The 230686-nt window shown below is 35.7% G+C and carries 210 protein-coding genes, 2 tRNA genes and 3 pseudogenes (2 of these 215 running past the window's edge); 81 read left to right on the forward strand and 134 right to left on the reverse strand.

Annotation, left to right across the window (positions count from 1 at the left end; genetic code table 11):
• From PFY09_RS05845 to PFY09_RS05910, 14 genes are all read right to left on the reverse strand, one after another.
• Positions 1-1727 carry the 5' portion of a hypothetical protein gene (locus tag PFY09_RS05845; RefSeq protein ID WP_271161775.1) on the reverse strand. The gene continues 1123 nt to the left of window position 1, outside the view, so only the first 1727 of its 2850 coding nucleotides appear in the window; the start codon lies at positions 1725-1727; its stop codon lies beyond the left edge, outside the window.
• Between the two features lie 24 nt (positions 1728-1751).
• A complete protein-coding gene (locus PFY09_RS05850) occupies positions 1752-4826 on the reverse strand; it encodes a baseplate J/gp47 family protein (protein WP_271161776.1) in 3075 nt (1024 codons plus the stop codon).
• An 89-nt stretch (positions 4827-4915) separates the two neighbouring features.
• Positions 4916-5326, reverse strand: a complete 411-nt coding sequence (locus tag PFY09_RS05855) for a GPW/gp25 family protein (RefSeq protein ID WP_087711249.1) — start codon at positions 5324-5326, stop codon at positions 4916-4918.
• Between the two features lie 113 nt (positions 5327-5439).
• The gene (locus PFY09_RS05860; RefSeq protein ID WP_076394823.1) at positions 5440-5730 is read right to left on the reverse strand and encodes a PAAR domain-containing protein; all 291 of its coding nucleotides are present in this window, start codon (positions 5728-5730) and stop codon (positions 5440-5442) included.
• Between the two features lie 2 nt (positions 5731-5732).
• The gene (vgrG, locus tag PFY09_RS05865; protein ID WP_271161777.1) at positions 5733-7478 is read right to left on the reverse strand and encodes a type VI secretion system tip protein VgrG; all 1746 of its coding nucleotides are present in this window, start codon (positions 7476-7478) and stop codon (positions 5733-5735) included.
• A 1-nt stretch (position 7479) separates the two neighbouring features.
• A complete protein-coding gene (locus tag PFY09_RS05870; protein ID WP_116099933.1) occupies positions 7480-8220 on the reverse strand; it encodes a CIS tube protein in 741 nt (246 codons plus the stop codon).
• Complete coding sequence (locus PFY09_RS05875) at positions 8220-8381, reverse strand: DUF5908 family protein (RefSeq protein WP_271161778.1); 162 nt, start codon at positions 8379-8381, stop codon at positions 8220-8222. The genes PFY09_RS05870 and PFY09_RS05875 overlap by 1 nt, the downstream gene beginning before the upstream one ends.
• 200 nt (positions 8382-8581) lie before the next feature.
• Positions 8582-9049, reverse strand: coding sequence for a phage tail protein (locus PFY09_RS05880; RefSeq protein ID WP_235130117.1), 468 nt, complete (start codon positions 9047-9049; stop codon positions 8582-8584).
• Positions 9050-9051: 2 nt separating this feature from the next.
• Positions 9052-9483, reverse strand: a complete 432-nt coding sequence (locus tag PFY09_RS05885) for a phage tail protein (RefSeq protein ID WP_076394813.1) — start codon at positions 9481-9483, stop codon at positions 9052-9054.
• A 40-nt stretch (positions 9484-9523) separates the two neighbouring features.
• Entirely contained in the window at positions 9524-10888 is a 1365-nt protein-coding gene (locus PFY09_RS05890; RefSeq protein WP_271161779.1) for a phage tail sheath family protein, read from the reverse strand.
• A 25-nt stretch (positions 10889-10913) separates the two neighbouring features.
• Positions 10914-11345 (reverse strand): phage tail protein, encoded by a 432-nt coding sequence (locus tag PFY09_RS05895; RefSeq protein ID WP_076394813.1) that lies wholly within the window; start codon positions 11343-11345, stop codon positions 10914-10916.
• A gap of 40 nt (positions 11346-11385) precedes the next feature.
• Positions 11386-13119, reverse strand: coding sequence for a phage tail sheath family protein (locus tag PFY09_RS05900; RefSeq protein WP_271161780.1), 1734 nt, complete (start codon positions 13117-13119; stop codon positions 11386-11388).
• Between the two features lie 79 nt (positions 13120-13198).
• On the reverse strand, positions 13199-14590 hold the full coding sequence (locus PFY09_RS05905; RefSeq protein ID WP_271161781.1) for a phage tail sheath family protein: 1392 nt from the start codon (positions 14588-14590) through the stop codon (positions 13199-13201).
• A 35-nt stretch (positions 14591-14625) separates the two neighbouring features.
• Entirely contained in the window at positions 14626-15171 is a 546-nt protein-coding gene (locus tag PFY09_RS05910) for a DUF4255 domain-containing protein (RefSeq protein WP_076394807.1), read from the reverse strand.
• 512 nt (positions 15172-15683) lie between these two features.
• Between PFY09_RS05910 and PFY09_RS05915 the strand changes: the two genes are divergently transcribed.
• Both PFY09_RS05915 and PFY09_RS05920 read left to right on the forward strand, forming a co-directional pair.
• Positions 15684-16004 (forward strand): hypothetical protein, encoded by a 321-nt coding sequence (locus tag PFY09_RS05915; protein WP_087711267.1) that lies wholly within the window; start codon positions 15684-15686, stop codon positions 16002-16004.
• 46 nt (positions 16005-16050) lie between these two features.
• Entirely contained in the window at positions 16051-17538 is a 1488-nt protein-coding gene (locus PFY09_RS05920) for a contractile injection system tape measure protein (RefSeq protein WP_271161782.1), read from the forward strand.
• Positions 17539-17868: 330 nt separating this feature from the next.
• Here the strand turns inward: PFY09_RS05920 and PFY09_RS05925 are convergent, their stop codons facing one another.
• The 9 genes and pseudogenes from PFY09_RS05925 to PFY09_RS05965 form a co-directional block, all read right to left on the reverse strand.
• Positions 17869-18465 (reverse strand): Crp/Fnr family transcriptional regulator, encoded by a 597-nt coding sequence (locus PFY09_RS05925; protein ID WP_271161783.1) that lies wholly within the window; start codon positions 18463-18465, stop codon positions 17869-17871.
• A gap of 197 nt (positions 18466-18662) precedes the next feature.
• Positions 18663-19844, reverse strand: coding sequence for an acyltransferase family protein (locus tag PFY09_RS05930; RefSeq protein WP_271161784.1), 1182 nt, complete (start codon positions 19842-19844; stop codon positions 18663-18665).
• 482 nt (positions 19845-20326) lie between these two features.
• Complete coding sequence (locus tag PFY09_RS05935; protein WP_271161785.1) at positions 20327-21595, reverse strand: acetyl-CoA C-acetyltransferase; 1269 nt, start codon at positions 21593-21595, stop codon at positions 20327-20329.
• 25 nt (positions 21596-21620) lie between these two features.
• Positions 21621-23023: pseudogene (gene lpdA, locus PFY09_RS05940) on the reverse strand (dihydrolipoyl dehydrogenase).
• 19 nt (positions 23024-23042) lie between these two features.
• Positions 23043-23822 carry an SDR family NAD(P)-dependent oxidoreductase gene (locus PFY09_RS05945; protein WP_271161786.1) on the reverse strand — a complete coding sequence of 260 codons (780 nt, stop codon included), beginning with the start codon at positions 23820-23822 and terminating at the stop codon, positions 23043-23045.
• 11 nt (positions 23823-23833) lie between these two features.
• Positions 23834-26914, reverse strand: a complete 3081-nt coding sequence (locus tag PFY09_RS05950; RefSeq protein ID WP_271161787.1) for an efflux RND transporter permease subunit — start codon at positions 26912-26914, stop codon at positions 23834-23836.
• A gap of 6 nt (positions 26915-26920) precedes the next feature.
• Positions 26921-27964: an efflux RND transporter periplasmic adaptor subunit gene (locus tag PFY09_RS05955; protein WP_271161788.1), complete on the reverse strand. Its 1044-nt coding sequence runs from the start codon at positions 27962-27964 to the stop codon at positions 26921-26923.
• 9 nt (positions 27965-27973) lie between these two features.
• Positions 27974-29314, reverse strand: coding sequence for a TolC family protein (locus tag PFY09_RS05960; protein ID WP_271161789.1), 1341 nt, complete (start codon positions 29312-29314; stop codon positions 27974-27976).
• A 53-nt stretch (positions 29315-29367) separates the two neighbouring features.
• Positions 29368-29985, reverse strand: coding sequence for a TetR/AcrR family transcriptional regulator (locus PFY09_RS05965; protein WP_271161790.1), 618 nt, complete (start codon positions 29983-29985; stop codon positions 29368-29370).
• A 131-nt stretch (positions 29986-30116) separates the two neighbouring features.
• Here PFY09_RS05965 and PFY09_RS05970 point away from each other — a divergent pair, with 131 nt between their 5' ends.
• A complete protein-coding gene (locus tag PFY09_RS05970; protein WP_271161791.1) occupies positions 30117-31292 on the forward strand; it encodes an acetyl-CoA C-acyltransferase in 1176 nt (391 codons plus the stop codon).
• Positions 31293-31681: 389 nt separating this feature from the next.
• Here the strand turns inward: PFY09_RS05970 and PFY09_RS05975 are convergent, their stop codons facing one another.
• Complete coding sequence (locus tag PFY09_RS05975) at positions 31682-32518, reverse strand: alpha/beta fold hydrolase (protein WP_271161792.1); 837 nt, start codon at positions 32516-32518, stop codon at positions 31682-31684.
• A 224-nt stretch (positions 32519-32742) separates the two neighbouring features.
• Here PFY09_RS05975 and PFY09_RS05980 point away from each other — a divergent pair, with 224 nt between their 5' ends.
• Complete coding sequence (locus PFY09_RS05980) at positions 32743-33150, forward strand: winged helix-turn-helix transcriptional regulator (protein WP_271161793.1); 408 nt, start codon at positions 32743-32745, stop codon at positions 33148-33150.
• Positions 33151-33212: 62 nt separating this feature from the next.
• Here the strand turns inward: PFY09_RS05980 and PFY09_RS05985 are convergent, their stop codons facing one another.
• The 13 genes from PFY09_RS05985 to PFY09_RS06045 form a co-directional block, all read right to left on the reverse strand.
• Positions 33213-33980 (reverse strand): SDR family NAD(P)-dependent oxidoreductase, encoded by a 768-nt coding sequence (locus PFY09_RS05985; RefSeq protein WP_271161794.1) that lies wholly within the window; start codon positions 33978-33980, stop codon positions 33213-33215.
• 93 nt (positions 33981-34073) lie between these two features.
• A complete protein-coding gene (locus PFY09_RS05990; RefSeq protein ID WP_408640182.1) occupies positions 34074-35024 on the reverse strand; it encodes a helix-turn-helix domain-containing protein in 951 nt (316 codons plus the stop codon).
• A 117-nt stretch (positions 35025-35141) separates the two neighbouring features.
• Positions 35142-36197 (reverse strand): NAD(P)-dependent alcohol dehydrogenase, encoded by a 1056-nt coding sequence (locus PFY09_RS05995; protein WP_271161795.1) that lies wholly within the window; start codon positions 36195-36197, stop codon positions 35142-35144.
• 19 nt (positions 36198-36216) lie between these two features.
• Positions 36217-37062, reverse strand: coding sequence for an aldo/keto reductase (locus PFY09_RS06000; RefSeq protein WP_271161796.1), 846 nt, complete (start codon positions 37060-37062; stop codon positions 36217-36219).
• 11 nt (positions 37063-37073) lie between these two features.
• Complete coding sequence (locus PFY09_RS06005; protein WP_271161797.1) at positions 37074-38282, reverse strand: (R)-mandelonitrile lyase; 1209 nt, start codon at positions 38280-38282, stop codon at positions 37074-37076.
• Positions 38283-38318: 36 nt separating this feature from the next.
• The gene (locus tag PFY09_RS06010) at positions 38319-38888 is read right to left on the reverse strand and encodes a TMEM175 family protein (protein ID WP_271161798.1); all 570 of its coding nucleotides are present in this window, start codon (positions 38886-38888) and stop codon (positions 38319-38321) included.
• A gap of 7 nt (positions 38889-38895) precedes the next feature.
• Positions 38896-39462: an NAD(P)H-binding protein gene (locus PFY09_RS06015; protein WP_271161799.1), complete on the reverse strand. Its 567-nt coding sequence runs from the start codon at positions 39460-39462 to the stop codon at positions 38896-38898.
• A gap of 44 nt (positions 39463-39506) precedes the next feature.
• Positions 39507-39695, reverse strand: a complete 189-nt coding sequence (locus PFY09_RS06020) for a nuclear transport factor 2 family protein (RefSeq protein ID WP_271161800.1) — start codon at positions 39693-39695, stop codon at positions 39507-39509.
• Between the two features lie 413 nt (positions 39696-40108).
• The gene (locus tag PFY09_RS06025; RefSeq protein ID WP_271161801.1) at positions 40109-40954 is read right to left on the reverse strand and encodes an SDR family oxidoreductase; all 846 of its coding nucleotides are present in this window, start codon (positions 40952-40954) and stop codon (positions 40109-40111) included.
• A 436-nt stretch (positions 40955-41390) separates the two neighbouring features.
• Positions 41391-42218, reverse strand: coding sequence for an SDR family oxidoreductase (locus PFY09_RS06030; protein ID WP_271161802.1), 828 nt, complete (start codon positions 42216-42218; stop codon positions 41391-41393).
• Between the two features lie 31 nt (positions 42219-42249).
• Complete coding sequence (locus tag PFY09_RS06035) at positions 42250-42705, reverse strand: nuclear transport factor 2 family protein (RefSeq protein ID WP_271161803.1); 456 nt, start codon at positions 42703-42705, stop codon at positions 42250-42252.
• Positions 42706-42708: 3 nt separating this feature from the next.
• Positions 42709-43914: an aldo/keto reductase gene (locus PFY09_RS06040; RefSeq protein WP_271161804.1), complete on the reverse strand. Its 1206-nt coding sequence runs from the start codon at positions 43912-43914 to the stop codon at positions 42709-42711.
• Between the two features lie 18 nt (positions 43915-43932).
• A complete protein-coding gene (locus PFY09_RS06045; protein WP_271161805.1) occupies positions 43933-44916 on the reverse strand; it encodes an aldo/keto reductase in 984 nt (327 codons plus the stop codon).
• Positions 44917-45483: 567 nt separating this feature from the next.
• Here PFY09_RS06045 and PFY09_RS06050 point away from each other — a divergent pair.
• Positions 45484-46395, forward strand: a complete 912-nt coding sequence (locus PFY09_RS06050; protein ID WP_271161806.1) for a helix-turn-helix domain-containing protein — start codon at positions 45484-45486, stop codon at positions 46393-46395.
• A 285-nt stretch (positions 46396-46680) separates the two neighbouring features.
• On the opposite strand, the gene PFY09_RS06055 is transcribed toward PFY09_RS06050, so the two are convergent.
• From PFY09_RS06055 to PFY09_RS06115, 14 genes and pseudogenes are all read right to left on the reverse strand, one after another.
• Positions 46681-47295: a hypothetical protein gene (locus tag PFY09_RS06055; RefSeq protein WP_271161807.1), complete on the reverse strand. Its 615-nt coding sequence runs from the start codon at positions 47293-47295 to the stop codon at positions 46681-46683.
• Positions 47296-47597: 302 nt separating this feature from the next.
• Positions 47598-47990: a hypothetical protein gene (locus PFY09_RS20835; RefSeq protein WP_408640183.1), complete on the reverse strand. Its 393-nt coding sequence runs from the start codon at positions 47988-47990 to the stop codon at positions 47598-47600.
• A gap of 81 nt (positions 47991-48071) precedes the next feature.
• Positions 48072-48266, reverse strand: a pseudogene (locus PFY09_RS20840) (relaxase/mobilization nuclease domain-containing protein); the annotation flags it as partial.
• A gap of 179 nt (positions 48267-48445) precedes the next feature.
• Positions 48446-48904: a plasmid mobilization protein gene (locus PFY09_RS06065; protein WP_271161808.1), complete on the reverse strand. Its 459-nt coding sequence runs from the start codon at positions 48902-48904 to the stop codon at positions 48446-48448.
• Positions 48905-49061: 157 nt separating this feature from the next.
• A complete protein-coding gene (locus PFY09_RS06070) occupies positions 49062-49280 on the reverse strand; it encodes a toprim domain-containing protein (RefSeq protein WP_271161809.1) in 219 nt (72 codons plus the stop codon).
• On the reverse strand, positions 49270-49746 hold the full coding sequence (locus PFY09_RS06075) for a hypothetical protein (RefSeq protein WP_271161810.1): 477 nt from the start codon (positions 49744-49746) through the stop codon (positions 49270-49272). Before PFY09_RS06075 ends, PFY09_RS06070 begins: the two co-directional genes overlap by 11 nt.
• Positions 49747-50187: 441 nt before the next feature.
• The gene (locus tag PFY09_RS06080; RefSeq protein ID WP_271161811.1) at positions 50188-51348 is read right to left on the reverse strand and encodes a VapE domain-containing protein; all 1161 of its coding nucleotides are present in this window, start codon (positions 51346-51348) and stop codon (positions 50188-50190) included.
• 101 nt (positions 51349-51449) lie between these two features.
• Entirely contained in the window at positions 51450-51734 is a 285-nt protein-coding gene (locus tag PFY09_RS06085) for a helix-turn-helix transcriptional regulator (RefSeq protein WP_185205198.1), read from the reverse strand.
• A 114-nt stretch (positions 51735-51848) separates the two neighbouring features.
• The gene (locus tag PFY09_RS06090; RefSeq protein WP_271161812.1) at positions 51849-52988 is read right to left on the reverse strand and encodes a site-specific integrase; all 1140 of its coding nucleotides are present in this window, start codon (positions 52986-52988) and stop codon (positions 51849-51851) included.
• Positions 52989-53157: 169 nt separating this feature from the next.
• Positions 53158-54543 carry a tRNA uridine-5-carboxymethylaminomethyl(34) synthesis GTPase MnmE gene (gene mnmE / locus PFY09_RS06095; protein WP_271161813.1) on the reverse strand — a complete coding sequence of 462 codons (1386 nt, stop codon included), beginning with the start codon at positions 54541-54543 and terminating at the stop codon, positions 53158-53160.
• A 144-nt stretch (positions 54544-54687) separates the two neighbouring features.
• A complete protein-coding gene (locus tag PFY09_RS06100) occupies positions 54688-55266 on the reverse strand; it encodes an NAD(P)H-dependent oxidoreductase (RefSeq protein ID WP_271161814.1) in 579 nt (192 codons plus the stop codon).
• A complete protein-coding gene (locus PFY09_RS06105) occupies positions 55266-56288 on the reverse strand; it encodes a saccharopine dehydrogenase (protein WP_271161815.1) in 1023 nt (340 codons plus the stop codon). Before PFY09_RS06105 ends, PFY09_RS06100 begins: the two co-directional genes overlap by 1 nt.
• A gap of 53 nt (positions 56289-56341) precedes the next feature.
• Positions 56342-56908, reverse strand: coding sequence for a Crp/Fnr family transcriptional regulator (locus tag PFY09_RS06110; RefSeq protein ID WP_108408974.1), 567 nt, complete (start codon positions 56906-56908; stop codon positions 56342-56344).
• Between the two features lie 264 nt (positions 56909-57172).
• Positions 57173-58942 carry an aminopeptidase P family protein gene (locus PFY09_RS06115; protein ID WP_271161816.1) on the reverse strand — a complete coding sequence of 590 codons (1770 nt, stop codon included), beginning with the start codon at positions 58940-58942 and terminating at the stop codon, positions 57173-57175.
• 649 nt (positions 58943-59591) lie between these two features.
• On the opposite strand from PFY09_RS06115, the gene PFY09_RS06120 reads away from it, so the two are divergent.
• The 6 genes from PFY09_RS06120 (at position 59592) to PFY09_RS06145 (ending at position 64938) form a co-directional block, all read left to right on the forward strand.
• Positions 59592-60533 (forward strand): transposase, encoded by a 942-nt coding sequence (locus tag PFY09_RS06120; RefSeq protein WP_271161706.1) that lies wholly within the window; start codon positions 59592-59594, stop codon positions 60531-60533.
• A 36-nt stretch (positions 60534-60569) separates the two neighbouring features.
• Positions 60570-61007, forward strand: a complete 438-nt coding sequence (locus PFY09_RS06125; protein WP_271161817.1) for a DUF6526 family protein — start codon at positions 60570-60572, stop codon at positions 61005-61007.
• 208 nt (positions 61008-61215) lie between these two features.
• Positions 61216-62319, forward strand: coding sequence for a DNA topoisomerase IB (locus tag PFY09_RS06130; RefSeq protein ID WP_076394781.1), 1104 nt, complete (start codon positions 61216-61218; stop codon positions 62317-62319).
• Between the two features lie 170 nt (positions 62320-62489).
• Positions 62490-64115: an L-glutamate gamma-semialdehyde dehydrogenase gene (gene pruA / locus PFY09_RS06135; RefSeq protein ID WP_108411183.1), complete on the forward strand. Its 1626-nt coding sequence runs from the start codon at positions 62490-62492 to the stop codon at positions 64113-64115.
• A gap of 209 nt (positions 64116-64324) precedes the next feature.
• Positions 64325-64537, forward strand: a complete 213-nt coding sequence (locus PFY09_RS06140) for a cytochrome C551 (protein ID WP_076394778.1) — start codon at positions 64325-64327, stop codon at positions 64535-64537.
• A gap of 191 nt (positions 64538-64728) precedes the next feature.
• Positions 64729-64938: a hypothetical protein gene (locus tag PFY09_RS06145; RefSeq protein ID WP_271161818.1), complete on the forward strand. Its 210-nt coding sequence runs from the start codon at positions 64729-64731 to the stop codon at positions 64936-64938.
• A gap of 92 nt (positions 64939-65030) precedes the next feature.
• Here the strand turns inward: PFY09_RS06145 and PFY09_RS06150 are convergent, their stop codons facing one another.
• Positions 65031-65921 carry a hypothetical protein gene (locus PFY09_RS06150; RefSeq protein WP_271161819.1) on the reverse strand — a complete coding sequence of 297 codons (891 nt, stop codon included), beginning with the start codon at positions 65919-65921 and terminating at the stop codon, positions 65031-65033.
• Between the two features lie 251 nt (positions 65922-66172).
• Positions 66173-66907, reverse strand: a complete 735-nt coding sequence (locus PFY09_RS06155; protein WP_271161820.1) for a helix-turn-helix domain-containing protein — start codon at positions 66905-66907, stop codon at positions 66173-66175.
• A gap of 278 nt (positions 66908-67185) precedes the next feature.
• On the opposite strand from PFY09_RS06155, the gene PFY09_RS06160 reads away from it, so the two are divergent.
• Positions 67186-68355, forward strand: coding sequence for a thioredoxin family protein (locus PFY09_RS06160; RefSeq protein WP_271161821.1), 1170 nt, complete (start codon positions 67186-67188; stop codon positions 68353-68355).
• Positions 68356-68420: 65 nt separating this feature from the next.
• On the opposite strand, the gene PFY09_RS06165 is transcribed toward PFY09_RS06160, so the two are convergent.
• Together PFY09_RS06165 and PFY09_RS06170 are read right to left on the reverse strand one after the other, a co-directional pair.
• Positions 68421-69203 carry a GLPGLI family protein gene (locus PFY09_RS06165; protein WP_271161822.1) on the reverse strand — a complete coding sequence of 261 codons (783 nt, stop codon included), beginning with the start codon at positions 69201-69203 and terminating at the stop codon, positions 68421-68423.
• Between the two features lie 14 nt (positions 69204-69217).
• Positions 69218-69469: a hypothetical protein gene (locus tag PFY09_RS06170; protein WP_271161823.1), complete on the reverse strand. Its 252-nt coding sequence runs from the start codon at positions 69467-69469 to the stop codon at positions 69218-69220.
• A 178-nt stretch (positions 69470-69647) separates the two neighbouring features.
• Between PFY09_RS06170 and PFY09_RS06175 the strand changes: the two genes are divergently transcribed.
• The gene (locus PFY09_RS06175) at positions 69648-70034 is read left to right on the forward strand and encodes a helix-turn-helix domain-containing protein (protein WP_116096415.1); all 387 of its coding nucleotides are present in this window, start codon (positions 69648-69650) and stop codon (positions 70032-70034) included.
• 256 nt (positions 70035-70290) lie between these two features.
• Here the strand turns inward: PFY09_RS06175 and PFY09_RS06180 are convergent, their stop codons facing one another.
• Positions 70291-71313 (reverse strand): 3-oxoacyl-ACP synthase III family protein, encoded by a 1023-nt coding sequence (locus tag PFY09_RS06180; RefSeq protein ID WP_185205187.1) that lies wholly within the window; start codon positions 71311-71313, stop codon positions 70291-70293.
• A 72-nt stretch (positions 71314-71385) separates the two neighbouring features.
• On the opposite strand from PFY09_RS06180, the gene PFY09_RS06185 reads away from it, so the two are divergent.
• From PFY09_RS06185 to PFY09_RS06215, 7 genes are all read left to right on the forward strand, one after another.
• Positions 71386-72285, forward strand: coding sequence for a magnesium transporter CorA family protein (locus PFY09_RS06185; protein WP_271161824.1), 900 nt, complete (start codon positions 71386-71388; stop codon positions 72283-72285).
• Positions 72286-72482: 197 nt separating this feature from the next.
• Positions 72483-74069 carry a patatin-like phospholipase family protein gene (locus PFY09_RS06190; protein WP_271161825.1) on the forward strand — a complete coding sequence of 529 codons (1587 nt, stop codon included), beginning with the start codon at positions 72483-72485 and terminating at the stop codon, positions 74067-74069.
• Positions 74070-74524: 455 nt separating this feature from the next.
• Positions 74525-74866, forward strand: a complete 342-nt coding sequence (locus PFY09_RS06195; RefSeq protein WP_271161826.1) for a hypothetical protein — start codon at positions 74525-74527, stop codon at positions 74864-74866.
• Positions 74867-74907: 41 nt separating this feature from the next.
• Positions 74908-75069, forward strand: a complete 162-nt coding sequence (locus PFY09_RS06200) for a hypothetical protein (protein WP_271161827.1) — start codon at positions 74908-74910, stop codon at positions 75067-75069.
• 35 nt (positions 75070-75104) lie between these two features.
• Positions 75105-75611, forward strand: a complete 507-nt coding sequence (locus PFY09_RS06205; RefSeq protein WP_271161828.1) for a DUF2199 domain-containing protein — start codon at positions 75105-75107, stop codon at positions 75609-75611.
• A 17-nt stretch (positions 75612-75628) separates the two neighbouring features.
• Entirely contained in the window at positions 75629-76003 is a 375-nt protein-coding gene (locus PFY09_RS06210) for a glyoxalase (protein ID WP_271161829.1), read from the forward strand.
• A gap of 117 nt (positions 76004-76120) precedes the next feature.
• Entirely contained in the window at positions 76121-76630 is a 510-nt protein-coding gene (locus PFY09_RS06215; RefSeq protein WP_076394754.1) for a hypothetical protein, read from the forward strand.
• A 200-nt stretch (positions 76631-76830) separates the two neighbouring features.
• Here PFY09_RS06215 and PFY09_RS06220 read toward each other — a convergent pair whose 3' ends face one another.
• The 7 genes from PFY09_RS06220 to PFY09_RS06250 all read right to left on the reverse strand — a co-directional run bounded on the left by PFY09_RS06220 (position 76831) and on the right by PFY09_RS06250 (position 83679).
• Positions 76831-77382: a DNA-3-methyladenine glycosylase I gene (locus PFY09_RS06220; protein WP_271161830.1), complete on the reverse strand. Its 552-nt coding sequence runs from the start codon at positions 77380-77382 to the stop codon at positions 76831-76833.
• A gap of 649 nt (positions 77383-78031) precedes the next feature.
• Positions 78032-78229: a bacteriocin-like protein gene (locus PFY09_RS06225; protein WP_271161831.1), complete on the reverse strand. Its 198-nt coding sequence runs from the start codon at positions 78227-78229 to the stop codon at positions 78032-78034.
• A 189-nt stretch (positions 78230-78418) separates the two neighbouring features.
• On the reverse strand, positions 78419-79993 hold the full coding sequence (locus PFY09_RS06230) for a DHA2 family efflux MFS transporter permease subunit (RefSeq protein ID WP_087711370.1): 1575 nt from the start codon (positions 79991-79993) through the stop codon (positions 78419-78421).
• A 164-nt stretch (positions 79994-80157) separates the two neighbouring features.
• A complete protein-coding gene (locus PFY09_RS06235) occupies positions 80158-80301 on the reverse strand; it encodes a hypothetical protein (protein ID WP_268054664.1) in 144 nt (47 codons plus the stop codon).
• A 329-nt stretch (positions 80302-80630) separates the two neighbouring features.
• Complete coding sequence (locus tag PFY09_RS06240; RefSeq protein WP_076394746.1) at positions 80631-81734, reverse strand: HlyD family secretion protein; 1104 nt, start codon at positions 81732-81734, stop codon at positions 80631-80633.
• A 21-nt stretch (positions 81735-81755) separates the two neighbouring features.
• Positions 81756-83069, reverse strand: coding sequence for a TolC family protein (locus tag PFY09_RS06245; RefSeq protein ID WP_108410545.1), 1314 nt, complete (start codon positions 83067-83069; stop codon positions 81756-81758).
• On the reverse strand, positions 83053-83679 hold the full coding sequence (locus PFY09_RS06250; RefSeq protein WP_076394742.1) for a TetR/AcrR family transcriptional regulator: 627 nt from the start codon (positions 83677-83679) through the stop codon (positions 83053-83055). The genes PFY09_RS06245 and PFY09_RS06250 overlap by 17 nt, the downstream gene beginning before the upstream one ends.
• 159 nt (positions 83680-83838) lie before the next feature.
• Here PFY09_RS06250 and PFY09_RS06255 point away from each other — a divergent pair, with 159 nt between their 5' ends.
• Complete coding sequence (locus tag PFY09_RS06255; protein WP_271161832.1) at positions 83839-84063, forward strand: hypothetical protein; 225 nt, start codon at positions 83839-83841, stop codon at positions 84061-84063.
• A 37-nt stretch (positions 84064-84100) separates the two neighbouring features.
• Here the strand turns inward: PFY09_RS06255 and PFY09_RS06260 are convergent, their stop codons facing one another.
• Positions 84101-85216 carry a DNA polymerase III subunit gene (locus PFY09_RS06260; RefSeq protein ID WP_271161833.1) on the reverse strand — a complete coding sequence of 372 codons (1116 nt, stop codon included), beginning with the start codon at positions 85214-85216 and terminating at the stop codon, positions 84101-84103.
• Positions 85217-85471: 255 nt separating this feature from the next.
• Between PFY09_RS06260 and PFY09_RS06265 the strand changes: the two genes are divergently transcribed.
• From PFY09_RS06265 to PFY09_RS06275, 3 genes are read left to right on the forward strand one after another with little or no spacing between them, the layout of a single operon-like run.
• On the forward strand, positions 85472-86755 hold the full coding sequence (locus PFY09_RS06265; RefSeq protein WP_076394736.1) for a hypothetical protein: 1284 nt from the start codon (positions 85472-85474) through the stop codon (positions 86753-86755).
• Between the two features lies 1 nt (position 86756).
• A complete protein-coding gene (lptC, locus tag PFY09_RS06270) occupies positions 86757-87350 on the forward strand; it encodes an LPS export ABC transporter periplasmic protein LptC (RefSeq protein ID WP_076394734.1) in 594 nt (197 codons plus the stop codon).
• Positions 87351-87354: 4 nt separating this feature from the next.
• Positions 87355-88398, forward strand: a complete 1044-nt coding sequence (locus tag PFY09_RS06275; RefSeq protein ID WP_271161834.1) for an anhydro-N-acetylmuramic acid kinase — start codon at positions 87355-87357, stop codon at positions 88396-88398.
• A gap of 35 nt (positions 88399-88433) precedes the next feature.
• Here PFY09_RS06275 and PFY09_RS06280 read toward each other — a convergent pair whose 3' ends face one another.
• Complete coding sequence (locus PFY09_RS06280) at positions 88434-88823, reverse strand: SRPBCC family protein (protein ID WP_271161835.1); 390 nt, start codon at positions 88821-88823, stop codon at positions 88434-88436.
• A 40-nt stretch (positions 88824-88863) separates the two neighbouring features.
• Here PFY09_RS06280 and PFY09_RS06285 point away from each other — a divergent pair, with 40 nt between their 5' ends.
• Positions 88864-89472, forward strand: coding sequence for an NUDIX hydrolase (locus tag PFY09_RS06285; RefSeq protein ID WP_076394728.1), 609 nt, complete (start codon positions 88864-88866; stop codon positions 89470-89472).
• Positions 89473-90201: 729 nt separating this feature from the next.
• A complete protein-coding gene (locus PFY09_RS06290; RefSeq protein WP_271161836.1) occupies positions 90202-91413 on the forward strand; it encodes a hypothetical protein in 1212 nt (403 codons plus the stop codon).
• Positions 91414-91665: 252 nt separating this feature from the next.
• On the opposite strand, the gene PFY09_RS06295 is transcribed toward PFY09_RS06290, so the two are convergent.
• Both PFY09_RS06295 and gldJ read right to left on the reverse strand, forming a co-directional pair.
• Complete coding sequence (locus tag PFY09_RS06295) at positions 91666-92937, reverse strand: UDP-N-acetylmuramoyl-tripeptide--D-alanyl-D-alanine ligase (RefSeq protein ID WP_271161837.1); 1272 nt, start codon at positions 92935-92937, stop codon at positions 91666-91668.
• A 64-nt stretch (positions 92938-93001) separates the two neighbouring features.
• Complete coding sequence (gene gldJ, locus PFY09_RS06300; protein WP_087711389.1) at positions 93002-94597, reverse strand: gliding motility lipoprotein GldJ; 1596 nt, start codon at positions 94595-94597, stop codon at positions 93002-93004.
• A 164-nt stretch (positions 94598-94761) separates the two neighbouring features.
• Between gldJ and porU the strand changes: the two genes are divergently transcribed.
• The 3 genes from porU (at position 94762) to PFY09_RS06315 (ending at position 102614) form a co-directional block, all read left to right on the forward strand.
• Entirely contained in the window at positions 94762-98658 is a 3897-nt protein-coding gene (gene porU / locus PFY09_RS06305) for a type IX secretion system sortase PorU (RefSeq protein WP_271161838.1), read from the forward strand.
• A 60-nt stretch (positions 98659-98718) separates the two neighbouring features.
• Positions 98719-99882 (forward strand): type IX secretion system outer membrane channel protein PorV, encoded by a 1164-nt coding sequence (porV, locus tag PFY09_RS06310; RefSeq protein WP_076394718.1) that lies wholly within the window; start codon positions 98719-98721, stop codon positions 99880-99882.
• A 449-nt stretch (positions 99883-100331) separates the two neighbouring features.
• Positions 100332-102614 carry an FUSC family protein gene (locus tag PFY09_RS06315; RefSeq protein WP_271161839.1) on the forward strand — a complete coding sequence of 761 codons (2283 nt, stop codon included), beginning with the start codon at positions 100332-100334 and terminating at the stop codon, positions 102612-102614.
• Here the strand turns inward: PFY09_RS06315 and PFY09_RS06320 are convergent.
• The gene (locus tag PFY09_RS06320) at positions 102595-103209 is read right to left on the reverse strand and encodes a 4'-phosphopantetheinyl transferase family protein (RefSeq protein WP_256041229.1); all 615 of its coding nucleotides are present in this window, start codon (positions 103207-103209) and stop codon (positions 102595-102597) included. The two genes, PFY09_RS06315 and PFY09_RS06320, sit on opposite strands and share 20 nt — an antisense overlap.
• Before the next feature lie 243 nt (positions 103210-103452).
• Here PFY09_RS06320 and ahcY point away from each other — a divergent pair, with 243 nt between their 5' ends.
• A complete protein-coding gene (gene ahcY / locus PFY09_RS06325; protein ID WP_087711398.1) occupies positions 103453-104766 on the forward strand; it encodes an adenosylhomocysteinase in 1314 nt (437 codons plus the stop codon).
• Positions 104767-104825: 59 nt separating this feature from the next.
• Here the strand turns inward: ahcY and PFY09_RS06330 are convergent, their stop codons facing one another.
• Positions 104826-105911 (reverse strand): endonuclease/exonuclease/phosphatase family protein, encoded by a 1086-nt coding sequence (locus tag PFY09_RS06330; RefSeq protein WP_271161840.1) that lies wholly within the window; start codon positions 105909-105911, stop codon positions 104826-104828.
• Positions 105912-106046: 135 nt separating this feature from the next.
• Between PFY09_RS06330 and PFY09_RS06335 the strand changes: the two genes are divergently transcribed.
• The 3 genes and pseudogenes from PFY09_RS06335 to bla all read left to right on the forward strand — a co-directional run bounded on the left by PFY09_RS06335 (position 106047) and on the right by bla (position 107747).
• Positions 106047-106490, forward strand: a complete 444-nt coding sequence (locus PFY09_RS06335; RefSeq protein WP_271161841.1) for a nuclear transport factor 2 family protein — start codon at positions 106047-106049, stop codon at positions 106488-106490.
• Positions 106490-106867, forward strand: a complete 378-nt coding sequence (gloA2, locus tag PFY09_RS06340) for an SMU1112c/YaeR family gloxylase I-like metalloprotein (protein ID WP_271161842.1) — start codon at positions 106490-106492, stop codon at positions 106865-106867. Before PFY09_RS06335 ends, gloA2 begins: the two co-directional genes overlap by 1 nt.
• Before the next feature lie 15 nt (positions 106868-106882).
• Positions 106883-107747 (forward strand): annotated as a pseudogene (gene bla / locus PFY09_RS06345) (subclass B3 metallo-beta-lactamase).
• Positions 107748-107749: 2 nt separating this feature from the next.
• Here bla and PFY09_RS06350 read toward each other — a convergent pair.
• Together PFY09_RS06350 and PFY09_RS06355 are read right to left on the reverse strand one after the other, a co-directional pair.
• Positions 107750-108133 carry a DUF1634 domain-containing protein gene (locus PFY09_RS06350; RefSeq protein ID WP_076396752.1) on the reverse strand — a complete coding sequence of 128 codons (384 nt, stop codon included), beginning with the start codon at positions 108131-108133 and terminating at the stop codon, positions 107750-107752.
• Entirely contained in the window at positions 108133-108963 is an 831-nt protein-coding gene (locus tag PFY09_RS06355; protein ID WP_076396750.1) for a sulfite exporter TauE/SafE family protein, read from the reverse strand. The genes PFY09_RS06350 and PFY09_RS06355 overlap by 1 nt, the downstream gene beginning before the upstream one ends.
• 85 nt (positions 108964-109048) lie before the next feature.
• Here PFY09_RS06355 and PFY09_RS06360 point away from each other — a divergent pair, with 85 nt between their 5' ends.
• The gene (locus PFY09_RS06360; RefSeq protein WP_271161844.1) at positions 109049-109594 is read left to right on the forward strand and encodes a DUF1543 domain-containing protein; all 546 of its coding nucleotides are present in this window, start codon (positions 109049-109051) and stop codon (positions 109592-109594) included.
• Between the two features lie 131 nt (positions 109595-109725).
• Positions 109726-110838, forward strand: coding sequence for a 5-(carboxyamino)imidazole ribonucleotide synthase (locus tag PFY09_RS06365; RefSeq protein WP_271161845.1), 1113 nt, complete (start codon positions 109726-109728; stop codon positions 110836-110838).
• A gap of 56 nt (positions 110839-110894) precedes the next feature.
• On the opposite strand, the gene PFY09_RS06370 is transcribed toward PFY09_RS06365, so the two are convergent.
• From PFY09_RS06370 to PFY09_RS06390, 5 genes are all read right to left on the reverse strand, one after another.
• Entirely contained in the window at positions 110895-111407 is a 513-nt protein-coding gene (locus tag PFY09_RS06370) for a hypothetical protein (protein ID WP_268054678.1), read from the reverse strand.
• Positions 111408-111437: 30 nt separating this feature from the next.
• The gene (locus tag PFY09_RS06375) at positions 111438-111875 is read right to left on the reverse strand and encodes a hypothetical protein (RefSeq protein ID WP_116547830.1); all 438 of its coding nucleotides are present in this window, start codon (positions 111873-111875) and stop codon (positions 111438-111440) included.
• Positions 111876-111937: 62 nt separating this feature from the next.
• A complete protein-coding gene (locus PFY09_RS06380; protein WP_271161846.1) occupies positions 111938-114061 on the reverse strand; it encodes a cation:proton antiporter in 2124 nt (707 codons plus the stop codon).
• A 7-nt stretch (positions 114062-114068) separates the two neighbouring features.
• Positions 114069-114635 carry a hypothetical protein gene (locus tag PFY09_RS06385; protein WP_271161847.1) on the reverse strand — a complete coding sequence of 189 codons (567 nt, stop codon included), beginning with the start codon at positions 114633-114635 and terminating at the stop codon, positions 114069-114071.
• A 91-nt stretch (positions 114636-114726) separates the two neighbouring features.
• On the reverse strand, positions 114727-115632 hold the full coding sequence (locus PFY09_RS06390) for a DMT family transporter (protein ID WP_271161848.1): 906 nt from the start codon (positions 115630-115632) through the stop codon (positions 114727-114729).
• A gap of 146 nt (positions 115633-115778) precedes the next feature.
• Here PFY09_RS06390 and purE point away from each other — a divergent pair, with 146 nt between their 5' ends.
• Entirely contained in the window at positions 115779-116282 is a 504-nt protein-coding gene (gene purE, locus PFY09_RS06395) for a 5-(carboxyamino)imidazole ribonucleotide mutase (protein ID WP_108409700.1), read from the forward strand.
• A 153-nt stretch (positions 116283-116435) separates the two neighbouring features.
• Here the strand turns inward: purE and yiaA are convergent, their stop codons facing one another.
• The 8 genes from yiaA to PFY09_RS06435 all read right to left on the reverse strand — a co-directional run bounded on the left by yiaA (position 116436) and on the right by PFY09_RS06435 (position 123915).
• Positions 116436-116828: an inner membrane protein YiaA gene (yiaA, locus tag PFY09_RS06400; RefSeq protein ID WP_076396732.1), complete on the reverse strand. Its 393-nt coding sequence runs from the start codon at positions 116826-116828 to the stop codon at positions 116436-116438.
• A gap of 106 nt (positions 116829-116934) precedes the next feature.
• Entirely contained in the window at positions 116935-118353 is a 1419-nt protein-coding gene (locus PFY09_RS06405) for an L-serine ammonia-lyase (protein ID WP_271161849.1), read from the reverse strand.
• Between the two features lie 231 nt (positions 118354-118584).
• Positions 118585-119928: an ammonium transporter gene (locus PFY09_RS06410; protein WP_271161850.1), complete on the reverse strand. Its 1344-nt coding sequence runs from the start codon at positions 119926-119928 to the stop codon at positions 118585-118587.
• Between the two features lie 107 nt (positions 119929-120035).
• The gene (locus PFY09_RS06415; protein WP_076395482.1) at positions 120036-120677 is read right to left on the reverse strand and encodes an alpha/beta hydrolase; all 642 of its coding nucleotides are present in this window, start codon (positions 120675-120677) and stop codon (positions 120036-120038) included.
• 81 nt (positions 120678-120758) lie between these two features.
• Positions 120759-121391, reverse strand: coding sequence for a YceI family protein (locus PFY09_RS06420; protein WP_076395480.1), 633 nt, complete (start codon positions 121389-121391; stop codon positions 120759-120761).
• Between the two features lie 78 nt (positions 121392-121469).
• Complete coding sequence (locus PFY09_RS06425) at positions 121470-122036, reverse strand: YceI family protein (protein ID WP_076395478.1); 567 nt, start codon at positions 122034-122036, stop codon at positions 121470-121472.
• Between the two features lie 151 nt (positions 122037-122187).
• Positions 122188-123237, reverse strand: a complete 1050-nt coding sequence (locus PFY09_RS06430; protein ID WP_271161851.1) for a glucokinase — start codon at positions 123235-123237, stop codon at positions 122188-122190.
• A gap of 114 nt (positions 123238-123351) precedes the next feature.
• Positions 123352-123915: a hypothetical protein gene (locus tag PFY09_RS06435; protein WP_076395474.1), complete on the reverse strand. Its 564-nt coding sequence runs from the start codon at positions 123913-123915 to the stop codon at positions 123352-123354.
• Positions 123916-124200: 285 nt separating this feature from the next.
• Between PFY09_RS06435 and PFY09_RS06440 the strand changes: the two genes are divergently transcribed.
• Both PFY09_RS06440 and PFY09_RS06445 read left to right on the forward strand, forming a co-directional pair.
• Positions 124201-125586: a DUF1800 domain-containing protein gene (locus PFY09_RS06440; RefSeq protein WP_271161852.1), complete on the forward strand. Its 1386-nt coding sequence runs from the start codon at positions 124201-124203 to the stop codon at positions 125584-125586.
• A gap of 70 nt (positions 125587-125656) precedes the next feature.
• Entirely contained in the window at positions 125657-126841 is a 1185-nt protein-coding gene (locus PFY09_RS06445) for a DUF1501 domain-containing protein (RefSeq protein WP_271161853.1), read from the forward strand.
• A 383-nt stretch (positions 126842-127224) separates the two neighbouring features.
• Here PFY09_RS06445 and PFY09_RS06450 read toward each other — a convergent pair whose 3' ends face one another.
• The 3 genes from PFY09_RS06450 to PFY09_RS06460 all read right to left on the reverse strand — a co-directional run bounded on the left by PFY09_RS06450 (position 127225) and on the right by PFY09_RS06460 (position 129040).
• Complete coding sequence (locus PFY09_RS06450) at positions 127225-127368, reverse strand: hypothetical protein (RefSeq protein ID WP_165763009.1); 144 nt, start codon at positions 127366-127368, stop codon at positions 127225-127227.
• A 51-nt stretch (positions 127369-127419) separates the two neighbouring features.
• Positions 127420-128442: a helix-turn-helix transcriptional regulator gene (locus tag PFY09_RS06455; RefSeq protein ID WP_271161854.1), complete on the reverse strand. Its 1023-nt coding sequence runs from the start codon at positions 128440-128442 to the stop codon at positions 127420-127422.
• Positions 128443-128707: 265 nt separating this feature from the next.
• On the reverse strand, positions 128708-129040 hold the full coding sequence (locus tag PFY09_RS06460; RefSeq protein WP_271161855.1) for a HopJ type III effector protein: 333 nt from the start codon (positions 129038-129040) through the stop codon (positions 128708-128710).
• A gap of 358 nt (positions 129041-129398) precedes the next feature.
• Here PFY09_RS06460 and PFY09_RS06465 point away from each other — a divergent pair, with 358 nt between their 5' ends.
• The 8 genes from PFY09_RS06465 to PFY09_RS06500 all read left to right on the forward strand — a co-directional run bounded on the left by PFY09_RS06465 (position 129399) and on the right by PFY09_RS06500 (position 138809).
• Positions 129399-130781 (forward strand): RtcB family protein, encoded by a 1383-nt coding sequence (locus PFY09_RS06465; protein ID WP_271161856.1) that lies wholly within the window; start codon positions 129399-129401, stop codon positions 130779-130781.
• Between the two features lie 344 nt (positions 130782-131125).
• A tRNA-OTHER gene (locus PFY09_RS06470) sits at positions 131126-131234 on the forward strand.
• A 417-nt stretch (positions 131235-131651) separates the two neighbouring features.
• Positions 131652-133403: a hypothetical protein gene (locus PFY09_RS06475; RefSeq protein ID WP_271161857.1), complete on the forward strand. Its 1752-nt coding sequence runs from the start codon at positions 131652-131654 to the stop codon at positions 133401-133403.
• 400 nt (positions 133404-133803) lie between these two features.
• Positions 133804-134553, forward strand: coding sequence for a nucleotidyltransferase domain-containing protein (locus tag PFY09_RS06480; protein ID WP_271161858.1), 750 nt, complete (start codon positions 133804-133806; stop codon positions 134551-134553).
• A gap of 16 nt (positions 134554-134569) precedes the next feature.
• Entirely contained in the window at positions 134570-135301 is a 732-nt protein-coding gene (locus PFY09_RS06485) for an ATP-grasp domain-containing protein (protein WP_271161859.1), read from the forward strand.
• Between the two features lie 2 nt (positions 135302-135303).
• Positions 135304-135738, forward strand: a complete 435-nt coding sequence (locus PFY09_RS06490; protein ID WP_271161860.1) for an ATP-binding protein — start codon at positions 135304-135306, stop codon at positions 135736-135738.
• On the forward strand, positions 135728-136483 hold the full coding sequence (locus PFY09_RS06495; RefSeq protein ID WP_271161861.1) for a tRNA(His) guanylyltransferase Thg1 family protein: 756 nt from the start codon (positions 135728-135730) through the stop codon (positions 136481-136483). Before PFY09_RS06490 ends, PFY09_RS06495 begins: the two co-directional genes overlap by 11 nt.
• A 79-nt stretch (positions 136484-136562) precedes the next feature.
• Positions 136563-138809 (forward strand): AAA family ATPase, encoded by a 2247-nt coding sequence (locus PFY09_RS06500; RefSeq protein WP_271161862.1) that lies wholly within the window; start codon positions 136563-136565, stop codon positions 138807-138809.
• Between the two features lie 60 nt (positions 138810-138869).
• Here PFY09_RS06500 and PFY09_RS06505 read toward each other — a convergent pair whose 3' ends face one another.
• Positions 138870-139238: a MerR family transcriptional regulator gene (locus PFY09_RS06505; protein ID WP_271161863.1), complete on the reverse strand. Its 369-nt coding sequence runs from the start codon at positions 139236-139238 to the stop codon at positions 138870-138872.
• A 99-nt stretch (positions 139239-139337) separates the two neighbouring features.
• Here PFY09_RS06505 and PFY09_RS06510 point away from each other — a divergent pair, with 99 nt between their 5' ends.
• The 4 genes from PFY09_RS06510 to PFY09_RS06525 all read left to right on the forward strand — a co-directional run bounded on the left by PFY09_RS06510 (position 139338) and on the right by PFY09_RS06525 (position 142961).
• A complete protein-coding gene (locus tag PFY09_RS06510; RefSeq protein WP_271161864.1) occupies positions 139338-140147 on the forward strand; it encodes an SDR family oxidoreductase in 810 nt (269 codons plus the stop codon).
• Positions 140148-140252: 105 nt separating this feature from the next.
• Positions 140253-140963 (forward strand): hypothetical protein, encoded by a 711-nt coding sequence (locus PFY09_RS06515; protein WP_271161865.1) that lies wholly within the window; start codon positions 140253-140255, stop codon positions 140961-140963.
• 3 nt (positions 140964-140966) lie between these two features.
• A complete protein-coding gene (locus PFY09_RS06520) occupies positions 140967-141875 on the forward strand; it encodes a hypothetical protein (protein ID WP_271161866.1) in 909 nt (302 codons plus the stop codon).
• Positions 141876-142961, forward strand: a complete 1086-nt coding sequence (locus tag PFY09_RS06525) for a nucleotidyltransferase domain-containing protein (protein WP_271161867.1) — start codon at positions 141876-141878, stop codon at positions 142959-142961.
• 37 nt (positions 142962-142998) lie between these two features.
• Here the strand turns inward: PFY09_RS06525 and PFY09_RS06530 are convergent, their stop codons facing one another.
• Complete coding sequence (locus PFY09_RS06530; protein WP_108410423.1) at positions 142999-143433, reverse strand: cold shock domain-containing protein; 435 nt, start codon at positions 143431-143433, stop codon at positions 142999-143001.
• A gap of 426 nt (positions 143434-143859) precedes the next feature.
• Here PFY09_RS06530 and PFY09_RS06535 point away from each other — a divergent pair, with 426 nt between their 5' ends.
• From PFY09_RS06535 to PFY09_RS06560, 6 genes are all read left to right on the forward strand, one after another.
• The gene (locus PFY09_RS06535; RefSeq protein WP_271161868.1) at positions 143860-144879 is read left to right on the forward strand and encodes a pYEATS domain-containing protein; all 1020 of its coding nucleotides are present in this window, start codon (positions 143860-143862) and stop codon (positions 144877-144879) included.
• Positions 144880-145191: 312 nt separating this feature from the next.
• Positions 145192-145764 carry a hypothetical protein gene (locus PFY09_RS06540; RefSeq protein WP_271161869.1) on the forward strand — a complete coding sequence of 191 codons (573 nt, stop codon included), beginning with the start codon at positions 145192-145194 and terminating at the stop codon, positions 145762-145764.
• A 30-nt stretch (positions 145765-145794) separates the two neighbouring features.
• Positions 145795-146202: a hypothetical protein gene (locus PFY09_RS06545; RefSeq protein ID WP_271161870.1), complete on the forward strand. Its 408-nt coding sequence runs from the start codon at positions 145795-145797 to the stop codon at positions 146200-146202.
• 385 nt (positions 146203-146587) lie between these two features.
• Complete coding sequence (locus PFY09_RS06550; RefSeq protein ID WP_271161871.1) at positions 146588-150403, forward strand: YobI family P-loop NTPase; 3816 nt, start codon at positions 146588-146590, stop codon at positions 150401-150403.
• Positions 150404-150504: 101 nt separating this feature from the next.
• Positions 150505-150825 carry a hypothetical protein gene (locus PFY09_RS06555; protein ID WP_271161872.1) on the forward strand — a complete coding sequence of 107 codons (321 nt, stop codon included), beginning with the start codon at positions 150505-150507 and terminating at the stop codon, positions 150823-150825.
• A gap of 261 nt (positions 150826-151086) precedes the next feature.
• Positions 151087-151812: a hypothetical protein gene (locus PFY09_RS06560; RefSeq protein ID WP_271161873.1), complete on the forward strand. Its 726-nt coding sequence runs from the start codon at positions 151087-151089 to the stop codon at positions 151810-151812.
• 668 nt (positions 151813-152480) lie between these two features.
• On the opposite strand, the gene PFY09_RS06565 is transcribed toward PFY09_RS06560, so the two are convergent.
• Both PFY09_RS06565 and rpsO read right to left on the reverse strand, forming a co-directional pair.
• Positions 152481-154745, reverse strand: a complete 2265-nt coding sequence (locus PFY09_RS06565) for a polyribonucleotide nucleotidyltransferase (protein ID WP_108410430.1) — start codon at positions 154743-154745, stop codon at positions 152481-152483.
• Positions 154746-154975: 230 nt separating this feature from the next.
• On the reverse strand, positions 154976-155245 hold the full coding sequence (gene rpsO / locus PFY09_RS06570) for a 30S ribosomal protein S15 (protein ID WP_076395421.1): 270 nt from the start codon (positions 155243-155245) through the stop codon (positions 154976-154978).
• A 173-nt stretch (positions 155246-155418) separates the two neighbouring features.
• On the opposite strand from rpsO, the gene PFY09_RS06575 reads away from it, so the two are divergent.
• The 5 genes from PFY09_RS06575 (at position 155419) to PFY09_RS06595 (ending at position 158869) form a co-directional block, all read left to right on the forward strand.
• Positions 155419-155970 (forward strand): pyruvate decarboxylase, encoded by a 552-nt coding sequence (locus PFY09_RS06575; protein WP_271161874.1) that lies wholly within the window; start codon positions 155419-155421, stop codon positions 155968-155970.
• A 290-nt stretch (positions 155971-156260) separates the two neighbouring features.
• The gene (locus PFY09_RS06580; protein WP_157967233.1) at positions 156261-156410 is read left to right on the forward strand and encodes a hypothetical protein; all 150 of its coding nucleotides are present in this window, start codon (positions 156261-156263) and stop codon (positions 156408-156410) included.
• Positions 156411-156425: 15 nt separating this feature from the next.
• Positions 156426-156569, forward strand: a complete 144-nt coding sequence (locus PFY09_RS06585) for a bacteriocin-like protein (RefSeq protein WP_165796558.1) — start codon at positions 156426-156428, stop codon at positions 156567-156569.
• A gap of 213 nt (positions 156570-156782) precedes the next feature.
• Positions 156783-158105 carry a magnesium transporter gene (gene mgtE / locus PFY09_RS06590; RefSeq protein WP_076395417.1) on the forward strand — a complete coding sequence of 441 codons (1323 nt, stop codon included), beginning with the start codon at positions 156783-156785 and terminating at the stop codon, positions 158103-158105.
• A 26-nt stretch (positions 158106-158131) separates the two neighbouring features.
• Positions 158132-158869, forward strand: coding sequence for an ABC transporter substrate-binding protein (locus tag PFY09_RS06595; RefSeq protein ID WP_271161875.1), 738 nt, complete (start codon positions 158132-158134; stop codon positions 158867-158869).
• A gap of 205 nt (positions 158870-159074) precedes the next feature.
• Here the strand turns inward: PFY09_RS06595 and PFY09_RS06600 are convergent, their stop codons facing one another.
• Positions 159075-159524: a GAF domain-containing protein gene (locus PFY09_RS06600; RefSeq protein ID WP_087711498.1), complete on the reverse strand. Its 450-nt coding sequence runs from the start codon at positions 159522-159524 to the stop codon at positions 159075-159077.
• Positions 159525-159536: 12 nt separating this feature from the next.
• Positions 159537-160964 (reverse strand): nicotinate-nucleotide adenylyltransferase, encoded by a 1428-nt coding sequence (locus tag PFY09_RS06605; RefSeq protein ID WP_076395411.1) that lies wholly within the window; start codon positions 160962-160964, stop codon positions 159537-159539.
• Between the two features lie 54 nt (positions 160965-161018).
• On the opposite strand from PFY09_RS06605, the gene PFY09_RS06610 reads away from it, so the two are divergent.
• Both PFY09_RS06610 and PFY09_RS06615 read left to right on the forward strand, forming a co-directional pair.
• On the forward strand, positions 161019-161786 hold the full coding sequence (locus PFY09_RS06610; protein WP_271161876.1) for an MBL fold metallo-hydrolase: 768 nt from the start codon (positions 161019-161021) through the stop codon (positions 161784-161786).
• Between the two features lie 79 nt (positions 161787-161865).
• A tRNA-Leu gene (locus tag PFY09_RS06615) sits at positions 161866-161945 on the forward strand.
• Positions 161946-162081: 136 nt separating this feature from the next.
• Here PFY09_RS06615 and PFY09_RS06620 read toward each other — a convergent pair.
• Positions 162082-163413 (reverse strand): T9SS type A sorting domain-containing protein, encoded by a 1332-nt coding sequence (locus PFY09_RS06620; RefSeq protein ID WP_271161877.1) that lies wholly within the window; start codon positions 163411-163413, stop codon positions 162082-162084.
• A gap of 12 nt (positions 163414-163425) precedes the next feature.
• Positions 163426-166770, reverse strand: coding sequence for an immunoglobulin domain-containing protein (locus PFY09_RS06625; protein ID WP_271161878.1), 3345 nt, complete (start codon positions 166768-166770; stop codon positions 163426-163428).
• A gap of 741 nt (positions 166771-167511) precedes the next feature.
• Between PFY09_RS06625 and PFY09_RS06630 the strand changes: the two genes are divergently transcribed.
• Complete coding sequence (locus tag PFY09_RS06630; RefSeq protein ID WP_271161879.1) at positions 167512-168942, forward strand: AraC family transcriptional regulator; 1431 nt, start codon at positions 167512-167514, stop codon at positions 168940-168942.
• Between the two features lie 17 nt (positions 168943-168959).
• On the opposite strand, the gene PFY09_RS06635 is transcribed toward PFY09_RS06630, so the two are convergent.
• The 3 genes from PFY09_RS06635 to PFY09_RS06645 form a co-directional block, all read right to left on the reverse strand.
• Positions 168960-170066: a calcium:proton antiporter gene (locus tag PFY09_RS06635; protein ID WP_256040336.1), complete on the reverse strand. Its 1107-nt coding sequence runs from the start codon at positions 170064-170066 to the stop codon at positions 168960-168962.
• A gap of 39 nt (positions 170067-170105) precedes the next feature.
• Positions 170106-170375, reverse strand: a complete 270-nt coding sequence (locus PFY09_RS06640) for a heme oxygenase (protein ID WP_108408978.1) — start codon at positions 170373-170375, stop codon at positions 170106-170108.
• A 295-nt stretch (positions 170376-170670) separates the two neighbouring features.
• Complete coding sequence (locus PFY09_RS06645) at positions 170671-171231, reverse strand: helix-turn-helix domain-containing protein (RefSeq protein WP_228408194.1); 561 nt, start codon at positions 171229-171231, stop codon at positions 170671-170673.
• 289 nt (positions 171232-171520) lie between these two features.
• On the opposite strand from PFY09_RS06645, the gene PFY09_RS06650 reads away from it, so the two are divergent.
• From PFY09_RS06650 to PFY09_RS06660, 3 genes are all read left to right on the forward strand, one after another.
• Entirely contained in the window at positions 171521-172549 is a 1029-nt protein-coding gene (locus PFY09_RS06650; RefSeq protein ID WP_271161880.1) for a glycoside hydrolase family 130 protein, read from the forward strand.
• 41 nt (positions 172550-172590) lie between these two features.
• Entirely contained in the window at positions 172591-174858 is a 2268-nt protein-coding gene (locus PFY09_RS06655; protein ID WP_271161881.1) for a glycosyltransferase, read from the forward strand.
• A gap of 163 nt (positions 174859-175021) precedes the next feature.
• Entirely contained in the window at positions 175022-175825 is an 804-nt protein-coding gene (locus PFY09_RS06660) for a hypothetical protein (protein ID WP_271161882.1), read from the forward strand.
• Between the two features lie 175 nt (positions 175826-176000).
• On the opposite strand, the gene PFY09_RS06665 is transcribed toward PFY09_RS06660, so the two are convergent.
• On the reverse strand, positions 176001-176267 hold the full coding sequence (locus PFY09_RS06665; RefSeq protein WP_271161883.1) for a hypothetical protein: 267 nt from the start codon (positions 176265-176267) through the stop codon (positions 176001-176003).
• Positions 176268-176353: 86 nt separating this feature from the next.
• Entirely contained in the window at positions 176354-176584 is a 231-nt protein-coding gene (locus PFY09_RS06670; RefSeq protein WP_076395389.1) for a hypothetical protein, read from the reverse strand.
• A 159-nt stretch (positions 176585-176743) separates the two neighbouring features.
• Between PFY09_RS06670 and PFY09_RS06675 the strand changes: the two genes are divergently transcribed.
• Together PFY09_RS06675 and PFY09_RS06680 are read left to right on the forward strand one after the other, a co-directional pair.
• A complete protein-coding gene (locus PFY09_RS06675; protein ID WP_076395387.1) occupies positions 176744-177043 on the forward strand; it encodes a helix-turn-helix domain-containing protein in 300 nt (99 codons plus the stop codon).
• Positions 177044-177254: 211 nt separating this feature from the next.
• Positions 177255-177749 (forward strand): hypothetical protein, encoded by a 495-nt coding sequence (locus PFY09_RS06680; RefSeq protein ID WP_076395384.1) that lies wholly within the window; start codon positions 177255-177257, stop codon positions 177747-177749.
• 21 nt (positions 177750-177770) lie between these two features.
• On the opposite strand, the gene PFY09_RS06685 is transcribed toward PFY09_RS06680, so the two are convergent.
• The 4 genes from PFY09_RS06685 to queG all read right to left on the reverse strand — a co-directional run bounded on the left by PFY09_RS06685 (position 177771) and on the right by queG (position 182197).
• Positions 177771-179069: a cryptochrome/photolyase family protein gene (locus PFY09_RS06685; RefSeq protein ID WP_271161884.1), complete on the reverse strand. Its 1299-nt coding sequence runs from the start codon at positions 179067-179069 to the stop codon at positions 177771-177773.
• 492 nt (positions 179070-179561) lie between these two features.
• Positions 179562-180209, reverse strand: coding sequence for a murein L,D-transpeptidase catalytic domain-containing protein (locus PFY09_RS06690; protein WP_271161885.1), 648 nt, complete (start codon positions 180207-180209; stop codon positions 179562-179564).
• Positions 180210-180215: 6 nt separating this feature from the next.
• A complete protein-coding gene (locus tag PFY09_RS06695; protein WP_408640184.1) occupies positions 180216-180905 on the reverse strand; it encodes a TIGR02117 family protein in 690 nt (229 codons plus the stop codon).
• A gap of 347 nt (positions 180906-181252) precedes the next feature.
• Complete coding sequence (gene queG, locus PFY09_RS06700; RefSeq protein ID WP_271161887.1) at positions 181253-182197, reverse strand: tRNA epoxyqueuosine(34) reductase QueG; 945 nt, start codon at positions 182195-182197, stop codon at positions 181253-181255.
• A gap of 86 nt (positions 182198-182283) precedes the next feature.
• Here queG and PFY09_RS06705 point away from each other — a divergent pair, with 86 nt between their 5' ends.
• The 3 genes from PFY09_RS06705 (at position 182284) to PFY09_RS06715 (ending at position 184524) form a co-directional block, all read left to right on the forward strand.
• Complete coding sequence (locus PFY09_RS06705) at positions 182284-183498, forward strand: porin family protein (protein WP_268054748.1); 1215 nt, start codon at positions 182284-182286, stop codon at positions 183496-183498.
• Between the two features lie 76 nt (positions 183499-183574).
• Complete coding sequence (locus PFY09_RS06710; protein WP_076395375.1) at positions 183575-183874, forward strand: rhodanese-like domain-containing protein; 300 nt, start codon at positions 183575-183577, stop codon at positions 183872-183874.
• Positions 183875-183906: 32 nt separating this feature from the next.
• Positions 183907-184524 carry an HD domain-containing protein gene (locus PFY09_RS06715; protein ID WP_271161888.1) on the forward strand — a complete coding sequence of 206 codons (618 nt, stop codon included), beginning with the start codon at positions 183907-183909 and terminating at the stop codon, positions 184522-184524.
• A 105-nt stretch (positions 184525-184629) separates the two neighbouring features.
• On the opposite strand, the gene PFY09_RS06720 is transcribed toward PFY09_RS06715, so the two are convergent.
• The 13 genes from PFY09_RS06720 to PFY09_RS06780 form a co-directional block, all read right to left on the reverse strand.
• Positions 184630-185406: an alpha/beta fold hydrolase gene (locus tag PFY09_RS06720; protein ID WP_271161889.1), complete on the reverse strand. Its 777-nt coding sequence runs from the start codon at positions 185404-185406 to the stop codon at positions 184630-184632.
• A gap of 17 nt (positions 185407-185423) precedes the next feature.
• Complete coding sequence (locus tag PFY09_RS06725) at positions 185424-186368, reverse strand: NAD(P)H-dependent flavin oxidoreductase (RefSeq protein WP_271161890.1); 945 nt, start codon at positions 186366-186368, stop codon at positions 185424-185426.
• A 126-nt stretch (positions 186369-186494) separates the two neighbouring features.
• Positions 186495-187865: a peptidylprolyl isomerase gene (locus PFY09_RS06730; RefSeq protein WP_076395369.1), complete on the reverse strand. Its 1371-nt coding sequence runs from the start codon at positions 187863-187865 to the stop codon at positions 186495-186497.
• 87 nt (positions 187866-187952) lie between these two features.
• Entirely contained in the window at positions 187953-188876 is a 924-nt protein-coding gene (locus PFY09_RS06735) for a PfkB family carbohydrate kinase (RefSeq protein ID WP_076395490.1), read from the reverse strand.
• Positions 188877-188904: 28 nt separating this feature from the next.
• Entirely contained in the window at positions 188905-189462 is a 558-nt protein-coding gene (gene gldD / locus PFY09_RS06740; protein WP_087709026.1) for a gliding motility lipoprotein GldD, read from the reverse strand.
• Positions 189463-190240: 778 nt separating this feature from the next.
• Positions 190241-191302: an A/G-specific adenine glycosylase gene (gene mutY / locus PFY09_RS06745; RefSeq protein WP_271161891.1), complete on the reverse strand. Its 1062-nt coding sequence runs from the start codon at positions 191300-191302 to the stop codon at positions 190241-190243.
• Positions 191303-191422: 120 nt separating this feature from the next.
• Complete coding sequence (locus PFY09_RS06750) at positions 191423-191875, reverse strand: hypothetical protein (protein ID WP_271161892.1); 453 nt, start codon at positions 191873-191875, stop codon at positions 191423-191425.
• Positions 191876-191950: 75 nt separating this feature from the next.
• Positions 191951-193312 carry a DUF5458 family protein gene (locus PFY09_RS06755; RefSeq protein ID WP_271161893.1) on the reverse strand — a complete coding sequence of 454 codons (1362 nt, stop codon included), beginning with the start codon at positions 193310-193312 and terminating at the stop codon, positions 191951-191953.
• 21 nt (positions 193313-193333) lie between these two features.
• Positions 193334-193780, reverse strand: coding sequence for a type VI secretion system contractile sheath small subunit (locus tag PFY09_RS06760; protein WP_228409333.1), 447 nt, complete (start codon positions 193778-193780; stop codon positions 193334-193336).
• 258 nt (positions 193781-194038) lie between these two features.
• Entirely contained in the window at positions 194039-196138 is a 2100-nt protein-coding gene (locus tag PFY09_RS06765; protein ID WP_271161894.1) for a M13 family metallopeptidase, read from the reverse strand.
• Positions 196139-196661: 523 nt separating this feature from the next.
• Positions 196662-198689, reverse strand: coding sequence for a M13 family metallopeptidase (locus tag PFY09_RS06770; RefSeq protein WP_271161895.1), 2028 nt, complete (start codon positions 198687-198689; stop codon positions 196662-196664).
• Positions 198690-199014: 325 nt separating this feature from the next.
• Positions 199015-202413, reverse strand: coding sequence for a glycosyltransferase (locus PFY09_RS06775; protein ID WP_271161896.1), 3399 nt, complete (start codon positions 202411-202413; stop codon positions 199015-199017).
• A gap of 91 nt (positions 202414-202504) precedes the next feature.
• Positions 202505-203755: a CinA family nicotinamide mononucleotide deamidase-related protein gene (locus PFY09_RS06780; protein WP_271161897.1), complete on the reverse strand. Its 1251-nt coding sequence runs from the start codon at positions 203753-203755 to the stop codon at positions 202505-202507.
• Between the two features lie 114 nt (positions 203756-203869).
• Between PFY09_RS06780 and PFY09_RS06785 the strand changes: the two genes are divergently transcribed.
• Positions 203870-204346 (forward strand): DUF7832 domain-containing protein, encoded by a 477-nt coding sequence (locus PFY09_RS06785; RefSeq protein WP_271161898.1) that lies wholly within the window; start codon positions 203870-203872, stop codon positions 204344-204346.
• A 234-nt stretch (positions 204347-204580) separates the two neighbouring features.
• Here the strand turns inward: PFY09_RS06785 and PFY09_RS06790 are convergent, their stop codons facing one another.
• Positions 204581-205444 (reverse strand): AraC family transcriptional regulator, encoded by an 864-nt coding sequence (locus PFY09_RS06790; RefSeq protein ID WP_271161899.1) that lies wholly within the window; start codon positions 205442-205444, stop codon positions 204581-204583.
• 160 nt (positions 205445-205604) lie between these two features.
• On the opposite strand from PFY09_RS06790, the gene PFY09_RS06795 reads away from it, so the two are divergent.
• Positions 205605-206807 carry an MFS transporter gene (locus tag PFY09_RS06795; protein WP_271161900.1) on the forward strand — a complete coding sequence of 401 codons (1203 nt, stop codon included), beginning with the start codon at positions 205605-205607 and terminating at the stop codon, positions 206805-206807.
• Positions 206808-206858: 51 nt separating this feature from the next.
• Here the strand turns inward: PFY09_RS06795 and PFY09_RS06800 are convergent, their stop codons facing one another.
• Both PFY09_RS06800 and PFY09_RS06805 read right to left on the reverse strand, forming a co-directional pair.
• The gene (locus PFY09_RS06800) at positions 206859-207203 is read right to left on the reverse strand and encodes a mannan-binding lectin (RefSeq protein WP_076395345.1); all 345 of its coding nucleotides are present in this window, start codon (positions 207201-207203) and stop codon (positions 206859-206861) included.
• 176 nt (positions 207204-207379) lie between these two features.
• Complete coding sequence (locus tag PFY09_RS06805) at positions 207380-207760, reverse strand: SpoIIAA family protein (RefSeq protein ID WP_108408689.1); 381 nt, start codon at positions 207758-207760, stop codon at positions 207380-207382.
• Between the two features lie 111 nt (positions 207761-207871).
• Between PFY09_RS06805 and PFY09_RS06810 the strand changes: the two genes are divergently transcribed.
• A complete protein-coding gene (locus PFY09_RS06810; RefSeq protein WP_271161901.1) occupies positions 207872-209077 on the forward strand; it encodes an NAD(P)/FAD-dependent oxidoreductase in 1206 nt (401 codons plus the stop codon).
• Between the two features lie 213 nt (positions 209078-209290).
• Here PFY09_RS06810 and PFY09_RS06815 read toward each other — a convergent pair whose 3' ends face one another.
• The 4 genes from PFY09_RS06815 to PFY09_RS06830 all read right to left on the reverse strand — a co-directional run bounded on the left by PFY09_RS06815 (position 209291) and on the right by PFY09_RS06830 (position 213287).
• Positions 209291-210475, reverse strand: coding sequence for a VWA domain-containing protein (locus PFY09_RS06815; RefSeq protein ID WP_271161902.1), 1185 nt, complete (start codon positions 210473-210475; stop codon positions 209291-209293).
• An 11-nt stretch (positions 210476-210486) separates the two neighbouring features.
• Positions 210487-211161 (reverse strand): SIMPL domain-containing protein, encoded by a 675-nt coding sequence (locus tag PFY09_RS06820; protein ID WP_271161903.1) that lies wholly within the window; start codon positions 211159-211161, stop codon positions 210487-210489.
• A 263-nt stretch (positions 211162-211424) separates the two neighbouring features.
• Positions 211425-211778, reverse strand: a complete 354-nt coding sequence (locus tag PFY09_RS06825) for a hypothetical protein (protein WP_214590488.1) — start codon at positions 211776-211778, stop codon at positions 211425-211427.
• A gap of 123 nt (positions 211779-211901) precedes the next feature.
• Positions 211902-213287 carry a vWA domain-containing protein gene (locus tag PFY09_RS06830; protein ID WP_271161904.1) on the reverse strand — a complete coding sequence of 462 codons (1386 nt, stop codon included), beginning with the start codon at positions 213285-213287 and terminating at the stop codon, positions 211902-211904.
• 208 nt (positions 213288-213495) lie between these two features.
• Between PFY09_RS06830 and PFY09_RS06835 the strand changes: the two genes are divergently transcribed.
• The 4 genes from PFY09_RS06835 to PFY09_RS06850 all read left to right on the forward strand — a co-directional run bounded on the left by PFY09_RS06835 (position 213496) and on the right by PFY09_RS06850 (position 217560).
• Positions 213496-215199, forward strand: a complete 1704-nt coding sequence (locus PFY09_RS06835) for a tetratricopeptide repeat-containing sensor histidine kinase (RefSeq protein WP_271161905.1) — start codon at positions 213496-213498, stop codon at positions 215197-215199.
• 7 nt (positions 215200-215206) lie between these two features.
• Positions 215207-215923 (forward strand): PA3715 family protein, encoded by a 717-nt coding sequence (locus tag PFY09_RS06840; protein WP_271161906.1) that lies wholly within the window; start codon positions 215207-215209, stop codon positions 215921-215923.
• A gap of 43 nt (positions 215924-215966) precedes the next feature.
• Positions 215967-216701, forward strand: coding sequence for a LytR/AlgR family response regulator transcription factor (locus PFY09_RS06845; RefSeq protein WP_256040763.1), 735 nt, complete (start codon positions 215967-215969; stop codon positions 216699-216701).
• A gap of 319 nt (positions 216702-217020) precedes the next feature.
• Complete coding sequence (locus PFY09_RS06850; RefSeq protein WP_271161907.1) at positions 217021-217560, forward strand: lipocalin family protein; 540 nt, start codon at positions 217021-217023, stop codon at positions 217558-217560.
• Between the two features lie 58 nt (positions 217561-217618).
• Here PFY09_RS06850 and lipA read toward each other — a convergent pair whose 3' ends face one another.
• Positions 217619-218485 carry a lipoyl synthase gene (lipA, locus tag PFY09_RS06855; protein WP_087709078.1) on the reverse strand — a complete coding sequence of 289 codons (867 nt, stop codon included), beginning with the start codon at positions 218483-218485 and terminating at the stop codon, positions 217619-217621.
• Positions 218486-218592: 107 nt separating this feature from the next.
• Here lipA and PFY09_RS06860 point away from each other — a divergent pair, with 107 nt between their 5' ends.
• Positions 218593-219225: a hypothetical protein gene (locus PFY09_RS06860; RefSeq protein ID WP_271161908.1), complete on the forward strand. Its 633-nt coding sequence runs from the start codon at positions 218593-218595 to the stop codon at positions 219223-219225.
• A gap of 248 nt (positions 219226-219473) precedes the next feature.
• Here PFY09_RS06860 and PFY09_RS06865 read toward each other — a convergent pair whose 3' ends face one another.
• The 6 genes from PFY09_RS06865 to PFY09_RS06890 form a co-directional block, all read right to left on the reverse strand.
• Positions 219474-221987 carry a M1 family metallopeptidase gene (locus PFY09_RS06865; RefSeq protein WP_271161909.1) on the reverse strand — a complete coding sequence of 838 codons (2514 nt, stop codon included), beginning with the start codon at positions 221985-221987 and terminating at the stop codon, positions 219474-219476.
• Between the two features lie 15 nt (positions 221988-222002).
• Positions 222003-222221, reverse strand: a complete 219-nt coding sequence (locus tag PFY09_RS06870) for a hypothetical protein (protein ID WP_076395315.1) — start codon at positions 222219-222221, stop codon at positions 222003-222005.
• Between the two features lie 4 nt (positions 222222-222225).
• The gene (locus PFY09_RS06875) at positions 222226-223545 is read right to left on the reverse strand and encodes a serine hydrolase domain-containing protein (RefSeq protein ID WP_271161910.1); all 1320 of its coding nucleotides are present in this window, start codon (positions 223543-223545) and stop codon (positions 222226-222228) included.
• Between the two features lie 48 nt (positions 223546-223593).
• Positions 223594-224514 carry a hypothetical protein gene (locus PFY09_RS06880; protein WP_271161911.1) on the reverse strand — a complete coding sequence of 307 codons (921 nt, stop codon included), beginning with the start codon at positions 224512-224514 and terminating at the stop codon, positions 223594-223596.
• Positions 224514-225308, reverse strand: coding sequence for a thymidylate synthase (locus PFY09_RS06885; RefSeq protein WP_271161912.1), 795 nt, complete (start codon positions 225306-225308; stop codon positions 224514-224516). The genes PFY09_RS06880 and PFY09_RS06885 overlap by 1 nt, the downstream gene beginning before the upstream one ends.
• Before the next feature lie 114 nt (positions 225309-225422).
• Positions 225423-225863, reverse strand: a complete 441-nt coding sequence (locus tag PFY09_RS06890; protein ID WP_271161913.1) for a hypothetical protein — start codon at positions 225861-225863, stop codon at positions 225423-225425.
• 626 nt (positions 225864-226489) lie between these two features.
• Here PFY09_RS06890 and PFY09_RS06895 point away from each other — a divergent pair.
• Positions 226490-227956 (forward strand): hypothetical protein, encoded by a 1467-nt coding sequence (locus PFY09_RS06895; RefSeq protein WP_271161914.1) that lies wholly within the window; start codon positions 226490-226492, stop codon positions 227954-227956.
• 158 nt (positions 227957-228114) lie between these two features.
• Here the strand turns inward: PFY09_RS06895 and PFY09_RS06900 are convergent, their stop codons facing one another.
• From PFY09_RS06900 to PFY09_RS06910, 3 genes are all read right to left on the reverse strand, one after another.
• A complete protein-coding gene (locus tag PFY09_RS06900; RefSeq protein ID WP_271161915.1) occupies positions 228115-229464 on the reverse strand; it encodes an alpha-amylase family glycosyl hydrolase in 1350 nt (449 codons plus the stop codon).
• 315 nt (positions 229465-229779) lie between these two features.
• Positions 229780-230373 carry an IS1096 element passenger TnpR family protein gene (locus tag PFY09_RS06905; RefSeq protein WP_108411714.1) on the reverse strand — a complete coding sequence of 198 codons (594 nt, stop codon included), beginning with the start codon at positions 230371-230373 and terminating at the stop codon, positions 229780-229782.
• 131 nt (positions 230374-230504) lie between these two features.
• Positions 230505-230686, reverse strand: the final stretch of a protein-coding gene (locus PFY09_RS06910; protein ID WP_271161916.1) for a sensor histidine kinase. It continues 850 nt past the right edge of the window; 182 of the gene's 1032 nt are visible here — the last part of the coding sequence; its start codon lies beyond the right edge, outside the window; it ends in the stop codon at positions 230505-230507.

Consider the following 230686-nt stretch of genomic DNA (forward strand, 5'->3'; position numbering starts at 1 on the left):
ATATTATCTGTATTCCAGACATTCGCGGTATCATCTAATGTATAATTATAGCCCAATCCACGGTCTTTGCTCAACGATTTGTATTCGTTTAAGAAGGTTTCTTTATTGTTCAGTACAATTTCATCGGTAGATTTTCCGTACAGAGATTTCATCAGGAAAGTATAGTCGCTGAATGTTTCTGCAAAACGGGCAATTAAATGATCCAGAACTTCATTTCGGCGTTCCACACTGTTATCAAGCTCCTCGTATAAAGTATCTGTAAGTCTGTCGTCATTTTCATCATAACCTGAAACCAATTCTTCAAAACCTTTAATATTTTTAAGAGCCTGAGTAAAGAACGTTCTTTTTAAACCTCCGCTGATACTTAAAACTTCTTTTACTTTTTCAAGGTGTTTGAAATAACTGGCAAGAATCTGATCGAAAAACAAAAGATATCCTTTCATCTGTTTTGCCAAAGCTTCTCTTTCCGTAGTTGGATTTCCGATGATTCCGGAAATTCCTACACCGTACGTATCCGGAAATTCATTTAAAATAGTCGCGTAATTTCCGATATCGTATGAAGTTCCCTGTGGCAGAGTTAACTCTTTATTTTGTCTGGCATCTTCTCTCAGTACTTCCTCCTCTTTTCTTAACGTTTCGAGATATTCATCTACTTTTTTAGTGTTGATATTCAACGGAAGCGCACCTTTGGTGTAACTGAATGAACTCAGATCGCAAAGCTCCGGTTTTTTACCTTTTTCAATACAGATCATCCAGTCATCGGTCTGCTTCACTGCACTGTCGCAGTAAGCAATAGAAATTTCGTGAATTTCTTTCACTCCGTCGATTTTCATGATCTCGCTGATGATATCAGAAAGCCGGACTTCTCTTCTTAACTGACTTGCTTTCAATTCTTCAGTATCAATAAAACCATTATCGAGAATCGGCCCGTCAAAAATCTCATCTGTGGTAAGACCTTTTTCCAGCATCTGCTTTAATGAATAGAAATGAACTTCCGGAGCCAGATAATTGTTGATTGCTCTGATTACCTTTGCATGAACCAGTTCCTCATCTACTTTATTTACAAGTCCGATGCGGGCGCATACCGCCACTTTCTGGGTTTCGATTTCTTTGATATCTACAAGATCTTCGCAAAGACCTCTGTTCTGGTGATAACGCTCCAGTATTTTTACTCTTGCATTCGATTTGTCACAATCTTCATTCTCACTATCGTCGATATCATCGGCATAATCTACATAAAGGTCATACAATCCTTTTACGTTAAAATGTTGTGTCTTTTCTCCGATAGGTTCAAAATCCAACTGTCCTGTTTTGCAATCCACATACAGCGTTTCGGTTCTCGGAACCAGCCAACAGTTGCTGATTGGTCTCGGATGACCGAATTTAAAGCTGATATCGATGAAGAGTTTTCTGTAATCAAGCTCTGTTAAAGGTCTGGAAGGTACAACTTCCGTAGCTTTCAGGAATTGTGTATGAATATCTTTTTTTGCATCGTTTGAAGCAAGAATGTCTTCCATATTCATATTCATCCTCATTCCAAGATCTGTGATGGCGTAGCTTAAAACCTCCAGTGTGGTAATCCCCGGATCGTGAGAGTTATAATCTGTCCAAAGTTTTCCTCCTAATCCTTCTATATATTCAATACCTGTTCTGCGTAGAAAATGAAAATCGGTCTGATCCTGCGTTTCTATATTTTTGGGTATACTAATGTGCTTATTTTCTGACATAATTATGTTTCTGCTTGTTTGTTATTAAAGGCATCCCTGTTCTGCAATAGTAACTTTGTGCTGTTTGGCAGATACGAGTATGGATTTCGGATCTACTTCGATTAAAGACTGTGTCTGTAAAACATTATTTACCAATATACTGGTCTCCTCAACGTAGTCTACATAATGCAGTTGTTCCAGATAATTAATGAGCTGATTAACATTCAGTTTCACATTAAAATCAATATCTTTAGTGTCTGTAAAAGCCCAAGGCGATATGTACTTTTTGATGTCTTCGTCTAACTGTTTTGTGTAAAATGTTTCATCATACTGATCGAAGAATTTCACCTTTGTTTCTACCTTCGCTTCTTTATAATTCGGGTTGATTACCTGAGCGTTGATGTGCATGGTATTCAATTCATTTATATACTTCTGAATCCTGTTAAGCGTGGCTCTGCTTACTCTTGGCTGATAAATATCAAAAGCGTTCTTATTTTTAATATTAGGAACAACCATCAGCGTAACATATCCGGGAGCGAGGTAAGATTTTTCCGAAGTATGATTCAGGCATTTTACCTTGAAAACTTCCGGAAATTCCTGCAAAACGAGATGCTCGTAATCCCATTGTGTAACGGCTCTGTTTTTATGTCTCAGTCTTTCACTTACTCTTCTGTAGAATTCTGTATCTGTTTCTTTATATTTTCCGTCGAATGAGTTATACGGCTGGCTCACCGATTTTACCTGCGGAACTCTGGTAATAAGCCTGGAAATCGTATTGGCTTCCAAACCGTTGTTTAAGTGAGACAGATCGTTGTTCTGATTCTGGAATGTTGCCAGAACTGCCTGTGTATATATTCCCTGAACTTTACAAACCGCATCGTAACTTCTTCCTGATCTTGCTCTTACCCAGATTAACTGATCTGTAAATCTTGTGTGATTCAAATTAATATCTTTTGGAATTTTGAATTTTACAATTCCGGATTCCAGGAATTTTTTTGAATCATTCTGCAGCATAGAGTTTGAAAGATCAATCCATGTATTTCCGGAAAGGATGCTCCATTCGATATACTCTTTTTCTTCAAAAGTTTCGGCTAAAGGATTTTCGCTTCCTTCCAGCATCTGGATGAGAAGGGAAACCGTCATCTGTGGAACCGCTTCCAGACCGATGTATAATTCGCCTCCTTTCTGATGTACCGGAACAATGGTTTTCGTATCAATTTCCTTTTCATACTGCCCGAAAGCATCTTCATGATACATCTGTACTTCTTCACTTTTCAGAAGTTCTCCTTCAGAATCTTTTCTTAAAGAATGGTATGCGGTTTCTGTTGCGCTGTAGCTCAGTTCAATATCTTCCGCAAAAGGAATATAAGGTTCATTCGGAACTACTTTTGCTTTTTGAGGATCTGATAAAACAAGCGTATATAATTTAGGATACAAGTCTTGTAATAAAGATTTCTTCAGTTTTACCCGTATCGCTTCGCCTGTACCTGCTTCATCACTGGTGCTTTTTACAGAAAACTGTGTCTGGTAAACATTTCCATTCTTTTTAAATAAAGCAATATCACTTTCCTGATTGTGCCAGATTTCTTTGTCTAACACCGCTGTATCGATCTTAAAATAATCGTCTCCTGTTACAACTGACGAATTTTTCAAATTGTTAAAATCCTGCTGACTGATATTTGTATCCGGTTCCATGATATACCCGCTGTATAAATCCTTTATGGAAGCCGGCGTGTTTTTCCAATTGATTGTAATGTCTGCAGTGTTCCATTTTTTAGAGAACATTTCAGGACATTTTATGTAAAAATTGGAACCTTTAATCGGCTGCGCAGTAAATGGATAATAGGATTTTTCGGAATTCAGTTCTCCATTGTCATTTTCAATCTGAAGAGATTTTATTCCTTTTACATCTACAGAAACTTCAATATTGTTGACCAATGCTTCTGAAAAAGCTTCATAGACTTCATAATATTTCTTCCCTTCAATCATGAATCTGAGAACAGGAAAGCTGGTCTGGAATGTTTCCTTCAGAACCTCTTTATTGTATTTTACGATGGCAGGAAAATCTTTCGGTAATGTTAAAGAAAATGTTAAACGGTGTTTTTTATCACTTTTAGTTCCTGTTTCTCCATTTTCAGTACATTGTAATGCAATGTCGGATAACCATTCTTTTTCCCCGCTGCAAAGTACTTTGATGTTGTTCTGAAAGTCTTCTTTTTCAAGGTCTTTTAATTTTTGAACAGAATTTGCGTTGAAATCTATTTTCAGGGTAATTGTTCTGTCTCCTTCTTTTAAATCGAATAAAGATGATGCTACAGAAAATCCCAGTTTCGCTTTTGGAAGTTCTTTATAGATAGATTTGTCCGAAGCTGTTTCTTCAGCATTGTATCCGAACGGCCACCAATAGTTTCCGCCTTCCGGCAGTTTTTCGCCCAAACCATCGGCAGAATTGGTAACCGGAGCCATTTTAAGCTCTTGTTTTCCGCCGTCGTTAAGAAGACTTTTAATTTCAATTACTTTTGCCTGATTGGCAATCAGTTCATTATTGGTTTTGTAGACCCGTTTTTTTCCTTCCGCATCTTTATCTCCGTCCAGAAGTGTTCCTTCCGGAATTCTTTCCTGAATTGCTTTTTTTGCCAATTCAAAAATTACATAGACTTTGTCTTCTTTAGCATCATTCTTCTGAATCTGAAGGATCTCGTTATAGTAGAAATCCAGATGTCTCTTCGTTAAATTATTGAAAGCTTTTTTGGAAAAATCCAGCAATTTCAGAAAGCAGACAAAGAGGGTAAGATGAGGCGCCAGATTGCTGTCCTGTTCAAATTGGGAAATAAGATCTGTAACCTGTTTTTTCATACTTTTGTACTCTACGCTTTCTCTGCGCGGAATAGCATTGGTATCATCACCAAAGAAAAAGTTTCCCCACTTCTTATCTGGTATTGCTGTATCAGCATCTTTTTCAAAAAAATTTACATGACTGGCAAAATTGTTTGCAAATAGCAGCCAATCGAACAGATCGAAGTCGTGCAATTCGAGATTGCCGGGATCCAGATCCGCTAAAAAGCGCTGCATTTGTGATTTTCCTTCACGATAATGTGAAAATGTATCTGTTTTTTTCATTTGTTTATATTTATATTCTATGGTCAGATGCAATACTTAATGTAATGTTTCGGTAGTATTCAAAATGGTTACAGACATCCCGTAATTATTTATATTTCAGTAGCTTCACCTTTATAGAAAGGGAAAACCATATTGCTTCTGGTATTCGTATTCCTTACTTCGTAATCAATTTTTATCAACACTTCGCCTTCCAGTTCTTCCTGAGTATCGATGTCGATATTTAAAATGTTTATTCTGGGCTCGTGGTATAAAATGGCACGCTCGATGATTCCTTTCATCTGGGTAATCAGCGTTAAGTCCAAAGGTTTGAAAAGCATTTCCTGCAGGTCGCATCCGTAATCGGGGAACATAACACGTTCTCCCGGTCTTGTGGAGAGTAAAATGATCAGACTGTTGTTAATGTCTTCCACATCTGTAGTCATTACCAGCTTTCCTTCAGTCTCATTAAACTCAGGCGGGAAACTCCAGCCTATTCCTAAAAAATCTGTATTTATTTTCATACGTTCTTGTATTATATTTAATTGTAACATCTTGCATCTGTAACATAGAGTTTTAGTTTTCTAACCGTTTTGTTATTGATGTTTTTACATTTTTTAATCTTGCAGGCTGTGTATCATCCGCCTATTAAAACAGTTGCTTCACCCGCGCTTATTACGCCTCCGTGAGCGGTAGAATCTCCCATTCTTGCGGCTGGTTTTCCGCCGATCATTACGCTTGAAGATCCTGCTGCAATGGTATCGGGCGGACCTGTGCATATCGCTTTGTCTCCTACTCTTGCTGCGGGTTTACCTCCGATAAGTACAGTAGGTTCTCCTGCCGGAATGATGGGCCCGCCAACGTGCGGGGTAGTTCCCGTTACCATCGGACAGGTATGCATATCTGTAATTCTTGCTGCCGGTTTCATGATTAATTAATTTTAACTTGAGATCCTTTTACGACGGTTACTGCGCCTGATTTAAGCTCAGAACCGGAACTTCCTTCTGCTTTGAACTGTGCGGATGCTTTGATACCGATATTGGTTCCTTCCATCTTAATATCACCTTTTGCTTTGATCCTGATGTCTTTCCCACTTTCCATACTGATCCCGTCTTTATTGAGGGTAAGAGTATTCTTATGCTCGTCTTCTATTTTAATGACATCTGCATCTTCGTCTACAGTTATTTTTTTGCCTTTTGGTGTTTCAAGGGTGTATGAAATTTTATCGTCATTAAAAATCATCTTCATTTTGCTGCGGGTAACAAATCCTTTTTCGTTGTTGTCATCGGAAGCTACAATGGGAGCCGGTTTTGCGCTGCTGTTCAGCATTCCCAGAACCACTGCATCATTGGGATCATCATTAATAAAACCAATGATTACCTCATCTCCGATTTCCGGTCTGAAGAATGAACCTCTGTTTTCTCCTGCATCAAGTGTGGCTACACGCGCCCAGATTCCCTCCTCTTCGTTATTGATGATCGGAATCTGCACCAGAATCCTGTCTTCTCCATCGGGATCGGATTCCAGTTGGGATACTTTCCCGATGTGTAATCCGCTGATGGAAGGAATAATCCCTGAACCCGGCATTTCGCTCACATCATATGTTTCTGAGAACCATGTCGGAGAAAGCCCGAATTGTGCATCAACCAGCCAGTTTCCTTCAGCAATTTCGTGACGGACGCCTGTTACGTAAATTTTTCCGTTGAAACGGTTTCCTACGCCTTGCAGCATTAATGAAACTCCCGGTTTTACAGCCGGAATTCCCTGAAATTTTACCCTTCCTCTGGTCTTTGCCAATTGTTGAAAAGTTGCCTTTGCATCACTCCAGTCCTGAAGTTCACTCTGCGTAAGATTTCCGCCATGTTTAAGCTGCAGATCGTCTATTCCAAATACTTTCGCCAGATCATCCGGTGAAAGGTTTCCGTTAAGTTTTACTGCGGGATCCTGAGCTTCCACTTCTGTGAGTTCCTGATCGGTATAGCTCCATGTTTTGGCTGAAATTTTTTTGAACTGATCTCTTGCGTCTATTTCTCCGTCAAACTCATGCACCGAAGATCCGTAAACCACTGTTTCCACTTCTTTTTTACTGAAATCAGGTTTCGCTATTTTAACGGTTCCGTCTTCTACAAAACAAAGTTTTCCGTTTGCCTGTGCTCTGGTGAGCATAAAATCCCAGTCGGAAGCTCTGTACTGAATCAATTCTTTGTGTGAATTTGCGGTAGCCTGAACATCGGCAGTCAAACCGTTGTTACTGATGAGTTCTCCGATAATATCGCTGTCTTTACTGTCGTAGAAATATTTACTTTTTCTGCCTAAAGTCATCTTTACTGCTTTATCTCTGCATTCTATGATGAGGTAGGAAGAGCCGTTTCTCACTTTGATGTTGTGCTTTACAACCACTCCTTTAAAAATGCTTTCTTCATCCGAATGATAGCCTGCTGTGATTTCAATTTCTTTTCCGGGAATCAGAAGATCTTCATTGCTTAGTTTAAAATCCTGTTCCGGTACGCTTCCATCCAAAATAACAATGCGGGCATAAGGAATTCTGTTTACTTCTTTTTCTACAACAATACTTTTTACCCCATATTTTCCGGGTAACTCGGTACCTCCGGACATTACTTTAAAAGTGATCAGATCCGGATTTTTTGATGTTTTTATGTATCCGCTGTTGTTCATGTTATGCTATTTTTTCTATGGGTGGAAAGTAGAGTTCAGTTCCCGGTTTCAACTGTCTGAAATTGATGAGATTATTAACTTTAGCGACTTCCAGGTAATATTTGGAGTCTCCGTAAATTCTTTCAGTCATTAAGGGTAAAGTGTCTCCTGCCTGTACGGTTCTTTTGTGGGTAAGGTCTGGAGAAGATTTTTTAGCTTTTTCTGCAATAAGTTCCTGACTGATACCTTCTACAAAAGTTGCTTTACCTATAGCTCTTAACGGTGTTCCATCTTTGTTGAACATTTTATAATCTACTGTAAACTCCGTAAGAGCACCTTTAAATTCAAATTCTCCCCATATCACAATAACACTATATGGTTTATGAAATGATCCCTTAAATTCACCTGTTGCTTTATAAAAACGTTCTAACTGTAAATTAACAGTATCATGCTTGAATTTATTTTTCTTTATGACATTGACAAGTTTATTACCCGAATATGTTTCCGTTACTCCAGTGCCATCAAATAAAAATTCCATTTGTAATGCTTGAGGAGCAACTTTAACAAATTTTGGACTACTTCCTGCTGCACCTTGCTCTTGGGCAGTGTTATATTCTATTTTACTGGTGAAAGAAAAACCTGTCGGATTAATAAAGGCTTCAAATGCATCACTATCAATAACACTTTTAAAGTTAATATCCTTGTACGTTCCTATCTTTACTTTCAAAACTTCTCCTCCTGTTTTCTTTATTTCTCCTATCATTATCTTTCTTTTTTACGTTTTTCTATATTTACTGCCTGCTCTACGCTTTCGCTAATTGCACACATAATTTTTCCTTCATCCACCGATGCGGTAGTTGTCATTGCGGCTGCTTTTTCGTCCACATTTATTTTAATGTGAAGCTCTTTTATTTCTATTGGCATTTCGTTTATTTTTAATTAATTATTAATACGTAAAAAACTTAAAACCAATTATTTAACGTATTTATTTAAAAAAACCTAAGCACATAAAGCGTGTGTTCAGTCCTGTTATAAGACCAATCCTTTATTTTTTTATTTTAAAATTTTTGCTGAATGTTATCCGAAAACTAACACACGGTAAGTGCTTAGATTTGATTTAGAAATTACAAGCCTAAACTTGCTAACGATGAGGGTATTTTGAAATATCTGTATTTCAGCTCTATTGTTTCAATGGCAAGTCTGCTTTCTTCTGCGTTGAATTCTGAAACGTTCCATTTTACCGGATAGGCTCCAACTACATTCCAGACCATTAACGGTGCTGTAGACTGAAGTCCTCCTGAAAGCGTAATGACAAGATCTCTGGGTTCAAACTCGAAGTTTTCCATTGCATTTCTGCACCAGCTTATTAATCCTGAACTTACAATCAAGCCACGCTTAAGAACTAAATTATCATATTTCGGTCTCAGAGGAAGCTGATGAAGAAATCTGTTTTCGCCTCCTTCGGCATATTCTTCGGTCTGAATTTCTGTAGATAAACCAGATATAGACTGAAATCTGGAGTCAATACCCTCTGTTGTCGAAATCCCGTTAACAATAAAAGAGAAACTGGTTGGAGGATATAAAAGAGCCATGATTAGTTATGTTCAATAGTTAAACCTTCGTGCGCAATCTCCAAAGTTTCAATTGCCACTTCATTACCTTCAGCTTTCAGATCGGTTGACTGTAATTTCAATGGGAAGGCATTTTTCACTTTCCATGTTACGGCAGGTGCGCCGTTCTCGTCTAAAAGAGAAATCGTGATCGATCTTCTTTCTACCGTGTTCATCTGAACGGTCTGCAACCATTCGAAATAATCGTTATCACCTTTGAAAGTTCCTCTTTTTAAAGTGATGTTTCCGAATTTTGCCATTCCCGGCATTTTGATCTTGCTGAAATCCGGACTTGCTCCCTGTCTGTATTCAATGATATCGCGCTCGATGCTTAATCCCGAAACTTCCTGAAAACCGATGTTCGTTCCGCCCCAGTCTACTTCAAAGGAAAACTTTACTAATGGATATGTATTCATAATTGTCTTGATTTAATTTTGTTATTTGTTTGTTTAATTTTTAAGCTTCCTGCAGTTTGTGTGAGAAACGAAGAACAATAAATTCTGCCGGACGAACTGCCGCCATACCGATTTCTACGATCATTCTGCCTTCAAGGATATCCTGTGCAGACATGGTTTTGTTTAAGCCAACGCTTACATAATAAGCTTCTTCCGGCTTGCTTCCTGCCAATGCTCCGTCCTGCCACTGCTGGTTCAGGAAGTTTTCGATCATGGTCTGTACGCGAACCCATGTATTGGCTGTGTTCGGCTCAAATACGAAACGTTCCGTTGCTTTTTTCACGGATTCTTCTACCATGTTGAAGAATCTGCGTACTGAAATGTATCTCCATTCGTTGCTGTTGCCGTCAAGCGTTCTTGCACCCCAAACCAATGTTCCTTTTCCTGTAAAAGATCTGATAACGTTGATGGATTTTCCTGAAGTAGGATCTACATTAAGAGTCATCTGATCTTCGTGAGAAACTTTTACTGTAGGAGCCACTACATAGCTAAGTCCAACATTAGCAGGTGCTTTGAATACTCCGGAAGTGCTGTCTACTTTAGCATACACACCCGCAACTGCTGAAGACGGAGCCATCACTACTTTTTCAGACTCGATTGCTGCTTTAGCTTTATTATACAGCTCTGTTCTGTTGGATTTTAGCCATTTTAAATTGTTTACATAGCCATCTGGAAGAGACAAAACATTTCCTGAGATATCTTTTTCTTCAAAACTTGTAATTTTAACATCTTCATCTTCAAAGCTATGAGTTAAAACAGTTTCCAATTTCGGATAATAAGCAGCTCCGTATTTTAAACCTGTAGAAACTACTTTATTTCTGAAAGTAAGATCATCTCCAAGAACGTCCATAATAACAAACCTGTCTTTCATTTCCTCTGCATGATCCAAAGCCAATCCATACAAACCGTAAGCCTCTAATGTTGGTAAAGATTCTGCATCCGGGAAAACGATAAGCGTAGGCTCATCTTCTTTTTCAAGAGTCTTAAGTCCTGTTTCTAATTCGCTTTTTAATACTTCTGTAGGATATCCTGAAGCGACTCCAACAGAAACAATATAACATGGACCGCCACCGTTTGCAAAATACATTTGCATAGCATGGTACATTTTGAATTTACCTAATTTACTATCTTCAAAAGTGGTAGAGACAGTATTGTCTTTAATAGAAATTTTGATCTCTTTACCTTCGTTTTTTCCTTTACCGAAAAGATTTTCATATTCCAACAGCGAAGAGATTCTTGTCGGCTCATTTTTTGGTCCTTTTCCTGTATATCCGATGAAAGCAGGGATCGCTGTTTCTACTTGTGCTACAGAAGGCGGAAATTTTGCCAGTTCCTCCACGTAAACACCTGGTGTTTTGTAATTCATTTTGTTAAAAATTTAAAATTAATATTTAGTTATGTTCAATAGTTAAACCTTCGTGCGCAATTTCCAAAGTTTCGATTGCCACTTCATTACCTTCAGCTTTCAGATCGGTTGACTGTAATTTCAATGGGAAGGCATTTTTCACTTTCCATGTTACCGCAGGTGCGCCGTTCTCGTCTAAAAGAGAAATCGTAATCGATCTTCTTTCTACCGTGTTCATCTGAACGGTCTGCAACCATTCGAAATAATCGTTATCACCTTTGAAAGTTCCTCTTTTTAAAGTAATGTTTCCGAATTTTGCCATTCCCGGCATTTTGATCTTGCTGAAATCCGGACTTGCGCCCTGTCTGTATTCAATGATATCGCGCTCGATGCTTAATCCCGAAACTTCCTGAAAACCGATGTTCGTTCCGCCCCAGTCTACTTCAAAGGAAAACTTTACTAATGGATATGTATTCATAATTGTCTTGATTTAATTTTGTTATTTGTTTGTTTAATTTTTACGCTTCCTGCAGTTTGTGTGAGAAACGAAGAACAATAAATTCTGCCGGACGAACTGCCGCCATACCGATCTCCACGATCATTCTGCCTTCAAGGATATCCTGTGCAGACATGGTTTTATTTAAGCCAACGCTTACATAATAAGCTTCTTCCGGCTTGCTTCCTGCCAATGCTCCGTCCTGCCACTGCTGGTTCAGGAAGTTTTCGATCATCGTCTGTACGCGAACCCATGTATTGGCTGTGTTCGGTTCAAATACGAAACGTTCCGTTGCTTTTTTCACGGATTCTTCCACCATGTTGAAGAATCTGCGTACTGAAATGTATCTCCATTCGTTGCTGTTGCCGTCTAACGTTCTTGCACCCCAAACCAATGTTCCTTTTCCTGTAAAAGATCTGATAACGTTGATGGATTTTCCTGAAGCCGGATCTACGTTAAGTTCATCCTGACGTTTATTGGAAATTTTAATAACGGGAGAATCAACATAATTAAGTCCTGTATTTGCAGGAGCTTTGAATACTCCGGAAGTGCTGTCCACTTTAGCGTAAACACCCGCCATTGTTGAAGATGGAGCTAAAACTACTTTTTGGGATTCAATTGCCGCCTTAGCCTGATTGTACAGTTCAGAATTTTTTAATTTTAATTCTGCTAAGGTTGTTACACCGGAAGCACCCATCACAGAAACCTTATCTTCTTTAAAAGCGTACGTTAAAATTGTTTTAAGGTTCGGATAATAAGCTGCTCCGTATTTTAGTCCTGTAGATGTTACTTTATTTCTGAAAGTAGCATCATCTCCTAAAACATCCATAATAACAAACCTGTCTTTCATAGATTCTGCCTGATCTAAGGCGCTGTCATATAAAGAGTATATTAGTTCTTTATTAATACCGTCTTCGTCTTCTTTTCTAGACATAACCAAAGAGTGTGCTGTTGTTGCAACCAAAGCAATAGCAGTAGCATTAGCAAGATCTGTTTGAAAAACATTAACAGCACTTTGAGCAACAGACTTAACACTATTAACAGTGGCATTTGGAGCAACCGCGGCATTTTGAATAGCAACAATTACAGTTTGTGCAGCCTGAGCTTCGGCTACTTTAATTGGATCATTAGACTCAATAATTTTATAGCTATTAGCCTTAGCAACAGCATTGGCAATGGCGGTTCGTAGAACCTCACCATCTAAAGTATTGGCAACAGCTTCAGCAGCATTTTTTGCGGCAGTGGCAACAAGCTTATTATTTTCTGTTACTTCTGCAGCAATTTCAGCTAAGACAATATCTTCAGCCGCAGGAATTAAACTTTGAAGATCAGGAAAAACAATAAGTGTAGGCTCGTCTTCTTTTTTTAATAATTCAAGACCGTATAAAAGAGTTCCTTGCTGAGTTGCAATGGTTCCAACAGTAACATCATCCTTATAATCGCCTACCGAAACAATATAGCAAGGTCCGCCTCCATTGGCAAAATACATTTGCATCGCGTAATACATTTTGAAATCGCTTACCTTTGGCTGAACTGCTGTTGCAGCACCATCTTTGAAAGCTACAGCAAAAGTTTCGGCATATGCTTTTCCAAAAAGTTCTTCAAATTCCAGCATGGACGAGATTCTCGTAGGTTTGTTTTGTGTCCCTCCTTCTGTATATCCGATAAAAGCGGGAATAGCTGTTTCAACTTGCGCTACGGAAGGCGGAAATTTTGTCTCTTCCTCCACATAGACTCCAGGGGTTTTGTAATTCATTTGTTAAAATTTTTAAGTTAATATTAATTATCACTCGAAGCAGAACTTCAATATTTTGTTGTGATTTATTTTGGTTGTGTTATAGTTTGTGAGAAAAATTTAATACAATAAACTCTGCAGGACGTACTAATGCTACTTCAATTTTTACATCCATGATGTTTGTTCCTCCGGATTTTACCTCAACTTTGTAAGCTTCTTTGGGAGAGTTTCCCGCCAATGCTCCGTCTATCCATTGCTGATTAAGAAAATTCTCAATCATTGCTTTTGCTCTTAACCATGTATGAATGACATGAGGCTGATTGATAAATTTTTCGTTAAGCGCTATGCTTATTGACTGTTTAAGCATGTTATAATAACGGCGTACGTGGATGTATTTCCACTCGTTATCTTTTTCATCTTCTTTTTTATCTTTTCCATCCAGCGTTCTGGCTCCCCAAACCAAGGTTCCTTTTCCTGTGAAGCTTCTGATAGCGTTGATTGATTTTCCTTCATCATCAATGTTTAAACCGGATTGTTCTTCGTCGGAAATTTTTTCAGTCGGAGCTGTTACGTAATTTAAGCTTACATTGGCGGGCGCTTTCCAGACTCCTCTTGTATTGTCTATTCTTCCGTAAACTCCTGCTATTGCAGATGATGGAGGCAAAACTACTTTCAGAGATTTCAGTAATTCTTTTATCTGATTGTATAATGAAGAATTTGCTGTTTTCAGGGACTCTAATGTTACACCATTGGCAATTCCAACGGGCTGATTATGAGTATCGAGGTGAGAAACAGGAGTTATTTTTTCATCAAAATGATAATTTAGAACCGTTTTCAGATGAGGAAAATAAGCTGCCGCATAACTTGAGGAATTTACTGTATTTCTGAAACTCTCTACCGCAGTAAGATTTCCTATTTTTGTAGTGGAATTTCCGTAGTAGGTATCTAATAGGGCAAACATATTTTTGGATTCTCCTGCAGATTCGGCTTTAGCAATTGTGGTATTATATAATTCATGAAAGTCATTTGGAGAATTTAATGATACGGCATCCGGGAAAATAAGAAGAAGTGGCTCTTTTATATTATTGATTAAATTTAACCCTGATTCCAAAAGATATTTTTCCACCTGTGCTGCATTGTAATCTCCCACAGAAACGATGTAGCAAGCACCGCCTCCATTAGCAAAATACATTTGTAAGGAATGATACATTAAAAATTTTGCCTTTGGTTCTAAAACTGTTATTCCTGCATCAGTATCTTTTAATGTAATACTTTCCATTTTTGCGCTCCCGAATTTTTTCTCAAAATCCAGAAGAGAGCTGATCTTTGATGGCTTATAATCAGGTACGCTAGTATCATTGTCTTCGGAAGGCTTTCGTTCGGTATATCCTATGAATACAGGTACAGCAGTTTCTACCAATGCAATGGAGTTGGGAAGTTTTGGCAGTTCTTCAATAGAGACACCGGGTGTCGTCGGATTTGGTATGTTCATAAATTTTAAATTAAAGGGTTATTTGTTTTCTGATATTATTTAACCGTAATATCCTTGATATCAACATCATTAATAAGCTGAACATCAGAAGCATTTTTAGCTCCAATCTTAACCACACTTACTTTATACATTACGGAAGGAATGATCTTTCCGCCCAATAAACCCCAGATGTAACTTAGCTGCTCAAAGGGAACGGCGTACATTTCTGTTCTGAAAGTAAAATTGCTTTCTCCGATACCGGTTGCAACGTATTCCAATACATTTTTTGAACGAAGAACCTCAATAACTTTTGAAATGTTTATTAAAGCACTGTCATAATCCGTCATATTGGCTGTAACCATTACGAAAAGATTTACATACGCCGAAGGACTTTCCATTTTTGTAACATTGGATGTATTTTTTACATATCTTGAGATATTTTTCATGGTAGATTCCTCCTGAACGTTCAGTAAGGTAATCACCACTTTATTATCAAGTCCCGCAGCTCCGTCTTCATGCTTTGCGATGTCGTTAACAACAACATCTGCTAAACCGGCAGAATGCAACTCATTTTTTAAAACTGTTAATACTTCTTTTATCATAATTTTTGTTCTTTAGTATTATGGTGCAAACATACAATCAGCCCGACTTAAAAAACGAATATTTTGGGGGTTCCATCCTGTCTTTGCAGTAAATGCTTTTTTTGAATTTTTATTTAATTCAAAAAACAAATCAACATAAATTAATGACAATCAAACAATTAACACACACTACATTTAACAAAAATTTATCCTGATCTAAGGCTTGTGAAATAAACACTGTTAACTGAAGATGATTTTAAGGAATAAAAAATGATTTTTTTAAGTATAATGTTGTGAGATTCTCTTTTGATTTTTTTATCCGCTCAATATTTTTTCCAATTATCAATATCTGAAAAGATCTGATCCCGAAATCTGATCAGATTTCATCCTTTTCTGAATTAAAAAATTTATCGTTTTTATTATCAGAACAAAAGTTTATGATCTACTGCAAAGACAGAACAGCGAGGTCTTATTATTCGTCAGACGGTTTTTCTTCCTCTAATTTTGACCCCATAATTTAAACTTTAATCACAATGAATATTAAAACTCTTTTTGGCAAGCGCAATGAAATCATTGGCGGCCATTTTAATGAATTAAGATCAAAACTGGGTATGGCAAATCAGGACGAAGAAGTTGTTTTTTCTGTAAGAGAAGAAATCTGTAACGCCTGTCCTTTGAAAAACGGAAACAACTGCAATACCCAAAAATGGATTCATCCTCAGACTCTGGAAGTTTCAGATGCTCCGAAAGACGGCTTCATAAGAGGTTGCGGATGCAGACTGAGTGCAAAACAGAGATCCAAATACAGCCTTTGTCCTGCAGGTTTCTGGGGTGGAGAATTTGACAAGAAATAGGCATTTTACGGTAATTCCACCATTGTATAACCCAAATTTATTTAATGTGAAGCAAGATCATATCATTCAGAAAGTTTTTATTGAAATTACGGTAAATAATAAAGAAAAAGGACTGAGTATAAAAGATGATATCAACAGTTTTCTGTCGATGGATGTGTTTCCGAAAATAGAGAAATACCTCAGTACTTTTGAACACAGATTAGAAGACCACATTTTGCAGATCCCTAAACTGGAATTGAATCTGGATGTAAAAAGCAGCGCATTAAATTCTGATCTGAAAGATAAAATTGCCCAAGTTTTCGAAGAGAAATTATCTGAGGTTACAAACCCTGTTTTAAATTCAGATGAGTTTACAGCAAATAATTCTGAAGCGTATCTGGTGACCAATCAGGAAAAAATTCTTCAAAGCTTTATTTATTTTTTGGAAAGAGGAAGTATGCCATGGTGGAATTCTGATAAAAAAAGTCTTTCTCTGCTTGAGCCAAAGGTATTTAACGCCATTATTCAGGCTGAAAATTTTCAAAGCTGCATTCTTCCTGTTTTTTCTAAAAGAAATGTACAGGAAAGAATCATTCATCAGCTTTCTGACGGACAAATTGCCCAATTATGCAATGTTATTTTAAAAGATAAAGCAAAAATCAATTTAGAATCTGAGATTACACAGTTGATCTCAAAGCAGGATCAGATGAACAGAATCATTGTATGGAGACTGATTTTAAACATTTTGTCGGGACATCTGAAATCTCCGAACATTCATATTGAGGATTATTTTTTAGAAGAAATACTGAAATCTGAGGCTTTATCAAAAGATTTATTTTTTGTGAAAAATCATTTTCATAACCTAAAAACAGTATTAAAGATATTTCCGATCATCAAAGAGGCTGAATTGATTGAAAAAATTGAAGAGACATTCATCAAAAACGATCAAAATACAAAAAAGACAACGAAAAAAAATGAGCAAAATTTTACGGAAATCAATGATGTGGTAATACAGAATGACAAGAATTCTGAACAAAAAGCTGAAGAAATTATTTCTGATGAAGGACAATATGTTCAAAATGCCGGGCTGATTCTGATTCATCCGTTTATGAAAACTTTTTTCGAGCATTGTGATCTTCTGGACAAGAAATCTAATCAGCTTTCAGATCCGGAATTGGGTGCGCATCTGCTTCATTATATTGCTACCGGAAAAATAAATGCTCCTGAATACGACATGCTATTTGAGAAATTTTTGTGCAATATCCCTCTTCATCAATCGATCAACCGACATATTAAGCTTACGCGTAAACACAAAACTCAAGTTAAAAATCTGATAGAAAGTGTTCAGCATAACTGGAGCGCTATGAAAACATCATCTGCAGAATTACTCCGGAATGAATTTTTTCAACGTCCCGGAAAACTGGTTGTCTCCGACCACGACTGCACTCTTACCGTAGAACGAAAAACGCAGGATATTTTACTGGAAAGACTTTCGTGGGGAATCGGTCTTGTGAAGCTTCCGTGGAAGGATAAGTTTATGTTTGTGAACTGGTAAAGAGTTTTTAAATCAAAGTCTGTCAGAACATACAGACTTTGATTTTCCTATTTTTAGAATAAATATAACTTAGGATAAATTTTTGTATTTACTTCCCGATACAAAACTCAGAAATCTATTTATTTACAATACCTTACAAAGATTAAGGTGTACAACTGTTGTACAGTTTTAAAGAAGCTGCGAAATCTTTTATAAAAAATTCCTTCTGAACTTTGATTTTCGTAAAATAAAATCAGTGAACAGTTTAATTGTAATAGAAAAAGATGATTACACCTCCAATTTTGATGTAATAATCAAATTTTAATATTCTTCTGGGAAAATAAATTAATCTTAAAATAGTTTATTTGTTTTTTGTATACCATTTCTTATCCTACTGTAGGTTTCTTTTGTCAGTCCAAGATAGGAAGCAATAAGATGCTGTGGAAACTCCTGAAAAAATTCAGGTCGAGAGTTTTCAAGTTCTTTTATTTTCTGTTTTGCAACTGGAAGACTATTAATATAAATATGTTTTAGAAGTTGTATGGATTTTTTTTCTAAAAGAATTCTGCATATCTCAATAATAAATGGTTCATTGAGAAGGTATTTTTCAGCATCTTCTTGTGTTACTACTAATATCTCAGATCTTCGATACGCTTGAATATAATATGACGAAGGTATGTTTTTTAATATACTTTCATTGTTCCTTATCCAACAGTTCTCTATAAATAGATCAGTAATCTTTTCTTCTCCTTTTTCATCAAGATAGAATTGCTTGAAAGATCCTTTAACAATAAATCCGGTTAGTTTATTTACATCTCCTTCTTGTATAAAAAATTGATTTTTTAATACTGTTCTATGCTTGAATATCTCTTTAATAAGTCTTATTTCTTCTGAATCAATAGGTGAACTCAGCAAGCTATTAAAATATAAAATCAGTTTACTGTACATTTTTTTAATATTTATTTGAGACTTTCCAAATTGTTACTCATTAAACCAAATATGAAATATTTAATGGACTGGGATTTTAGGTGATTTTCGTTTAGTGTAAAATAAATAGAACGGAACTATTTTATGGCTTTAGTAACTCGTTGATTTATTTAAAAATCGTTAAATAAAAATTGTATAATTTGTAAAGTTAAAATTTGTTATTTACTATGATTTTTATTGAAATTAAGTTTATATCTCAAATTAGTTATCGGTAACTCATAAATTTTATAAATTATAATTGAAAATATAAATGTTAGCGACCAATAAAGAAAATAGAAAGTTGGGATAATAATATTGTAATTGGTTGTTAAAATCGTCCAAGGAATATTTTTTAAAATCATAACTTTAATTAATGTCATATGCGTAAGATACATAGAATAGGAAATTAGGCTTATAATAGTGATCGTGTTTCCGATTTTATACTTTGATTTTTTTATATTTGAAAGATAAGGAAGTAATAATAATGTCATCAAAGATGTCAAGCTATATTCTAAAACAATATTATAAAAATTTCCTATGGATGCCGTAATATTAGAATTATATATATAATATATGTTATAAAATTTTTGGAATAGAAAAATTAATATTCCACTTATAAATAACATATGAGAAAATTTGTCCCAATATTTTGAGTAATAATAGTTAATATAAGCTCCTAAAACACCATACATGATACTGTCTAAGCGAAAAATTACTTGATGATGAAAATCTGTATTATCATTATCGAAATACAAATCATACCTTAATAAGGTGACAAATAATAAAATAAACAATGCCGTAAAAAAAATTGAATTTTTAGGTTTTAATTTGAACAAATTAATAAGAATAAATATAATTAGAGGAACGGTGAAATAAAACCATTCTTCAACACTTAGACTCCAAGATTCTGCAAAATAAATACCTGTGGGATAAAATAAATTCTGACAGAAATAATAGTATTTGCTGATCTTTTCAAAAGTAAATGAAGGATCCTGAATGTAGTAACAAATTGTAAGTATTAGCAGAATTAAAAAATAGGTAGGAAGAGTTCTAAACCATCTTTTGATCCAAAAATCTATCAGCGAAGTAAAACTTGGAGTATTTTTTTCTAATTGTCTTATTAGAATACCGCCAATTAAAAAGCCGCTTAGTACAAAAAAGATTGTTACTCCGTCAATTTTTATGTAATCATGAAATTTTATTATTTTTTCTGGAAAAATAAATTTACCATGATCTATAATCACTGTAATAATTGCAAAAAATCTCAGTACATCAAGTCCAAAAATTCTATCGTTTTTTAATTCTTTTGAAAACAGTAAATATAAATTTATCAATTTAAAACTTCTAAAAAACAATTTCATCGTTTATATCTGTATATTATTTTAAAATTGAGTTATTTAAAGCTTTCTAATAGATTAAATATGAAAAAAGATGCAAATCGCAACATTATTTTTATTTAGTACATTAATCGAAGATAATAGGCGTATTCAAAAAACTACGATTACAATTTTTAACAAAGTTTTCAATCATTAGTATCTTTTTTAACAAAAATCGTAATAACTAAGGCATTTTCTAGTTGATATATATTAAAAAAAAATATTGATTAAAGTCAATTTTTAATTCATTTTCCAATAAGATTTTTAGCTTAAATAATGCTTTACAAATGCTTTCCACTAAATAAACAACTGTATAACAATTCATTAAAACAATAAATAACCTTATTGCATATTTTATGAAACATAATTTTGATAAATGCAAATTATAATTGATGGTAATATTAAAATTAAACGGCTTTTAAACTTTATTAACAAACATTATAATTCAATTTCTCTATTAACCTCTACTATCTCTCTAAAATCATCGACACACCCTGCCCTCTCGCAGCACAGATTGATATGAGTCCTCTACCACTTCCTTTCTCATTTAAAAGTTTTGCCAATGTAGCTATAATTCTAGTGCCTGTTGCTGAAAAGGGATGTGCCACAGCAAGGCTGCTTCCCTTAACATTAAGTTTTTCACGATCAATTCTTCCCAAAGCTCTTTCCAGTCCAAATTGTCTGGACAAATCATCATTTTCCCAGATTTTTAATGTTGCCAGAACTTGGGCGGCAAATGCTTCGTGAATCTCATAAAAATCAAAATCTTCTAATCTGATATCCGTCCGTTTTAACATTCTTGCTACCGCGTTGACAGGTGCAAGCAATAAATTATGTTGATTAATGACATATTCTATACCTGCAACTTCAGAAGTTGAAATATATGCCAATATCGGAAGTCCATTAGCTTCTGCCCACGCTTCACTAGCTAGCAAAACAGAAGATGCACCATCTGTGAATGGTGTGGAATTTCCTGCTGTAAGCGTTCCTTTTTCCTTGTCAAATACAGGACGAAGCTTTCCCAGCTTCTCCAAGCTTGTATCTCTGCGGAAATTGTTATCAATATTAAGATCAAGATAAGGTGTGACCATATCATCAAAGAAACCTTCATCATAAGCTTTCACCAGATTATAATGGCTTTTATAAGCAAGTGCATCCTGATCCTGACGGGATATTTTGTAATATTTAGCTGTTATTTCGGTATGTTCCCCCATTACCAAGCCGGTTTCGGGTTCTTTTCCTGCATACGGAATTGGTAGCAGGTCTTTCCAACTGATTTTTGAATAATGTTTGAGCTTTTTGAGCATAACTTTCTCCTGACTTGCTTTCAATAGTATTTTGCGAAGCTTTTCACTGGTTTTAAAAGGAACGTTACTCATCGCTTCAACACCGCAAGCAATCCCACTGTCTATTTGTCCCAGTGCAATTTTGTTGGCAATGTAAATAGCAGATTCTATTCCTGTAGCACACGCTTGTTGTAGATCACAAGCTGGTGTAGCAGGATTCAGCTTTGTCTTCATAACAGATTCTCGGACAAGATTACTTTCCGAAATATGTTTGACTACAGATCCGCTTACTACTTCACCAATTAACTTGCCTTCAAGATTATACCTCTCTACAAGACCATCAAGAGCAGAGACAAGCAAATCTTGATTTTTAGCATCCTTAAACGCAGTATTGTATTTCGCAAATGGAGTACGATTGTATCCCACAATCGCTACTTTTTTTATATTCATAGTATGTTTACATTATATTGTTTTCTTAAATATTCAATGCCCGATTCTCCTTTGCAATCATAAATGCCTCTTTTAAGGTCTCCGAGTATGTAGGATGCGCATATGATATTTTGAAAAGTTCAGAATCGGTTACTTCAAATTCCATAGCTACAACACATTGTGCTATTAGATCTGCCGCTCTTGGTCCTATGATGTGGACGCCAAGAATCTCTCCATATTTAGTTCCGGTAAGGACTTTGGTAAAACCTTCTTTTTCCATAGCCGCTCTTGCTTTGGCATTTGCTGAGAAAGGGAACTTACCTACTTTGTAAGTAATACCGTTCTTTTTTAATTCTTCTTCGGAAAATCCTAAAGAAGCTACTTCAGGCCAGGTATAAACGACACCGGGTATCCTGTCATAGTTAATATGAGGTTTCTGCCCGTTAATAATTTCAGCAACGAAAACACCTTCTTCCTCCGCTTTATGGGCAAGCATAGGTCCTGAAACAACATCTCCTATAGCATAAATGTTCTGAATTTTAGTCTGTAAATGATGATTGGTTTTAATACGACCATTCATATCTGTTTCAATATCAGTATTTTCAAGCCCAAGTCCATTGGTGTAAGGTTTTCTGCCGACAGCCATTAAAATATATTCTGCCTGGATATTATTTTCTTTCAGATTTTCATCGGTGTAAATGACGCTGCCTTTCTCACCTGAAATTTCTGTTCTAAGCAATTTTTTATTGATATGTACTTCAACGCCTTCCTTTTTGAGAATTTTTCTGAGTGTTTTACCGAGTTCTCTGTCCATAGAAGGGATAAGTTCGTCGGCATACTCAATAACGGATACTTTAGTGCCAATTCTGTTAAATATTGAAGCCATCTCAACACCTATTACTCCACCGCCTATAATTATTATATCTTTCGGTTTTTCCTTTAGTGACAATGCTTCCGTAGAAGTTATTATTCTTTTTTATCAATTAAAATATTGGGCAGAGAAGCAGGTTTTGATCCTGTAGCAATAATAAAATAGCTGCTTTTGATCTCTGCCACGGTTTGGCTATCCTTTGTTACTTTAACCACCTCATTATTTAAAAAGTAGGCGGTTCCGGTAAAAACTGTAATTTTATTTTTGGACATCAGAAAGTTTAGACCATTCGTATTCTGCCGCACGACTTGATTTTTCCTTTCAATAAACTGACTAAAATCTAACTTCACATTGTCAAGAGTGATGCCGTGACTCTGAAAATTATTAATTGCCTGAAAATAATGCTCCGAACTGTCCAGAAGTGCTTTGGTAGGAATACATCCTACATTAGTACAAGTCCCTCCCAGTGTATCATATTTTTCAATAATTGCAGTTTTATAACCGAGTTGTGAACTTCTTATAGCAGCAGCATACCCACCTGGTCCGGATCCTATTACAACGACATCAAATTGTTCCATTTCCTATATCTTTTATATGTTAATGATTTTTTTGCGAAAGTTTCTTTTTAATTTTCATCATCAGAAAATCAGGAGTTACGCGCGGAACATTTGACATAAACCAATTCATAAAACCAACAATTTTTTTGCCTTTGCCATATAATAAAAGCTTAACACCGGCTTCTGCAACTACTTCAGGATGTATAGGTTTGCTCGTTTCCAGCATTTTTGATCTGAGCATTTCTTGATTATAAAATCCTGTATCTACCGAACCAGGACAAAGAGCTGTTATCACTACCCCTGTCCCTTCCAGTTCGGAAGCCAAAGTTTCCGTAAAAGCCAGTACAAAACTTTTTGTAGCGGAATACACCGAATAGTAAGGAAAAGGTAAAAATGCCATCAATGAGGCAATATTCATAATTCTGCCGGATTTTCTTGCCACCATATCTTTGGCAAAGAGTTTAGTGAGAACGACAAGACTGGAAATATTCAGGTTAATCATTTTAAGCTCTTCTTCTAGCGGAGTTTCTATAAATTCTCCATAGGTCCCGATTCCTGCATTATTCACAAGACCTGTTACCAGAAGCTTTTCCTGAATCACTTCATTATAAAGTGCAACAGCATTTTCAGGATTTGATAAATCTTTAACTAAATGATGTACAGAAACATGATACGACTTTACAAGTTCTCCCTGTAATTTTTTTAGTTTTTCTTCATTTCTCGCTACAAGAATCAGATTCTTTCCTTTTTCAGCAAGTTGGATAGCCATTTGATAGCCGATTCCGGATGATGCACCGGTAATTAGAATGTATTCTTTCATTGTATTTAAATTTATGTTGGGAGCTCATTTATTTCCTGTCCGTCCTCTGTTTCCAGACTCGGCGGAATCAGTTTATACATAATAAGCGTTACAATTCTTGACAGAATCGTAGAACTGATAAGCCCTCCGATTAATACTATTGCTAAAGGAGCGATTAAGGGATTAGAATTTAGTGCTAATGGAATCAATCCGCATATTGCTGTAAATGAAGTAAGTACTACCGGCAAAAAACGGGTTTCGCCTGCAATGGCTATTGCCTCATCTATCGATTTACCTTCAAGTCTTAGCTGGTTTGTGAAATCAACCAGAAGTAGTGAATTTTTAACCTGAATTCCTGAAAGTCCGATAAATCCTATAATAGCAACCAGCGACATAGGATCGCCGTTAATCATAAGAAGAGTAACACCTCCCAAAACACCCAGCGGAATAATCGAAAGGACAATAATGATTCCTTTAAAAGTTTTGAACTGCAGCAGGAGTACCGCTATAAAAAGAAATGTACTCAGAATGATTACCGAAATAAAGCTTCCTCCCAAAGCATCACCTTCCGATTCTTTTTCACCGGACAATTTGTAGTAATATCCTTTAGGCATCTTCAGCTTATCCAGCTGCGGAACGATATCTACCAACAAATCATTCGCATAATAACCTTTGGCAGTCATTGCTGAGACTTTCGCAAATCTGGATTTATTAAAATGATTAATCGCTGTAGGTGATGTTTCAAAAGTGACTGTTGCAATTTCGTTAAGTGCAACAGGCGCACCCTGCACATTATTGACATATAGATTTCTAAGAACATCCAAATTGGAAAACTTTTCTCTCGGCAATGTAATCGTTACAGTTCTTGCATCACCTCGGTCATCAATATAATCTCCCACCGGAAGTCCAGCTATTGCAAGACGAATTACTTTATCTACTTCACTTGTCAATACACCCAATGTTCTTGCTTTTTCTTTGCTTATTTTTACTTTTATATCGGTTTTATAAGTATTCAGTTCATTGTTGATGTACACGGTTCCTTTCTGCTTACGCAGGATGTTTTCCACTTGCGAAGACAATTTTCTGAGAATAGCCGGATCTTCTCCGAAGAGACGGACTACGATATTCGCCTCAATAGGCGACCCCTGTTCAAAGTCTTTAACTTCCACTTTTGCATAAGGCATCGTTCTGAATTTCTGTCTTAATATTTCAATCAAAGCTGTTTTTGTTTCCGGTTTGGCTTCGTCTTCAAGCTGTACAAAGATCTGTGCAAAATCAGATTTACGGTCTTGTGGATGCACATTGTAATAGATCTGAGGATTTCCTTTTCCCACATTCGATGTAAAATAAATAATCTCTGAATGTTTTTTCAGTTCAGTTTCAACCATCCTCGCTACACGATTACTTTCGGAGATATTAGACTGTAAAGGCGTTTTAATATTAATAAGAAACATCGGCTTTTCAGAAGTCGGAAATAATTTAAATCCTGTAAAACCGAATAAAACAAATGCCAGTGCACTAAGCGCAATAGATATGGCGACGGTAATTTTAGGATACTTCAGAGCTTTCGGCATAATTCCCTTATAGCTGTTGGTAAGGAATTTCTGCAGATACTTGAGAAAAACATTTCCTTCTCCGTGCTCGTGGGTTTTCAGGAATTTGCTTCCCAAAAACGGAACAAGCGTAAGAGCCACCAGCATTGATGCCAAAACACTTGTAATAACCGCCATAGGGAGGCTTCTGATAAATTCTCCTGCTACATCCGGAAGAAATGCCAATGGTAAAAATGCAATAATTAATGTCGCTGTACAGCCTACAACTGCCAGTCCGATCTGTTTTGTACCTTTTAAAACTGCATCTTTTTTAGAATGTCCTTCGCGAAGCCATCTTTCAATATTTTCTACAACAACAATACTGTCGTCCACCAGTAGCCCTAATGCTACTACCAACCCGACAATGCTCAGTTGATTTAAGGAAAATCCTAAAGCGTTCATAGCAATTAATCCCAATGCCAGTGAAAGCGGGATCGAAATCATTACAATTACCGAAGCTCTTGAGCCTAATGGAAGCAAAGTAATTATCACTAAAACAATGGCTAAACCAAAATCAAAACCTAAATGACCAAGGCGTTGGGAAACCATATTAGCCTGATCGAAATTCTTAACGAGTTTTATATTTGGGGGAAGTTCTTCCGAAAATTGTTTAAGAATAGGTTCAAATTCCTTCTGAACATCGGTAATATTAACATTATCTTTCATTCCGGCACTTACCAAAACACATCTGTGACCGTTTATTCGCGTAATGTGATCAACGGTCTGAGATTTATAGCCTACTTTAGCAACATCCTTCATATAGATGATTTTTCCGTTTGCATTATAGATCACTGTATTGGCTACATCTTCATCGTTTTTAAACTTACCGCTTGTCTTCACATTGAAAACTTTGGTTCCCATATCAATACTGCCACCCGGAATATCAGCTGCTTCACTCTGGAGGCTTCCCATTACCACATTCAGAGGAATTCTTAGGTTTGCCAGCTTTTCCAATTGTAAATCTACTCTGATTTCCTGCTCCGGAACGCCTGAGTAGATTACGTTCTTAAGATTAGTAATTTTTTCCAGCCTGGTTTTAAGTTTGTCTGCCTCATCGTGCAGTTTTTTCTCAGAAGCATTTTCTGAAACTAATGCTACCTGAAGAATTTTAACATCTGAAGATGATATTTTTTCTGTCTTAATCTGATAAATGTCTTTGGGAAGTTCGCTGTTTTTTAAAGCATTGATCTCGGTAGAAATCTCCTGATATTTATTATCAACGTCTACTCCATATTTAAATTTAACTTCAAAAGCAGCAACACCATCTTCCACTGTAGTCAGGATCTTATCAATATTTTCCAGTCCGTAGATCTTATTTTCAATAGGTTTTACTACCTGCTCTTCCATATCTTTAGGGCTGGTTCCCGGATAAATTACCGTGATAAGATATTGAGGCGGATGTGTAGACGGATCTTCAGATCTCGGCATTGTAAATAAGGTTAACAACCCGACAACCGCAACGAGAAGAAATATAATCAGTGTAAACTGGTAGTTTTTGACGGCAAAATTTGTAATTTTCATCGTTTCTTAATTGATAATTTTAATGGTTGACTGCTCGTTAAGATAGGCACTATTGGAGATCACGATCTTATCCTCTTTATGAAGCCCGCCACTTACATAGACTTTATCTTTCTCAAATCTGGCAATCGTAATGGGTCTTTTTTTTACTTTGTTGTTTTGCACCACAAAAACAAAAGCGTTATTTCCGTCCGCTTCAATCAGAGAATTGTAAGGTACAGTGATAAAATTTTCGGATTGATCTGTCTTAATCTCAGCTTTTCCAAACATACCTAATGCAGGCTTACTATTATTCAGAATTAGTTTAAGCTCTACCTGAAAAGACCCGAGTGCCATATCGGCGGTCTGTGATTTCCTGAATACAAAAGCATCAAATGTTTTATCGGGATACCCATCCAAAGTAACCACCGCTTTTTGTCCTGTCTTTACAGAAGCCCATTCTGTGTCGGTAAGTCCAACTTTTAATACATAATTATTGTTATTACTTGTTTCATTAATAATTAAAACAGGCGATCCAGGACCAACGATTTCACCTTTATTGGCTGCTTTTTTGGAAACAAATCCATCCGCTGTTGCATAAATTTTTGAATATCTTACGTTGAAGGCAACAGCATCCTTCTGTCTGCGGGCAATATCAAGACCCGTTTTTGTATTCTGAACTTGTTCCAGAGTATAAACACTATCTTTATAGAGATTAGTGGCACGTTTATAGTCGCGTTCGTATTTCTGAACATTAAGGTCTGACTGGTTGAGTCCTGAACGGATTTCCGTTTCGTCAAGAGTCGCCAAAAGCTGACCTTTTCTAAAAAACTGTCCTTCTTCTACAAAGATTCCGCTGACCACTCCGCCAATTTTAAAGGAATATGTAGTTTCATTTTCTGTTGATACCAGACCCGATGCACTGATATTGGAAGCCAGAGCCATTGATCCAACATCCGCTGTTTTTATTGCAATAACATCGGAGGACGAAAATGGTTTCAAATCTTTTTTTTCTTCTTTGCAGGACGTGGCAAGCAATGCCAAAAGCAGAAGAGTTGTTATTTTTTTAGTCATATTGTTGTATTATTTTTCTAGGTTTAGATTAAAAGAAGCATTTGCACGCTCCAGTTCCGCATAAGCAATCCAGGAATTGTAGAGTGCAATATTGGCATTGAGCTGTGTATTGACTACCTGATTCTGAGCATCCAGTAATTCTATATAGATTGCGAGACCCTGTTTGTATAATTTTGTAACATCGTCGTTATACTTTTTAGCCGTTTCTTTCTGTTGATTGTCTGATTGATATTGCTCCAGAGCGGATCTCAGATTATTCTGGGCGACTTCAAACTGCAGGAGCAACTGCTGCTTTACATTATCAATCTGAGAATCTATTTTTTTACGGTCTTCATCTACCTGCTTGAGCTTGTATTTATTTTTGTTACCGGAGAAAATATTCCATTCCAGACTAAGTCCCGCAAAGTAGTAGCGAGAAGATTTGTCTACCCTGAAATCAAAATCCTGAAATCCAAGATCTGCAAATCCTCCCAATTTGGGAAACCAGTTGGATCTTGTAAGCTGATACACGTTTTCATTAATATTTTTTGCTTCTCCAAGCTGTTTTAGTTCCTCCCTGCCAGAAGTATTTTCTGCAATAAGCTCTGTCGGCAATACGATATTCTCATCAATATCAATTTCTGTATCCAGCTTTTGATTTAACAGAAAGTTAAGATAAGATTTAGCGCTTTTACTGGTGTTAATAGCTGTTTCTAGACCGGCTTGTATTCTTGTTACCTCATTATCGCTTCTAAGAACTGCTGTCCGGTTGATTTTATCATTTTTAAAAAGTGACCGGTTTATTCTTTGATTTTCTTTCACAATAGACAAAGCATTTTCGTAAATCCTTATACCTTGTACCGATTGCAGGTATTTGTAATAGGCAATTTTGATATCTTTTACCAGTTCGCGCTGGTAAATTTCTAACTCAATTTTCTGTAATGCTGCCTGCTGTGTTTTGATTTTTTTATTGTAAATGATCTCATAATTCAGCAGCGGCATTGTAGTATGAAGTTTTACATCATAAAAATTATTTGGATTAATTAATACTGACTGATTCTTCAACGACGGAAATGCATTTGAATTGGTGATCTGATTCAATGTGCTGTAAACAGGATTCAGCATATCGCCAATCGGAATATCAATTGTTCTTCCTCCATCCGCTATGGTATAGTTAGCAATTAATCCTACAGAAGGATAGAACATTGATTTAGCCTCCTGTAAAGCAAAAAGACTTTTACTGATGTCGAAGTTTTTCTGTTTTATGACTTCATTATTTTCCAGACCGATCTTAATATACCGATCCAGATTGCTTTGTGAAAATCCGAAAAATCCAAAGCCAGTTAATAGCAAAAATGATAATTTTTTCATTAATTTATACAATGTTTATTTTTTGAACAATGTTCATTTTTTAGCAAAAAAATTTATAGTTTTTCTAAAATGTTTAGAAATTCATTATAACCTTCAGACATAATGGTTTCGGGGCTGCTGAATTTAACGCCTTTTGTTCTCTGACGGATTTCCAGACAGCACATCCCGTGCACCAAGCTCCAGATCATAAAAGATAAAGCCTCAGAATTATTATCTTTAAAATGTCCTTCCAACATACATTCCTCAACTGTTTTTTTAACATAGCCGAATGTTGTATTACCTTCTGACCAAAGGTCATTTTTCTGCATTTCCAGATATTCCATCGGCGCTTTAAGATTAAACATCAAATCATACATCTCAGAATTCTCAATAGCAAACTTCAGATAAACAGATCCCATTTTCCGAAGTCTATCCATTGGATCTTTGATCTCGAAAAGATCTTTGAAGACTTTCCCCAGTTCCTGAAATCCAATAGAATGCAAATCGTGAAATATGGCATTTTTATCTTTAAAATATACATAAACAGTACCTACGCTGTAGTTAATTTCATCTGCTATGTTTCGGATAGTTGTCTGTTCGATACCTTTTTCCACGAAAAGTTTTTTAGCCCCATTAAGGATCAGCAATCTCAGTGCTTCTTTTTCTTTTTGTTTCCTTTCGCTTATACTCATTATAAGATTTTTAGACCACAAATATAAAATATTTTTTTGAACAAAGTTCATTTTCTAAACAATAATATACCGATCGGTATATTATTTCATTATATTTACATTCTTAATATTTATCTACAAAATCATCAGTTATGAAAGAGGTTTTTATAGTGGCAGCGAAAAGGACGCCTATCGGAAGTTTAATGGGAAGTTTATCCGGCTACAGCGCTACCCAACTTGGAGCGTTTGCAATTCAAGATGCATACGAAAGCATACTTGTTAATCCGGAAATTATAGATAGTGTTTATATGGGTAATGTTCTCAGTGCGGGAGTTGGGCAATCACCAGCCAGACAATCTGCGATATTTTCACATATCCCTGAAAGCAGTGATGCAACAACGATCAATAAAGTCTGTGCTTCAGGATTAAAAGCAACAACTATTGGCGCACAACAAATCCAGACCGGAATAGATAATATTGTTGTAACCGGCGGAATGGAAAGCATGAGCAATGTTCCTCATTATTCTTATCTGAGAAAAGGAACCAAATTAGGAAATGCACAGATGACGGACGGAATGACCAAAGACGGCCTTTGGGATGTTTATAATGATTATCATATGGGAAGCGCAGCGGAACTTGGTGTAAAAAAATACGGTCATACCAGACAGCAGCTGGATGAGTATGCTTTACAATCTTACAAAAAGGCGCAGGAGGCAACCTCCACTGGAAAATTTAAAAATGAAATGATAACGATTCCGTTTCAGGGAAAAAAGGAAATCTCTGAATTTTCGGTAGATGAAGATATCTACAAGCTGATTCCTGAAAAGATTTCACAGCTTAAGCCCGTTTTTGAGGAAGATGGTTTCTTAACAGCTGCTAATTCGAGCAATCTTAATGATGGTGCAGCTGCATTGATCTTGGCTTCAGAAGAAGCGGTGCTTAAGCACAATTTAAAGCCGTTGGCAAAAATAGTTTCTTTTGCAGATGCCGCACAGGCTCCGGAATGGTTTACCACATCACCAGCAATTGCAATTGAAAAAGCATTAAAGCAAGCATCTTTATCATTATCTCAGATAGACTATTTTGAAATTAATGAGGCTTATTCGTCCGTTGTTTTATCAAATCAGCTGATTTTAGGATTTGACTTAAACAAAGTAAATATTTACGGTGGTGCCGTTGCATTAGGTCATCCTATTGGAGCTTCAGGAGCCAGAATCATTGTGACTTTGCTTAATGTTCTTATTCAGGAACATGGGAAATACGGAATCGCAGCGATCTGTAATGGAGGCGGCGGCGCTTCGGCGGTTGTTCTGGAAAATCTGATGTAAGATGTAATGCTTTTCTGTTGTATTTTATCCCTTTTTAATTTTCTGTTACATTTAGAAACTGTGAATTCATTAAGGGATAATAAACTTGTAGATAGAAATGTTATTTTATAGTAAATATACTTACAGCAAGATTAGCTATTGTTGGTTCAAGAAAGTTCTTTTGAATTGATTTGCTTCATCAACTGTAAGTATATTTTCATAGGATTAACAGTAACCTGACAGGTAATCGATATATATTAAACTAGATTCACAATATTGAGACTGATCACTCCTGCAGTTCCATTTTTATCTACAACTGTTGTTTGTTTGAGTTATTATATAATTCTGTCACTACTACCCTATTGCATTTCATAGATTCCTTTTAAAGTTTCTTACTACCTCTCTGTTTACTACTGTACAAGAAAAGAATTAATGTACGCTGTTGCTAATTCAGGATATTGAAAATGAGGGGCATGACCTGCTTCCGGAAAGATGATATGCTGAACTGAAGGCGATTTTTTCAGAAGAGGAAACCAGTTTTCTGTAGCAAATGAAATATCATGATCTCCTGATATTACCAGTACCGGAGTTTTTAATGCGGCATAAGACGCTCTGAAATTTTCTTTATCCTCTGCTATGGCTTCATTGGAAGCGAAATAACGTTGGAATACTTCCTGAGTTGATGGCACTTTGCTCCAGTCTGTATGTTCCATGATTCTTCCCATTGAAGCCTGTGCAGCATTTCTGCTTTTCTCAGACTTCGGTTCAAAAAATAAAATAACTGCATCTTCAAAATCGTTAACCGGTTTTAAAGCTCTTTCTAAAAAAACAGGCTCAAAAGGAACTTCATTTTTCCCCATTGGATTAGTCCCGATAAGCACTGTTTTTAAAACTCTCTCTGGATTTAAAAAAGTGACATATTGTGCCACCCAGCCTCCATAAGACCATCCCATAACATTAAAGTTGTTAATTTTTAAAGCATCGGCTAATTTAACTACTCCTGAAGCAACATTTCTGATGTCTAAAGGCAGATCCCCTTCAGAATATCCTATGCCTTCATAATCAAAGGTGATCACCGTATTGTTCTTCGCTAATAGATCTAAAAATAAAGGATCCCAGGTATCTAAAGTCCCTCTAAAACGATTGGTTAAAATAACAGGAGTTCCGACTCCAAACTTTCTGTACGCAATTCTTTTACCGTCAATTAACGCATATTGCGTTTTTGTAGTTACTGCTGTTTCTGTCATGTGAAATTTTGATTTTTGTGAATAAATTCGATTGTTAAATGATAATGTTGTTAAGACTATTAAAGTCAAAAAGCTAATTTTATGCATAGTAAATGGATTTGATTTTAAAAATCTTATGCTCATTGTAGATTGTTTTAAATTATAATTGTATTTTTGCTTGCATATTGCAAGTGTAAATATAAACACAATCACTTTCAATATGCAAGTAATTTAAATATTTTTTTATGCCTCAAACAAAAAAAAGATCCAACTGTTTAATTAGCAATTCATTAGAAATTATCGGAGACAAATGGTCTCTTTTAATTGTGCGTGATTTAATGTTTAAAAAAGAGTGCACTTATGGTGATTTTTCAAAATCAGAGGAAAAAATCGCTACCAATATTTTAGCATCCAGATTGCTTAATTTAGAAGAAAATGGAATCATTACCAAGGAAATACATCCAGAAAACAGAACTAAATTTTTATATAAACTGACTGAAAAAGGAATAAATTTATTTCCATTAATTGTAGAAATAAATTTATGGGCTGAAAAATACTACCCTGTTCCTGAAGAAAGAAAAGAAATGTTAGAGGAGATTCACAAAGACAAAGAGGCTTTTACAAGAATCGGAATGGCCAAACTTAGAGAATAGAAAAATCCCAAATTATTTAAATTTGGGATTCAGTAAGGATGTATCTAATGAGGTTTCGACTTTTAAATATGAAATCCTCCAGTAACTTCAATACGTTGAGCATTAACCCATTTCGATTGCTCAGAGCATAGGAATACGATTACGCCACCGATGTCATCAGGTAATCCAACTCTACCCAAGGCAGTCTGACTGGCTAAATACTCACTAAAATCTTGATTATCTCTTAATGCACCACCTCCAAAATCAGTTGCAATACCTCCTGGCGCTATTGAATTAACTCTAATTTTCTTAGGGCCAAATTCTAATGCTTGATAACGAGTTAGAGCGTCGATTCCCGCTTTCATAATCGCATAAGCAGACCAGTTTGCCAAGGTAAAGCGAGCTAAACCAGTGGATGTATTCACAATACTCCCTCCTTCGTTAATGAACGGAAGTAACTTCTGTGTAAGGAAGAATGGTGCTTTTAGGTGAGTAGTTGCCATTTCATCGTAGGCTTCTTCTGTCGTTTCTTCAATAGAAGCGTAGTAGCCTGTGCCTGCATTATTCACTAAGGCATCAATTTTTGATACACCAAAGTCATTTGCTAAAATACCTGTCAACTCAGTAACAAACCCATCAAAGGAAGCTACTTTTCCTAAATCCAACTGAAGACTTGTTGATCTTCTTCCAAGTGCTTTAATTTCATTGACCACATTTTCTGCCGCTTCTTTATTTGACTGATAAGTGATAATAACATCGAAGCCGTTGTTAGCTAATTGAAGTGCTGAGTCTTTACCAAGTCCACGACTACCGCCTGTTAATAAGACGATTTTATTTGCATTGTTTGCCATTTTTTTATGTTTTAAAATTACAATACAAAGTTGAGCATAATCGGGTGATAAGTATTTGCAATAATCAAAGTGATATTTGTAAAAATCAAACAACTACTCTCTAAAGATCAAAGGCGACTTTTGGTTATGTTTTTTGAAAAAGTTAGAAAAATGAGCCACCTCATCAAAACCCAAGGTATAAGCAATTTCTGAAATATTCCAATGCGTTTGTTTCAATAATGCCTTTGCCTCCTGATTGATTCTGCTGGCAATGATTTCTCCGGTTGTTTTTCCTGTCGTTTCTTTCAGTACTCGATTAAGGTGATTGACGTGAATGCCTAAACTATCTGCATATTCTTTGGGAGTTTTTAATACCAAAATTTGTGTGGTATTTTCTATCGGAAATTGACGCTCTAAAAGTTCAATAAATAAAGATGTTATTCTGCCCGAAGCAGTTTTAATATTTCCAGCGGGAGCAATTGGCTTTAGTTTTTGACCATTATGGATAAGCTCCATTAAATAATTACGTAACAAATCATACTTGTACTCATAATCCGAGTTGATTTCGAGGTGCATTTTATCAAAAAGCATATTAATTTGCTCAAACTGTTCCTGAGTCAACTGATACACAAAATCACTTTGACTGGAGAAAATAGGAAGATTGTCAATCTCTAATCCAATTTTTGATTTAGCTAAAAATTCCTTAGTAAAAACACAGAAATGCCCCGCTTGATTATTGTCTTGGGGGATGTAGTTATAGGGAATCTTAGGCGTTGCAAACAGAATACCATACTGTGTTACTTCGATGGTTCTATCAGCAAATTCCACTTTGTTTTTGCCAGCAATCAAACTTATCTTGTAATAGGTTCTTGTATTATAAGGCATTTCTGGTTTGCCTTTAGCCACCTTATACATTTCGGCCACATCAAAAACATTAAAATGCCCAATATCCTTATTGATATTAGCACTCAGAATACTATCTAAATCTGGATTATTCTCTCCCAGAATTTCTTCATAAAACTGTTTTATTGTTATTGAGCTCATCGGTATATTTGTAAAATTCAAATATAATCATTTATTACAGGAGTAATCTATTGCGGAGGCTTGTAATTTTATTTTCTAGTAAATAAAAATCCCAAATCTTTTAAGTAAGATTTGGGATTAATAATGTACTAATGCTATTTACGCCTCCAACGAAGCCATGTCAATTACAAAACGATATTTCACATCGCCTTTTTCTAATCTTTCAAAAGCGGTGTTTACCTCTTGAATATTGATGATTTCGCTATCGGCAGTAATGTTGTGTTTGAAGCAGAAATCTAACATTTCTTGTGTTTCGGCAATGCCGCCAATGTTAGAACCTGCAAAACTTCTTCTGCCCATAATTACATTGAATGCACCGATTTCTAAAGGCTGATTTGGTAAACCAACCAACACCACACTACCATCATGGCGAAGTAAATTGAGATAAACATTGACATCATGATTGGCTGAAACAGTATCAATGATAAAGTGTAACTGACGATTGTATTTTGCCATGGCTTCTGCATCTGTAGATAATACAGCATTATCAGCACCAAGTCTTTTCGCATCTTCCACCTTAGCAGGAGATGTGGTAAAAACGGTAACTTCAGCACCCATGGCTTTAGCGATTTTAATGGCTAAATGTCCTAAGCCACCAATTCCTAAAATCCCTACTTTTTTACCTGGGCCAGCATTCCAATGTTTTAAAGGAGAATATACGGTAATTCCTGCACAAAGGAGTGGTGCTGCTGCTGCCAAATTCTCAAATGCTGGCATTTTCAAAACATAACGCTCGTTACAGACGTATGTTTTAGAGAATCCACCAAATGTATGACCTCCAGAAATCTTATCTACACTATTGAATGAATACGTAACTCCCTCATCACAAAACTGCTCCAGCCCATCATTACAATATTCACAATGGTCGCAGCTATCTACAATACAACCAACCGCTGCAAGGTCGCCTACTTTAAAGTTTTTCACGTGGCTACCTACTGCTGTTACTTTACCTACAATTTCGTGTCCTGGTACAATGGGCGGTGGAAATGGACCAAAATCACCTTTGATTTGATGTAAATCACTGTGGCAAATACCACAGTACAAGATCTCAAATGCTACATCGTGTGGCTGGACGGCTCTGCGTTGTATTGTTATTTCGTGCAGAGGCTCTTCTATGGCTGTTGTGCCGTATGCTTTTACTGGTTGAGTAGTCATATTTGTGTGCTTTAATTGTTTATCTAATCATTGTTGAAAACCATTTGATAGTGGCTGGGTCTCTGTGACTGAAAAATAGGCTATTTTGGGTGTCTAATGTTGCGATAGTCTCTATATCTTCGGAAGAAAGTTCAAAGTCAAAAACGCTTATATTTTCAATCAATCGTTCTTTTCTTACCGATTTTGGTATGACAACTACACCTCTTTGTATCAACCAACGAAGCACCACTTGGGCAATAGATTTATTGTATTTACGACCAATGCCTTTCAATAATTCATTATTGAATAAATTATTTCTTCCTTCAGCAAAGGAAGCCCAACTTTCCATCTGAACTTTATTTTCCGATAAAAATTTATGGTCGTCTGCACGCTGATAAAATGGATGGGCTTCTATTTGATTGACAGCAGGCGTTATCTCGTTGTTTACAATAAGATCCATTACTCTATCTGGGTAAAAATTACAAACACCAATAGCCTTAATTTTACCTGATTGATACAATTCTTCCATTGCCCTCCAAGAACCGTGCACATCTCCATAAGGCTGATGAATTAAATACAAATCCAAGTAATCCAATTGTAACTTGTTGAGGGAGATTTCAAAGGCCTTTTTGGTTTGCTCATAGCCCATATCAGAAATCCAGAGCTTGGTTGTAACAAACAGTTCCTCTCTGTTTATACCACTTTCTTTGATGGCTGCCCCAACAGCCTCTTCGTTGCGGTAAGATGCAGCAGTATCAATCAAACGATAGCCTACTTCAATAGCATCTACCACCGTTTTTTTACATTCCTCAAATTGTGGAATTTGGAATACACCCAAACCCAGAGTTGGCATTTCAACCCCATTGTTTAAGATTACATTTTTCATTTTTGAGCTTTTTAATTTTGTTCGCTGGGAAGTATTTCGTTTAAACAATTGATAGCATTCAGCGTTCTCGGATAACCAACGTAAGGCAACAGTTGGGTCATCACATTAATTAAATCTTGTCTGCTATTCCCCACATTTGCATTGCCTTGAATATGGCCTTTGATTTGGCTTTCTGTTCCGCCCAAAGCAATTAGAAAAGAAAGTGTTACCATCTCTCTTGTTTGTATGTTCAAACCATTTCTTGTAATGTAATCACCAAAGCAATTGGCAGATAAATATCGCTGAATGTGCAATAAATCTTTTGGTGAGTTTTTGTACATACCCTCAATTTTATCGCCTACAACTTCTTTTTGTTTTGCATAACCTTTTTCAAAACGGGTTTCAGGTGTGGTAGTCGCTTGACTTTCTAAAGGCAATGCAATATTTCTTTCTTTAAAAATTTCATTGGTAGCATAAATGAAGTCTATCACTTTGGCAATGCCCACATAAGGAACAGCTTGATATAAAACTTCTTTTATCTCAACAGGTGTTACACCTACATTCAAAGCTGCATTTGTAAACATTTTGTATTCCGTAAGAGATTGCGAAGCGATGTTAGAAGCCATAATTAATAATGTGCGTAGTTTAACATCCATTTTATCGTGGCTTATCACTTCATCAAAAGCGAAATTGTCAAATACTTCAATCAAATCAGGGTCGGTTTCTTTGGCTTTGGAAATGTATTCGGGCCACAATTGCTCGTGGTTCATTATGGCTTTTGCGGATAGATTATTTTCTACTTCGTAAACGGGTGCTTTGAAGCTGTTGTAATCGGTATCTGAAACAGGCTCAAACCATTCTGTTTTATCTTTGTCGTATTCCGTGATCATTGCAATATGTCGCATTTGGCTTTGATGTGAAGCACCGTGCCAATGTTTCACGCCTTTTGGTATTTTTACAACATCACCCTTTTGTATCAATTGAATAGGTTTTCCAACTTCCTGATAGTAACCTAATCCTTCTATAACAAATAAAATTTGTCCGCTGGTGTGGCTGTGCCAGTTTGTTCTTGCTTTGGGTTCAAAGGTTACAGTACCTATGTTGGCATTGTAGCCTTCATCGGGCTTTACATTTATATTCACCCAAACTGTTCCGGTGAACCATTCTTTTGGGGCTGCGTCTCCTTTGTCTAAAAAGAGTGTAGGTAAATCCTCTTGTGTCTTTTCTATATTTTGTAACATTACTGATACGTGTTTGTTAGATGAACAATTTTAGTGTTACGACTCCTCGAATACATGATTGGGTATAAACCATGCTAAGGATATAACAACCAACAGACTAAAGGCAATTTTTGGAAAGCCAATCATTGAAATAACAATAGCAATACTGTTGAGAACAATACTTAGATATGTTTTTTTATGCCCCTTAAACTGTTGGGAAAAAGCAGAATTAGCTCCATGTGTACGGCAAAGCAAGTTTACCAAAATCAGGTAAACCACGATGCTGATAGTAAGCAAACTACCATAGATTGTGACAGTAATTGCCTTGAATGAATTTTCACCCATAGTGGCAGTTGCAAAAGGTACCAGCGACAAAATAAACAAGTTCAGCATATTGATCCATAAAACACTATTACTTACTTTAGTAACGGTGTGGAATAAATGATGATGGCTTGCCCAGTTAAGACCTACAAAAAGAAAACTTACGGCATAGCTTGCAAAGACTGGCCACATATCAATATAGCTTTCAATGGTAGGGTCATGAGGTACTCTCAGCTCTAAAACCATAATAGTGATAATAATGGCATAAATTCCATCTGTTAAAGCTTCTAATCTGTTCTTTTGCATAACATACTTAAGGTTTACTAATTCCTAAATTTTCTTTGATATGTAAAGTAGGATTTTGGACAAGCGTACCAATAAAAGCAGCAATACTTTTTCTTGAAATAGCCGAACCCGTTTCTGGTTGTCCTTTGCGAGTAATCGAATAACTGACTTCATTGGTACTGGTAAACCAATCTGGTCGAAGAATAGTATAATCCAAATCCGATGCCTCTACAATGTCTGCCAGTTTCCTGTAAGGTATTAAAACAGACTTCAATGGTGTGTCATAAATGCCTATTGAACTAATGGCAATTATTCTTTTTACATCCGTTTCAGCCATAGCTTTAATCACATTTTCAGCCATAGCTTCCAAGTTTCCCGCAAGATTTACATACACAATATCCTGACCTGCAACTGCATTTTTCACATCGTTGTAATTCATTGCATCACCTTGCATTACTTTTACATTATTTCTTTGAGACAAGCTAATGGTATTTCTTGCAAACAATGTTAATTGCACATCTGCTTGTTTCTTTAATTCTTCTGTTACTACAGTGCCAAGGCTTCCTGTAGCACCTATAATTAGTACTTTTTTCATTGTAAATTATTATGTTGTGAAATAAACAAAATTATCAATCAGCATTAATGGACAGCACTCGCTGTTAATGCTATCATTTTCCACTGTTTTTCATTATCTTCTCTTACAAAAACTTCGATATATGAAAGGCGTGTTATTTTTTGATTTCCTGAAATGGTTATATCAAAATCTCCTATACCCATTACTATAGCAGTATTGCCCGAAATCACGGCACGGTCTTCTAAAACATTCATCGAATTATGTTTAAAATTCCCACCTTTTAATCTTTCTATATAGCCTTTTTTTGATTAAGACTGCCATCTATCTGAATTTGGATTCCATTACTATACCTGCTCCATAAAATTGCCATAATGCATCGAATTGTCGCATATCCATAACAATAACCCCACAATAGCTGAGCTGCTTACTGAACAATCATCTTGCAGTGTATCTGTCCATCATTTTTCCGGCAATATAAAGCATTAAGAATGAAATGGCATAAAACGAAAGTCATGTGTAAATCAAATAGCCTGTTGACACACCTAGATCAACGCTTACAGGAGTGTAGAAAATCTCTACACAACATATTACCATACCAATATTAACATCCATGATAAGGCAACAAAAAAATAACAATTATGTACCATGATGAATTTTGAAGTAACCATTAGTTATTTATTTCGGGCTGAAGGGGACCATAATAATAAGATGCTGTTGCACCGCCATCAATCAGAAAGTCGGAACCTGTGATAAAGGCACCTTTTTCAGACATTAATAATTCGGCTACATTTGCTATTTCGTCTGACATTCCTGGACGATAAGCAGGGCATTTGGCAAACATATTTTTGTAGAAATCGCCACGAGGTCCATTTATTTCATCTAATGCTAATGGCGTTATAACAATTCCCGGAGAAATAGCATTAATCCTTGCTCCACGTTCGCCCCATTTCACTGCTTCTGCCATTACCCGTTTTCCATTGCAGCGTTTTGCCATCTGGTAAGCGTGTAGTGTATCTTTTATATTGGCAGGTTGCAGCATTTCCAGTTTCAACAAATCTTCTGTTGGCGTGGTAGCTAATAATCTGTCTTCCTCAGCAGTTAATGCCGGCATTCTATATCCCGATTGACTAGATATGGTTACACCAGAGCCGCCAGATTTAATTACTCTGCCAAATTCTTCCAGCAAAACAGCCGTGCCGTACAAATCTACTTCTAAAATATGTTCTTTGGTAGATTGACTTGGCGACAGCCCTGCGGCATTGACAAACATAGATATCTCACCCTCTTTTTGTGCGGCTGTGATCAATTCCAATACAGAATTTCTATCCGAAATATCGGTTTTAAAAGGAATAGCATCAAAGCCAGCTTCAACAAGTATTTTAGTTATCGCTTGTGCATTTTCTAATTTCCAGTCTGCAACAAAGATTCTGTTGCCATAAGCTATTCTTCTTACGATAGCCATTCCCAATTGCCCAGCTCCAGTTAGTACGATTATATCTTTCTTAGAACTCATTTTGTCTGATTTAATTTTATTCTACAAAATTCAGTAATCCAAAGTCAGTGCTTTTTATACAACTTACGGATTTACTTACCCGTTTTTCTTTTTTTCAGGAGTTTCTACAGCTTACATTTGCAACAAACCGTCACGAAGTCTGTTTCCGTATACATTCATATTACTTAATTCCTTATTGAAATCATTCAATTAAATTTTCTTCTGTCAAAGTTAATAGGATTCATAGCATTAATTTTTAAGAGCTTTTACATTAATTTTAATTGTTGTCCGACTAAAAATTGGTTTAAAATAAACTAAAACCTTTATCCATAAAGACTTTCAAGCCAAATTCAAAATAAAGCAATTGCTTGCAATCTAAAATCGGCTGTAATCCAATGTTTTAAAGAGTTTGATCCAATTACTTATAGCTTTAGTCGAACAACAATGGTTACTAATATTATAATGAAATTTTACCTAACTTCATCGCTGCAATTACACCACCGTCCATTAGGAAATCACTACCTGTAGTAAAACCAGCATCTTGGTTTAAAAGATAATGAGCCAATGTAGCTACTTCATCTACAGTGCCTACTCGTTTTGCAGCTGAAGCACTAATCATAGCACGGTAACCGTCACCAATTGGAGATTCAAGCTCATGTTTTGCCAATGCTGTCAAGATAATACCTGGGCTAATGGAGTTTACCCTTGCACCTCTCTCTCCCCATTTTAAGCTTTCAGCCTGAACCCGAAGTTGATTAGCTCTTTTAGAAATGCAATAAGCATAAGTAGTGTTAGCGATATTTTCAGGTTGTAATACTGGCAATTTGGTTAATTCGCTAGCGGGAGTAGTAGATAACGCAGTATCTATCTCTGCACCAAATGCAGGGATCATATAACCAGCCATACTAGAAATATGGATACCAGCACCGCCTTCAGCAATTACTTTCCCAAATTCTTCTAAAATATATACTGTACCTACTAAATCTACTTCCAAGATTTTTTCTGTAGATGCCATGTTGGGCGAAAGACCTGCTGTATTAACCACCTGCAAAACATTACCCAACGAGGTAGCTTTTGACACTAATGCTTCTACTGACTCTAGCGAAGAAACATCTACTAACTGTTTTTCTACTACATAACCAGTATCTATCAACTCTTGTGCAGCCTTTGTAAGGTTTTGCTCATTGATGTCTGATAATAATACAATTTTACCAGCTCCTTCTCTTTTGGCTATCGCCATTCCTATTCCCCCTACACCGATAACGACTAAAACGTTTGATTTCATAATTTTTTGTTTATTTTAAATTAAGTTTATATTAAAAAGTTGAAGCAACAGATTTAAGAATAATCCAAACTCCATTGCGTTTTTCTAATTTCATTTTTTGTTGTAACCGCCAAGTATTTCTGGTTCCCCAGATTCTTGCATCTACTAAATTCTGAATAACTACATCTGCAGCATTGCCATTTACTTTCACAGTATGATTCACTTCTTTGGATGAATAATATTTCATACTTTCTCTTGATACCTCTACAAACCATTCCTCTTTTGGCTGTACATAGCCCGTCATATGGGTGAGTGTATAATGTTCGTCCAAAATATTGTTCATAGCAACTGTATCCCTTGCAATCATTAATTCGCCCAGCATTCTTACTGTAGCCAGTACTTCGGCTTCATCGTTTATTGTAAACTGTTCCATTTTTGTATTCAATTTATTTTGAGCACAGGCAATAGCTGTAGATAGAGATAGAAGAAAAAAAATTATCTTTTTCATTTTTTACTTTTTTGGCAATGGTGATTTTCCGTTTGTGCCTTTAGAACTTGAACCTATGTTTACACCAATATCGTGAACCGCTGCGATAGTTTCAGGGGCACGATTTCCGAAAACTGTTTCCTTTAAAAATGCGTTTTCCAATTGCATAATTTCCGATTCTGATAATACCACGTTAACAGCAGCCAAATTTTCATCTAAATGATTGGGATTTGTTGTTCCGGGAACAGGCACAATAAATGGTTTCTTTGCTAAAAGCCATGCTAAGTCTATTTGTGCAGGAGTAGCATCTTTTTCGTGTGCCATTTTTTGTAGAATATTTACGATTGGACGGTTCTTCATCATATTTTCATCTGTAAAACGAGGAAAGCTTGCCGTTACTCGTAAATCATCTTTTCTAAAAGGAAAGCCCTGTGCAATTTGACCGCTTAGATACCCCATACCTAAAGGGCTCCAAGGAACAAAGCCAATTCCTAGTTCTTCACAAACAGGCAATACCTCGTGTTCAGGGTCTCTTGTCCAAAAAGAATATTCGTTTTGAACAGCCGTAACGGGAAATTCTTTGTGTGCCCTGCGAATTGTTGCTTCTCCAGCTTCTGACAAACCGAAATGTTTTACCTTACCTTCTTTTACTAAATCTGCCACTGCACCTGCAACATCTTCAATAGGAATATTTGGGTCAACACGATGCTGATAAAGCAAATCAATATAGTCTGTCTGCAATCTTTTAAGCATACGCTCAACGCTGGCTTTAATGTACTTGGGCTGGCTATTTAATCCCCTGCGTTCTTTAGTTACAGGATCTACTTCAAAACCAAATTTTGTAGCGATTACAACTTCATTTCTAAATGGCTTAAGAGCTTCGCCAAACATTTCTTCGCTGTAGAAAGGACCATATACTTCGGCTGTATCAAAAAAGCGAACGCCTTTTTCGTAGGCACTTCTTATGATTTTTACTGCCTTTTCTTTTGGTGCTGCTGGTCCATAAGCCCAAGCAATATTCATACACCCAAAACCAAGTTCTGTAACTTCTAAACTACCTAACTTTCTTCTGCTAATAAAATCTGAATTTAAAGAATCTGTATAGTTAGAAGTATTTTTAGATGATGTTTTATTAGGAGATGCAAAAACTGAATTTCCTAACAATAAACCAGCACTTACTAAAGCAGATTTTACTATAAAATCTCTTCTATTATTATTGTTATTTTCCATAATATACTTTACCTTCAATTATTTTCCAACTCTTGCTTGTAAAGCAGCAGGATAACGTTCTCCGATAATTTTGATTTCTTTAAGGGCTTTGTCTATTCTATGTAATTCATCTACAGAAAGGCTGAGATTAATTGCTCCTATGTTTTCTTCTAATCTGTGTATTTTTGTTGTGCCTGGAATGGGAGCTATGAATGGCTTCTGTGCCAATAACCACGCTAATGCAATTTGAGCAGGTGTGGCTTTGTTTTCTGTTGCAATTACTTTTACTAAATCGACCAAAACCTGATTGGCTTTTCGGTTTTCTTCTGTGAAACGTGGCACTATATTGCGAAAATCTGTCTGGTCGAATTTTGTATGTTCATTAATAGCACCTGTTAAAAAGCCTTTTCCTAAAGGGCTAAAAGGAACGAAGCCAATACCCAGTTCTTCTAATAGTGGTAAAATTTCGTTTTCAGGTTCACGCCAAAACATAGAGTACTCACTTTGTAAGGCTGTAACAGGCAATACGGCATTTGCTTTTTTAATACTATCTGCGCCTGCCTCACTCATCCCAAAATATTTTACTTTTCCCTCAACAATCAGATCCTTTACCGTTCCTGCCACATCTTCCATTGGCACATTAGGATCAACCCGATGCTGATACAGTAAATCAATAACATCTGTCTGCAAGTAGTTTAATGAGTTTTCAACTACAGTTCTTATACGTTCGGGTCTGCTATCAACTCCTTTAGTACTATCCCCATCTTTAAAACCAAACTTGGTCGCTATGACAATTTTATCTCTGAATGGCTTTACTGCTTTTCCTACAATTTTTTCATTGCCACCCTGATTATATGCTTCAGCAGTATCAAAAAAAGTGATACCCAAATCATAGGCTTTCCGGATTAATGCAATAGCATCTTTTTCGGTTTGTGGTTGTCCATAACCGAAGGTTAAGCCCATACAGCCAAGCCCCAGTTCAGAAACTTCGAGACCTTGTTTGCCTAATATCCTTGTTTTCATTTTATAAATTTTAGGTAATATTTCATATTAATTGCTCCTTTTTAAAGATGCTTTCACGTTCGAATATTTTTAGTCTAAAGGTGGCAGTCGCACCCCGAAATTTTTTATTTCGGCTAATTTTTTATTAAATTCTTTAAATTCTAAAGTTGTAAATTTTATTTTCACTGTTAATCAGAACTATATTTGAGACTCTGAATTTCAGATTACAAATTTCAGAAGTTAATAAGTGTATGATTGTATATAGATTACTGAATTAATTACCCGAATTACTGATTATTATTTTTTAATAGATTATAAAGAAATAAATGAAGTATAATTTTATTGGTACAAATAAAAAATATAATCCATCTCCACCTATCAATACAATCCTCTGGTAACGATATCTATTTCTGAAATAAATTACATATCAGCAAATTAGACATAAAAGTAAATTGTGACTTCATTGTAGGATAAAACAATTTTTGTATACACATTACTGAATTGTTTACCATTATTACAGATTCAAAGTTTGTTTATAGCAACAGTCTTATCAGATTATGTAATTTTGTAATTACAAATAATAAAGTGATGGATAATATCGTATACTTCAACACTGTAAGTGATTATAATAACAGCTGTAACCAGCCTACTTTACACCCATTGGTAAGTATTCTGGATTTATCTAAATGCCCACCAAGAGAATGGGAAGCCGGAACAAAAGTAAAAATGAATTTTGGTATTTATGCTATTTTTTTGAAGGATGTGGTTTGTGGCGACATTAAGTATGGCAGAAATTATTATGACTATCAGGAGGGTACTTTGGTTTTTGTTGGTCCGGGACAAGTCTGGGATATAGAATATGAAATCTCAAACTATCAGCCACAGGGACACGTTCTGATTTTCCATCCAGATTTGATACGCGGAACTTCATTAGGTAAATCAATCGACGATTATCAGTTTTTTGCTTATAAAACCAATGAAGCCCTACACCTTTCAGAGAAAGAACGAAAAATTATTCTGGAGCTTTTTGAAAAAATTGAGTTTGAATTACAGCAATCTATAGATAAACACAGCAAAAAACTAATTGCTTCAAACATTGAGTTACTCCTTAATTATTGTGATCGGTTTTATGACCGCCAGTTTATTACTAGGGAAAATGTGAATCAAGGTATTTTGGAAAAATTTGAAAGCCTCATAAAAGGTTATTTTAATTCTGAAAAGCCTCAGGAACTAGGGTTGCCTTCTGTAGCGTATTGCGCAGATAAACTCCATTTATCTCCTAATTATTTTGGTGATCTGGTAAAAAAGGAATTAGGTGTTTCTCCACAAGAATATATTCAGAATAAAGTAATTGATATTGCAAAAGACAGGATTTTCGATGTCAACAAATCTATAAGCCAGATCGCTTATGAAATCGGTTTCAAATACCCTCAACATTTTACAAGGCTGTTTAAGCAGAAAACAGGTATGTCACCTGTAGAATATCGTAGTTTTAACTAGCAAAAAAAATTCACAAAATGATTGAAAATTTTTCTTTTTATCTAAGTTGGTTGTTATTTTATTGACTATGATTGTAAAGTAAATTAGTCAAAACTTAACATGGTAGTTATTTTAAACTCTGGCTATCATGTTAAGTCATAGCTATTAAATATGTTATACATAACAGCTTTTTTTATTTTTTCCAACCAGATGCTTTTCTATTCTAAAATATCCGCAGTTATTTTAGTATTCACATCTAAGACGAATAAAAGAATCTGTCAGAGTAAATCTTTCCTGTTATGTAATTTACGGCATAGTGTCTTCTCTTGCCTCATAACCATCTTTGAACCGTTGAAACTTCTCTGCTTCTTTTGGATATTTTTTCATCCATTTTTGCATGACACTTGTATTGTTATTTAAGATCTTAATTTCATTTTCATCATAAATATTTTGTCCTTTATCAGCTATTTCTTTCATTATTTCCTCCCGAATCTCGCTTTTAGATTTAATACTTTCCCTGTAAAAATTATTAGCAAAATTAACAGTGACAATCATCATTAAAACTGCAAAAATTAAAATTACAATCCCTGCCCAAGCAAATCTTTTCATAATTTTTATTTTCTCTTGAAAACCTTCATAATAATCAATCGTTTCTTGCGATGGAACTGTTTCTATTTTAACAGGTATACTGTTAAGAAATTCCTTTCTTTTGATATTTTCTAATTTAAAAGAGGTTAAGATTTCATCAGATATCAAATTGCTATCTTTCAATCCGAATTGCACTTCATTCAACGATGTCTTAAGATCGTCAATTTCAAATCTTAGTTTAACATTATGTTCTATATTGTCTAAATTTGATTTGATTACCTTTTCTAACAGTTCCATTCCGTTACTGTGTGAGCCTTTATTCTCATTTTCCATATTTTGTTAATTACCGTTTTGATTTTCGCTTCTTTTTCCAAAATTCTTCATCGGCACGAGAAACATAAGTCGGGTTAAGAAGATCATCTAATAATTTATTTGCAATTTCTATCATGCTTTCATTTGCTGTTAAATTCAAATGATTACCTGCATCATAAATTGTATTGCTTTGATTTATTGATCTTACCCAATCAGCAAGATTAGAATCTATTGCAGAAAAAGAAAACCCTATATTTTTCCTGAAAAAAAATCCGTTTTTTTGTTGATTATTATCAATTTTATTTATCCATAAATCCTGAATTTCATTTCTTTGACCTAGCTTTAAATTCTCCTTTGTATTGAATTTTCACTGTGTACCCTGCTTTTTGAAGATTTTCCCGAAAACAGTTTAGATTACCAGCATATTTTTGTGCCTCTTTAACAGCTTGTTTCAATTCAAATATATTTTTTATCTCAGAAATTTTTAGCTGACCTGATATTTCGGATAATTTATAGCCAGCTTTGTATTGACGAAGGGTTTCATGGTTTATATCCTTTGTCATCATAATGCGCATTCCCGAAATTCCATCCTTTGCATTTGAAGATAATTGAACTTCAAAACCTTTTTGTTTCATTTTAGAAATGATATCGGCAAAATTATCTTCTGACCTAATAGCCTCAATCAAATTTTCCAGCATATGAGCTTTTTTCTGCATCCCAATCTCTATATCGGTTAATAAACCTTTTTCATTACAAACTTCTCTTACAGCTTCTCCAAATCTTTTTCCAATATTATGAGATTTTACAGTACACTTTCCCGAAATATCAATTCTGTTGACGACAAAATGAATATGCTTATGTTTTGTACTGTTATGTATATCCAGCCGATATTGATTTTTTCCTGTTACGCCTACTTTTGTAAGCGCTTCTATTACAATTTTTCTGAGTTCTTCATCACTTAATTTTCTTCCAATTTCGTCTGGTTGAGAAATATAATATCAGTGCCCATTTCTTTACCTTAGAATTTCGCTCAGCCACTGTCTTCATTTCGTGAAATTGTCCTTCTGCTGTTTCACTCAAAAGACAATTCGAAGCCACCATCTCTGCTGTTCCTTTATCATTACCATTATATTCCAAAGCAATTTTTGTGATTGCTCTCGTAGTCGCAGAATTATTCATCAGTATTTCTTTGTTTCACTTTTGAGTACAAGTATTGCTGGATTAGATCAATTGTAGTTTCGATGTTTAAAAGAATTTCTTTTTTATTCTCAAAAACATTCCATTCCCGATTTCGTAAAAGATTAGTTATTTTTTTGAAATAATTTCCGTATTGTAATAAAATTTCATCAGCTTGAAATTCATTGATCTTAAGTTCTTTTTCTAAATAAACCATTCTTGCGTAGGTTGATAACTTAAGCTTATATTTAATTGCCTTTTTCAGATTATCCTCATATTCAGATTCTGTCACCCGAAATGAAATAACTTTATTGAGATGGAATGATTCTTTTTTCTTCAAACCTCCTTTTCTGCCCAATTCCTGAAAGTGTTTCTTTCTTGCTTCTCGAGCAATTCTTGCCTCATTTTCCTTGGTAATGTTAATTATAAACTCTTCTAAAAAGTCTTTTTCCATTGTGCTAATTTTGTTTTGATTAGTAACCATTTATGACGATAGGAAGAAATCAAAAATTCCAATTTTACAATCAGCGGCAACGCTTATTGTAAACTTTGGGTACTTTTTGCACTAATTACCCACCGTATTTTACCTGTATTATTTTCCATTCATCTTATTATCTTATCATGTATCTAGCGTGTTTTTCATTGGATGGATTTTTGTGAATCAGCCAGTCATTCAGATCTTTAAAATATGAGTACAGAACCCGGCAGTCTTCTGCGTTTTGGTTCTCATTTTTAATTATTTCAACGGCTCTGTTTCCGGCTTTATCATTGTCAAAATACAGCTCAATATTTTCATAGTTTCCGAATGAATTTTTAATCCTAGAAATCATTGCTACCGAATTCAAAATTCAAAATGATATAGTCGGATGGTCTTTTTTCTAAATAGCTTTCTACATTTTTAAAGGAAAGAAAGTCGAAAAAACCTTCGAAAACCCAAATTGAATCTGAACCGTTTTCTATGCTACTGATGTCTTTTTTACCCAGACAGATTTTTGAATATTTATTGCGAATTTCGTAACCGTTTGAATTGTTTTTGAAACCAATTCCGAAAAATCTTTTATTGTTCATTCGATAATGAATCTCTTGTAAAAATTCGGTTTGATTTCCAACTTTTCTACTTTTTAAATAATCTAAAAGCGCCGGATGTTGGATTCCTTTTACTTCAATTATATCATAGTTTTTAACTAGATCTTCTAATTTTGGTTTAGAAAAACTTTGCTTTTGAAAAGAAGAAAAATTGTTATTTTTTGCCCAAACTAAAACTTCACTTACTGAAGTATTTAGATATCTTATCATAAAATCTATATTGTTACCTCCAACACCTTCAAAGTGAAGATATCAGACATTGTTCCTTTTATTTAATTTAAAAGATGCTTGAGATTCATTGGCAAAAGGACTGAGATACCAAGCTTCTTTTTTATTTTGTCTCGTTGGGAGATATCCGAGATAAAGTAGAATCTCTTCCAACAATATGCTGTTGAATTGTTTACAGTTCATTTTTGTTATATTTTAGATTTTCTTTTAAATTTCACCTACCTTATTACCTAAGTCTCTGCAGCTTGTCTTTATCTGGATTTAACCATCTTACTTTTTATTACCTACTTACCTAAAAAAATAAAATAGTAAAGGTAATTAGGTAAGCTCCCGTTTATTCAGTTACCATATTGTAAACTACGCGCTAACATTGATTTACAAAGTTTCAGGTAAGTGGTAAGTGATTTTAATATTCGTGAATTTTTATTCTTCAATTTTTCTTCGAATCAAATAGCCATATACCTGTCTTTTCGGATGTTTTATTCTTTCATAATTCATGGCAGTGAGGGCTTTACCAATTTTTATTATATTAAGCCGTACACCGAGTGCATTATTCATAGCTAACATAATATCTGAAGGTGTCATAAATTCATTCTGCAGTTTGGATTTTTCAAAATGTGAAAGAATAATTTCCTGTTCAAGCGATATCTGCTTGAACTTTTCATTTCTTTTTTCATTTTCCTGTATATCTTCAGCTGTAAGTTCCGGATTGTAATTTTTTCTTTCAAATGCATTGTAATATGCTTGCGACCATACCTTTTCAATATTGATATCTTTGGAATAATTGAAATCAATGTTTAGAACTTCAAACACTTGCCACCTTACACTTCCTGTTTCATCGGTTAAAAAATCAAAGCGGTTAGTGGAACCACAAAATGAAGCGGTTCGTTGCATAAGTGTCGATTTACGATCATAAGGCAATCTTGCATTAACAGTATTTTTTGAAATGAATGATTTAAGAATATTAACATCCGTTTTCGACATCACAGAGAGTTCATCAATATTAATTAAAAGATTCTTACACAAGGCAATCAAACCGTCTTTATCAACGCCTATATCTTCTGTGTAATATTTTTCAAGTTGTAAAGGAATAAGAAATCGCAGAAAACTGGTTTTCCCTGTATTTTGTTTTATATTAAACAAAACCAAACACTGTTTGTTGATATAGCCGGGTTTTAATGCGCAAATTACAGTTCTGGTAAGCCATTTTTCAAAATATTTTTGAAAAGACATATTGTCCGTTGTCCTTATATAACTGCATAATTTACCAATATGATCCTGTTGATCCCAATCTTCCAAATTTTCAAAATATTCCCGAATCGGATTATACTGTTGGATCAAATGACTTCTGATAAGAATTTCCAATTTATTAATCGGAATATCAATTCCAGATCTAACGAGTTCTATAAATAATGAGTTTAAATCGAGTGTTGTCCATTTTTTATCAAACAATAACTTAATTTCAAACTCAAGAGAAATTGTATTGAATCTGATTGAATATTTGGAATTTAAATAATTAAGTGTTCTGTCAAACATAGTTTTAGTTTCTGCATCGGTTTGATACAGAATTTTATTATCTTTCATAAAACATTTTAGATTGCGGAAAGAGTTAAAATAATTTTTATATTTGCTCTTTATTTCCAGTAAAACAAACATTTAAACCTAACTATTGCAGTAGTTAGGTTTTATTTTTTACGCAAAGAAAACTCTATTGCTTCTTGTTGGATTTCATCATTTGATTTATGACTGTTTTTTAGCAACCATTCATCAATTTTTATTCTGTCAAAAAAAAGAACTTTCCCGAAAGGTTTTGAAAATGGGATTGAATTAGTATGAACTAATTTATATATATACGATTTCTTGAATCCTGTATAATCAGAAAGTTCTTCTACATTAAGAATTGTTTTAAGTCCAAAAATATGCTTTTCAATTCGATTAAGTTTGTAAATAATAATTTCGTTATTTTCCATTTGTTTCTTTTAATTTCTTTAACGAAACAAAATTCGATATCAGAAATCATATAAACAATATTATCAATAACTTACAGGCTATTTACTATCAAATAAGGCTAAAAACTACAATTTTTATAAATCAATATTCAATTGTGGTATAATTTCCGCTGCTTCTTTAGCTTTAGAATCAACAATTTTTGCATAAATCTGAGTGGTTCTCAACTCTCTATGCCCTAATCTTTTTGAAACAGTGTAAATATCTGCACCATTTTCTAAAAGCAAAACTGCATTAGTATGTCTTGCTGAGTGAAAAGTAATATGTTTTGCTACACCAGCTCGATTACACCAACGAATAATTTCTGTATTGTAAGTCATCCCATATTTCAAACCTTTGAAGACTCTTTCTTGGGGATCTTGTCTTTCGCCCAATAATTCCCTAGCTTGTTTTGAGATATAGAGATACTCTACGCCATCTGTTTTTTCTTGACGAAAATTAACTTTTGAAATATCACCCTCATCCCGAACTTCTTTCCAGATCAAAGTATTGATATCAGACCAACGCAATCCTGACAAACATGAAAAAAGAAAAGCTTTTTTCAGAACAGGGTATTTACATTCCGCTGTACCTAAAGATTGTAATTCATCAAACGTTAAATATTCTCTCTGGCTTTCAGCTTGTTCAAAAGATTTTACTTTTGTAGCGTAATTTATAGGTAAATATCCATCTTCAAATGCTTGCCGGATAGCTGCTTTAAATTTATTAAAATAGGAATATTTTGAATTTTGGGATAATGGTATTTCGCTTTTTGTTAAAGCATCGTTCTCAAAATAATTTTTAACTTTTTTTATAAAATTTTCGTCTATTTCATCAAAGGTAAAATTTGGAGGAACAATCTTTTTAAGATGTTGAAGCGTCGAAAACCAATTGCCGTAATTGTTAGAAGAGTCATGTTTTTGTTTTTCTTCTGTCAATTCTTCAAAATAAACTAAAAAAAGCCTCTTACTTTTAACTTTATCTTTTAGATCGTAACGCCCCTGAAAATATTCTGCTTTACGAATTGAATATATACTTTCGGCTAAAGCCATTGTTTCTTTATTTTCTTTCTTTTCTTTCGCAGAATTAGGTTCTGAATGAAGATACAATTTTAAGTATTCAAAATCTCTAATATGAATTCTTTTACCTTGATTATTTGTGGAAGATCCTTTATAATATTCAATAAAAAGACTAATTTTTCCGTTAGTTAATTTTTTTTGCTTTAAAGTAATTTTCATAGTACGCTTTTAAGATGTACAATTGTACACCTATTCAATACTCTTGTAAAATCGAGGTGTACAAAAGATACACAAATATAAAAATAAACTCTAAAAAAAGAAATCAAAAATCACATAAACATATGAAAATCAACCAAAATAAAACATTAGAAAGCAAAAGAAAAACATTTTATTTCCCGATACAAAACTTCGAAAAAATATTCCCCAGAACCTCATCATTAGTCACCTCGCCCGAAATTTCACCGAGATATTCCAGTGCGTTTCGTAATTCGTAGGCTAAAAGCTCGGTGGAAATTTGGAAAGTAATTGCTTCTTTTACTTTTTGTACGGCTTCTAAAGATTTCTGTAAAGCTTCAAAATGACGCTGATTGGTAATCACAACATTGTTTTCAGAAGCTTTCAACTGCTCTACATAAGAAGACAATTCATTTTTAAGATCCTGAATATTCTGATTTTCAACCGCTGAAATTTTAATAAAGTCAAATTCCTGAGATATTGCATTTCTGAAAATATCTTCTGCTTTTTCATATGTTGCAGGAGAAACCTCATCAATTTTTGTAGCACAGATAATCAGTTTCAGATCATCTCTTTGCAGAGATTTTATCATTTCAATATCTTCGGAAAAATCTTCTGTTGCAGCATCTGCTAAGTAAACCAGAATATTCGCATTTTCTACTTTTTCTTTGGCTTTTTTTACACCAATTGCTTCAATTTCATCCATGGTTTCACGCAATCCTGCTGTATCGATCAGGCGGAAAGCATGACCTTTTATATGAAGAACCTCCTCTATCGTATCCCTCGTTGTTCCGGCGATATTGCTTACAATCGCTCTTTCTTCCTTTAACAAAGCATTGAGCAAAGTCGATTTTCCGGCATTCGGTTTGCCGATGATGGCAACCGCTGTTCCGTTTTTGATGGCATTTCCGTATTGGAAACTCTCAATCAGGGAATTTAATTTTACTTCAATTTTATTTAAAAGTCCAACCAAAGCCGATCGGTCCGCAAATTCCACATCTTCTTCTGCAAAATCAAGCTCCAGTTCAATTAATGAAACAAAATTCAGCAAATCGGTTCTCAGGAAAGAAATTTCGTTCGTAATTCCTCCCTTTAACTGACTGATTGCCACTTTTCTCGATGCTTCGTTTTCAGATGCAATAACATCGGCAATGGCTTCAGCCTGAGAAAGATCAATTCTTCCATTAATAAATGCACGAAGCGTAAATTCGCCGGCTTTTGCCATTCGTGCCCCGTTTTTAATCAAAGTTTCAAGAATACGTTTTCCAATGTGCGGCGACCCGTGAAAAGCAATTTCCACAGAATTTTCCGTCGTAAAACTTTTCGGAGCCAGAAAAATCGAAAGCATTACCTCATCAATTGCCTCTTCTCCATCCATAAAATATCCGTAATGAATGGTGTGGGATTTCTGTTTTGCCAAATTTTTCGCCGGAAAAGACTTTTGCACAACAGCTAAAGCTTCATCACCCGAAACTCTTATAATTCCCAGAGCACCTACTCCATTGGCAGTTGCCAACGCACAAATGGTATCGTTATTCATGCTGCAAATTTACGGTTTTTAACCGCAAACAAAAATATCCTTTATCTATTGTCATGATTTTCGGTTGCTTTTTTCCAAGTTAAAATACAAAGTAATATTTTCAAAAAAGTACCTCATTAAGTTCTAAAACGATATTCAAAATCGTCACTTCAGTTTTTTTGCTAACAGCCTTATTTGTTCAAGCCATATCTTGCGCTGTTTTATATCCGAAGTTTTAATAATTCCGATATAAGTAACTTTTACAGGCTTTACTCCACAAAATTCCAATACAGATTTTCTAAGCTGATTCACGCTCGGTCTGCCAAAGAAAAAACGATAATATAAACGCGGCTGATCTAATGTTGTGATGATGTGAGCCGTTTTTCCTTTCAGAAGTTTGTCCCACCAAACAGAATTTTCTCTGTATTTGAAGGCAAAACCAGGCAGAAAAAGTCTGTCGATAAAACCCTTCGTTATTGCCGGTAAACCTCCCCACCAAACCGGATGAATCCAGACCAGATGATCCGCCCATTGTATTTTTTCCCAGGCTTTCACCAAATCAGGCTCCAGCTCCATTCTTTTCTGATACCCAAACTGTAGATTCGGATTGAAATTTAAATCTGCAATAACGATTTCCTTAACTTCCGCTCCAGACTGCAAAGCTCCGTCCTGATAAGCTTTTGCTATCCCAAAATTGAAAGAATCTTTGTTAGGATGACCATTAATAATCAATATCTTTTTCATTATGTTATTTTTATATGAATGGTTTCATAAGCATTGAGAGATTGAAATAATGAAGAATTCTGATATAAATGATGACTAAAATAAATTTTGTTTTCATAAGAATTTTTCAACAAGTGTTCTACATGCAAAACAGCGGATAAGGCTGTTAATTCAGCCTGCCCTTTCGTACTTTGCAGACTTATTTTCTTAGATCCTTCATGGGTTTTAATAACAATTTCGAAAACCGACTGATCGCCGTTTCCGCTGGAGCCGAAAATCATTTTTCTTTCCTTTAAAGATAAAATATTGTACAGTCTTATTTTTTGAAATGCTCCCAATAACCAAGTGATAAATTTTGAATTATAAGTCATCTTAACACTTACGTTCGGTATTTTTTCAATCTTATTTAAAATGTATAAATCTGGAACATCAAAATTATAAGCCTGTCTTGTTCCGATTCCGAAAGAAAACCTGAATGGTTCGGCATCCAGAAAATGTTTGATAGAAACCGGTTTATTATTTTGATATTTAAAGAAAGGCTTAGCTACATTTTCAGCCATAAAATGAGCCGAACTTTCTCCCGCAAGATCCTTCACAGAATAGTAAACGAAAAGTTTTGCTTCATCAATATCATTAATACTATCAGAAAACTCATTGATTAATCCACTTACAATTCCACCCATCCAGCCGGAGCTGAAGACAATTCTGCTGTTTATTGTGTGCTTTTTAGCAAAATCATAGGCTTTCACAAGATCCGGAGTCGGTTTTGTAATGTCCAGATAATCTATCTTGTTTTCAATGGCAAAACGGAGAACATCATCTTCCTTATCATTCACAGAAAGTATGATAACGTCTATTTTTTTATCAATAATTACTTGAAATGTCTGAGGTTTTGTAACATCAATTATTAAATCATTGTCCGTTTTTCCCTGTTTCCTGCCTCCAATGAAAATAGCAGCCTGCGGATTTCTTGATGCAAAAATTCTTGCGATGGTTTTTCCAACCGTTCCGTTTCCGCCGATGATTAAAATGTTTGACTTCATATATTTTTTTTACAAAACTATAAAGGCAGCACTTCAAGGTGTAGGACAAATGTCTAAAAAGTAATTTCTTTTCTGATTCTGCTTAAATGTCTTTGTGTAATTCCCAAATAAGAAGCCAGATACTGCAACGGAATATTCTGAATATACTCCGGCTGATCGTTTAGTAAAACAGAATATCTCTGTGTCGCGTTATCCCTCTGTAACTGAAAAAAACGTTTTTCCAATTCGAGATACTCCTGTTCGGCGATTGTCTTTAAAAATTTCATCCAATTCGGATGAATCTGAACTAATTCTTCTACTTTATCTTTCTTTAAAATCAACAAATCGGCATCTGAAATAGCCTGCATTGTCTCTACACTTGGTGTACCGGAAATAAATGATGAGTAAGAAGCCATAAGATCATTCGGAAATCTAAAGCAGTAGGTTATATCTTTTCCTTCGTCGGAAATATAATAAGAACGGAAAATGCCGGTTTCTATAAATGCAATCTCTCTGCATTTTTCACCTTCTCTTATAAAAATTTCGTTTTTGTTGAGTTTCCGGACTTCAAAAAGACTTAAAAATTCTTCAATTTCCTGTTCTGAAAATATATTAAAACTGCGAAAGAAATCCTTTACCATTAGAGACTGAATATGATTTTCCGGCAAAAGTAAGCAAAAGATACAGGCTTAAATAAAAAATCATCTCAAGAACTGAGATGATTACCTGCTTTGAATTTACTATATGAAGATATGAATGATGTCTTTTTGCTGGTACAAAGATAGGTTGGGTTTCATTTTATTTTTTCAGGATAAACCCTAAAAACACCTCCGTAAAAATACGGTAATGCAAAAAAACCGTCCTGCAAATACTTACAGGACGGTTTTTTAATCTATTTATTTTCTTTACAAAGGACTTACAAGTTCAAGGAACCAGTCTTTCACTTCTCCTTCTAAATATGGCGCTATTTTCTCCTCACACGTTTTGTGATAAGCATTCAGCCAATTGATTTCTTCCTCAGAAAGAATTTCTTTCACAATGGTATCTTTAAAGAACGGACAGAATGTTAAAGTCTCGAATTCGTAGAAAGTACCGTGAATGGTGGTTGCAGATTCTTTTACGGCGATCAGATTTTCATGACGGATTCCGTATTCTCCTTCAAGATAATACCCCGGTTCGTTTGAGCAAACCATTCCGACCAACAGTTCCTGCGGATTCATATCTTTTCTGATGTTTTGCGGACCTTCGTGAACGTTCATGAAACTTCCTACACCATGTCCGGTTCCATGGTTGTAATCTTTCCCTTCCATCCAAAGCGGAAGTCTTGCGATCGCATCCAGCTGAACACCTCTTGTTCCTTTCGGGAATTTCACCATCGATAAACGGATTAATCCCTGTAAAACCAATGTTGAATTTCTTTTGAATTCTTCAGAAACTGCTCCTAAAGCCAAAGTTCTTGTAATGTCGGTCGTTCCTTCCAAATACTGACCTCCGGAATCTACCAGAATACTTGCATCATTCGTAACGTCTTTGCTTCCTTCGCTTTTTGCAGAATAATGCATGATGGCTCCGTTGTCTTTATAACCAACGATGCTTCCAAAGCTTTCGCCTACGAAATTTTCGCCTTCTGCACGGAAACCTCTCAGTTTTTCACCGATAGAATATTCGTTCATGGCTTCTTTTCCCGCGTTGTGAGTCAGCCAGTAAAGGAATTTCACCATTGCAACGCCATCTCTTACCATTACTTTTCTGAAACCTTCAAGTTCAGTCTCGTTTTTCTGGGCTTTCATCAGATTTCCCGGAACCGGAGCTTTGATGAATTCATTTTCAGATTTCAACGCTTCAAAAATCGACTGGTTGCTGTTTGGTGAAACGAGAACTTTTTCGTTTTTAAATTCTTTCAGGCAGTTGTAGAATTCTTCATAAGGCATCATTTTTACCCATGCTTCGTCCAGTTGTCTTCTGGCTTCTACTTCAAGTTTATCCAGATCTGTGAATAATTTCGCATCGTTTTTAGTGATGACGATATAGCCTAAAAACACAGGATTGCTTTCTACATCGCTTCCTCTTAAATTCAGCGTCCATGCTACATCATCCAAGCTTGAAATGATATGTACCGTTGCCTCAATGTCTTCCATTTTCTGGCGTATTGCCGCGATTTTGTCTACTACGGACTTTCCTGCTCTTTCTACAGGATGTACATATATTGGATTTTTCGAAGGTGTTCCCCTGTCTTTCCAGATTTCTTTCAGTAAAGGAAGGTCTTCAAGGGTAATATTTTTTGCGTTTAATTTCTGCGTTAAAAGTTCCCAGTTGGCGTGAGAAGTTGCCAGAGCATTTACCGCTACTTTTCCGTTCGCAGGAATTTCGGAAATGATCCAGTCGATATAATGAGGCGTTCCCTCCATTCCGTCTTTGAAAAGATTGATTCCTGAACCAGCCAGCTCGATTGGAGCCTGTGTAAAATATCTTCCGTCTGTCCAGAGTCCTGCCTTATCTTTGGTAACTACCACAAAACCTGCAGACCCCAGAAATCCTGATAGCCATGCTCTCTCCTGCCATTCTTCCGGCAGATATTCACTCATGTGAGGATCTGCAGAATATACTATAAATGCATCAACATTATTTTTCTGCATTTCTTCACGAAGCGCAGCTACTTTTTCCTTTGAAGTCATTTTATCTTAATTTTTTAAAGAGGGGAAGTTACGAATTTTTTGAGTTTTGAAGATGAAATTATTGTTGTTTTTAAACCGTTTCTGCATGATTGAACGTTTTTCTGTGCTTTGTTATTCTTGATTTCCTGAAATGGCAAATGTTTGTGGAACGGTAAACATCCTAGCCCGGATTGCAGCATTTGTCTGAGCTCGTTTATAGTTTTTGGATTTGCGGCGGCTTCGCCGCCGCAAATCCAAAAACTATAAACAGCGAGTGCGGAAAGCCGGAAAAAGCTTCTGAAAAATAATCTGTTTTATGATGAGGAAAGATCAGAAATTCTGAATTATATGTAAGAAAACAGCAATATTCAGATACCACAAGAATCAATTGTTGTTAAAATTTAAAATTTTGGATTTCCAGCCGTACACAAAATTTTCTTGCTTATTCAGTTTTTGTTGTGTAATGAAAAAGGAGTTCGTACCTTGTTAAAAAGCAAAATATAACAAAACGAACTCCTATGAGCCAAAGCCCGTACAAAAGTATTCTAAAATTTCTATCTAAGCATCATGAAGTAAAAAAAACGCTCAATTTCAAAAGCGTCTTTTGGTTTTATCGATGATGATTTCCTCATGTATCTTACAAAAATCCAGTCATTTAGAATCATTAACAATGGATTTTTCAGAAGCAACGAACAAGGAAAGCAAGATCAAAAAAGTAAAACGTTTTTTGGATAGTAAATGGAATGGTTATCACGATTATTACCTTCCTTTTATAGAAGTATTTTTGAAAAATCTTATTCCTCAAAAAGAACTGGTTTTCATTATCGATGATACCCAAAGCGCAGGAAACTGTATTACGTTGATGCTTTCCGTCCTTTGGAGAGGCTATGCAATTCCGGTAATTTGGCTGGTTAAAGAAGGGGAAAAAGGACATTTTTCAGAAGAAAAACATATGGAACTGTTAGAGGCGGTTAAAGAAATTATTCCTGAAAACACCCGAAATATTCTTTTGGGAGATGGAGAATTTGATGGCAAAAAATTACGGGAAAAATTAGAGAAAACAGGTTTTGAATATGTGCTGAGAACAAGCAAAGATAAACTGATAAAGAATGAATGCAATGAGATACATCGTTTTGAAAATCAAACCAATGGCTTTGAAAACGGACAGTACTGGTTTGAAAATGCAAGTGAAAATTCTCATGCGGTCTACTGGAAATCAAAACAATATCAAGATCCAATTTACCTTTTAACCAATTTAGATCTTGCAGGTTTGGCGTGTGCATACTATAAAAAACGCTTTAAAACAGAGCTTTTGTTTAAGCAGTTAAAATCAGCAGGATTTAATCTGCAACGTTCAAAGCTTCAGGGAGAAAAACGTTGTACAAACCTGATGATGATTCTTGCCTTTGCCTTTGTACTATGCTTTGGCTTGGGTATTCTTTTAAAAAATAAAAAGAAATTGGTCATCAATAAATTTTACCGGTTTGATAGGATTCAAACTATAAAACCGCTTACTTTGGCACAAAAATGTTTAAACTCATGCGTGGATTTAGCCCTACATTTTTTTCAAATAGCAACACAAAAATTTTATGAAATTTTTGTGTACGGTTAGAAAAATTTTGGAAAGGTTATTGCTTACTTACACCATATGGAAAGTCAGAATTACAAAAATCACAGAAAATTTTATCCGCCGCATCATTTCATTTATCTTCCATTGCTGATGGGATTGGAAATATTTGGCATTTATAAAATCTTTAATGATGAAACCAACCAACTGATCTGGATTTTATTTTCCGCTGTTATTTTTCTTCTTTTCTATCTTGCGATTATGCTGAGACAGCATTATGCGCTGGTTCTTCAGAACCGATTGGTTCGGTTAGAATTTAAACAGAGGTATTACGAACTTTTCCAGCAGAGATCTGATGAGGTTGAAGGTAAGCTGAAATTTGACCAGATTGCAGCGTTAAGATTCGCTTATGATGATGAATTTAAAGAGCTTTTGCATAAAGCATTACATGAAAATATTTCGGGCGACGAAATCAAGAGATCAATAAAAAGATGGCGCGCAGACCATCAAAGAGTATAAAATAATAAACACCAAAAAATAAATTATTATGAAAAAATGGAGCTTATACAGTATGATGATATTTTGTCTGCTGACATTAACAAGCTGCGAAGCAGTAGAAACGATCTTTAAAGCAGGAATGTGGTGGGGAATTATCGTAGTAGTCGCCGTAATAGCTATTATTTTATGGCTGTTTTCAAGGGGTAGGAACTCTTAACCAAATCATCTTATGGAAAATTCAGACTTAGAACTCATCTCACATCTGAAGCCTTCGAAGATCGTAAAAATTATGAAAGATCCGGTAGCATCTGCAAAGGCGGTACATCTTATATATACCACCGATGCAGAAACAGCCGGAATTACACGGAAGAAAACCGGAAAAAAATATTCTTACTACAAAGACGGCGAAAAAATAAGAGACAAAGAAGAAATCACAAGAATTAACAAACTGGTTATTCCTCCGGCTTGGGAAAATGTATGGATCTGCGCTTTGGACAACGGCCATCTTCAGGCAACCGGTTTTGATGTTAAAAAACGAAAGCAATACCGTTATCATCCGCTTTGGAGTGCCCTGAGAAATCACACGAAGTTTTACAGAATGCTTCAGTTCGGGTATGCTTTACCGGATATTCGCCTGCAGGTTGAGAAAGATTTAGCCTTAAGAAATTTCGAAAAAAGAAAGATTCTTGCACTGATCGTAAGTTTAATGCAGAGAACCAACATAAGAATTGGCAATAATGCATATGAAAAACTGTATGGTTCTTTCGGTTTAACGACTTTAAAGGAGAAGCACGTTCAGGTTAAGGGACAGAAAATAACTTTTCATTTTAAAGGAAAAAAAGGCGTGATGCACGATATTGATCTGAAAAGTAAAAGGCTTTCCAGACTGGTGCAGAAGTGCAAAGATATTCCCGGAAGAGAACTTTTCCAGTACATTGATGATGAAGGAAACCGCCATACTGTAGATTCAGGAATGGTGAATGATTATATTAAAGAAATCAGCGGTGAAGATTTTACGGCGAAAGATTTCAGAACATGGTCGGGAACCGTAAGTGCTCTGATTGCTTTTAAGGAAATCGGCTATGCAGAAACCCATACAGAATACAAGAAAAAAGTGAAAGAAGCCCTTGAAATAGTTGCTTCCCATCTTGGAAATACCAGTACGGTATGCAGAAAATATTATGTTCATCCTTTGGTTATTAATCTGTATGAAAACAACACCATCAAAAAATATCTTGATGAGCTTGAACAGATAGAGGAAAACGATGGTAAAGCAGATCTCACACAGGAAGAAAAATTAGTTTTAAAAATTTTAGAGACTGAGAAAATGTAGGGGATCAATGGTGAATGGTGAGTTGTCAATCCGTTATACTTGTCAATTTTCAATTATATTTTAAAATTCACAATTCACTTGCGAAGCAAAATTGACCATTCACACATTCTCTCCGACCCAAATAATTGTTGTAAATTTGTATCATTAGCAAATAAAAATATACAACTAATATGTCTAAAGCAATTTCGCAAGTACCATTTGCAGTAAACGAGCCCGTAAATTCGTATGCACCGGGAACTCCGGAAGTAAAAAGTCTGATCGCCCAGTACAAAAAAATGTGGGCAGAAAAGATCGAAATCCCAATGATCATCAATGGTGAAGAAGTAAAAACAGGAGATAAAGTTCAGCTTCAGTCGCCTCAGGATCATGCGCACGATTTCGGATTTTATCACAGAGGAACCATGCAGCATGTAGATGATGCGATAAACGCTGCGCTGGCTGCGAAAAAAGAATGGAACGAGCTTGGATGGGAACACCGTGCTGCCATTTTCTTAAAAGCGGCTGATCTTTTGGCAGGACCTTACAGAGACGTTATTAATGCAGCAACGATGATCGGACAGTCTAAAAATGTTCATCAGGCTGAAATTGATTCTGCTTGTGAATTCATCGATTTCTTAAGATTCAACGTAGAATTTATGACGGAAATGTATTCTGAACAGCCGGTTTCTGATGCAGGAATCTGGAACAGAGTGGAATACAGACCATTGGAAGGATTCTGTTTTGCAGTAACTCCTTTCAACTTTACAGCGATTTCAGGAAATTTACCGACCTGTATGGCAATGCTTGGAAACGTAGTGGTTTGGAAACCTTCTGACAAGCAGGTTTATTCCGCAAAAGTAATCATGGACGTTCTTACGGAAGCAGGTCTTCCAAAAGGGGTTATCAACATGATCTTCACGGATGGAAAAGAAACGGCTGAGAAAGTTTTGGCGCACAGAGATTTTGCAGGACTTCACTTTACAGGTTCTACGAAAGTTTTCCAGGGAATGTGGAAAATGATCGGAGACAATATTCATAATTACAGAACATATCCAAGAATCGTTGGAGAAACCGGAGGGAAAGATTTCGTAATTGCGCATCCTTCTGCAAACGTAGAAGCGGTGGCAACTGCTTTGGTAAGAGGTGCTTTCGAATATCAGGGACAGAAATGTTCTGCGGCTTCCAGAGCATATATTCCTCAGTCTCTTTGGGCAGATGTGAAAAAAGTAATGGAAACTCAGATCGCTTCCATCAAAATCGGTTCTCCTGAAGATCCGTCTAACTTTGTAAATGCGGTAATTGACAAAAATTCTTTTGAAAAATGTAAAGGATATATTGACAGAGCGAATGCTTCAGATGAAGCAAACGTTGTAATCGGCGGTAAAACAGACGATTCTAAAGGATGGTTTGTACACCCGACTGTTATTGAAACTACAAATCCTCAGTACGAAAGCATGGTTGAGGAAATCTTCGGACCAATCTTGTCTATCTACGTTTATGAAGATGCAAAATGGGCTGAAACTTTACAGTTGGTAGATTCTTCTTCACCTTACTCATTAACAGGATCTGTTTTTGCACAGGATCGTTATGCGGTAAATGAAGCATTCAAAGCGTTGGAAAATGCATCCGGAAACTTCTACATCAATGACAAACCGACAGGAGCCGTTGTTGGTCAGCAGCCTTTCGGTGGTGGTAGAGCTTCAGGAACAAATGACAAAGCAGGTTCTAAAATGAACTTACTGAGATGGACTTCTGTAAGATCCATTAAAGAAACTTTTGTTTCACCTAAAGATTATAAATATCCGTATTTAGGATAATCATTCAGGAACAATAGATAATTGTTGTTCTTATATCAATACAGCCCCGGAATTTCGGTTTCGGGGCTTTTTCTTTTCTTAAATTACTGATTGACAAGAGATTTATTAACACTTTTTAATTTATTTTATTGATAATTTAATAGGCTTACCAATACTTTCGGAATAATAATTGAACTAATCGTGTTACAATCACACCAAAATAAAATATTATGAAAAAATTATTGTTAATAGCAACAGTCGGAATATTCGCAGTAAGTTGCGGTACAAAAGAGTCTTCCATGTCGACAACCAATTCGGATTCTACTATGGTGGATAATACAACAGCCGTTGCTCCAGCCACAACAGACACCATGACTACGGCAAAAGCCAATCCGGACAGTATGAAGATGAAAATGGATTCTGCAAGCACTACTGTAAAATAGCACAGAATTTTAACTTAAAAATTTCAAAATCCTCAGAAAATTTTCTGGGGATTTTTAATGCTCAGAAGTTTAAAAAGAACTTTTTACTTTTTACTTTTTACTTTTTACTTTTTACTTTTTACTTTTTACTTTTTACTTTTTACTTTTTAAATCATTATATTTGATATACACTAAACATTAAAAAATTTACTATGAAAAAATTATGGATTTGTGCCGTTTTAGGATTGCTGTTTTTACGAAGCTGTGCCGATAAGAAAGAAAACAGGGAAGAATTTAAAGAAGAGCACAATAAAGATTCTTTAAGAAACAGAATGGGAGATTCTGCCGTTGCCAATTCAGAAACTACTGCTGCTCCTTCAGACAGTACAAAAGCAGCTTCAGATTCTACAAAAATGAAATAAAAAACAAAACCGCAAAAAAGCTGCGGTTTTGTACTTAAAAAAACTTGACTGAAAAAAACCGGGCAATCACCCCGATTGTATTGTTAGGAAGATTATTCTCCCAGATAGATAAATGTATTCACCACCAGATAAGCAGATCGGTTGTCGATAGATTTCCCTCCGCCTCCGGTAGAGATGGTTGCCGTTCCTGCCACAGTGTGCATATGCGCTCCCGCAACGGCTGTATTGTTCAGCATTCCAATGCCGCCCCATGCGGTAGAAGCTCCATCCGGATGATAACCGCCGGAACTGTTGTTCACCGTGGTTCCACCCAATAAAAATCCCCCTTCTGTGGAAGAGTGGGTATGAGATCCCGCACTTTGCGCCACCCCGTTTACCGGTCCTGAAAGGATAATATTTGGTAGGTTAGACTGTAAAATTCCGAAATGGTTTTCGCCTCCTGTAGCGCCCAAAACTTCTCCGTTGGCTCTGGATTTCAGAACCCTGTCTCTGGAATCCGGCAGATTGTCCGTAAATCCCAGACTTGCTGCTGCTGCCTGACTTACCGGCGAAAGGGCTGTAATATTTCTTCCGTCCAAAAGATACCATCCTCCGTGGTCGGTCTTTTTTACAGAAGTTTTAATATCGCCGATGTTCTTGCTGTTTAATGATTTTTCATCACCAAGCATTAATTTCTGCCAGATCGTACCGTCAAAATAATACAATCCCTGAGCATCTACTCTGTTGGTTTTTGAAGTGATTGAAGTGACCGGTGAAGTTACATATACAATAGTTCCGGCGTGTGTGCTTGAATATCTGGAATCTCCCGCTTTTAGCTGATCTCCCGTTAATCTCGGAGGTAAAATACCCTCCGCAGTGGAGCCATCGCTGTTCTTTGCGACTACGTCCAAACTCGTTATAGGATTTGCTGTATTGATCCCGATCTGCGAAAACGCAAAATTAGATCCTACAGTAGCCATAACGACTGTAAAAATTGTTCTCATCCGTTTAATTCGTTACTAGTTAATGTTTCATGGTTTGGTGCAAAATATCGGTTACATATTTTACAACATTGGCTAGTGGCATTATTAGTTTTTAGTGTTTAGGTGAGCAGTACGGGTTTTATTTTTCCGGAAAGATTGGTAATAACTGCAGTAGTAATGGTTATCCCGTAAAACTGGCGCAAATATAATGCACTCAATAGTTTCTGCGAAAAGAAAGGTTATCCGTTTTCAGGAAAATGAAAAGAAAAAGACTAAGACTGTTGATCGTTTTCGTGAAAAACAGGAATCATATCCGACTGATTTTCAGAATAAAGCAACTTTATATAAACCGATGGAGAATAATCTGTAATCTGTTTAAAAACGGAGGCAAACTTGCTGTGAGAAGAAAATCCGCACTCTTCAGCGAGGATGCTGATCTTGTATTGGCGGTATTTTTCGTCATTAATAAGCTTATCGACGATGTAATTTATCCTCAGACGATTGATATAGGTTTTAAAATCCGAATTTTTATGGCGGTTGATGAGGTGCGAAAGATATTTCGTATTGGTGTTTAATTCTCCTGCAAGAAAGGATAAAGACATATTTTTATTGGTGAAGGACGTTCCTTTTTCAAAATCATTCAGGAGTTCAAGAAGTTTGGCTTCGGTTTCGGAAGTCATTGGAGACTCTGCTTTTTTCCTTCCTTTCTCATCCTCATTATTCTGAATTTCTTCAATGGAAATATTAGCAAAATCCGGTTTTGGATCCTCAGAATAAAAACCTTTATCCTGAACAAATTCCTGGCGATGGTTTCTCAGGATGTTCCTGATTCTCGCAAGCTGCTTTTTCTGTTTGGATCTGAAATGAAGAAATAACCCAATTAACGCAGAACACAACACAATAATGATTACGTTCTGTGCAACATGTATCGTTTCATGATGCTCATGTACGGAAACGGGAAAGGCATTGACCATTAGCAATACAAATAAGCAGAAACTATTAGACATACTTCAACAAATTATTATCCTTGTTATAATAATTCATCATTTTCATGGGTGTCTTTTTGTTTTTCACAAAACTAAGAATAATTTATTTTTTAATAAAATTTAATACTTCCAATTAATTCGATAGGTAAAATGAAAATTTTTACTGTTTTTAATAAGACATCCATTTCTTTTTTAACCTGAAATCAAAAAAATAATCAAAACTACGTTGTAACTATTTCTCCCCTGAAAAGACTTATTTATTAACATAATTATTACATTTGCAACCAATAAAAAGTATTATGAAAAAACTATCGATATTTTCTGCCTTATTCATCGGAGCGTTTGCTCTCGCGCAGGGAATAAAATTTGAGGAATCCAACTTCACCACTGTTCTTGCCAAAGCAAAAAAAGAAAATAAACTTGTATTTATCGACGCATATACCACTTGGTGCGGACCTTGTAAACTGATGGCGAAAAATATTTTCCCGCAGAAAACCGTAGGAGATTATTACAATTCCCACTTCATTAATGCAAAAATTGATATGGAGAAAGGCGAAGGAATTGAAATTGCCAAAAAATACAACGTAAAAGCCTTCCCTACTTACCTTTTCGTGGACGGAAACGGAGAACTGGTACACAGAACTTTAGGATATGTAGAGGAAAACGACTTCATTCAGTTTGCAAAAGATGCAGGAGATCCGGGCAAAAGATTAACCGCTCTGAAACAAAAATTCGAAGACGGTGAAAAAGATCCTGAGTTTCTGAAAAACCTTGCTTCTCTTACGATGTACAACGATGCTGAATTTGCAGGAAGAGTAATGGAGCGTTATTTCAGTTCGAAAAAAGAGCTGGACAGAGAAGATATTCAGATGCTTCTTTCCGTTGCACAGAACGCAGACAGCCCGATGTACAAAATTTTTCAGGCAAAAAAGGATGAAATCTCCAAAATGATTACTCCTCAAAAGTATGAAGCCATCGACAAAAACATAAAGATTACGTCTGTCCTTAAAAAGTCTTACAACGCACAGTCGAAAACGTGGGATGAAAATTATTTCCTTACAGAAGCTCAGAAATTCTTGTCTAAGGAAGAAGCAGAAAAAATTCTTAAAAAAGCACAGGCTGGAAGAGCGTTAAGAGATAAAGACATCGCGAAATATGAAAAACTGACGCTTGAACTGAACCAAGACACTTCTGCATTAAGTTCCGAAGAACTGAATTCTCTTGCATGGAATTTCTTTGAAAATGTAAGCAACAAAGCTTCTCTGGAAAAAGCAGTAGTCTGGGCGCAGGAATCTGTAAAGAAAGACGAAAACTTCGCGAATACCGATACTTTAGCCAATCTTTACAACAAAGTTGGCGATAAGAAAAACGCCAAACTATGGGCTGAAAAATCCATCGAACTGGCAAAAAAGACAGGACAGGATTCTTCTGATACCGAAAAACTGCTGAAAAGCCTGAATATACAGTAAACAATAAATTCCGCAGAAAATTCTGCGGAATTTTTGTTAATTTATCCTTTTAATAAAACTAAAAATTAACTTTCTAATGGTATTTCCTTTTTATAAGCTTCTATCATTTGATCCCTTCTTTCTTTTGGAAAGTTTTTTCTCTCGGGATACGGATTACTTTTAAATTCTTCTCGTTTCATTATATATTGCTCTCGGGTTACTGGTATTCCTTTTGAAATAGGCTTTATTTCGACCTGTTTCTTTTCGATTCCAATAGCTCTGAAAGAATGATATTTTTTATCATCACTAATTTCTAAAACTAATCCAGTTAATCCTTTAAATCTGTAAGGTCCTTCTGAAATTGGAATATCATTGGCATACCAAGCTGTGAACATTCTTTTATTAAAAATCGTTGTGGCTTTTCGACAAGGATAACCCAGGATAGTCTTAGTATCGGTGTAATCTGTTTTCCATATTAAATAAGTACTTTCAAATGTAAACAGATCACGAGATATATTTCCTGTGTAATATATTTTTTCGCCATCTCTAAATATAGAATAGGATATTTTGTATTTTGGCAAATCTGCAGCTCTGATTTCTACATTTTTTGAAGTTTGAGCAGCAACTGCTGCTTGTTCAAAAATCTTTCTTGCAGCCATATATTGTTGGCTATAATATATAGAAGCATTAGTATTAAAATCTAATATCATAATTTCCTTAGAACGATGGCTTTCGTTTATATCTGTAGTATCACGAATAAAACTATATTCATACTGGACTTCAAGTTCTGAAAATTTTTTTTCCTCTTTTTGTTGAGAAAATGAAAGTAAAAAGAAAAAAATTGATAAAATTGAAAAGTATTTACACATTAGAAAATTATTTATTAAAGATTATAACCGTATTGAGGGTTCTCAAAAGGACTACTGCATTCTTCTTCCATCTGCTGAAGATCAGTCATCCAACAATCCGGCTGATCTAACGGACCTACTGTTACATATTGGGTATAACCACAGGAAGAGGTAAGAACGATCGGATTATAAAAAACCTTTGATTTGGACTCACCTTCTTTATTAGAAGTTTTAGCACTTAACATTCCGGCAACTCCAAAGGCTGCCAATAAAATAATTTTTTTCATTTGTTTTTAGAATTTGAAATTAATAATAATTTTTACATGAAAAGTATTTCGCGAAACTTTCTTCAAAAATAAAATCTCATTCCCTAATCATCTATTCCAAACAGAATAAAATACAATTCCGTTTGGAATAAATTTTTTCTCCTAAAAACAGTATATTTACAGTTCAATTTCCATAATTATGAATAACAGTGTTGGCTTTAAAATAAAAAAACTGAGAGAACAGAAAGAAATGTCTCAGGAAGATCTGGCTTTTCAGCTTGAAGTTTCCCAAAGCTATCTCAGCAAAATTGAAAATGGAAGCATTGAAAAATTAGACTTTATTTTTATGCAGAAAGTGGCTGAATTCTTTAAAGTAGAACCTCAGTATTTTTTGGAAGGAGATACGTTTATTAATGATATTGAAAATAATAATGGAATGTTGGTAAATAATTTTAATAATTCAAATGGTATTGTTAACAACGTTTCAGAAGATTTATTAAAAAATGTAATTGATAATCAGCAGCAGATCAGCCAACTTATGGAAATGCAGAATAAACTGATCGAAAAAATGTTGAAAGAAAAATAGGGAGAAGCATTCTCTACCCGAGAATATCAAAACCCAGACAGATTCTTACTTTCTCGGAACGAGAAAATTCAGCCTGAAAGAGGAAGACTCCGTCTCGCTCCGAGAAAGTGTAAACCCAAACAGTTTGGCTCCGTCTCGGATCGAGAAAACGCAAAACCGAAAAGAATATTTATTTATAAAAGTTTAAACAAACTCCACATAAAACAAAATCCGCAGAACAGTCTGCGGATTTTTATCGTAAAATGCTTCTTTGGCATTAATATTCAAACAAAACGCTTCCCCAGGTGAAGCCACTTCCGAAAGCTGAAAGAAGTACCAAATCTCCTCTTTTAATTTTCCCCTGCTCAATCGCTTCACTTAAAGCAATCGGAATAGAAGCTGCCGTTGTATTTCCGTATTTCTGGATGTTATTGAAAACCTTTTCGTCCGGAAGTCCAAATTTCTGCTGAACAAACTGGGCAATTCTTAAATTCGCCTGATGCGGAATAAACATATCTACATCGTTAATTGTTTTTCCTGCTTTATCTAAAGCTTCCTGCATGGTTTCAGGGAATCTCGTTACTGCGTTTTTAAACACGAAATTTCCGTTCATGATCGGATAAACTTCTTTGTTCGTTACATTTTCAGGTTCTTTTCTCATCCTGTCGCTCCATCCGTATTTAGAACCCGGAAACTGTGTGCACAATTCATCTGCAAATTTCCCTTCAGAGTGCATATTGAATGCTAAAATATCTCCTGCATTTTCATCTTCTGTTGCAGACAGTACAATCGCTCCTGCCCCATCTCCGAAAATAACGGAAACTCCTCTTCCTTCATCAGAAAAATCGAGCCCGAAAGAATGCACTTCTGCACCCACCACCAGAATATTTTTATACGTTCCGGATTTAATGAAAGCATTTGCCACACTCGTCGCATATACAAAACCGGAACACTGGTTTCTTACATCCAAAGCGCCAATGGTATCGCAGCCAAGCATATCCTGCAGCAGAACTCCGCATCCCGGGAAATAGTAATCCGGAGAAAGGGTTGCAAAAACAATATAATCTATATCTTTAGCCGTTAAACCCGCATTCGCAATTGCTTTTTCAGAAGCTTTGAAACCTAAATAAGCCGTCGTTTCCTGAGAATCGTTTCTGTTTTTACGGTGTCTTCTTTCTTTTATCCCCGTCCTTTCCGTGATCCATTCGTCATTGGTGGTCATTAATTTTGCTAGATCATCATTGGTAACAACGTTATCTGGAACATAAAATCCGATTCCTTTTATTGTACTTTTAATCATATAGTTTTTTAATTTTGACAAAGATAAACTTATTTAAGACATAGTATTTCAAAATATTACTATTTTTACGGTATGCCAATTGACACGATTTACAGAGATTCCCAATGCGAATGGGTGGATGTAGAGGCTCCCACAGCGGAAGACCTGAAATTTTTACACGAACGGTACGAAATCAATAATCTTCTTCTGGAAGATACCTTAGACCCCAATCACTTACCGAAATATGAAGAGGACGGAGAGGTAAAATTCTTTCTCCTGCGGGAAAGTACCGAGCTGGAACGCAAAAACCTCAACACGATCAGCGACATCAGTACCAAAATCGGGATTTTCATTCTGGGAAGAACCATCATCACGATCCACAGGATGAAAACGAAGAGCATCGTAGAAACCAAGAAACAGCTTTCTGCCATGAAAACCGAAACCACCTCCAGAAATATCGCGTTGAAAATCGCACTGCTCATCATGAAAAGTTTTGATGATGAATCGGTAAGTCTTCTGGAAACGATGGACAATATCGAAAACGAAATTTTCCTTAAAAATACCAATCATACAAACCAGATTAAAAGGTTATATAAACTGAAAAGGAAATCGGGGCTGAATTCAAGAGTGCTTACGATTTCCACAGATGCCATCGATAAATTTAAATTACTCGGGCTTCAGGACTCCGAAGTGTATGATTTAAAAGACAAACACAAGGACGTGGTTGCAGATTTCGATCATCTCAACGCACAGATCACCAACCTTATCGGGATGTTTCTCGCCCTTTCAGACCAGAAAGCCAATCAGGTGATGAAAGTTCTGGCGATTTACTCAGTATATTTTTTACCCATCACTTTCATTGCAGGAGTTTACGGAATGAATTTCGACAATATGCCGGAATTACATACCCAACACGGATATTTTTATACCTTAGGCTTAATGGCTCTGGTTGTCATCTGTACTTTCATCTATGCCCGAAGAAAACAATGGTAATTTTCCCGCTTTAATTATCGTGAAAATACTGTGGCTGAATCTTTTAAATAGTTGTAATTTTAATTCAGAATCAATGAACTAATGAAACGTTGAGAATTCCCCTCCTCTGGAGGGGTGGATCAATTTTCAGGGAAAATTGAGACGGGGTGGTCTTATCAACCCGATTTTAAAAATAAAAACAACCAAAAACAAAAGCCATGAAACCTGAAATACTGCAAAAAATTCTTGAGGAAGATGTTCTTTCCAAAGAATCCAAAGAAAAACTTTCTGCGCTTCACGACCGTATTTCGGCGAAGGAATTTTCTGATCTTCTTGATGCAGAAGGCAATCAGTATGTGGAATTTGTGCAGGAAGGAGGCGGAGTCTGGGGAAGCGCGCTGGTGGGTTATCTGTACGGACTGGAAATTTTCGGGATCCGTTTTCTGAAAGTTGCCGGAACGAGTGCAGGAGCCATTAATACGATGCTGATCGCCGCGTGTAAAACCAAGGAAGAAGCCAAAAGTGAAGTGATTAAAGATATACTCTTCAACTGGAACTTCTCCGACTTTATGGATGGAAAACCGTATGTAAAAACCACCATCCATTCGATGCTGAATAACAAAAATTTCCTGAAGATCAATTCCATTATCGCAGGAATTATTATGCTGATTCTCGTAATTGCGCCTTTTGCCATTTCTTCGGAAACAACGCTGAGAGCCAAACTGCTTTTTCTGGTTCCCATCATTCCGATCATCATTGCTTATCTGTATCTGAGAAAATTATATAATGATCTGAAAAAAGCCAATTCAGGATTAAATCCCGGAAACACATTTCTGAATCAGATGAAAGACGTTCTGGATGCTTTCGACATTAAAACAGTGGCTGCACTCAATGATAAATTTGTAAAAACAGGCAAAGATCTCAACCTGAATTACCGTCATGGCAACGAAACACAGTACTACAATATCGCTTTAGAAAGCATTGAGGAAATCCGGCAGAACAACAAGGAACATATCGACGAAATCCGTTTTAAAATATTCTACGACGGTGTCATTAACAACGAGTATTATAAAAAAGATCCTTTCTATTCCTTAAAATCCGAATACATCGTAATTACCACCGATATTAACGCCAAAATAAAAGTGGAACTTCCCACAATGGCAAATCTGTACTGGTCGGAAGAAGAGCTTAAAAAGATCAGTCCGGCTGAATTTGTAAGAGCTTCCATGTCGGTTCCGTTCTTCTTTGAACCATTTCAGAAACAGATCGACAAAAATGATAATTCCGTAAAATATGCATGGAGATTCTGGATGAATACCAAACAGGAAGACATCAATCCTGCCGGAGTTTTTATTGATGGCGGAAGTATTTCCAATTTCCCGATCGACCTTTTCCATTCCACTGATATTTTTTATCCGAGAATGCCTTTATTCGGAGTACAGTTAACGAGCGATTCTGATATTCAGTCTGAAAAAGGAAAAACCAGTGCCGAAATTTTAAAATCGCCTCTCTCTTTTGCAGGTAATATTATTGATACTTTAAAAGGTTTTAACGACAAAACTTTTCTCACCAAACATACGTTCTACCATCTTTTCAGCATTCAGACCGTGAACTGCGGAACCAGCAACTGGCTGAATTTCTTTATGAAAAGAGAAGAAAAAGAAGAATTGTTCAACCGCGGATTTTCGGCTGCCTTAGATTTCCTCAGTAATTTCGACTGGCAAAAATACAAATGCGAAAGAATGATGGTTTCAATGAAGGAGAAAAAGATCCTGAAGGAAGAAGATACGAAAACGGTGGGGTAACAAGTAAGGATTTTTTTAATTTTTATTAACCACAATAGTCGTAAAAGATTAAATAATTTTAGTTTAATAGATGAATAGAATAAAAGGTTATAATAGCTAAAAAAGCTTCGATTTTTTTTGAGAGCTTTAAATCTTAACGCTGTTTAAAGTAAAAGTTAGAAAACTCTATAGAGTTTTATCTGTGTAGAAATCATATTCGGAAGATATTTGGCGTTCCGTAGGAACGCTATCTTTAGAAAGTTCATAGCTAATTATAGATATCAATCCTACGGATTGATTGATTGATTGATTGATTGATTGATTGATTGTTATTTCTACACAGATTCTGCTCCTAAAGGAGCGAACCCCTTTTCGCTTTAATAATCTTATCACAAACAATTTATCATTTACATTTGTGGTTAAAGTTAAAATGAGTTTAATTATTCTGTGTTATTATAAATTTTTACGAAAAAAATATGGATAAGGAAAGTATAAACTACATCATAAGATATTTCAGCAACCTAATGACGCATGAAGAAAAATTAGCTTTGCAACATCAGATGTACATAGTTAAAAGCACCGATAATAAAGCAATAAAAGATATGATGAAAGAAAAAGGATGGATTAATAATGATCCTCAAATTCTTAATCTTTTGAAAAACAGTTACGAGGAATTTCAAATTAATGTTGCAAAACGTATGATGAACGAAACGCCTGAAAAAGTATTCTTCAATAACTGTCCAAAATGCGGAAAATTAGCAAGAACACCGTATGCAAAACAATGTAGGTACTGTAAACATTCTTGGCGTGCTGAATAAACTAAGTAAACTGCGTAACCTGCAACCGGCTGAATTTCTTTATGCAAAAAGAAGAAAAAGAAGAGCTCTTCAACCGCGGATTTTCTGCGGTTCTGGATTTCCTGAGTAATTTCGACTGGCAAAAATACAAATGCGAAAGAATGATGGTTTCCATGAAGGAGAAAAAGATCCTGAAGGAAGAGGATACGAAAACGGTGGGGTAAGGAATTTTGAGTAATTTTGATGATAAATTGATTGAATGACAAAATACATCTGCCAATGCTGTGGTGAAGAGAAAGAAGACTGGCCTGCAATAGCTTATGCCGCACCTTATCCCTATTTCCAGTTGTCTGAAGAAGAAATCAAAAATTCTGAACTAACTTCTGATTGGTGTATTATAAATTATCCGGATGAAACCTGCTACTTTATAAGAGCCGTTCTTGTTCAGAAAGTTAATAAAGGTTGTCAGGATCTTGAATATGGGATCTGGGTTTCATTAAGTGAGAAAAGCTTTAATGAGTATGTGGAAAATTATGACAATAAAGAATTTGAATCGGGTTATTTTGGATGGCTTTCAAATTACCTTCCAGACTATGAATTCGAAAATTCTATTCCCACTGACGTTATCGTTGATAATAAAACAGGAAGACCTTTCGTCTATCCTCATGAAAGCCACGAACATACTTTTGTGAGAGACTTTCATGAGGGAATTTCCAAAAAGGAAGCGGAAAAAAGAATTAATTTTGTTTTAAACAAATCAAATTAAATAATTGTTCATTAAATATGCCCACCAAAAAAGATTTAAGAGAAAACCTTTCCCTTCCGACATTTGAAAACAGCAGTGAGACAGAATTATTTCAGAATAATGTGCTGCGTCCTGTTTTAAAATTACAAAATGATATTTTCATCCAGATATTCAGAGACTATGCAATGAGAAAAATGTCAGATTTTACTTCTCTGAAAAACGAGCAGAAAATAAATTTCACCGACCAAAGCCTTCAAAAAGATATTGCTCTGAAAAACACCTTCATCGGAATAACAATCGGAATGCTCACTCCGGAAGAAATAACGGTTTATCTTTCGGACAGCAAATCTTTTAATAAAAGGATCATCACCATGCTTTCAGAAAGAATCAAAAGTCAGATTGATGTTTTATAAAAAAACAAAAGCTTTTTTCTGATCGTAAGGAAAAATTTAATACAATACTTTGAAAGAAAGAAAATTATTCTAACAGATTTCGTAACTTTAGTACTACAAACACCAAAATATCAATTCATGAAAAAATCAACCTTTTTATGTTTACTTCTCGTAATCATCTCTTTCTGTAGTACTGCCAAAGCGCAGAAAATAACGGACGGACAAACCATTGACCTCAATGGAATGAGCGTAACCTTTAATATTCTGAATAAAGAAACAATACAAAACGGAGGAAAATCTTTTGATCGCTATAAAGTTGCCGCATCTGTAAAAAACACTTCGGATAAATCCTATAACATCAGGCTTTCTTCCTATCCTCAGATTGTAAACAATACTGCAATCGTAGAGCTGAACTGCATTAATGCAACCGGAGCCAAGCTTACATCAAAAAAAATTGAACTGAAGATGAAAGCCCAGATCATTAATGTAACCTACTCTGCTTATGACAAATCCGGAAAATTTGTGAACAGTATTCTTCCCGTAATTGGAAGTTATTATTTTGATTCCGGAGATACCATAAACGATGATGCCATTTTCATCGTACCCCAAGGCGAAAAACCAGACGTTACCGTAAGAAGTCTTCGATAAAATATCCTAAAGAAGCGGTCTCAAAAGTGAAAACAATTTGACTTTTATCATTTCGGAAGCAGCAAAGAATTTCTAAGATCAACTATTTAAGATTTTGAAACCTTCAGTGTATGTTCAGAATGGCACTTTTGAGTCCGCTTTTTTATGCAATATCTTTTTAATTAATCTTCAGGATTATTATATACCTCTTCAAATATCAATTAAACATTATTCCACATCGGATCATGCTTTAAAACCTCATCATACACGGGACAGCTTTCTGCATGGGAACCCTTCAGATAACCGATGCTCATCAGGAATTCATTCACGATTTCTCCGCCTGTAAATTTGAAGGTCTTTTTGAAAAGCTTCATCCATTCCGGTAACGTTTTGGGATGATGATGTTCCAGCCATTTTTCAAAAGAACCGAATTCTTTCTGAAGTTCTACAATAGTTTTTGCATTTTCAATGGCAGCGTTTACTTTCAGCTTATTTCTGATAATTCCAGGATCGTTCAGCAGTCTTTCCCGGTCAGATTCACCGTAAGAAGCCACCTTTTGAACATCAAAATTATCATACGCTTTTCTGAAACCTTCTTCTTTCTTCAGAATGGTTTCCCAGCTCAGCCCTGCCTGATTGATTTCCATCACCAGTCTCCCGAACAGCTCATTATCATCATGAATCGGAAAACCGTAATTTTTATCATGGTATCTTTTGTGCAGTTCTCTCCTGCTTTCAGGCTGCATTCCTTCAATTGCCGCGCAATAACTCATTGTTATTATTTTTTGTGGATAGTTAAATGCAAATATAAGCGTCGGTAATGACAACTGTATGGCAGGAGCGGTAAAAATTTATTTTCGGACACAAATCTCAATCTTTCATACTGCGATAAAAATGTTCCACACTGCAACAAAAATCTTCAACAGTGTAGTAAAAATGTTTAATACTGTAATAAAATTACTCAACTCGGCTTTAAAGATGGTGTAAAAAGTAAAATTTATCCTAAACAATACACTGTTTCATGTAAATACTAAATGAAAAATAATCAACAGTATTAATAATCTTCTAAACAGTGTATTAAAAGCATACAAACCTCTAAAAATGAGGGATTAAAGTGTATATCTATTTTCCGAATTTTTAAAATGGGAATCTTAAAAGAAGAGTATGTACCGATTGCTGATGCATTATTAAACAGTTTAGCTAGAAAGGGCAAAGGATTTAATGGGGTTAATTTTAATTTATAATACAAGAAAGTTTAAAGCAAAACTACAAAAACAGTTTGTCAGCAACTTTTTTTTGAACTTAAGAAAAATTTAAATCAGATTATGAGGATGTAAAATCAGATTTCTGAGAAGATTTTTTTATACAAGATAAGGGCAATTAGTATTGCCCATTCAATTGTTTTCAAAAAAGAGTTGCTATTTAAACAGGTATAATTCTCATACACATTCTTGGATCTCCATTCAAAGTACATTGCCAATAGGTTGCACCTGTATCAGGATCAGTACATTTTGCATATTTTCTACCAGGTCCGCACATCCAGTCACCTGGAGATTGTGAATTTATTCCTCCTGTAATGGATTTTAAGTTTTCTCTTGAAATTTTTCTCAAATTTTTCATAATAATAGAATTTTAATTTTTCTTACTCAAAACTTTTCGGATTCCGTTCGAATTTAAAGCCAAATTATAGATCCTGTCTGCAATAAAAAATACCATGAATATGGTAAATATCAAATTGATCCATCAAAAAAACCGCAGAAAATATCTGCGGTTTTATTATATTCAATTAGAAAATTTTTGGCACTTTAATTAATGTACCCCACTCAGATCAATCTTTTCTTTGCTTTTTCGTTCCTTAATAAATAAGATGAACGGAATACAGACAAGGAAGATTACCCCAAGATAAAGAAAAACATCCATGTAAGAAAGTACGGTTGCCTGTTTCGTTACAGAAAGATCGAGCATTTTGTAGGCGGCGTTCATTGCGGCATCGGGAGTCATTCCTTTTGCGATAAAACTGCCTTTCAGAGCCTGTAATCTTTGCTGTACCGCAAAATCGGTCTGGTCGAGGTGCGAAATAAGATTCACCCTGTATTTCTGACTCGCATTGGCAATGAATGTGGTGATCGCAGCAATTCCGAAGGAACCTCCAAGCTGTCTCATCATTCCTGTAAATGCAGCTCCCTGTCCGATTTCCTGCCCTTTCAATGTACTTAAGGAAAGCGAGGTGATGGGAATAAACAGTAAACCCAGTCCGGCTCCTCTTACAATCAGCATCCAGAAGAAGGCATCTTTTCCTGTATCCGGAGTCAATATTTTATATCCCCAGAAACTGTAGATAAAGAAGATAAATAATCCCAGTGAAACCAAAATCTGCTGTTTAGCTCCTTTTGAAAGCAGTCTTCCGATAATCGGCATCATGAAAGCCGTCGTTAAAGCTGCCGGAATCATTAAAGCACCCGACTGAAGCGCCGTCCATCCCAAAATACTTTGGGTATATAAAGGAACGATAAATGTAGATCCGTACAAACCAAATCCTAAAACGAAGGACATCACGGTTCCGATTCTTAAGTTTCCGTTTTTCAGAACCCGGAGTTCTACAATCGGATATTTAAAGGTAAGTTCTCTCCATAGGAAAAGGATAAATCCTAAAACAGCTGCTGCTGTAAAGAAAACAATCATTCCGCTGGCAAACCAGTCTTCTTCATGACCTCTTTCCAGAATAAACTGTAAGGAACCTACGGTAATTGCCAATAATGCAATTCCAATCCAGTCTACATCGGAAATCTTTCGTTTTTCGGCATATTTCGGACTTCTTACAAACTGAAGCGTCATTAAGGTTGCCGCAATCCCGATCGGAATATTAATATAGAAAATATACGGCCAGCTAAAATTATCCACAATATATCCTCCCAACGGCGGACCCAATGTAGGACCGATAATTACACCAAGTCCATAAATTGCCTGTGCCATACTTCTTTTTTCCACCGGATAAGATTCCGTGATGATGGTTTGTGAAGTTACCAGAAGCGCTCCCCCACCGATTCCCTGCATAAGACGGAAAAATACAAGCTCCCAGATATTGGTTGCATTTCCGCATAAAAAGGAGAAAACGGTAAATATAATGATGGAAGCCGCAAAATAGTTTCTTCTCCCGAACTGCTGCGAAAGCCAGCTCGTCATCGGAACAATAATTACGTTTCCGATCGCATACGCGGTGATTACCCATCCTACTTCGGAAAGGGTGGCTCCAAGATTTCCCTTCATTTCATTCAGGGCAACGTTTACAATCGTGGAATCCACTATTTCAAGCAAAGCACAAAGAATTGCCGTAATCGTAATGATTACTCTTCGGGCTCCGTATTCTACTAATGAATCTTGCATAGTTTTTTTAGTGTTGTATTAAAAATCAAGAGATTTGAGATTCGGAAATATGAACAAGTTTTTACGAACCAACTTTGTTCTCTCATCCATGAGATGAGGTTTCAGAAAAATTTAGCTGATTAAAATTTCATCAAAGTATTTCCAAATCTCTAAATTTCTCAATTTTAAAAAAGTGAATTGTCAATAATCATCCTCTGCATGGTCTTATTTTTACCTCTGCATTTTCCTCTGCATGATCTGTCTTCATTAAACCGGAATTCTGCTGCATCGTTCAGCTTCATCATTTCAACATCAATTTTCTTCTTCATATCCGGTAACCGCTTCATTTATCGTCTTCATTTTCCTGTTTCCTCTTCATGATCTTTCTGCATTACACCGGAACCTTCTTCATGGATCAACTTCATCATTTCCACATCTATCATTGATCTCTCTTCATTATCCGGCATCAGCTTCATCCTCAATCTTCAAATTCATTTCATTAAAAAATGACTTCTCCTTCAAAAATTGACAATTCACTTATATATTTTTGAAAAAAGTGAATTGCAGTTATCAATCATTCATTGTCAATTCTACTACTTCATTACATCTCATAACCGATCTGCTTCTGCATTGCTGACAATTCACTTATTTTATATTTTTATTTTAAAGAAACTTCTGCTTTTACATTCATTCCTGTTCTTAATCTTTTGGATACATTTTTATCCAGATTTACAAAATCGATTTTTACAGGAAGTCTCTGTACTACTTTTACGAAGTTACCACTCGCATTATCCGGAGGAAGTATAGAGAAGGTAGCTCCGGTTGCTGGAGAGAAAGAACTTACCACACCGTCAAATTCTCTGTCCGGGAAAGCATCAATCTCGATTTTCACTTTTTGTCCTTCCACCATTTTATCAATCTGGGTTTCTTTGAAGTTGGCAATTACCCATTTCTGGTCATTTTTAACCAAAGAAAACAATTGCGAACCTGCCTGTAAATACTGTCCTGCCTGAATCGGCACTTTTCCTACATATCCGTCTTCCGGTGCTACAATTACCGTGTAAGATAAATTCAGTCTCGCATTTTCTACATCCACTTCTCTCTGTTTTGCAACGGAATTTGCCACTCCGATCTGCTGAGAACTTGCCGCGGTCTGAGAAGAAGCGATATTGGTTTGCTGTGCAATCTGGTTTCTCTGATCGATTAAAACCTGAAGCTGTTTATCTGCAGACTGTTTTGCTGCCAAAGCCTGCTCATACTGCTGTTCTGTAATAGAGTGGTCTTTCACAAGATTGGCATATCTTTTTAAATCCTGAGAAGTTTTCCAAACGTTTACTTTTGCGGCTTCAATCTGTGCATTCGCCGTAGTAACAGCGGCTTCAGAAGAATTTATATTTTTTGAAGTTGCCGTTGTGGAAGCCTGTGCATTAGAGATGCTGCTTTTTGCTGTTGCCAAAGCTGCTTCTGCCTGCTGTAAAGCCATTTTCTGATCTCTGCTGTCCAGAATAACCAGAGTATCTCCTTTTTTTACAAACTGGTTGTCTTTTACTTTTACTTCCGTTACGTATCCTGAAATTTTAGAAATTACGGGAGCCATATTGGACGCGATCTGTGCATCGTCTGTTTCTTCATGAACCTGCCCGTAAGAATAGGTTCTGTAACCGTAGATTCCTCCGCCGATTAAAACTACTGCTAATATGATAGGGAAAACTAAACTTTTTTTCTTTTTAGGTTCAGCCGTTTGTGTAGTATTATTTTCCATTGTGGGTATAAGTTCTTAATTTTATTTGTTTGTTAAAGTTCCGGTGGTCTGTAATAGTTTTCTGTAGGCTAAAGCGGCATCTGCTTTCGCATTGATCACTCCTACGTTCGCTGAGATCTGTGCAGCATCTGCATCCAGAAGTTCCGTCATCGTAGCCAAACCGTTATCATATTTATTTTTTGTAATTCTGTAATTTTCGTTAGCCTGTTCTGCGGATTTCTCGAAAACGGCAATTCTCTTTTTAGAATAATCTGTGTTCTGATATTCTCTGTTTACATCCAGCTTGATGTTGTCGTTTAACAACTCGTTGGTTGCAGCCAACTGCATTTCTCTTGCCTGAGACTGCTTCAGTGAAGAGTTTTCTTTCCACAGATTCGATAAGTTGTAAGAAATTCCTACACCTACATTTACCGCATTATAAATCGTTAAAAACTTCGGAATATCTGCCGCCACATAACCTCCTGTAAAAGCAATGGAAGGAAGATTTTCTGCTTTCGCGGATTTTGTTCCCAAAGCTGCAGCCTGTCTCTGCTTGTCTAAAGCCTGAAGGTCTTTACGGTTTTCTCTGGCTTCATTTAAATAGAAATCAAGCGGTTTTACTTCATTTCCTTCATCTATATAATTCTGGTCTACTTCGATTTCTGTGGTTTCCGGAAGTCCAAGCAATAAATCCATATTGATATTGGCAATATTGTAGTTGTTTTTTGCTTCCAGCAACTGAAGTTCGATGTTTGAAGTCTGCAAACTTGCTTTTAAACGGTCATTTCTCGCAATTACTCCGTTGTTTTCAAGTTTAAGGAACGTTTCGTCTCTTTTTTGGGAAGCGGTTAGGTTTTCTTCTAAAACTTTGATGGACTGGTTGGCTTTAAATAAATTATTGTAAGCCTGCGCAACATTGTAAGCAATGGCTACTTTATCGTTTTCAGTGGTTAATTTAGATGCTTCCACTAAATATTTTGCAGATTCGATTCCGTATTTTATTCTTCCTCCGCTGTAAATCGGAACGCTGACATTCGCTGATCCGTAGGCAACCTGATGAACTTCCGGACCCCCTGCTCCTGAAACTCCGGGAAGTTTAATATCAATATTCGGTTTTAAAGGAAGATACATATAGCTTCCTGAAATTTTCAGCTCCGGAAGCTGTCTGTTTTTGGCTTCCAAAAGATTGGCTGTAGCTTCTTCTATTTTTGCAGCATCAATTTTAAGATTTTTGCTGTTCTGGATTCCCAACTGCACGGCATCATCAAGAGTGAGGGTCTTTTTCTCCTGAGCATTTGCGTTTGCAATCCCTACAAATAGAGCGAGCGCAAGGACTGAATTATTTATTTTCTTCATAACCTAGAAGGTCTTTTAGTAGATATTTAATATGTTTATTAAGTTCTGTGTAATATTTTTCATCAAAAACTTCTTCTTCATTGGTATCGTTTAGGAATTCTTTATACATTTCTTTTGCGTTGGAAGCGTAAAATAAAGTTCCGCTCACCGTGGAATGAAGGAGATAGATGGGAGGATTTTTTGTAAAAATTCCTTTCTGAAGACCACTTTCCAGAATTTTTGAATACATGGAAATGAATCCCATTTTGGTTTCTTTCAGAAATTCTACGATCTGCGGATTTTCTGCATGAAGCTGCTCTCTCTGCATAATTCTGTAGAAACATTTGTTGTGTCTTACCTTTCCTGCAAACTGATCTACGATTTTTTCAACTTTTTCCCATTCGTTGATATCGGTTCTTTCAATAATATCTTTAGAAAAAAACTGTCCTTCGCTCATTCTGTATTCTACCAGTTTCTCGTACAGTTTTTCTTTAGAACCGAAATAATAAGAGATCATAGAAATATTCACATTTGCTGCTTTGGCAATTTCTCTTGTGGAGGTTCCCTCAAAGCCTTTCTCGGCGAAAAGCTTTTCTGCGGCAAATAATATATTCTCTTCTTTTGAAATCATCTTTTACTCTGTATCTGTTTTTTCGGGTGCAAATCTACAACCAATTTTTCATAAATCAAACGATTGATTGATTTTTTATTGAAATTTAATTTTTTTTTAATCTTAAAGTTCACCGAATGGAAAAATTGTTATATTTGGATTCAATTAAAAATTTAGATCATGAAAAAAATAATTTCTGTTTTAGCCATCACTTTATTCACTTTCAACTTTGCACAAGAAACCCCGAAAGGTTCATGCTGCGCAGGAAAAGACAAGAAAGAATGTTCCACAAAAGATAAAAAAGCCTGTGGAGATCATAAAAACTGTGATGCTAAACACAAAACAGCAGAAAACAGTTCTAAAACTACCGATAAAAAAGCTTCCAAAGTAAAGAAAACAGCTTAACAATAAAAAACTCCGAATTCATTTCGGAGTTTTTTATTTAGCTTTTATGAATGTATCTTGATAATTTTATCCCGAGATCCGTCCAGACAATTTTGGGATTTCCGTTTCGGGTTAAGTGCAGATCGGCAGTATTGATTTCTTCCAGAATGCTTTCAATATTGGCTCCGCTGATGAATTTTGAGAATCCCATCCAGTTGAAACCATTGGCATCAATCTTTTTATAGACTAAATTCTCCGACTGATAGTTCTGCAGCAAAGCGAGTCTGAAAATCTCGGAACAGTAATTTAAAAAGTTTTTCTGCTTTTCACGGTTCCAGCCTGCAATTTCTCTTGCCCAAAGAATGATGCTTCGCAGAAATTCAGGTTTCTTTTTTACCATAAATGCATCACGAACCCATTGAACAAAAAGCTTTTCGAACTCATCGGTTTTATTTCCGGACTGTAAAAGTTTCAAAGCTTCATTAAGGTCTCCCTGAGCCTGATGGATGATTTCCCCTGTCTTGTCTTCTGAAAGATTATAGTTTTTTTTCAGATAAATTTCCAGATCTTCATCATTTATTCTTGGCACTTCTACAATCTGTGTTCGGGAAAGTATGGTTGGTAAAATATCGTTGGTAGATTCTGCAGTAAGCAGAATGATTGTTTTCGCAGGAGGTTCTTCTAAAAATTTCAGGAATTTGTTGGATGCCGCGACGTTCATTTTATCGGCTCTCCAGACAATTAAAATTTTCGTTCCGCCTTCAAAACTTTTCAGTGAAAATTTCTGATTCTGTTCATCAATTTCATCTGCCGAAATAAAAAGCTGCTTGTTTTCGGATTCTAAAACAGCCGTCCATTCATCATATCCTGCATACGGAGATTTGAGAATCATTTCCCTGAATTCATCAAATTTATTTTTGCTTAATGAATTTTTATTGTCTGTAAAAACCGGAAAACTGAAATGCAGATCGAGATGATTGAGATGCTCTACTTTGGCTCCGGCGTGCGGATTTTCGCTGCTCAGAATTTCTTTGGCATATGCCAAAGCCATCGGCAATGCTCCGTAACCTTCTTTGCCGACGAAAAGCTGGGCATGGCTTACCCTGTTTTCGGCAATACTGTCTCTAAGAAGTTTTTTCAGACTTTCCTGTCCGGCAATGTTCTCCCAATTCATGATTCAAAGATATGAAATTTGTAATTCGCAGAATGTGAATTTTTACTTTGCAGGTGAATTTTGCGTTGCAAATGAATTGTGAATTTTATCATGCAGTGTATTGATAATGTATAAAAATTCACAACCAAAGCGAATTTACAATTAAGAATTCATCATAATTATAGCTATTCATCCCCCTTAACAAACTTTAACCTCTTATAATTTTTACAATTCATTAATATTTAAGATATTTGCGCATTGTTTTAAAAATAAAGAATGAAAAAAATCTTTGTACTATCATTGATATCAGTTGGATATTTCCTTAACGCGCAGAATCTGAGTAACTCACCTTATGCAACTTACGGAATCGGAGATGTAAAATATGATAATACGATCGAAACTACCTCAATGGGAGGTATATCTACCGCTTTTATAAGTGATTTTACAAGTAATTTCAATTTTGCAAACCCTGCAAACAATGCTAATTTCGAGCTTACAAGTATTAAGCTGGAAGCTACCAACGAAAACAATTACTTTAAAACAAACTATAATAATACGAAGTCTACGAAGCACTCTACGTATTTATCCAATATTTCAATCGCTTTTCCTCTGTCTCCAAAGCTGAAGATGGGGATTTCTTATCAGCCGTACAGCTCAAAAAGCTATGAAATTATCCACAGAGACACACTTTCTGCAGGTAATATCAGAGCCAACAGATTTAAAGGAAGCGGTACACTGAATACGGTACAGATGGCTTTAGGATATAAAGTGAACGATAAACTTGCTGTGGGAGCAAGAGCGAATTATTATTTCGGGAATCTTTATGACCTGAATGAACTGGCTTATTCTAACGCCGAGTTAATTAACGGATACGAAACGAGAAACAGCATCCACAATTTCAACTTTACTTTAGGAGCAAGCTACCAGAAACTGAATACAAGTACAGACAGAAAACTTACGATCGGAGCTACTACTACTTTCGGAAATACGAGTAATATGACGACCGATTATGTGAACAGTACGTATTTCTATTCTGATGCCGGTGCCACTGTAAAAAGTAACGAAAGCATTATCGACCAGAAAAATACAAAATCTAAAAACCTTTTACCTTTACAGGCTTCTTTAGGGGTAGGTTATGGAGAAGAAAACAAATGGTTCCTTTCTCTTCAGGGAGATTATAAAAAGGGGGAAAACATTAATTATTTCGGAAACACGCTTGATCTTCAGGACTCTTACAGAATTTCAGCCGGAGGTTGGTATTTGCCGAATTATAACAATTTCAGAAGTTATTTTTCAAGAATCGTTTACAGATACGGAGCATTTTATGAGAAAGGAAGTCTTCAGATCGCAGGACAGAACATCAATAAGGTCGGAGTTTCTGCAGGAGTTCTTCTACCGTTCAAAAACAGCAGTATAACGAGAATGAGCGGTCTTGAACTAGGTCTTGAAGTAGGAAAAAGAGGAACTACTAAAAATAATCTGATTAACCAGAATTTTGTGAACCTGAGAGTTGGTTTCAATTTTGCGGATAAGTGGTTCAGAAAGACTCTATACAACTAAAATGAAGTTTTTTAGAAACATATCATATAAAAAAAATATAGCATACCTTTTTAGTTGTGCTATATTTTTTGTGATAACTTCCTGTGAAGAGGATCTTACGAAAAATAAAGGCAAACAAAGCAAAAATTTCCCTTCACAGATCATTAATAATGCAAACATCATCCAGAGAGATTCCGGGTTTGTGACGATGAGGGCAAAAGCTCCGATCATTGAAAAATATGAGCTGATCGACAGTCCTTATACGGTTGCAAGAAAGGGAATTGACATTCAGTTTTTCGACAAGAAAAAGCCTAAAATTCCCGGAACAATTAAGGCAAAATATGCTAAATTCTACGATTACAAAAAGTTTTACGAAGCGAAAGGAAACGTAAGAATTACCACCAATGAAGGCGATAAATTTGCCATGCAGAGTATTTACTGGGATCAGGTAAAGAAAAACATCTACACCAAAGATACTGTGTATGTAACGCGAAAAGACGGAAGTACGCTGATCGGCGCACACGGAATGCGTGCAAAAGATGATTTTTCCGAATATGTTTTCTTCCAGAATTCAGGAGATTTTGCGGCGCCTGAAATATCTCAAAACAAAAAATAATCAAATGGTTTTCCATGCGGTCGGATTGATGTCCGGAACAAGTTTAGACGGACTGGATATCTGTTTTGCCAGATTTGAAAAACAGGATCAATGGACATTCCAAATACTGAAAGCAGAAACCCTTCCCTACTCTAAAAACTGGGAAGAGAAGCTTAGAAATTCGATCCATCTTTCTGCGGAAGAACTGCTGGAATTGAATTCGGAATATGGTTTTTATTTAGGGAAATCTGTTAAAAACTTTATCGAAAAGCATCAGATAAAAACGGTTGATCTGATTGCTTCTCACGGTCACACGGTTTTTCATCAGCCTCAGAAAAAATTTACTTTACAGATCGGCGACGGAAGAGCAATTAAGCTCGAAACAAATTTAACAGTAATTTACGATTTCAGAAGTCAGGATGTTTTGATGGGCGGAAACGGCGCTCCGCTTGTCCCGATTGGCGATGAATTATTGTTTTCGGAATACGATGCCTGTCTGAATCTGGGTGGTTTTTCTAATGTTTCAATGAAGATTCAAAACAGAAGAATTGCCTTCGATATTGCCCCAGTCAATATTATTCTGAATAAATTAGCTCAGAAATTCAATAAAAATTTCGATGAAAACGGTGATTTAGCGAGAACAGGAAAAATTAATGAAGACTTACTGTCTAAATTAAATTCGCTGGATTTTTACAGCCAGTCTCATCCAAAATCATTGGGAATTGAATGGTGTAACAAAAATATCTTTCCGCTTTTTGAAAATATTGAGAATGCAGATGTAATGGCAACGTTTACAGAGCACGCTGCAGAACAGATTTCAAAAGTTTTCAATAATTACCAACTCAAACGAGTCCTTTTTACAGGTGGCGGAACTTATAATCAATATTTAATTGAAAAGTTAAAAGCCAAAACCAATGCTGAAATTATTATTCCTGAAAAAGAGATTATTGATTTCAAAGAGGCTTTAATCTTTGCATTCATGGGAGTTTTAAGGTACAACAATGAAATCAATGTTCTTTCTTCTGCGACGGGAAGTTTCCGTGACCACAGTTCGGGAATCATTGTTTAAAGCATAAAAAAACCTTCATTGCTGAAGGTTTCCGTTTATTTGTAAACTTCGATTTTATCGGTAAGTGTATTAATGAAATTCTGAAGAGGTTTTTCCACCATCATTTTGATAAACGGGTTGAATTTTCCTTCAAACAGCATCTGAACTTCGGTCTGGTTTTCGTTAAGAGGACTCAAAGCCGCTGTTAAAGAAAAATCTAAGCTTGAACTTGCAGACTTCAACACTGCTTTCTTATCTGTTACTTCATCAATTTTCAGAGCAATTTCCGGCATTCCCTGCAATCCGAATTTAAATCCATCTTCTCTCGTTTCAAATTTCTGAAGACCGTCCGGCATGAAATCTTTGTAATTTTCTGGCGATTTCAGGATTTCTACCAAGTCTTTAGATGATTTATTAACAATAATCTTTCGTCCTTCTAAATTCATTTTTTATTTTTGTATTTAAATTCTTAATTCTTACAAATATATGTATAAAGTTTTTGTGAACGAAAAAAAATTATTGTTGTCTAAGCAATCTGAAAACTTAGAAAAAACGCTTGGATACGAAAACGTCACAAGCCTGGAAATCGCGTTGGATCTTCTGGAAAATACATCGGTGAAAGAATTGAATGTTTTCGGCGAGAATATCGATGAAATATGGGCAGAATTTCAAAAGCTGTTCAGGATTATCGAAGCTGCGGGAGGAATTGTAAATAATCCTGAAGGTGAAATTCTTTTCATTAAAAGACTGGGAAAATGGGATCTTCCGAAAGGTAAAATGGAAAAAGGAGAATCGCGTGAAGAGTCTGCTGTACGCGAAATTGAAGAGGAAACCGGACTTGCCCATGTGGAACTGGTACAGTTTATCAACACGACCTATCATATTTATGTCGAAAGAAACGGCGATAAAGTTTTGAAATGTACACATTGGTTTGAAATGAATTTCAACGGAGAAGATACTTCAAAACCTCAGATTGAAGAAGGAATTACGGAAGTTGCATGGAAAAATACTGCACAAATTGAAAGCGAAGTTTCCCCGAGTACATTTAAAAATATTAAGTTAATTATTAACGAGTTCTGGGAGAAAAAAGCATAAACCATTTTTTTTCAATATTTTGAGACCCATTAATTTTTAGTGGGTTATTAACGTTAGAATGCTTTCAGGTATTTTTTTCAAGTCAGTTTCCGTTATCAATCGAAGATTTTTAATCTTTATCTCTTCTCTTTACCTTTTATTTAACCTTAAAATATATTCTTTTCTACATCAGTAAATTTGTTTGAAAACAAGAATTTCGATTCATTTTTCTGTAATTTTCAAATAGTACCTTAAAAATTCTTGTCTTAAAGTAAGTTTGAATTAATAAAATTCAAAATAAACTAATAATCAACATATTACACTTCGTTAATTATATTAGGTTTCAGTTCGATGGTAATATTTCAAATCAAAATTGACTTTAACCTAAATTTTTGGCTAAAGCCAATTGTTTTCTTAATCATTAAAATGGAAAGCCCTTTCTTATTGAATATTATTGTGTTGTTTTTACATCGAACTTACTTTTATCTTACTATTTTCCATTAATAGCAAAAAAATCCAAAAAATGTAAAAAAATTCTATATTTTGGAATTTTTAAAATAAGAGATAATATATAAAGCGTTTAAAATCAATACTTTAAACAACAAAGCATATCTATTGATTATTAGTTAATATCTAAATAATCATCAGATATGAAAAATTCATTTTTTATTTATTGTTTCTCAGGATTACTGATCGTTTCATCGGAGAAAAATTAGTATCAGGATAATGTTAACTCGAAAAAAAATAATTATGAAAAAAAAGTATTCCTTTGTTGTACTATTGTTTACAGTATTATTTTTTAATGCTCAGAGTGGAAATATGGGTATAAATACACCTTCACCCACCCACACTTTAGATATTAATGGTACGTTACGCGTTAGAAAAATCACCCAGACTGGTTCCTCTCAATCTGCAAAAGATTCCATTATGGTTTTTGATACAGATGGTGTAGTAAAATATGTATCGGCAAATTCTGTTGTTGCACAGGCTTCTGCAGGAAATGCTAAAATACTAACAAATAACACTTTATCCGGTAACGGAAGTACCGGAAACGAATTGAGAATTTCCCAGCAGGGAGCAACCACCGGACAAGTATTAACATGGAATGGAACAACCTGGATTCCTCAAGCCATTGCTCCTGCAAGTACCACCAATAGCATTTCCACCAGCGGAAATACTGTTACCTCAAATGTAAACGGAGTAATTTCAACCGCTCCTGTTGTTAATTCAAATACATTAAGTTTATCGGGTTCTGTCTTAACATCAAATGTAAATGGAATTATTACAACACAAAATTTAAGTTCGTTACAAAACATAACTACCATCACGAATACACAAACTGCCGGAAAAACGATCGCGACATATACCAATGAGAACAATGTGGTTACAGATATAAAAGAAACGATAACAAATCTTAATCAAAATGCGACAACGGGTGTTATCTCTTATATAAAAGAAGATGCAACTACCGCTACGGCAAATGTGGTGAGTGCAAATGCCAATAATGTAATTTCTGTAGGAACCGATGGCGGAGCTTACAAAGAACTAAAGGTTTTTGATGCTTATGATACAGCCGCTTCACAAACTATTACCAATGTTACTTCAACTTTATCTTTAGGAACCGGGAGAACAAATATTGGCGGGATATTTACGTTAGCTTCTAATACAGTTACGGTATCAGAAGCAGGTATTTATCGGGTTAATTATTCTGTAGGAACTACTATACCCGCAGGAAGTAATGAATTCTCCAGCAGATTTTGGCTGGAAAATGGCGGAACAGAAATCGTCAATTCAAATATCATTATTCATGCTTACAATGGATCTAATAATTGTTCCGGCAGAAACTTTATTATACAATTAGCTGCAGGAAGCGCTTTGAGAATCAGAATGCAGAGAGTTGATGCAACGAATATGCAAACGATACCCAGTTGCACAGCTCTAAACATAGAAAAACTCAATTAGCAGGTTTTTCAGTGAATATCGATCGTATTATAGATAGGTAAGCTATTTCTATTCTTCGGCTGGCTCAGAATGATCCTTAGATTAAACTTTGTTAATATTGCTATCAGATTCAGCCAGTCGAAGATACCATTTAATAAAAGAAATAAGTCAAAAATGATAAATCAATGTGAATTAAAATTTCTCCTGTACCAGATTAAATTAAGGGAGAAATCATTCTTACTACATATTTAAAATGATTATTGGGAGTAAATACTAAATAAAATCAATCGCTTTCTCCAGTGAAATTCCTCTGGAAGCTTTTAACAAGATGTTTTCAGATTTTATTTTGTTTAAACCGAGATATTCTACTAACTCTGCTGTGTTTTCAAAAGATTTTGAAGAATTATTTACTGCTTTAAAATGCTTTCCAACGGTAATGATTTCGTTGAAACCCAAATCATGCGCTATTTTTAAAATATTTTGATGCTCTACCGTACTTTCTTCTCCCAATTCCAACATATCGCCTATAATAATCGTTTTTGAACCCACAAAGGTGATGAAATTGTGCAAAGAAGCAGTCATAGAACTAGGATTGGCATTATAGGTATCCAAAACCAGTGTTTTCCCTTCTTTTTTCACGATCTGGGAACGCATATTGGTGGGCGTATAATTTTCGATGGCATTTTTAATGTTCTCAAAATCAATTCCGAAGTAAAGACCTAAACTCGCCGCCGCGCAAAGGTTGGTGAAATTATATTCTCCGGTAAGCTTTGAAACTGCTTTCTGATCTTTATATTTGAGACCTACAAAGTTTTGTTCTGAAAATAATTCAAACTGATAATCTGAATTTTCTCTTCCAAAAGTAATTTTTGGTACATAATTTTCAGTTTTTTCCACCTGAATCGGATCATTTTCGTTAACAATGATCGTCTTTTTATGATCTTTAAGATAATCGTACAGCTCAGATTTTCCTTTAATTACTCCTTCGTATCCTCCGAAACCTTCCAGATGTGCCTTTCCGAAATTGGTAATATATCCGAAATCCGGCTGGGAAATGGAGCTTAAAAGAGCAATTTCCTTCTGGTGATTGGCTCCCATTTCAATGACTGCCATTTCGTGTTCCGGCTTAATGGAAAGAAGGGTTAAAGGAACTCCGATGTGATTATTAAGATTTCCGGAAGTATACTGTACATTAAATTTTTCGGAAAGAACAGCATGAATGATTTCTTTTGTAGTGGTTTTTCCATTGCTCCCGGTTAAACCGATCACAGGAATCTGCAATTGTTTTCTGTGATAAATGGCAAGCTGCTGCAAAAACTCCAGTGTAGAATGAACGAAGAAAATATTTTTTTCTTTATTTTCAAATTCCTGCTGTTCAACAATCACGGCTAAAGCGCCATTTTCAACTGCCTGTTCAGCCAATGTTGCTGCATTGAAATTTTCTCCAGAAAAAGCAAAGAAAATATCATTCTTTCCGACTTTTCGGCTGTCGATGGTAGCTTTTTCGGATTGTAAAAATAAAGGGTAAAACTGTTCTATATTCATAGTTCAAAAATAAAAAAACCTTCCAGAATTCCGGAAGGTTTTTTGAAAATTATTTTGATAAATATTATCTTCTTGTTCTACCTTTTTCGTTGGCTCTCGCATCCTGAGCTACACGGAATCCAATCCATCCGTAAGCTTTATCCTGAGACTTGTATCTTCTTTGTCCCGGATCCAACCAGTATGCTGTATCCTGCCAAGAACCTCCTTTTACCACTCTTACGTCGTTAGTAATAGCAGAAGTTCTTTCTTTTCTGTCTTTTTGCAGTACTACTCTACCCTGAGCATCTACAATAAATCTCGATTTCGGAGAATTGTACATGTCGTATGAGGTAGCAGAATCTGATGCAGTTCTGTAGTCTAAAGAAGACATTCTGTCACCATCTCTGTAGTTTCTGTAATCAGCAATTGTTTGTCTTTCATACTGACCCGGTAGGTTTCTGTATACCAATCTTCCGTCAGCTAAAGTATCGTATTTAATGCTGCTTTCGTCTACCATTTTGTAAGTTCCGTCACCGTTTCTTACGATAGCCTGCGGCATGTTTCCTCTGTAATAGTTGAAGTCACTGAAATCTTCATCGATGATAGGTCTGTAAACATCCGCAGTCCATTCTGCAACGTTTCCGTACATTCCGTAGATTCCTAAATCGTTAGAAGGGAATTGTCTTACATCTGAAGTTCTTGCAGAACCGTCATTTTTCCAACCTGCGATACCAGAGTAATCTCCTGTTCCCATTTTGAAGTTTTCAAGGAACATTCCTTTTTCTCTTCCTTTAGTACCTCTCAGTTTTTCAATTTCAGGCTTTTTGCCCATATACTGATTGTACTCTCTGTTTTTAGCCATACCTAAAGCTGCGTATTCCCACTCAACTTCTGTAGGAAGTCTGAATTTTGTTACCATTGCAGCGTTCGGAGCTCTGTTTGCAGCCAATAATCTTTGGTTAGTCGTTTTCAGACCTGTTTTCTGCTGCATTCTTTTTTCATTGATGTAACCTTGCATTTCAGGATCATTCGATTTGAATTTATCCATGTTGAATGCGGTTCCACCCTGGTTATTAGATTCGTTAATGTACAAATCTTTTGCAATGATACCAGCTTGCATTAAAGCTTTCTCGTTCGCTCTGTCTGACAACCATTCGCAGTATCTGTTTGCCTGAGTCCACGATACTCCTACTACAGGATAGTAATCGAATTCAGGAGCACGGAAATACGTCTCGTTGTAGTCATTTCTAGATAATTTGTTGTCCCACAATAAGGTATCCGGCAACGCACCGTTGTAGATTTCCTTAAAGCTTGGATCGCTTGGTGGGAATACATACTTCAACCATGTAAGGTATTCGCGGTATTCGTAGTTAGTAATTTCAGTTTCCCCGATGAAGAATGAACTTACCTGCATTCTGCGAGGCGAGTTATTCCAATCGTGCATAACATCATCTTTCACTAATCCCATTGTAAAAGTTCCACCTTCTACATATACCATTCCCGGCCAACCTTTTTGTTTTTGTTGCTTTCCTGCAAAAAACCAACCTTGTTTCTCGTTTGGTTTCCAACCTGTTTTGCTGACAAATTTTTTAGTACCGCCGCCATTATTAGATCCTCCGCAACTGGTTAATGCAAGTGTAGAACTTAATGCTATTAATGAAAACAACTTTAGTTTTTTCATAGTCGATATAAATATTTTCAAAGTACAAAGAAAAAATAAATTATTCAATAAATCAAGTAAAGAGTTGATTTTTTTGAAAAACGTTAACAAATTAATTTTATTGTATCACAATTTAATTATAAAATTTTCATTTATTTTGTAATTCAGAAATTTCAATAGTAAACATGAAACAAAAAATTTCTCTTTTATTTTTATTAAGCTTTGTATCAACACTTTGGGCTCAAAGAATCACTATCGAATGGGATGGTGCTAAAATTCGAGACTTTGGTGAGACAAAACTCAATCTCCCAAATTTTAAAAATCAGGGATTTTCATTCAGCCAAAATAACATTTTTATAACAACTAAACAACAAGTTGGCGAAAACCAGTTAAAAGTTTCTAATTCTGTCTGGGAAAATGTTTCTGCAAAGGAATTATTTTCATTAAGTAAGGATCTTATTACGGATCAGGAGATCAAAGATGTGGTTTATTATAATGCCGACGGAGCAAGATATGCAAGCGCAAACGTATCTCTTTTCAAAAATGTAAAGGGACAGATCCAGAGGCTATCGTCTTTTGAACTTTCAGAAACTAATGTTTCCAACAGTTTTGGAAATACTTTAAAACTGGGGACTACAAACAATCCTTTATCATCAGGAACTTTTTACAAAATAAGAGTTGATAAATCCGGAATATTTAAAATAACCAGACAGTTTTTGCAGGATAACGGCATCAATCCTTCTTCTGTAAATCCTAAAAACTTCAGAATTTACGGAAACGGCGGAATCATGCTTCCGGAAAACAATCAGGATGCAAGATACAGTGCGCTTCAGGAAAATGCGATTCAGGTAGTGGGAGAAGACGACGGTGTATGGAATGATAATGACTATGCTTTATTCTATGCACAGGGTCCGAACGGATACAATTTATATAATAACTCGAACGGAAACGGAATTAAAAGAACAGAATCCAGAACATATCCGAGTGAAAACCTGAAAAATATTTATGAAGATTATTCGTATTACTTCATCAATTTCGATAAAGGTCCCGGAAAAAGAGTTCAGCCGGTAGATGTTAATTTACCTGCTACTCCGCTTATCACAAGATTTGATAATTATCAGGTAATTAATGTAGACCAGAAAAACCTGATGAGAGTGGGAAGAACATGGGTGGAAGATGCTCCTTTTGTAACAGACAAAACGATTACCTTTACGACTGCTTCTCCCCTTCAGACAGGCGATGAGGTTCGCTATAAAGCACAGGTAATTGGCTATAAGTCTCAAAAAAACAAATTGCTTTATAATATCAATAATCAAAATCCGATTCCTTTTACGGTTCCTACTCCGGATCTGAGTTCAACGTATGAATTTTATCCTATGAATTATTCGGGAGTTGTATCCGGTTTAAGCGGAACTCAGATTACCATCAATATGAAACCTGATATTACCCTGAATCCGAACGGAACTTTCTACCCGGATTATTTTGAGGTACAGTATAAAGATAATTTAAGCTTCAACGGTACTCAGATGAGTTTCCGTGATTTTTCTCTGGTTACCGGAAGCAATACCACTTATGGTTTCAGTATTTCCAACGCTTCTGCGGCAGAGCAGATCTGGGACGTTACAGATATTACCAATGCCAACAGAAGAGTAAATAAAGCCGCAGGAAGTGCATCATTTAATTTTGCTTACACGGCATCTAATCTGAACTTCAATAATGAATTTGTAGCTTTCAGAGCGGATGCGGCATTCAGTCCTTCATTTGTTGGAAGAATCAACAACCAGAACATTTCAGCGTTACAGAATGTAGATTATTTAATTATCACGACTCCTGAAATGTTGGGACAGGCACAAAGAATTGCCAACTATCACCAGACCAAAAACAATTATAATGTACAGGTGGTAGATACGGAAAAAATCTATAATGAATTCGGAAGCGGCAGTAGAGATCTTACGGCGATCAGAGATTTTGTAACGAAGCTGAATACTCCACTTGGAACATTGAAATATGTATTTATTTTGGGAGATACCTCATTTGATTATAAGAACAGAATCCCGGGTAATAACAATATCGTATCCAGCTATCAGAGTGAAATTTCTCAGGACGTGATAAGATCATTCGTTACCGATGATTATATTGTGATGACAAAACCACAGACTGTAAGCTACATCGATTTTAATCTTCCGGATCTTCCTGTGGGCAGAATTCCGGCTGCCAATGCGACGGAAGCTTCCAATATGATTGATAAGACTCTAGCTTATTATAACAGTTTATCCGGTCAGTCTACGCCTTTCGGGGAGTGGAAAATGAAGCTGGATTTTGTTGTGGATGATGATAACGACGGAGGTCCCCCTTTCCATACTGTAATGAACAATTCTCTGGCAACGGTTTTTGAACAAAACAATACGACTTTAAAAGAGTATAACGTAAGAAAACTTTACCTTGATGCTTTTCAGGCGCAAAGTACAGCGGGAGGACAAAGATATCCTCAGGTAAACCAGGCGATCTCCAATGATATCGGAAACAGCCTTTATCTTTTCTATTTCGGACACGGAGGAATCAACGGATGGGCGCAGGAAAGAGTTTTAACATTATCTGAAATTCAGAATGCGAATAATTTCTCTAATGTGTACAGCAGATTTCCGTTTGTATCTACAATTACCTGCGAGTTCACACTTTGGGATGATCCTGACGTTTCTTCCGCAGGAGAACAGTTTATGAAGCTTAAACAGGGAGGTCCTGCAACAATGATTACTTCTAGCCGTGCGATCGACGTGGGTTATGGAGTAGATTTCACCAACCTTTTCACGCAAAATATCTTTAAACTTACTAACGATGATTTCGATACATTAGGATATGCCCATCTAAATGCAAAAAAACAGAGAGGAGCTTCTTCAGAACATTTAAAGGTTAATTTCTTAGGAGATCCTGCAATGAAACTGACCAGACCGAAAAGATTATTAGTCATTGACAATATTGAAACTCCGGTTCCGGGATTAATCCGAGGTCTTGATTTTGTGAAAGTAAAAGGACACATCAATAATCCGAACGGAACGGTAAATACAACGTTTAACGGAAGAGTGGTCATTAATATTTTTGATAAAAGATTAAACAAAACCACTTTGAATAACGACGGAGGATTAACGCCGGTTCTTCAGTACACCGAGGAAGGAAGTGCGATCGTAAAAGCTTCCGGAACCGCTGTAAACGGAGTTTTCACTGTAGAATTTTATGTTCCGAAAGACATCAATTACGCAGTGGGAACAGGCAGAATTTTAGGATATGCAGATAATAAATCTTCTGATGTATTCAACAACCAGCCGGTTCAGGTGGGAGATATCAATCCGAACGGAATTAATGATAACGAACCGCCAAAAGTAAAATTATATATGAACAATACCAACTTCGCAGACGGCGGTATCACAGACCAGAATCCGATGTTACTGGCGTGTGTTACAGACGATACAGGAATTAATTCTACAGGTTCTGGTATTGGTCATGATATTACAGTATATTTGGACGGACAAATTATCAATACGATTGTACTGAATGATTTTTATGCTTCAGGGGAAGGAAACGGATGTTTAAGCCCGAGTTTGGCAGATTATCAGAAAGGAAATGTAACGTATCCTTTCAGAAATCTTGCGGTGGGACAACATCAGTTAACATTTAAAGTTTGGGACATAAACAATAATTCTACAACTGCTACGTTAAATTTTGAAGTTAAGGATGAAGCAGATCAGCATTTGGTAATTAACCGACCTCTGAACTGGCCGAATCCATTTACGAACAAAACGTATGTTCAGTTTGAGCATAATTGCGACGATATTCTGGATGTAAACGTTCAGATTTATACAATTACAGGAAAATTGGTAAGAACTTTATCACAGCCTGTGGTTGCAGAACCCTTCCTACAGGGCTTTAGAACGCCACGTCAGGCAATAGAATGGGACGGAAGAGACGATTTTGGGGCAACAGTAGCAAAAGGTACGTATATTTTTAAGATATTTGCAAAAAGTCAAAATCAAGAAAAATGCAAAGGAAGTGCTACAGCTGTAGAAAAAATGGTACTTTTGAAATAAATTTAAAACGATAACAGTAATAATATTAACAAAAAACTGATAATATATAAAAGACAACATATGAATTTAACTACTAAACTGCTTTTAGGAATTGGGTTAAGTGCTGGTTTTTTAGGCTATTCTCAAGATTTAAGTCTAGTAAGACCTGTATTAACCGGAGCTCCTTTCTTAAGAATCGCACCAGATGCAAGAGCTGGAGGTATGGGAGATCAGGGTGTGGTAACCTCTCCGGATGCTTTTTCACAATTCTGGAATGCAGCGAAATATCCTTTCAGCAGATCGAGTTCTTCCGTCGGGCTAAACTACACGCCTTACATGGGAAAACTTACCAATGATGTGTTTTTATTATACGGAGCCTTCCACAAATTCTTAGGGCAGGAAGAAAGATCTACCATCTCTGCAAGTATTTATTACTTCAATATGGGAGAAGTAGACCTTACTCAGTTAGTAGGAAACGAAGTAACTTCAATGGGAACCTCAAAACCAAACGAATTTTCCATCGACGTAGCTTATGGTCTTAAACTATCCGATTCATATTCAATGGCGGTTACCGGAAGATACATCCGTTCAGACTTAGCCGGAGGATTCAACACAGATACAACGCTTAAACCGGCAAACTCTTTTGCGGTAGATGTTTCAGGATACTATACATCTCCAAGATTCTCGAGTTTAGGAGGAATGGATGGAAAAATCAATGCAGGTTTTGCTGTTCAGAACTTAGGTCCGAAGCTGGATTATACAGGAAACGAAGATTCAAGATCTTATCTTCCTACTATGGCAAGACTGGGACTTGGTTACGATATGTATCTTGATGATATGAACAGAGTGGGAATCAGCGTGGAAGGATCAAAAATCTTAGTTCCGGGTTCGGAATATGCAGGAATAGATCCGAATACGAGACAGCCGATCTATCAGGTTCCAAACGTAGGAGTAATGGCAGGAATCGGAAAATCTTTCAAAAACAAAAATTCCATCATGTATAGTGGTGCATTAGAATATTCTTATGACAATGCATTCTCTGTAAGAACAGGATATTTCCACGAAAGTGAAGAACAGGGAGCAAGACAGTTTGCAACTGCGGGTATCGGATTAAAATACCGTTCTTTCGGTCTGGACGTTTCTTACCTGATCAATATGTCTAAAATTAATACCGCTTTGGATAACACCCTTCGTTTCGGACTTACATGGAACATCGGTGATGAAACCTCAAACGTAGATAATTAAAATCTGAAACATACCATACAAAAGTCTCATAATTTATGGGACTTTTTTGTTTTTAGAACTCTACTTCTTTTTCAGGAGCTTTTTCGTGCTTTCCGCTCTTACTCCTCGCTCCTGCGCCCGCCAATCTCAATCCCTCCCCTTTCCCATTTCTGCTGTGGGGTAACCGCTACATCACGGCTAGGTTTTTGTATATGATTTCAATATTTCGGAATAATGACAAGCCTATGCTATAATACATATTGGATATATAAAGACCACCCCGTCAAAAATTCTTACGAATTTTTGCCACCCCTCCAAAGGAGGGGAATCACAAAGCTCCTATCTATGAAAAATTCACATTTAACTGACGAAGTAAAATTGACAATTCACATCTTGAGATTTTTCAAAAATTTAATAATTACCGCATAAAGTAAAACGCACAATTCACATTTAACTCTTATTTTTGTAGCATGAACTACTCTGCAGAACTCAAAAAATTCGTAACCAGTCAATATGTATATTCTGCGATCAGAATTACACTGGCTACTGTTCTGCCCTGTCTCGTTCTCGCCCACTTCGGGATTCTGAAAGAATATTTCCTATTTCCGCTCGGAACGAGCTTTGTTGCTTTAACAGATCAGCCGGGACCTTTCATCAGAAGAAGAAATGCATTAACTTTTGCCATATTCTGCTTTGTATTCGTTGCGACGATTGCAAGCCTTGTGATGAACTTTAAAATTCTGGTTTTCGCAGAAATTATAATTTTTGGAATGTTCTTTTCCCTGATCGGAGTTTACGGACAGAGATTAGCTGCCGTTGGTTCTTTATCATTGGTTGTTCTTGCGATTTTCATCGACGGACATTTAACCGGAACCAATATTTTCAAAAGTTTACTGATTTTTGCTTCAGGATGTACGTGGTTTCTGCTGATATTTCTAGTGGTAACAACGATTCAGCCTTACAAACTGGCAAGTCAGATGATTGGAGAAAATTATCTTCAATTAGCCGAATTTTTAAAAATCAAAGCCAATTATTATCAGAAAAATCCGGATTTTGATAAATTGACCACACAGGTTATTGCCAAACAGATCGGAATAAAAAACCTTCAGGAAGAAACCCGGGAAACGGTGTTCAAGACGAGAACCATCGTAAACGAATCTACCACAACAAGCCGTTTATTGATGCTGATGTTCCTGAACTCAATGGATCTTCACGAAAAACTGATGACTTCAGAAAGTGATTATCAGAAACTGCAGCAGATTTTTGACGACACCACTATTCTTGTGGATATTCATGATTATCTTAATCTGCTTGCCGAAGAAATTACCAACATCGGAATCGCCCTGCAAATCGGGACAAAAGCAAAACCAATGTTCGATCTCGATACGGAGCTGAGTAATTTAAATCATAATTATTTCGATCTCAGAAACAAAAAAATATCTCCCGAAAATTTCGAAAACTTCATGGTGCTGCGCCAGATTCTGATGCGCATTAACGAAATCACCAAAGAAATTGATGAGATTTATAAAGTTTTCTCCCAGAATGTAAAGCTTGCAAAAAGTCTGTCAACAGGTCTGGATCTTAAAAAATTCATGCCCAATGAGGAAAAACTGAATTTCAGAGTTTTAAGAAACAATATTTCACTTTCGTCATCTCATTTCAGACATGCTTTGAGAATTACGATTGCTTTATTATTGGGATACCTATTTTCATTATTCCAGTTTTTAGGAATCGGACACACCTATTGGATTTTAATCACCATTGTTGCGATCTTAAAACCCGCCTACTCCATTACCAAACAGAGAAATCTGCTCCGTTTGTACGGAACTGTTGCCGGAGCTGTAATTGCCTATGGAATTCTGCATTTCATCCACATTAACGAAGTTTTATTTACCATTCTTTTATTAAGCATGATTATGTGTTTCAGCTTTCTGAAGGGAAAATATTTCTGGGCAGTTCTGTTTATGACGATTTACATCTTTCTGAGCTTTAATTTTTTAAGTCCCGGGAAAGTCAACATCATTTTTAAAGACAGAATTGTAGATACCATTATTGCAGCCATAATTACTTCTCTGGTTGCCTACATCGTTCTTCCGGTTTGGGAGCATACCCAAAATCTGGATCTGATGAAGAAATCTGCGGAAGCCAATCTCAGTTATTTCCAAAGTGTAATTTCCAAGTTTCTGGAAGAAAAATATGATCTTGAAGATTATAAAGTAAAACGTAAAAACGCTATTATTTCGTTGGCAAATCTTTCTGACAATTTTCAGAGAATGATTTCCGATCCTAAAAATCAGCAGAAAAAACTGGAAGTAGTGCATCAGTTTGTAGCGACTTCACACCTTATCACTGCCTATACCGCTTCCCTTTCGCAATATGTAAAGGATGATGAAAAGTATCCTGAAATTGACGCCGAAAGCTGGAGCAGAAAAATAGAAGCCGAAATGCAGAAGGTTTCAATTCTTTTACATGGAGATACCATAACGGAAGAATTAAAAAAGGAAAGCCGCATAGAACCAGAAGATTCCTCTTTGGAAGATTTAATTTTAAAGCGAAAAACCGAGCTTACTGAAAACGAAGCCTATGATTTGAGAGATCCGAACAAAATTTCTCATTTAACGGAGCTAAAAAATATTCACGATGTTCTGGAACTGATCTTCGACGTTGCCAAAGAACAGCGAAAAGTGATTGAAAAATACCGGAATGAAACAGATTCTGTTGAAAAGACCAATTCTATTCTTCAACAATCGTAAAGCAGTAATCATCAAAAAATTCTACCCTTGCTTTGAATTCATCTGAGATTTTATCATCATGAACCCTACATTTGATGTGATGAAGGTATTTCAGTTCAAAAGGCTTCACTTCATAATGCTTTTTCAGCGACCAGTGTTTGGAATGATGAATTTTGTACATACTTTCTTTAACGCTCCAGATAATCGTGTAAAAAGTAACTTCATTGTCTGATGGAATAAACCCGCGTTCATTTTCGTAGGTGAATTTATCAATGACCCTTAAAATTTTAGGATTAAATTTCTCAATATCTATTCCGATTCTATTCTTTGAAATAGCGATGGCTGCAAAAGGAAATGAATGCGTAATGGATATTTCCGCATCTTTCGGAGATAAAAATGGTTCTCTTTCTTTATATAAAATCTTGGAATCAGGTTTTAGGCTTTTTAATAATTTACGCACCATTAAAACCTCCAGTAATTTTTTGGGATGATAATCTTTTACTTTATCGGCATTTTCGGGTTCCAGAAGTTCATGAATATCCAGTGTTTCATCTTCATCATATTTCCATACGAGAATTGTAGCATTATCATCAGAAAAATCGCGGTAAAGTGGCATGTATTGAATTATTTTGCTAAAATAACAATTTCTTATGAATCGTATTTTGAATTCAGGAGTATTCAAAATTATTAAATTCAGATTTATATTATCTATTATCTTAAATGTTGTTATCTAAAATGCAATAAAAATCGTTATAATATGCTTAATATCATATAATTCTTGACAGAAGTATGTTTTTTTATCTAAATTATTAATTGTAATTTTGCACATTATCAATTGAATTAAAACTTATTCATTCATATGAGTACTACAACACAATACATGCCTTATAAAGTTAAGGACATCTCCCTTGCAGAATGGGGAAGAAAAGAAATTACCCTTGCTGAAGCGGAAATGCCTGGTTTGATGGCAATTCGTGAAGAATACGGACCGTCTCAACCGTTAAAAGGTGCAAGAATCGCAGGATGTCTTCACATGACCATCCAGACTGCTGTACTTATCGAGACATTGGTAGCTTTAGGTGCTGAAGTTACATGGTCTTCTTGTAATATTTTCTCTACACAGGATCACGCTGCTGCTGCAATTGCTGCTGCAGGAATTCCGGTTTATGCGTGGAAAGGAATGAACGCTGAGGAATTTGACTGGTGTATAGAGCAGACTATTTTCTTTGGTGAAGACAGAAAACCATTGAACATGATCTTGGATGATGGTGGAGATTTAACCAACATGGTTTTTGATAAGTTCCCTGAACTTACTGCAGGAATTAAAGGTCTTTCTGAAGAAACAACAACAGGTGTTCACAGATTGTACGAAAGAATGAAGAACGGAACTTTGGTAATGCCTGCCATCAACGTAAACGATTCTGTAACGAAATCTAAATTCGACAACAAGTACGGATGTAAAGAATCTGCAGTAGACGCTGTAAGAAGAGCTACAGACATTATGTTGGCAGGAAAAAGAGTGGTAGTTTGCGGATACGGAGATGTAGGTAAAGGTACTGCTGCTTCTTTCAGAGGAGCTGGTTCTATCGTTACGGTTACTGAAATCGATCCAATTTGTGCGCTTCAGGCTGCAATGGACGGTTACGAAGTAAAAAGATTGGATACTGTAGTGGATAACGCAGATATCATCATCACAACAACAGGTAACTTCAACATCGTAAGAGGTGAACATTTCCTTAAAATGAAAGATAAAGCGATCGTTTGTAACATCGGACACTTCGATAACGAAATCGATATGGCTTGGTTAAACGACAACTACGGTCACACAAAATCTGAAGTAAAACCTCAGGTTGATATCTATACTGTAGAAGGTAAAGAAGTGATTATTCTTGCGGAAGGTAGATTAGTAAACTTAGGATGTGCTACAGGACACCCAAGTTTTGTAATGTCTAACTCTTTCTCTAACCAGACTTTGGCTCAGATTGAACTTTGGAACAATTCTGAAGCTTATGGAAACGAAGTATATATGTTGCCTAAACATCTGGATGAAAAAGTAGCGGCTCTTCACCTTAAGAAATTAAGCGTTGAACTAGAAACTCTTTCTCCTGAGCAGGCTGAATATATTGGGGTGGATGTGAAAGGACCATTCAAACCTGAATATTACAGATACTAATAAGCATATTTGCTTTTATATATTGAAACTCTCCCAAAAAGGAGAGTTTTTTTATTTTGTCATCCCTCCGTCACCACTGCATCACGCTCTCCATCTTCTTCTTTTCCTTCCTCGATCATTTCCTCCGCTTCGGCTTTTTCTTCTGCTGTGGCATAATCGATTCGTTCTTCCTGTTCTTCTTCCTGCTCATAATCAATGAAAAATTCACAGAAAACCGGTAAATGATCCGAACCGAAATTTTCAAGCGTTTTCAGGTCTTCAATAAAAATTTCTTCACTGTGAAACATCAGATCAATCGGGAATCTCAGCAAACGGTATTTAGCATGAAAGGTGGAAACAAAAGAACGCCCGATTCTCGGATCGATAAGGTGGCTTGTTTTCCTGAAAAGAATGGACGATTTCGACCACGCTACATTGTTGAAATCTCCTACAACAATCACCGGTTTTTTTATTTCGGTAATTCTTTTGGCAGCACTCAGAAGATCTCCGTCTCGCTCTTTTGACGTTTCTTCTTCCGTTGGGCTTGGCGGAGGGGGATGAACTCCGAAGAATACGAAAGAAAATCCATCCTCGGTTTTCAGATGCGCTTCAATACTTGGAATATCATCTGCCACGAAATAATGCGTTTGGGAACTTTCGATTTTTAATTTGGAATAAAAATGCATTCCATATGTATTTTCCAGAGTTACTTTATGCTGAAAAGGATACTCTTTTTCCAGTTTTCGCAGTGCTTTTTCCCAGTCTCCGTTGCTTTCCATCGTGAGGAACATTTGCGGCTTACATTTTTCGATAAGCTGAATAAAACGGTCATATTCTGTATTAAACTGATAAACATTGGCAGAAATAAAATGTACTTTATCTGAAGATTTGTACTTCTGAGAAAACTTCTTAACCGGATAAAGCGGAGTATATTTTATAAGAATGATACTGTGATGAATGAACATTAAGATTAAAAGTCCCTGAAAATACCAAAAGTATGCTGAATCTTTTACAAAAAACCCTAAAACAAAGGTGAAAACAGTAAAAAATGTGATCTGTATTTTACCAAATTCAGGCACACGGAAAACCCAGTGCGAATGCTGAATTTTAGGCAGTATGGTTAAGATTAATAATAAAACGGTCAGACTCAGGTAAAATGTCCACATATATTTTTCAAATAAACAGATAAATTTAGTGTAATTTTATAAATTTTCAAACGGATTGCTGTTTAAACTTTGTTAATTCATTTGAAACTAACTGTAAATTTTCGTTATTTTAATCATTCAGATAAAAACAATCTTATGTATAAAATATTATCATTTGCTTTACTGTTGGGAGGTCTTTGCTTCGGTCAGCAAAATCAGAATTCTGATATTGAAAAACCAATCCGCAATTTATTTGCCGGAATGAAAAATTCCGATACGGAAATGATGAAATCTGTTTTTGCAGATACCGCAATTCTTCAGACCATTACAAAAGACGGCGTAAAAACCGAAGATATTGAAGCTTTTGTAAACTCTGTTTCTCAAATGGCAAAAGGCGATCTCGAAGAAAAAATTACTATTGAAGCCATCCATACAGACGGAAATCTTGCCAGTGTTTTTACTCCGTATTCATTTTACTACAAAAGAAAATTCTCTCATTGCGGAGCCAACAGTTTCCAGCTCATTAAAAAAGGGACGGAATGGAAGATTCAGTATGTAATTGATACCAGAAGAAACGATAATTGTAAAGAAATTAAGTAATGAAAATTCATCATATTGCCATCATTTGTTCAGACTACGAAGTTTCTAAAAAATTTTACACAGAGATTTTAGATTTAAATATCATTCGTGAAGTTTACCGTGAAGAAAGACAGTCTTACAAGCTCGATCTTGCCATCGGAGATCATTATGTCATTGAGCTGTTTTCGTTTCCAAATCCTCCGCAACGACCTTCCCGACCGGAGTCCTGCGGTTTAAGACATCTCGCTTTTTCGGTTGAAAATGTAAAGGAAAAGAGAGAAGAATTAATTCATAAAGGTTTGGAGTGCGAAGAAATAAGGATAGACGAATACACCGAAAAAGAATTTTTCTTCACACAGGATCCGGATCAGCTTCCGCTGGAATTTTATGAAATGTAATCTTTAAAAATTTAAATTAATGATGAAAAAACTTGTTGTGATTATTGCAGCATTTGCTTTAACCAATATCAATGCTCAGAAAGTCAATGAACCGAAAGATCATCCTAAAGAATGGTCACAATCTTACGAACCGTTCAGGATTGCCGGAAATCTGTATTATGTAGGAACGTACGACCTTGCTTCATATCTTATCGTTACGAATAAAGGAAATATTTTAATCAATACAGGACTTGCCGATTCGCTTCCGATCATTAAAAATAATATTAAAAAGCTTGGTTTTAAATACCAGGATACCAAAATATTGTTGCTTACACAGGCGCATTACGATCATTTGGGCGCAATGGCAGACATCAAAAAAGAAACCGGGGCAAAATTATATGTGGATGAAGCCGATGCCGATGTCCTGAAAAGCGGTGGGGAATCAGATTATGAACTGGGAAAATACGGTGTTACTTTTAAACCTGTAAAACCTGATTATATTTTAAAAGATAAAAATGTAGTAACGCTTGGAGATTCGAAATTAACAATGCTTCATCATCCCGGTCATACGAAAGGATCATGCAGCTTTCTCTTTGAAACAAGGGACAGTAAAAAAAGCTATAAAGTTTTAATTGCGAATATGCCGACTATTATCATTGACAAAAAGTTTTCTGAAGTTACCGCGTATCCTTCTATCGAAAAAGATTATGAATATACTTTAAATGCCATGAAAAATCTGGATTTCGATATTTGGGTTGCTTCCCATGCAAGTCAGTTTGATTTACACAAAAAGCATAAGCCAAAAGATAAGTACAATCCGGCTGTTTTTATGAACAAAAAAGAATATCAGGACGAACTCGATTCTTTAGAAAAAGATTTTCTGAAGAAGAAATCTGAGTAAGTTTAATGCGCATATCCCGTAAAAAAACTGATTGCCATAATCGCAAGAACGATGGAAGAAATGACTACGTAGATGTAGTCTTTTTCTTTTAGATAACCAATCAATGCGAAAATAATTCTCATTAACGGAGTGAACACCAAAAGAAGAATTCCCAACTGGATAATCGCCATTCCTTCTCCTTTGCAAAGCGAATTCCAGAAGTGTCCCCACACTTTTTCCGAAGATTCTCCCATATCCAGAGAAGTATATTTTTTAGGCATTTTAAATCCTTCCGTGAAAAGTTTGATAAAGCCGATTAATGATGTTGCAACAGAAAGGATAACTCCCAGTCTCAGCAAATTTCCTACCGAACGGTTCAGATCTACATCCGTGAAATTCTTTCTCATTATCTGAAGCTTTTATTGATACCGTTGTACATCATGTAAACCGAAAGAATCGTAATGACAATGGCAAAGAATGTCTTTAATTTTTTGGTTTTGGAAACCATAAGTGTTTTAGATCCGATAAAACTTCCTACCACAACCCCAATAAGAACCGGAGCTGCAATAACCGGAATAATTTCACCTCTCTGAAAATAGATCAGCGCACTCGCAACCGCTGTTACCCCGATCATAAAATTACTCGTCGTCGTAGAAACTTTAAAAGGCAGTTTCATCATATTATCCATTGCCAGAACTTTCAGCGCACCGGAACCGATTCCCAATAATCCGGACATGGCTCCTGCAAACATCATCATCAGAAATCCGGGAACTGTATTTCTTGCAGAGTAGCTTTTCACCACCCCTTTATCAGGAAAAGTTCCGAACAATTTTAATTTTTCTTCCAGACTTCCTTTAATAATAGGTTCCTGATGATCCGGTTTTCCTTTTAAATTTAAAATAACCGTTAAAAGAAGAATACTCGCGAAAATAATTCCGATCGTATTCGGATTTAGCATTCCGGAAACCAAAGCTCCGACGATGGCGCCCGAAGTAGTGGCTATTTCTAAAAACATCCCGACTCTCATATTGGTAAAGCCTTCTTTTACAAAAGCTACCGCCGCACCGGAAGAAGTTCCGATAACAGAGATAAGAGAAGCACCGATGGCGTAATGCATAGGAACGCCGAAACCCAGCGTTAATAAAGGAATAATGATAACTCCTCCTCCCAATCCGGTCAAAGAACCCAGAAGTCCTGCCGAAATGGCTCCAAGAAAGAGAATGATGATTTCTGACATGTTACAAATATAAAACTATTGCGTTAGTTTGCCAAACGTTTAAAAAAGATAAATTTGACGTATTTTTGCATAAACAAAATTTTATATGAAATTATTTTATATCATCCTCGGAGCTACTCCGAAAGGACGAAATATAGAGCAGCACGATGTCTTCTTCGGAATTGCGGAAAGCCTGAAAGATCTGGTTCCGGATATGAAAGAGTTCTGGAAAGATGCCAAAATCCACATCGACTGTTATCAGGAAGTGCGTTTTATTGATGGCTATGAAGTGAAAATTACAGAAAAAGGAGAGAAAACATCGGAAGAACAACTGTACTTTATTAATCTCGGAGGATATAAAAGAGGTTTTTTTGAAGAATTTCATGAACAGCATTTAATGGTTGGAAATTCGATGGCAGAAGTTACAAAAAGAGCAAAAGCCACAGAATTTTATAAAACGATGGGATTCAAAGGAGCGGAAAGTCATATTGATGATAAACACGGCGTAGACATTGATGATATTTTCAAGGTAAATGATATTCTTCCTGAAAAAATGAGAGAAAAATATTCCATTTCATTAATAAAATCAAATGCCGAAAATCAGGAAAACGTAGTGGAACTGGGATATCTGAAAATTGATAAAATTCAATAAAACATAATGCTCATAGCTGAGTGAAACGCCTTTGCGAGCGAAAAATAATGAGTGAATTTTTCAAAAAGTCTTAGCGAGCTTAGCGTTAAATTTTAAACGATATTAAATCTAACAGAAAATAAAAGTAAAAAATGAAAATTGGAATTTTAGGAGGAGGACAGCTCGGAAGAATGCTGATTCAGGAAGCATTGAAATACGACGATGAATTTTATACGCTGGATCCTGCTTCAGATGCACCCTGTCATAATATTTCCTACTTTACTCAGGGAAATTTCAACGATTATGAAAGCGTTCTGAATTTCGGTAAGGATAAAGATGTGGTAACCATCGAAATCGAGCACGTAAATGCGGATGCTCTTGCCGAACTTGAAAATCAGGGGATAAAAGTCGTTCCGAATTCTAAAATCATTAAAACGATTCAACAGAAAATTCTTCAGAAACAATTTTATGCACAACACGATATTCCAAGTCCGGAATTCGAAGTAATGGATGGAAGTTCCGACGAAATTAAAATGCCTCTGCCTTTTGTACAGAAAATGAACACAGGAGGATATGACGGAAAAGGAGTTCAGGTAATCCGTACCAATGAAGACATGAAAAATCTCTGGATACAGGATTCTGTGATCGAAAAATTAGTGGATATTGATAAAGAACTTTCCGTAATTGTTGCCAGAAATGAAAACGGAGAAACAAAAACTTTCCCTGTAACGGAAATGGTTGCCGATCCGAAGCTCAATCTTCTGGATTTCAACATTTGTCCGGTTTTTTTAACCGAAGAAATTGAGGAGCAAATCAATTCGATCACAGAAAAATTCCTCAATGCAATTCATTCTCCGGGACTTTTCGCCATCGAACTGTTTTTAGATAAAGAAGGAAAAGTCTGGGTAAACGAAACGGCTCCGAGACTTCATAATTCAGGACATCAGAGTCAGGAAGGAAATGCCAATTCACAGTTTGAGCAGATGTACCGCGTGGTGAAGAATTTACCTCTGGCAGATACGGATGCCATTATCTACAGCGGAATGCTGAATCTGGTGGGCGCAGAAGGCTTTTCCGGAAAAGTAGTTTATGAAGGAATGGAAGATGTTTTAAGACTTCCTGAAACCTACGTTCACCTGTATGGAAAAACAGAAACCAAACCGGGAAGAAAAATGGGGCACATCAATGTTCTGGCAGAATCCAGAGAAGAACTGATGGAAAAACTGGTGATGGTGAAAGGAATGGTAAGAGTTATTTCTGAATAATTTTACTATTAACATCATTGAAAAAGACTGCTTGAGAAGGCAGTCTTTTTTAGTTTTTAATTCATTTTAATTTTAGTTTTTAACTCTGGAAGCTTCATTTCTTTTTTATTTTTTGAAATATCTCCATAAACTGTTTTTGAATCTTTATTCAATGTAAGCCAATAACATCCGCAAGCTGAAATATAATAATCTTTTGGTCTTTCTTTGATGTGAAAATAGTTATTCTTACTTCCGTCACTCGCAGCATTAAGACTCATGATGTAGTATTTACCTTGTTGAAATGAAGAAAGATAAGGTCTACAGAGATTTCCATTATCTCCCCAAATGATAAATGTCTTTCTGGATTCTTTTCCTTTTACAACTTCAATAACTTCAACTTCCATAGACATTGGAACCTGCTCATCATAAATATCTTTGAAGGTAATAAACTTTTTTACTTTAACTACAGTGATTAATTTTGAATTTAAAGACATTTTAAGAAAACCTCCTTCATAATTACAATCACAGGCATAATTGTATTCATATGTTCCAAAGAATAGTATAAAACAGATTATATAGGTAAATTTCATTTACTTGAACTATTTCTAAAATTAATGTCTTTATTTTCTTTTGATATCATTTAAATAATGATCAACATAATTTTCATAATTACTTCTCAAATTTTCACTTTCGTTTTGAAAATAACTTTGTGCGTTCTCTGCTGTTTTGATATATTTTTTAAGTTTAAGATTAAAATTCCAAAATTTATACGTTAAGAATAAAGAAAATATTAATATCGAAAAAATATTAAAAATAACGAGTTCCGAATTACTATCAAAATAATTACTTACGGTGAATAACTTGAAGAGATTGTATAGTGATAGAACTATAACAGCCATATTAAGAAAAGCGATCAAATAATTCAAAATTTCATTTTTTTGAATTATTACAAAATCATTCTTTAACTCTTTGAATTTTTGTTCATGCGTATTTACTCTCTGGATTTTAAACAATTTATATTGCCTTAAATCTTCGTTGATTCTTTCTGTTTCATTCATGATTTTAGTAATAGTTTTTAACAAGTGAAATATAAATATTATTTGAATATAATATACAATTCTTACTTAAAAATCTTCTTAATCACATTTCCGATTTCCATAAAATCATCATGATTTCCTACGGAACGTTTTTCCACATCATTTTCATCAAATTCTGAAAAAGGAAAGATCAGCAAATAATTATTGTCGCGAAGGTTTCTGTTTAAAAGTTCCGGAATCAGCCTCATCTGCGGAATGTAGGACTTCATGCCTCTTTTTGCCATAAAAACAATTAAAGCTTCATCTTCTTTAAGTTCCGCTGCGGTTTTTTCGCCGTCTTTCCATGAATTCATAATGATAAATTCAGCTTCAATATTAGCTTTTTTAATAATTTTCTGAAGAATGTCTAAAATAGTTTCCGAAGCATAAAAAACAATCGTCGCACCGGAGTTTCTGGCAATATTCCAAACCCTTAAAAGCGCATGAAAGAAACCTGCTTCTTTATGGGCATTTTCGGGAATCATCACCGCATATTTTTTGATGGTCGACAAAGGCTGTGCAGCGTGATACACCAAAACATTAACGTGGTCGTTCTGAAGATAGCCGTTGTAAAGATTGTACACAAAAGAAGGGGAAAAACCTTTTTCATCTTCCAGTCCGATGATGATATCGGTGATATTCTGCTCTTTAATAACGTTATTCACTCCATTGATGACATCGTTATCGTATCTTTTCAGTGGCTGAATTTTCACATCCGCAGCAGCAGCCGTATCTGTAGCGCTGTGCAGCAGTTTTTCGGCATTCTTTACGGAAGATTCGTTTTTATCTTCGTTAATCACATTTAGTGCGAATATATTTTCTGTGTTAGAATGGGCTTTAATTAAAATTCCCAAATTCACCATTCTTTCGACGGTGGCTTCATAATTTAAAGCTAAAAGAATATTTTCCTCTTCATGCGTATTTCCGGAAACCGTATCTTCATTGTCCTGTTCCGCTATTTTCTGTGCACTTGCCATCGAAACAAATGATGATATCGTACATGAAATCAGAATCAGCAGAATACTTCCGTTCAGAACGTGTTCATTTAATAATCTGATCGGTTCTCCCGTTTCCGTTTCCGAAAGGATAATATTGTAACCTACCATTACTGAAGCCAGCGTTGCCGCTGCCGAAGCGGAACTCAGCCCGAAAATCAGCTTTCCTTCTTCTTTGGTAAGCCTGAATGTTTTCTGTGTAGCTACCGCCGAAAGATATTTTCCGCCAATCGAAGCTACAAGCATAATTCCGGCTACTTCCAGTGTTTCCCAGCTTTTAAAAAAGACTTTAAAATCAATCAGCATTCCTACACTGATCAGGAAAAAAGGGATGAAAATTGCATTCCCGACAAATTCTACACGGTTCATCAGTGATGAAGTGTGAGGAATCAGCCTGTTTAAAGCCAATCCAGCGAAGAAAGCTCCGATAATGGCTTCAACTCCTGCCAATTCTGCCAGTAAAGCCGCGAGATAAATCATCACCAAAACAAAAATATACTGCGAAATTTTATCATCTACTTTTTTGAAAAACCATCGTCCGATCATGGGAAAAATCAGCAAAACAATCAGTCCGAACACAACGAATGAGACTGAAAGCTTCACCCAGAATTCTGTGCCGACATCACCCTGCGACATTCCCACAATTACGGCAAGAACCAAAAGCGCAAGAATATCTGTAATCATCGTTCCGCCCACGGTAATATTTACTGCCGGGTTTTTGGCAATTCCCAACTTGCTTATCAAAGGATAGGCAATTAAGGTGTGTGACGAGAATAAACTGGCAAAAAGAACAGACGTAAGGACAGAAAAATGCAGAATGTAATAGGCTCCGAAATATCCTAAAACAAAAGGCACGGTAAAGGTATAAATTCCGAAGGTGAGACTTTTCCATTTATTTTTTTTGAAATCGCCCATATCTATTTCCAGTCCGGCAAGAAACATGATGTAGAGCAATCCTGTGGTTCCTGTTACCACAATGCTGCTGTCTCTCGCTAAAACATTAAATCCGTTCGGACCGATAACGGCACCTGCAATAATCAGCCCCAATAAATGAGGAACTTTTATTTTATTTAAAAGCAATGGTGCGGCAAGAATAATAATTAAAACCAGAAGAAATTTAAGTACCGGGTCTTCGATGGGAAGACTCAGGTTGTGTATGCTCAGTAAAGTCATTATGTGTTTATTTGGTGGAACGGATAAGTTCTACGGAGAATTTTGCCATACAGTTGTTGTCTACTGCAATGGTTCTTGTACCTCTAATTTTATTAGCTGAAAAATCATTGAGAAGCACATTCATTTCGACCTGTTTTTTCGAAGTAGAATCTGTTTTAAAAATAAGCTTTGCCTCGTTGTTTTCAAATTTTCCCGAGTAGAGCCTTACCAGATTATTGTTGTTAATGATCTTAGTAACCAACTGAATAGAATCGCTGTCGAATTCCCAGGTATCGGTACGCTGATCGCCGACTACGTAATCGCTGCAGTTGGACTCTGTACAGATTACTTTTCCCGTCCAGGATCCGGCAATTTCAGCAGGCCAGACTACAATTTTCACAGAATCTTTATTGGCAAAGACACTGTCTCTCATTTTTAAAAGAGACTGATATTCAGATTCTTTTTGGGCGAATGATTTTTCTTTTTCCAGTAATTGCTGCTCTCTTAAAGTAAGGTCATTTTCCTTTTTTCTGTTGTCGCAGCTTGTTAAAAGGATTAATATAGCAGAAACTGCAAATAGGGCGTTTTTTATCATATTGAATAACTTGGTGAAAACAATATAGGAAAAAAAACGGAAAGTTAAAAGTCTTGATTTTTATCTTAATGGCAGATTTTTTAATCAATTTTTATTCAATTCGTTGTTTTTTGAACATTTCTCTGTTGTAATTAATAACAAAAACACCCAAAATGATCAATATTGCTGCAATGATAAATTTAGCTGAAATTTCTTCATCAAGGATCAGCCAGCTTAAGAAAATGGAAATAATGGTATTGATATATGCCAGAATAGAAACCTGAACCGGAGAAACTTTTGTTAAAGCATAATGATAGGCGAAAAAAGCTGCAACAGAGCCAAAAAGCGAAAGATACAGCATTGCCGAAATACTTTTTACAGACCAGTTTTCGAAGTTATAATTTTCGCTGAAAAGTAAAGCAAAGATAATCTGAATGATCCCTGCAAAAGCAAACTGATAAAAAAGATTCAGCGAAATATTTTTACTCTGAATATTCATTTTTTTAGTGAAAATTGTTCCTGAAGCCCATCCTGCAATGGCAAAGAGTAAAAGGAGAATCCCAAATCTGTAATCCGGATTGGCTAAATCGTTAATACCGTCCCAGAAGATGAATAAAATCCCTCCAAAACACATGAAAAGCCCCAACATTGCACGAACGGTGAATTTCTGTAACCCAATTGCCACACTTCCTAAAAATACAACGATGGGTGAAGTGGCACTGATTAATGAAGTTAAACTGCTGGTTAAAGTCTCTTCAGCAACGGTTGTCAGTCCGTTTGCCATAATCAGCATCAATGAAGAAAAAATAAGCTGATACCCCAAATTTTTCCAGCCAATCCACTGAAACTGTTTTCTGTACAGTAAAATGAAAAGCATGATAACTGCTGCCAAAAACTGACGGATTCCCGCAACAAACCAAGCCGGAATGGTTTCAACAGCAACACGGATTGATAAAAATGTGGTTCCCCAGACAACAGCAACGGTGAGAATGGCAAGAGTAAGCTTAAAATCTTTCAAAATGGTGGTCTTAGCGGCAAATATATTCAATTAAAAGTTCATTCAAAAGCTTTCTGAAGCTTCATTCCTTTTGCCCAACAACTTTTACGCCTTTTTGCATGAGGTTTTTTAATTTTTTATCTTTGAGCATCTAATAAATTGAAAAAATGGTAGGAATAATAATGGGAAGTCAGAGCGACTTACCGATCATGGAACAGGCAGCGAATTTTTTAAAATCTTTAGACATACCTTATGAACTGACGGTAGTTTCTGCACATAGAACACCGGAAAGAATGTTCGATTATGCAAAAACAGCTAAAGAAAGAGGCTTGAAAGTAATTGTTGCCGGAGCGGGAGGAGCAGCCCATCTTCCGGGAATGGTAGCAAGCTGCACAACTTTACCTGTGATCGGAGTTCCGATTTTATCGAGCAACTCTATTGATGGTTGGGATTCTGTATTATCAATTCTTCAGATGCCGGGCGGAATTCCTGTAGCTACAGTTGCTTTGAACGGTGCTTTGAATGCGGGAATTTTAGCTGCAAAAATCATTGGAAGCTCAGACGATACCGTTGCTGAAAGCCTTCAGAAATATCAGGAATCTTTAAAAGATAAAGTTCTGGGAACGGTGGATGATATTAAAGATAAACATCCGAATCATTTTGATAAATAATTTAATACAGGATAAAGACTCAGGCTCACGAAATTCGTGAGCCTGAATCTTTATCACTACTCCTGAAATTTAGTTAGTCATTTATTTCATCAGGAATTTTTTTGAGTTCCATTAAAATAAAAACTCTCCGAATTTGGAGAGTCTAATCATTTTTTATTCCTGAAGCATATTGTCTCTGGTATTTTTCTGAACCGCAATGGCTCCGAAAAGTGCCAGTAAAAAGGCAAATCCGTAAAACCCTTTTTCACTTGGAAGAATTGTCGCATTCCATAATCCGATTGCCAGTAATACGATGGAGGAAAGGGTAGCAAACCAACAGATTCCATAATAGATGTCAGTTACTTTGATGTTTTCCAGCCTGTCACGTACTGCTTTCTGCAAAGAAACCACTGCAAATAATCCATACAGAAGAATAGTGAAATAATATCCTTTCTCATTAAGCTGCATTTCCGCTCTCGCTAAACCTACGATAAAACCAATCATTCCAGCTCCTAAAGCGACCCAGGATGCCGCGACAAATGCAGTTGATACATTTTGCTTTTTCATGTTTAATGTTTTTGTTAAAGGTTTCAAAGATATTAATTTAAATTAAATGTGAACTATTCTTTAAAGGTTCCTTAATTAAATTAAACTAATAACATATATTTTTCCATTAACACTCCGGAACATTCACCGCAATTGCCAAACCGCCTTCGGAAGTTTCCTTAAAACGGTCATTCATGGATAAAGCGGTTTCCCACATCGTCTGGATTACTTCATCTAACGTTACTTTTGCTTTCGCTGGATCACTTTCCAGTGCAATATTTGCTGCCGTGATGGCTTTTATCGCTCCCATTGTATTCCTTTCGATACAAGGAATCTGTACAAGTCCTTTTATCGGATCACAGGTTAAGCCTAAATGATGCTCCATGGCAATTTCGGCTGCCATTAAAACCTGACCGACAGTTCCCCCTAAAATTTCGGTAAGACCTGCCGCCGCCATTGCGGAAGAAACACCTACTTCTGCCTGACAACCGCCCATTGCAGCAGAAATGGTTGCATTTTTTTTGAATAAAGTTCCGATTTCTCCTGCTACTAAAAGGAATCTCACAATATCATCTTCGCTGGTAAATTCCGTAAAAGCCTGTGCATACATTAGAACCGCCGGAATTACACCACTTGCACCGTTCGTAGGAGCGGTAATAATTCTGCCGAAACTTGCATTTTCTTCATTCACAGCCAATGCAAAACAGGAAATCCATTTATTGATATTGGTGAAATTTTCTTCGGCTTCTACAACCTGCTGAAACCATTCGTCTTTATTTTTATAGATTTTATCTCCCAGTAATTTCCTGTTGATTCCGGCTGCACGACGCGTAACATTCAATCCGCCCGGAAGAGTTCCTTCTTTATTGACACCTTTGTAGATGCATTCTTTAATCTGCTGCCAAATGTAAAGTGCTTCCGCTTTGGTTTCCTCCGGTGTTCTCCAGCTTTCTTCGTTGATTAAAATTAAATCTGAAATGCGATTCAATCCTAATTTTTCACAATATTTCACAATATCTGAAGATTTATGACAAGGATATAAGGTGCGGACACAATGTTTCTGAATTGATTTTTTTTCCTGACTCATGATAAAACCGCCGCCTACAGAATAAAAATCCTGCACAAGTTCGGTTCCGTCTTCAAAAACAGCTTTGAAAATCATTCCGTTGGGATGATACTCAAGAGATTTTTTCATATTAAGCACCAAATGATGCCCGTAAATGAAAGGAATTTCTTTTTCGCCACCCAGATTAAGGATTTGGGTAGATTTTATTTTTTCTATTTTTTCATCAATTTTTGTGGTATCGATTGTTTTAAAATCTTCGCCATTCAGACCCAGCATTCCGGCAATATCGGTTCCGTGACCGATACCCGTTTTTGCCAGTGAACCGAAAAATTCAAGGAAAACTTCTTTTACATCTTCAATTGCTCTTTCTCTTTTAATAATCCTGATGAATGCAGAAGCTGCATTCCAAGGTCCCATTGTGTGTGAACTGGACGGACCTATTCCTACTTTTATAATCTCAAAAACCGATATTGATTCCATATAGAAAATTACTCATTTTTCCTAAACGCAAAGATACACGATAAATCGAGATGCAAAAGCCGGAGTTGAAAATTCAGCTCCGGCTTTCTAATTAAAACTATATGAACACTTGTAGATAACCTTTTTTTTGTGTAAATGACGAATGGTGAATTTGCTTCGCATTCAATTGTTAATTGTTTTTAAGCTTAAATAAATTCACAATTGACCATTTACTATTTAACATTCTCTTTATCAGCAGAGACTTTCCTCATGCTGCGAAATATCCAGTCCCATATCTTCAGATTCTTCTGAAACCCTTAAAGTGATAATACTGTCGGTAATTTTATACAAAAGCAATGATCCGAAAAACGTAAAAACAGAGACCAACAGTAATGCAGCCATATGATGGGCAAAAACTTCAAAACCGCCATGAAGAAGACTTGCTTTTTCGCCGTGTGCAAAAATTGCGGTTAAGATCATTCCCATGATTCCTCCTACTCCATGACAGGCAAAAACGTCTAATGTATCATCAATTTTCTTTAAAGCTTTCCAATTCACCATTATATTAGAAACAATAGCGGAAATAAACCCTATAAAAAGACTTTCTGCAACGGAAACAAAACCACAGGCGGGAGTAATTGCGACTAAACCGACAACGGCTCCGATACAGGCACCTAAAGCAGAAACTTTTCTTTTATTAATTCTGTCGAAAAAGATCCATGTCATCATCGCGGAAGCTGAAGCAATTGTTGTTGTTCCGAAAGCCGTTGCTGCTGTTGCATTGGCTGCCAAAGCCGAACCTGCATTAAAACCAAACCACCCGAACCAGAGCATTCCTGTTCCCAACATGACATAAGAAATATTGGAAGGATCGTGATGAGGTTTTTTCCTGTTTCCAACCACCATTGCGCCTGCTAAAGCCGCAAAACCGGCACTCATGTGTACAACAGTGCCTCCTGCAAAATCTTTTACACCAAAATATTTATTCAGTAATCCGTCCGGATGCCAAACCATGTGACAAAGCGGGGTATAAATAAACAGACTGAAAAGTACCATGAATAAAAGGTAAGAGATGAAACGTACCCGTTCTGCAAAAGAACCCGTAATTAATGCCGGAGTAATGACTGCAAATTTCATCTGAAACAACGCAAAAAGAATAAAAGGAATCGTAGAAGCCATCGCTTTATGCGGCAATACTCCTACTCCACTGAAAAAAGGATAGCTCAAAGGGTTACCGATGATTCCGTAATGTTCTCCATTGATGGTAAAACCAATAGAATCTCCGAATGAGAGGGAAAAACCAACCACTACCCACAAAATGGAAATTACTCCCAAAGCAATAAAACTTTGAAGCATCGTAGAAATTACGTTTTTCTTTCCTACCATTCCTCCGTAGAAGAAAGATAAGCCGGGAGTCATTAATAAAACAAGACCTGCCGCCGCAAGAATCCAGGCAACATCTGCCCCTACAATTTTATCTTCGCTTAAAAATGCTCCGGTATTCGGGAAATCTGAAATCGGACTCCAGAATAGTCCGCCAACGGCAATCAAAGCAATTATCGCAAAAGAAACGATCCATTTTAAACCTACTGTCATAAAATTTGTGTTTTACCCCTTCAAATGTAAGGATAAATTTTTAAAAACAATAAAAATTTAAAACAAACCCCTGTAAAATTAATTGAAATTTAATTTTAAAACAAATTCTATTCTAACACCCCCTTTAAAATAGATGCAACTTCTTTAAATTTTGTAATTGGAAATAAATGGCTCCCTCCTTTGATTACATAATCGGGTTTGGAGTTTTTGATCGGAAAAACAATATCGCGGTCTGCCAAGATCTGTACCACATCGGGATTTTCTTCGAACTTCCAGTCTGAAATCTTTTCAATCGACCATTTTAAATAATACGGATCTCTTACCCTGAAATATTGCAAAACTTTAGGATTTCGGGGATCAAAGAATTTTCTTACGACGGAATACATATTGGTGGTTCTTTCGTTGAAGAAAGTAACAGGCAGAACTTTTGGAATTTTCGTGATCTGTCCGGCTTTGATGAGGCGGGATTTTTCTTTATCGGATTTAATACTTCCGAGGATCACCACTTTTTTGGCAGGTTTCAGCCTGTTGATCTCCTGCACCATAATTCCCCCGAAAGAATATCCCACCAGATAAAAAGGCTCCGAATCATCAATCTTTTCCGCCATTCTTTTTACATAATCTGAGAACTCTTCATTTTGATGAGGAATCAGCCATTCGATAAAAACCACTTCGTGATGCTTTGGAAATTCAATTTTCTCCAAAACCTTAAAATCTGCACCAAGTCCGCTTACTACATAAATTTTCATACCACTAAAATAAAAAAATCAGTCAAAAAAAATGAGCGGTTTCCAAAGAAATCGCTCATTTTGATTTATTAAAAGGTGTCCTTATTTCTTTTTAACAGGCGTTCTGTTTTCGTTATCCAAAACTGCTGTGGAAATTCTGAACTGGATATCCATTTCGTTTTTGATGAAATAATCCTTCAGAGAAGACTGGTAGAATACTTTGAAGTCTCTTCTGTTCAGTGAGAATTTAGCAGACTCGATTACTACGGTAAACTGAGTAATATAAACGTTTGCAGGGAAAGTGATGGTTTTTCTTACTCCTTTAATCGTTACATCTCCGTAAACGGTAGAATTGTACTCGCTGTTTGCCAGAGGAATAATTTTCGTTAAATGGAATTTCGCCAACGGAAATTTCTTAACGTCGAAGAAATTTGAACTTTTAAGATCGTTCGTTAATTTTACCATATCTTCATCCTGGCTTGAAACATCACCCGCCATTAAGGACTTCATATCGATAACGAATTCTCCGTCCACCAAAACTGTTTTATCAAAAGTGAATTTTCCACTTTTCAGCTTTATGGTTCCGGAATGGGTAGTAGGAACTGTTTTTACAACTTTATATCCCCACCATCTGATGTCCGACGATGTTACTTTTACCACTTTATCTCCTTTCTTCTGAGCGAAAACAAATGACATACTTACGCACATCATAGCAAACAATAGTAATCTTTTCATTCTTTTTTATTTACAATTCAACAAAAATAAAAAAAAGTGTAGAACTTCTACACTTTTAACAATCTTTTTTTGATTAAATTATTTAGCTGTTACCTTTACAAGCAAATCCATATCATCTTTCACAAGAACATCCTGCATCGTAGATTTGTAAGCCACATCAAATTTCTGTCTGTCGATAGAGAATTTGTTAGACATTAAGCTTACTGTTCCGTTTGCATAGGTAATTTTTGCAGGGAAAGAAATAGCGTTGGTTTTTCCTTTTACCGTTAAGTTTCCTGTAACTAAAGAAGTATACACTTTATCGTTGTTTTTCTTTACTCCGGTGATTTTGAAAGTTGCCGTAGGATATTTTTCAACTTCGAAGAAATCTCCGTTTTTAAGGTGACCGTTCAGTTTCTGCTGATATTCTCCGGAAAGATCTGTTGCGTTGATAGAAGTCATATCCAATACGAAAGAACCGCCAACCAACTGATTTCCTTTCAATACCATTTCTCCGGATTTTACTTTTACCGTTCCGTTGTGAGAGCTTGCCTCAGATTTTGCGATTTTATAACCCCACCACTGTACATCAGAGCTTACTACTTTTTTTGCCTGTCCGAATGCTAATCCGCTTGCTAAAACTGCTAATAAAAATATTTTTTTCATTTGAATAAAAGTTATTTTCTTGTTTGTTATTTATTGGTGCAAATGTAACTAACTGCTTTGAGAGATTTCATTGATGTACATCAATAAATACATTTTTTTTCATGAGTAATATCATCCATAAAAAAACTCCGAATTTCTTCGGAGCCTTGTTTTATTCTTGATAGTAAGCGGTGTAAAGTGCTGCACCATTCAGTGCCGTATTCGGATTTCTGTTCAGATAAATCGGAATATTTCTCAGCATTTCTTCCATCTTATCGCTGATTTTAAATTTTTCGTAAAATTTATCCTTGTTGATGTAATCTGCAATAATCTGCGGAATATCTCCTGAGATAAATAAACCGCCTGTCGCTTTTAATTTCAGCGTAAGGTTGTTGGCTTCTCTTGCTAAAAATTCAAGGAAAGTGTCCAGTGCAATCTTACAGATCAGCACATCTTCTTCTATTGCAGCTTTGTACAGTTCTTCTGCAAAGTTGCCATTTGCGAAACGATCGGCAAGCCATTCCGGTTCCGGATGTCTTTTAACATCTCTCAGGAATCTGTAAATATTGAATAAACCTCCTTTAGACAATACATTTTCCCAGCTTACAATTCCGTAAATATTATTCAGGAACTGATAAAATTCTACCTCAACGTTTGTTCTCGGAGAAAATTCTGAATGTCCTCCTTCGGTTGCAAAAGGTCTCAGATATTTTCCGTCGAAGAAATATCCGGCTTCACCCAGACCATTTCCCGGAGCAAGAATTGCCACGTTTCCGTTTTCGAGGTGTCCGCTTGTGTAGATCGGATCAAGATCTGCATCTTCTAAAAGCCCCATTCCGTAAGCCGAAGCTTCCAGGTCATTCAGCATATCCACTTTTTCGAATCCGAAATCTCTTTTGTATTCTTCTACATCGAGATTCCAGCCTAATCTTGCCGGACTGCTTTTTCCGTTCAAAACAGGTCCCGGAACTGCTATTCCAAGCCTTTTCACGTTTTCCAGCTGGTTGTCCTGAATAAATTTCTTTAAAATTTCTGAAAAAGAAGCATATTCTTTCGTAGGGTAATTATTCTGGATTTCAATCTCAAGACCTCCGTTACCGGAGACGAAATATCCTAAAGTTGTAATATCTTCACGAAGGTTTGCGCCAATGATAGAAACGTTATCATTGCTACCGTTTTTTACTCCTGGTAAATAAAGTGGAAATTTTGGATTCAAAATCATAACCTCAAATTTTATCAAATATAATAATATCTTTTGTAAATTTTCGTTAGAAATAAAAAACCTTCTCAAAAATTCGAAAAGGTTTGGTTAATAATTGCTTATATTTAAATCTAACTACTTCCCTAATGGAATGTTGTAAGAAAATCCTACTCCAATGTTACCCACATTGTAGTCCTGATTAGGCAAATCGCCCTTGCTTCCTACAAAAACCTTCTGGTACTGCACAAAGAAATTCCAGTCCTGATTGTGATATCCGATCTCCGGTTTTAGATAGAAACCACCGTTCGGTCTGTCTAAAGCAACATTAGAAGCCACTTTATCATCACCTACCAAAAATCCGTATCCTAAGTCTGTCCCAAAATAAAATCCTGTCTGTTTCGGATAAATTCTCAATAAAGCAGCAACAGGAACTACCCCTACATCATTATTCGTATATCCGTTATTATCTTTACCGAAATAGTGTGTATATCCTGTTGCGATCCCCAATCCGAATCCCGGAGTTACAAGGTTCTGATAGGCTACATCCACACCTACTGCCATAGAAGTATTGTCAGAAGGAACTGCTAAACCAACATTTGCTCCTACCTTTATCATATTATTCATCTGTGCACTTTGTGCGCTCAATGCTCCTGCAGTCAAAATTCCGGCAAATAAAATTGCTTGTTTAAACATTTTCATAACTCTGATTTTTTAAATTTTACTAAGCTGAAAGATGTAAAAATCGTGCCAAGCAAAGCCTTTACAGCAACTTTAACAATGCTTAAAAACGTAAAAACATGAAATTCAATTCATTATTTTGATTAAAAAATTAAATAAGCGTTTAAAAAAAATCGTTTAATTTTCAGCTAAAGGTTAAACATTTAATCGGAATATATTTAAAAACAGCTCTCAATATTAACAATACTTAACCGTTATTAATTTTAACCTTACTCCTTCTCACCGATCAAAAAGTAAATAATTGATATGATTTCTCCATCGTTACTCAACAATAAACACCTTCTCTGGCGCGCAGGATTCGGACCGGGAATCAATCAGCTGGAAGATCTTCATAAAAAAGACATTAAAAGCCTGATGAATGATTTATTTAAAGAAGAAACATTTCTTTATGTAAATTATGATACGCCCGATATTGCAGAAACCGGAGATTACATGATGAATGATCAGACTCCGGCTGAAAAGAAAAAAGAAATGCAGAGAATCAGCCGACAGCAGAACGAAGAGCTCAATCTGAATTTTCTTGATAAAATGGTGAACAGCAAAGAGCAGATGAGGGAGAAAATGGCATTTTTCTGGCACGGACATTTTGCTTCCAGAGTGGTGAACCCGAAATTTAACCGACAGATTTTAAATGTCATCCGAAAAAATGCACTCGGAAACTTTAAAGATCTATTATTTGAAGTCAGTCAGGCTCCTGCAATGCTGAATTTCCTGAACAATCAGCAGAACAAAAAAGATCATCCCAACGAAAATTTTGCCCGTGAAGTGATGGAACTTTTCACAATGGGACGCGGAAATTATACAGAAAAAGACATCCGGGAAGGTGCGAGAGCTTTTACAGGATGGGGATCGGATAAAGAAGGAAATTTTAAAGAAAGAAAAAATCTTCACGATGAAGGCTCAAAAACTTTCCTCGGAAAAACAGGCAATTTTACAGGTACAGATGTTTTAAATATCATTCTTGAACAAAAAGCAACGGCAAAATTCATCACCACAAAAATCTATAAATTCTTCGTGAATGAAAATGTTGATGAAAACATTGTAAAATCCCTGAGTGAAAGTTTCTACCAGACCGGTTACGACATCAAAAAACTCATGATGGATATTTTTTCGAGTTCATGGTTTTATGATAAAAAAAATATCGGCAGCAGGATAAAGTCTCCGATCGAACTTATGGCAGGAATGATGCGGTCACTTCCCATGACCATTCAGAATCCTGAAAACCTCATCGTTTATCAGAAATTATTGGGACAGATGCTTTTGTACCCACCCAATGTTTCAGGCTGGCCAAACGGAAAATCGTGGATCGACAGCTCGACCTTAATGTTAAGACTTCAGATTCCTCAGATCTGGTCCGGTTTACGTCCGTTAGATTACCGTCCGAAAGAAGATGATGATTTGGATATGGGCTTGAAAAACAACACGAATTCTTTAACGAAAAGTTTTAAAAATCCCAATATTACGATCGATTGGTCGCGTGTGGAAAAGATTTTCAATGGAAAGAATGTAGAAGATTATTTAATTCAGAGTTCAAAATCTCTGGATATGAATTCGGTGAAAAATTTCTCCGACAACAGTGTGAAAATGAATGTCATTAATCTCATGTCTACACCGGAATATCAGTTAATGTAGTTTTCAGCAGCAGATTTTAGCTTACGTTAAAGTCTGCAACCTATCATCTTTATCCTAAAAACCTAAGTTTATGTTAATCAAAAGAAGAGAATTTCTAAAAATAAGTTCATTGGCAACCGCATCTTTTCTGATGCCAAATTTTCTGAAAGCCATGACATTTGATGATGCACTGGAACCCAATCAAAAAATATTGGTGGTACTGCAGTTTACAGGAGGAAATGATGGTCTGAATACGATTATTCCGACAAAAAATGATATTTATTTCAGGGAAAGAAATAAAATTGCCATTCAGAATTCCATGCAGCTTACGGACGAAGCCGGGATTAATCCTGCACTCTCCTATTTCAAAGAACTGTACGATCAGGGAGAACTTTCCGTGATGAATAATGTCGGCTATCCGAATCCCGATAAATCTCACTTCCGAAGCATGGATATTTGGCATTCTGCAAGCAAAAGCGACGAATATCTTGAAACCGGCTGGCTGGGAAGATTTCTCGATGAAGAATGTTACAAATGCGATCATCCTACTCAGGCTCTGGAAGTGGACGATATGCTGAGTTTAGCTTTAAAAGGCGAAAACAACAAAGCATTTGCCTTTAAAGATCCGAAAAGATTATATCAGACCAGTCAGGAAAAATATTTCAAATCACTCTACGATCATCATCATGACGATGAAACGGTTTCCTATTTATATCAGACATTAGGTTCCACCATCAACAACGCAGACTACATTTTCGAAAAAAGCAAAGCGAAAAAAACAGAACAAACCTACCCGAATTCTCAGCTCGGAAAAGACTTTAAAACCGTTTCTTCTTTAATTAAATCTGACATCAATACAAGAGTGTATTATCTTTCCATCGGAAGTTTCGATACGCACGTGAATCAGAATGAAAGACAGCAAAAACTCTTTACAGACATCAATGATGCGGTAAAAGCGTTTGTTGCTGATATGAAAAGCAACGGACTTTTCAATGATATTTTACTGATGACTTTTTCAGAATTTGGTCGGCGTGTTGCCCAGAATGCAAGTAACGGAACCGATCATGGAACGGCAAACCAGATGTTTTTCATCAGTGGAGGTTTAAAGAAAAAAGGAATTCTGAATGCACTTCCCGATTTACAGAATCTGAATGAAGGCGATTTAATCTACACCGAAGATTTCCGGAAAATTTATGCTACTATCCTTAAAAACTGGCTGAAAGCAGACTCTTCTAAAATTCTCGGCTGGAAAAACGGGGTTTATGATTTTATATAAAAGCTTTTGATCATCCGTTATTAATTATACTACTTTTTAACGCAAAGGATCGCTAAGATTCTTTATATACTAACTGTTTTTAAGTTCGCAAAGGCGTTTCACTCAGCAAAGAACTCAAAGGTTTAATGATGAAAAATCACGGACAGTCATAAAAACTTTGTTTTAACTTTTATATAGAATCAATGAATACAAATGCAAAAGTTAACACAAATTTAGAATAACTAATCATTACATTTTGATCATATTTTGCAACTTTTGACTCCGTTGAACCTTCAGTTTGCATCAAATTTTAAAATCATTTAGAAAGCTTTAAAAATAAAAAGAGGCTGTTGCAAAAATGAACAGCCTCTTTTTCTATAATTTAAATCTAACTACTTGTCATGTTAATTCGTAGATGCAGGAAGTTGCTTAGGATCTTCTTTTTTCTGACTTTTCTGATCAATTTTCTCAGAAATCTTCTTCACGATAAATTCGATAACCAAAGGCGCAACTACTGCTACAACTGCTTTTAATATTCTTGATTTCATACTGTTTATTTTTTTATGATTCATGCAATACAATTTCTAAGCCAAGAATTGTTATGAATCTTCTTCAGGAATGATAAGATTCTGATAGTTTTTTGCCGCCGCTTTGAATTTTTCTTCTAACCGCAAGCGGAGTTTTCTCGGTTTATGCACAATCAGGCTTTCTCCAAACCCCAAAAGAAGTCTTTCCAGCTCAAAATTCAGCTGTACGCAGATTTTAAAAATGGTTCCCTCATTACTTTCGCTTACAATTTCCTGACTTGCATGAAAAGGTTTGGTCTTTACATAAGGCGCATTGGAAGAATCTACAAAGAAAACCACATTTCGCGGAGCCATCGTTGGCGAAACGCTCACGCCTACAATATCCTTAAAATATTCGTCGCCGTCGAGATTCATATCAATATAATCGATCTTTTCCTCAACCTGAATATCTTCCATTCTGTCCAGAGCAAGATTGTAGACATATTGTTTATTGGAACAGATCAAAAACCAGCGGTTGTTAAATTCCTTCAGCAACTGCGGATGAACAATATAAGAGTCCGATTCTCTTGCCTTAAAACTTTTATACGTAATGTTCAGAACTTTCTTGTGCAAAATCGCATCATACAGAATATCAATATATTCCAATCCTTTCAATTGCTCATTTTTATCTAAATGAATAATTGATTTCTGGTTCGTTGAATGGATGGAATCTTCCAGCTTCTGGATCACCCCGTTCATTTCCTTGAACATCGAAAAATCTTTGAACTGTTTTAAAATCTGCACTGCATTATTCATGGCTTTCAGATCACTTTCATTGACCGAAATATTATGAATGCTGTAATCCGGATCGCTGTAGCGGTAATATTTTCTTTCGTACACCTCAATCGGCGCTTCATAACCGAATTTTTCACTCCGCATATTCTGCAGATCGAGCTGTACCGTTCTTTTGCTTACAAAAGATTCTTTTCCTTCAAATTCGAACAAAGCTTCGGAACATTCGTCAATAAGATCTTCGAGTGTATATTTCCGGTATTTATTTTTCAGGCATTTATCCAGTGTTTTGTACCGGATGAGCGCGTTTTTATTGGATGACATACGATGAGGCTAAGGTTTATGTTAAGATTAAGGTTAAGACTGAGATTTAGATTGAGGTTGAAATTAATATAAGGCGTTGAAATTCCCCTCCTCTGGAGGGGTGGCGAAAAATCTTCGCTTTTTTGACGGGGTGGTAAAAGCTGCCATTTTTCAGGACCCCGTTCTTACCAAGGAACCACTCAATCGATCTCTTCCAAATTGTTCGAGATTGCTTCGTCATTTCTGAACTGAGTTCGCAGACCTCCGGTCTGTTCGCAATGACAGTTTATTTTCTACTTAAAGCTTTTCCTTCAAAAGAAATTCCTTCCCAGCCGGATTCTATAAAGTTTCTGATATTCTGATGATCCGTTCCTTCAGGATTTTTAAGAACATCTTCCCTGTAAAATTCTCCGAAAAGATTCAGCGTTTCTTCTTTAGATAAATCATTTAATTTCGCAAAACTAAAAATCTTACAGGAACCATTATTCTGATTGGCTTCATTTACTGTATTTCCGTTCGTAAATTTTGTGGGAGTGAAATCGTAATGTTCATCAATAAAAGCAATTACTTCCTTAAACTGAATTTCCTGTGGTGCGTTTTCTAATTGTTCAAACAACATATCTTAATTTTTTATTTATAAATAATTCAATTTTAAAACAGAAATCCGCCCGATCGAGCAATATCTGTTTAGAAAAGTTTTAAAAAACCATTTCAAGATCTTTAGAACACTATTTTTTTGAAATAATTTATTATCCACTTTAGAACTTTATTCGTTCCTCACAAAAATCTCTGATTTTTAAATTTGATGTGTTCTAAAATACCCTCAATCATTTTGATATTAAAACTAATTAGTCATGTGTCAACAAACTTTTGTGCCTTTTGTGGTTAATTCCTCAAAAATAATTAAAATAATTTTATCTGCGCAAAAAGATTGCACACTTTAGTTCTTACTTTGCATCATCAAAATGAGAGAACACATGGAATTTAACGGAAATCATTTAATCGAATTAGGATACAGACCAGCGAAATGGTTTAAAGAAGCGATTGAATTCATCAACGAAAATAATTTAGACGAAACTCAGATAAAAGAATATCTGGAACAGTTTAAACAGCCCGAACTGATTCCGCTTCATGAAACGGCAAAAGATTTTGTGATCAACATCAGAGCAGAACACGAAAGTGAAAATGATAACGTAGAAAAAGTAATCAACACGATGAAAGTCCTGATGAAAACGCCGACTCTGGAAAACGGAGCCATTATGCCGGATGCCTGTCCTACAGGTCCTGCAGGTCATATTCCTGTTGGCGGTGTGGTTGTGGCAAAAAATGCGATTCATCCGGGATTCCATAGCGCAGATATCTGCTGTTCTGTAATGCTGACGGATTTCGGAAAAGCAGATCCTAAAGAAGTGTTGGATGCAGCCCATTCCATCACGCATTTCGGATACGGTGGAAGACCGAGAGGAGAACAGATGCCGATGTCTCAGGAATTGATGGATGCTTTCAGAGAAAATGATTTTCTGAATGACGAAAAATTAATAAGCATTGCGCGTTCACATATGGGAACTCAGGGCGACGGAAACCATTTCCTGTTTGTCGGAATTTCCAAAAATACCGGAAACACGATGTTGGTAACACACCACGGTTCAAGAGCTCCGGGCGCAGCTTTATATGATAAGGGAATGAAGGTTGCGAACCAGTTCAGAATGGAAATTTCTCCTGAAACCTTAAGAGAAAACGCATGGATCCCTTATGAAACGGAAGAAGGAAAACAATATTGGGAAGCCTTACAGTTAATCAGAAAATGGACGAAAGAAAATCATATTTCCATTCATGATGCCGCTTTGAATAAATTGGGAATCGAGAAAGAAGACCGATACTGGAACGAGCATAATTTTGTATTCAAAGATGGAGATTTATTCTACCACGCAAAAGGTGCAACGCCTTTGGATGATAAATTTATGCCGGATATTACAGGTCCGAGATTAATTCCTTTGAATATGGCAGAACCGGTTTTGATTGTAAAAGGAATTACCAACGAAAGAAATCTGGGTTTTGCGCCTCACGGAGCGGGAAGAAATTTCAGCAGAAGTCAACATAAAAAATCGTTGGCGCATAAAACCATCGAAGAAGTTTTTGAAGAAGAAACCAAAGGATTAGATATCCGTTTCTTCACCAATGAAATTGATATTTCCGAACTTCCAACTGCTTATAAAAGTGCAAAAAATGTGAGAGCGCAGATTGAAGAATACGGACTGTGTGAAGTTCTGGATGAAGTGATGCCTTATGGATGTATTATGGCGGGTGACGTTCAGAAAAATGCACCGTGGAAGAAAAAGAAGAAGTTTAGAAAAGCATAGAATTTCTTTTGTCTTGAAACAAAAGAAACAAAAAGTTCAAGACCTGGAAACTTCCGCTAAAAATTAAAACTTAATCCTAAAATTCCCAAAACTTGCGCGAATTCAAGATAAGTTCTTCGGTTCAAAAGTGCAGTCGCGCTTCAGACAATGGGAATTTTTTAACGGATTAATTTTAAATTTTCTTAACGCTTCACTTTCCGAAGTCAGATTATTGGAAGTTAAGAATTCAAAATTATCCGTAAAAACAGATTAAGAACAATGCGTTAACAAAAAGAAAACTAATAACCGAACCTTGCAGGTGTAAAAGTCTGTAGGGTTTAATGAAAACCTTTAATCATAAGGTAGGAACAGTAGCTCAGATGGTAGAGCAACAGATTACTTTTCGCTTTTGGCAAATAAAGTTCCTGTAAACTTCAAAGTTGTGAGTCGCAGGTTCGAGTCCTGCCTGTTCCTCAAAAAAAATGCAGATAAAATTGTTAAATATACACAAAGGCGCAATTTATTTTAACAACTCTAATTTTAAGGCGCAAGGATTTTATCTCCGATAAAATTTAATGCTAATATTTTAGCTAAAAATGTCGCACTGAGCTTGCCGGAGTGTCATGCGCCTTAAAAACATAATGAATTGGAAAAAAACCTGCGTCTTTGCGTTTAACCAAAAAGAAAACAAAAAATTTCAGGCAAAGAAAGTTCCTATACATTTCAGACATTACTTTCCGCCTTTTTAAAAAACTTTAAGGCAAAGGGAGTTCCTATAAATTATTTGGAAAATTACTCCCCGCCTTTTAAAAACTATAGGTAAAAGGAGTTCCTATAACACTTCACTTTTAATGAATCTTACTCCTCACTTATTTTTTTAAACCAAAAACAATGAAAACATTAAAATTATTCAACGCTGTACTGGCAAAAGAATCGGATACTGACGTATTTATTTCTCAGGATGGTTTCATCATCGAACCTCAAGCCATGTGGGCAAAAAAAGAAATTATTTCTTACTACGCTAAAGAAAAGCTCAACGGAAATGATCTCAACAAAACCTTCCATAAATCGTGGCAGAAGATTAAAGGAAGTACTAGATTCGAACTGTTGATGGAGCAGCTCTTTCATTATTTTTCCACCTACGGAAGTAGATTTCAGGGTGAAGTGTACATTCCTGATGAAGTGTTGAATATTCCGGATCTGAAGCTGAATTTTAAAGTCATTAAAGCCTGCTCCGAAGAAGAAATGCAGGAAAAATGTCTTGCTATCCTAAGATCAGGAATTGCTCTGAAAGAAGAAACAATTGATGATTTGTTATCTATTCTGCACGACGAACTGGAATATGATTTTACAGGAAAAGAAAATATCAGAAATAAAGAAGCCATCATAAAAATTGCCGACCGTTACGATGTTTATCCTGAAAATAATGTTGAATTTTTACGTTATGTGATCTACAAAACTACAAAAGAAACATTATTAATTAAAAACAATGATTTGATTAATGATATTAAGCAAAGCAAATTCAATCCGACTTCTCTTTTTGAAAGTTTCGGACTGGAAAAAATGGCAGAAATTTTCAACCGTTTCAAGCCTTTATTTTTAGCCTATAAAAACAGAGCGCCACAGGTTATTAATAAAATTTCCAAACTGTCAAAGGTTTATCACAAACCATTAATTTCGAATCCACTGAATAACGCAACCAATATATTACTGGAAAACAGCGATTTGCACTGGCTGGAAAATGCCACTCCGTTTGCTTTGTTTAAAGCTTTATCGGCTTGTTATTCAAGAATGTATGGTCAGGATACTTTTGTGTACAGAATCCGCAACGGAAAATCGTGGACGAAAAAATCAATCGGAACTTCCGTAAATGAACTGAACTACAATTTTATCTTAAGCTATTTAAAATCAAAGTATTGTTTTGAAGGAAAGAAATTCTATTTCCCTGAAGATGTAGAATTTGCCTTACCGACTTCCGAAAAAATGTTTGTGGGAAATATACCAACCGGAACAAGATTCTTCGGTGAAAGATTAGCGGTAGGAATTTACTGGGAAAATGCATGGGGAGCTTATGATTTGGACCTTTCGGGATTAAATATTGCCGGAAAAATCGGATGGAATGCAGCTTACAACCAAAATTCTGGTCAGTTGATGTATTCGGGAGATATCACTTCCGCGCCAAACGGTGCTGTAGAATATCTTTACGCAAACACAGGTTTAATGGCTCCGACTCTGGTAATGAACAATGTTTTCAATGGAAACAGCGACTGCGGATATAAAATAGTTATCGGAAAAGGCGATGCCGTTTCTTACGATTATATGATGAATCCGAATAATCTGTTTGCGGAAGCAAAATGTCAATCCGTACAAAAGCAGACCGTTTTGGGAATGTTGCTGCCAAAAGACGGAAGACAGTGTTTCGTACTGCTGAATTTCGGAGCTGGACATACCCATGTTTCAGGAAATACAGAAATTTCCGTAATGGCGACGAACGCATTGTATCAGCAATGGTACGAACCAATATCCTTCAATCTTTTGATTCAGGAGTTAGGAGCTGAAATCGTTTATGATAAAGAAAATGTCGACTTTGATTTTTCTTTGGAGAATCTGGAGAAAGACAGTTTTACGAAGATTTTTACATGATAAAATTTTTGAGGTTAAAATAATTTTAACGCAATGCACGCAAAGTTATATTTATTAACATGATTTTATTTATTTGTTCGCAAGGGCGATTCGTTCAGCGAATGATAAAAACAAGTCTGTTTAAACTTTTATCTAACCGCAAAAGTAACAAAAGATCTACTAATTTTTTTATTTAAAGTTCATCATTATAAATGAAAAGGCTCACAATAGTTTTTAAAAATCTTTGATTTTTTTTAACTTATGTGCTTTTTCTTTCCATTTAAGTATTAAACTTAATAAGCTAAAGTGTAAAATCTTTTGCATCTTTTGCGGTAAAAAGTTTAGACAAGTTTTACATAAAATAATCCTGCGTAAAAAGATTGCGCAGGATGTTTTTTATTTTGTATCAAATTTAAAAACAATGACACCAAAAATAATAGAAAAACTAAAAGAAGTCGAAGCAAAGCGCGGTGTAGAAATACTGCTTGCCGTAGAATCGGGAAGCCGCGCGTGGGGATTTGCGTCTCCGGACAGCGATTACGATATACGCTTCATATACCGACACGAAAAAGACTGGTATCTTTCGCCGTGGGATAAAGATGAAACCATAGAATTTATGACCGAAGACGATCTGGACGGTTCCGGATGGGATCTAAGAAAAACGTTTCATTTATTGTTGAAATCGAACGCGGCTTTGCTGAGCTGGTTCTACTCTCCTATCGTTTATGTGAAAAATGAAAAATTTTACGATCTGTTTAAACCTTTGGCGGACAAATGCTTTTCTCCGATAGCGGTATTTTATCACTATTCGAGCATGAGCAAAAAATATCTCGAGGCATGCAGACTTGATGAGGTGAAACTGAAATCTTACTTTTACTGCCTAAGAACTACCTTAACCGGAAAATGGATATTGGATAAAGGGACAGTTCCGCCTGTTTTGTTCAGTGAATTACTGGTTTTGGTCGATGATTTTACAAGAACGAAAATAGAAAATTTAATCGCTTTAAAATCCACAAAAGGAGAATCTTACCATCATCCGAATGACTGGGAACTCTTCGGATTTTTAGAAAAAACCATACTGGATAATGAAGAAAGAGCTAAAAGTCTGAAAGGAGGAAATTCGGATAAAAACGAAATGGAGAAGGTTTTTAGAGAAATATTAATACATTAGAAATAAAAATAATGCCATGAAAAACCTCATCGCGCTCTCTCCCATGTACACGGAAGACAGCAACAATCTGAAAAAAGCATCCCTCAATTCACCCTACGAGTTGAGCCGTTTCAATGCAAAATGGAATGTTCCCGAAGAATTTCGTGGAGACGTGATTGCGGTGTATGGCGAAGATATTTATGCTGAAATTGTAGCGGAACAATGCAGTCTTACGTTGACAAAACCTGATGACGACTGGCTTTCAAAAGTTTCGGAAGAATTTACCCAAAGGAAAATCTCTTACGGAACGCTGAAAGATTTCGTGCATGAAGAAAATATTTTCATCAAATGTTCGGATTTTAAAAGTTTTAAAGCGGGAGTTTTTGATAAAGTCACCAACATCAAAGGTTTTGATTCGCTGGATCTGGAAAGCAGGGTTTTCACTTCCGAAGTGGTAGAATGGGAACTGGAAGTAAGGTGTTTTGTCTTAAATAATCAAATAAGAACCCATTCTTCTTATTGGAGAAATGACGTTTTTGACACCAATACGCTTTCTGAAAACGAACAGAAAGAGCTTTTTGATTTTTTCAAAAATTTCATTCAGCAATATGGGGAAACACTTCCCAAAGCGATTGTTCTGGATTTCGGGATCATCAAAGGAAAAGGCTGGGCTTTAATTGAAGCCAATCCGGCTTGGTGTTCGGGGTTGTATAATTGTGTTGCGGAGAAAGCATTGGAGGTGATTGTGGAAAGCTGTATAAAAAATTAAAAATGCAGATCATCATATTCATCGGGATTCCCGCAAGCGGAAAAAGTTCCTTCTACAGGGAGCTTTTTTTCAATTCGCACATCAGGATCAGCATGGATTTGCTGAATACCCGAAACAAAGAAGGAAAACTGCTTCAGTACTGTTTTGAAACACAGTCCAAAATAGTCATTGACAATACAAATGTGACCAGAGAAAGCCGAAAAAAATACATTGAGCTTGCCCGACAGAACAAATACGAAATCATCGCATATTATTTTGAAAGCAGCATTCAGGATTCTCTGGAACGGAATAAAAACAGAAAAGACTTCATCAGCGAGATCGGAATAAAAGCAAAATACAAAGACCTCCAAAAACCTTCCATTGAAGAAGGTTTTGATAAAATATTTCATGTGAAAATAATGGAGAACAAATTTGAAATCAGCAATTATGAAATTTGAAGAAATTGAAGCGGTCATGCGAAAAAACGAAAGCTTTTCGGAACAGTATATCCTTCCGGAAAACTTTATGATCGTGAGACTCGACGGAAGAGGATTTACCAGACTTACCAAAGAAAAACTGTCGCTGGAAAAACCTTTTGATCAGAAATTCAGTCAGGCAATGATCGATACGACGAAGCATCTCTTTACCATCGGGTTTAGAGTGTTGTACGGTTACACGCAGAGTGATGAAATTTCTCTGCTGATCCATAAAGACGACCAGACTTTCAGCCGAAAAGTAAGGAAGATCAATTCTGTTCTGGCGGGAGAAGCCAGTGCTTTTTTCAGCCTGCAGTTTCAGGAAATCTGCGTTTTCGACTGCAGAACGATTTCCATTCCGAACCGTGAAATGATTATGGATTATTTTTGCTGGAGACAGGAAGATTCCCACAGAAATTCCCTTTCAGCCTATTGTTACTGGACGTTGAGAAACAACGGATTCAACGCCAGACAAACCACCGAAAGAATTGAAAGAATGTCACCATCCGATAAAAATGAACTGCTTTTTCAATATGGAATCAATTACAACGATCTTCCGTCCTGGCAAAAACGCGGTGTCGGAATTTTTAACAGGGAAATTAACAAACAAGGCTACAATCCTGTAACACAGGAAACGGTGGATTGTGTAAGAAATGAATTGTTTGTGGAAAAGGAATTGATGATTCGAGAGGAATATCGTGGGTTTTTTAAGAGTTTTTTTGATTAATTTTTTAAGGGTACGGAAAGCCGTAATGGTTAATCTATAATGATTGTTATCTTTACTAAACTATTAACAGCTTGAATATATGATAACAAGAATTGAACTTAACCAAGTTGCAACATATAAAAATACTGTTCAAATCAATGATTTGAAGAAAGTTAATTTTTTCTTTGGGAATAATGGCTGTGGCAAATCCACAATTGCTCGTTTATTTCATAATATTTCTCAAAATGAAATTCCCTCATCCCCCTTTAATAATTGTTCTATTGACGGCTTTAACAGAGTTGAAGAACAAATACTGGTATTTGATTCCGACTTTGTGCAAAATAATTTTTATTCCAACACTGAATTATCCGGAATCTTTTCATTGGATGAAAAAAATGAAGAAATTGATACTAATATAAAAAATGAATATCTAACATTAGAAAACATTGAAAAGTCAATTTTAGAAAAGGACGAAGAAAAAGAAAAACTTGAAGATTCAAAAAAACAAGAATATTTTAATATAGTTGAAGATTGTTGGAGTCACAATAAGCAATTTCAAGAAAACTTTAATAAAATATATTTAGGAGGAAGAAAAGATCCTTTCTTTGAAAAACTAGTTGAAATCAATAAAACAGCATATTCTTCAAAAGATTTAAACTATATTTCTGAGAAATATAAAAAATACTATTTAGAACAATTAGCTAAAATAGAGAATAATATTTCCATTAACTATTTTAATGAAATAATTGATTTAGAAAAAAAACTTAATAATGCTTTGGAAGAAATCATTTTAGGAAGTAACGATGTTCCTATCGCTTCTATTATTAATGAATTAAACAATAGTGCTTGGATTCAGCAAGGAATAAATTTATTGAATAAGGAGAAAGAAATTCAACATTGTCCTTTCTGTCAGAAACAAACAATTGATAAAGATTTATTACAGCAATTTGAAAGTTATTTTGATACTACCCGAGAAGAAAAAATTAAAAATATTAAAGAATTGTATTCAAAATACTCGGCTATAGTTTCTTCTTTTAATTCAAATTTGAAAACATTGACAGATTTTGATCTGATTAAGTTTGATGTCCTACAAATACAAAATCAATTAACAAGCATTTTAAATAAAAATGAAAAAGAAATTCAAGCTAAAATAGTTAATCCCAACGAAAAGAAAAAGTTAGAAACGATTGACTTATTTAAAATCGAAATTGAAAAAATCAACGAAAATATTAGAACTCATAATGAAGAAATTGACAACATAGAACAAAGTCAACAAGAATTAACAGATGAAATATGGAAATATATTTCTCATCAAGTTAAAGAAAAAATTAATTCTTTTAAAATTGCAAATAATAGCAACATAGAAAAATTAGAACAATTAAAATCAGAAATTGATACTTTAAAAAATCTAAAAATTCAATCTAAAGATAAAATTAAAGAATGGCAAAAACAAACAGTTAATACGCAAAAAGCTGTTGATAGCATCAATGATTTGCTTATTAAAAATAATTTTACGGGATTTAAAATTCAAAAAAAAGAAACTGAAAATAATATTATCAAATATTATATTTTACGAGAAGGAGAAACCTCTGATAATCATGTTTTCAAAACATTAAGTGAAGGAGAAAAAAACTTCATTGCATTTTTATATTTTTACCAATTATGTCTTGGAACAAATGACACAGAAAACACAAAAAAGAAAATTATTGTAATTGATGATCCAGTATCAAGTATGTCAAGTCAAACTTTATTTTTTATTTCAACATTAATAAGAGGGTTAATTGTAAATAATAAAAGTGGAGGAGGAAGTGCAAATGATTTTAAAAATCAAAATATTGAACAGTTTTTTTTATTAACACATAACTCATATTTTTACAAAGAAGTTTCTTTTGATAAAGGAGGAAATTATATTTGTAAAGCAAATTCACATTATTTGATAAGAAAGGACAAGAGCCAAAGTAGTATATCTCCCAAAATTAAATATGACAATGTAGCATTCAGTGAATATGAAAGGCTTTGGAATGAACTTAAAGAAGATAACATTTCAAATGCATTAATGCTTAACTGCATGCGAAGGATATTAGAGACATATGTTAATTTTATTGGTCTTGGTAAAGACATTTGGAATACATTAGCAGAAATTGACGAGAATGATAATAATTATTGGATATACAGATCTTTATTATCAATGTTGCATGATGGTAGTCATAAAATAAATCCTAATGAAGAAATATATTATCACGAAACTGATGATTCTACAAGAGATAATATAAAATTAATTTTTGCAAACTTATTTTCTCAAATTGGTAAAGAGCACTATGATATGATGATGCAAAGTGATTCATAAAAATTGTAAAAAAATATTATGCTCTTAAAAACTCCATCTTTTGGATGGAGTTTTCAAAAATCAGCACTCCCCATTCCGGATCACTTCCTTCGCATACGCCAGTTTTTCCTTGAGCTGCTGCATTTCCTCTATTTTCGCATCGATCTGGGCAATCTTATCATCCATCAGCTTAATTTTGTCCTCCGTATTCAGGCGGTCTTCAAACCATGCATCCATACAGTCTTTAATTTCTGCCAGAGTAAAGCCCACAGACTTGGCTTCCTTTATAAAATCAAGCTTTTCGATAACCTCCTCAGAATAATACGTGTAGTTGTTGCTTTTTATCGTTTCATCCTTTTCTCCGGCAATTAAACCGCTCTTTTCATAAAAGCGGATCGTTCCGATTGGGATTTCCGTTGCCTTCGAAAGCTTGTTGATTAAATACTTCATTGTTAAATTTTCGTTAAAATTAAAACTATACAGTATACTATACACTTTTAGGTTTCAAAAGTAAATATTAATTTCGTTTCAACAAAATCTAAAAAAACGATGTCAAAAACTATTTTCATTACAGGAGCTTCTACCGGACTGGGTAAAGCAACTGCAAAACTATTCGCAGAAAAAGGCTGGAACGTGGTCGCAACCATGAGAACTCCCGAAAACGATACAGAACTCTCTTCCATTCCCAACATCAAAGTGATGAAACTGGATGTTACCAATCCGCAGGAAATCAAACAAGTCGCTGAAAAAGTAATTCAGGACGGTGTAGATGTAGTATTCAACAATGCAGGATACGGATTAATGGGACCTTTGGAAGGACTGTCCGAAGAACAGATCAGCAGACAGTTAGAAACCAATTTATGGGGCGTGATCCGTACAACACAGGCTTTTATCCCCTATTTCAGAGAACATAAAAAAGGATTGTTTTTAACCACCACTTCCATTGGCGGTCATGTTGCATTTCCTTTAGCCTCATTGTATCACGCTACAAAATGGGCTCTTGAAGGCTGGTCAGAAAGCATGGCATTTGAACTCAATCCTTTCGGAATCACCATCAAAACTATTGCGCCGGGCGGAATTTCCACCGATTTTGCAAGCCGTTCTCTCGATATGGGAGCGCATCCTGCCTATCAGGAAATGACGGAAAAAGTATGGGAAGTCTTCAAAGATCCCAACAGAGTTTTCCAGTATTCCACTCCGGAGCAGATTGCAGAAGTCGTGTACGAAGCAGCAACAGACGGTAAAAACCAACTCCGTTACTTTGCAGGAGAAGATTCCAAACAAACTATCGCACTCCGCAGACAGGTCGGAGATCAGGTATTCTTCGAAGAAAACAAAAAACGCTTTTTTGAAAACTAACAAAAACAGACCGGACTTTAAAAATTGTCCGGTTTTTTATTTAATTTTTATTTTCTTTGCTGTAGAAGTCAAACTTACAAACCTTCAGACACCAATTAAAAACCAATGAACTACAAAATCATACACAACGAAGAAAAATTACAGCAATTCATAGACTGGCTTCCTGAACTATTGCCCAATGAACAATATTACGTTGCCCTTCTCGCAAGAAAAAAATACAACCCCGAAACAGGACTGAAAGCAGATAAAGCACAGTTAAAAAGATTTACCTCAACCAAAGAAAGACTGCTTCAGAAAATCAAGCAGCTCGAAATTCCGGCAGGTTTGTACGAATCCGGAAATACCGAAGTTTCTCAGGATAACCTCGCCATTTATATCACTCCCAACCCGCGCGACCTTCACAATGCTTCATTGTTTTTAATGAAAGAAATTTCGGAAAAACTCATCCGGAAAGATAACGCCATCAATCCCCATACGTTGGCTTTAAATCTTATTCAGACCACCACTTCACGAAAAATATTCTTTGATCTCGATATTGATTTCCGTATAGAAAACCATCAACAAGCCATTGATAAATTCAGAGAAGACATTGCAGACTGTTTAAACCCCGACTGTCTTACCTTTATCAAAACCAATGGCGGACTGCATTGTTTAATTAAACTGGACAACATTCAGAAAGAATACCAGAAAAGCTGGTATCAAAAAGTTTCACAGCTCACCTGCGAAGAATATGAAGTCACCATGAACGGCGATAACGTTTTACCAATGGCAGGCTGTTTTCAGGGAATTGATTTTTCACCCTATTTTTTAGATTAAATTATGTGTACCCCCAATACAGAACTACAATTCTGCACCTGTGCTGAAGGAAACATAAATGATATAAAAGACATTTACATTTGGTCTTTATACCGTTATCATGGCTCTCGGGAATCATTAATACGCGGAAAAGTCATGATGCCTGTAAAAGATTTTGAAAACGGAATCTCTGCAGAACATATGACATCCAAACTTAATCATGGGAACATTTTCGATTTCGATTATACTCCTCAGGAAAGAGATACAATTCATATCAGTTTTAATGCTAAAAACAGAGCAGAATACAAATATTTCACCTTAATTTTTAGAGATGGAGTTTGGCAGGAGGGACGAAATCCATTGTTCGTAAGTATTGAAAAAAATATTGCCAAAGGAGAAGTAAAAGTTTTATACAAAGAAAATGAGTTTTTAAAACATTGCGAAAATCTAAAATCCCAATACGGAATCGAAATCCCCGAATCCGTTAAAGTTACATGTGCCAACCTCAAAGACGATTCTCAGGATCCGATTTATTCAGCCATAAAAAACTTTAAAGAATATAAAATTTTCTATAGACAGGAATTTATAGAGTATATTGTAAAAACTTATTTTAAAATTTATCCTGATGAAAATTCCGATAGATTACAAGCAATGATTGATTCAGCGCAAAATAAATTTTCTATATTGGAAGAGAAATTTATTTCGGAAACAGAAAACTTTGCTTTTCTTAACAGATGCTTTAAGGATCTTGACAAAAACATCGAAAAATGTTTTTTTATAACGATTCCTTTCCAAAACAAAGAAACACATCTTTTTATTAATAGTAATTTAATCGGAAGAACAGGTTTTAAAAGCAACAGAAATAACAGATATTTTAAGAATAAATCTCAAAAAATAAGATTTGAAGATTTTGAACTTTTTAAAGATTATTAAATGACCATCCAGGACCTTAAAAACAAAAACCTCATCCTTTTCGAAGCCATCTCCGGAAGCCGCTCTTTCGGATTGGCAACAGAAAATTCCGATACAGACATTCGTGGCGTGTATTATTTACCGAAAGAAGACTTTTTCGGTTTAAATTACATTCCGCAGATTTCCAATGAAACCAACGACATCACCTATTATGAAATCGGGAGACTCATCGAACTGTTACAGAAAAACAATCCCAATATCCTCGAAATTATCGCCAGTCCGGAAGACTGTATCTTACAGAAACACCCCTTGATGAATCTCCTGAAACCCGAAGATTTTCTTTCCAGACTCTGCAAAGACACTTTTGCAGGATATGCTGTTTCCCAGATCAAAAAAGCAAAAGGACTCAACAAAAAAATATTGAACCCGATGGATAAAGAAAAGAAATCCATCCTCGATTTCTGTTACATCCTGCAGGATCAGGGCTCCGTTCCGTTGAAAAAATGGCTGCGGGAATTCTCTTCCTCCGAAAATCAGAATGGTTTACAACAGGAAAAATGCGGCTTGGTAAGCATCGACAATACCAAAGGAATGTTTGCCCTGTTTTACGATCAATCCGGCGATTTCAGATACAAAGGAATTATTCAGAATCTGGAAGCCAATCAGGTCTCTGTTTCCTCCGTTCCCAAAGGACAACATCCCCTTGCCTATCTTTTCTGCAACCTCGATGCCTATTCCACCTACTGCAAAGATTACCGCGAATACTGGAAGTGGGTTTCCGAACGCAATGAAGACCGTTACAACGTCAACCAAAACCACGGACAGAATTACGACAGCAAAAACATGATGCACACGATTCGTTTATTACAGTCGTGCGAACAGATTTTTAAAAACAATTCTCTGAATATCCGCGTGGAAAACCGCGAAGAATTACTCGACATCAAAGCCGGAAACCGGTCGTATGAAGAAGTATTAAAAAAAGCAGAAGACCTTATTTCTTCTATTGAACATTATCATGCATCTTCTACCCTGCCCGAAGTTCCGGATCTGGAGAAAACCACAAAAATTCTGGTTGAAATAAGAGAAGAACTCTATAAAAACAAATAAAGCTTCATATGAAGCTTTATTTTATGAGGATAGTGTATTATTTAACAAGTCTGATCTCCGTTGCGGAAAACCCTTTCGGAGATTTTTCCTTTTCGAAAGATACTTTATTTCCCTTCTTAATCTGGTCGATACAGTTATTGTTGTGGAAGAAGATATTTTCCTTCGTTTTATCTTCCGTAATGAATCCATACCCTTTCTCGCTTAAAAAAGTGACAATTCCTGTTTTTATAGCTTCTTCAGCTTCAATAGGAGCTGCTCCCAACTGAATGTTGTTGATATCGATTTCCTCTTTCTCACCATGATCCGGAGGCGTAGAAGTCAGCTGTCCGTTCGCATCTACATACATGAACATCTCATCAAGGGTCTTCCCTTTATCGTTGTTCTCCTTACGCTCTTCACGACGCTGTGCTTTTTCTTTAAGTTTTTGCTGTTTTTTCTTGAAATTTTCTTTTTTAGAGAAAGAATCTGCCATATATTTTATTGAATTTTTATTTTATACGTTTATTGAAAGCCCGCGCAATTCATCCATTGCCTGTTTCCGCTATCTTGCGATACCAAAATCCCGAACTTGTTATTAAAGGGTTTCTGAGTACTTTTATTAATGTGAATGCCTTCTGAAAAAGACAACAATTGAAACGGAAGTAAATAAAATATTCTAAACGATCACAGAAAGTAAAGACAGAGATTTCTTTTAATAAGTTAACAAATATACGAAAAATAAGCATACCAAACAAATCTTCCGGAATTCAATTCATTGAATTTCAATTTATTTTAGAGATTGGGGATTAAATGAAGCCTGATGAAAAAGTAATCCGAAGATTCCAACAAAAAATAACACAAAATAGTAATGGATTAATTCTGGAATATGTAAGAATTTCGTATAAGAAAATTTATAATCATGCCAGAATTAACATTAAAACAAAAAAACAGAGATCTTAAAAGCATTTGGGATTTCTTACTCTTTTCCATTATTGTCGGAATAGTAATCTGCTTTCTTATCGGCTTAAACACTTTAAATATGAAAGGAGGAATAATGGCTTATCTAGAACTTACGGGAGCATGTATCTTTATTGGAGGAGCCAGTTTTGGAATTGGTGGACTTTCAGGATTTTTATTTGGGGTACCAAAAATTTTAAATTCAGATACAAATAATCATGACAGAAAACCTTCAGTTACACAAAATGATAATCTTGTTCAGATCAGTGACTGGCTTACAAAGATTATTGTTGGAGTGGGATTAACTCAACTGAATAATATTCCTGAATTTTTAGCGCGTGTGGGAAAATATTTTTCGATAATATTTCAGAATAAAGAGTCTGGCGAAAAAATAGCCATCGCTGTAATATTGTATTTTCTTATTATTGGCTTTTTATCCGTTTATCTGTGGACAAGACTTCATTTTATTGGTATGGTAAAAAAAGTGGAAGATGATTTAGATAAAAAAGTCAACGCAATGGCTGTAGTCATTAATGATACACAGCAAAAAATGACCGATTTAGGCGGCGGAAAAACAATCTCAGAAAAGTTTGATGAAGTAAAAGCAGAAGTAAACAATATTGCTACAAATGATCCGGATGACCCTCAAAAATCAAAATGGGGCGGAAAATCTGAATGTAATGAAAGAAAAATTACGGCAAAAATAGAACCTTCAGAAAATCCTACATTATATAAGGTAACCCTTGAAGTATGCAGTACAAATCCGGCAAATCCTCTTACCGGGTTTGTTAAATTCCATTTACACCCTACTTTTAACAATGACAACCCAATCATTGCGGTTACTGATGGAATTGCAAGGTTGGTTTTAAATAAGGTATATGGAGCATTCACCGCAGGAGCTGAAGCAGATGAGGGAAGTACCCGCTTAGAAATAGATTTGGCAGAATTATCCGGTGTTCCACAGGAATTTAGAGACAGATAAACCTTTTTAATGATTAAATTGTTTAAAATAATAAAAAAGCTGCTCCTTTAGGAGCAGAATCTGTGTAGAAATAAAAATAAATCCGTCAATCAATCCGTAGGATTGGTATCTTTAATGCGGCAATGTCTTAAAGATAGCGTTGCCGGGCTTATTTCGAATACAGCTTCTGTGTAAAAAACAGGTTTGGGAAATATAATAATTATACTTAATTTGCTCAGGATATAAAACTTTACCCCGTAGAAATTCTGCATAATAAAATTCAGAAACTCTGCCCATTTAAAGTTCTCACTATAATTTTTAAACTAACAGACCATGGTTCTCGAAGGATTAAATACAGAAGGCGTGCTTATTTTTGCCAATACCACCAAGTGTAAAAACTATTACTCGGATAAAGAGTTTAATTACGATTATCCCGATGGATTATCAGAATTATTAAAACAGGGAATCATCCACATTATTACTACCGATGAAGCAGTAGAACAGGTCGATTTTACCTTTATTAAAGATGAAATAGACAGCAATAGATGGGAATTTCACGATTCTTACAACTACTTAAAAGCAGAACCCGGAGATGAAGTCCGCGCTGTTTCTCATGCAGATTTTACCCAGATGTGCCATAATCATAAAGGTGATCTAGAAGCCCATATTGACAGTTCATTACCCCTTAAAAACATTTTAAACGGGAGCGGAGATGTAACCAAAGAAGAATACTTTAAATATGAATTACCATTGATAGAAATACCAGCGGGAATCTGGAAATTAAATGTTTATTCCCTTAAAGAAGAGCATATCCTTAGCTGGATCGAATTTTTAATCCACCTGGAAAAGATAGAATCCGTTGATATCGATAAAATCACCCTGAAGCCGCTTGAAATCTATTCTTAAATAAAAATACTTTTTGAGAGCAGAAATAATATGAATTATATAGACGACAGCACAGTACCCCAATGCAAGATTGAAGAAAAGAAATTCGAATGGGGAGAACCGTATACAGTCTATACCCCTGTTTTCTGTTTTCCGGATTTATTAAATACCACACTGGAAAATTCGATTATTCTGTTTGGAGAAAATAACTTTAAGCATCAATTATTGATGTTATACAATACGATCAATAACCATGAAGAGTCTGAAAGACTTACAAACTATCAGGGAGAAGCATTGAACAGGAAGTCAATATTGGAATTGATAAACACATATCTTAAAAAAAACGAAACTTTAACAGCTCCTTGGGAAAAATACAACATTGGATTAACAGAGGATGATTATGTAAGGTATCTTGAAGATAAGCTGGGAAAATCCCTGTATTATGTAAAAGTTAAGTAAGTTTTAAAGTAATCGAAACACTGTCACAGACTCTTCTTTAAGCAACGGTAAACTAAAAATCATTAAAGAGACTTTAAGCTTTTAAAAATCCCAGCCATTCTTTTAGGAAATTCTTAATATTCGTTAAAGGAAAAACAGCAGCTAAATTTTTTTATAACAATCTCTCTTTCACAAAGCTAATAATAGCCTACACATTCATCTAAAATAATATTTATAAAATTCTAAACAGTATTGCTCTTTTCAGTCTCATGGTTGTTTTCGTTTAAAAATAAAAGGATGAATTTTGAAAATTTTGTTATTATTTCTGATCCTACCAAAAATAAAATAATCAATACTTATAAAATTTTTTATTTTTTTTATATTTTAGTTATAAACTAATAATTTCATGTTCAAAAATTTAAAAGCGAAAGCTAAAATAATTTATTTCAATTTTATCAATGACATGATTTTTTTTCTAGGAAAGCAGAAAAGAAATTATGAAAAAGAAAATAATAAAAGCATATTAAATCTCGAAGATTTAACTCCCTTTTTATCTGATAATGATAATAATGAAATTTCTCAGACTTATTTGGATTCTTTAAAATGGGGGATCCTAAATGATAAAGTAAAAAACATTGCAATTTCGGGATCTTTTGGAACAGGAAAAAGTACCATAATTAATTTATTCAAATATAAAAATCCTGACTTTAAAACGATTGACATTAATCTTGGTAAATTTGAAGAAAAGAATAAACAAACTGAAGTAGATATTGAAACAAGCATTGTGCAACAAATTCTTTATTTTGAGAAAAAGGGCAAACTTACGGAATCAAGATTTGAAAGAATTACAGTAAAAAAATATATTTTAATAAAAGCATTATTTCTTATATTTTGGGTTTATTCCATTCTCTATCTTTTTTTTGATAAAATATATAATAAATTATTAATTGTTGACCTTAAGTTTATTAGCTATAATCTTTATGAGCTATTTATTAAAGCAATCTTTCTTATTATTTCTGCAATAATTATTAAAAATATCTTTAATCAAATATCTGATTTAAAATTAAATAAATTAAGTTTTAATGACGCGGAATTTGTTCCTAAAACGAACGATATTTCTATTATTAATAAACATATTGATGAACTTCTTTACTTCTTCGAAAAAACAAAAACCCAGATTGTTTTTATCGAAGATATTGACAGGTTTGAGGATGCCGTAGATGTTTTCATAAAGCTTCGTGAATTAAATATTTTAATCAACAATTCTAAAGATATTGATGAAGTTGTAACTTTTGTATATGCTGTAAAAGATGAATTATTTAGCAAAAACAACGAAAAAACAAAGTTTTTTGATTTAATAATTCCTGTGATTCCTGTTATTGATTATAGTAATTCTAATACTCAGTTTCTCAAAAAACTTAGAAAAGATTTTATTGACACAAATATATTATCAGAAAATATCATTTTTAATATTTCTCCTTACATAAATGATATGAGAACCTTGATTAATATAATAAATGAATTTAAAATCTATTATAAAATAAAAACACTTAAAACAAGTTTAGATGCTGAAAAACTTTTTGGTCTTATTATTTTAAAAAACATTTACCCAATAGATTTTAAAGAATTGCAGAATAGATCAGGAATAGTTTTTAATATTTTTAATAATAAAAATGAACTTATAAAAAAAGAGTTAGAAATAAATGAGAAAAATATTGAAAATTTAGAAACATATATTGAAAATTCTGAATATGAAAAAATAGACGATGTTTTAACATTAAGAAAAATATATATTTTTGAATTGATTAAATTGATGCCAAATGCCAAATACATTGTAGATGATAAAATTACATTTGCCAATGTGATTGAAGATAAGAATTTTGATAAACTTACTAAATCAGAAATTATCTATTATTCTGAAAATGATTTTTATTGGAATAGTTATAAAATTAACTCTGGTAAAAGATTTAAAGATATCGAAAAGTTAGTTGATAAACAATTTTCATATAAAGAGAGAGAAGCATTTGTTCTAAATAATAATAAATACTCAAGGGAAAATACAAAAAGAAAAATATCTCTGCTTCGGTCTGAAAACTCAGTGTTAGAAAAAAAATACTTTCATGAGCTGTTTGAAGATATTGGAATTGATAAAGCAAACAATTATTTTAATAATATTATAAAAGAAAAATTTTCTGAGAACCATCCCCAAATAACTGAAATTTCTGAAAATTATAATCTGCTGAAAGTTTTGGTATTAAACAATTATGTAAATGAAAATTATTCTGAGTATATTTCCTTATTCTATCCTGAGTCGTTAACTCTTAACGATTATAATTTAAAATTAAAAATAATTGAAAATAAAGAACAGCCATTTGACTCTGAAGTTCAGAATCCTTACAAACTTATTTCAGAATTAGCAATAAATAATTTTACGAAAATTGCTATCCTGAATTATCATATTTTAGATTATCTTTTGATAACAAAGCAATCTCTTCAATCTGATTACACAATTATAAATAAATTCAACGAGTTTATAAAGATTATTTCTAGTGATATTGATTCGAGAATTTTAAATTTTATTAATGGATATATAGTTCACATATATAAAAATAATGACCTATTAGAAGCATTTACAACAGAGATGTCAAATTGGAAATTATTTTGGAACACAATATATTCAAATGGAAATAAAGATGTAAAACAAATAATGTTCGAAGAATTAATTACATCAAAAAATATTGAAAAAAGTAAATTAAAATCTTTAAATTTTGAAAATACTTTTGACTTATACATAAATGAGAATAATGATTTTTTATCTAACATCCATGGAAAAATGGAACCTCAAGAACTTATTTCTAAATTAAAATATTTAGGTATAAAACTTAATAAAATCAAATATAATAATGAGTTATTTGAAGAATTAATTGAAATAGAAAAACAAAATCTTTATAAAATTAATAAAGAAAATATCAGTCTTATTTTAGATAAATTCAACAATAATCAGATTAGTGTAGATAGAAAAAAATCAAATTACACATATATTTTAAAATCAGATTGCGAAAATTTAAAAACAAATATTGAAAATAATATCAATGAATATGTTGAACAAGTTATACTTCAATCAGAAAATAATACAGAAGAAGAATTACAATATATTATTCAGCTTTTAAATAATGAAAATATTTCAGATGAAAATAAAATTTTATTAATTAAAAAAATGAATTTTAAAGTAAAAAATATACAAGATTTACAAGATAAAAATTTATGGAAAAGTCTTATTTCAGAAAATAAATTAATAGCCAACTGGCAAAATTTACTCGTTGAATACGAAAATGATATTATTGGTGATTTCAGCTATTTTGAAAACTTTCTTAATGACGAACAGAACTCTATTATACTTTCTCAGGTTAAGTTAAATGAAGAATTATTAAATAATTTATCCAATGAAGAAGAAAATGATGATGATGATAGAGAAGAAAATGTTGACAAAAAAAACATAATACATATTGATTCAAAAACAGTTGAAAAATTTTCTTTAGATATAATAAATTCTATAATTAACGATACTTCATTCAATAATTTAGTAAAGTCTGTTATCAATAAATTTGATGTATCCGAAATAAAAAGAAAAGAAAGAATTTCTATTCTTATTGATAATGATTTAATAAATTTTAATTCTCAAAATATTAAAGAATTAGATCAATACAACAGAATTTATTTTATAGAGAAAAATGAAGAACTAGTGCATGGGAATTATAAATTTTTCACCAATTTGGATATTACTACTTGGACAAATATTTTTAAAGCTGACATAAATGCTCAATACAAGCACGAAATATTAAAATACTTAGTTGATGAACAAAAATTTAATAAGAATGACTTAGATTTTATTAAAATAATTATAGATAATTTCAACAATCTTAAATTCCATTTATATTCTAAATATTTTACAACAGTAACCTTAGAATCGAATCTTTCCTATGCTGAAAAAGTAAATTTTTTAGCTAACGAGATTTCAGAACATTATTCTGATGATGAGATATTCAATTATTTAGATTTATTAGGAGAAACGTTTTCAAAGATTTCCAGAAGAGAAGAATTCGATATTGAATATAGCTTATATAACGAAAAAATAGTACGGAAACTACAAGAAAGAAATCTTTTAAAAGCATCTTTTTCAAAAAAAAATAAAATAATAAAAATCACTTACAATCAAGAATAATTTTTATAAAAATAACTCATATTAACTTTTAATCCTCGCCCCACTTCGCAAAGTATACAGGCTTTATAAGCGGAATTATTTAAATTAACTAAACAATTATAATGAAATCATTCAACATACAAGAAATAATTGGAAATAAAGGTAAAATAGTATTTGATGATCTAAGTACAATAGATATATCGCTGGGCATTGAAAATAATATTAACGATTTAAAAGAAGATTTGCTGCAAGTTGAATTGGCAAATGGCAATGTATTAGATGTTGGATGGTATCCTTCATCTGATATTGAAGGATATTTTAGCGTTTGTATAATAAAAAATTATGACTGGATGGAACCATTCTATCTAAAAAAATGTAATCAATGGAATGACTTAAATGAATTAGTAAAAGAAGCAATAAGTTTTAACTTGGAAAACAGCTAAAAAACAGGCTGAAAGATGTCAATGAACAAGCGAAAACAATACCCTGCTTTGCAAAGTCTCCCGACTTTGTGCAATAATAATTTAAAACTCAAAAACAGATTTTACAAGCCCTACTTTTAAACCATCCCCCTCGCCTCACCGCGAGGGTTTCCTATTTTAAAATTTAACATAATATCCTGACTACAAAATATTTACCCAAAAATAATAAGCATTTCAAAATAAATTTTAAATTTGAAAGAATTTAAAAAAACACAAACATTTATGTCTTCAAGATCAGAAATAGGGCACGCCAAAAATGTGGCGAACCTGCAAAAATTAATTCAGCAGATTTCCGTTTATCCCCTTTACAATCCGCCGGTTCCCGAGCTTACCATCGATAGTCTCCAGAACCTGTACACCACTGCCAATGCGAAACTTACGGAAGTCGAGGAAAAACGCAATGCCAACAAAAATGCCATCGCTTTGCGTCAGGATGCATTCAAAAACCTGAAAACAAACTGTACCCGAATTACCAACCGTTTAGAAATTCTCGGGTTATCACAGGGAACCTTAAATCAGGCAAAATCATTGAACCGCACCATACAGGGGGCAAAAAAGAAACCAGCCACAACACCCGAGGAAGGCAAAGAAGCACCCAAAATCATTTCCTCTTCCCGACAGTCTTACACCCAGCAAGCTGAAAATTTCGGCATTCTTGTACAATTGCTCGAAACCATACCCTCCTATACACCGGATGAAGAAGAACTGAAACTATCAACCCTTAATACCTACAAGCAATCATTGGTAAACACCACTCAGGCAGTAGACCAGACCGAAGCAGAACTTAACCTCAAGTTCATCGAAAGAAACAGAATACTGTATGCAGAAGGAACCGGACTCTATCCCATCGTCCAGAACGTAAAAAAATATGTAAAAAGCCTTTACAGAGCCACCTCTCCCGAATACAGCAATGTAGCGGCAATTAAATTTTCGATGATAACAGAATAACATCCTTCTAAAGAACAGAGGATTAAAACCAGAAATCTTTTTGTAAAAGTTAACAACTAAAATAAAAACATCCTGACGAATATTCAGTCAGGATATTTTTTATATTTTGATCGCTGAAAGTTATATTAAAGCAACTGAAACTTATATTCTTCCAACTGTAAACAATATTCTTACTCTTGAAAGTTATATTAGAGCAACTGAAAGTTATATTCTTCCAACTGTAAACAATATTCTTACTCCTGAAAGTTATGTTCGATCACCTGAAACTTATATTCTTCCAACTGTAAACAATATTCTTACTCCTGAAAGTTATGTTCGATCACCTGAAACTTATATTCTTCCAACTGTAAACAATATTCTTACTCCTGAAAGTTATGTTCGATCACCTGAAACTTATATTTTTTCAACTCTAAACAATATTCTTTATTCCTTCAATTTAAATTTTAAAGTCAAATATATAACTCCTCCTTAAACTGCTCCGTAGGAGCAATATCTGTGTAGAAAAACCCATCCATACAACAACAGAACTCCGGAGGAATTCAATTTCGCCCCTCCGATATCATCACAACACAATCTGAAACCTCATTTTCCCTATCTCCACCGACAAACTCCATAAAAAAACCACCGGAAATCCGGTGGTTTTCATATCTGTTAATATCAGAATAATCTTAAGCTTCAGATGAAGGATTATTATCTCCCGTAGGTTTTTCACCTTCCGGTCTTCTCTGTCCTTCCGGTCTGTTTGGTCTTTCAGATCTGTTGTTCTGTCCTTCCGGTCTTGGTCCCCTTTGTTCACCTTCTTTCTTCTCAGGTCTTGGAGGTCTTGGCAACAAAACTTTTCTGGAAAGCTTCATTTTCTTACGGTCATCATAGCCCATAAATTTCACTTCCACTTCATCCCCTTCGTTATAAGGAACTTTGTCTAAACGAGCCCATTCGATCTCAGAAATATGAAGAAGACCTTCAGTACCTTTAGCAATCGCTACGAAAGCACCGAAATCCATTACCTTCACAACCTTACCTTTGTAAACTTCCCCTACTACAGGAACAAAAGTAATCTCATTGATTTTTGCAATCGCTTCGTTGATTTTTTCTCTGCTGACACCGGAAATTTCGATTCTTCCGATTTCTCCAATTTCTTCAATTGCAATAACAGTATCTGTATCCTTCTGCATTTGCTGAATGATTTTTCCACCAGGTCCGATTACAGCACCGATGAAATCTTTAGGAATTTCCATCATTACCATTTTCGGAGCGTGAGGTTTCACATCTTCTCTTGGAGCAGCAATTGTTTCAGTAATTTTATTTAAGATATGGATTCTTCCGTCTTTAGCCTGTAAAAGCGCTTTCTCCATAATATCCATTGATAATCCCTGGATTTTGATATCCATCTGACAAGCTGTGATTCCGTCTGCAGTTCCTGTTACCTTAAAGTCCATATCACCTAAATGATCTTCGTCTCCTAAGATATCAGAAAGTACCGTGAATTTTCCTGATTTTACATCAGTTACCAACCCCATTGCAATACCTGAAACTGGTTTTGTAATCTGAATACCCGCATCCATCAATGCCAATGTTCCCGCACAAACTGTCGCCATTGAAGAAGAACCGTTTGATTCTAAAATATCAGAAACGATACGGATCGTATAAGGATTTTCTTCAGGGATCATATTTGCCAAAGCTCTCTGAGCAAGGTTTCCGTGACCAACCTCTCTTCTTGAAGTTCCTCTCAGAGGTCTAGCTTCACCCGTTGAGAACGGCGGGAAGTTATAATGTAAGAAGAATCTTTCGTCATAGTTTGCCATTACGCTGTCTACCATGTTCGCATCTTTTACCGAACCTAAAGTTACAGCCGTTAAAGATTGCGTTTCACCTCTTGTGAAAATTGCAGAACCGTGCGCTCCCGGTAAATAATCGATTTCGCTCCAGATCGGACGAATCGTTTCAGGATCACGACCATCAAGACGGATTTTATCATTCAAAATCATCTGACGCATCGCTTCTTTTTCCACATCGTGGTAATATACTTTTACGAAAGGAGTTACTCTTTCAAGCTCTTCTGCATCTTCTGCATACTGAGCAAGGAATTCTTCACGGATCGCCTTGAATTTTTCTCCTCTTTCTTCTTTGCCTGAAGGTGTTTTCGCTACTTCATATACTTTATCGTAAGTTTCTTTCCAAACTTTTTCACGGATTTCCTCGTCATGAGTTTCGTGAGAATATTCTCTTTTCGGGAATGATTTTCCTACTTTTTCAGCTAATCTTTCCTGAGCTTCAACTTGTTTTTTAATTTCAGCGTGAGCGAAAGTGATTGCTTCCAGCATTTCCTGCTCAGAGATTTCTTTCATTTCACCTTCCACCATTACGATAGAATCTTTGGTAGCTCCCACCATAATATCAAGATCAGAATTCTTAAGATCTTCGAATTTAGGATTAATAGAAAGCTCACCGTCAATTCTTACCACTCGTACTTCAGACATCGGTCCGTTGAAAGGAATATCTGTAATGGCAATCGCTGCAGACGCCGCCAAACCTGCTAAATCATCAGGAATCGACTGTCCGTCATAAGAAATTAATGAAATCATTACCTGAACTTCCGCATGGAAATCTTCAGGGAACAAAGGTCTCAAAACTCTGTCTACCAAACGCATCGTAAGGATTTCCTGATCAGATGGTCTTGCTTCTCTTCTGAAAAAGTTTCCGGGGATTTTACCCCCTGCATAGAATTTTTCTCTGTAATCTACTGTTAAAGGTAAAAAATCTACACCAGGATTGGCTTCTTTGTTGGCTACAACAGTTGCTAAAAGCATTGTTCCGCCCATTTTTACGACTACAGATCCATCAGCTTGCTTAGCTAATTTCCCTGTTTCAATTGTGATTTCTCTGCCGTCTGCAAGAGTAATCAGCTCTGTAATTGCTTGAGGTACACTCATAAATTGTTTTGTGTTGTACTCCGTATTGAGTACTTTAATTAATTATATTTCGTCTAAATTTTCGTTTGCAAAGATAATGTATTATAATGATTTTTTTAAATTTTTGTCTGTAAAATCTTACCTGTCTATCCCATAATTTCCATATATTCTGCACCGAAAATCACTTCTGATTACGAAAACAAAAAAGCAACCTCTTCCGAGATTGCTTTTTATGTGAAAATCTTTGTAGATTATTTTCTTAAACCTAATTCAGCAATAATTGCTCTGTATCTTGCGATATCCTTATTTTTAAGGTAATCTAATAAACTTTTTCTTTTACCTACCAGTTTCACCAAAGATCTTTCTGTGTTGTAATCTTTGTGATTGCTCTTTAAATGAGCAGAAAGGTGGTTGATTCTGAAAGTGAAAAGTGCAATTTGCCCTTCAGCAGTTCCTGTGTCCTGTGCAGATTTTCCGTGTTTTGCGAAAATTTCCTGCTTTTTTTCTGTTGTTAAGTACATTCCAATATTGTTTAATGATTATTATGTAACGGGTGCAAAAGTACGACTATTTTTTTATTCTGCCAACATTATTGATTTCATTTATTGATTTTGATAGAAAAAAATGTTAAAAATTTCTTAAAAAAATTATGCTACCCCACTAAAAGGCAGTAATTTTGCATACGAATTTAGTGATGAGAAAATTAATAACATTTACCACCTTTACTTTAGCTCTTTTTGCAGGTTTTTCTTTATCAAAAGCTCAGAAAAGCCATGAAAACAAGATCAAAAAAGTTTTATATTTCAATCCTGAGGTAGAACCCGACCTTCAGGAAATTAAAGAACCTACCAATACGGCTTTCTTCAGCGCAGTTTCTGATAATTTAAGCGAAAGAAAAAACAAAATGCTGAGAACGGAAACCCAGATTTCTTTTGACAGCATAGACAAGCAGACCGTTTGGGATTACTGTAAAAACAACGATGCCGATTTTGCCATTGTTCCGAAAGTAAAATATTTCAAAGTGGGAATCGGAAAATATGTTTTTTCCAATCAGGTCGTGGTAAGCATGAAACTATTTGATGCAGAAGGCAATCTGGTTACCGAAACGGATTATGACACGTATAAAAAGAACATGAGATTGCTTGGTTCCACTGTAAATTCTGTAAAAATAGGAACCAACGGAGCCATCAAAGGAATTTTAAAACAGCTAAAAAAAATTAAACCTTCTGCAGAATCCGGATTTTAATTTCCGGCAGTTAAAACTATTATGCAAATCATTGAATCTTATAAAATTAAATTCATCCCTGTGTGAATAATTAAAAATATTTTATTAATTTAGTCTGAAACAATTCATTCAAACTATCTCAATTGAAATTTCTTAGCATTTGCAGTTTTTGCAGGTGCTTTTTTTATTGAATTGTTTTTATTTAAATATATTCATCAGTAATCCAACGAATTAAAATCACTTAATTTTCATTTATAGGTGAATAATTAAAACCTTTTTTGTATTTTTAGCTTACATTAAATCTAAATAATATGAAAAATTCAAACCTGAAAAAGCTCACCAGAAAAGAGCAGGAAAAGATCAACGGCGGAGGTCTTCAGAAATGTCATTACCATTTTGAATGTCCGGGAGGATCCTGCTGTCAAAATGTTTGTGTCTATTACAACTGTCCTGAAGTTTAACCCAAAAAGATTGTTATGAAAAATCTAAAGAAACTAACAAGAAAGGAGCAGGAGAAAATCAATGGAGCCGCTTTGGTACAGTGCACGAAAAATTCGCATTGCTTCGGCGGATATTGCTGCAATTATGCATGTTATATGTATGCCTGTATTGAACCTTAGTGTTTGAGAATGTATGCTGAATGGTAAAGTTCAGCAATGCCGTAAAAAAAACAATAATCTATTACTTTTGAAATTTAATTTTTTCAAAGCATCCGCTTTTTTGCAGATGCTTTTTTTATTCTCAGAAATTTAAATAATCCTTAAATTTTGCAGTTCTTTGGGCAATTTTAAAAATTTGGGCTATTTTTGCACTACTCTTAAAAATTTGACGTTTTGAATTCTAAAGACGAACTTATCTTCAACCCTGCCGATATTGCCGAAACTCTTAGCGAACTTCACGCGGACGAGAGGCTTTTGGCATTTCTGAAAGTTCCGAAAGAATACAAAGCAGATGTTTTTTCGCATCTTGATCCCGATTTTCAGGAAGAAACCATCAGAAGTATCGGAAGCGATGAGGTTTCAGAAATCCTGAATGCGATGACGCCGGATGACAGAACGGCTCTTTTTGAGGATTTTCCGGATGAGCTTATTAAGTATTCCATCAATCATCTTAATCCGCAGGAACGCAGAATTGCGCTTAAATTATTAGGCTACGATTCTGATTCTATTGCCCGTCTTATGACGCCTTATTACATCCAGATCCGTAAAGAATGGACGATTAAAAGATGTCTTCAGCAGATTAAAAAAGTGGGAAGTAAAGTAGAGACGATGAATTATCTCTACGTTGTGGACGAAAGAAACCGGCTGATCGATGATATTGCTCTGGGAAGTCTTTTGTTGGCAGAAGAAGAAACTTTGGTTTCAGAAATTACGGATAATCATTTTGTTGCGATTACCACAACGACGACTAAAGAGGATGCGGTACAGTATTTCGAAAAGTATGACCGTGCTGCGCTTCCTATTATTACAGAAGCGGGAGTTTTGGTAGGAATTGTAACGATTGATGACATTCTCGACCAGATTGAGCAACAGAATACGGAAGATATTCAGAAATTCGGGGGATTGGAAGCTTTGGACGTTCCTTATACGCAGACTTCTCTTATCGAAATGGTAAAAAAGAGGGGAATGTGGCTGATTATTTTATTTTTCTCTGAAATGCTTACGGCTTCGGCGATGGGTTATTTTGAAGATGAAATTCAGAAAGCGGTTGTTCTCGCACTTTTTGTTCCTTTGATTATTTCCAGCGGAGGAAATTCCGGTTCACAGGCTGCAACTCTGATTATCAGAGCAATGGCACTTCAGGAAATTACTTTAAAAGACTGGTGGTACGTGATGAGAAAAGAAATTTTCACAGGTTTATCATTGGGCGGTATTTTAGGGATCATCGGTTTCCTGAGAATTATGATCTGGCATAAAGCAGGTTTTTTCGACTATGGAATTCACTGGGCTTTTGTTGGATTAAGTGTAGGGGTTTCTCTGGTGATGATCGTTCTTTGGGGAACACTTTCGGGTTCTATGGTTCCTTTCATTCTTAAAAAATTAAAACTCGATCCGGCAACTTCTTCTGCTCCTTTTGTAGCAACGTTGGTGGATGTAACGGGATTAATCATTTATTTTTCTGTTGCAGGACTTTTCTTAACGGGCAAACTTTTGTAATTTTAGGCGACATCTAAAATAGTACAATGAAGGTAGTTTCTTTGGTTCCCTCGATTACGGAGGCTTTATTTGATTTGGGTTTAACGGAAAAAGAAGTGGTCGGAAGAACGAAATTCTGTATTCATCCCGCTGAAAAGGTAAAAGATGTACTGGTTATCGGCGGTACGAAAAACATCAATATTGAAAAAATAAAGGCTTTACAGCCTGATCTTATTTTAGCCAATAAGGAAGAAAACGTAAAAGAACAGGTGGAAGCTTTAATGCAGGACTTCAAGGTAATCGTCACCAATGTTGAAAATATTGAGGACAATTATTATATGCTTAAAAATTTAGGCAAAATCTTTCATCGGGAAGAAAAAGCACAGCTTTTTAATCTTAAAATCTATGATGTTCTCAACCATTCAAAAATTGAATTCCCCATAAAAGTTGCCTACTTAATTTGGAATAATCCTTATATGACGATAGGTTCCGATACTTTTATTCATAAAATTCTGGGTGAGATCGGTTTTGAAAATATTTTTAAAGATCGGAAACGTTATCCTGTGATTCAGACGGAAGATCTTGCGGAAGCAGAACTCATAATGCTTTCTTCCGAACCTTTTCCTTTTAAAGAGAAACATATTAAGGAACTAAAGAAGTTTTATCCTGATAAAAAAATAATGATTGTAGACGGAGAGGCGTTTTCCTGGTACGGAACGCACATTGCGAAGTGTGAAAATTATTTTAAGGAACTTATTTCTGATCTTAAACACGAATTTCACTAATTTTTTCACGAATGGCACTCACTCTTTTTTTATAGATTTTCTAAGTTTTGGCTAAAGCCAATTTATTCATTTGTTTATGAAAACGGACTAAAGTCTGTTTCTATTGATCCCATTTCAAAAGGAAATTTTGATCTATCCTATCATACAAAAGACTCCGGCTCTTCGAGCCGGAGTCTTATATTTTAACACTTTAAAAGCGATATTTTTACAAAATTTTAGAAACTTCGTTACACAGCCATTCCAATAATTCTCTGTCTTCTTCTGTAAAAGGATCAATCGTATGGGAATCAATATCGATCTGACCAATATTCTGTCCGTCTTTGAAAATCGGAACCACGATTTCTGCTTTGGTATCGATAGAACAGCTTAAATAATTACTTTCTTCGTGTACATCGGGAACAACAAACGTTTCATTGGAAACGGCAACCTGACCGCAGATTCCTTTACCGTAAGGAATGATGGTGTGATCCGTCGGAGCTCCAACGTAAGGTCCCAGTTTCAACTCATCTTTATCTCCGTTTTTGAAATAAAAACCCGTCCAGTTGAAATAAGATATTTCCTGATCCAAAAGGTGACAAACTTTCTGAAGTTTCTCTTCTGTATTATGTTTCGGACTTTCAAGAATAGACGAAAGTCGTTTTTTTAATTCTGACATTTTTTTACTGTTTTAAGAAAATTGTTTTAAGGAAAGTTCTTCTTTGTAGCCGAACATTCCACGCTCTTTTATCATCTCTGCCACTCCTTCCGGAAGCTGATTTTCCCATCCTTTCATATTGCATCCGATTTTCTTCAGGATATCTCTGGAATAAATTTCCAAAAATTCCGGATTATAATTGGTAATATCTACAATACGGTTGTTATGCTTGAAATATTTGTAAAGTTCCTTAAGGTTTTCTTCCACTTTAAGGTTATCGGAATCCAGTAATTCATGAGTTTCCGGATCTTTATAAGGATACAGGTATACTCTCATGCCGTTTCGGAAAAATTTCCCGAAAGCTTCCAGAATTCCTCCCGATAAATTTTTATAATATTTTTCGTCGAATACCATCAAAAGGTTATTCACCCCCATTGCAACGCCGATTTCTCCGCTTGTGTAGGAAGCAAAATAATCAATCAGTCGGTAATATTCAGAATAATTGGATACGATTACGGTATATCCCAATTTGCCGAGAACATCCACTCTGTCGAGAAAATCTCTTTCATTGATATCTCCGTCGGCTCTAAGGTTTGAAATAGTAATTTCTATTAAAACTTCGGTTTCATCCTGAGTACAGGTTACTTCTTTCATGAACATATCGAGTCCGTTCTGAAGCATATCGATGTTCACCTTCGTTACAGGTCTGAAGCTTCCTCTTACCGCAAAAATATTTTTCTTGTACAAAATATCTGCAGGAAGCATATTATTCCCCTCCGAATTGAAAATCACGGCATCCGTCATTCCGTTTTTAACCAACTGTAAAGACATCAGTCTGTTATCCACATACGCAAAAGCCGGTCCGCTGAAATCGATCATATCAATTTCAAGATTGTCTTTTGCAACGTCGTCGTATAAAGATTCTATTAAATTTCGTGGATTGTCGTAGTAATGAAAGGCTCCGAAAATAAGATTTACCCCAAGATTTCCAAGGGTTTCCTGCTGCAATGTAGCATCATTTTCCTTGAATTTTACGTGAATAACGATTTCATTATAATCTTCGTTCTCCTTTACCTGAAAACGGATTCCTACCCAACCGTGACCTTTCACTGTTTTATCAAAATTAATGGTGGTAACGGTATTGGCGTAAGAAAAATATTTTCTGTTGGGGTTGCTCTCTCTGGAAATTCTTTCTTCGATAAGGGCTACTTCATAGCGAAGCATTTTTCGAAGTCTGTTTTGGGTAACGTATCTGTTTTTTACCTCTTTTCCGTAGATGGCATCACTAAAATCTTTGTCGTAAGCCGACATCGCCTTAGCAATTGTACCGGAAGCTCCCCCTGCTCTAAAAAAGTGTCGGACTGTCTCCTGCCCTGCTCCAATTTCTGCGAAAGTACCATAAATAGTAGGATCTAGATTAATTGTTAATGCTTTTTGTTTAGGAGTTAGTTTCTGATACATTAGGACATTAAATTTTTCGTAAATTTACCAAAATTAAACCAACCTCAAAAGAAAATGAAGTTGAAATTTTTAGGAACGGGAACTTCGCAGGGTGTTCCTGTGATTGGCTGCAGTTGTGAAGTGTGTACTTCAAGTAATCCCAAAGACAGTCGTCTTCGGTCTTCTGTGATGGTAACCACCGATGAAGACAAAAAAATCCTTATCGACTGCGGACCCGATTTCAGACAGCAAATGCTTACCCACAAGGAAGATCGTGTAGATATTGCTCTGCTTACTCATGAACATAATGACCATGTTATCGGTCTTGATGATATGCGTCCCCTTATTTTTAAAACCGGAAAAGATATCCCTTTATATTGTTCTTCAAGAGTTGCCGACGAAGTTAAAAACCGTTTTCCTTATGCGTTTGCGGACGAAAAATATCCCGGAGCTCCGGCTTTTGAACTTCATGAAATTGAAAATAAACCATTCACAGTTGTAGATACAGAAATTACCCCGATTGAAGTCATTCATTTTAAAATTCCCGTTTTCGGTTATAAATTTAAAAAGCTTGCTTATATTACAGATGCAGGATTTATTTCTGAAGCGGAAAAAGATAAGCTGAAAGGTCTGGATGTATTGATTTTAAACTGTATCCGGAAGTCTGATCCTCATCCAGCCCATTTCATTTTGCCGGATGTTATTAAATTATTTGAAGAACTGAAACCTGAAAAATTATTTTTAACCCACATCAGTCATCATTTAGGATTGCATAACGTTGAAGATAAACTACTTCCCTCCGGAATGCACCTTGCCTACGATGGTTTGGAGATTATTTTTTAAAATTTTTCTTTAAAAAACTTTGGAAAATAAAGAAAAGTTTCTATATTTGCACACCGATTCAAAACAAGGTAACACACTTGCCCAGGTGGCGGAATTGGTAGACGCGCTGGTCTCAAACACCAGTTCTTAGGAGTACCGGTTCGATCCCGGTCCTGGGTACAAAAAAACCTCTGAAATCATTTGATTTTCAGAGGTTTTTGCTTTTTTGGGTGGTTACTAGCCTAAAGTTTTTAATACGTAAAGTCATTATTCAAAATAAAAACCGCCCCATTTAAAAACGAGACGGTTTATTTATTTAATTTTTAATGATTTTCTTAACCTTTATTATGTTCTTATCCGTTATTATTTTTAGCAGATACTCACCTTTAATTAAGTCATTAGTATTAATCGTTTTCTGCAATAAACTTCCTTGTTTGAGGAGTTTGCCAGATATATCATACAATTCATAAGATTTCAGACCTTCTCCCTTAACCGTAATGAAACTGTTAAAAGGATTTGGATAAACATCTATAATGTTATCTATTTCTACATCCGGATTTTTTTCCAAGGTATTTTTTGCTGTACGATTTGTACCTGTAATAATTCCTGTATTAGAAGCAGTTCCTAAAAGTTGTCCAAATTTGGATTCCTCTTTTACGCATCTTACATTCATTGCATTCATCGGATGATTAATAAATGCATCATTCATTGATACTAGTTTGGATGAGGTAAGACTGTTTGTAAGAAAAGCCAGATTATAGGCGGTTCCATAGGAATTAGCTGATCTTAGTGTAGCTGTCCATACTCCTGAAATACCTAATTTCATAGCTGCAGATATCGCATCATTATTACTAAAGCCTCTAAATCCTGTTACAGGATAGTTTCCGATTTTATATTTCAGGTTCGGATTACTTGTATTAGCAGAATTACCAAACTGATATCCATAGACCGTGCTAGTATTTTTAACCGTATTGCCTAAATAATAAGGAACACCACCATTATAAATATCTGTTGGATTTTTAATCTCAAAATCCACTTCCTGTACAATCCCCATACTGTGAATTCTAAACGGATCTACTGATGTATTCTTTTTATAAAACCCATTATACCATGGAGAACTTCCTTTATTATCATCTAAATGATTCGGGTCATTAGGATCATTGTCCACTACTCCAATTGAAGTATCCGGAACTCTCCATCCTCCCGGACAAGGATCAAATACAGACTTAGATGCAGCATGCCCCCATCTGTCCATCATTTGGTTAGGAGTAGAATACAGCCAGTCTTGTCCATAAAAAGCATTAAGACTTGCCCGGTTTGTATATTTTGTACCCGGAACCATAAAAGCCAAAGGATTTTCTGCAGAATATTTCAGATTATTCATGATGTTTTCTGCTTTAGTAATTCCAACATTACCATAATCTGTATCTCTTCGTTTGATATAGGTATTTCCATAGGTATTTCCTGTAAGTTCAGAAAACGATGATGGATATACATTTCCACTGGCATCAGGTCCTGATGAAATCCAAATACTGTAATTTCCTGTAGCAGCCATTCCATTAGAGACAATTAGACCTGGAGTAATAAAGCTGGGTATAGGATCTTTTCTACCCCACTGATACTGCATTCCGCCAGAATTATTAATCATTGTTAACTCTGCTTATGTTACAGATTCTGGATTAATAACATTCGGAAAAGCATCTGTAGCACCAAGATTTCTATCCATAAAGATATTTTTCATTGGCTGAGCTCCGGAATTTGTAAAATTAACATAATTGGCATTAGCAGGCAATAATACATCTTCTGTCTGATATGCAACTTCATCTACATTGGTATTGGTTACCCAAATATGCCAACTCCAGTAAGCAGGAGCAGAAACATTTCCGTTATGTAATGAAACTACCGCATTTCCGGATTGATCGGGAGCTACTTTTACCGAGATGTAAGCGTCTTTTATATTTTCCTTATTAGCTGGAGCATTAATTACTTTGATATTGGAGATTAAAGATCTGTTGTCTGACCAATAAACGTTTACTTTAAGATTACTGAAATCACGCATTCCATGATCTGAAAGATATTGATTATAAACAGAAAATGCTTTACTAATCGGAATTTTTATTTCCCTTTCTGTAGTCGCTCTTGTAACTAAATAACTATTTGGATCTTTAAGTCCTTCCGTATAATTTACATCCGCTGCATTGGTAAAGAAGCTTGTCGGGAAATCATATCCTTTTGCATATTTATCTTCTACACAACGGCATGCCATAGCTCCTGACAAAGCGCTAGATTCATATGCATGGGTATAATATCTACCTATCATATTTTGGTATGGTGGTGTAGCTGGATCGGGTTTTGATGTAAACTGTCCCGCATCTCCATACGCAGAAAAAAAGTATGAGTAAGGAGTAGATGAAGCAGTGACAGTTGCAGACTGAATAATAATTTCGTGAGGGTCCTGATGATAAAAATCACCGGTAGATCCTACTACATACTTACCATTACCTGGATAAACCCCCATATTTCTCGGAAAACTTCCTGAATAGGTATTTGTAAAATCTATCCCTAAATTAGGATAAATTTTCACTCCCTTCAGAGCCTGATTAATTGTGGTTGGCTTAGTATTAACAAAAGATGCCAGATCATTCGCTGGACTGCCGGAATCTCTTCCCCATGGAGAAAAAGTATTGCTAACTGTTGTTGCAAATGTATTGTTGATATAAGACGGTACTCTCCAGTTATTCGGGCAAGGATCATAAGATGTTTTTGGTTTGTATGTATTGACAGTACTTCCTGCTGTATTGATAGCAAGCTGAGAATTATCTCCCCAAAGATCAGATTTTTTTCTTGTCGCATTATCTGTTCCTATGTTTTGAACAAACCATGCATGTCCGGCTACTGTATTTGTAAAAATAAGATCCAAAGGATTATTTACAGAATACTTAATATTACTATTAATATCACTGTAAGGTCTTTGCATACTGGTTATCTTATTCGTTGTTCCGTTTCCTGTATAATCATACAAATGTTTTTTTGTACCTATGGTTCCACTGATCTCATATTTCGAGCTATCTTTATATTCAAAGGCAGGAAAAGGATCTTTTCTTCCCCACTGATACATTAACCCACCGGATTTATCCCAGTTATAACCGGTAAAGTCTTTATTTGTAGCACCAAGATTTCTGTCCATCCACTTCGGAGTAAACTTCTTTACCACTCCATTTTCTAAATAACTTGCTGTCTCTGCGCCCGCTCTAACATTTCCATAGGTTACACCATTTGATGGATTATCTGTAACCCAAACATGCCAGCTCCAAATAATTTTATTATTAATTTTCAATGCTACAACAGCATTTCCCTCACCTCTTGCTTTATTTATCTCTACCTTAATTTTTGCATCCTCGCCGGATCCTTCCATTGGGAGACTATAATTTGTAGAACGGATAATACCGGCAACATCTTCCCAGTAAACTTCTGCTATTGGCGTACCATTAATAACTGTGGCATCATTTAGCAACCCATTCTGATCTTTCCACATCGCATAGGCTTTTTTTACAGGAATATAAAATCCGTCATTATTCAGATTAGGATCGAAAATATAACTGTTGGGCGCCAATCTCCAATCTCTTGCTGTTGTAACATCTATTTTCCCGTTTAATGTTATCTGTCCACATCCCCCATTTGTACCAACTGAATAATTAAATGTACCTACAGCCGTTGGTGTTCCGCTAATTGTAAGCGTATTATTATTTACAACCCCTGTAACTCCTGAAGGCAGACCGTTTACAACTATATTTGCAGCATTACTAAATGTGTAAACAATTGGCAGAATCGGTGTATTTACATCTACCGTCTGTGTATTGGATCCTGATGATAATGCTAAAGTTGCCGGAGGATTTACCACCACATCTATTTTTGCTCTTGTGCTCTCGCAGCCGTTTACTGTTTGGCTTACATAGTAAGAAACTGCACCGGAGTTGGCAGTTGACAGTGTAGGCGCTGTAGCACTTCCCGTTCCTCCTGTAGCTGTTGTATACCACAATAATCCTGTTCCTGTAGCAGAAAGCGGAGAAGCTGTATCATTCTGACAATAAGTAATAGGTGTCGTTATTCCGGGTGTATCCGGAGTAGCATTTACTATAACGTCTATTTTTGCTCTTTCTCCCTCACAGCCGTCAATAGTCTGGCTCACATAATATGATGTAGTACCTGAATTTGCTGTAGAAGGTGTTGGTGCTGTATTACTTCCCGTTCCTCCAGTAGCTGTTGTATACCATAACAATCCTGTTCCTGTAGCAGAAAGCGAAGACGCAATGGCGTTCTGACAATAAGTAATAGGAGAATTTACCTCCGGTACAGGACTTGTACAGGTCTGTGGAGTAAAGCTTACCAAACCATAAACATTCAGAGCGTTGGTTACCCCTCCATTATTCGTGTACAATTTTACTTTTATAATGTATGTTCCGGCAGAAAGCGGTTTATTCAAAACTTCCGGACTCCGTGAATTTAGCCAGCCTTTAGCCCCATCACTCATCCATGCGGTCTGTGTAATTAATTCTTCTGTATTAGGCGAAACATCTGTCCTAACGAGATAAGTCCAGTTTCTGACAAAGCTTAATGACCGGAAATTAAGCGTAGCATTAACGGCACCATTGGGTATTGTAAAACTTTTGCTGTAATAATAGTAATAGCCATCTCCTGCAGTAGCCCAACCATCTTTATCCGTAATCCATCTGCTTTGTGATGCACTGCCAGTAACCGTTAAGCCTGGAGAAGACCATCCCGGATAAGTATGTCTGGTTTTGGTATTTACCGGAGTCGTTTCCCCCGGTCTTACAACTGACCAATCCGGATCAGTTACGGAAACTCCGTCGGTGACATCCGGCGGCGGTGCATTCATCAGTGTACCATCATCATTTTTACCAGTACTCAGATCTATTGTTACGGTTTGGGACAATAAAAATCCCTGAAATAACAATAATGATAACAGAAATAATTTAATTTTCATTTGTTGTTTATTAATTTACACTACTCTTTTGAAGGATTTTCGTTTACTCCTGATTTTATAGGTTGATGTGATTTTTAAATTTTTTGATGTTTTTAGGCAGATTGATCAATTGGTCTGCTATTCGGATTTAAAAAAATTCGAAAGACATTTTGAGCTTTGATTTTTAATATTTAGAAACTTTAATAACAGATTATTCTTTATGCAAGACGCAATATTAATTCTGACTTTGGTGAAATTTTATGTTCAAACTTATTTAAACATTTGGCTTGGTAAAATAAAATGTTAATCATATTTATAAATTTGGAATTCAATTTCATAAATAGTACAACAATTAAAATACTGATAAACAATATTTTAGAATTGAAATCAAAATATTATTACCGCAAAGATGCTTTTGGGTAAAAAAACATATGTTCTTTCGAAGATTGTTAAATTTTAAGTACATTTGAATAGAAAAAAACACATATGCTCTTAAAAAAAATACTCGTTATATTTTTTTTTATTTCTGTAAAAATTTATTCTCAAAGCCTAACTGATCTAGAAGAATCATATAAGATCGACAGTTTAATAAAGAAAGATCAATGGGAACTTGTACATCACAAACTGAGTAACGAAGACATCAACTTCAAAAGAATTTCAAAATATAATATAAAGTATGATTTGCTGATTAAAATTGATTCAGCTTCTTCTTTATATCGAAAAGGAAAATTTTCGGAGGCTGAAAAATCGGCAATATCTTTTTTGAATTTACTCCAAAAAAATAAGAATAAAATAGCGTTTTCTTATTATGAAGCTTTAAGGCATATTGCCATTACGCGGCTGTTTTATATTGAAAAGAGAAAAGGAAACATCGCACAAGGACTGAAATTTCTTAATAATTTGTCCATCGGAATGAGCCCGGTATATAAAAAGAAGCAATTAATTTTTTTTGCTGTAGCATATATTGAGCTAAGAGATTATAAAAAAGGGATTGATCTTCTCAACATACACCTAAACAACATCCGTAATGACAGCAATAACGTGCTTTATACTAAGTTTTCAAAGGCAAAAGAAACTGCGGCAGCTTATAATACAAAAAGTGATGCTTTTATCAATTGGTACAAAGATACGGGCGCAATAAAATTTCTGGATTCCGCACAGAAAAACTATGAGAAAGCTTATCTTCTAATGAAAAACTCTGAGAATTTTTCAGCATATTCCCAATCCCTTCACAGAAGCAGAAATGCTCAAATAGCTTTACTTAGAAAAGAATATGACCTATCGTTATCTCTTTTTAATGAATGTGAAAAAGATTCGGTTTTAATGGAAAAAAGTTTTTCAAGAGAAATGGTTTGGCTCGCTAAAGCTGAAATCTATACCCATCTTAAAAAAAGCGATTCGGCATTTAAATACCTTGAAAAATTAACTGCTAATATTCAGAAATCCAAATGTTCGCACGAAAATAAGCTTAAAGTCTATTATTTATTAAGTATCAACTATGAACGTACTGGGAATATTGAAAAGGCTTATAAATATTCAAAACTGAGCTTATCAGAAATAAAAAAAGAAAACGTTCAAAAAAATGCAGGAAATTTTTTTCTGGGAGTTTATGAAAAAGAAGAAATAAAAAATAGATCTGAAGAAATGCTCCAAAAGAATAACACGAATTTATTATTATTGTTTGCATCATTACTCCTGATTTTTACCATTTTTTATAAAATATATTACCAGAAAAGAAAAAATAAAGAAGAAATTATTAATATCAGGAAAATCGAAAGTAATATTCCAGATATACAGCCTATTACAGATCAAAAAGTTACAATCTCCACATCAATAGAAGATGAAACCGTTGCTTATATCCTTTCAAAACTCGATTCGTTAGAATTTAAAAAGAGATTTTTATCCAACAGCTTCAAACTCGCCAACATTGCCAAACAGCTGAATACCAATACCACATATCTGTCGCAAATAATAAACCAGTATAAAGGAGTATCCTTTTCTGAATATGTAAATACTCTGCGAATAAATTATATTATAACAGAATTGGATAAAAATCCTCTAATCCGCAAATATAATATTGAGGTAATCTCTAAAGAAATAGGATATAAAAGCTGTACAACTTTCATAAATGCCTTTAAAAAAAGAACTCAAATGACGCCTTCTGAATATATCAAAAATCTGGAAAAAATGTAAAAATTTAAACTGCCTATTTATGGCACAAGTGTCGTAAACAAATAAAGAAAAAATATAGAGATCAGAACCAGTCCCTGCATGATATTGGTGCGACCTGTGGCTAAAGAAATGGTGATAATAAACAGCGACAATCCCAAAAGCAGTGTTGATTTTATACTGATGCCCAACGTCATACGGAAATCGGCAAACACCGAAACTAAAGCAACTGCAGGAATACTGAGACCTATACTTGCCAAAGCTGATCCGAAAGCGAGATTAAGACTTGTCTGCAACCTGTTGTTGTAGGCTGCCCTTATGGCGGCAATTCCTTCAGGCAGCAGGACAATTCCGGCTATAATAATTCCTACGATTGATTTTGGCGCTCCTGCTTTCAGGACAAGAACATCCACATCTTTCGAAAGGTATTTTGCAAGCAAAACTACAATCCCAAGACATAAAATAAGAAACAAAACACTCAAAAGCATTACTTTCCGGCTGGGTTTTTCGGGGAGAAAATCCGTTTCTTCAGAAAGTTCATCATTGCCTGTTTTGGGAATCGGTGCTATAAAAAAAGCGCGGTGCCTGATTGTCTGAACCATTGTAAAAGCAATATAAAGCGCCAAAGAAATGACCGATATAAAAACAAGCTGAAGAGAGGTATATTCTCCATTGTCGTGACTTGTGGTATAATTGGGAAGAACCAGAAGAAACACTACGACAACGATAAGCGTAATCATAGCCGTTCCCACTCCCTGAAGCGTAAAAAGCTGCTGTTTGTAGCGAATAGATCCAACGATAATACAAATTCCTATAATTCCTGTAAGAATAATCATCACCGCTGCAAAAACTGTGTCTCTGGCGAGACTTATTGTTTCCAGACCTTTTGAGCTGAGCATAATTGAAATAATCAGTGAGACCTCTATCACCGTTATGGCAAAAGCAAGAAGCAAAGTTCCGTAAGGTTCTCCCAGTCTGTATGCAATGATCTCGGAATGATAAACTGCCGCCAATACAGATCCTACAAGAAAAACAGTAAGCAACAGGGAATACCAATGACCGCCGACATAATAATGTGCGAGATAAGCAACCCACGCTATTAAAGGAACAATAATTGTCCAGCTGAGCAGATGTATTTTATTATTCATAGAAGAAAAATATGGGATGAACGAATCATAGCCAAACTGTTATATGACATCATAATCATTCGTAGTGGTTATGAAATGATGCTCTATAAAATTTTCACAGGCATCACAAAGAGCAACTAACTGTTGTCTGCTGCAATTCTCAATATCGAACTCTTCTTCCACTTCAATGGTAAATTCTGTTACCTTTTCTGTATTAATAAGCTCCAACCCCATCAGTTCATTGAGTGAAGAAAGCACTCTGCCTTCATTAAAAAGCGGCATTTTGCGCATAACAGAATCTTTGAATCTGTATAGTTTTATTGTTTTCATATGTTGATTTTTGTTGAAATAAAAAGACAGGGCACAAAGCACCTGCCCTTTTCATAAAGTCCGTTAAAACATATTTACTATTTGATAGACCTTATTGCAATCCGTATAAAATGAGCGTTATTGAAATAACAATCTGCACATCCCTGTTATTTAATAACACCTTAATGAAATTAGAATCAGCGGGCTGGGATTTTTATCCGTAAACGCCTGCAATATATTGATATTCAAAGATGATGAAATAGTTGGCGCGGATGCTACACATTTCTGGAAAAAACTTACATATTTCACAGGTTTTTTAAAGATCCTCAAGATTTTTAAGCCGTTGTTTTTTTAGATTTCTGTAGAAGGAAGGCGACAGTCCCGTTATTTTTTTAAACTGGTTAGAAAGATGTGCAACGCTGCTGTAATTAAGTTTATAGGAAATTTCGGTGAGGTTAAGCTCATCATACAAAAGCAGTTCTTTCACTTTTTCCACTTTGTTAATGATGATGAAATGCTGCAGTGTCATTCCCTTTACTTCAGAAAATGTATTGGCAAGATAAGTATAATCGTAGCCCAGTTTTTTACTCACATAATCTGAGAAATTTTCTTTCGGAAGAGCTTCGGAAAAATGGATCATTTCTGTGACAACATTTTTGATCTTTTCGATCAGGATGCTTTTCTTATCATCCAGCAGTTCCAGTCCGGTTTTAAGCAGATTGTCTCTCAACTGCATTCTTTGTTCTGCGGTAATATCATCCAGCGTTTCCACCAGACCGAGATCTACAACCGCATTTTTTATGTTCAGTTTTTCCAGCTCCTGATGGACAACCATTTTGCAGCGGAGACTTACCATATATTTTATGTACAGCTTCATAATCCAACCCTGTTTTCAGCCCGTTAATCCATACGTTAACAGCCACTCTCTCAAAGTTAGCGCTTTAATTTTTAATATCTATGATTTATGTAATAAATTGAAAGACAATTACAAAGAATTCCTTTTTTAATAGACCATCTTTACGTATAGATAAAAATATTTTTAAAATGTCAAAAGAAAAGGAAACAAAGAAAAAATCCGATAAAACACCATAAGCAAAATCATTAAAGGAAAAACGCCAGGACAAACAAAACAAGAGGAAGGACAAAGAAAACGAGAGCCGAGAATAATGCTGAAAGTAAAAAAAGAAGGAATTATCCTCAGAAAAACCGAACTGAGTTTCGAAAACGAAGGCGTTCTGAATCCCGCAGTTATTAAGGAAAACGGAAAAATACATCTCTTCTACCGCGCCGTTGCCAAAGGTAATTTTTCAAGCATCGGATATTGCGTACTTTCGGATCCGACAACGGTAGAAGAAAGATCAGAATCTCCGGTCATCGTTCCCGAATCGGATGAGGATAAACACGGCATCGAAGATCCGAGAATAGTAAAAATAGAGCATGTATTCTATCTTACGTACACCAGTTACGACGGAATCAACGCCTTAGGGACCTTATCTGTTTCCAAAGACCTGAAATTCTGGGAAAATAAGGGAATCATTGTTCCGAAAATCCCTTACGAAAAATTTAAACTGTTATCCGAAGCTGAAGGCTTGATCCCTGAAAAATATAAAAGATACAACCAGTTCCAGATCAGCCATACCGACAGCGATCCTATTTTTTTGTGGGACAAGAACCTCATCTTTTTTCCAAGAAAAATAAACGGTAGATTTTATTTCATTCACAGGATAAGACCCGATATTCAGATTGTAAGCACAGAAAACATTGAGGATCTTACTACCGAATTCTGGGAAGATTATTTTTTTCATTTTAATAATCATATAATTTTATCTGCCAAATACGACCACGAGTCCAGCTACATTGGCGGAGGCTGTCCTCCCATAGAAACAGAATACGGCTGGCTGATGATCTATCACGGTGTTCACGATACGGTTAACGGTTATGTATACAGCGCCTGTGCCGCCCTTCTGGATCTTGAAAATCCTGAAAAAGAAATTTCCAGACTTCCCTACCCGCTTTTCAAACCGGAAGAAGAATGGGAGCTGGAAGGCGAAGTCAGCAACGTCTGTTTTCCCACCGGAGCCGTAGTAGAAAAAGATCGGCTGTATATCTATTATGGTGCTGCAGACGAGAGAATTGCCGTCGCATCATTAAGCATTGATAAATTACTGAAAGAGCTGATGATGTATGCCGTATAATCATCATTTAATAAATAATCAGTAAAAAAAAGAAACAATTTATGAGTAAAGATATCCAATCAGACGTGGAGGAAAAAGCAATAAGACAGGCTGAGAAAAACAAAAAACACAAAACTTATCATAAATCAGAGATTGTCTTTGTAAGTACTTTTCCTCCAAAGGTGTGCGGAATTGCCACGTACACGCAGGATCTTGTAAAATCGCTCCGTTCGAAATTCGGGGAGTCATTCGATATGCTGGTTTGCCCGATGGAAACAGAAGAGGAAAATTACAGCTATGAAGAAAAAATCTATTATAAGCTGAATACCTCAGATGCTTTTTCGTATCTCGAACTGGCAGCGCAGATTAATAAAAACAACAAAATAAATCTTGTGATGATTCAGCACGAGTTTGGATTCTTTAATCAAACCGAAAACGGGCTTTATCTTTTCCTCAGAAACTTAAAAAAAGATATTGTGGTAACTTTTCACACCGTTCTGCCGGATCCCGATGAAGAACTTAAGCTGAAAGTAAAGGAAATCGCCGGATTTTCTAAGCATATTATCGTGATGACGGCTATCTCTGCCGAAATTTTAATTAACGAGTATGAAATTTCTCCGGATAAAATTATGATGATTTCGCACGGAACGCATCTCCTGCCTTTTACCGACAAAACAGCGCTGAAAGAAAAGTACGGACTTAAAGATAAAAAAGTTCTGTCGACATTCGGGTTACTGGGACCGGGAAAAAATATCGAGACCACCTTAAAAGCATTACCCAAGATTATCGCCAAAAATCCTGATGCTGTTTTCCTGATCCTCGGTAAAACCCATCCTGCCATCGTAAGAAATGAGGGGGAGAAATACCGTGAATTTCTGGAAGACCTTACCTGTAAGTTTCATCTGGAAAACAATGTGCGCTTCATCAACGAGTATCTTCCGTTGCCGGAACTGCTGGAATATCTTCAGCTCACTGATGTTTATCTTTTTACCTCCAACGACAGAAATCAGGCGGTAAGCGGAACGTTTTCCTATGCCATCAGCAGCGGATGCGCCATTGTTTCTACGCCGATTCCTCACGCAGTGGAAGTTTTAAAAGAAGAAACCGGAATTATCATCGGTTTTGAAGCACCGGAACAATTGTCTTCCGCAGTAAATGTTTTATTGGCAAATGAAGAAAGCCGGAAAAAACTCCGTCAGAAATCATTGGAAAAAATGGCTCCGACCGCTTGGGAAAATGCTTCTATCTCGCACGCTTTACTGTTTCAGAAGTTCAGAAATGACGAAACAGCGCTCCATTACAGCTTACCGGAAATCAATCTCGGACACATCCAGAATATGACCACAGATTTTGGAATGATACAGTTTGCCAAAATCAACGAACCCGACATCAGCTCCGGTTATACGCTGGATGATAATGCACGGGCAATGATTGCGATGTGCAGACATTTTAAGATAACCAGAGACAAATCTGATCTTCAGCTGATTTCAATTTATTTACAATTCATCAAATTTTGTCAGCATACCGATGGAAGTTTCCTGAATTATGTAAACGGACATAAACAGTTCACCAATCAGAATTATGCGACCAATCTGGATGATTCCAACGGAAGGGCAATCTGGGCTTTGGGATATCTGGTTTCATTAAAAGAAATTCTGCCTTTGGAATATTCTGAAACCGCCGAGAAAATTATTGAGAAAAATCTGATCTGGGCAGAAAAAATTCATTCTACAAGAGCGATGGCTTTTATGATTAAAGGACTGTATTATCAGAATTCAAAGAAAAATCTTCCTTTGCTGAAAGAATTTGCCGACCGGCTTGTAAAAATGTATCAGCACGAATCCGGAAAAGACTGGCATTGGTTTGAAAGTTATCTTACCTACGGAAACAGCCTTCTTCCGGACGCTTTGCTGTGTGCGTGGATCGCTGCTAAAGAGGAAATTTATAAGGAAACAGCTAAATCCTCTTTTGACTTTTTGCTGTCTAAAATTATGATCAACGGAGAGATCAAAGTAATTTCCAACCAGGGATGGCTTCAAAAAGAAACCACTGAAAACGACTTCACCATTGGTGGAGAACAGCCGATTGATGTTGCTTATACCATTTTGGCATTGTCTACATTTTATAAAGTTTTCGGTGATGAAAAATATCTGCAAATGATGATGAATTCCTTTGAATGGTTTCTGGGAAAAAATCACCTGAAACAAATTATCTACAATCCGGTAACCGGTGGCTGCTACGATGGGCTTGAAGAGAAAAATGTCAACCTCAATCAAGGCGCAGAATCTACCGTAAGTTATCTGATGGCGAGACTGAATATGAACATTTAAAAGTGTGTTCAGCTTTAAAAAACAGTGGTTATCCGTAATTTTTCATACCTGAAATAAAAATTTAGCAGTCAAAAATCCTTGTGAACCGGCGTTAAAATTCAGCATTGTGATTAATAACGGATAAGCCCTGAAGATTATGTCTAAAAAAATAAAAATCCTGAAAATGAACCATCGAGTCCCAACCAGAAAAAATAAATTCCGCCAGCTCGGAAAGAAAAATGCCATTAGTAAAATCCGGCACGCCGAATTTGTATCGTTAATTTACATCAGAAATACCAATATCGCGATGGATAAAGATCTGCAGGAAATTCTCCGGATTCTGAAGGAACTTCAAGTGCTTAGCCGAAAATCGAGAATGGTATTTAAAACCAACTGTACGCTGAGCCAGCATATTCTTTGGGAAGTTTTAATTAATAAAATCAATGATAATATAATCTGCATCCGGTTGCAGGTAGAATATATAAAAGAGAATACAATTAAAATAAATCATTTCAACCATTCGCTGTTCTGGAAGCAGAATGAAACTTTTCTGAATTTACTGAAGGAAAGCTTTGAAAAGATAGATGAACTGAGTTCTCAAATTCTGCCGCAGGAGGAAAGACTGACGTGGAAAACAAATATCGGAAGCAATCAGGAAGAATTCTTTTACATGATGCTTCCACTCTTAAACATCTGCAAAATAGAGCTAGATTTTATTAAAACGCACACTCCCGCCAATCTGAAAAAAGTAATGCAGAATGTAATTGAAGATATCCCCCAAATCAGTTTCAGGAGAAAATACAACAGATACGGACACGCTTACATACAGGCGTTAGAACAATACAAGAAGGAGTTTGGAGAAAAGCACAGTTTCTGGGATATTCTGGTGAAGGTTTTAACAATCGATATGAGAAAATCGCCTTCGGAACTCGTTATGCTTGGCAGATGGATTGATGGTAAAAATAAACATATGATTAACAGCAAGTAAAGGGTTTCATCTTTTTGCGATTACAGAAGCACAGTTTCATCTTACGTTCAGCTCCAAAAAACAATCAAAGCTCAGGCGATTTTCCACATCTCTTATATAGAATGGTGATTGATGGTCGCTTTATTTTAATTTCTCATCCGCATTTCAGGATTTCTCCTGCCCTCTTCATCATGGTCTACAAGAATTCAGTTTCAGCCTCATTCTGAAGATTTTCCTTTGGTTCCGGATTTTCTTCTGCATCTTCTGCAGCATCTTCATTCAGAAATTCGGGTTCAGGTTTAGATAATGAGCTTAAAAAAGTAATGGTGGTACGGTTTCCGTTTTCGTCTACTTTTACCACCAGTGATGTGCAGCAGGGCGATGCTTTGAAATAATTTTCAAATCTTCTGCCGCATTTAAAGCATTCTGTAATAATGACTTCCTGTGTCTCGAAATTTTCCATGGCAATTGTGTGTTTTTTTGTGGAACAGCTCTGTAAAGAGCAAAATATAATTTTTCATCAAATAATTGTGTTTTCAGAATCCGGGCTTAAGTCTCAGTCTCTACCTGTATCTTATTGAACAACGAAACTTTGTAAAGGGCATCAATCACCGCTTCATCATTTATCAATCTGTTTCTCACTTTTCTTATATAATCGGGATCTTCTTGTTTCTTCAGAATTATATTAACAGAACCTGTGTAGCGCGCTGGTAACCATTTATCAATAAAATCAAATCTTTCATTAATGGTGTTCTGATAGGGATATATCAATTTGCTCATACAAATAAATATTTTTGTTTAACCTTTTTTCGTAATTTTGTGTCTATCTCCATGAGATAATTATAAAACAAATATACAAATATATATTTAAAAACAATAATTAATTGAAGTTTTAACAATTATTTATTAAATAAAATTAAAAAGAAGAAATTATTCGATATGAAAATTCACGAGAAGATACGCGAGTACAGCAAATCAAAAGGAGAAACTCTGAGAGAAATAGCCGAAGAATACGGTATGACGCCGCAGGCTATTCAGCTATATTTTTCAGGAAAAAATGCAATACCTCTCAATTTTCTGGTTTGGTACCTAGAAAAACATCCGGATCTGGATCTTTATGCGCTTTTTGATAAGAACAGGGAAAGCATTGTTTCTGAACCGAAAACGCCCTACAATAAAAAAACTAAAAAACAGGAAGTAATAGACCGCATTGTAGAAATCCTGCAAAAAGAAATGTAATATCCACTGAAGATTAATTACCCAAATACATCAACCGGAAAAATTAAAACAAATAATCTTTCCGGTTTTTATTTTTCTGTAACTGAGGAAAATAGGAAGTCTGAAATTCTTTTGCCAATTAAAACAAAATTAGTTTTCCTCTTTTTAACAATTTATTTATCTTCGCACCTCGAAATTTAAAAAAGTTAGTGGCTCAAAAAAAATCACAAATATGACCAATGCTTCCCATAAACTGATTCCTATGACGGATTTTGTTATCGAGTATTATTCGCATGAAGGATATGCAGACCTTCAGACGCTTAAGCTGATGAACAATTACGCCAATCTTTTGAAAAAGGAGCTTACTTTGGGAATGTTTGTTCCCGTAGATTCTTCCGGCGAAATCCTGAAAGAGCCCAAGAACTACGAATCCTGGAAATCTCTTGAGCACAATTCCAAGAAAAGAAACGATGAAGAAAGCAAGGCTTTCGAAGAATATAAAATCTATCAGAAAGCCGAAAAAAAATGTCTTTTTGAAGGATTTAAAATTGCTTACAACGGGTATTCCGTAGTGAGAATCGTTGCTTCTTACAATACTTCAATCGAACTTTCCTTCAATAAAAACGAAAAGACATTTCAAAACTTCAAAGACATCGAATCGCTAACTTCTTTTAATGAAATCTATCTGAACAGTGCCGCTTTGAAGAAAATAGGCATTCATAAATAGCTCTCAGCTAAACTTTCAATATTACTCTTTCACCGCTTTTCCGTACACTTCCAAGGCTCTTTTTCTGGCAAAAGTATGCTCCACGATCGGTTCTGCGTTGATGTCCTTTTCGGAAAGCCATGTTTTGATGTATTTTAAATCTTTATCAAATTTTTTCGTCTGCTCAGAAGGATTGAAAACCCTGAAATAAGGCGCTGTATCGCAACCGCATCCTGCAGCCCATTGCCAGTTTCCGTTGTTGGAGGACAACTCGTAGTCCAGAAGTTTGTCTGCGAAATACGCTTCTCCCCATCTCCAGTCGATTAAAAGATGTTTGGTAAGGAAACTCGCGACAACCATTCTTACTCTGTTGTGCATAAATCCGGTTTCGTTTAGCTGCCTCATTCCCGCATCTACAATAGGATAACCGGTTTTTCCTTCGCACCATTTTTTAAATTCCTTTTCATCATTTCTCCACTTAATGCCATCGTATTTTTCTTTAAAAGACTGGTTCACCACTTTCGGGAAATGATATAAAATCTGCATAAAAAACTCTCTCCAGATCAGCTCATTCAGCCAGACTTCATTGTGTTTCTCTGCAAATTCCACACATTTTCTTACAGAAATAGTTCCGAAACGAAGCGCAATTCCTAAACGGGTTGTATGATCCATTGCCGGAAAATCCCTGTACTGATCGTAATCATCAATAATCTTTTTCTCCAGTGAAGGCTTTTTAAATTCCAGATCTGTTTTTTCAAAGCCTAAATCTTTAAGCGTTAAAAATTTTGAAGGCGAATACTGATGAAATTTTGAAAAATCGACCTCCATTTTTTTGAAGGTGACGGATTTGAAATTTTCTTTCCACTTTCTGGAATAGGGGGTATAAACGGTGTAAGGTTTGCCGTCATTTTTTACCACATCCTCCTTTTCGAAAATAACCTGATCTTTAAAATCCTGAAAATTAACATCATTTTTTTTCAGCAGATCCTGTATTTCTTCGTCTCTTTTTATTGCCTGTGGTTCATAATCCCTGTTGCAGAAAACCGTATCGATTTCAAAATCTTTAATTAATTTTTTGAAAGCTTCAACAGGCTTATCGCGAAAAACCGTTAATCCACTTTTATGTTTTTTAAGCTCGGTATGAATTTCTTCCAGGGCCTGATAAAAATAATCTACTCTCCTGTCTGATTTATCTTCAAGCTTATCAAGAATTTCCTTATCAAAAATAAAAACCGGAACTACTTTTAAGCCGGCTTCAAGTGCATGAAACAATCCTGTATTATCCTCCAGTCTGATATCTCTTCTGAACCAGAAAATATTTACTTTTTCTTTTTTAGACATAATGATTTGTTAACCCTGTTTTCTCTACAAAAATCAGACTAATTTTTCTAATTGTAAAGAGATTGTATTTAATTTATAATTTATTTTTACCATTAAGAAATTAAGCCTCTTTAGCTTAAAAAACTTAATAAAAATAAATGTATTGATTCCTTAATTATAATCAGTTTAACTAACTTAAATTCATAATGTTAAATTTAAGAATAAACAAAATTTATTTTAGAGTTTAAATTTTTTTTGAAATAAAAATATTCTTATTGGAAAACGCAAAGATGCAAGATTTTATTAGTCTTAAATCTTTAAAGCGCAAGAAAATCAAAGATTTTCAATAAGGATTGATGCTTAATTTTATCGCAGATAAAATCTTTGCGCCTTAAGATAAGACAGTATTTAAATAATATTTTGCGTCTTTGCGATGGTTACAGCTATTAAGTTTAAAAGTTTTTAATCAAGAAAAGTTCTAAAACTTTTATTTAGCAATATCTCTAATTTTTTTTAATTATAAATCCACATCAGAACAGGCTTTTTAGATTTCTGAAGCATCGGATCTATTTCCTTCATCGCACTATTGGAGATGGTAGGACAACCCCAACCTTCGGGCGAACCTTTCGGGAAGACTTCTTCATCGCTCATCAGATTCCAGGAATGAAAAACAATGAATCTTTTCAGCGCATTGCTGTTGGATTTTTCCAGACCGTGCATCAGATATTTTACATGAATTCCCCAGTCGCTGTAACCTCGCCCCTGAATTTTGTATTTGCCGAGTGATGAAAGGTGACTTCCGTCTTCATTGCTGAACTCCGGATGGTCTTTAGATTCGTCACTGCTCCACTGGTTTTCTCCGCAACCGTGACCAACCAGATATTTTTTTGAAGCAGTGTTTGTTTTAAAATCCCACACAACCAATCTTTTCACTCCGGAATGCAGACTCATATCAATCAGAATGCAAAAATCTGTACTGAACTGATTGGATTTGCAGAATGTAAGTGCTTCTTCGGCTTTCGATTTTGTTTTATTTAAATCAATTTCCGGTTTCTTTTCCTGCTTTGAGATTTCTGTAATCTGTGGCTTGATGGTACTTTTCGCTTCCTGCTTGCATGATAACAGGAACAGAAATGCCGTTATCCAACTTAAAAAATTCACAGAAAACTATTTGTAATGTAAGAAGATTCCGTAATCTGAAGGCGTCCAGAATGCCGCTTTCTGATCCGCAGCTTTCAGAGCATCATTTGCCCAGGTGTTGCAGGTATTCAGGAAGCTGTATTTTCCCTGTGCATCATAGAACGCATCATCATTACCGTAAACAGCATTTGTAGGAACAAGATTGTAGTTTCCGTTTTGGTCTTTATCAAATTTAGCATCTACAAAATCTACCAGTTTTTTATACTGATCGCGGCTGATCATAATCTTTTTACAGTCGTCGCCTTCCTTCATGGTTTTATAGAAAGTACAGTGCATTGCAGATTCGCTAAGCCAGAAAGCGGCTTTAAAAGCTGTTGAAAACTTAAGATCCGCCCACGCCCAAGTCGGAGTGTCGAGATAGAATCCTTTATCTCCCCATCCTACTCCTACATAATTGTAATCTGTACTTTTGGATTTTGTATTGCTGAACGGGATTTTTGTGCTCCAGTCCTGTATATCATTCTTTACAGGCATTACAATATCCGTATGAACACCGTTGGTATAAATATAAACCGGAATTTCTTTCTTCTGTCCGTCATCCTTCGCTGAAACTTCAATAAATGGTAAAAAGTAGCCTAAGGCGACATACAGAAAAACAATTCCTACAATAATTCCTATGGCTTTTATAATGAGAAGTAACATCTTTTTCACGTTCATAGTTTTTAAAGTTAATAAAATTTAATTAATAATTTTTCGCAAAAGTATTTGTTTCAATCGGAATTTTCGCTAAATTTAAGTACCAAATATTCAAAAATATGCACAAAAACATGAAATCCAACAAAAGATTTAAAGTAAGAGTAAAAGTAGCGCCCAAAAGAATACAGAAAAAACGCTAGTTTTTCAGCCGCCTAATTTTCAGAACAAAGTTTTTTGATCTGAAAGTTTTTTAAAATTCTTACCCCATTCTTTCCCTCCTTAAAAATTTTATTTAAGGAATGGGCGTTCAACCTTATTACTCTGGAACTTCAAAAATTCCAGATAAGGGTTTATCCGCCAAAATGTAATTATTTTTTCTCTGAGGATTTTTCCAGAAACTCTATATTTCTTTTCAGACCGGCAAATTTTGTTCTTTTAACAGGAGATTTGCGGAAAATTTCGGAAAACAGCTCCTGCGTGAGCTCCTTCCATTCTCCTTTTTTAAAGTTTTTTAAAGCTTCGTTCGGTTTAAATTTGGTTTGCTGATGAGGTAACGAAAATCGGTTCCACGGACAGACGTCCTGACAAACATCACAGCCAAACATCCAGTCGTCCATCTTGTCCTGAAAATAATCCGGAATAGAATCTTTCAGCTCTATTGTTGCGTAGGAAATGCATTTGCTTCCATCGATGAGCTTTTCCGAAACAATCGCGTTGGTGGGACAAGCATCAATACATTTCCGGCACGTTCCGCAATGGTCGGTTACGGGATGATCTGCAACAAGTTCCAGATCGCAGATAATTTCTGCTAAAAAATAAAATGAACCGCTCTGTCTTGTAATTAAATTTGCATTTTTCCCTACCCATCCGATTCCTGATTTTCTCGCCCAGCTTCTTTCCAGAACCGGCGCAGAATCCACAAAAACACGAAATCCGAATTCCCCGATCTCTTCCTGAAGCTCTGCAACCATTGATCGCAGAATATCTTTGATAACTTCATGGTAATCTTCAGCATAAGCATATTTGGAAATTTTAAAGTTTTCGAGGGTGGAAATTTTTTCCTCGGGAAAATAATTGTAAGAAAGAGAAATTACAGATCTGGAGCCTTCTACCAATAATCTCGGATCCAGCCTTTTATCAAAATGATTTTCCATGTACTTCATTTCGCCGTGAAAGTTATTTTTCAGCCAGTTTTCGAGTGGTTTTGCATCTTCCTCAAGAAAGTCTGCTTTTGAGATCCCACAATTCTGAAATCCAAAACTTTTTGCCTTGGATTTTATAAGCTGTGTATATTTTTCTGCGTTTGAAGTCATGATTTACCATTGCAAAATTAAGATTATTTTATAATTTTGCCGCGTTTGAAAAATTCAGACCTTATAATCAAGGAAAAATAATACCCATGAAAAAAATCTTCCTGTTCGCAGGACTTATTTCAGCAGCGTTTTTTAACGCACAAATCAAATTTGAAAAAGGTTATTTCGTTAATAATTCAGGACAAAGAAGCGAAGTTCTGATCAAAAATCTGGACTGGAAAAGCAATCCTACAGAATTTGAATACAAGACCGATGAATCTTCCGGGGAAACAAAGAAAGAATCCATTAAAAATATTCAGGAGTTCGGAATTAATAACGAGCAAAAATATGTAAGAAAGACCGTGATGATTGATCTTTCTTCAGATCAGCTTCAGGAAATGTCTTACGAAAAAAAGCCAAGCTTTTTAGAAAAAACAGTTTTCTTAAAATATCTGGTAGATGGAAAAGCAGACTTATTCTACTATGAAAATGATGATCTTGAAAGATTTTTCTTTTCTACAAATGATTCTGAAGTAAAACAGCTTGTTTATAAACCGTATTATATTGAAAATTCATCAATTGCTTATAATGAAGAATACAAAAAGCAGATTTTAGATAACCTGAATTGCGGTGTGGATCTTATTGACGTTAACAAACTGAATTATAAATCCAAAGATCTGACGAAGGTTTTTTTGAAATACAATGAATGTTCTAACGGTTCTGCAGTAAACTACAATCAAAATTACGAAAAGAGAGATCTTTTTAATCTTACAGTAAGACCGGGAATTAATTTTTCGTCTTTTGAAATGACAAATGATTATTATTCCGGAAACGAAAACAGTAAGTTTGGTAATAAAGTATCTTTCAGAATTGGTGTTGAAGCAGAGTTTATCCTTCCATTTAATAAGAATAAATGGGCACTTTTTGCAGAACCTACTTATCAGTATTATAAAACAGAAAAAGAATCTACCATTTATCAGGGACAGCCTTTTGAAGCCAAATCGATAAGAAGTGTAGATTACAAATCAATTGAAATTCCTTTGGGAGTAAGACATTATTTCTTTTTGAATGATAAGTCGAAAATATTTATTAATGCTGCATATATTATTGATGTTGAGATGAAATCAGATATTCGATATGATTACAGTACTCTGGAAATATCTTCAGGAAATAATTTCGCTTTCGGTGTAGGATATAAGTATAATGATAAATTTCTCGTGGAATTCCGTACTTCCACAAGAAGAAATCTTTTACAGAACTATATTAACTGGTCTTCGAAATATCAGACGTCTTCTATTATTTTAGGATATACCCTATTTTAGAAAAAGCTTTGAAATTTTAAATTTTCAGTAAAATTTTACGTATTTTCGTTATAAGTTTAATCTAATAAAACAAATTATGTCTTTATCAGAAGTTATAAAATCAGGAAATTATGCATTAATTGACGTTCGTGAACCTATGGAACTGGAAATGGACGGAAACATCGAGGGTGCTAAAAATATTCCTTTGGGAGAAGTGGAAGACAGACAAGAAGAAATATTGTCTATTGATAAGCCGGTGATTTTGTTCTGCAGAAGCGGAAACAGAAGCGGAAAGGCTTTGGAATACCTTACCTCTCAAGGTTTGAAAGACGGCTACAACGGCGGAGGCTGGGCTGAACTGAAAGCAAATCTGGAAGCAAATCAAGGAACTTTTTAAAAGTTCCTTTTTTTATCTGAAAATTTTTGAAAATGAACCTAAAAGAAAGATTTCTTCAAAACTGTTTTTTATTTACCGAAGATCAAAATCTTATTGGAGATCTCTGGTCTGAAATTGAAAAGAAATATAGCGAGAAAGGGAGACATTATCATAATCTTGAGCATCTGGAAAATATGTTTTCTGAATTGGATGCTGTAAAAGATGAAATTGAAAATTATCCTGTTCTCTCATTTTCTGTTTTCTATCATGATGTAATTTATGATGCTTCATCAAAATCAAACGAAGAGAAAAGTGCTGAATTTGCTGCGGTAAGACTGAAAAAACTTAATGTAGACTCTTATTTCATTCAAAAAATTTCGGAGCAGATTATTGCCACAAAATCGCATCATTTGTCTGAAGACAGCGATACCAATTATCTTCTGGATGCCGATCTTTCGATTCTCGGAAAAGATTCTGAAGTATATTTTGATTACACGAAAAAAATCCGGAAGGAATATTCCATCTATCCCGATTTGCTTTATAAGCCGGGAAGAAAAAAGGTTTTAAAACATTTTCTGGAGCAGAAGGATATTTTTAAAACCCCGATTTTTAAAGAAAAGTATGAGGATATTGCGAGAAAGAATATTCAGATGGAAATTGATGGGCTTTGATCTTGCATTTATTGACCACCCCGTCAAAAATTCTTTGAATTTTCGCCACCCCTCCAGAGGAGGGGAATGTAATGCTGCTGAAATTTCACCAATTATTTTTCAATATTATGCCTTTACAATTGAGTTGATAAACTCTGCGGATTTTTGCAGAACAGCATCTGGGATTTCTTTATGCGGGGTATGTCCGATGTTCGGGATGATGAATTTTTCTGCGGTTCCGCTTACCTTAGAAATTGTTTTTTCAACCTGATCCAGTGTTCCGTATTCATCATTTTCTCCCTGAATAAATAACAATGGCGAAGTTATATTTTCCAGCAGACATTCAATATTCCAGCTTCTGAATCTGTCGCTTAACCAGATTTCGGTCCATGCTTTTACCATCATTTCAACTTTATCGCCATGATATTTTGGGAGACGTTCCGGAAGATTGGTGGTTTTGTAAGTTTCAAAGGCATCTTTTACGCCTTTTACGGTTATATCTTCCGCAAAAATATGTCCGGCTTCACAAAGAGTTGCTGTGACTTTTTCGGGGTATCTGGCTGCGAAAATAAGGGCAATTGTTCCGCCGTCGCTGTGTCCGAAAAGGATTATATCATTTATATTCAGTTCTTTTAACAGATCATTCAGGAGATCGGCTTCCTGCTCCATATAATTGTTTTCTCTTTCATAGGTAAGCATAGGAAAAGATTTTCCGTAGCCTAAACGATCGTAGACCAACACATTACATTCTGTCTGCGAAACCAGTTTCTCAGGAAAATCTCTCCAAAGCTGAGTGCAGCCTAAAGAATCGTGCAAAAAGACGATGGTTGGTTTATTTTCAAAAGTTTTTTGATATTCTATATAAAGTTTTTTTCCGTTGACATTAATAATCCTTCCTTCCATCAACTTTAAGATTAATTTTATAAACTCGGCGTATTGGTTTCGTTAAATTCTTTAAGTAAATTCTGAAAAACAGTTTCTACGGGAAGAACTTCATCAATTAACGCAGAAACCTGACCGATTTCGAGTTCGCCTTCTTCCATATCACCTTCGAACATTCCTTTTTTGGCTCTTGCACGTCCTAAAGAAGCGATTAGAGACTCTTTGTTTCTTCCAACGTTGTAGATCTCCTCCAACTCGTTAAAGAACTTATTTTTAACCATTCTTACAGGCGCCAGTTCTTTAAGGGTAAGATGGGTATCTCCTTCCTGAAGTTCTGTAATTTTATTTTTCCAGTTTTCATGAGCACTTGCTTCTGCAGTAGCAGCAAATCGGGAACCGATCTGAACGCCGTCTGCGCCTAAAATCATGGCTGCTTTCATCTGGGAACCTAAAGCAATTCCTCCGGCAGCAATCAGCGGCTTGGAAATATGTTTTCTTACATTCGGGATCAGGCAGAATGTGGTGGTTTCGTCTCTTCCGTTGTGACCTCCTGCTTCAAATCCTTCCGCAACTACGGCATCTACTCCTGCCTCTTCGCATTTCATGGCAAATTTCGTTGAGGAAACGACGTGTGCAACCTTCAGACCTTCTTTCTGCAAAGTTTCGGTATATGTTTTGGGGTTTCCGGCAGAAGTAAAAACAATTTTCACTCCTTCTTCCAGAATAATCTGAATTACTTCATCCAGATTAGGATACAACATCGGAACATTTACCCCGAAAGGTTTGTCTGTAGCCTGTTTACATTTTTGGATATTTTCCCTTAAAATATCGGGGTACATGCTTCCTGCACCGATTAATCCGAGACCGCCGCAATTGGAAACGGCAGAAGCCAGCTTCCATCCGGAATGCCAGATCATGCCTGCCTGAATGATAGGATATTGTATATTAAAGAGTTGTGTAATCTTATTTTGTTGTGAATTCATCTGGTGAAGCTTTTTTGCTGAATTAAAATCTATGAAACTGCTCATCTTGTAAAAATAATAAAAATAGCGGTTTTCAGAAGATTTTGGGCATAAAAAAACCTTCAGAAGTCCTGAAGGTTTTGATGATTATTTTTTAATTGAATCTCTTTTCCAGTTGGCTTTAAAATTACATGAATCGTAACGCCCGTCGATGGAGATAAATGTTGTCGGAAGTTTTGAATTAACAAATTTTTCGATCATTTCATTTCGCTTTTTATTCAGCGCCATCTGCTTTACTCTGTCGTAATCTGTTTCCAGTTTGATCTGGTGAGCAGGAATAACATCTTCCACTTTTACGATTTTCACCACTTTTCTTTCTCTTTCATCCATATCATCGAAAGCGGTTGTAATATCTCCTTTGTTTAAACCTGCCAATTCGTAGCTGATTGTTCCCGGAATTGTTTCTCTCTCGATTTTGCTGGATCCGTCTGCTCCCGGAATAACTCCCGCGTTGAACTTGGTTCTTTTATCATCTGAGAATCTGAAAGTAGCATCCTTGAAAGTCATTTTTCCGTTAAGGATTAAACCTCTGATGCTGTCCAGTTTCGCTTTCGCTGTTTTAATTTCTTCATCTGTAGGAACAGCCATTAAAAGGATGTGTCTCGCTTCATAGATTTTCCCTGATTTTTTAACAAGCTGGATAAGGTGATATCCGAATTCCGATTCTACAGGTTCTGAAATTTCTCCTTCCTGAAGATTTAAAGCGGCTGCTTCAAAAGGTTTAACCATCTGTCCTTTGGAAATGTTTTTCATCAAACCTCCGTTGGACGCAGTTCCTTTATCTTCGGAGAAAATCCTTGCCTGACTTTCGAAAGATTCTCCTCCTTCGATATCTTTTTTGATCTTTTTCAGCTTATTGATGAGTTCATCTTTATGAGCCTCAGTAAGCTTAGGATACATCATGATCTGAGATAATGAAACCTCATCTTTGATCTCGGGAAGCTGGCTTTTATAGAGATTATAAAAATCCGTTACCTCGTTTGGCGTAACGTCCGCTTTGTCTGTAATTCTCTGAATTTTAGCCTGTCCGTAATATTGGTCTGTATCGATTTTTTCGATCGCATTTTTCATTTCATACCCGTTTCTGAACTTGTAGGCAGCCAACATTGCTTTTTCATCAGGAAACTGAGAAAGCAACTGCTGATATTTTGCATTTGCCTGTTCTTTAATTGCCGCAGAACGGTTATCAATCAGGGTATCTTTTTTCGCTTCGTATACCAAAAGCTTATTATTCAGTAAGTTTTCCAAAAACTCACACTTATCTATATTGGAAGCTCCCTGCTGTTTTGCATAATTCATCTGCTCGTTAACGTCAGATTCCAATACAATTTCATCACCGATAACAGCAGCAATTCCGTCCACTAAATCTCCCTGTTTTAACTGAGCGTTCATCATATTTGCACCAAACAACATGATGAAAATTCCAAAAAGAAAAGTGATCTTAAGTTTATTTATCATTTTACTATTTTAAACAAGTTGCAAATTTAGAATTCTTAATGAATTACACTAAATTTTTTATTATAAATATTTCTTAAAAAGAGGTATTTATTGTACTTCTACGTCGAAAGTCGTTAATTCTTTAAACTGCTTCAGTCTTCCGAACACATCCGATTCGGTTACTTCCTGAATTCTTTCTGTCCCGAATTTCTCAACCGTGAAAGAAGCCATTGCAGAACCTACGATTAATGCAGACTTCATGGTTTCGAAATCGAATGTTCCTTTTTTCGCTAAATATGCGGCAAAACCTCCTGCGAAAGTATCTCCCGCTCCGGTAGGATCGAAAACTTCTTCCAGTGGTAAAGCCGGAATAGCAAATACTTTATGATCGTGGAAAAGCAGAGCTCCGTGTTCTCCTTTTTTGATGATAACGAACTTCGGTCCCATTTCGTGGATCTTTTTAGCTGCTTTTACCAAAGAATATTCTCCTGAAAGCTGTCTTGCTTCTTCATCGTTGATTGAAATCACGTCTGTTTTGGCAATCATCTGCATTAGCGTTTCCAAAGCCGTGTCCATCCAGAAATTCATGGTATCCAGAATAACAAGCTTCGGACGGTTGTTCATTTTTTCAAGTACGGAAAGCTGTACTCCGGGGTGAAGATTTCCTAATAATAAGATCTCTGCATCCTGCATAGAATCCGGAATTTTAGGATCAAAATTTTCAAGAACGTTTACTTCAGTTGCCAAAGTATCTCTTGTATTCAGGTCGTTGTGGTATTTTCCCGCCCAGAAGAATGTTTTCCCTTCTTTTACGATCTCAATTCCTTCTATATTAACGTCTCTGTTTGTAAACATATCAAGATATTCCTGCGGAAAATCTCCTCCTACTACAGAAACGATCCCGGACTTAACGCCCAAAATGGATGAAGTGATCCCGATGTACGTGGCTGCACCTCCTAAAATTTTATCTGTTTTTCCAAATGGCGTCTCAATTGCGTCGAACGCAACACTTCCTACAACTAAAAGTTTCATATTTTTTTCAAAGTATTTTAAAAGTAAATTATTTTTTCCATTCAAATGTGTCCAGCAGATGTTTCATATCTCTTTTGATATAATCTACCGCAGGAGCCAAAGAATCCGGTTTCGGTCTTGTGTTAAAATATAAATAGGCAGTCACAAAGTGTTTGGTACTGTCTGTAATGTAAAACTGAAGATTGGAAGCGCTCTGTCCTTTGAGTTCATAAAAATTTCCGTATACCTTTTTTTCAGGATATTCGAAAGATTTTGTGTCGATTGCGCTTGCTTTAATGGTATGTTCATAAACCATTTTTTCTGCTTCCTGAATATGGGCTGCAAAATCATTCTGTATCGGATAATACGTTACAAAAACTTTGGCTTTCATTTTCGGATAGTTCAGATAATACCAACAAGGCTTTTTTGCGTCGGTAATGTTTGCAAAATCTGAATATTCAAATGTATAATTACAGTTGTTTTCGAATTTCTGATATTTCGGTGCGGGATATTCCAGTCGAAGTTCTCCGTAAGGCTTCGGAACGGGATCTTTTCCGCAAGATACCAAAAGTAAGGCTGCAAAAATAAAAATGGCGTTTTTAAACATTTTGCAAAAGTACAAATTAGATTTCAGATTTCGGAAGACAAATTTCGGGATTTCAATGGGTTTTGAAATTGAGATGGAGTTTTGTTTTGGATGATTTGTTTTTGAACGTGGAGAACGCAAAGATTTTTCTTTTAAAACTTAATGGATATTTTTAAGTTCGCATAGGCGTTTCACTTAAATAAGCACACAGAGCGTTTTTTATTACATTCTAATTATTTTTTAAGCTTATCCTTCTGTTTGGCTGCAAATTCTTAATCTTTCTTAACTGCTTAAACGTTCTTAATGGTTTCTTTTTAAACGCAATAGGAGCAAAAGTTTATTTGAAATTATTGAAAACATTCTTCGTTCGCAAGGGCGTTTCACTCAGCCAATGATAGATATGTGAATGAATCTCCATTTTAATCATGTAATTAATTTTAACGCAAAATGCGCGAAGATTTTTCTTTTAAAACTTAATGGATATTTTTAAGTTCGCTAAGGCGTTTCACTTAAGTAAGCACACAGAGCGTTTTTTATTACATTCTAATTATTTTTTAAGCTTATCCTTCTGTTTGCCTGCAAGTTCTTAATCTTTCTTAACTGCTTAAATTCTCTTAATGGTTTCTTTTTAAACGCAATAGGCGCAAAAGTTTCTTTGAAATTATTGAAAAAATTCTTCGTTCACAAGGGCGTTTCACTAAGCGAATGATAAACATCTAATCATAAAAATTTTATATTTTTTGAGATTGCTTTACTTCGACGCGCTCAGCACAGGCTCGCTTCGCTCCTCGCAATGACATTACAAAATTCTGTATGCCGTTTCATAATTTTGGATATAATTCTCCAACGGTTTTGGGAAGGATTTTTCGTGAGAGCCTTCAACATCGGTTACGATGTAATTATTTTGAGTGATGAAATTCTGCCATATTTCTTCTGATTCTATTTCTACATTAAAAATTTCTATGCTTAAATTTTTGTGCGTGAGTTTATGGCTTACATTTTTTACACTTTTGATAAACGGAATTAAATCATCAGAAATTTCAGGCGGAAATTCGAATAACTTTTTCCAGATGAAATCATCTTTTCTCTGTTGAATTAAAAACTGACCATTTCTGTGAACGAAATAATATTTCAGCTCCAAATCAGCAGCTTTTACTTTTTTTGTCTTTACCGGAAATTCAGAAACTTTATTCAGAGAAAAAGCCAGACAGTCTTCATGTAAAGGACATTCGCTGCAAAGAGGATTTTTAGGCTTACAGATTTCGGAACCTAAATCCATCATCGCCTGATTGAAATCACCAACATTTTCAGGTAAGATTAAATGAGCGAGTTCAGAAAAATAATTAAAAGCTTTTGAACTTGAAATATCAAAATCATCTGCAAAAATACGGCTCAGTACACGATAAAAGTTTCCGTCCACAGCCGGAATTTTACCCTCAAAACAAATACTGGAAACTGCAGCAGCCGTGTATTTTCCAACTCCTTTTAACTTTAAGATTTCATCGTATTCATAAGGAAAAACACCATTATAATCGTTCATGATCTGTTGCGCCGCCTTATGAACATTTATCGCTCTGGAATAATAGCCTAATCCTTTCCAATACAGTAAAACTTCGTTTTCGTCTGCTTCGGCAAGGGTTTTTACATCCGGAAAACGCTGAACAAAATTATTATAATGTCCTAATCCCTGAGCAATTCTGGTCTGCTGAAAAACGATCTCACAAATCCATATTTTATAAGGATCTCTGGTCTGTCTGAAAGGTAAATCGCGAGCATTTGTCTTATACCAGTTAAGAAGTTTATTGCCGATGTGTCTGAAGTCTGATTGTTTTGTTTTTTCCAAAGGTTTGTCTGTCTGCATATTTATGCTTCGACAAGCTCAGCATGACAACGCTAAAAATTCACTTTTAATAAAACGACTAGTATTAGAAATGTCATGCTGAGCTTGTCGAAGCATCTGTTTATTAAATACAAAGATAATTTAATTTTCTTTTTGAACTGAATAAACAGGAGCCGCTTTCAGCCATTGATATTTTAATTGTTTTTCTTTTGCGATGAAGCGGTATCCTTCCAATTTTTTGAGATAAATATAGGATGTTGAATCTTTTCTGAACATTAACTGCTGGTTAGACAGGAAACTGAACGGAAAAGCCACCATAGAATCTCTTGTCGTTTTCTCTACTTTGCCATTAATAACTCTGTAAATAAAAATGGATTTTCCACGCCCTTGAGACTGATCTATTAGTTTAATATTTGATGAAGAAATCACCATATCACTTTCATCAAAGCATTCCTGCGGTTTCATGATGTAAGCTTTTCCTTCTTTTATTTCGTCGGCAAAAAGATCAATTGGATGATTTTGCTGTACTCTTTTATCTTTACAACTGAAAGTCATAAAAATTACGGACAAAAAGTAGAATAGCCTGCCTTTCATATTTCTATTTTTAACGATTTGGTAGAAAAAAACCGATGAAAAATTGCATCGGTTTGTGTATTGATTGGTTTAAATTTAGTCCTGAAGATATTCAGCATCCCATTCGTTTCCGTCGTCTCCTTTGTGTCCGTCTAATTTGATAACGAAACTTTTTGTAGGGAAATAAGGCGTAAGACGAATATCCAGCCAAACTCTGTCTTTGTTTACTTTATCCTGCTCGAAACGGACAATTTTGAATTTTTCGATCAGTTTATCCGGTCCCTTAATTCCGTCAAGGAAGGTTACGATCTGTCTTCTCAAATCATCTTCGTTTCTTGCGTTCCAGTTTTCGAAAGCTCTTCTGTTTAGGAAATCGAGCAAAACTTTAGTTACGTAATCGAATACGCGAACGACAGAATAGGTCTGAAGCCCGATATTGTCTCCTGTAAATAGAGTTTTCGCAGAGAAAGCCATAATTTTTCCGTATTCGTTCACCATGGGAACCAATCCCATTTTTTCCAACTGGGAAATTTCGCTTTTCTTCAGTTCGAATTTTACGGCATCCACTTCATTGATGTTTCCGTGCTTTTTACCTGCTGCAACCTGAGACATTAATGTTTTATGAATTTTTCCTGCCAGTGAAGTTGATGGCGGAAGTTCTACATTTTCCTCCTCTCCTACTTCCTCAGCTTTTCCGCGACCAACCAGCCAGTTACAGGTCATGATGACATTACTTCTGTGCAATTCTCCTCCTGTAAGATTGGCAGAATGAAATAAATCCACCACATCATCCGGTTTATCAAGATTCGCGAAATCCGTTACCATCATTACTTTGTTTTCGTTACAGATTTTCGCCCATTTTTCAATGACTTTATTGGATCCCAAATATCCCGGAATTGCTAAAATAGAGTAATTGTCTCTAAGGTCTAAACGGTCGTAGTAGTTCTTAAATTCTTCTGCAATGGCATCGATAAAGATCGGATTATCCAAGTCTGAAACCTGATCTAAACTTGCATTAACAATACTTACGTTATCAACTTTATCAAGTTCGGTATTTTTGTAGAATTGAGCGACCGTTCTGTAGTTTGTTTCCAGTTGACGGACTGCATCAAGCGTATTTTTAAGATTTAGTTTTAAATTCTGATCGGCAGCCTGAGCTTTAGCTTTGCATGTTTCTGCCATTTTATCTGCAGAATCATTGCTTTCCAGAAGGTTTACCCAAAGATTGATTTTCTGGAGAAGTTCTTTTCTTTCATCTGCTTTATTGCTGTCATTAAGGAAGATTTCCTTTCTGGCTTTTCTGGTGGGGTTCATGTTTGCGATTCCGTCTACAACGGATTCTACAAAACCAAAACCTCCGATTTTATTGAGTTCGGCAAGCGGATTACCTTTCGGCTGACCTGCGTGTTGCTGCTGTCCCTGTTGTTGGTTTTCAGCTGCCTGTAATTTACTGTCCATGATTAATGTAACGTCTTTAGATTATTTTTCAAGTTCCTGTGCCACTTCTTTTAATACTTCCACGAATGCAGCTCTTGTCTGATCGTTTTCCAGCATATTGCGCAGAATTTTATTGGTTTTAAGCTGGCGTACAATTTTGTTGTACTGTTCCTGCTCCATGCTTAACTGCTGCAAATAATCTGATTTCTGAGTAAGATTTTTCGGGGTGAAGTCCGCAAGATTCTGAAAACGGAACTCCTCTTCCACTACATTACCGTCCTCCGTTTCGTGCTGAACGCTTACAGAAGGCTGGAAATGTTTGAAGACGTCGTCCACAGTTTTTAATCCTGTTACAATTTCAGGGACGTAAGATTCGTCGGTTGTAAGCTGGCTTACTATCAGCGATTTATTCTCCTGAATCTGCTGTATAGCTTCATTGGCGTCTACTTTTACTTCGTTTCCGCCAACGCCATAATTAAACATTGCCATATTATTAATATTTTGAGATTTTCGATGTTGGTGTGTATTGTCTTTATCAGCATCAAATAGCTGACCAATCCAATGTTTAAATTTAAAAAAAAACTGTAACATACAAAATTTTGTTAAGATTTTTCTTGAAATATTAACTTTTTAAATTAAATATCAACTAAAAACTGATATTTTGTGATGTCACTAAACTATGAAAAATTAAATAAAAAACGCACCATTTCTGATGCGTTTTTCATTTCTAACAATTTTTGGCTTGTCTTACCAAATTTTTATTCTGTCCTGCGGAGCTTTATACATTTTGTCTCCCGGTTTGATGTCGAATGCTTTGATGAAAGAATCCTGATTGACCAACGGACCAAATGCTCTGAAAATTCCCGGCGAATGCGGATCTGTTTTTACCTGATTGGTCATATACTGATCTGTGGATTTTGTTCTCCAGACTGTTGCCCAGCTCATAAAGAATCTCTGATCCTGAGTAAATCCGCTGATTAAGCCCGGATTTCCGTGATCTTTAAGATACATCTGAAGCGCATCGTAAGCCACTGCCACTCCTCCCAAATCTCCGATGTTTTCGCCACTCGTGAACTTCCCGTTAACGAAGCTTCCTTTCACCGGTTCATAAGCGCTGTACTGTGCTGCCAATTGTGCTACTTTTGCGTCGAAGTTTTTACGGTCTGCATCGGTCCACCAGTTATTTAAGTTACCGTCTCCGTCGAATCTTGAACCGCTGTCATCGAATCCGTGAGAAATTTCGTGACCGATAACGGCTCCGATTCCTCCGAAATTAACAGCTGCATCTGCTTTTGGATTGTAGAAAGGCGGCTGAAGAATAGCGGCAGGAAAAACGATTTCGTTGTTTGATCCGCTGTAATAGGCATTTACGGTTTGCGGCGTCATTCCCCACTCTGTTCGGTCTACCGGTTTTCCTATTTTATCTAAATTTTTCTGATACTGCCAAGCTGAAACATTCTGTAGATTGGAATATAAGGTTGCTCCCTGTTTCGGAGCTTCTACTTTTAACTGGGTGTAATCTTTCCATTTATCCGGATAAGCAATTTTCACGGTGAATTTTGATAATTTTTCCTGTGCTTTTACTTTTGTTTCCGGAGACATCCAATCCATCTCGTTGATATGTGTCTTGAAGGATTTTAAAATGTAATCGATATACATTTCCATCTGTGCTTTTGCTTCCGGCGTAAAATATTTCTCCACATATAATTTTCCGAAAGCTTCGCCCAGAACACTGTTTACCAAAGAAAGTCCTCTTTTGTTCATCGGACGCTGTTCTTTCTGTCCCTGAAGATATTTGGAGTAGAAATCGAATCTGATCTGCTCTAAATTTTCATCAAGATTGCTTGCATTCCCATTGATTAAGTGGTATTTCAGATAGTCTTTCAGTAAAGGAAGGTTTTTCTGGGTAAGGAAGGAATCCATATTCTGGTAATACTTCAGCTCGCCTATGATAACTCTGTCGGTATTTACTCCGGCATCCTTCAGATATTTCGGAAGATTTACGTTTTTAACCAAAGTAAGCAATTCAGATACATTTTTAGGATTGTATCTTAAATTGGCATCTCTGTTCTGTTCAAGCGTTAATAAATAGTTTGCCAACTGTTTTTCGAAATCCACTACGTTTTTTGCTGCAGATTCTGAACTTTTATAGCCTAAAACGCCAAATAATTTTCCGACATAGGTCTGATATTCTGCTAATGTTTTGGTGTTGGCTTCATTTACTTTCTGATAATAATCTCTTCCCAGTCCAAGATCAGGGCCGCCAAGATAGACTGCATTCATTTTAGAATCTTTCAGGTCTGCACCTACTCTCCATCCGTAGAAAGAGTTATCGCCCACTTTTGTCGCTTCAAGCAGATATTTCTGAAGATCGCCGATGTTTTTAATGGCATCAATTTTTGCAAGATCTCCTTTAATCGGAGCCAGTCCTTCTGCATTTCTCTTATTGGTATCCATAAATGAGGCATAGAGATTCTGGATTTTCTGTCCTTCGGAACCTTCAGGATAAGATTCTGACAAGATTTTGTTCAGGATGTCTAAAGAAGCATCGTCTACATTTTCTCTGAGTGCATTGAAAGAACCCCAACTTGCTTTATCGGAAGGAATCTGAGTGGTTTTTACCCAGTTTCCGTTTACATAGCTAAAAAAATCATCTTGGGGACGAACAGTTTTATCCATGTACGATAGGTTTAATCCTTCTTCTTTTGCTTCCATTTTTTCTGGCTGTACAATTTCAACTCCTTTCATCGGCTCAGGTTTTTGAGTATTGGCAGTTTTTGTTGTTCCACAAGAATTTAAAAATACCAAACCTGAAAAGGCAAGTACTCCGATATTTAGCTTTTTCATTAAAAATTGTTTTTGATTTTACACAAACTTACCAAATATACAAATTAGTTTATAAATGATAAGTGATAAATAATAATTGATGAAAAGGATGTAAATAAAACTTGCTATTTTTATTATCTGATCTTGATTTGCGGTTAAAATGATATTTGATTTTGATTGAGTAAGACGACAAATCGTTTAGTATTTCACGCAAGGAGCGTGAAGTTTTCTTTTCAAAATGATTCCGTTGATTTTTTTGTTCGCAAAGGTATCTCGACAAGTTCAGTATGATTATTCACTTAGCAAATGATACAGGGATTTTCTTAACCATGGATAATTTCTATTCTATTTTCCTGATGCTGAAAAAATGACTGAAATCCTAGCCGCGATTGCAGCAATTGTCTGAGCTCATTTCCTGTGATTCGGCGCGGCGGAGCCGCGCCGAATCACAGGAAATAGCGAGTGCGGAAAGCGCGAAAAAGCTCCAAAAAAAACAAAAAAACCGCTCATTGCTGAACGGTTTTGGCTGTATCTGAAATGGTGATTACCAGATTTTAATTCTTTCTGCCGGTTTTTTGTACAATTTGTCTCCTTCTTTTACATCAAACGCTTTGTAGAAAGCATCAACATTGGTTAAAGGACCGAAACTTCTGAAATATCCCGGAGAATGCGGATCTGTTTTCACCTGATTGATCATGTATTTTTCGCTGGATAAAGTTCTCCAGACTGTTGCCCAGCTCAGGAAGAATCTCTGATCCTGTGTGTAACCGCTGATAACTCCCGGATTTCCTTTGTCTTTCAAATACATCTGAAGAGCGTCGTAAGCGATGTTTACACCTCCTAAATCTGCAATATTTTCTCCGTTGGTGAATGTTCCGTTCACGAAAGTACCTTTTACAGGCTCGTATTTGTCGTACTGTGCGGCAAGAGCTTTTGTTGCTTTTTCGAAGTTGGCTTTATCTTCGGGAGTCCACCAGTCTACCAAGTTTCCGTCTGCATCGAACTGTGCACCTGAATCATCAAATCCGTGGCTCATTTCGTGACCGATCACGGCACCGATTCCACCGAAATTCACGGCAGCATCTGCTTTAGGATTGAAGAAAGGCGGCTGAAGAATTGCAGCAGGGAAAACGATTTCGTTGTTTACCGGATTGTAGTAAGCATTTACAGTTTGCGGCGTCATTCCCCACTCTGTTTTATCTACTGGTTTTCCGATTTTAGCTAAGTCTTTGTTGTACTGCCATTCTGCAATATTCTGAAGGTTGGCATATAGATTTCCACCTTTTGATTCCGGCGTGATGGTTAATTTGGAATAATCTTTCCATTTGTCCGGATACGCAACTTTTACCGTGAACTTATTCAGCTTTTCCATTGCCTTTTCCTTCGTTGTAGAAGACATCCATGTTAATCCGTTGATATGAACCGCGAAACTTTTCTTTAAGTAATCGATCAGTTCAACCATTTGTGCTTTAGCTTCTGCCGGGAAATATTTTTCAACGTATAATTTACCGAAAGCTTCTCCTAAAGATCCGTTAATTAATTCGTAACCTCTCTTATTTAAAGCTCTCTGCTCCTGCTGTCCTCTTAAATATTTGCCGTAGAAAGCGAATCTCATGTCGCCCAATTTCTCACTTAAATAAGCCGCACTTCCGTGGATCATGTGGAATTTAAGATAATCTTTAATCACAGGAAGATTCTGTGTATTGATGAATTTATCTAAATTCTTGTAATATCCTAATTCTCCGACAATTACTTTATCTGTATTTACGCCAACTGCTTTAAGATAAGCAGGAAGGTCTACATTTTTTACCAAAGCTGAAAGCTGAGCCATTGTTTGTGGATTGTACTGAAGTGTATTATCACGGCTCTGCTCGTTGGTTAAATATGTTTTTGCAATGCTTTTCTCGTAATCTACGATACCTTTTGCGGCAGCATCAGCGTTTTTGTATCCTAGTTCTTTTAACATAGAAGCAACATATTTTGTATATTCTGCTAAAGCTTCTGTGTTTTTTTCGTTTACTTTCTGATAGTAATCTCTTCCAAGACCTAAAGATGCGTCACCAAGATAGACAACGTTCATTTTAGAGTCCTTAAGATCTGCATCTACTCCCCATCCGTAGAAGTTATTTTCTCCTTCTTTGGTTACAGAGATTAAATATTTCTGAAGATCTCCAACGGATTTAATGGCATCAATTTTATTAAGATTTGCCTGAATCGGTTTGATACCGTCTGCATTTCTCTTTGTCATGTTCATGTACGTTGCGTACAGGTCCTGAATTTTCTTGCCTTCTGTTCCGTCAGCAAATTTGTCTTTCAGAAGAGAGTTCAGAATCGTCATGGAGTTGTTATCTGTATCTTCAGCCAGTTTGTTGAAACTTCCCCATGTTGGTTTATCGGAAGGAATTTTGGCAGTCTTCATCCAAGTTCCACTCACATAGTTATAAAAATCATCTTGCGGACGTACTGATTTATCCATCAAGCTAAGGTCTAAACCTTTGTCTGTCGCCTGAGCCTTCACGGTTTGTGAACAAATTCCTCCTATTAAAAGCAGAGAAAGCGTTAATTTTTTCATTATAATTACAATTTATACAATAAGTGTAACTTTTTTTTATTTCGTTACTTTTTACAAAAACAAATTTAATTAAATATTAAGATCTGTTTATATTTTAATTTTTAATTTAAAATCTCTTCTTATCAATTTTTGTATTTCGAAATTAAGTGTAACGCCTTTGTCTATCTTTAGTTAGTTAATTTAATATTAAAAAACGTTGTTTACCCTTGCGATAATTTAAACGCAATACCAGACAAGGAATTATTAAAAACTCTGTTTAAAAAATTTAAGATAAACAAAGGCGTTTCACTTATTTTTGAAAGACAACTTTTTTACAATCATGAATTTAAGACGTTGCAATTTCTTTTACATTTCCGGTACGTTTTAAAAATCCCCAAGTCTGCATTTCGCCTTTCAGTGCTTTTCGGAGACTTCTGAACAGTACAGCATACATCAGCCAGCGATACCCGAAACGCTGCGAAATCACGTACAGCAGATTTACCAATTTTTCTCTCTGCATGATGAACGCAATAAAAGCCAGAGACGCATCCACCAAAAGGAAAATTAAATAGTAACTGAATATTTTTCCCCCGTTTCCTGACAATATTCCAAAAAACATGATAAGATCGGCAAGCGGTGAGAAGAACGGAATAATGTACTGGAAGAGTAAAATATTCGGCATTGCCCAAAGTCCTAAACCTTTATATTTCGGGTTAAGGAAAGTCTGTCTCTGTTTCCAGAACATCTGCATGATTCCGTACGTCCATCTGAAACGTTGTTTTAAAAACTGTTTTACGCTTTCCGGAGCCTCTGTCACGGCAACTGCACGGTTTTCGTTGGCAACGGTGTAACCCTCTCTTAAGATTTTAACAGTAATATCGCAGTCTTCAGCTAAAGTATCGGAAGAATATCCGCCAACTTCTTCAATTACAGATTTTCTGAAAGCTCCGATAGCACCGGGAATTACAGTAATGGCATTGATATTCGCATATGCTAAACGATCAAAATTCTGACTGGTTGTATATTCAATGGACTGCCATTTTGTAAGCCAGTTTACGGTATTTCCCACTTTTACATTTCCTGCCACGGCTGCGATTTTTTCATCCGGATCTGAGTTTAAAAATCTTGCAATTAAATACTTTACGGCATCTTTTTCCAGTTTCGTATCGGCATCTATGCAGACCACATATTCCGCATCGGTTTGTGAAATCCCAAAATTTAAAGCAGTTGCTTTTCCGCCGTTGGTTTTGCTGAAAATTTTCAGTTTCGGATGATCAGAAAAGGACTCTTTCGCTTTTTCATAGGTTGAATCTTTGCTTCCATCATCCACCAGAATAATATTGAAATTGGGATAGGTTTGTTTTAATAGATTGTTTAATGATGAAACAATGTTAACTTCTTCATTGTACGCCGGAACAATAATTGAAACCTTCGGATAGGATTCTAAAACCGGAAATTCTCGTAATTTTTTCTCTTTTTTTCGTTCTTTAAATGCCCAGAATAACATAATCAGCAATCTGATGAGTCCCAATGCGATAAAAATGGTAAACAAAGCCACCAAAAAATGACTGATTCCATAAATAATGGTTGCCAAAAGCAAATTAAGCTGCATCACATAATAGGCTCTTGTTTTCGGAATGGAAGGCATCAGTTCTGCTTTGTTCTTATGCAGAATACTGGCAAGATTGGTAAAATGATATCCTTGTTTCTGTAATGTCGGGATTAAAACTTTCAAAGCTTTTACGGTTTCTTCGCGGGTTTCACCTCCTGCATCGTGAAGGAGTATGATGTTTCCGCGTTCGGCTTTTACACCTGCTAAAACACGTTTTACAATTTCATCGGCTTTTATTCCCGGCTGCCAGTCTTCGGGATCGATGTTTTCACCAATATCAAGATAATTCTGCTGTCTCGCCAATGCAACCGGAACAATTTCTTCTGAAGTTGTTGGCTCAGAATCGGCATTGTAAGGCGCTCTGAACAGAATGGTACTGTGTCCTGTGATACATTCGATCAATAATCTTGTCAGTTTCATTTCAAGTAAAGCTCTTTCGGGGCTTACTTTTGCTACATTTTCGTGGGTAAAGGTATGATTGCCAATTTCATGACCTTCTCTATAGATTCTTTTAACCAAAGGAAGGTTTTTTTCTGCATTTAATCCTACCAAAAAGAAGGCGGCCGGAACGTGGTATTTTGACAATACGTCTAAAACCTGCGGAGTGTAGGTTTCATCGGGACCGTCGTCGAATGTTAAAACCAGTTCTTTCTGTGGAGCTTCTCCGTATTTTTTAACTTCATAAGAACTGGGATAGGTTATATAATTTTCATCGGTGATGATTTTTTCTTTGGGATCAATCTCAAGGGCAATTTTTCCGTCATGGGGCGTATTCAGAACATCCAAAACTTCCCCATCGCCAATGTAATCGACCATCGTCTGACCTTTTACATTCTCAAGGGTTTTTAAATTTAATTTTGATAATCCTGCAAACGTAAGATCTTTATCGTAAAAATTCCAGATCCGGCTGTCCTCGCTTCCCAGTCTCCAGAGTGCAGTTCCGGCAAGAGGATATTCTGAAGAAAAGCGCATCGTATTAAAAATAGAAGCAGCATCGTTGAAAAATACAGTGTGTGTATTGTTTTTCGAATCTGTGTAAGAATAATTTAAGTTAAAAGTATTGTCGTCGAAATTAATTTTCGCTTTGCTTGCACTCGCTTTGGTGATTGCCTGCATATACGTCACGGAATTATTCTGTTCCTTGTCTGTACTCCAGTCGTATCCGTAAGCTCCTAAACCTAAAATGATTTTGTTGGGGGAAATTTTTGCCAGAATTTTTCCGGTCTGTGCTTCGATCCATTTTTGAGAGGAAACGGGTCCTGCATCGCTGTCTGCAGAATATTCATCATACGCCATCAGGACAAAATAATCTACATAAGGATTTAATTTCTGAATATTGTAATCGTCATTATCCGTCATGATATCCATGGAAACAAATAATTTATTCTGCTTAAAAGTTTCGGACAGCTCTTTCATGAAAGCGATGAGGTTTTCATCAGAATCCAGATTCATATCTTCAAAGTCGATGTTGATTCCTTTGAAATTGAGTTTCTGGCATTGAAGGGTTAATTTCTGAATGAGCTGTGTTCTTTTTTTCGGATCTTTCAGCACTTTTCCCAGACCTTCAGAATGGAATTCCTGCTCAAAGTTATTGCTGAGAATCGGCATTGCGGCAACTCCTGTTCTTTTAATGACTTTATATCCTGCCGAATCCACATTGGTTTTCAGATCGCCATTTTTCGGATCGAGGAAAAACCACTCCGGAAAAACGAGGTTGATGTGTTTAATGTTTCTTTTTAGGGACATTAAAGACTGCGGATCCCATGCAACATAGAATGCAGAACGTATTCCGCCCGGAAACTGTGCCCAGTTTCTGTTTTGGTTTTTAAGTCTTTCGGCTCTTGCTTTTTCGATTTTAGCAAGGTTGGTGTGCATTGTTTTTTCGGAAATGAAACTTCGGAATCCTTTATATTCTTTGGAAATTCTGTTTTCCTGAAGATAGGGTTTGCTAGCTGTAATAACGGCTTTGTAATCTTCTTTAAAAGGAATTTTGGGGCTTCTGTCCCATTTCATCATAAGACCGAGCGCCAGAAAAAGCAATATGGCGATAAAGATAAAAATTCGGCTTCCCCACTGAACGTTTCTCCAGCGTTTTTTGCTGTCAGTCTGAAAAATCTGCTTTGAGTTTTCCACGATTTTGATATTTTTCTCATGAACGTCAAAAACCGTGAAAAACCTATACAGAATTAATTAAAAAAAAATTAAAAAATTAACTGATTCTGAATCAATTATTCACCAAAAGGGCAACAAGATCCTGAATGACTTTCTGGGATACAAAGTGCATAAAATCCAGCCGATCCAGATGCGGCATATACAATTTTGAAGTCACTTCCTGATCTTTAATTCTGATGGTGTAAAAAACGGTTCCCACTTCCTTTCCATCCTCTCCTTTTCGGGGACCTGCAACTCCGGTTGTAGACAGAGAAATATCTGTATTGAAGAGTTTCTGACAGCCTTCTGCCATTTCCGCAGCGACCTGCTCACTTACGACCGTAAATTCTTCTACGGTTTCTTTTTTTACTTTGAGAATATCGATCTTTTTTTCTGTAGCATAAGAAACAATGCCGCCTAAAAAGTAATTTGAGCTTCCGGAAACAGAAGTAATCATTTTTGCGAGTTCTCCGCCTGTACAGCTTTCGGCGGTAGATAAAGTCAATTTTCTATCTGTTAAAATATCGGCAAGAATTTTTTCTATTTTATCCTGTGAGGTAGCAATTACATGATCTTTTACTAAAGGAAGTAGCTTCTGGATCTCCTCTTCCAACTGTTGCTGCAAAATACTGTCGTCCTCTCCGCTTGCAGTGAGTCTCAGTTTAACGCGGGTTCCTACAGGAAGATAAGACAAAGAAAGGTTTTCCGGCAAGGCAAGTTCCCAGTTTTCAATTTTGTCTGCCAGAATACTTTCGGGAATTCCAACTACGGAAACAATTCTCGTGGAAAGGTAATGCAGACTGAATTTATCTTTTAAATAAGGAACAATCTGATCTTTAATTAAAGGTTTTACTTCATAAGGAACTCCGGGAAGGCTGAAAAGCAGTTTTCCGTTTTCTTCCATCATCATGCAGGGTGCAGTTCCGTTATGGTTCTGGAACACTTTGGATTTTGTAGGGACAAAAGCCTGTTCGCGGTTTCTTTCCAGAATTTCTGTTCTTCCGCGTCTTTCCATATAAGCTTTCAGATGAGCGAAAGTTTCTTCGTCTAAAGCGATTTCGTCATTAAAGAATTCAGCAATGGCTTTTTTGGTTTTATCGTCTCTTGTAGGACCCAAACCTCCGGTTGTTATGATGATATCTCCCAGCTCAAAAGCAGAAGAGATGGTCTTTTTAATGGTTTCAATCTGGTCTGAAATGGTAAAAATCTGTATAACTTTTATCCCAATATTTTTCAGTTCGGCAGCAATAAAGTTAGAATTGGTGTCTACGGTGCTTCCTGAAAGGATTTCGTCACCAATGGTGATCAGAACGGCATTTTTCATATAATAAGGTCGAAAAAAATTTTTCTATACAAATGACGGAATTTTCCCTGTGACGGGCAATATAAATTGATTTTTTCTATTTTTGGATAAAATTGTTTAAAACTATCATTCAATATGTCTAAATATGATGATGCTTCATGGCATTACGGCAGCGATTTTCCTGAAGAACTTCCAATAAAAAACGGAGCAACCCACACCGGAATGTTTCTGAACTGGTGTATTAATAACGATTTCATCTCGGAAGAATTTAAAGAAGATCATGAAGAAGAAATTCAAAGCTTAAAAAGAAGAGAAATTACCGGCGCTGAATTCATCATGGATTTCATGGACGGAAAGTTTTCTGAATATGATCTGAACGAAACAGGAAATGCTTTTGCCCAGGATTATTACAAAGACGACACAGATTTCGGAAACCGATTCAGCTCTTTCGCAGATGATTATGTGAATTTATTCGATACAAAAGCGGAAGAGAATGATTACGAATATGAAACATTTTATCACATCGAAGATACGTACGAAAATTACGATCTGATGAAGCAGGTTATCGATTATCGTTTTGAGGAATGGAAAGAATATAAAGGATTGGTTTAAAATAAATATCAGTAAACTTGTCTAAACTTTTTTAACGCAAAAGATGCTAAACATTGTAACACTTTAGTAGTTTAAGTTGAATACTTAAATCGAAAAAAAGAGCACATAAGTTAAAAAAAATCAAATATTTTTTCTCTTTGCTGACTTTTGAAATACTTTAAATTTAAATAAATCCAATAAAGTCTTTTGTATTTTTTGCGGTTAAATTTAAAATGAGTTTAAACAAACTTAGTTTTAAATTGCACTATTTTCAACTCTGCTCAGATGTTTTTTCTTGAAAGCGGAAGGCGTTTCTCCGATGTATTTTTTGAATAATTTATTGAAATATGAAAGGCTTTCAAAACCTACCTGAAAGCAGACTTCCGTTACGCAGGAATTTTGCAGCAATAATAATTTCGCCTGATTGATCCTGTAATTATTGACAAAATCCGTAAACGTCATATTGGTCTGCTTTTTAAAATAACGGCAGAATGCGGGAGTGCTTAAATTCACGTTTTCTGCGATAATATTTACGTTGGGATTTTGATCATAATTTTCATGAATATAATCGTAAATGGTTCCCATCCGGATTTTATCATTTAAAAACCACTTGATGCGGGTGTCTTCGCTGTTCAGTTCTTTTACTTCTTCGGAGTCTGCAAGAATCTGCAAAATTTCAATCAGCCCGACAAAAGCATGAAAAGAATTTTCGTTTTTTATCTGGTGTAGTTTTTCAACGACTTTTTGTTTGGTTTCCCCGGAAAAGGATAATCCCAGATAAGAACGTTCCAGCAGTTTTTTAATGTTTTCAAATTCCGGAACAGGCATAATGTATTCCTGAAGAAAATTTTCGCGCATCTGCAAAACCATCTGTCTGCATTCGGTCTGAATTTTATAATCAAAATTAAGGTGAGGAACATTGGAACCGATGAGCAATAAATCGCTGTCTTTGAAGTCTGAAATATTTTTACCGACGTGACGGATTCCGTTGGAAGCTTCTACGTAAACCAGCTCTATTTCAGGATGATAATGCCAGAAGAAACAGTTTTTAAGGGATGGTGAAAACAGCTTAAAAGATTTTCCTTCTTCAAATTCAATATTTTCTTTCTGAATTTTCATTATGTTCTCTTTTGATTAATATTTAATTCAAAATTAATTAAAAAAGTTAATACAGAGCAAAAATGAGTCATCTCCGTTAAAGTATAAATGATTATTTCTATCGATTTTTGCACTTTAAAAGAAACAATAAATTATTCAGGATCGTTAAAAGGATTTTAAAATGAAGATAGATAAAAGAATAATACCGTTGGCAATAGGCGGTCTTGGAATCGGAACCACCGAATTTACCATTATGGGGCTGCTTCCCGATATTGCAAGAAGTTTACAGATCAGCATTCCGGAAGCGGGACATTTAATATCGGCTTATGCTTTCGGAGTGGTTGTAGGAGCTCCGATTTTAATTGGATATTCTGTAAAATTTCCGCTAAAAAAGGTTTTGATTGTTCTGATGATGATTTTTACCCTGTTTAATGCATTATCGGCAATTGCTCCGGATTATAACACGATGATGATCATCCGTTTCCTTTCCGGACTTCCGCATGGAGCATTTTTTGGAGTGGGAACTGTGGTTGCCACCCGATTAGCCGCAAAAGGTAAAGAAGCGTTCTATATTTCGCTTATGTTTACAGGACTTACGGTTGCGAATCTCGCGATGGTTCCGCTGGTAACGTATATCGGTCATGCATTTCACTGGAGATGGTATTTCGCCATTGTTGCTGTGATCGGGTTATTTGCCTTATTATTTTTAAAACTCTGGCTGCCTATGCTTGAAACCAATGAAAATACTCACTTCATGGAAGAAATGAAATTTTTGAAGAAAAAGCAGTCATGGATGGTTTTAATGATTACTGCGATTGGTTTTGGAGGATTATTTACATGGTTTAGCTACATTACGCCTTTGATGACCGTTGTTTCGGGGATTAAAGAAAATCAGATGGCATATGTGATGATTCTCGCCGGAGCCGGAATGGTTGTAGGAAATTTAGTCGGCGGATATTTGTCTGACAGACTGAGCCCTGAAAAGACCTGTGTTTTATTACTTTTCTTAATGATGAGTTCTTTAGTGGGCGTATTTTTCCTTTCAGAATATCAAACGGTTTCATTGGTACTGACGTTTATCTGCGGCGCACTGTCGATGTCGGTTGCTGCACCCATTAATATTATGATGATGAAGGCTGCTCCTAAAAGCGAGATGATGGCAGCCGCTTTTATGCAGGCCGGATTTAACTGTGCGAATGCATTGGGAGCGTTTTTGGGAGGAATACCGCTGGAAAACGGTTATTCTTTCAACTATCCTTCGTTGGTGGGTGTGGGAATGACTTGTATCGGATTGATGATTGCATTCAGATACAAACAGTTGTACAGTTCACAAAAAACGGAAGAAAAAGAAATTATAGCAGAATGTGTTTCCTGCGATCAATAAAAGAATCGGCAGTTTCCTCCGGAAACTGCCGATTTTCATAATTTTAATTTTTTAGAATTTAAATGTGCATCCGCAAACGCTCATTTTACCTTCTACGACGGTAGTCCATTGTCCGTTCCACGTTCCTCCGTAAGACGCGCAGATTGCAGGACAAACTTCTTTAGCATCTTCGTTGCTCCAGATAGGACCAGCCAAAACATCTAAAGTGTACTCGGAGTCGCCTGTAGGCTGAGTATTCAGTTCAACGCCGATTACACTCATCTGTCCTTCAACAATGGTAGTCCATTGTCCGGTAAACTTTCCTAAGTGTGCTGCCGCGATACGCGGACCTAATTTTTGTGCTTCGTCATTGCTCCAAAGTGGTCCCGCAATGATGTCTAATTTGAATGTTGACATAATTTTTAGTTTTTTGTTTGTTTAACATTACAAATGTAGTCACAATAATGAGAAATATTCTACGTAGAATGTACCAAATTGATAATTAAGTATTTATACTTACCATTTAATTTTCAGATCAATAAAAAAGGCTGCCTTAAAAAGACAGCCTTTCCGTTGTTTTTATAATAAGCAGATTACGCTTCTACTTCATTTCCGTTTTTGCACCAGTACAAAGCGTTGTACAGGTTACCTTTCGGGAAAGATTTGAATTCTCCCGGCATCAGTACACTGAAAATTTCCGTAAAATTCTGTACATGCTGATTGTCGGTAAGAATTGCCGCCCTGTTCCATTTGGTTAGATTCTTCAGTCCTAAAAGAGCGTCTTCCAACCATGCACCTGCTGTAAAATTATCCAGATCTGTATCGAGATACATTAAATAATTTAGTTCTCCAAATTGTTCAATCTTTGCTTTTACTCGAGGAAAAACAAGATTCTCAAAATCTTCTTTCGTTACTGCTCCTGTTGCATTAAAAGCAGCAACATTTTCCGGAGCCTCTGGAATAATCGTTATCATATTTTTATTTTTAATGTGGTTTGATTGAAGGGTGAAAACAAATATTAAACCAATATTAATTTTAGATGAATAAAAGGCGCAATTATTGTTTATACAGATAAAAACGGTACTATGGATCTTAAATCTAATGAACCTTTCTGGCTTTTGAAAAACGGATTGATTTCTTCATATCCTTCTTTAAAATCCAATGAAGAATGTGATGTGCTGATTATCGGAGGCGGCATTACAGGAAGTTTAGCAGCCCACCAAATGATGACTGAAGGATATAAAACAATTCTTATTGATCAACGCGAACTCTGTAACGGAAGTACTTCAGCAACTACTTCCATGCTTCAGTATGAAATAGATGTTCCTCTTTTCAAACTTATTGAAAAAATAGGAAAAAAAGGAGCTGTAGCAAGTTATAAGGCATGTTCCGATTCTATTGATAAGCTTGAAAAGTTAGCCGGTGAAATTAAGTCGGATTTAGGATTTAAAAGAAAAAAATCGTTGTATTATGCTTCCAAGAAAAAGGATGTTGCATGGCTGAAGAAAGAATTTAAAGCAAGAAAAGACGCCGGTTTCAAAGTAAAATGGCTTGAAAGTGATGAGGTTTCAAAACAATTCGGATTTAAAAACACATACGGCGGAATTTTATCTGAGCAGGGAGCAAGTATTGATGCATTTAAGTTTGCACATGAATTATTTAAACTAAATGTAAAAAAAGGTCTGCAAATTTTCGACAAAACGGAAATGACCGGTGTCGAATATTTTAAAGGATATAATTTAATTACTGCAGATTCCGGTTTTCAGATCAGGGCTAAAAAAATCATTTACTGTATCGGTTATGAAAGCAAAAATTTAATAAAAGAACATTTTGTAAATTTAAAAAGTACCTATGCTCTTGTTTCGGAAATTGATAAGAAAAAATTTAAAAATATCAGCAATACTCTGGTCTGGAATACCGATGAGCCTTATATGTATATGCGGACAACGGATGATGGAAGAATGCTAATCGGAGGCGGCGATGAAGATTTTTATGATGCTAAAAAACGGGATTCGCTTTTAGATAAGAAAGAAAAGGAGATTTTAAAAACGTTGAAGAAAATAAAACCCGATTATCATTTCTACACAGATTTTGTCTGGGCAGGAACTTTTGGAGAGACCAAGGACGGATTGCCTTATATCGGAGAACATCAGGATTTTAAAAATTCTTATTTTATACTGGGTTTCGGAGGAAACGGAATTACGTTTTCTGTGACGGGAATGGAAATGGTTTCTCAATTTATGAAAGGTAAAAAGCATCTGCTATCAAAGTATTTTAAATTTGGGAGATGATTTTGAAATTTTTCAGTTTTTCGGCGAAGGCTTCGCCTTCGCCGAAAAACTGAAAAAAACTCGCGGCAATCTTGCCGCGAGTCTACACACTCAAAATATTGTTGTTCATAACTTTTGAAAACAACATTTTTGCCTCATTGTATGACCTTTAATGGTTATTAGTTTTTAATCACTTCTGATATTTAAATTTAATTTCTGCTGAGAATCTTTCAGTTAGAGGCTATAGCCGTTTTTCTTTGCCAGTTCCAGAACAGACCTTTCAATTGCTTTTCCAAGATCATCGGCTTCAGAATTTCCTCGTTTTTTCATTTCGGCATCAATGAAATCCTGTCTCTTTTTAGACAATACTTCAATTTCTTTCTGAATTTTTTCTCTTTCGGCAGATTTTTCGGCAACCGCTTTTTTAATTTCCTCTTTGCTTTTGCCTTTCAATTCAGCAGGAAGTTCTTCAGCTTTTACGTCCGACATGAAGTTCACATCCTTTTCAGCGCGGTCTACCAAATCCCAATGATCGTTTTTATAGGCATTTTTCTTGGATTTTGCAACCGTTCTTTCCACAGCGTTGGAAACCGACTGTACTTCGGCATTTTTGTCCTGAAGCATCTGTTTGTTTTTAAATTCCGAACCGTGACTTCCGTAATAAATGTAGGTGTCATTCAGTTTGGTGTTGCATTCTGAAATTCTGACATCATAGGGAGTTTCTATATAAATTACTTTTTGGTCGCTGTCGATATTGAAATACTTTCCATCGCCCAAAGAAGCGCCGTTTTGCCAGAAAGTCTGTATTCCTTCATCACGGCTTCCGCAGAAAATCGTGTTGGTGTAAATATTCTTTCTTTTGGCAGTGGGAATCACTTCTTTATAGCTGATTTTTCCCTGATCAAAAGGCTCGTTTCCCGCAATATAGATTAGCTTCATGCTTTGGTTATTATCATCCCATTTCAGATTCATCGAGGCATCACGGATCACGGCTCCACAATATTCGCTTCCGCCGTTGGTTCTCAAAGCAAACAGTTTTTCCGAAACCAGATCCAGATCCTGCGTTAAAGGAGTTACCTGCCGGATGTAATTTTCATCTCGTAAACCGTCATTTCCGTATTCATACAAAGCAATTTCCACTTGTGGCGCTTTGCCGTTGTATTTTAAGGTCGTTAAAGTATTCACGATATTCCAGAGTCGGGATTTTGCCTGATCGATCAGTCCGTCCATGCTGTTGGAAGTGTCGAGAAGCAATGCCACCTGAATTTTATTTTCTTTAATCTTTATTTTTGAAGGTTTATCGACATTATGAACCACTGTTCTCTGAACCGCCGGTTCTTTATATTCAAATTTTGAGTTTTGTACCCCGAATAAAGCGGCGGTTCCGGCTGCTAATGTTAAAATTTTAAAAGCTGTCATGATTTTGTGTTTTAAAGGATTTCGTATTTTGTTTTAATGCTGTATTTCAGCTTGATGTTATCGATATTTTCAAATGAATAATCTACATTAGAATCTGCTGCCTCAAGCTGGATATTGGATACTTTTGCTCTGAAGTTCATCGGCATGATCATATCACTGGTATAGTCTTCAATTTCTACGATCTCAAGCGGAGTTCCGGTTCTTTTGCCCATACTTTCCAGAAGATAGTCGGCTTTTTCCTTTGCCGCTTTCAAGGCATTGATTTTTACGGTTTTTCTGAAATCTGTAATTTTTGTATTTTTAATTTCTGAAATATTGATGCTGTTGACCCACTTTTGGTTCAGGCTTTCAAAAAGATTTCCCATATCTGTCTTTTTTGTTACCTTAAATTGAAAATCTTTCGTGAAAAGTTTGGTTTTTGAATAAATATTCTGATACATCGATTTGAATTTGATGTCTTCGTTTTTTACGCCATTGCTTTTCAGGATTTCAAAAAGCTGTTTTTCGTTGTCTGCCAATTGATTTTTGTTGTCTCCTTTAATTCCGATATTGAAAATAATTTCATCCGGCTCTACTTCCATTTCTGCAATTCCGGTTACTTCAATAAAGTTTTTCTTTGTTTCCTGTGCGTTGATCATACCTCCTATCAGAAATAATCCGATCAGTAAAAAATGTCTCAGTTTCATAATTTTCTTTTTTTAATTTTAAACTTCTAGAGTAAAATTACATTGATTTAAAACTGAAAATCGGGAGACTTGGTGAAATGAAGGTTTGGCTTGGTGAAATCAAAAAAAATTGGAAATGATGATTGTTTTAACACAATGTTCGCAAAGATTTTCATTGAAATTATTGTGAATATTCTGCGTTCGCAACGGCACTTCGTTCAGCAAATGATAGCTGAAAATAATGTTTTGTGATGAATAAAAAAAACAGTCCTGAAAAGAACTGTTTATCTGTTGGTAAGAATAATTGATTTTCCGCTTGGCGTGACGAGTTTTTTCACCTCAGAAAAAAGTGTGGTGCGGATGATGAGTTCATCATTTTTTTCTGAAATGTTATACGGATCAGATGTTACATTCGCATCGTCGATATCATGTTCAAAAAGCTTGGTAGAACCGGACTGATCTACCGAGTAAAAATCTACTTTGTAATCATTAAGTCCGGTCTGATAAAATTTGTAAACAATTTTTTCATTGAGATCGCTGGAAATGATCTTGGTTTCAATGAAATTGTTTTGTTCAAGAAACGAACAACTCTGCAAGAACAATACAGGTAAAAGAAAAAAGTAAAACTGTTTTTTCATAGTTATGTTTGGTTTTAGCAAAGGTATGTATTGCTAAATGGTTGATTGTTAACAGAATTTCAATTTTCATATTACAATTTTTTCATATAAGAGTTGATAAAGAATTGAAATTGCCCAAAAGATCTAATAATAGGATCTTTTATTATGTCCGGATGAATATTTTAAGGCGATATTATAAATTCTCTTCAGATCTTCGTCGTTTTTATCGCAGAAAGACTGATAATAACTGATGATGTTTTGCATGGATTTTTTGCTATTTCCCATATTGGTTTGTGAAAAATCTTTTGCTGCTTTTTTGAGTGCTGTCGTCATTTTAGCAATCTGAAAATTTTTCTTTAATTCTTGTTGAGTTGTTTCCGTCATTTCATCATATTCTTTTTTAGAAGAAATATTTTTCACTTCATCATTCTTTTCATAAACCAAAGAAGCCGTAATTGAAGAATTTTCTAATTCATTTTTCTCAACTTCCATCAGGAAAATCTGGGTTTGTCCGCAATCTAAATTTTCAAGTTCTACTTCTATTTCATGATTAGAAATATATTTTGGCTGATAACCGTAAAATGTTTTAATGTTCATTCCTTCAGGAAGATTGATCGTTAGTTTCGGCTTTTTTCCAATATTGTATAAAAGGCTTTCCAATTCATCTTTAAACGTCTTTTGAATATCTTCTTCAGCATCTCCGATAAAATAATTGGAGCCTCTTCCGTAAGTGGCGATTCTCCGTAACAGATCAAAATCCAGTTGTTGCCCGACTCCGATGGTACTGATGTCTATTCCTTTATCGTTAAATTCTTTCGACTGTTTCAAAATTATTTCAGGATCTGTAATTCCGGAATTTGTCATTCCGTCGGTAAGAAGAATTACTTTGCTGTTGTAGTCTTTGGTATTGTGTTTTTGCGCTTCCGAATAGCCCATCATCATCCCTGAATGAATATTGGTGGAACCCGAAGGATAAATACTTTCAATAATTGCATCTAAATTTCCGGCAACCTCTTTTATTTTTGATGATTTTAAAACAAGATTCGCAGTATCATCAAATTTTACAATGGAAATGAGATCTTCGGGTTTCAATCCTTTTACAAAAACTTTCAGTGCCGTTTTTACTTTTTCAAGTTTTCCGCCACCCATAGATCCGCTGTTATCAATGACCAGAGAAACATTTACTTTGTTGGAGTTTTCTCTAGCCGATACATTTTGCGTTGCGAGCCCGATTTGCAGTAAAAAATTGTCGTCCGAATTCAGAATTGTATTGTCATAATCAATGCTTAAAGCCACTTCATTTTTCTTTGGAATTTTAATCTGATGTTTGTGGTAATTCATAAAATCTTCTACAATAATCGTGTTTTCATTAAGAAATCCACTTTCATTTGCACTCGAAAGACCGTTGCTCACCGTATGGGAAACAGAGCCTGAAGAAACTCCTAACTGCGCTTTTGAGATATTGAAAAGAAATGTTGAAGAGAAAAGGTAAACTAATGTACTTCTGTTTAGAAAAGATAAATTTTTCATGATGATTAAATTTTAATTATGCCACAAACTTAGCCTCATAAATCCCGCAGAAAATACGAAACTTGGTGAATGAAGAATTTCACTTGGTGAATAATTTTTTGCACATTATATATATGTATATCTTTGTTTTATGAAAATGTGTCATCTTTTCGCCATCTTTTGTTTATTCATCTTTGGGAATATTTTTTATGCTCAAAGCAACAAAACTGTGGAAGATATTCAGTTTCAGACGAAGAAACTGAAGAAAGCGGTCGATACAAAAGACGAATCTTCACAGGCAGATTCTTACTACAACATCGGAGAGTCGTTTTTCAACAACGGGAACTTTCAGAAAAGTGAAGAATATTACACCAAAGCAAAAAATATCTACGAAAAATTAAACGACAAACCGAATATTGAAAAGGCAAGCCGAAAACTGGCACAGTCTCAGGAAAAGCAGAATAAAATTTCTCCCGCCATCAGCAATTACAACAGAGCGGCAGAAGTAAGTTATTCTAAAAGCCGTGCCTTGAATTCCAATGACGTGACGAGACTTTCAGTAAATTCTGCGGAAGCTAAAGAGGAAGCCATTCAGAACAATATTCAGCTTAACGAGAAGGAAAAAGACAAAGGAGGCGAACTGGCTGCGAATTACACGCAGATGGCGGATATTAATATTCAGCAGAATGATATTCCGAAAGCGGAGGTTAATCTTACAAACGCCTATAAAATTTCTAAAAAAGAAGCGCCGCAACAGGCACTGGAAATCAACCAGAAATTGACGGATTTTTACGTTGAAAATAAAAATTTCGACAAAGCGATTGAAGCAAAAAAGACCGTTTTAAAAGAAGATTTCGTTAAAGAAAATTCAAAAAAACAGGTGGAACAGATTCAGGAGCTTGCCGATATTTACATCAAAAAAAACGATCCGAAAGAAGCCATTGATCTGTTAAAAAAATCATACGGAATCGCGCTTGAAAAAGGTCATACACTGGAAGCGCAGAAAAGTGTAAAAAAGCTCGACAGTCTTTACAACGTTTCTGAAAATACAGATGCTTCGGTAAAATTGTACCGCGATTTTCTCGGAAAACTGCCGGATCTGGTTTCAAAAGACAAAAGTCTGGTCGATGAAAAAATCCTTGAAGATACCGAACAGCGAATTGCCCAACTGGAAAAGGAAAAACAACTGAAAGATGAACTCATCCGCAAGAAAAATGTTTTCAACTACAGTTTGATTTTTGCATTGATTGTTTTAATCGGGTTGATTATTTTCATTTTCAGAACCCTTAAAAAAGTTCAGATCAAGAATAAAAAAATCGCTTTGCAGTCGCTGCGCCGCGAAATGAATCCGCATTTCATTTTTAACAGCTTAAATTCTGTGAATCATTTTATAGCGACCAATAACGAACTGGAAGCCAACCAATATTTAACCAAATTTTCAAAATTAATGCGCGGCGTGATGGAAAATTCCACTGAAGATTTCATTCCTTTTCAGCAGGAGCTGGATCTCTTGCAGAATTATCTGGCGTTGGAAAAAACACGTTTTGCCGATAAATTCGATTATGAAATTCATGTAGATGAAAGCCTGAACACGCAAAGTCTTAAAGTTCCGGGAATGCTGGTTCAGCCATTTTTAGAAAATGCGATATGGCATGGTTTGCGTTACAGAACAGCCAAAGGATTTTTGAACCTCAGCTTTGAAAAGGAAAACGAGCAGTTAAAAATAACTGTTGAAGACAACGGAATCGGGATCGAAGAAAGCAAAAAGCAGAAAACCGAGCATCAGAAAGCCAGAAAAGGTCGCGGAATGAAAAACACTCTTGAAAGAATCGATCTGCTGAATGATCTGTATAAAAAAGAGATTTCATGCACTGTGAAAGATAAAGAAAACAATTCCGGTGTTTTGGTGATTTTGAAATTGAATTTAATGTAACCACTGAATGAAGAGAAAAATTTTAGCCTTTGTATTTTTAATTTCATCTTTCATGATGTTCGGACAAGAAATCAATTCTGCCCGTTTTGAAACTATTGTTAAAGCACTGAAAATAAACAGATCACAGATCAGAACAGAATTTTACGCAGAAAAGAAAATGCCGAATGAGAAAGATTCTTACATCGTTGTATTGCCTATTTTCGATGGACAGGAGGACGAAGGAATGTACACTGTAAGAAATTATATCCTGATTACTGATGAAAAAGGCAATATTAAAAATAAGTACTACGATCCCGAAGAAATTACATCCGATGCAATCGGATTAAGCGGAATAACAATTGATACAGGTTTATATACAGTCAGTAAAGACATCCGTGCTTTCGGAATCAGAGTCAGCTTTCGGGGACAAAGCCAGCCGAATCCTTATTCAACAGAAGAGCTTTCTCTTTTTTACAGGAAAAACGGAAGCCTGAAAAAAATTCTGAACAGATTCGAAGTGTATTCGTACGGCGGAGAATGGGACACAAGATGTGCAGGAGAGTTTCATGAGACCACTTCCACAATAGATCTCGACAAAAAAACAACCGCTAATTTTACAGATCTTATCATCAAGACACAAAATATAAACAGGAGAACAAAACTGATAAAGGGAGATTGCAAGGACTTTGAAACCTCAAAAACAACCTACAAAACTTTAAAATTCTCCAACGGAAAATATCGATAGTTTTTTTCCGCAACCTAAAATCTTCCACCTAAAACCTAAAAGTATGAAAATAAAAGCTGTAATTGTAGACGATGAACTTATTGCAAGAGATGTTCTGAGGAATTATCTCACCAAATACTGTCCGCAGATTGAAATTTTGGGTGAAGCCGAAAATATAAAAGAAGCCGTTCCGTTGATTGCCGAAAAACAGCCTCAACTGGTTTTTCTGGACGTTGAAATGCCTTTCGGAAATGCTTTTGATGTCCTGGAAGCGACCAAAGAATTTTCCTACGAAACGATTTTTATCACGGCATTTTCACAATATTCTTTACAGGCTCTTAATAAATCGGCAAGTTATTATATTTTAAAACCAATTGACATTCAGGAGCTTATTTTAGCGGTTAATAAAGTGGCAGAAAGTCTGGAAAGCAAAGAAGAACTCAACCGTAACAAAATCCTCCTCGAAAATTTAAAATTAAAACCCGAAAAACAACAGTTGATTCTCCCGACTTTGCAGGGTTTCGATGTGGTGAAAACAGAAGACATTGTAAGACTTCAGGCAGATGGAAATTTCACGCAGGTGTATCTTACCGATGGTTCTAAAAAAATGGTCTGCCGTTTTTTAAAGCATTTCGATGATCTGCTGGAAAATCCTTTTGTAAGAGTTCACCGTTCACACATCATCAACACAAGTTTTGTAAAATCTTACCATAAAAGCGGAACGGCAACACTTTCCGACCATACCGAAATTGAAGTTTCCGGAAGTTTCAAAGACAATTTTCTGAAAGTTTTTTCTTGATTTTTGGGCAGCTTAAAACTTCGTTTGTAAACTTCGATAAAAGCCTTCACTTTTCTCTCATTTATGCCTTCCGCTCCCGCTTTTTTGTTTTACAAAAAGAGTTTCGCTCAAGTCGGGCTGCAAAGATTCAACATTAAAAGAATTGACTTATCCCTTTTACCAATAAAGGCTTCGACAAGCTTCTTACAATGTTAAAATATTGCGGTTAGTATTCGAGATGTCACTCTGAGCTTGTCGAAGGGATTATTAGAAAACTTCTTACCAATCGTTCAGGCATCATTTTTGAACTTTTCAGGACGACTACAAAAATATTTCTATTATGAAGACTTTTCAGAAAATAGCAATCCCTGTCTCTTTGGGTATTTTAGGATTATTTATTCTCAATTCATGTTCCGTAGGAATTCCAAAAGGAGCAACGGCTGTGCAGAATTTTAATGCAGATAAATATTTGGGAAAATGGTATGAAATAGCTCGTTTCGATTATAAATTCGAGAAAAACATGGATAATGTAACCGCAACCTACTCTAAAAACCCGAACGGAACGATAAAAGTGGATAACAAAGGGTACAACTACGTTAAAAAAGAATGGAAAGAGTCCGTTGGTGAAGCAAGATTCGTTGGAAAAGAAGATGAGGCACGCCTGAAAGTTTCTTTTTTTAAGCCGATTTGGGCAGGATATAATGTGGTAGATATCGACGATAATTATCAGTACGCTTTGGTCATGGGAAACAATCTTGAATATCTTTGGATCCTCTCCCGAACAAAAGAAATCCCTGAAAGCATTCGCCAGAGATTTTTAGAAAAAGCAAAAAATGTAGGTTATAATATAGATAAATTAATCTGGGTTAAACATAATTAATTTGAATTAGAATATCAGACAAAATAAAAATCGCTCCGAAAACAGAGCGATTTTTATTTTAATGAATATGTTTTTCTGCGTGATAAGAACTTCTTACCAAAGGTGAACTTTCAACATGTCTGAATCCTAAACTTCTTGCAAAATCCCCGAATTCATCGAACTCTTCAGGAGTAATGAATTTCTTTACAGGAAGGTGTTTTTTTGTAGGCTGCAAATACTGTCCTAAAGTAATTACGTCCACATTTGCGTTTCTGATATCTTCAATCGTCTGGAAAACCTCATCTTTTGTTTCGCCCAAACCAAGCATTACGCCTGTTTTTGTTCTTCTTTGTCCTGCTTCTTTTAAATATCTTAAAACCTCAAGACTTCTTTCATATTTTGCCTGAATTCTCACTTCTCTTGTCAGACGTTTTACCGTTTCCATGTTGTGAGAAATTACTTCCGGAGCTACATCTACTAATCGGTCGATGTGTTTTGTGATCCCCTGAAAATCCGGAATCAAAGTTTCCATTGTGGTTCCCGGAGAAATTCTTCTTACTGCATTTACGGTTTCTGCCCAAAGAATAGATCCCATATCTTTCAGATCATCGCGGTCTACAGATGTTAAAACAGCGTGTTTGATCTTCATTAATTTAATGGAACGTGCCACTTTTTCAGGTTCGTCCCAGTTTACATCCATCGGTTTTCCGGTTTTTACCCCGCAAAATCCGCAGCTTCGGGTACAGATATTTCCTAAAATCATGAAAGTAGCTGTTCCTTCTCCCCAACATTCGCCCATATTCGGACAGCTTCCGCTCTGGCAAATGGTATTTAATTTATATTTATCAACCAAAGTTCTCAGTTCTCGGTAGTTTTTTCCGGTAGGAAGTTTTACACGAATCCATTTTGGTTTCTGAACGGTAGTATCCTGAACTAAATTCTCCATTTATTTCTCAAATTGAGGTTCAAAGTTAGTGATTTTTTTATCGAAACAATCAAAGACAGGCATTGATGAAACATATAATTCAGTAATTTTAAACTATAAAATATCTTATGAAAAACACATTCTGCATTGCAGCCCTTATTTTCAGCACATTCTGTTTTGCGCAGAAGGAATTTCAGCCGAAAAATTCAAAGATCAACGAAACTGTTGAGGGTGATCTTGACGGAGATAAAATCCCTGAAAAAGTAATAGTTTATGATATTCCGACCAACGGCGATTCCGGAGACGTGCGCGAAATTCAGATTCTGAAGAAGGTAAATAATAAATGGACTGTTTTGGAAAAATCCCCAAAAGCAATTCTGGGCAGTAAAGACGGTGGAATGATGGGCGATCCTTATCAGGGAACTGAAATAAAAAATGGAATCTTGGAAATTAGCCATTACGGCGGAAGCAGTTGGAAATGGGGCGGTACAGACAAGTACAGATTTCAGAACGGTCATTTCGAGTTAATCGGCTTTTTCTCTGAAAGTGGAAAACCAGAAGAATATTGGACAACAGTAGATTTTAATCTTTCCACAGGTAAGATTATTTATGAAAAGGAAGTCGTTAACAAAAAAGAATACGGAAATTCGAAGAAAGAAGTTTTCATTAAAAAAGGAATGAAAATCAATCTGCAAAACAGAAATCAGGAAAAAAGAAGAGAAATTCTGCTGCCTAAAACAAAGGAAAAGATTTATATCTGATGATATTAAAGTAAAAAAGCACTTCTTTGCAGAAGTGCTTTTTTAATAAACTTGTTTAAGCTTTTTTACCGCAAAAGATTTAAACACTCTAGTTTCTTAAGTTTCATACTTAAATGAAAAAAGAGCACATAAAAGATTTTTTTTCTTTGCAGACTTTTGAAATACTTTACATAAATCCAGTAAAGTCTTTTATATCTTTTGCGGTTAAATTTAAAGCTAGTTAAACAACTTCAATATAATTTTAAAGGTTATTTAAAATCTTCAATGGATTTGTTGATCGCATCGATTTGCTTATTGATGCTTGCTGCATTTTGAGGATTCTGTTTCAGAAGTTCCATTTTTTTGGCAAGACCGTCTTTCAGCATTTGGGAGATCATCATTTTCGCCTGAGGATTGTTCCCGATCTGTCCTTTTGCCTGATTCAGCATTTTGGTGATGCTTTCTGTCGCTTTCAGATTATCAGAACTCATAATCCAGTTGTATCCTTCTTCCGCACTTTTGCCCAGTTCAGGATTCTGGAATTTAATGAAAGGATAAAATGCGGCTACCTGCGCAATATTCGACATTTGAGAAGTCACCTTATTTTTAACGATCACCGGTAAAAGTTTAGATAATAAATTTTCAGGAGCGCCTTCCAGATCAATTTTATCTGCTAAAGCACTTGCTTTTGCGGGATCTATTTCAACAATAGCGCTAACCGAGCTTCCTTTTACAGCGTTTGAAACGGCATTTACTCCTTTTTCGAAAACCGGAAGGTATTTTTTATCTTTTGTTTTTGCCAGAGCTGAAATCGCTGCAGCCTGTACTAAAGTTTTAGGATCATTGGAAGCTAATTTTTCTACTTCTGCTCCCATCGCTTTAAATTGCTCAGGATTTGATAAATCCATTAACTGCAACGCTTTTATTCTTGTTCTGAAGAACGGATCTTTAAGAGCGGCTGCCAATAATTTTGTAGCTGCCGGATTTTTTCCCACCTGATCTTTGATTCCGCTTACTGCAAGATATCTGCTTTTAAATTCTTTTGATCCCGCATACTGCATTGCATATTGCTCCGGCGTTTTGGTATCGGTAATGTCTGCCACCAAAATTCCGTCGGCATTAATATTTACCAGATCGGCATTTTTAGAAACATCAAAATTAAAGGTGTTTTTGGCTTCTGCATTTACCCATATATTATATCTTTTCGGCTTTCCGTTATCGTAAACATCGATTGCCAGAGGAAACTGGAACGGCTGTTCCTGCGTCTGCTCTATGGTTACGGCAACCTGTTTTTTAACCGGCTCGAAAGTATAAGAATATTTAATTTTAGGGTTTCCGTGCCCGAAATACCACTGATTGAAGAACCAATTTAAATCTTTTCCTGAAACTTTTTCAAAAGATAATCTCAACTGATGCGCTTCTGCGTTCTGATATTCATACGTTTTAAGATAGTCATTCATTCCTGCGAAGAAAGCATCATCTCCCAGATAATTTCTCAGCATATGAAGAATTCCGCCTCCTTTCTGGTACGTTACCAAATCGAAAACATCTTCACGGGAATCATAATTGAAGCGGACAAGATCTTTATCAAAATTTCCCGGTGTTGTAAGGTACATATTGACATCTTTCATCTGATGATAATCTGCCTGATCTTTTCCGTATTTGTATTCGTTCCAAAGGTATTCGGAATAATTGGCGAAAGATTCGTTTACCGTAAGATTGCTCCAGCTTTCTGCCGTTACGAGATCCCCGAACCATTGGTGAAACAATTCGTGGGCAATGGTATCTTCCCATGTATTTTCGTCAATTAACTGTCCCGGTTTCTGTAAAATATCGCTTCCGTGTAAAGTTGCCGTTGTATTTTCCATTGCTCCGCTTACGTAATCTCTTCCGGAAATCTGAGCGTATTTCGACCATGGGAAATCGTAGCCTAATTTTTTAGAGAAAAACTCGATCATTTCCGGTGTATTTCCGTAGATCTGTTTTGCATACGGTTCGTATTCTTTCTCGATATAATAATCTACCGCAATATTTTTCCATTTATCCTTCACAATAGCGTACTCTCCCACTCCCATGAAGAAAAGATAGGTAGAATGTCTTTTATCCATCACCCAATGATCGGTTCTTAAACCGTTTGCTTCTTTTTGAGAATCTTTCAGCAATCCGTTGGAAAGGGTTACGTATTTATCAGGAACCGTCATGTAAATTTCCTGCGTTGTTTTCTGGTTGGATTTATCGATGGTCGGGAACCAGGCTGAAGAAGATTCCGTTTCACCCTGCGTCCAGATTTGTGTTGGCTTATCCGGATCTGTTCCCTGTGCGTTAATGAAATACAGACCTTTTGCATCACTGATTGCTGCACTTCCCTCCTGTTTTACTTCGTTCGGACGTGCTGTATATTTGATGTAAACTGTGTAATCCTGATTTTTCTGATAGGTTTTGTCTAAAGTAATTTTTAAAACATCATCCTTATAATCATACTTTAAAGGAGATTTTTTTCCATTGATATCCAACGCTACTTCATGGATCAGCATTCCTTTTGCATCAAGCGTAAGTTCGTTGGTCGGATAGAAAAAAGGAGCGGCAGTAAGCCATTCTTCCCCGTTCATCTGTTCTTTCTGATAATCGAAATTTACTTTTAGCTTCGTGTGTTTCAGCTCCGTTACTTTGGTATGAGTGGCTCTGTATATTTTTTCTCTTCCCGAAGTTTCGGTTTGTGCGGCTACATTTGCGGAAAATAAAATTCCGCCCAGTAAAGCAATCGATAAAATGGCTTTTTTCATTATTTATTTCTTAAATTATTTTTTAGTTAAAATATCAAAAATATCGTTTACCAATGTTTCGTAATCTCCTTTTTTGAACTGTTCTTTGGTTTTGGCAAAAGCTTTTTTCAGCTCGCTTTCCGGATTTTCTTCGTCGATAATTTCTATGGATTCTATGCCTTTCATCTGAAGAATTGCATTTTTCAGTGCTTCAAGATCGGCAGTTTCTTCGGTATTTATTTTTAAATATTTCATTGTTTTATTCTTTTGTAAACGTATTTTTTGTCCCTCCCTGAATAATGACAAACTGTTTTTTTGCCGGATAAAAATCGATCACAATTCCTGCCATATCAAATTTAAAGCTTGTCTCGGAAATTGCTTCTAAAGGGAATGCACTTTGTCCGGTTGCCTGAGCCATGAGTTTTTTATCTTCAATAAAAATGGTAATTTTTAACGGAATGCCTTTGCTGGAATAGGTTCCTGTAAACTTCTGAAGATCATTCTCGGAAATTTCATAGGTTTTAAAATTGGGCATTTCGAAATCTTTTCCCATGGCTGTTTCAATCATTTTGATGGAAATTTCATTGGTATCCATTTCCGACTGATTGGTGCTGAAAGCGGTGGCAATTTTCAGATCCGGAAAATAAAACAATGCAGAACTGAAGTTGTCTATTCCTCCTGTATGACCAAATCCCGAATATTTGTCGAAAGGAACTTTCACTAAGCCATATCCGTAATCATCCACAAAAGTTTTCATTTTTTCAAGACTGGATTTTTTCACTAATTTTCCGTTTTCGAGACCAAGAATAAAAGTGAGAAGATCTCTTGGAGTAGAGATGATATTTCCTGCGCCAATCGGAATACTCATATCCGTTTCGGATGAAGCTACATATTTTCCGTTGATGTATTGGTACGCTTTTGCCTGATCTTTCGATGGATCTATTTTTCCTCCAACTTCTGTAAGCGTTAATTTTAAAGGTTTTGTAATTTTATCTTTCAGCAAAACAGCATACGGTTTTTTGTAAATTTTTTCGAGAATAAAACCGAGCAGAATGTAATTGGAATTGCTGTATTCGTGTTTTGAAGAGGGTTCAAAATCGCTTTTGTATTTTTTTATAATGCTGATTAAGCTGCTTTCTGTCTGAGGTTTTGTATTGTACTGCCAAAATTCTGCTTCACTGGTCAGATTATGAATTCCTGTTCTGTGCTGCAGTAAATTTTCGATGGAAATTTTTTCAGCATTTGGAATCTCAGGATAAAATTCTGAAAGTTTATGATCTAAGGAAATCTTTTTTTCCTCAAAAGCTTTCATAATTAAAACGGCAGTAAATGTTTTACTGATTGATCCGATCCTGTATTGGGTATTTACATTCGCTTTCTGATTTTTTTCTGCATCTGCAAAACCCACGACTTTCACAAAGGTAGGACGGTCGTTTTCTGCAAAGGCAAAGCTTCCCATAACTTTATGATGTACAAACAGAGAATCGATATAGCCTGCTAATTTCTGCTTCACATTAGCCTGAGAAAATGCAGTCGTTGAAAGACTGATGACAGACAGGAAAAGTAACTTTTTCAACATACTTTTGAGATTTGCTGAATGAGTAGTGGAAATAGAAATTTTGTTACATTAATATCCTTTCTTGCGTGGATATTCACTATCCAGAATACCGTTATCATTAAGTTTCCAGATAATTTCGTTTTCATCTTCCGAGAGAGTATCTTTTTTAAGATAATCTAAAATGACATTTTTGTTAGCAGGATTTTTAAAAGACAGCAATTCGGTTAAAACTTTTCTTTTACTATAACCAAAAGAATCGCTATTAATTATGGAAATAAATTCTTTTTGCAAAAGGTTACTGTAATCTCCTTTATACCAGTGATTAAGATAATTAATAGCAGAAATTTTATGGTTCTTAAATGCCTGAATTTCAATCTGCTTTCTGAAAGTTTTAGGATACAATTTGTATCTTAATGCTTCCTGTAAGAGACTTTCCGAAGAGTTTGAACTAAAAATAATCATACTGTCCAGTTTCTGCAACTTGGAATCTGTGCGAAGATTTTCATTGTCTAAAGAATGCAAATAAGCATAATATAATGGTTTCGCAGGATTCTGATCACCAATAATACAGCCATCTTGTGTATGAATCTGAGATTTTAAATTTAAAAAAATCAGAAAAATTTTATCTAAAACTTCGGGCTTCCGATCTAACAATCCGATAGCCGAATAAACTGCAACAATTCTGTTTTTATTATGGATAAGAGCTAATAATTCTTCATCTGAAGCCAATCTTTTTAATTCTTTGAAATTTTCAAAATTAGCAGATTTTCCTGCACCTTTCCCTATGTATTCCATCTGATATACATTGATTTCTGAGATTTGCTTAACAATGCTTCGTAAATGCTCCGGAACACGTAATGTATCAAAAACCACATCTTTGGAATAGTCAAAAACTTCTATGAGTTCCGAATAGTCAGCCTTCTTTTCTTTTTTACAACCCAAAAGAAAAACTGCCAGAAACGATAGATATAAAAATCTGGAAAATCTCATTAAATCGCAACAGGCGCTTTAATTCCCGGATGCGGATCATAATTTTCCAGCGTAAAATCTTCAAAATCAAAACTGAAAATATCTTTGATTTCAGGATTCAGCTTCATGGTAGGAAGTGGTCTTGGTTCTCTGGAAAGCTGTTTTTTAACCTGCTCAAAATGGTTGTTATAAATATGAACATCTCCAAAACTGTGAACATAATCCCCTACTTCCAGATCGCAAACCTGCGCCACCATCATGAGCAATAATGCATAGCTTGCAATGTTAAAGGGAACTCCCAGAAAAACATCGGCACTTCTCTGATACAGCTGAAGCGATAGTTTTCCATCTGCCACGTAAAACTGAAATAATGCGTGACAAGGCGCTAAAGCCATGTTGGGAATTTCGGCAACATTCCATGCGGAAACGATGAGCCTTCTGGAATCCGGATTTTTTTTAATCTGATCGATAACGTCCGTAATCTGATCCACGATTTTACCATCCGCTCCGTTCCAGCTTCTCCACTGCGCTCCGTAAACCGGTCCAAGATCGCCATTTTCATCTGCCCATTCGTCCCAGATCGAAACTCCGTTGTCCTTTAGATATTTGATGTTCGTGTCTCCTTTCAGAAACCAAAGCAATTCGTAAATAATGGATTTCAAATGCACTTTTTTGGTGGTTACCAAAGGAAAACCTTTCGATAAATCATATCTCAGCTGATAGCCGAAAACACTTCTCGTTCCGGTTCCGGTTCTGTCGGTCTTGTCGGTTCCGTTGTCTAAAATATGCTGTAAAAGATCTAGGTAATTCTGCATGTTGAAGGATTATTTTGAGTGTCAAATTTAGAAAAATCTTAATGATTTTCTGCTATCATAAGTTAGGAAAAAAGTCGTAATGAATGTAAACAGATTTTATGATTCATAGAAATTTCACTTTACTTCTACAATCTTCTGAGTGATATTATTGACAGAAAAACTCTGGTTTTCAGTTAATCCATGCATTGCTTTTGCCAAAGGCGATTCTGCCGAAACCGTCATTATTTTCTGATGATCTATGATAATTTCTCCCGCCGATGCCGAAATATAGAAAAGACCTCTATCTGTTTTTACCAAAGCTCCGTTTTGCACCTTTGAAAGTGGATCTGATGTTATTTTCTGAATAATGGATTGCTGATTTAAGGATTCATTAAGCTGTCTTTGCAGGTTATTGATTTCCTGCTGAAGCATTTCGCGTCCGGTCTCATATTTATCGCCCATTGAACTTTTGGTGTCGTTATTTGAAGCGCGAGTTTCTTCGATCAGTTTTTCAAGTTTCTGAATTTTTTCAGCAATTCTGCTTTTTACCGCTTCCAATATTTTTGATTTTTCCATCTACAAAGCTTCATTTTAAAATATTCTTCTTCAAATGTATTAAATAAAATTAATCTGATCATGATTATTTTTTAACATAACATGATAGAAAAATTTTAAAATAGAATGTTTAAACTCATTTAAATTTGCTTATCTGTTACTTATTCTAATGATTGATTATAACAAATTGCGGACAACCATTAAACGCAAAGCATCCCTATTATTTTATTGAGAAATAAAGCAAAGATATTTTCGGCGGAGACGAATGATGAAGTGGTCAATTAATGGCAAATATAATCTGCGTCTCTTTGCTTTGCTTAAAATATTAACTCTGAAAGAATAGACTTTGCGTTTGAAACTTACAGTTAGAATTATACTGAAAAGTATAAACACCTTTATAAATAAAATCAGTTGAATTATTTACATTGATATTTTTCTTTTAATTCGAAATCAATTTCAGATTATTTTTTCGAATCAATTTTTAATATTTAACATAATATTATTTTAAACACTAAAAATCTGCCTTTAAAATCAAAATAAAATATTAAAAATCGGTTAATTATTAAATATTCTTTAAATTATATTTATATTCATTATTAAATAAACAATAACCCATATATTTGCGCACAAAATTTTATTAAAATACCATGACAAAAAAATTATTCGCTATTGCATTGATTTCGAATTACTGCCTGTTTTTTTCTCAAGTTGGAATTAACACTCCCAATCCGCATCCGTCTTCGGCTCTTGAAATATCTTCCGACACCAAAGGACTGCTTCTTCCAAGACTTACAACCGCATCCATTAATAATCTTTCTTCGTCTGCCAATGAGGGACTAATTGTTTTTGATAAGGAATTAAAGTCTTTTGTAGGCTGGGATGGAACAAAATGGATCAATCTCGGATATGAGGAGATTAATACGGTACCCACAGCAACGAATCTTGTAATCGGAGGCAACCTTTCTGTCGGAGCTTCTCTTACAGGAAACTATACGTTTTCAGATGCTCAAAGCAACCCTGACAATGCGAGTACATTTATCTGGAAAAGAGCTGATGATAATTCAGGGACAAATGTTATGATCATTCCTGCGGCAAGTGCACAAAACTATACTTTGGTTGCGGCTGATTTTGGGAAATTCATCCAATTTTGTGTAACACCGGGCTCTACCATTGGAGCTTCACCGGGTTTACAAAAGTGTTCTGCATGGGCAGGTTCTGTAATTGCCAATCAAGCTCCTACAGTTAGTAATGTATCAATTTCCGGAGCAACCAATACCGGGCAAACTCTCACAGGAAACTATACATATACTGATATTGAAGGTAATACCGAAGGGACATCAATTTTCAGATGGACAAGATCTGATGATGCATCCGGAACAAATGAAACAACGATATCTGGTGCTACTGCAAAAACATACGTCTTAGGAAATGCAGATGCTACAAAATACATTAAGTTCTATGTAACTCCGGTTGCTACGGCAGGAACAACAACAGGAAACGAAACAGGTTCAGGTTATGTGGGCTCTGTGGTTCTGACTCCGGTTGCTTTAGGAAGTTGGGATACCTCGAGTATTGCGGGAGGAACCGGTAATTTCGGTCCTTCACCTTGGAACGGAACTTTAGCTACAGGAATTCAGAGTGCTAAAATTATACGAGATAGCGGAGCTACCCAATCCGGATCCGGATCTGCCGGAGCTTGGGGTTCAGATGGTCTCAATTCAACTTCTCAGGCATTAGCGGAGGCAGCAAACGATACATGGACATTTGAATTTATACCACAAACGGGGAAAAGCTTATCGATTACTTCTATAGAAGCATACAGTTTCAGAAAGTCAGCAAGCGGTCCTAAGAACGGTCAATACCAGTATAAAATCGGCACTTCAGGAATGTGGACAGATATTTCAGGAGCGGTAATCTCAGGAATCAGTGGTGCATCACAAACAACTGCCAATCAATCTGCTATAGATTTATCCGGAATAACAGCTTTACAAAATATTACTGTTGACACTCCGGTTTCCATAAGACTTGTTTTATGGGGAGCTACCGCAACTACCGGAACAGCTTATATGGGATATACTAACCAAACCATTAGCATTAAAGGTTTTGCCCAGTAAAATTATAATATGCAAAAAAAATAAAACAACAGGCTGTCTATGACAGCCTGTTGTTTTTAAGTTTGTTTAAACTTTTTATCTAACTACAAAAGGGAGTGTGTTAATATGCAAATTATTTTTTTAATTTGTTTAAACAGGTATTTTATTAAAATTTAAATCTATTTTTCAAAAACCGCGTAATCTCCGGGTTTGAAATTAAAATCTTTTCCGCTGCTGAAGTCTCTTTTTGTCTTTTCAAAAACATTTTTAAAGCTTCCTGAAAGATGTTCGTCTTCAATAGAGAAGTTTACAGGATCTTTTGACATATTCAAAACAACTAAAACTTCATCGTTTCCGTTTTTCCTTATATATGCTAAAATTTTGTCGTTAACGGTTGTGTTGAGAAGATACGTGGTAACATTAGAATCGCCTCCTCGCAGTGCAGGATTGGAAGATTTCAGGTTGAGAAGGATCTTGTAAAAATCTGCGTTCTGATACACGTTGCTCCATTTGATGACATCTTTTTCAAAAAATTCCAGACGCTTCATATTGGGTAATTCCTGACCGGAATATAACAACGGAACGCCATTCCAGGTTGCAGAGAATACAGCCATCGGCTTTGTGATCACTCCATATTTTTCATATTCTGTTCCGTTCCATGAGTTTTCATCGTGATTGGTTGTGAACCAAGCCCTCATTGAACTGTCTCCAATCGCCGAATATTTTCTCAGAAGATCCGTAAGTTCTGAAAGCGGCTCATTTTTTTTGTAGTAATCTGCGGATTTGTGCATCCATTTCCAAGAGTAGCTTGCATCAAAAACTTTCCCGTATTCCGGACTTTCGAGTTCATCGAATTCGCCCAGCCAGAAAAGTGGTTTTACTTTTTCCACTTCAGGACGCGCCTGCTGCCAGAAATCTACCTCAACCCAGGAAGCAAGATCGCAACGGAATCCGTCGATATTGGTTTCTTTAACCCAGTATTTCATGGCATCAATCATTGCAAGACGCATTTCCTGATTTTTATAGTCGAGTTCGATGATATCATCCATTCCGGAAGCGATATGGAATTTTCCGTCCGGATCTTTTAAATAGAAATCGGGATGGGTTTTTGTCCAGATATGATCCCAACCGGTATGGTTTGCAACCCAGTCGATAATCACTTTAAAGCCTAATCGGTGCGCTTCATTCACCATATGTTTGAAATCATTCAGAGTGCCGAATTCGGGATTGATGGAGGTATAATCTGAAGCGGCATAAGGACTTCCCAGACTTCCTTTTTTATTTTGCTGTGCAATCGGAGTGATTGGCATGAACCAGAGTGTTTTTACGCCCATTGATTTGAGTCTCGGCATTTCTTTTTCGAATGCTCTGAAGGTTCCTTCTTTTGTATATTGTCTTACGTTTACTTCGTAAATGTTTGTGGTGTGTTTCCAGTCTTTAGGTAAATCCGTCATGTTTTTTACAGCTTTTTGAGAGGTGCAGGAAAGAATTCCCAGACCTGTTACAGCGATTAAAATTAACTTTTTCATTAATTCTCTTTTAACAAAAATAGGGATTGTGATCGGAAAAACAGAACCCTGAACATTGAATTTTAAAAGGAAGGCAAAATTATATTATGCAGTAAATTGTATTCTGACCTGTTTTGTACAAATATCTGAAACCTTAGCCGCGATTAAGCGGCATGTCTGAGCTCTTTTCGTATTTTTCGGCGCGGCAGCTTCGCTGCCGCGCCGAAAAATACGAAAAAGCGAGTAGCGAAAGCGCGAAACAGCTCCTGATTACAGTACAGAATAAAAAAGCCCCAAACTTATGTTCAGGGCAATATATTTTAGAATTCCTTCGGATTATCTTTCATCATCGTTATCGTCTTCATCATCGAAAGCATCGTCGTTGTAGTCTTCTTCTTCCTCATCATCAAAAGCATCATCATCTTCGTCTGCAAAGTTTCCGGTAGCTCCGAAGTCATCAAACCCGAAATCATCATCCATTAATGGCATTGCCGATTTCTTTTTGGATCCTCCACTTCCGTTTTTGCTAGGCGCTTTCAAAGGAACATTTCCAAATCTGTAGACCGTGATCGGGTAATTAACGCCTTTTGTTTCGTCGATAACTTCAACCAATTCACAGAAAAATTCCCAAAGGTCAAGAAGTCCGTACTGGAACTGAGCTTTATCTCCTGCATTTTCGAATGCCTCATCGATGTACACATCCGACATAATTTCTCCGTCGCCATCGTCACTCATATCTTCTAACGGAACGCTTTTTACTACCGTTCCGTCTTCTTCAAGCAGATTAAAAGTGGAAAGCTCGTCTCCCTGCAAGCTGAATGCACTCTTAATGCCTAAATGTAAGTTCCAAAGCGTCTGTTTCCCTTTTACTTCGATATCCCGGAAAATATCTTCTTTTGCATCTAATATTACGCGGATTTTATAAACCATCAGTTTTTAAATTACTTTTTTGCCGTTGTTATTATGATAAATCTCTGTTGCAAATATAAAATAAATGAGATGTGACAAAAAAATATTTCATTATTTTTTAAAATATTTTTTTTTCATACATTTTGCAAAAATTATTTGCTTTTTTCCAGCATGAAACTGAATTTTGTTCCTTCCAGATAAACGCTTTCCACGGTGATGTTTTCATTATGCGCTTCGAGGATATGTTTTACGATGGCAAGACCAAGTCCGGAACCTCCTTCTCTTCTGCTTCTGCTGGTTTCCACGCGGTAAAATCTTTCGAAAATTCTTGGTA

Origin of the sequence: Chryseobacterium gambrini (assembly GCF_027920505.1) — a bacterium.
Lineage (GTDB): Bacteria > Bacteroidota > Bacteroidia > Flavobacteriales > Weeksellaceae > Chryseobacterium > Chryseobacterium gambrini.

What these genes read in the sequence shown, in the direction of transcription:
- PFY09_RS05850 (WP_271161776.1), bottom strand. Translation starts at nt 4,826, where the DNA reads ATGAAAAAAACAGATACATTTTCACATTATCGTGAAGGAAAATCACAA.
- PFY09_RS05855 (WP_087711249.1), bottom strand. Translation starts at nt 5,326, where the DNA reads ATGAAAATAAATACAGATTTTTTAGGAATAGGCTGGAGTTTCCCGCCT.
- PFY09_RS05860 (WP_076394823.1), bottom strand. Translation starts at nt 5,730, where the DNA reads ATGAAACCGGCAGCAAGAATTACAGATATGCATACCTGTCCGATGGTA.
- vgrG (WP_271161777.1), bottom strand. Translation starts at nt 7,478, where the DNA reads ATGAACAACAGCGGATACATAAAAACATCAAAAAATCCGGATCTGATC.
- PFY09_RS05870 (WP_116099933.1), bottom strand. Translation starts at nt 8,220, where the DNA reads ATGATAGGAGAAATAAAGAAAACAGGAGGAGAAGTTTTGAAAGTAAAG.
- PFY09_RS05875 (WP_271161778.1), bottom strand. Translation starts at nt 8,381, where the DNA reads ATGCCAATAGAAATAAAAGAGCTTCACATTAAAATAAATGTGGACGAA.
- PFY09_RS05880 (WP_235130117.1), bottom strand. Translation starts at nt 9,049, where the DNA reads ATGGCTCTTTTATATCCTCCAACCAGTTTCTCTTTTATTGTTAACGGG.
- PFY09_RS05885 (WP_076394813.1), bottom strand. Translation starts at nt 9,483, where the DNA reads ATGAATACATATCCATTAGTAAAGTTTTCCTTTGAAGTAGACTGGGGC.
- PFY09_RS05890 (WP_271161779.1), bottom strand. Translation starts at nt 10,888, where the DNA reads ATGAATTACAAAACACCAGGTGTTTACGTGGAGGAACTGGCAAAATTT.
- PFY09_RS05895 (WP_076394813.1), bottom strand. Translation starts at nt 11,345, where the DNA reads ATGAATACATATCCATTAGTAAAGTTTTCCTTTGAAGTAGACTGGGGC.
- PFY09_RS05900 (WP_271161780.1), bottom strand. Translation starts at nt 13,119, where the DNA reads ATGAATTACAAAACCCCTGGAGTCTATGTGGAGGAAGAGACAAAATTT.
- PFY09_RS05905 (WP_271161781.1), bottom strand. Translation starts at nt 14,590, where the DNA reads ATGAACATACCAAATCCGACGACACCCGGTGTCTCTATTGAAGAACTG.
- PFY09_RS05910 (WP_076394807.1), bottom strand. Translation starts at nt 15,171, where the DNA reads ATGATAAAAGAAGTATTAACAGTTTTAAAAAATGAGTTGCATTCTGCC.
- PFY09_RS05915 (WP_087711267.1), top strand. Translation starts at nt 15,684, where the DNA reads ATGAATATTAAAACTCTTTTTGGCAAGCGCAATGAAATCATTGGCGGC.
- PFY09_RS05925 (WP_271161783.1), bottom strand. Translation starts at nt 18,465, where the DNA reads ATGTACAGTAAACTGATTTTATATTTTAATAGCTTGCTGAGTTCACCT.
- PFY09_RS05930 (WP_271161784.1), bottom strand. Translation starts at nt 19,844, where the DNA reads ATGAAATTGTTTTTTAGAAGTTTTAAATTGATAAATTTATATTTACTG.
- PFY09_RS05935 (WP_271161785.1), bottom strand. Translation starts at nt 21,595, where the DNA reads ATGAATATAAAAAAAGTAGCGATTGTGGGATACAATCGTACTCCATTT.
- PFY09_RS05945 (WP_271161786.1), bottom strand. Translation starts at nt 23,822, where the DNA reads ATGAAAGAATACATTCTAATTACCGGTGCATCATCCGGAATCGGCTAT.
- PFY09_RS05950 (WP_271161787.1), bottom strand. Translation starts at nt 26,914, where the DNA reads ATGAAAATTACAAATTTTGCCGTCAAAAACTACCAGTTTACACTGATT.
- PFY09_RS05955 (WP_271161788.1), bottom strand. Translation starts at nt 27,964, where the DNA reads ATGACTAAAAAAATAACAACTCTTCTGCTTTTGGCATTGCTTGCCACG.
- PFY09_RS05960 (WP_271161789.1), bottom strand. Translation starts at nt 29,314, where the DNA reads ATGAAAAAATTATCATTTTTGCTATTAACTGGCTTTGGATTTTTCGGA.
- PFY09_RS05965 (WP_271161790.1), bottom strand. Translation starts at nt 29,985, where the DNA reads ATGAGTATAAGCGAAAGGAAACAAAAAGAAAAAGAAGCACTGAGATTG.
- PFY09_RS05970 (WP_271161791.1), top strand. Translation starts at nt 30,117, where the DNA reads ATGAAAGAGGTTTTTATAGTGGCAGCGAAAAGGACGCCTATCGGAAGT.
- PFY09_RS05975 (WP_271161792.1), bottom strand. Translation starts at nt 32,518, where the DNA reads ATGACAGAAACAGCAGTAACTACAAAAACGCAATATGCGTTAATTGAC.
- PFY09_RS05980 (WP_271161793.1), top strand. Translation starts at nt 32,743, where the DNA reads ATGCCTCAAACAAAAAAAAGATCCAACTGTTTAATTAGCAATTCATTA.
- PFY09_RS05985 (WP_271161794.1), bottom strand. Translation starts at nt 33,980, where the DNA reads ATGGCAAACAATGCAAATAAAATCGTCTTATTAACAGGCGGTAGTCGT.
- PFY09_RS05995 (WP_271161795.1), bottom strand. Translation starts at nt 36,197, where the DNA reads ATGACTACTCAACCAGTAAAAGCATACGGCACAACAGCCATAGAAGAG.
- PFY09_RS06000 (WP_271161796.1), bottom strand. Translation starts at nt 37,062, where the DNA reads ATGAAAAATGTAATCTTAAACAATGGGGTTGAAATGCCAACTCTGGGT.
- PFY09_RS06005 (WP_271161797.1), bottom strand. Translation starts at nt 38,282, where the DNA reads ATGTTACAAAATATAGAAAAGACACAAGAGGATTTACCTACACTCTTT.
- PFY09_RS06010 (WP_271161798.1), bottom strand. Translation starts at nt 38,888, where the DNA reads ATGCAAAAGAACAGATTAGAAGCTTTAACAGATGGAATTTATGCCATT.
- PFY09_RS06015 (WP_271161799.1), bottom strand. Translation starts at nt 39,462, where the DNA reads ATGAAAAAAGTACTAATTATAGGTGCTACAGGAAGCCTTGGCACTGTA.
- PFY09_RS06020 (WP_271161800.1), bottom strand. Translation starts at nt 39,695, where the DNA reads ATGAATGTTTTAGAAGACCGTGCCGTGATTTCGGGCAATACTGCTATA.
- PFY09_RS06025 (WP_271161801.1), bottom strand. Translation starts at nt 40,954, where the DNA reads ATGAGTTCTAAGAAAGATATAATCGTACTAACTGGAGCTGGGCAATTG.
- PFY09_RS06030 (WP_271161802.1), bottom strand. Translation starts at nt 42,218, where the DNA reads ATGAAATCAAACGTTTTAGTCGTTATCGGTGTAGGGGGAATAGGAATG.
- PFY09_RS06035 (WP_271161803.1), bottom strand. Translation starts at nt 42,705, where the DNA reads ATGAAAAAGATAATTTTTTTTCTTCTATCTCTATCTACAGCTATTGCC.
- PFY09_RS06040 (WP_271161804.1), bottom strand. Translation starts at nt 43,914, where the DNA reads ATGGAAAATAACAATAATAATAGAAGAGATTTTATAGTAAAATCTGCT.
- PFY09_RS06045 (WP_271161805.1), bottom strand. Translation starts at nt 44,916, where the DNA reads ATGAAAACAAGGATATTAGGCAAACAAGGTCTCGAAGTTTCTGAACTG.
- PFY09_RS06050 (WP_271161806.1), top strand. Translation starts at nt 45,484, where the DNA reads ATGGATAATATCGTATACTTCAACACTGTAAGTGATTATAATAACAGC.
- PFY09_RS06055 (WP_271161807.1), bottom strand. Translation starts at nt 47,295, where the DNA reads ATGGAAAATGAGAATAAAGGCTCACACAGTAACGGAATGGAACTGTTA.
- PFY09_RS20835 (WP_408640183.1), bottom strand. Translation starts at nt 47,990, where the DNA reads ATGCAGAAAAAAGCTCATATGCTGGAAAATTTGATTGAGGCTATTAGG.
- PFY09_RS06065 (WP_271161808.1), bottom strand. Translation starts at nt 48,904, where the DNA reads ATGGAAAAAGACTTTTTAGAAGAGTTTATAATTAACATTACCAAGGAA.
- PFY09_RS06070 (WP_271161809.1), bottom strand. Translation starts at nt 49,280, where the DNA reads ATGATTTCTAGGATTAAAAATTCATTCGGAAACTATGAAAATATTGAG.
- PFY09_RS06075 (WP_271161810.1), bottom strand. Translation starts at nt 49,746, where the DNA reads ATGATAAGATATCTAAATACTTCAGTAAGTGAAGTTTTAGTTTGGGCA.
- PFY09_RS06080 (WP_271161811.1), bottom strand. Translation starts at nt 51,348, where the DNA reads ATGAAAGATAATAAAATTCTGTATCAAACCGATGCAGAAACTAAAACT.
- PFY09_RS06085 (WP_185205198.1), bottom strand. Translation starts at nt 51,734, where the DNA reads ATGGAAAATAACGAAATTATTATTTACAAACTTAATCGAATTGAAAAG.
- PFY09_RS06090 (WP_271161812.1), bottom strand. Translation starts at nt 52,988, where the DNA reads ATGAAAATTACTTTAAAGCAAAAAAAATTAACTAACGGAAAAATTAGT.
- mnmE (WP_271161813.1), bottom strand. Translation starts at nt 54,543, where the DNA reads ATGAATAACGATACCATTTGTGCGTTGGCAACTGCCAATGGAGTAGGT.
- PFY09_RS06100 (WP_271161814.1), bottom strand. Translation starts at nt 55,266, where the DNA reads ATGAAAAAGATATTGATTATTAATGGTCATCCTAACAAAGATTCTTTC.
- PFY09_RS06105 (WP_271161815.1), bottom strand. Translation starts at nt 56,288, where the DNA reads ATGAAGTCAAACATTTTAATCATCGGCGGAAACGGAACGGTTGGAAAA.
- PFY09_RS06110 (WP_108408974.1), bottom strand. Translation starts at nt 56,908, where the DNA reads ATGGTAAAGGATTTCTTTCGCAGTTTTAATATATTTTCAGAACAGGAA.
- PFY09_RS06115 (WP_271161816.1), bottom strand. Translation starts at nt 58,942, where the DNA reads ATGACTTCAAAGGAAAAAGTAGCTGCGCTTCGTGAAGAAATGCAGAAA.
- PFY09_RS06120 (WP_271161706.1), top strand. Translation starts at nt 59,592, where the DNA reads ATGGATTTTTCAGAAGCAACGAACAAGGAAAGCAAGATCAAAAAAGTA.
- PFY09_RS06125 (WP_271161817.1), top strand. Translation starts at nt 60,570, where the DNA reads ATGGAAAGTCAGAATTACAAAAATCACAGAAAATTTTATCCGCCGCAT.
- PFY09_RS06130 (WP_076394781.1), top strand. Translation starts at nt 61,216, where the DNA reads ATGGAAAATTCAGACTTAGAACTCATCTCACATCTGAAGCCTTCGAAG.
- pruA (WP_108411183.1), top strand. Translation starts at nt 62,490, where the DNA reads ATGTCTAAAGCAATTTCGCAAGTACCATTTGCAGTAAACGAGCCCGTA.
- PFY09_RS06140 (WP_076394778.1), top strand. Translation starts at nt 64,325, where the DNA reads ATGAAAAAATTATTGTTAATAGCAACAGTCGGAATATTCGCAGTAAGT.
- PFY09_RS06145 (WP_271161818.1), top strand. Translation starts at nt 64,729, where the DNA reads ATGAAAAAATTATGGATTTGTGCCGTTTTAGGATTGCTGTTTTTACGA.
- PFY09_RS06150 (WP_271161819.1), bottom strand. Translation starts at nt 65,921, where the DNA reads ATGAGAACAATTTTTACAGTCGTTATGGCTACTGTAGGATCTAATTTT.
- PFY09_RS06155 (WP_271161820.1), bottom strand. Translation starts at nt 66,907, where the DNA reads ATGTCTAATAGTTTCTGCTTATTTGTATTGCTAATGGTCAATGCCTTT.
- PFY09_RS06160 (WP_271161821.1), top strand. Translation starts at nt 67,186, where the DNA reads ATGAAAAAACTATCGATATTTTCTGCCTTATTCATCGGAGCGTTTGCT.
- PFY09_RS06165 (WP_271161822.1), bottom strand. Translation starts at nt 69,203, where the DNA reads ATGTGTAAATACTTTTCAATTTTATCAATTTTTTTCTTTTTACTTTCA.
- PFY09_RS06170 (WP_271161823.1), bottom strand. Translation starts at nt 69,469, where the DNA reads ATGAAAAAAATTATTTTATTGGCAGCCTTTGGAGTTGCCGGAATGTTA.
- PFY09_RS06175 (WP_116096415.1), top strand. Translation starts at nt 69,648, where the DNA reads ATGAATAACAGTGTTGGCTTTAAAATAAAAAAACTGAGAGAACAGAAA.
- PFY09_RS06180 (WP_185205187.1), bottom strand. Translation starts at nt 71,313, where the DNA reads ATGATTAAAAGTACAATAAAAGGAATCGGATTTTATGTTCCAGATAAC.
- PFY09_RS06185 (WP_271161824.1), top strand. Translation starts at nt 71,386, where the DNA reads ATGCCAATTGACACGATTTACAGAGATTCCCAATGCGAATGGGTGGAT.
- PFY09_RS06190 (WP_271161825.1), top strand. Translation starts at nt 72,483, where the DNA reads ATGAAACCTGAAATACTGCAAAAAATTCTTGAGGAAGATGTTCTTTCC.
- PFY09_RS06195 (WP_271161826.1), top strand. Translation starts at nt 74,525, where the DNA reads ATGGATAAGGAAAGTATAAACTACATCATAAGATATTTCAGCAACCTA.
- PFY09_RS06200 (WP_271161827.1), top strand. Translation starts at nt 74,908, where the DNA reads ATGCAAAAAGAAGAAAAAGAAGAGCTCTTCAACCGCGGATTTTCTGCG.
- PFY09_RS06205 (WP_271161828.1), top strand. Translation starts at nt 75,105, where the DNA reads ATGACAAAATACATCTGCCAATGCTGTGGTGAAGAGAAAGAAGACTGG.
- PFY09_RS06210 (WP_271161829.1), top strand. Translation starts at nt 75,629, where the DNA reads ATGCCCACCAAAAAAGATTTAAGAGAAAACCTTTCCCTTCCGACATTT.
- PFY09_RS06215 (WP_076394754.1), top strand. Translation starts at nt 76,121, where the DNA reads ATGAAAAAATCAACCTTTTTATGTTTACTTCTCGTAATCATCTCTTTC.
- PFY09_RS06220 (WP_271161830.1), bottom strand. Translation starts at nt 77,382, where the DNA reads ATGAGTTATTGCGCGGCAATTGAAGGAATGCAGCCTGAAAGCAGGAGA.
- PFY09_RS06225 (WP_271161831.1), bottom strand. Translation starts at nt 78,229, where the DNA reads ATGAAAAATTTGAGAAAAATTTCAAGAGAAAACTTAAAATCCATTACA.
- PFY09_RS06230 (WP_087711370.1), bottom strand. Translation starts at nt 79,993, where the DNA reads ATGCAAGATTCATTAGTAGAATACGGAGCCCGAAGAGTAATCATTACG.
- PFY09_RS06235 (WP_268054664.1), bottom strand. Translation starts at nt 80,301, where the DNA reads ATGAAGAAGAAAATTGATGTTGAAATGATGAAGCTGAACGATGCAGCA.
- PFY09_RS06240 (WP_076394746.1), bottom strand. Translation starts at nt 81,734, where the DNA reads ATGGAAAATAATACTACACAAACGGCTGAACCTAAAAAGAAAAAAAGT.
- PFY09_RS06245 (WP_108410545.1), bottom strand. Translation starts at nt 83,069, where the DNA reads ATGAAGAAAATAAATAATTCAGTCCTTGCGCTCGCTCTATTTGTAGGG.
- PFY09_RS06250 (WP_076394742.1), bottom strand. Translation starts at nt 83,679, where the DNA reads ATGATTTCAAAAGAAGAGAATATATTATTTGCCGCAGAAAAGCTTTTC.
- PFY09_RS06255 (WP_271161832.1), top strand. Translation starts at nt 83,839, where the DNA reads ATGAAAAAAATAATTTCTGTTTTAGCCATCACTTTATTCACTTTCAAC.
- PFY09_RS06260 (WP_271161833.1), bottom strand. Translation starts at nt 85,216, where the DNA reads ATGAATTGGGAGAACATTGCCGGACAGGAAAGTCTGAAAAAACTTCTT.
- PFY09_RS06265 (WP_076394736.1), top strand. Translation starts at nt 85,472, where the DNA reads ATGAAAAAAATCTTTGTACTATCATTGATATCAGTTGGATATTTCCTT.
- lptC (WP_076394734.1), top strand. Translation starts at nt 86,757, where the DNA reads ATGAAGTTTTTTAGAAACATATCATATAAAAAAAATATAGCATACCTT.
- PFY09_RS06275 (WP_271161834.1), top strand. Translation starts at nt 87,355, where the DNA reads ATGGTTTTCCATGCGGTCGGATTGATGTCCGGAACAAGTTTAGACGGA.
- PFY09_RS06280 (WP_271161835.1), bottom strand. Translation starts at nt 88,823, where the DNA reads ATGAATTTAGAAGGACGAAAGATTATTGTTAATAAATCATCTAAAGAC.
- PFY09_RS06285 (WP_076394728.1), top strand. Translation starts at nt 88,864, where the DNA reads ATGTATAAAGTTTTTGTGAACGAAAAAAAATTATTGTTGTCTAAGCAA.
- PFY09_RS06290 (WP_271161836.1), top strand. Translation starts at nt 90,202, where the DNA reads ATGAAAAAAAAGTATTCCTTTGTTGTACTATTGTTTACAGTATTATTT.
- PFY09_RS06295 (WP_271161837.1), bottom strand. Translation starts at nt 92,937, where the DNA reads ATGAATATAGAACAGTTTTACCCTTTATTTTTACAATCCGAAAAAGCT.
- gldJ (WP_087711389.1), bottom strand. Translation starts at nt 94,597, where the DNA reads ATGAAAAAACTAAAGTTGTTTTCATTAATAGCATTAAGTTCTACACTT.
- porU (WP_271161838.1), top strand. Translation starts at nt 94,762, where the DNA reads ATGAAACAAAAAATTTCTCTTTTATTTTTATTAAGCTTTGTATCAACA.
- porV (WP_076394718.1), top strand. Translation starts at nt 98,719, where the DNA reads ATGAATTTAACTACTAAACTGCTTTTAGGAATTGGGTTAAGTGCTGGT.
- PFY09_RS06315 (WP_271161839.1), top strand. Translation starts at nt 100,332, where the DNA reads ATGAACTACTCTGCAGAACTCAAAAAATTCGTAACCAGTCAATATGTA.
- PFY09_RS06320 (WP_256041229.1), bottom strand. Translation starts at nt 103,209, where the DNA reads ATGCCACTTTACCGCGATTTTTCTGATGATAATGCTACAATTCTCGTA.
- ahcY (WP_087711398.1), top strand. Translation starts at nt 103,453, where the DNA reads ATGAGTACTACAACACAATACATGCCTTATAAAGTTAAGGACATCTCC.
- PFY09_RS06330 (WP_271161840.1), bottom strand. Translation starts at nt 105,911, where the DNA reads ATGTGGACATTTTACCTGAGTCTGACCGTTTTATTATTAATCTTAACC.
- PFY09_RS06335 (WP_271161841.1), top strand. Translation starts at nt 106,047, where the DNA reads ATGTATAAAATATTATCATTTGCTTTACTGTTGGGAGGTCTTTGCTTC.
- gloA2 (WP_271161842.1), top strand. Translation starts at nt 106,490, where the DNA reads ATGAAAATTCATCATATTGCCATCATTTGTTCAGACTACGAAGTTTCT.
- PFY09_RS06350 (WP_076396752.1), bottom strand. Translation starts at nt 108,133, where the DNA reads ATGAGAAAGAATTTCACGGATGTAGATCTGAACCGTTCGGTAGGAAAT.
- PFY09_RS06355 (WP_076396750.1), bottom strand. Translation starts at nt 108,963, where the DNA reads ATGTCAGAAATCATCATTCTCTTTCTTGGAGCCATTTCGGCAGGACTT.
- PFY09_RS06360 (WP_271161844.1), top strand. Translation starts at nt 109,049, where the DNA reads ATGAAATTATTTTATATCATCCTCGGAGCTACTCCGAAAGGACGAAAT.
- PFY09_RS06365 (WP_271161845.1), top strand. Translation starts at nt 109,726, where the DNA reads ATGAAAATTGGAATTTTAGGAGGAGGACAGCTCGGAAGAATGCTGATT.
- PFY09_RS06370 (WP_268054678.1), bottom strand. Translation starts at nt 111,407, where the DNA reads ATGAAATTTACCTATATAATCTGTTTTATACTATTCTTTGGAACATAT.
- PFY09_RS06375 (WP_116547830.1), bottom strand. Translation starts at nt 111,875, where the DNA reads ATGAATGAAACAGAAAGAATCAACGAAGATTTAAGGCAATATAAATTG.
- PFY09_RS06380 (WP_271161846.1), bottom strand. Translation starts at nt 114,061, where the DNA reads ATGACTTTACTGAGCATACACAACCTGAGTCTTCCCATCGAAGACCCG.
- PFY09_RS06385 (WP_271161847.1), bottom strand. Translation starts at nt 114,635, where the DNA reads ATGATAAAAAACGCCCTATTTGCAGTTTCTGCTATATTAATCCTTTTA.
- purE (WP_108409700.1), top strand. Translation starts at nt 115,779, where the DNA reads ATGGTAGGAATAATAATGGGAAGTCAGAGCGACTTACCGATCATGGAA.
- yiaA (WP_076396732.1), bottom strand. Translation starts at nt 116,828, where the DNA reads ATGAAAAAGCAAAATGTATCAACTGCATTTGTCGCGGCATCCTGGGTC.
- PFY09_RS06405 (WP_271161849.1), bottom strand. Translation starts at nt 118,353, where the DNA reads ATGGAATCAATATCGGTTTTTGAGATTATAAAAGTAGGAATAGGTCCG.
- PFY09_RS06410 (WP_271161850.1), bottom strand. Translation starts at nt 119,928, where the DNA reads ATGACAGTAGGTTTAAAATGGATCGTTTCTTTTGCGATAATTGCTTTG.
- PFY09_RS06415 (WP_076395482.1), bottom strand. Translation starts at nt 120,677, where the DNA reads ATGAAAATTTATGTAGTAAGCGGACTTGGTGCAGATTTTAAGGTTTTG.
- PFY09_RS06420 (WP_076395480.1), bottom strand. Translation starts at nt 121,391, where the DNA reads ATGAAAAGATTACTATTGTTTGCTATGATGTGCGTAAGTATGTCATTT.
- PFY09_RS06425 (WP_076395478.1), bottom strand. Translation starts at nt 122,036, where the DNA reads ATGAAAAAAATATTTTTATTAGCAGTTTTAGCAAGCGGATTAGCATTC.
- PFY09_RS06430 (WP_271161851.1), bottom strand. Translation starts at nt 123,237, where the DNA reads ATGATTTTGAATCCAAAATTTCCACTTTATTTACCAGGAGTAAAAAAC.
- PFY09_RS06435 (WP_076395474.1), bottom strand. Translation starts at nt 123,915, where the DNA reads ATGAAAATGTTTAAACAAGCAATTTTATTTGCCGGAATTTTGACTGCA.
- PFY09_RS06440 (WP_271161852.1), top strand. Translation starts at nt 124,201, where the DNA reads ATGATTTCTCCATCGTTACTCAACAATAAACACCTTCTCTGGCGCGCA.
- PFY09_RS06445 (WP_271161853.1), top strand. Translation starts at nt 125,657, where the DNA reads ATGTTAATCAAAAGAAGAGAATTTCTAAAAATAAGTTCATTGGCAACC.
- PFY09_RS06450 (WP_165763009.1), bottom strand. Translation starts at nt 127,368, where the DNA reads ATGAAATCAAGAATATTAAAAGCAGTTGTAGCAGTAGTTGCGCCTTTG.
- PFY09_RS06455 (WP_271161854.1), bottom strand. Translation starts at nt 128,442, where the DNA reads ATGTCATCCAATAAAAACGCGCTCATCCGGTACAAAACACTGGATAAA.
- PFY09_RS06460 (WP_271161855.1), bottom strand. Translation starts at nt 129,040, where the DNA reads ATGTTGTTTGAACAATTAGAAAACGCACCACAGGAAATTCAGTTTAAG.
- PFY09_RS06465 (WP_271161856.1), top strand. Translation starts at nt 129,399, where the DNA reads ATGGAATTTAACGGAAATCATTTAATCGAATTAGGATACAGACCAGCG.
- PFY09_RS06475 (WP_271161857.1), top strand. Translation starts at nt 131,652, where the DNA reads ATGAAAACATTAAAATTATTCAACGCTGTACTGGCAAAAGAATCGGAT.
- PFY09_RS06480 (WP_271161858.1), top strand. Translation starts at nt 133,804, where the DNA reads ATGACACCAAAAATAATAGAAAAACTAAAAGAAGTCGAAGCAAAGCGC.
- PFY09_RS06485 (WP_271161859.1), top strand. Translation starts at nt 134,570, where the DNA reads ATGAAAAACCTCATCGCGCTCTCTCCCATGTACACGGAAGACAGCAAC.
- PFY09_RS06490 (WP_271161860.1), top strand. Translation starts at nt 135,304, where the DNA reads ATGCAGATCATCATATTCATCGGGATTCCCGCAAGCGGAAAAAGTTCC.
- PFY09_RS06495 (WP_271161861.1), top strand. Translation starts at nt 135,728, where the DNA reads ATGAAATTTGAAGAAATTGAAGCGGTCATGCGAAAAAACGAAAGCTTT.
- PFY09_RS06500 (WP_271161862.1), top strand. Translation starts at nt 136,563, where the DNA reads ATGATAACAAGAATTGAACTTAACCAAGTTGCAACATATAAAAATACT.
- PFY09_RS06505 (WP_271161863.1), bottom strand. Translation starts at nt 139,238, where the DNA reads ATGAAGTATTTAATCAACAAGCTTTCGAAGGCAACGGAAATCCCAATC.
- PFY09_RS06510 (WP_271161864.1), top strand. Translation starts at nt 139,338, where the DNA reads ATGTCAAAAACTATTTTCATTACAGGAGCTTCTACCGGACTGGGTAAA.
- PFY09_RS06515 (WP_271161865.1), top strand. Translation starts at nt 140,253, where the DNA reads ATGAACTACAAAATCATACACAACGAAGAAAAATTACAGCAATTCATA.
- PFY09_RS06520 (WP_271161866.1), top strand. Translation starts at nt 140,967, where the DNA reads ATGTGTACCCCCAATACAGAACTACAATTCTGCACCTGTGCTGAAGGA.
- PFY09_RS06525 (WP_271161867.1), top strand. Translation starts at nt 141,876, where the DNA reads ATGACCATCCAGGACCTTAAAAACAAAAACCTCATCCTTTTCGAAGCC.
- PFY09_RS06530 (WP_108410423.1), bottom strand. Translation starts at nt 143,433, where the DNA reads ATGGCAGATTCTTTCTCTAAAAAAGAAAATTTCAAGAAAAAACAGCAA.
- PFY09_RS06535 (WP_271161868.1), top strand. Translation starts at nt 143,860, where the DNA reads ATGCCAGAATTAACATTAAAACAAAAAAACAGAGATCTTAAAAGCATT.
- PFY09_RS06540 (WP_271161869.1), top strand. Translation starts at nt 145,192, where the DNA reads ATGGTTCTCGAAGGATTAAATACAGAAGGCGTGCTTATTTTTGCCAAT.
- PFY09_RS06545 (WP_271161870.1), top strand. Translation starts at nt 145,795, where the DNA reads ATGAATTATATAGACGACAGCACAGTACCCCAATGCAAGATTGAAGAA.
- PFY09_RS06550 (WP_271161871.1), top strand. Translation starts at nt 146,588, where the DNA reads ATGTTCAAAAATTTAAAAGCGAAAGCTAAAATAATTTATTTCAATTTT.
- PFY09_RS06555 (WP_271161872.1), top strand. Translation starts at nt 150,505, where the DNA reads ATGAAATCATTCAACATACAAGAAATAATTGGAAATAAAGGTAAAATA.
- PFY09_RS06560 (WP_271161873.1), top strand. Translation starts at nt 151,087, where the DNA reads ATGTCTTCAAGATCAGAAATAGGGCACGCCAAAAATGTGGCGAACCTG.
- PFY09_RS06565 (WP_108410430.1), bottom strand. Translation starts at nt 154,745, where the DNA reads ATGAGTGTACCTCAAGCAATTACAGAGCTGATTACTCTTGCAGACGGC.
- rpsO (WP_076395421.1), bottom strand. Translation starts at nt 155,245, where the DNA reads ATGTACTTAACAACAGAAAAAAAGCAGGAAATTTTCGCAAAACACGGA.
- PFY09_RS06575 (WP_271161874.1), top strand. Translation starts at nt 155,419, where the DNA reads ATGAGAAAATTAATAACATTTACCACCTTTACTTTAGCTCTTTTTGCA.
- PFY09_RS06580 (WP_157967233.1), top strand. Translation starts at nt 156,261, where the DNA reads ATGAAAAATTCAAACCTGAAAAAGCTCACCAGAAAAGAGCAGGAAAAG.
- PFY09_RS06585 (WP_165796558.1), top strand. Translation starts at nt 156,426, where the DNA reads ATGAAAAATCTAAAGAAACTAACAAGAAAGGAGCAGGAGAAAATCAAT.
- PFY09_RS06595 (WP_271161875.1), top strand. Translation starts at nt 158,132, where the DNA reads ATGAAGGTAGTTTCTTTGGTTCCCTCGATTACGGAGGCTTTATTTGAT.
- PFY09_RS06600 (WP_087711498.1), bottom strand. Translation starts at nt 159,524, where the DNA reads ATGTCAGAATTAAAAAAACGACTTTCGTCTATTCTTGAAAGTCCGAAA.
- PFY09_RS06605 (WP_076395411.1), bottom strand. Translation starts at nt 160,964, where the DNA reads ATGTATCAGAAACTAACTCCTAAACAAAAAGCATTAACAATTAATCTA.
- PFY09_RS06610 (WP_271161876.1), top strand. Translation starts at nt 161,019, where the DNA reads ATGAAGTTGAAATTTTTAGGAACGGGAACTTCGCAGGGTGTTCCTGTG.
- PFY09_RS06620 (WP_271161877.1), bottom strand. Translation starts at nt 163,413, where the DNA reads ATGATTAATAATTCTGGCGGAATGCAGTATCAGTGGGGTAGAAAAGAT.
- PFY09_RS06625 (WP_271161878.1), bottom strand. Translation starts at nt 166,770, where the DNA reads ATGAAAATTAAATTATTTCTGTTATCATTATTGTTATTTCAGGGATTT.
- PFY09_RS06635 (WP_256040336.1), bottom strand. Translation starts at nt 170,066, where the DNA reads ATGAATAATAAAATACATCTGCTCAGCTGGACAATTATTGTTCCTTTA.
- PFY09_RS06640 (WP_108408978.1), bottom strand. Translation starts at nt 170,375, where the DNA reads ATGAAAACAATAAAACTATACAGATTCAAAGATTCTGTTATGCGCAAA.
- PFY09_RS06645 (WP_228408194.1), bottom strand. Translation starts at nt 171,231, where the DNA reads ATGAAGCTGTACATAAAATATATGGTAAGTCTCCGCTGCAAAATGGTT.
- PFY09_RS06650 (WP_271161880.1), top strand. Translation starts at nt 171,521, where the DNA reads ATGCTGAAAGTAAAAAAAGAAGGAATTATCCTCAGAAAAACCGAACTG.
- PFY09_RS06655 (WP_271161881.1), top strand. Translation starts at nt 172,591, where the DNA reads ATGAGTAAAGATATCCAATCAGACGTGGAGGAAAAAGCAATAAGACAG.
- PFY09_RS06660 (WP_271161882.1), top strand. Translation starts at nt 175,022, where the DNA reads ATGAACCATCGAGTCCCAACCAGAAAAAATAAATTCCGCCAGCTCGGA.
- PFY09_RS06665 (WP_271161883.1), bottom strand. Translation starts at nt 176,267, where the DNA reads ATGGAAAATTTCGAGACACAGGAAGTCATTATTACAGAATGCTTTAAA.
- PFY09_RS06670 (WP_076395389.1), bottom strand. Translation starts at nt 176,584, where the DNA reads ATGAGCAAATTGATATATCCCTATCAGAACACCATTAATGAAAGATTT.
- PFY09_RS06675 (WP_076395387.1), top strand. Translation starts at nt 176,744, where the DNA reads ATGAAAATTCACGAGAAGATACGCGAGTACAGCAAATCAAAAGGAGAA.
- PFY09_RS06680 (WP_076395384.1), top strand. Translation starts at nt 177,255, where the DNA reads ATGACCAATGCTTCCCATAAACTGATTCCTATGACGGATTTTGTTATC.
- PFY09_RS06685 (WP_271161884.1), bottom strand. Translation starts at nt 179,069, where the DNA reads ATGTCTAAAAAAGAAAAAGTAAATATTTTCTGGTTCAGAAGAGATATC.
- PFY09_RS06695 (WP_408640184.1), bottom strand. Translation starts at nt 180,905, where the DNA reads ATGAACGTGAAAAAGATGTTACTTCTCATTATAAAAGCCATAGGAATT.
- queG (WP_271161887.1), bottom strand. Translation starts at nt 182,197, where the DNA reads ATGACTTCAAACGCAGAAAAATATACACAGCTTATAAAATCCAAGGCA.
- PFY09_RS06705 (WP_268054748.1), top strand. Translation starts at nt 182,284, where the DNA reads ATGAAAAAAATCTTCCTGTTCGCAGGACTTATTTCAGCAGCGTTTTTT.
- PFY09_RS06710 (WP_076395375.1), top strand. Translation starts at nt 183,575, where the DNA reads ATGTCTTTATCAGAAGTTATAAAATCAGGAAATTATGCATTAATTGAC.
- PFY09_RS06715 (WP_271161888.1), top strand. Translation starts at nt 183,907, where the DNA reads ATGAACCTAAAAGAAAGATTTCTTCAAAACTGTTTTTTATTTACCGAA.
- PFY09_RS06720 (WP_271161889.1), bottom strand. Translation starts at nt 185,406, where the DNA reads ATGGAAGGAAGGATTATTAATGTCAACGGAAAAAAACTTTATATAGAA.
- PFY09_RS06725 (WP_271161890.1), bottom strand. Translation starts at nt 186,368, where the DNA reads ATGAATTCACAACAAAATAAGATTACACAACTCTTTAATATACAATAT.
- PFY09_RS06730 (WP_076395369.1), bottom strand. Translation starts at nt 187,865, where the DNA reads ATGATAAATAAACTTAAGATCACTTTTCTTTTTGGAATTTTCATCATG.
- PFY09_RS06735 (WP_076395490.1), bottom strand. Translation starts at nt 188,876, where the DNA reads ATGAAACTTTTAGTTGTAGGAAGTGTTGCGTTCGACGCAATTGAGACG.
- gldD (WP_087709026.1), bottom strand. Translation starts at nt 189,462, where the DNA reads ATGTTTAAAAACGCCATTTTTATTTTTGCAGCCTTACTTTTGGTATCT.
- mutY (WP_271161891.1), bottom strand. Translation starts at nt 191,302, where the DNA reads ATGCAGACAGACAAACCTTTGGAAAAAACAAAACAATCAGACTTCAGA.
- PFY09_RS06750 (WP_271161892.1), bottom strand. Translation starts at nt 191,875, where the DNA reads ATGAAAGGCAGGCTATTCTACTTTTTGTCCGTAATTTTTATGACTTTC.
- PFY09_RS06755 (WP_271161893.1), bottom strand. Translation starts at nt 193,312, where the DNA reads ATGGACAGTAAATTACAGGCAGCTGAAAACCAACAACAGGGACAGCAG.
- PFY09_RS06760 (WP_228409333.1), bottom strand. Translation starts at nt 193,780, where the DNA reads ATGGCAATGTTTAATTATGGCGTTGGCGGAAACGAAGTAAAAGTAGAC.
- PFY09_RS06765 (WP_271161894.1), bottom strand. Translation starts at nt 196,138, where the DNA reads ATGAAAAAGCTAAATATCGGAGTACTTGCCTTTTCAGGTTTGGTATTT.
- PFY09_RS06770 (WP_271161895.1), bottom strand. Translation starts at nt 198,689, where the DNA reads ATGAAAAAATTAACGCTTTCTCTGCTTTTAATAGGAGGAATTTGTTCA.
- PFY09_RS06780 (WP_271161897.1), bottom strand. Translation starts at nt 203,755, where the DNA reads ATGAAAAATGCCGTTCTGATCACCATTGGTGACGAAATCCTTTCAGGA.
- PFY09_RS06785 (WP_271161898.1), top strand. Translation starts at nt 203,870, where the DNA reads ATGTCTAAATATGATGATGCTTCATGGCATTACGGCAGCGATTTTCCT.
- PFY09_RS06790 (WP_271161899.1), bottom strand. Translation starts at nt 205,444, where the DNA reads ATGAAAATTCAGAAAGAAAATATTGAATTTGAAGAAGGAAAATCTTTT.
- PFY09_RS06795 (WP_271161900.1), top strand. Translation starts at nt 205,605, where the DNA reads ATGAAGATAGATAAAAGAATAATACCGTTGGCAATAGGCGGTCTTGGA.
- PFY09_RS06800 (WP_076395345.1), bottom strand. Translation starts at nt 207,203, where the DNA reads ATGTCAACATTCAAATTAGACATCATTGCGGGACCACTTTGGAGCAAT.
- PFY09_RS06805 (WP_108408689.1), bottom strand. Translation starts at nt 207,760, where the DNA reads ATGATAACGATTATTCCAGAGGCTCCGGAAAATGTTGCTGCTTTTAAT.
- PFY09_RS06810 (WP_271161901.1), top strand. Translation starts at nt 207,872, where the DNA reads ATGGATCTTAAATCTAATGAACCTTTCTGGCTTTTGAAAAACGGATTG.
- PFY09_RS06815 (WP_271161902.1), bottom strand. Translation starts at nt 210,475, where the DNA reads ATGACAGCTTTTAAAATTTTAACATTAGCAGCCGGAACCGCCGCTTTA.
- PFY09_RS06820 (WP_271161903.1), bottom strand. Translation starts at nt 211,161, where the DNA reads ATGAAACTGAGACATTTTTTACTGATCGGATTATTTCTGATAGGAGGT.
- PFY09_RS06825 (WP_214590488.1), bottom strand. Translation starts at nt 211,778, where the DNA reads ATGAAAAAACAGTTTTACTTTTTTCTTTTACCTGTATTGTTCTTGCAG.
- PFY09_RS06830 (WP_271161904.1), bottom strand. Translation starts at nt 213,287, where the DNA reads ATGAAAAATTTATCTTTTCTAAACAGAAGTACATTAGTTTACCTTTTC.
- PFY09_RS06840 (WP_271161906.1), top strand. Translation starts at nt 215,207, where the DNA reads ATGAAGAGAAAAATTTTAGCCTTTGTATTTTTAATTTCATCTTTCATG.
- PFY09_RS06845 (WP_256040763.1), top strand. Translation starts at nt 215,967, where the DNA reads ATGAAAATAAAAGCTGTAATTGTAGACGATGAACTTATTGCAAGAGAT.
- PFY09_RS06850 (WP_271161907.1), top strand. Translation starts at nt 217,021, where the DNA reads ATGAAGACTTTTCAGAAAATAGCAATCCCTGTCTCTTTGGGTATTTTA.
- lipA (WP_087709078.1), bottom strand. Translation starts at nt 218,485, where the DNA reads ATGGAGAATTTAGTTCAGGATACTACCGTTCAGAAACCAAAATGGATT.
- PFY09_RS06860 (WP_271161908.1), top strand. Translation starts at nt 218,593, where the DNA reads ATGAAAAACACATTCTGCATTGCAGCCCTTATTTTCAGCACATTCTGT.
- PFY09_RS06865 (WP_271161909.1), bottom strand. Translation starts at nt 221,987, where the DNA reads ATGAAAAAAGCCATTTTATCGATTGCTTTACTGGGCGGAATTTTATTT.
- PFY09_RS06870 (WP_076395315.1), bottom strand. Translation starts at nt 222,221, where the DNA reads ATGAAATATTTAAAAATAAATACCGAAGAAACTGCCGATCTTGAAGCA.
- PFY09_RS06875 (WP_271161910.1), bottom strand. Translation starts at nt 223,545, where the DNA reads ATGTTGAAAAAGTTACTTTTCCTGTCTGTCATCAGTCTTTCAACGACT.
- PFY09_RS06880 (WP_271161911.1), bottom strand. Translation starts at nt 224,514, where the DNA reads ATGAGATTTTCCAGATTTTTATATCTATCGTTTCTGGCAGTTTTTCTT.
- PFY09_RS06885 (WP_271161912.1), bottom strand. Translation starts at nt 225,308, where the DNA reads ATGCAGAATTACCTAGATCTTTTACAGCATATTTTAGACAACGGAACC.
- PFY09_RS06890 (WP_271161913.1), bottom strand. Translation starts at nt 225,863, where the DNA reads ATGGAAAAATCAAAAATATTGGAAGCGGTAAAAAGCAGAATTGCTGAA.
- PFY09_RS06895 (WP_271161914.1), top strand. Translation starts at nt 226,490, where the DNA reads ATGACAAAAAAATTATTCGCTATTGCATTGATTTCGAATTACTGCCTG.
- PFY09_RS06900 (WP_271161915.1), bottom strand. Translation starts at nt 229,464, where the DNA reads ATGAAAAAGTTAATTTTAATCGCTGTAACAGGTCTGGGAATTCTTTCC.
- PFY09_RS06905 (WP_108411714.1), bottom strand. Translation starts at nt 230,373, where the DNA reads ATGGTTTATAAAATCCGCGTAATATTAGATGCAAAAGAAGATATTTTC.